We start from the raw sequence: 224,413 nt of genomic DNA on the forward strand, positions 1-224,413 counted from the left end.
AGGCCGATGCGGTCCCGGCCGCCCCGGTTCCGGCCGCGAATGTGCCGGCTCAGGCGGAATCTTCGGTTTCTGGTGAAGAAAAGCCTTCGGAAGGCTCCCAGAAACACTGAAGCCGGTTACAATACGCGGCGCATCGGGAAGATAGTCTGATGTGATCGTTTGCCCAGGTGGCGGAATTGGTAGACGCACTACCTTGAGGTGGTAGCGACTTAGGTCGTAGGGGTTCGAGTCCCCTCTTGGGCACCATTTGTAAGTAAAGCGGGTTCGCCTGGCGCGCAAGGCGCCAGGTAGATTCCCGTCCACTCCCCCATGCCAAAGCGCCTGCAGGCGCAGCGGCAGAGGCAAGAGAGAATCGCTGTGCTGGCCGAATATTTGCCGTCTCTGCTGTTTCTGATCGTTGCCACCGGTATCGGCATTACGCTGATGCTGGTTGGTCGATTCCTCGGTCCCCGCCGCCCCGATCTGGAAAAGCTGTCGCCGTATGAGTGCGGCTTCGAAGCATTCGAAGACGCGCGCATGAAGTTCGACGTGCGCTACTACCTGATCGCGATCCAGTTCATCGTCTTCGACCTGGAAATCATCTTCATCGTGCCGTGGACCCAGGTCTTCATGGAACTGGGCGCCCGTTCGCTCGTCACCATGGGCCTGTTCGTCGGCATGCTGTTCCTCGGTTTCATTTACGTCTGGAAGAAGGGAGCGCTGGAATGGGAGTGATTCAGACTCTCGATGGCCTCATGAACAACCCCACGCCGGAAGGTCGGGTTGATGACATCCTGCGGCCGGGAGGCGACAACCCGCTGCTGGAGAAGGGCTTCGTCACCACCAGCGTCGATGCACTGCTGAACTGGGCGCGCACCGGCTCGATGTGGCCGATGACCTTCGGCCTGGCCTGCTGCGCGGTCGAGATGATGCACGCAGGCGCCGCGCGCCTGGACCTCGACCGCTACGGCGTGGTGTTCCGCCCGTCGCCGCGTCAGTCCGACGTGATGATCGTGGCCGGTACCCTGGTCAACAAGATGGCCCCGGCGCTGCGCAAGGTCTACGACCAGATGCCGGACCCGAAGTGGGTCATCTCCATGGGTAGCTGCGCCAACGGCGGTGGCTATTACCACTACTCCTATTCTGTCGTGCGCGGCTGTGATCGCGTGGTGCCGGTGGACGTCTACGTCCCGGGCTGCCCGCCGACCGCCGAGGCGCTGGTGTACGGGATCCTGCAGCTGCAGAAGAAGATCTGGCGTACACAGACCATCGCCCGCTGACCCCTTCACCTGACAAGAGCGCGCCAAGCCCCCATGGCAGAGCAAGCATCCTTCATCGACCGACTCTCCGCACGTTTCGCAGGTGCGAAGGTCATCGTGGTCGAACCCCGCGGCGAAGTGACGCTGGAAGTGCCTGCCGCCGAGTGGCACGCCACCGCCCTGGCGCTGCGTGACGAGTTTGGTTTCGAACAGGCCGTGGATCTCTGCGGCGTCGATTACCTGGGCTATGGCTCCGACGAATGGGACACCGCTGACGTGTCCTCGCAGGGCTTCAGCCGCGGTGTCGAAGGCAAGGCCCAGGGCCGTTTCGCGTGGGGTGAATTCCCCACCGAGGAAAGCGGTGCCGAGGGCGCCCGCCCGCAGCACATGCCGACCCAGCGTTTTGCCGTGGTCGCCCAGCTGCGTTCGTACCAGCACAACCTGATGATGCACCTGCGCTGCTTCGCCCCTGACGAAGCATTGCCGGTGGTGTCCTCGCTGACCGGCATCTGGCCGGGCCTGAACTGGTTCGAGCGCGAAGCGTTCGACCTGTATGGCGTGATCTTCGAAGGCCACCCGGACCTGCGCCGGATCCTGACCGACTACGGTTTCGTCGGTCATCCGTTCCGCAAGGACTTCCCGCTGATCGGCAATGTCGAAGTCCGCTACGACGAAGAAAAGAAGCGCGTGATCTACGAACCGGTCACCTCGGTGGAGCCGCGCGTCGGCGTGCCGCGCGTGATCCGTGACGACGCCCGTCTGCAGACCGCAGAAGGTGAGCGCGCGCAGGAGGCAGTGAAGTGAGCGAGTTCCACCAGGCCCGCGAAGCGTTCGCGAGCAATCCGGCCGAAGCACGGCAGGAAATCCGCAACTACACCATGAACTTCGGCCCGCAGCATCCGGCCGCGCACGGTGTGCTGCGCCTGATCCTGGAAATGGACGGCGAAACCATCATGCGCGCCGACCCGCACGTGGGTCTGCTGCACCGTGGTACCGAAAAGCTGGCCGAATCCAAGCCGTTCAACCAGTCGATCGGCTACATGGATCGCCTGGATTACGTGTCGATGATGTGCAACGAGCACGCCTACGTGCGCGCGATCGAGACCCTGATGGGTATCGAAGCGCCGGAGCGTGCGCAGTACATCCGCACCATGTACGACGAAATCACCCGCATCCTCAACCACCTGATGTGGCTGGGCTCCAACGCACTCGACCTGGGTGCGATGGCGGTGATGCTGTACGCCTTCCGCGAGCGTGAAGAACTGATGGACTGCTATGAAGCGGTCTCCGGCGCGCGCATGCACGCGGCGTACTACCGTCCGGGCGGTGTCTACCGCGACCTGCCGGACCACATGCCGAAGTACAAGGAATCGCGCTGGCACAAGGGCAAGGCGCTGAAGCAGCTCAATGCTTCGCGCGAAGGCTCGTTGCTGGACTTCCTGGAGAACTTCACCGTCGAGTTCCCCAAGCGCATTGATGAATACGAAACCCTGCTGACCGACAACCGTATCTGGAAGCAGCGTACGGTCGGCATCGGCGTGGTCAGCCCGGAACTGGCCCACCAGTGGGGCATGACCGGCGTGATGCTGCGCGGCTCGGGCGTTGCCTGGGACCTGCGCAAGAAGCGTCCGTACGCAAAGTACGATGCCGTCGATTTCGACATCCCGCTGGGCAAGGAAGGCGACTGCTACGACCGTTACCTGGTCCGCGTTGCCGAAATGCGCGAATCCAACCGCATCATCAAGCAGTGCGTGGCCTGGCTGAAGGCCAACCCTGGCCCGGTGATGGTGAAGAACTTCAAGGTCGCTCCGCCCAAGCGCGAGGACATGAAGGACGACATGGAAGCGCTGATCCACCACTTCAAGCTGTTCAGCGAAGGCTACTGCGTGCCGGCCGGCGAGACCTACTCGGCGGTGGAAGCCCCGAAGGGTGAGTTCGGCTGCTACCTGGTCTCCGATGGCGCCAACAAGCCGTTCCGCGTGCACCTGCGTGCACCGGGCTTTGCCCACCTGTCCTCGATCGATTCGATCGTGCGCGGCCACATGCTGGCCGACGTGGTGGCCATGATCGGTACCTACGATCTGGTGTTCGGCGAGGTTGACCGGTAATGCCGTCCGCCACGCCAACGCCCGCTGCAGGCAGCCGGCGCAAGCCGGCGCCGCAGTTTCTGCAATTTCACGTTATGCATTTCGCTGAGGTCGGCCGATGAAGGCGACAGGTAATTTCGAGGCGGCGCGCGACGTCGACCCGATGGTGGTGCTGAGCGACAAGACCCGCGCTCACATCGATCACTGGCTGTCCAAGTTCCCGCCGGACCGCAAGCGCTCTGCCGTGCTGCAGGGCCTGCATGCGGCCCAGGAGCAGAACGAGGGCTGGCTGACCGACGAGCTGATCGCCGGCGTGGCCAAGTACCTGGACCTGCCGCCGGTGTGGGCCTACGAAGTGGCCAGCTTCTACTCGATGTTCGAGACCGAGAAGGTGGGCCGCAACAACGTGGCCATCTGCACCAACATCAGCTGCTGGCTCAATGGCGCCGAAGACATCGTGCGTCATTGCGAGAAGAAACTGGGCATCAAGCACGGTGAATCGACCCCGGACGGCCGCGTCTACCTCAAGCGCGAGGAAGAGTGCCTGGCCGGCTGTGGTGGCGCGCCGATGATGGTCATCAACGGTCACTACCATGAGCGTCTGACCCTGGAAAAGGTCGACGAGCTGCTGGACGGGCTGGAGTAAGGGCATGGCACATCACCACGAATCCAAGGGTCCGGTCGGCCCCGCGCCGCTGCCGCACCAGGTGGTCTACACCACCCTGCATTACGACACCCCGTGGTCGTACGAAAGCTACCTCAAGACCGGTGGCTACGCCGCCCTGCGCAAGATCCTCGAAGAGAAGATCCCGCCGGAGCAGGTCATCGAGATGGTCAAGGCCTCGGGCCTGCGTGGCCGCGGTGGCGCTGGCTTCCCGACCGGCCTGAAGTGGTCCTTCATGCCCAAGGGCAACATGCAGAAGTACATCCTCTGCAACTCGGACGAATCCGAGCCGGGCACCTGCAAGGACCGTGACATCCTGCGCTACAACCCGCATTCGGTGGTGGAAGGCATGGCGATCGCCTGCTACGCCACCGGTTCGACCGTGGGCTACAACTACCTGCGCGGTGAGTTCCACCACGAGCCGTTCGAGCACTTCGAGCAGGCCCTGGCCGACGCTTATGCGAACGGCTGGCTGGGCAAGAACGTGATGGGCTCGGGCGTGGACATCGACATCTACGGTGCGCTGGGCGCCGGCGCATACATCTGCGGCGAAGAAACCGCGCTGATGGAATCGCTGGAAGGCAAGAAGGGCCAGCCGCGCTACAAGCCGCCGTTCCCGGCCAACTTCGGCCTGTACGGCAAGCCGTCGACGATCAACAACACCGAAACCTACGGTTCGGTGCCGGCGATCATCCGCAACGGTCCGGAGTGGTTCAAGGGCCTGAGCCTGACCGCCAACGGCGGCCCGAAGTGCTTCTCGGTGTCCGGCTGCGTGCAGAACGGCGGCAACTTCGAAGTGCCGCTCGGCACCAAATTCCACGATCTGCTGGAAATGGCCGGTGGCCTGCGTCCGGGCCGTACCCTGAAGGGCGCGATCCCGGGCGGTGTGTCGATGCCGGTGCTGACCGCGGCCGAGCTGAAGGACCTGCCGATGGACTACGACACCATCCGTGCACTGGGCTCCGGCCTGGGTTCGGGTGCGATCGTGGTGCTCGACGACAGCGTCTGCTGCGTCAAGTTCGCCTGCCGCATCAGCCAGTTCTTCCACAAGGAATCCTGTGGCCAGTGCACCCCGTGCCGTGAAGGTACCGGCTGGATGCACCGCGTGCTGGAGCGCATCGTCGCCGGCAAGGCCACGATGGAAGACCTGCACCAGCTGAAGGCAGTGGCCGGCCAGATCGAAGGCCACACCATCTGTGCGTTCGGCGAAGCGGCTGCATGGCCCATCCAGGGCTTCCTGCGCCAGTTCTGGGACGAGTTCGAGTACTACATCGTCAACGGTCATTCGATGGTTGACGGCAAGAAGGTGGAGGCAGCCGCTGCATGAGCGCGCAACCCGTAAATCCGAGCGTCCCACCCGATCACGTCACCATCGAGATCGATGGCAAGTCGCTGGTCGTGCCCAAGGGCTCGATGATCATCCAGGCCGCCGACAAGGCCGGCATCTCCATTCCGCGCTTCTGCTACCACGAGAAGCTGCCGATCGCCGCCAACTGCCGCATGTGCCTGGTGGACGTGGAGAAGTCGCCGAAGCCGGCGCCGGCCTGCGCCACTCCGGTCATGGATGGCATGAAAGTCGCCACCCGCAGCGAGAAGGCACTGAAGTTCCAGCGCTCGGTGATGGAGTTCCTGCTCATCAACCACCCGCTGGACTGCCCGATCTGCGATCAGGGCGGCGAGTGCGAGCTGCAGGACGTGTCGCTGGGCTATGGCCGTTCGGTCAGCCGCTTCAACGAGCGCAAGCGCGTGGTGCCCGACGAAGACATGGGCCCGCTGGTCGCCACCGAGATGACCCGCTGCATCCAGTGCACCCGCTGCGTCCGCTTCACCGCCGACGTTGCCGGTACCTACGAACTGGGTGGCATGTACCGCGGTGAGAATCTGCAGATCGGTACCTTCGACGGCAAGCCGCTGACCACCGAACTGTCCGGCAACGTCGTCGACGTCTGCCCGGTCGGCGCGCTGACCAACAAGGTGTTCCAGTTCCGCGCCCGCCCGTGGGAACTGACCGCGCGCGAGTCGCTGGGTTACCACGACGCGATGGGTTCGAACCTGTTCCTGCACGTGCGTCGCGGCGAAGTGCTGCGCACCGTGCCGCGCGACAACGAAGCGGTGAACGAGTGCTGGCTGTCCGACCGTGACCGCTACTCGCACCAGGGCCTGTACAGCGAAGACCGTGCGGTCAAGCCGCTGCGCAAGGTCAATGGCGAGTGGAAGGAAGTGAGCTGGGCCGAAGGCCTGGCCGCGGCCGCCGAGATCCTCAAGGCGAACCAGGGCGACAACCTGGGCGTGCTGGTGCATCCGTCCACCTCGAACGAGGAAGGCGCGCTGCTGGCCCGCCTGGCCAATAGGCTGGGCTCGAGCAACATCGACCACCGCATCAACAACCGCGATTTCTCCGACGCCGCAACCGCCGAAGTGTTCGGCCTGCCGCTGGCCGAGATCGAAGGCGCCGACCGTATCGTCGTTCTGGGCAGCAACATCCGCCACGAACTGCCGCTGCTGCACGCCCGCCTGCGCAAGGCGCAGACCACCAAGGGCGCGAAGATCCACGTCGTCAACCCGGTGGACTTCGACTTTGCCTTCAGCATCGCCGGCAAGCAGATCGTTGCCCCGTCGAAGTTCGTCGACGCGCTGGCCAACGCCGAGCTGCGTTCGGCCGTGCAGGGCGGCAACAACACCGTGCTGATCGTCGGTGGCATCGCCGAGAACCACCCGCAGGCTGCCGCGATCCGCGCCGCTGCGCGTGAGTTCGCTGCCGCCACCGGTGCCAAGCTGTGCCGCATCCCGCAGGGCGCCAATGCCGTGGGTCTGACCCGCGCCGGCGTGCTGCCGGCCGGCAAGGACGTCGCCGCGATGCTGGCGCAGCCGCGCCAGGCCTACGTGGTCTACGGCCTGGAGCCGGGCCTGGACTTCGCCGATGCCCCGTCCGCGCGCAAGGCGCTGGCCGGCGCCCAGGTGGTGGCCTTCAGCCAGTTCGCCTGCGTGTCCACCCGCGACGTTGCCGACGTGATCCTGCCGATCGGTGCGCTGCCGGAAATCGATGCCACCCTGACCAACCTCGATGGTCGCGAGCAGTCGGCGCGTGCCGGCGGCAAGCTGCCGGGCGAGGCCCGTGAAGGCTGGCGCGTGCTGCGCGCCCTGGGCGGCGACATGGCGCTGGCCGGTTTCGACTTCACCGACCTGGCCGGCCTGCGCGCCAGCCTGGCCCCGGTGTCGGTCACCGTTGCCGCTTCGGCGCAGCCGGTGGTTGCCGGTGAAGGCCTGGAAGTGGCTTCGACCGCCGCGATCTACCGCACCGATGCGGTGGTCCGCCGCGCCCCGGCGCTGCAGTCGCATCCGCTCAACAACGCCCCGCGCATCGTGCTGAACGCTGACGATGCCGCGCGCCTGCAGCTGCAGGAAGGGCAGATGGCCAAGGTCGGCACCGATGCCGGCAAGGCTACCCTGCCGGTGGTGGTCGACGCCCGCGTCGCTGCGGGTTCGGTCTGGATTGAATCGGGCCACGGCGCGACCGCGCCGCTGGGTGCCGCTCGCGTATCGGTGGTGGCTGCATGAACGAATTGCTGTTGAACGCGGTAGACCCGCTGCACCAGTGGCTGCTTGGCCTCGGTGACATCGGCGCGCTGATCTGGATCATCCTGAAGATCCTGGTGATCACCGTACCGGTGATCGTCTCGGTGGCCTTCTACGTGGTCTGGGAACGCAAGCTGATCGGCTGGATGCACGTCCGCCACGGCCCGATGTACGTGGGCATGGGCATCTTCCAGGCCTTCGCCGACGTCTTCAAGCTGCTGTTCAAGGAAGTGGTCCAGCCGAGCAGCGCCAACAAGGCGATCTACCTGCTGGCGCCGCTGATCACCCTGGCCCCGGCTTTCGCGGCCTGGTCGGTGGTGCCCTTCGATTCGCAGATCGTGCTGTCCAACGCCAACGCCGGCCTGCTGTACCTGCTGGCGATGACCTCGCTGGGCATCTACGGCATCATCCTGGCCGGTTGGGCGTCCAACTCGAAGTACGCGTTCCTGGGTGCGATGCGCGCCTCGGCGCAGATGATCAGCTACGAAATCGCCATGGGCTTCGCCCTGGTCGGCGTGATGATCGCCGCTGGCAGCCTGAACCTGAGCAACATCGTGATGGCGCAGGCCGGCAATTCCGGTTTCTTCGACTGGTTCCTGCTGCCGCTGTTCCCGCTGTTCGTCATCTACTGGGTGTCGGGCGTGGCTGAAACCAACCGCGCGCCGTTCGACGTGGTGGAAGGCGAGTCGGAAATCGTCGCCGGCCACATGGTTGAGTACTCCGGCGGTGCCTTCGCCCTGTTCTTCCTGGCCGAATACGCGAACATGATCCTGATCAGCTTCCTGATCTCGATCTTCTTCCTCGGCGGCTGGCTGAGCCCGGTCCAGGGCTGGGTCAACTTCGGCGATGTCTCGCCGCTGGTCGACTGGATCTGGAAGGGCGGTGCACCGTGGCTGTTCGTCAAGGTGTTCTTCTTCGCCAGTGCCTACATCTGGTTCCGTGCCAGCTTCCCGCGCTTCCGCTATGACCAGATCATGCGCCTGGGCTGGAAGGTCTTCATCCCGCTGGCCATTCTGTGGATCGCGGTTACCGCCGTCATGGTGTTCTTCGGCGTGATTCAAAAGGGCGTCTAAGTGATGAACAGGATTACCCATTACTTCAAGAGCCTGCTGCTGCTCGAACTGCTGGCCGGCCTTTGGCTGACGCTGAAGTACAGCTTCAAGCCGAAGTACACGATGATGTACCCGATGGAGAAGTTCCCGCAGTCGCCGCGCTTCCGTGGCCTGCACGCACTTCGCCGTTATCCCAACGGCGAAGAGCGCTGCATTGCCTGCAAGCTGTGCGAAGCGGTGTGCCCGGCCCTGGCCATCACCATCGACTCGGCCAAGCGCGAGGACGGCACCCGCCGCACCACCCGCTACGACATCGACCTGTTCAAGTGCATCTTCTGCGGCTTCTGCGAAGAAAGCTGCCCGGTGGACTCGATCGTCGAAACCCACATCCTCGAGTACCACTTCGAGAACCGTGGCGAAAACATCGTTACCAAGCCGCAGCTGCTGGCCCTTGGCGATCGTCTCGAAAACGAGATCGCCGAGCGTCGTGCCGCCGATGCCGCTTACCGCTGAGGTCGAGAGATGGATTGGGTAAATATCGCTTTCTGGGTGTTCGCCATCGCGGCAACGGTTTCGGCCGGTGCGGTGATCAGCGTGCGCAACCCGGTGCATGCAGTGCTGTGCCTGGTGCTGACCTTCTTCTCCATTGCCTGCGTGTGGCTGCTGGTGGGCGCCGAGTTCCTCGGCGTGGCGCTGGTGCTGGTCTACGTCGGCGCGGTGATGGTGCTGTTCCTGTTCGTGGTGATGATGCTGGACATCGATCCCACCAAGATGCGTGAAGGCTGGGTGCGCTACCTGCCGGTCGGTCTGATCGTGGCGGTGGCGATGCTGGTGCAGATGCTGATCCTGATCGGCGTGAAGGGCAGGGCGGTCAACCCGTTCCCGGCCGACAACGCCGCTGCGGTCGCTGCCGACAGCTCCAACATCACCTGGCTGGCACGCACGCTGTTCACCGAGTACCTGCTGCCGTTCGAGTTCGCCGCCGTCATCCTGACCGTGGCCGTGGTTGCCGCCGTGATGCTGACCCTGCGCCGCCGTACCGGCGTGAAGAGCCAGAACCCGGGCGAGCAGACCATGGTCAAGGCCGGCCAGCGCCTGCGCATGGTCAAGATGGGTGCCGAAGCACCGGTCGTGCACAGCAACAGCAAGCCGGCCACCGGCGAGGAGACCCAGCCGTGATTACCCTTGGCCACATCCTTGCGCTTGGCGCGGTGCTGTTCGCCATCAGCCTGGCCGGCATCTTCCTCAACCGGAAGAACGTCATCGTCCTGCTGATGTCGATCGAACTGATGCTGCTGTCGGTGAACATCAATTTCGTCGGCTTCTCGCGTCAGCTGGGCGATCCGTCCGGCCAGCTGTTCGTGTTCTTCATCCTGACCGTCGCCGCCGCGGAAGCCGCCATCGGCCTGGCGATCCTGGTGACCCTGTTCCGTACCCGCCGCACGATCAATGTCGGCGAAGTCGATTCGCTGAAGGGCTGATCCACAGATGGAAATCACTCTCTCCAAGAGTCTGTTGATCGCAGTGGTGCTTGCACCGCTGTTCGGCAGCATCATCGCCGGCCTGTTCGGTCGCCAGGTCAAGCGCTTCGGCGCGCAGACCATCACCATCCTCGGCGTCGCGGTAGCCTGCGGCCTGTCGATGTACACGTTCTACCAGCTGATGTGGGGCGGCGCGCAGCCGTTCAACCAGAACATCTACACGTTCTTCGAGGTTGGCCAGTACTCGGCCCACGTCGGCTTCATGGTCGACAAGCTGACCGCGATGATGATGGTGGTGGTGACCTTCGTGTCGCTGCTGGTCCACATCTACACGATCGGCTACATGCAGGACGATCCGGGCTACCAGCGGTTCTTCAGCTACATCTCGCTGTTCACCTTCTCGATGCTCACCCTGGTGATGAGCAACAACTTCCTGCAGCTGTTCTTCGGCTGGGAAGCGGTGGGCCTGGTGTCGTACCTGCTGATCGGCTTCTGGTTCAAGCGCCCGACCGCGATCTTCGCCAACATGAAGGCGTTCCTGGTCAACCGCGTTGGCGACTTCGGCTTCCTGCTGGGCATCGCCGGCGTGCTGTGGGTGTTCGGCACCCTGGACTACTCGCAGGTGTTCTCGCAGGCCGGCATGCTGGCTGACCCGCGCGCCCAGCTGCAGATCTGGGACGGCACGATCCTGGGCATGCAGCTGCTGAACGAGCCGGTGATCTGGTCGATCGCCACCGTCATCTGCATCTGCCTGTTCATCGGCGCCATGGGCAAGTCGGCCCAGGTCCCGCTGCATGTGTGGCTGCCGGACTCGATGGAAGGCCCGACCCCGATCTCGGCACTGATCCACGCCGCGACGATGGTGACCGCCGGTATCTTCATGGTCACCCGCATGTCGCCGCTGTTCGAGCTGTCGCAGACCGCGCTGAACTTCGTGCTGTTCATCGGTGCCACCACCGCGTTCTTCACCGGCCTGATCGGCATCGTGCAGAACGACATCAAGCGCGTCGTCGCGTACTCCACGCTGTCGCAGCTGGGCTACATGACCGTCGCCCTGGGCGTGTCGGCCTACTCGGCCGCCGTGTTCCACCTGATGACCCACGCCTTCTTCAAGGCCCTGCTGTTCCTGGGCGCCGGCTCGGTCATCATCGCGATGCACCATGAGCAGGACATGCGCAAGATGGGCGGGTTGCGCAAGTACATGCCGATCACCTTCATCACCATGTGGATCGGTACGCTGGCACTGGTCGGCACGCCGTTCTTCTCCGGCTTCTACTCGAAGGACACCATCATCGAGGCGGCCGAGATCCATGCCCACATGCAGAACAGCTGGGTGGCCACCTATGGCTACTGGGCGGTGCTGGGTGGCGTGCTGGTGACCAGCTTCTACAGCTTCCGCCTGCTGTTCATGACCTTCCATGGCAAGGAACGCTTCCGCGACGCGCATGACGATCATGGCCATGGCCATGACGATCACCACGCCGCCGACGCCCACCATGGCGATGCCCATGACGACCACGGCCATGGCCACGGTCCGCATGAGCCGCATGAAACTCCGTGGGTGGTGACCCTGCCGCTGGTCCTGCTGGCCATCCCGTCGATCGCCATCGGTTTCTTCAGCATCGGTCCGATGCTGCACGGCACCGACTGGGCTGGCCACCATGCCCACGAGGCGATCAAGGGCCAGGCACAGACGTTCTTCACCGGCATCGTCGATTTCTACGATCCGGCCAAGAACACCGTGGCGTTCCTGGGTGAAGAGTTCCATGGCCCGGTCGCGTTCGCGCTGCACGGCATGATGCTGCCGCCGTTCTGGCTGACCCTGGCGGGCTTCCTGCTGGCTGCGCTGTTCTACCTGTGGAAGCCGGACCTGTCGGGCAAGGCACGCAAGACCTTCGCCCCGATCGTTTCGGTGCTGGAAAACAAGTACGGCTTCGACAAGCTGTGGATCGATGGCTTTGCCGGCGGCAGCGTCAAGCTGGGCAAGGTCTCGCGCTGGATCGACAGCAACATCGTCGACGGCGTGGTCAATCTCTCGGCACGTGTTGTGGACGTTGCAGCCGGCGTGCTGCGTCGTACCCAATCCGGTTTCCTCTATCACTACGCCTTCGCGATGATCATCGGCCTGATTGCCCTGCTGGGCGTGCTGATGCATTACCTGCGTTGATGACCTGTACGGAATAAGAAGACGTGTCGAACTGGCCTCTACTCAGTGTCCTCATCTGGCTGCCGATCATCGGTGGCGCCCTGATCCTTGCGATCCGTGATGCACAGACTGCCCGCTGGGCGTCGCTGGGCGTCGCGGTGCTCACCTTCGTTGCAAGCCTCTCGCTGCTGAGCGGCTACAACGCGGGCATCGACGGTCTGCAGTTCGTCGAGACCCATGCCTGGATCCCGGCGTACAAGATCGGCTACAACCTGGGCGTGGACGGCATTGCCGTGGCGCTGATCCTGCTGACCACCCTGGTCAGCGTGCTTGCCCTGATCGGCGCCTGGAGCGCCATCGACAAGCGCGTGAATCAGTACGTGGCGGCCTTCCTGATCCTGGAAGGCGTCACCGTCGGCATCTTCGCCGCGACGGACGCGATGCTGTTCTACGTGTTCTTCGAAGCCATGCTGATCCCGATGTTCCTGATCATCGGTGTCTGGGGCGGCCCGCGCCGCATCTACGCTGCGCTGAAGTTCTTCCTGTACACCTTCCTCGGCTCGGTGCTGATGCTGGTGGCGCTGATCTACCTGTACATGAAGGGCGGCAGCTTCCAGCTGGCCGACCTGTACGCACTGCCGCTGTCGGCCAAGGAACAGACCTGGATCTTCTTCGCCTTCCTGATCGCCTTCGCGGTCAAGGTGCCGATGTTCCCGGTCCACACCTGGCTGCCGGACGCCCACGTGGAAGCGCCGACCGCCGGTTCGGTGATCCTGGCCGCCATCGCGCTGAAGATCGGTGGCTACGGTTTCCTGCGTTTCAACCTGCCGATCGTTCCGGACGCCTCGCAGGAATGGGCGTGGCTGGTGATCGCGCTGTCGCTGATCGCGGTGATCTACGTCGGCCTGGTCGCCCTGGTGCAGGACGACATGAAGAAGCTGATCGCCTATTCGTCGATCGCGCACATGGGCTTCGTCACCCTGGGCACCTTCATCGCCCTGTGGCTGGTGCGTGAAGCCGGCAACGCCGACGCCGCCCGCCTGGGCCTGCAGGGCGCCATGGTGCAGATGATCTCGCATGGCTTCGTGTCCGGCGCGATGTTCTCCTGCGTCGGCGTGCTGTACGACCGCATGCACAGCCGCCGCATCGCCGATTACGGCGGCGTGGTCAACGTGATGCCGTGGTTCGCCACCTTCGCCATGCTGTTCTTCATGGCCAACGCGGGCCTGCCGGGCACCAGCGGTTTCGTCGGCGAGTTCATGGTCATCCTGTCGGCCTTCCAGCGTAATCCGTGGATCGCACTGGGCGCGGCCACCACCCTGATCATCGGCGCCGCCTACACCCTGTGGCTGTACAAGCGCATCTTCTTCGGCGAAGTGGCCAACAGCCACGTGGCCGAACTGAAGGACATCAACGGCCGCGAATGGCTGGTGCTGGGCGTGTTCGCCATCGGCGTGCTGGCCCTGGGCATCTACCCCAAGCCGCTGACCGACCTGATGGAGCCCTCGATCGCGAAGCTGGCGATGCAGATCGCATCCAGCAAGCTGCTGTAATTCCAGGATTTGATGATGACCACCTCGCCGCTGCTGCCATTGACCGCCGCTGACCTGCCACCGCTCGCTCCCGAGCTGGTGCTGATCGGCAGCGCCTTCGCCCTGATGATCCTCGACCTGTTCGTCAGCAACCGGAACAAGATCGTCACCCACCTGTTCTCGCTCGCTGCGCTGGCCGTGGTGCTGTTCACGCTGGCCACCGGCGTGGGCGGGCAGGGGGAGGTCTTCCATGGCATGTTCGTGCGCGATACCGCCGCGGACGTGATGAAGACCGGGATCGTGCTGCTCAGCGGCCTGACCCTGGTCTACGGCTGGCGCTATCTGCGCGACCGCAATCTGTTCCAGGGCGAGATCCCGGTGCTGATCCTGTTCGGCACTGCCGGCATGATGATCCTGGTCTCGGCCGGCAGCCTGCTGATGGTCTACCTGGGCCTGGAACTGCTGGCGCTGTGCTCCTACGCCCTGGTCGCCAGCAACCGTGAAAACGGCCTGGCCTCGGAAGCGGCGATGAAGTACATCGTGCTCGGCTCGCTGGCCTCGGGCCTGCTGCTGTACGGCATGTCGCTGATCTACGGCGCCACCGGCAGCCTGCACCTGGACGTGATCCGTGACGCCATCCCGCACTCGGAAGAGCGCGTGCTGCTGATCACCGGTGCGGTGTTCATGATCGCCGGCGTTGCCTTCAAGCTGGGTGCCGCGCCGTTCCACATGTGGCTGCCCGACGTGTACCAGGGTGCCCCGGCGCCGATCGCGCTGTTCATCAGCTCGGCACCGAAGCTGGCCGCCTTCGGCATGGCCTACCGCCTGCTGGAAATGGGCGTGGGCCCGCTGTCGACCGAACTGCAGCTGCTGATCGCCGGCCTGGCCGCGGTCTCGCTGGTCATCGGCAACCTGATGGCCATCGCGCAGAGCAACCTCAAGCGCATGCTGGCGTTCTCCACCGTCTCGCACATCGGCTTCCTGCTGATGGGCATCGCCGGTGGTGGCGCGCAGGGCTATGCAGCAGCGCTGTTCTACGCACTGGCCTACGCCATCATGTCCACCGCCGCCTTCGGCGCGATCATCGCGCTGTCGCGTGCCGGCTTTGAAGCCGAGAACATCGAGGACTTCAAAGGCCTCAATGCCCGCAACCCGTGGATGGCCGGCCTGGTGCTGTGCATCATGGCGTCGCTGGCCGGCATCCCGCCGTTCCTGGGCTTCTGGACCAAGCTGGCGGTGCTGGGCGCGGCCGTCAACGGCGGCCTGCTGTGGCTGGCCATCCTCGGCGTGCTGTGCGCCGTGGTCGGCTGCTTCTACTACCTGCGCGTCATCAAGGTCATGTACTTCGATGAGCCGGTGGGCGAGGCCATGCCGCGCAGCAACGACCGCGTGCTGGGCCTGGTGCTGGGCGTGAACGCGCTGGCGCTGCTGGCGCTGGGCCTGGCCTGGAACCCGATCATGGTCTGGTGCCAGCAGGCATTTGCGCATCTTGCATAAAAGTTGACACAAAGCTGCGCGATTCGTGTAATATGCGCAGCCTGAGTTGTCACTGCAGCGGTTCAGCCAGAACATCGTTGCGGTAGCCCTCCTCGAAAGAGCAGGGCAGCAGTTCAAACACTTCCGGTGCGGGGTGGAGCAGTCTGGCAGCTCGTCGGGCTCATAACCCGAAGGTCGCAGGTTCAAATCCTGCCCCCGCTACCAACACATCGAATCGGCGCCAACCAGTTCGATGAATGAGGAAAAGCTTGCAGGTTTTGAAGTTATGCCTCATAATTCCGCTTCTGATGCGGGGTGGAGCAGTCTGGCAGCTCGTCGGGCTCATAACCCGAAGGTCGCAGGTTCAAATCCTGCCCCCGCTACCAAGTAAAGAGATCGCCTTCGAAGTCCTGCTTCGAGGGCGTTTTTCTTTGGGTCTGCGTCGTTTTCGCTGGGTTGGGGTCAGATCCCTTTTCCAGAGGAAAAGGGATCTGACCCCTGGCCCGCACCTTGCACCAGCGCGGTGCAGCCGCTATCATCAGCGGCCTAGCAGTACCCCTGAAGGCGGCCTCCCGGCGGGAGTCCGGACCCGGAAGGAGGGCCGCAACCGGCAGGCACTGCAGGTTGCAACCGGAATCCAGTCACCGGAGTCTTTCCGGAAAAGGGGCCCAGCGGGCCCTTTGTCGTTTCCGGGGCGTCATGTTTTCACGCCGGCCAAGGCTGGCACCCAACCAAGAGATCAAGGCAGGCTGTGAGCGACAAGGCAACCGACATCGCGAATCTGCTCGCCCCGACCGTTGTGTCGCTGGGCCTGGAGCTGCTGGGCGTTGAGTATCTGCCGGCCCCCGGCGGTGCGACCCTGCGCCTTTACATCGACGTGCCGCTGGCTGAACAGCCCGAGCGCATCATCAATGTCGACGACTGCGAGCGGGTCAGCCGCGAAGTGTCGGCGCAGCTGGACGTCGAAGACCCGATCAGCGGCAATTACACGCTGGAAGTGTCCTCGCCGGGCGTGGATCGCCCGCTGTTCAACCTGGAGCAGTTCGCTCGCCACCAGGGTGAATCGGCCAAGGTCACGCTGAAGCTGCCGCAGGACAACCGTCGTCGCCTGCAGGGCCGTATCGAGGCGACCGACGAGGCCGCAGGCACCATCACCTTCATCGTCGACAAGACCGAAGTGGTGGTGTCGGCCGACAACATCGACAAGGCACGGATCATGCCCGACTGGGTGGCGCTGGGGCTGGCCCCGAGCAAGCCGACCGGTCCGGCACCGAAGCGTCCGAAGCCGAACACGAATTCTTCTTCCAACGAGCCGGCGGCAAAGAAGCCGCGCGCGGAGTGAGCCAATGAGCAAGGAACTGTTGCTGGTAGTCGACGCGGTCGCCAACGAGAAGGGCGTGCCGCGTGAAGTGATCTTCGATGCCATCGAGGCCGCCCTGGCCTCGGCAGCGAAGAAGCGCTATCCCGACGAGGAAGTGCTGACCCGTGTGGTCATCGACCACAAGGATGGCAGCTACGAAACCTACCGCCGCTGGGAAGTGGTGGCCGATGACGTGGTCATGGAATCGCCGGACCGCCAGATCCGCCTGATGGATGCCGTCGATGAAGCCGAAGGCGTGGACGTCGGCGACTACATCGAAGAGCAGATCGAGAACCCGGACTTCGGCCGCATCGCCGCCCAGGCCGCCAAGCAGGTCATCGTCCAGCGCGTGCGCGAAGCCGAGCGCCAGCAGGTCGTGGATGCGTGGAAGGATCGCGTCGGCGAACTGATCACCGGTGTGGTCAAGCGTGCCGAGCGCGGCAACATCTACGTCGACCTCGGTGGCAACGCCGAAGGCTTCATCCCGAAGGACAAGGGCATTCCGCGCGACGTGCTGCGCGCCGGCGACCGCGTGCGCGGCTACCTGGCAGAAGTCCGTTCGGAACCGCGTGGTCCGCAGCTGTTCATCAGCCGCGCCGCCCCGGAATTCATGATCGAGCTGTTCAAGCTGGAAGTGCCGGAAGTCGGCCAGGGCCTGGTGGAAATCAAGGCCTGTGCCCGCGATCCTGGCGACCGCGCCAAGATTGCCGTGCTCGCCCACGACCAGCGCACCGATCCTATCGGCGCCTGCATCGGCATGCGCGGTTCGCGCGTGCAGGCCGTGTCCAACGAGCTCAATGGCGAGCGCGTGGACATCGTGCTGTGGAACGACAACCCGGCCAACTTCGTCATCAACGCGATGGCACCGGCCGAAGTGCAGTCGATCATCGTCGATGAAGACAAGCACTCGATGGACCTGGCCGTCGCTGAAGACCGCCTGGCCCAGGCGATCGGCAAGGGCGGCCAGAACGTGCGCCTTGCCAGCCGCCTGACCGGCTGGCAGCTCAACGTGATGACCCAGGACCAGGTCACCGCCAAGTCGGAAGCCGAGCAGGCTTCGGCCCGCCAGCTGTTCATGGACAAGCTGGAAGTGGACGAAGAGATCGCCGGCATCCTGGTCAGCGAAGGCTTCGGCACCGTCGAGGAAATCGCTTATGTCCCGGTCGGCGAACTGCTGGCCGTGGAAGGTTTCGACGAAGACATCGTCGAAGAGCTGCGCGCTCGTGCCCGCGATGCGCTGCTCAATGAGGCCCTGGCAGTCGAGGAAGGCCTTGAAGACGGCCAGCCGGCGCAGGACCTGCTGTCCCTGAAGGGCATGGACGAAGCCACCGCGTATGCGCTGGCCGGCCACGGCGTGCGTACCAGCGAGGACCTGTCCGACCTGGCCGCCGACGAGGTCATGGACTTCGGCATCGAAGGACTGGATCAGGCGCGCGCCGCTGCGCTGATCCTGGCCGCCCGTGCCGAAGAGATCGCCCGACTGGAACGCGGCGAATGAGCCGGCAATGAACAGGGCCCTGAGCCGCTCAGGGCGTAGAATCCGCGCCACCTCCAGATGCGGGGGGGCGCCCACAAGATCATAGGATCCGAATGTCGCAGCAAACCACCATCCGCAAGCTTGCCGAACTGGTCAACACGCCGGTCGAAAAACTGCTGGAACAGCTGGCCGGTGCCGGCATGAAGTTCAGCGGTCCCGACCAGGTCGTGACCAGCTCCGAGAAGGTAAAGCTCCTGGGCTTCCTTCGTCGTTCGCACGGCAAGCCCGAGCAGGCCCCGGAAGAGACCGATCAGTCTGCAAAGAAGATCACGCTCAACCGCCGGAAGCAGCAGGAAGTGACGGTCAATTCCGGTCGCAGCAAGACGACCGTGAATGTCGAGGTGCGCCAGAAGCGTACCTACGTCAAGGATGGTGCTCGCGCCATGACGCCGGACGAAGAGCGCGCCGACATCCTGCGCAAGCTGGAAGAGTCGCGTGCCCGCAACCTTGCCGAACAGCAGGCCCTGGCCGAGAAGGATCGTCTGCGCGACGAAGCCATCGTCCGTGCCCGTGAAGAAGAGGTTGCGGCCAAGGAACGCGCAGAGGCCGAGAAGAAGGCCGCCGAGGAAGCTGCGGCTGCCGCCAAGGCTGCCGAGGCGCTGGCTGCCAGCAAGCCCAAGCGCGCTCCGATCGATGAAACCGCGCCGCGCCCGCCGCGTGCTCCGGCCGCCGCTCCGGCTGCGCCGCGCAGTGCACCGCCGCCGCCGCGCAACGACGACCGCAACAACCGCAGCGCACCGCGCAACGAGCGTGGCCCGGGCGACCGTTTCGCCGGCCAGATGCACCTGTCGGCTGCCGATCGCGCGCGTCGTGGCAACAGCAACAACAGCAACACCCGTGGTCGTCCGGGCGGGCGTAACCAAGCCGGTGGCCGTCGCGACATGTCGCGCGGTGGCAACAATGCCGGTCCGCACGCCTTCGAGCGGCCGACCGCGCCGGTGGTGCGTGAAGTGGCGATCGGCGACACGATCACCGTGGCCGACCTGGCGCAGAAGCTCGCGCTGAAGGGTGGCGAGGTGGTCAAGGCGCTGTTCAAGATGGGCGTGATGGCCACCATCACCCAGTCCATCGACCATGACACCGCCGCGCTGGTGACCGAAGAACTCGGCCACAAGGCGATCCGTGCCAACGACAACGACGCCGAAGACGCACTGCTGGCCTCGACCGGTGAAAACCAGGGCGAAGCCACCCAGCGCCCGCCGGTGGTCACCATCATGGGCCACGTCGACCACGGCAAGACCTCGCTGCTGGATTACATCCGCCGCACCAAGGTCGCCACCGGCGAAGCCGGCGGCATCACCCAGCACATCGGTGCCTACCACGTGGATACGCCGAAGGGCGTGATCAGCTTCCTGGATACCCCGGGCCATGCTGCCTTCACCTCGATGCGTGCCCGCGGTGCCAAGCTGACCGATATCGTGGTGCTGGTCGTGGCCGCCGATGACGGCGTCATGCCGCAGACCAAGGAAGCGATCCAGCACGCCCGTTCGGCGGGTGTGCCGCTGATCGTGGCGATCAACAAGATCGACAAGTCCGACGCCGACCCGATGCGGGTCAAGAACGAACTGCTGTCCGAGCAGGTCGTGGCCGAAGATTTCGGTGGTGATACCCAGATGGTGGAGATCTCGGCCAAGACCGGCCTGGGCATCGACGACCTGCTGGACGCCATCTCGATCCAGGCCGAACTGCTGGAACTGAAGGCCGTCGACGAAGGCCGCGCCTCGGGCGTGGTGATCGAATCGTCGCTGGACAAGGGCCGCGGCCCGGTCGCCACCGTGCTGGTGCAGCAGGGCCGCCTGAAGAAGGGCGACTACCTGGTGTGCGGCATCCAGTACGGCCGCGTGCGTGCGCTGTTCGACGAAACCGGCAAGCAGCCGGAGTTCGCCGGCCCGTCCATCCCGGTGCAGGTCCTGGGCCTGTCCGGCGTGCCGGAAGCCGGTGACGACTTCGTGGTCGTCGAGGACGAGCGCCTGGCCAAGGACGTTGCCCAGCAGCGTGAGACCAAGCGCCGTGAATCGCGCCTGGTCGCCACCGCCGGCAGCCGCATGGAAGACATCATGGCGACCCTGGGCAAGGGCGAGGGCCAGCAGGTCCTCAACCTGGTCATCAAGGCCGACGTGCAGGGTTCGGTGCAGGCCCTCAGCCAGGCACTGGTCGCGCTGTCCAACGAAGACATCCGCATCAACGTTATCCACTCCGGCGTGGGCGGCATCACTGAATCGGACGCCAACTCGGCGGCCGCTTCGAAGGCCACCGTCATCGGCTTCAACGTGCGTGCGGATGCTTCGGCCCGTCGCATCATCGAATCCAATGGCGTGGACCTGCGTTACTTCTCGATCATCTATGACGTGATCGATCAGGTGAAGCAGGTGGCTTCCGGTCTGCTGGGCGTGGAGATCCGTGAAGAGATCATCGGTATCGCCGAGGTCCGCGACGTCTTCCGCAGTTCCAAGCTGGGCGCCGTCGCCGGTTCGATGGTCATCGAGGGCGTGGTCAAGCGCAACAAGCCGATCCGCGTACTGCGCGACAGCGTGGTGATCTTCGAAGGCGAGCTGGAATCGCTGCGCCGCTTCAAGGAAAACGTCGAGGAAGTCCGCAACGGTACCGAATGCGGTATCGCGGTGAAGGCCTACAACGACGTCAAGCCGGGTGACCAGATCGAGTGCTTCGAGCGTATCGAAGTGCCGCGCACCCTGTAATGCTGCAAGGGGCCGGTCCTCGCGGACCGGTCCGCCACCCTGGTGGGGCCCGACCTCGGTCGGGCCGCCTTCCCTGGTAGGACCCGACCTTGGTCGGGTCACATTCAAATCAAGAGCCTGACCGCGTGCCCAAGACTTTCCATCGAACCGACCGTGTCTCCGCCCAGCTGCGCCGTGAACTCGGCACCCTGGTGCACAACGCCGTGCGCGAGCACGGGTTGCCCTCGGTGAGCGTGTCCGACGTGGAAATCACCCGCGACATGGCCCATGCCAAGGTGTTCGTCACCGCGCTGATGCCGGAGCGTTCGGCTGAAGCCGTAGCCGGCCTGAAGGAGCTGGGCTACCGCCTGCGCATGGACCTGGCCCGTGCGATGAAGCTGCGCCACGTGCCGGAGCTGCATTTCCACTACGACGACTCGGTCGACCGTGGTGAGCACATCGACAACATCCTGCGCGACCTGCCCGATACGCTGGCCGCGGAGAAGCGTCGCGAGAGCGACGAAGAATAAGCCAGCGCCGGGCCCATGCCCGGCGTCTTTCCATTCCGGCAACGCGATGCCTGTGCCGGCCGCGCTGCGGCAGCCGGGCATGGCTCGGCTCTACAACATCCTGTCATGACCCGAATTCAGTTCCGCCGCCTGGATGGCATCCTGCTGCTCGACAAGTCGACCGGCATAAGCTCCAATGCCGCCCTGCAGGTGGCCCGCCGCCTGTTCCGCGCCGAGAAGGGTGGCCACACCGGCAGCCTCGACCCGCTGGCCACCGGCCTGCTGCCACTGTGCTTCGGCGAGGCGACCAAGATCGCCGGCCTGCTGCTCGGCTCGGCCAAGGCCTACGACGCCGAGATCGTGCTCGGCCAGACCACCGATACCGATGACGCCGAAGGCCAGGTGCTGCTGCAGCGCCCGGTGCCGGTGATCAGTGCCGAAGCGCTGCAGGCCGCACTGGCGCCGCTGAGCGGCAGCATCCGCCAGCGTGCCCCGATCTATTCGGCGTTGAAGCAGGGCGGTGAGCCGCTGTATGTGAAGGCCCGCCGTGGGGATGTCATCGAAGCGCCAGAGCGCGAGGTCCAGGTGCATGCCATCGAGGTGCTGGAGCAGCAGCCGGAACGGCTGCGCCTGCGCGTGACCTGCGGCTCGGGCACCTATATCCGCAGCCTGGCCCGCGATCTGGGCGAGGCGCTGGGTTGTGGCGCCCACATCAGCGCGCTGCGCCGGCTCTGGGTAGAACCGTTCCGCGAACCGGCCATGGTCACCCTGGACCAGCTGCGGGCGATGGTCGAGGCCGGCGACGAGGCGGGCATGGACGCGCTGCTGCTGCCTCTGGCGGCGGGGCTGGCGGAATACCCGCGGGTCGACCTCGATGCCGGACAGGCCCACCGCTTCTGCGTCGGCCAGCGCCAGCGCGACCCGTCCTGGCCGCATGGCCTGGTCGCCGTGTTCGGTCCGGACGATGCTGTCCAGGGGCTCGGGCAGGTCGACGACAGCGGGCTGCTGGCCCCGCAGCGCCGCTTCAACCTCTGAACGGGGCAGGGTGGTTCAGCCCCGGACCTTGTTCCCGGCCCCCCCGACCGTTACAATTTCGCGGCCGTTTTCCGGCAGCCTGCCTCGCGCAGGTTTCATCCTCGTAGTCCACGGCGAGCCTGGCGGTGCGCGAAGCGCGTTCCTGCCGGCCACGCATCACAGAGAAAAAAGAAATGTCGATCGACACCCAGAAGGTCATTGAAGACAACAAGCGCAGCTCGGCTGACACCGGCTCCCCGGAAGTCCAGGTGGCCCTGCTGACCGCCCGCATCGAGCTGCTGACCGGCCACTTCAAGACCCACAAGAAGGACCACCACAGCCGCCGCGGCCTGCTGCAGATGGTCAACCGCCGTCGCAGCCTGCTCGACTACCTGAAGAAGAAGGACGTCGAGCGTTACAAGGCCCTGATTGAAAAGCTTGGCCTGCGTCGCTAAGCAACGAATCCCCCGCGGCGCAGCGATGCGCCGCGGTTTTGTTTTGTAGCACCGCAATCCCCGATTCAGGCCGGAACGATCCGGCCACCCGCTGGCGGCAAGGGTCGCCGACGGTCCAAATTCGCAGACAGCATCCCCAAGGACACCCTCCGTGGCAAAAATCACCAAAACCTTCCAGTACGGCAAGCACACCGTCACGCTCGAGACCGGCGAAGTCGCCCGTCAGGCCAGCGGTGCCGTCATCGTCAAGATGGACGACACCGTACTGCTGGTCACCGCCGTCGCCGCCAAGAGCGCGCGCGAAGGCCAGGACTTCTTCCCGCTGACCGTCGATTATCAGGAAAAGTTCTACGCCGGCGGCCGTATCCCGGGTGGTTTCTTCAAGCGTGAAGGCCGTGCGACCGAGAAGGAAACCCTGATCTCGCGTCTGATCGACCGTCCGATCCGCCCGCTGTTCCCGGAAGACTACAAGAACGAAGTGCAGATCATCGCCACGGTCATGTCGCTGAACCCGGACGTGGACGGCGACATCCCGGCCCTGATCGGCGCCTCGGCTGCCCTGGCCCTGGCCGGCACCCCGTTCATGGGTCCGATCGGCGCTGCCAAGGTCGGTTACAAGAACGGCGAGTACATCCTGAACCCGACCGTCAGCGAACTGGCTGACTCGCAGCTGGAACTGGTCGTTGCCGGTACCTCCAACGCCGTGCTGATGGTTGAATCCGAAGCCGCGCTGCTGTCCGAAGAAGTGATGCTGGGCGCCGTGACCTTCGGTCACCGCGAAATGCAGAAGGTCATCAACGCGATCAACGAGCTGACCGTCGAAGCCGGCACCAAGCCGTCGACCTGGGAAGCCCCGGCCAAGAACGACGCGCTGATTTCCGCCCTGAAGGAAGCCATCGGCCCGCGCCTGGGCGAAGCCTTCCAGGTGCGCGACAAGCTGCAGCGCCGCGACGCCATCTCGGCGATCAAGAAGGACGTGTTCGAAGCCCTGGCTGGCCGCGTGGCTGCCGAGGGCTGGAACCCGGCCGAGCTGTCGAAGGAATTCGGCGAGCTGGAATACCGCACCATGCGTGACTCGGTGCTGGACACCAAGGTCCGCATCGACGGTCGTGCGCTGGACACCGTCCGCCCGATCGCCGTGAAGACCGGCGTGCTGCCGCGTACCCACGGTTCCTCGCTGTTCACCCGCGGCGAAACCCAGGCCATCGTGACCATCACCCTGGGCACCGCCCGTGACGGCCAGGTCATCGACGCCGTTGCCGGTGAGTACAAGGAAAACTTCCTGTTCCACTACAACTTCCCTCCGTTCTCGGTGGGCGAGTGCGGCCGCATGATGGGCCCGAAGCGCCGCGAAATCGGCCACGGTCGCCTGGCCAAGCGCGGCGTGCTGGCTGTCATGCCGTCGCTGGAAGCCTTCCCGTACACCATCCGCGTCGTCTCGGAAATCACCGAGTCGAACGGTTCCTCGTCGATGGCCTCGGTCTGCGGCTCGTCGCTGGCCCTGATGGACGCGGGCGTGCCGGTGAAGGCGCCGGTTGCCGGTATCGCCATGGGCCTGGTCAAGGAAGGCGAGCGCTTCGTCGTCCTGTCCGACATCCTGGGTGACGAAGATCACCTGGGCGACATGGACTTCAAGGTGGCCGGTACCGCTGAGGGCATTTCCGCCCTGCAGATGGACATCAAGATCGAAGGCATCACCGAAGAGATCATGAAGCAGGCCCTGCAGCAGGCCAAGGCTGGCCGTCTGCACATCCTGGGCGAAATGGCCCACGGCCTGACCGCTCCGCGCGAAGAGCTGTCGGACTACGCGCCGCGCCTGCTGACCATCAAGATCCACCCGGACAAGATCCGCGAAGTGATCGGCAAGGGAGGTTCGACCATCCAGGCCATCACCAAGGAAACCGGCACCCAGATCGACATCCAGGACGACGGCACCATCGTCATCGCGTCGGTCAATGCCATCGCTGCCCAGGCCGCCAAGGCCCGCATCGAGCAGATCACCTCGGACGTCGAGCCGGGCCGCATCTACGAAGGCAAGGTCGCCAAGATCATGGACTTCGGTGCGTTCGTCACGATCCTGCCGGGCAAGGACGGCCTGGTCCACGTGTCGCAGATCTCCAGCGATCGCGTCGAGAAGGTCGGCGACGTGCTGAAGGAAGGCGATGTGGTCAAGGTCAAGGTGCTGGAAGTCGACAAGCAGGGCCGTATCCGCCTGTCGATGAAGGCCGTGGAAGAAGGCGACGCCGTCAGCGCCGAGTAATCGACCGAGCTGGTTCCCGGTAGGTGTCAACCTTGGTTGACACACTTCTGGAATCGCCAAAATGAAAAAGCGGGCTTCGGCCCGCTTTTTCTTTGCCTGTCTCCCAGCGCAGCCGCAACGCTATGCTTCGCCCATGGACACCCTGCGCCTGCTCGACCTGGATATCGATCGCTCGGCGCAACGCGTCAGTCGCAACGGCGAGATCCTGCCCGTCAGCGGCCTCAGCTGGACCCTGCTCGACGTACTCCTCCAGCACGGCAACGACGTCGTGGATTTCGACACCCTGGCCGCCCAGGTCTGGGCACCGGCGGTGGTCGGCGAGGATGCGGTCAGCCAGCGGGTGAAGCTGCTGCGGCAGGCCTTGGGCGATGACAGCCGGCGCCCGCGCTACATCCGTTCGGTACGTGGTCGTGGCTACCAGCTGTGTGCGTCGCCGTTGCCGGCCAGCGTGCCGCCTGCGCCATCCTCGCGCGCCCGCAGGCTCGGCTGGGGCGTGGCGGCTGTCGCGGTGCTGGGCGTGGTGGCCACGCTGCTGCTGTGGCCCCGGTCGACGCCACAGGGGGCAGGGCAGTCGCTGCTGCAGCGCGCCGAGTACTACGCGGGGATCGGCCAGGCCAGCAACAACCGCGTGGCCATCACCCTGTACCGGCAGGCGCTGCAGGCAGATCCCGAATCCACGCCGGCACGGCGCGGCCTGTCCCGTGCGCTGGCGGCGCAGGGCTGCCTGTTCAACGGCACGCCCGAGCAGCTGCGCGAGGCGCTGGCATTGGCCGAGCAGGAGCTCCAGCGCACACCCGGCGATGCCGCCGCGCACGCTCTGTGGGGGTATGCGCAGGACTGCATTGGCGACATGCGCCAGGCGATCACCGGCTACAGCCGCGCGATCGAACTCGAGCCGGGCGACGAGCGTAGCCGCGCATCGCTGGCCTACCTGCAGCAGGAACGCGGCCAGCTCGCCACGGCGCTGCAGGCCAACCTGTCCCTGAAGGCGCCCGAGCGCATCCGCTTCCGTGACGTGCAGGTCGCGCGCGAGCTCGAACTGCTCGGCTTCACCCAGGCGGCCGCGGATCGCCACGCGCGCAATTTCCAGCTGTATCCCGACAACGTGTTCTCCAACATCGCCTGGCCGCGCAGCCTGTACCTGGCCGGCGCGCCACAGCGGGCCCGGCAGGCGCTGGATGAAGCGCTCGCGCGTGGCACGCCGCATCCGCAGCTGCTGCGCCTGCAGGGCGAACTGGCGTTGCTGGCCGGCGACGCTGCAGGCGCCGCCGACGCGTTCGAGCGTGGCCGCCAGCTGCGGCCGCAGCAATCGCTGGGCCAGACCCTGGCGGCGTTGCATGGCGCGCAGGCTGCGGACGCCACCTGGATCGACCAGCGCCTGCAGCAGCTCGCTACCAGCGCGGGAGCGGGCGACGGCTGGCCCGATGCGGCGCTGGAGCGGGCGCTGCTGCTGCAGGCCCAGGGCCATGCAGGCGACGCGGTGACGGCACTGCAGCAGGCGGTCGATGACGGCTTCCGCGACGTGGCGTGGCTGCGTGCCACGCCGCTGTTCGTCCGCCTGCGCAGCGCGCCCGGCTGGCCGGCCCTGCTGCAGCGCCTGGACGCCGACATTGCCCGGCAACGTGCGCAGGTGCTGGCCGCCAGCTGGCGACCCGACGACCTGGCCGCGCTCAGCGCAGCGCCGGCAGCAGAAACTCGGTGAGGATGCGCCGCGACTGCGGATGGGCGAAGTTGCGGTTGAACGCCTGGCTGGTGACCACCGCCACCACGCGCTGCTCGGGCAGCACGAACACGTAGTTGCCGCCATTGCCGGACATCGCCCACACCGTGCGCGGTGAACCCTGCACGTCCAGCTTCAGGCCCCACCACTGGTAGCCGTAGTCGCTGCCGTCGGAGGTGCTCGTCTGCGGTCGCACCATCGCCTCGATGTAATCCTTCGGTACCAGTTGGCGGCCCTGCCAGCGGCCGCCATCGAGCACCAGCTGGCCGAAGCGGGCGAGGTCCTGCGTGCGGTAGCGGGTGCCGCCGCCGCCCATGCCGATGCCCTCCGGCGAGCGGTTCCACTGGCTGCGGGTGATGCCCATCGGTCGCTCCAGGACGCGCGCGGCGTAGTCGGCCAGCGGTTGGCCGCTGGCTTTCTCCAGTACCGCGCCCAGAACGAACGGATTGGCGGTGCAGTAGGCGAACGCGCGCCCATGCGGGCTGTCCTCCGGCCGCTGCATCCACGGCGCGAAGCCCTTCACCGGCAGGCCCAGGGTGAAGTCCAGCCACTTCTCGGACACGTACATGCGTTCCTCGTGGCCGGCCGAGAACGGGTTTTCGTCATCGCACTCCCAGAGGCTGCTCATGGTCAGCAGGTCCTGCACGGTGGTGGCACGCAGGCGCGGGTCGACCGCGTGCTGGGCAGTGAACGTCGGGAAGTAGTCATACACCCGGGCCTGCACGCCGGGCAGGGTGCCTTCGCCAATGGCTGCACCGACCAGCAGCGCGGTCACGCCTTTGCTGGCCGATCGCACGTCGTGCAGGGTCTGCGCGTCGGCACCGTTGAAGTAGCCCTCGTAGACGACCTTGCCATCGACCTGCAGCAGCACGCTGCGGATCTGTTTCAGTTCATCGCTGGCGATGGCCTGCTGCAGGGCCTGCAGACGGGGCTGGTCCGGTGGGGTGGCGCGGGCAGCGAAGGGCTGGCTGCAGATGGCGCAGAGCAGGGTGAGGGCAGGCAGGATCGAACGCATCGTCGGACTCCATCAAAGGGAGCCCGATTGAGCCTGCGCTGCGTCTGAAGTGCTGGAAACCGGCCTGAAGAATTCTGAAGGCCCTGTGCCACAAGGCTCGCAGGTGTCAACCCGGGTTGACGCGCTCTTCCTCTTCGTCCTCGCCCAGCCACCACACCTGGCCCGGCTCGGGGTCACTCAGCGCATGCTCTCGCTGTTCGATGGCCTCCAGCACGCGTCCCGGGGCCGCGGCGGTCCACGTCGCCAGCAGCTTCTCCACCGCAGCCCGGCCCTGCGCGGCAATGCCCAGATCGCGCTCGCGCGCCCAGGTACCTTCTTCGACGGCCTCTGCATCGTCGTCATGTTGATGCGGGGTGCCATAGCTGCAGCGGCGGCACAGCCGGCGCACGGTCGCGGTCCAGTCCTCGACCATGCCGATGCCGGGCAGGTCCATGGCCCCCAGGGCAGCGATGTCATCGGCAGAATCGCACTGCACGAACACGGTGAAGGTCGCCATGTCCGATCGCTGCAGGCGCTGCATTGCGTTGAACACCGGTACCTCGTGTTCGCCGTACGTACGTCGGCCGGTCGACGCACCGTCATGCAGCACGATGTCGCCGAAGCGGAAGCCGCTTTCGGGTAGCGGTACGTTGTCGATGCGTGCACGCACCGGATCAATGCGGCTCATGTACACCACCTCGGCATCGGACCACGGCGCCAGGCGCATGCAGGCCACGCCGAAGCTGCCCTCGATCGGGCCTTCGCCCTCGGGCAGGGTGATGCCACAGCGGATCCACTGGCGTCGTGCTTCGGCCCAGTCCGCCATGCCGGTGGCCGCGATCCCGGCATTCCAGGCGGTGGCGACATCGAATTCCCCGCGCAGCTGCTCCGATCGCAGGTTGTCCTGCAGCGAGGCCGCCCAGTCGCGCAGGTACTTGTGCGCCAGCCCGCGCATGTAGTGCAGGTAGGGCACCTCGGGAGCGATGGCGATCAGTTCGCCGAACAGCGCCACCGCCTGCGGCAGGTCGCCTTCGTGGAACGCGTCGTAGGCGCGCGCTTCCAGTATCTGGTGTTCGTCGAGGGATGCGCCGTCCAGCAGGTCGCCGTCGGGAGTGGTGTCGTGATCGGTGCTCATGTCCATGTGCGGTTGAAGATCCGCGGCCACCTTAGCCGATGCAGGGGGCCGGGTGCGCTGCGTCGGTGCGTGTCCTGCTGCAATGCATGATGGCAGTGGCATGACTGCCACGTTGTCGCCCTCTGGCTGATCGTTGCTGTCCACTGGACGACATGCCACGACATCGGTCCCATGGCCTCATCGGTTTGCTAACGTGGCGGCGCCTTCGAACCGGGAGATTCCATGTTCCGCCAGACCGTGGCCGTCCTTGCCGTGCTGATTGCCGGCGCCCTGCCCATTGCCGCGCACGCCGCGCCCGCACAGCCGCCGATCTTCGGTGCCTACTACCCCGGCGGTTCCGCCGAGCGCTATCCGGTGTCGAGCATTCCGGCCGAGCGCCTGACCCACCTGTTCTACGCGTTCTCGACCATCGAGGATGGGCGCTGCACGATCGGTGCGGAAGCACCGAAGAACTTCGCCGCGCTGGCCGAGCTGAAGAAGGCACACCCGCACCTGCGCACGCTTATTTCGATTGGCGGCTGGGGCGCGGGCGGGTTCTCCGATGCGGCGCTGACCGAGACCAGCCGCAAGCGGTTGGTGGATTCGTGCATGGTGCTGTTCTTCGATCGCCACGCCGGCAGCTTTGATGGGGTGGATATCGACTGGGAGTTCCCGGTCAGTGGTGGCCCGAAGGAGCTGGCGCACCGTCCGCAGGACCGCGCCAACCTGACCCGGCTCGCGCAGGCGTTCCGCGTGGCACTCGATGCGCGCGGTCGCAAGATGGGACAGCCGATGCTGCTGACCGCCGCGCTGGCCGCCGGTCGCCTGCAGACCGATGGCCCCTACGATCCGGCGGCGAGCTACGACCTGCCGGCGCTGGCCAAGGTGTTCGATTTCATCAACCTGATGAGCTACGACATGGGCACCGGCTTCTCGGCGGTGTCGACCTTCAACGCACCGCTGCATGAGGTGGCGGCCGATCCACTGGCGCCGGAACTGCGGCGCTGGAACAACGTGGCCGGTGCCGTGCAGTTCTACCGCGAGCACGGCGTACCGGCCGGCAAGCTGGTGCTGGGCGTGCCGTTCTACGGGCGCGGCTTCAAGGTGACCGGTGATGCCCCGGATGGGTTGTACCAGCCCTACAGTGCACCGGCCGATGCCGGCGACTGGCGGGTGATCAAGGCGCGCTATCTCGACCAGCCGGGCTGGACGAAGCATTGGCAGCCGCAGGCGCAGAGCCCGTGGCTGTACAACGCCGAACAGAAGGTCTTCATCAGCTATGAGGACCCGCGCTCGATCGGCCTGCGTGCGCAGTTCGCCCGCGAGCAGGGCCTGGCCGGCGTGTTCATGTGGGAGCTGACCGGCGACGACGAACAGGCCAGCCTGCTCAACGCCATGCTCGGCCCGTGGCAGAAAGCCCGCATCGGCGATTGAGCCACCCGCTGGCGGCGGATGCGGCAACGCCATCGGCCCAACCCCGCACATCGTGGCAATGCCCGCAGCGTTACGCTGCGGGCATGATCCATCTCGAACGCCTGGACCATCTGGTCCTCACCGTGGCCGGCATCGAACGCAGCTGTGATTTCTACCAGCGCGTGCTCGGCATGCAGGTCGTGCGCTTCGGCGCCGGCCGCACCGCGCTGCAGTTCGGCCGGCAGAAGATCAACCTGCATCCGGCCAGTGCCCCGCTGCAGCCGCATGCGCTGCAACCCACGCCGGGCAGCGCCGATCTCTGCCTGATCACGCGTACCGCCATGGCCGATGTGCTGGCCCACCTGCAGGCGCAGTCCGTTGCGGTGGAGGAGGGGCCGGTTGCACGCACCGGCGCGCTGGGTCCGATCGAATCGGTGTACTTCCGCGACCAGGATGGCAACCTGATCGAAGTCAGCCATTACCCCGACGAAGCACAACTGCTCCGGTAGCGCCGGACCATGCGGGGCGACGCGTCAGTTCGCCCAGACGCTGTTCGGATCGCCGTTGCGGGCGCGACGCTGGCTGGCGACTGCCAGGCGGGCGAAGCCGAAGGCCATGGCCAACGCGATGGCATCGATCCAGAACAACGGCCACTGGCCCTGCGAGGCAGCGCGCCACAGCCAGTCACCATTGAGTGCGCCGTGCAGCACCGGCACCAGCGCGGTACTGATCGCCGCCGCCCACAGCAGCTCGCGTGCGGCCTGCGCCGGGCGTCGCAGCGCGGCCCACAGCGCACAGGCCGCCCAGCTGCCAAAGCAGGCCCAGCGGATGCCATGGTCTACCGCCGCCGGCGCCAGCCGTTCCAGCACCAGCGCGGTGAGGAACGCGACCGAGATCGCCACGCACAGGCCGATGCACACGCCGACCGTGGCCCGTGCCATGTTTACTCCGGCGCGCGGCTGCTGCGGCTGGCGACGCTTGCGCCGCGACTCGATCCACAGCAGGTTGCCCGAGTAGAACAGGAACGCACCGCCGAGGCCGAGCAGGAAGTACAGCCAGACCACCACGCCGTTGCCGAACTCGCCGAAGTGCAGCGCATAGGCGGCGCTGAGCGTGGCGTGGTTGGCGTCGCGCTGGCCCGGCAGCTGGGTCGCCAGTACATTGCCGGTGGCAACGTCCAGCGCCACAGCGCCGAGGGGGCCGAGCGTGCCGGTGGATTCACCGGTGATCTCGATGGTGGCGTTGGCGTCGCCGGCGTTGGCCAGCTTCAGGTAGGCCGGCTCGAAGCTGGTCACGCCCTGTGCGCGCGCCACTTCCAGCGCCCGCGCATGCAGCACGCGCAGGCTGCCCGGCGGCGAGGGGATGCCGGTCGCTTCACGCACCGGTGCGGTGTCCATCGCTGTTGGCACGGCCTGCAGGGCCTTGCCGTCGAAGATCAGCGGGTTGAGCAGGGCCATCTGCACGAACACCAGGCAGAGCAGGGCCCCGGTCACCGCGAACATCAGGTGGAAGGGCAGGCTCAGCACGCCGATCACGTTGTGCGCGTCCTGCCACAGCTGTTTCAGGTTGCGCCCCGGACGCAGCGCGAACAGGTCGCCGAGCAGCTTCGGCAGATGGATCACCAGGCCGCTCAGCAGGGCCATGCCGTACAGCAGGCTGACGATGCCCATCACGTAGATGCCGGCCACGGGCAGGCCGAGGCTGTAGTGCAGCTCGTTGACCAGTTCCGCCAGCCCGGTCTGCGGCGGCGTCGGGCTGCCGGCGATCTGACCCGGCCAGGCGTAGCGCCAGCTGCCGTCATCGGCCTGCCAGTACGCGAGTGGCTGCGGGTGGTCGGCGCCGGGGAAGGTCATGCCGACGTGGCGGCGGGCTTCCGGATGCGTGGCCAGTACGTCCTCCAGCAGGTACTGCGCATCATCCAGTCCTGCCGGCAGCGCAGTGGCTGCGCCCGGCGTCTGCCACAGCGGCAGATCGTGGTGGAACAGGGTCAACGCACCGGCGTAGAAGGCCACGAACAGGCCGAAGCCAGCCACCAGGCCGACCCAGGTATGCAGGGTGGTGAACGTGCGCAGGGTCTGCGAGCTGAACTTCATGGGGCAGGTCTCATTGCACCGCGCCGAACAGGCGCAGCAGCCCAAGCACGGCGAAGCCGGCGGCGGCGCTGCCACCCAGCACCAGCCAGGCACGCAGCGCGCTGCGGAAACTGAACGCCCACAGGGCGGCCAGCATCCACAGTGGGATGAAAGCGATCAGGGACGGCACCAGCGCCCGCTGCCAGGGGCCGGGCGGCAGCCATGCCAGCAGGCCGGTCGCGGCGGCGGCCAGGAAGAAACCGGCGACGATGCCAGCGAAGGCGCGCGGCCACATCAGGGCGACTCCGGGCCGGGACGGTGCCAGGCGGCCAGGGCCGGCAACAGCATCGCCGCCAGCATCCAGGTGCACAGCATCGCCACCAGGCCGGCAGCGAAGCCGAGTTCTGCCATCCACAGCCACAGCGCAGCGGCGGCCGCGACCAGGCCGATCTGGCGGCCCAGGCGACCGGCGCGGCGCAGGCGCGGCCAGCGGCAGTGCGGCGAGGCGGCATAGAAGGCCAGCGCCGAGAACATCGCCGCCAGCATGCCCAGGCTGCAGAAGCCGAGCGTGGAAAGGCCGACGGTGATCATTGCGGACGGCTGCCGCGGCAGCGGGCCGGCGAACGCGGGGCACGGGCGGGGCCGGCGGGAGCCGGTCGGAGCGGGTGGCGCATCACGGCCATTCAGCGGACCGTACGGTAGCCCTTGGGCTTTCCGGTGCGCTGGTTTAAGATCATCACACTCCCCGACTGGAACAAGGTGGCCCGCGCCCAGCGCCGGCCGAGCGTGCGACATGAGCACTACCACCGCCCACTGTTGACCTGCCCCCGAAGGCCCTGTGTTCCAGGCGCCCTCGTGGCGCTTTTTTATTGCCCGGGCGCCGCCCCGGGACCGCTTTCCAGCCCGCCCCGCGGGCCCCGCACGAAGCCACTGCGATGATCAACATTACCCTTCCCGACGGCAGCCGCCGCGAGTTTGAAACCCCCGTCAGCGTCATGGACGTCGCCCAGTCGATCGGTGCCGGCCTGGCCAAGGCCACCATCGCCGGTGCCGTGGATGGCGTGCTGGTCGATGCCAGCGACGTCATCGACCACGATGCCAGCCTGCGCATCATCACCGCCAAGGACGAGGAGGGCGTGGAGATCATCCGCCACTCCTGCGCCCACCTGGTCGGCCACGCCGTCAAGCAGCTGTACCCGGACGTGAAGATGGTGATCGGCCCGGTGATCGCCGAAGGCTTCTATTACGACATCTACTCCGAGCGCCCGTTCACCCCGGACGACATGGCCGCGATCGAGAAGCGCATGGGTGAGCTGATCGCCCAGGACTACGACGTCATCAAGAAGATGACGCCGCGCGCGGAAGTGATCGAGATCTTCAAGGCCCGTGGCGAGGACTACAAGCTGCGCCTGATCGAGGACATGTCCGACGATATCCAGGCGATGGGCATGTACTACCACCAGGAATACGTGGACATGTGCCGCGGCCCGCACGTGCCGAACACGCGCTTCCTGAAGGCCTTCAAGCTGACCCGCATCTCCGGCGCCTACTGGCGTGGCGACGCGCAGAACGAACAGCTGCAGCGCATCTACGGCACCGCCTGGGCCGACAAGAAGCAGCTCGAGGCGTACATCAAGCGCATCGAGGAAGCCGAGATGCGCGACCACCGCCGCATCGGCAAGCAGCAGGACCTGTTCCACCTGCAGGAAGAAGCGCCGGGCCTGGTGTTCTGGCACCCCAAGGGCTGGGCGCTGTGGCAGGTGGTCGAGCAGTACATGCGCAAGGTCTACCGCAACAGCGGCTACGGCGAAGTGCGCTGCCCGCAGATCCTGGACGTGAGCCTGTGGAAGAAGTCCGGCCACTGGGACAACTACCAGGACAACATGTTCTTCACCGAATCGGAGAAGCGCACGTACGCGGTCAAGCCGATGAACTGCCCGGGCCACATCCAGGTGTTCAACCAGGGCCTGCACAGCTACCGCGACCTGCCGATCCGCTATGGTGAGTTTGGTTCCTGCCACCGCAACGAGCCGTCCGGCGCGCTGCACGGCATCCTGCGCGTGCGTGGCTTCACCCAGGACGACGGCCACGTGTTCTGCACGGAAAACCAGATCGAGTCGGAAGTGACGGCCTTCCACCAGCAGGCGCTGGCGGTCTACCAGCACTTCGGCTTCGACGAGATCCAGATCAAGATCGCCCTGCGCCCGGAATCGCGGCTGGGTGACGACGCCACCTGGGACAAGGCCGAAGGCGCGCTGCGCTCGGCACTGACCGCCTGTGGCGTGGAATGGCAGGAGCTGCCGGGCGAGGGTGCCTTCTATGGCCCGAAGATCGAGTACCACCTGAAGGACGCCATCGGCCGTACCTGGCAGCTGGGCACCATGCAGGTCGACTTCATGATGCCGGGCCGCCTGGGCGCCGAGTACGTGGACGAGAACAGCCAGAAGAAGCACCCGGTCATGCTGCACCGCGCCATCGTCGGCTCGATGGAGCGCTTCCTGGGCATCCTGATCGAGCACCATGCCGGCCAGTTCCCGGCCTGGCTGGCCCCGACCCAGGTGGTGGTGGCCAACATCACCGATGCCCAGGCCGACTACGTCTCGGGTGTGACCAAAACCCTTGCGGAGCAAGGCTTCCGCGTCAGCTCGGATTTGCGTAACGAGAAGATCGGCTATAAAATCCGCGAGCATACGTTGCAGCGCGTGCCCTACCTGCTGGTCATCGGTGACCGCGAGAAGGAAAATGGGGCTGTGGCGGTGCGTACGCGTTCTGGCGAAGATCTGGGCAGCATGAGCCTGCAGGCCTTCATCGAGCGGCTCCACGCCGAGGGCGCGTAAGCAAAGGTCCGGTCCGGGCGCACAGGCACCCGGACCGGTTCGATACCCTTGGGAGAACGTAATATCAGCACCCCTGACAACAAACAGAACCGCAAGAATCAGGAAATCCGTGTGCCGCGCGTCCGCGTGATCGGCAGTGACGGAGAAATGATCGGCGTGTTGTCGCGCGACGAAGCGCTGTCCATGGCCGAAGATGAAGGCCTGGACCTGGTCGAGATCCAGCCGCAGGCCGATCCGCCGGTCTGCAAGATCATGGACTTCGGCAAGTTCAAGTTCGAAGCGCAGAAGAAGGCCAGCGAGGCCAAGAAGAAGACCAAGCAGGTCGAGATCAAGGAAGTGAAGTTCCGTCCGGTCACGGACGAGGGCGACTACCAGATCAAGCTGCGCAAGATGCGCGGGTTCCTCGAGGATGGTGACAAGATCAAGGTCAACATCCGCTTCCGTGGCCGTGAAATGAGCCACCAGGAACTGGGTCGCGAAATGGCCAACCGGATCGAGGCCGATCTGGGCGAGGACATCGTCATTGAATCCCGTCCGCGCCTGGAAGGGCGTCAGATGGTCATGATGATCGCGCCGAAGAAGAAGACCTGAGGCCTGACGGGCCGCCTTCCGGGGCGCCTGGCTGAATGGTTCAGGGTAAGGGGGCGCCGCTGGCGTCCCTTTGCTTTTGCAGGAGGCCGGTGAATTGCCGGTAAAGGGTTGCAGGGGCTGGTGGCAGGGCGGTTTTGCCTGTATCATGCCCGGCTCGACCCACCCAGGACGGGTCGTACGCCGATCATGGCAGGACGGAAAGAGCGGCCCAGGCCGCCGCCAGATCAGTCAGAAACCAGGGTCATATCCCATCAAGGACATTGCAATGCCCAAGATCAAGACCAACCGGGCAGCGGCCAAGCGTTTCCGCAAGACCGCCTCGGGCAAGTACAAGTGCGGCCACGCCAACCGTAGCCACATCCTCACGAAGAAAGCGACCAAGCGTAAGCGTAATCTGCGTCAGACGGGCCATGTCCGTGCAGAAGACGCAGGCCGTCTGGACCGCATGCTCCCTTACCTCTGAGGAACTGAAAAATGGCACGAGTTAAGCGTGGCGTACAGGCGCGTCGCCGCCACAAGAAGATTCTGGATCTCGCCAAGGGCTATTACAACGCCCGTCGCAAGGTCTTCCGCGTCGCCAAGCAGGCGGTCATCAAGGCACAGCAGTACGCCTACATCGGCCGTAAGCAGAAGAAGCGCAACTTCCGTTCGCTGTGGATCACCCGTATCAATGCGGCTGCCCGCATCAACGGCCTGAGCTACAGCCGCTTCATGAACGGTCTGCTGAAGGCCGGCATCACCCTGGATCGCAAGGTCCTGGCTGACATCGCCGTGCACGACGCAGCCGGTTTTGCTGCGCTGGCCGAAAAGGCCAAGGGCGCGCTGGCGGCATAAGTCCTTCCCGATGCCGTAACCGTTCACTCGGAACGGTGTCAGGTCAAGGCAATGCATGGGGAAGGGCGCAAGTCCTTCCCCATTCTTTTTTGGGTCCCGGCGAGGCCACGACGGCAGCGCGGGGACGGCGGTGGCGACAGGGGTCGGCCCTTCGCGCATCGCGATGGCAGATCGACTGGAGTTCCGGCCCCCATGAGCGACATCCAATCCCTCACCACCCAGGCGCTGGCCGATGTGGCCGCCGCACAGAGCCCCGACGTGCTGGAACAGCTGCGCGTGGCCCTGCTTGGCAAGAGTGGCAGCATCACTTCGCAGCTCAAGCAGCTCGGCGCCCTGCCGGCCGAGGAGCGCAAGGCCGCCGGTGAAGCGATCAACCAGGCCCGTGACGCGCTGACCCGCGCGCTGGGCGAGCGCAAGGCGCTGCTGGAAGACGCGGCACTGGATGCGCGCCTGGCCGCCGAAGCCATCGACATCACCCTGCCGGGCCGCAATGGCGACCGTGCCGGCCTGCACCCGATCACCCGCACCCTGGAGCGCATCACCGGCATCTTCGGCCGGCTGGGCTACGAGCTGTCGGAAGGGCCGGAGATCGAGGACGACTGGCACAACTTCGAGGCGCTGAACTTCCCGCCGCACCACCCGGCGCGCGCCATGCACGACACCTTCTACTTCGGCGACGGCCGCCTGCTGCGTACGCATACCTCCGGTGTGCAGGTGCGCTACATGGGCGACCACGCGCCGCCGCTGCGCATGATCGCCGCCGGCAAGGTGTACCGCAGCGACAGCGACCAGACCCACTCGCCGATGTTCCACCAGGTCGAAGGCCTGCTGGTCGACGAGCATTCGACCTTCGCCGACCTGAAGGGCACGCTGGCCGAGTTCGTGCGCGCGTTCTTCGAGCGCGATTTCGAGATGCGTTTCCGTCCCAGCTACTTCCCGTTCGTTGAACCGGGCGCGGAAGTGGACATCGCCTGGCAGCAGCCCGATGGCAGCACCCGCTGGCTGGAAGTGCTCGGCTGCGGCATGGTGCATCCGAACGTGCTGCGCAACGTCGGCATCGATCCGGAGCGCTACACCGGCTTTGCCTTCGGCATGGGCGTGGAGCGTTTCGCGATGCTGCGCTACGGCGTCAATGACCTGCGCGCGTTCTTCGAGAACGATGTGCGGTTCCTGAAACAGTTCGCGTAAGCCGCAACCATGTAGAGCCGAGCCATGCTCGGCTGCTCCTAAATTCGCAGGCCCAGGCGCATGCGCCGGGCCCACCAGGGTGACACCATGAAATTCTCCGAAAACTGGCTGCGCAGCCACGTCCCGACCTCCGCCTCGCGCGATGAACTGAGCGCGGTGCTGACCGCCATCGGCCTGGAAGTGGAAGAGGTGACCGCGCTTGGCGAAGGCCTCGACCACGTGGTCGTGGCTCGCATCGTCGAAGCCGTGCGCCATCCCGAAGCCGATCGCCTGCAGGTGTGCAAGGTCGATGCCGGGCAGGGCGAGCTGCTGCAGATCGTGTGCGGCGCACCGAACGCGCGCCCGGGCCTGGTCGCGCCGCTGGCGATGGTCGGTGCGCAGATCGGCGAGCTGAAGATCAAGCCGGCCAAGCTGCGTGGCGTCGAATCCAACGGCATGCTGTGCTCGGCCAAGGAGCTGGGCCTGGACAATGATGCATCCGGCCTGCTGGAGCTGCCGGACGATGCACCCGTCGGCCAGTCCCTGGTCGAGTATCTGGGGCTGCCGGACGCCAGCATCGAGATCAAGCTGACCCCGAACCGCGCCGACTGCTTCAGCCTGCGCGGCATCGCCTACGACGTCGCCGCGGCCACCCGCAGCGAAGTGCTGGATTTCGCCGCCGATGCCATTGCGCCGGTCGGCAGCCGTGAACTGTCGATCCAGCTCGATGCCGGCGCCGAAGCGCCGCGTTACCTGGGCCGCGTCATCGAAGGCGTCAACGCCGCCGCCAGGACCCCGCTGTGGATGGCCGAGCGCCTGCGCCGCAGCGGCGTGCGTCCGGTCTCGCTGCTGGTCGACATCACCCAGTACGTGATGCTGGAGCTGGGCCAGCCGATGCATGCCTACGACCTCGGCACCCTGCAGGGCAGCATCGCCGTGCGCCGTTCGCGCGCGGGCGAGAGCCTGAAGCTGCTGGACGGCCGTGACGCCGCGCTGGACGACAGCTTCCTGGTGGTCACCGATGCCGACCGTGCGGTCGGCCTGGCCGGCCTGATGGGCGGCTTCGACACCCGCGTCACCGATGACACCGCCGCGGTGTTCCTGGAGGCCGCGCACTTCGCGCCGGCCGCGATCATGGGCCGTGGCCGCAAGCTGGGCCTGCACACCGATGCCGGTCATCGCTTCGAGCGTGGCGTCGATCCGGCACTGCCGCGCACCGCCATCGAATACGCCACCCGCCTGGTGCTGGACCTGGCCGGCGGTACCCCGGCGCCGGTCACCGAGGCCGTGCGTGAAGCCGATCTCCCGCAGCCGGCAACCATCGTGCTGCGCCGCGCCCGCATCACCCGCGTGCTCGGCATCACCATCGACGACGCCGAAGTCGAGCGCATCCTGCGCGCGCTGGGCATGGACGTGGCTGCCACGGCCGAGGGCTGGCAGGTCGCCGCGCCGAGCCGTCGCTTCGACATTGCCATCGAAGAAGACCTGATCGAAGAACTGGCCCGCATCCACGGTTACGAGCAGATCCCGACCACGCTGCCGGGCGGTGCCTCGCGCGTGGCGATGCCGAGCGAGACCCAGCTGGACGCGCTGAGCGTGCGTCGCCAGCTGGTCGCCCGCGACCAGCAGGAAACCGTCAACTTTGCCTTCGTCGACCACGCGCTGCTGACCCAGTGGCAGTTGCGCGACGGCCTGGTGCCGCTGGCCAACCCGCTGTCGGCGGAACTGGCGGTGATGCGCCCGTCGCTGCTGCCGGGCCTGGTCGCCACCCTCGGCCGCAATGCCGCGCGCCAGCTCGGCCGCGTGCGCCTGTTCGAGATCGGGCGCGTGTTTGTCCAGCAGGCCGGGGACGGCCAACCGGCACCGCTGGAAACCCCGCGCGTGGCCGCTGCGGTCTGTGGCGATGCGCAGGCGGTGCAGTGGGGCCTGCCGACCCGCAAGGTCGACTTCCACGACCTGAAGGGCGACCTGGAATCGCTGGCCGCGGCCAGTGGTGCGCAGCTGGAGTTCCGCCCGTCGGCCCGTCCCTATGGCCACCCGGCGCGTTCGGCCGAGGTGTTCCGCGATGGCGTGGCGATCGGCTGGATCGGCCAGATCCACCCGCGCCTGGCCAGGGCGATGGACATCGAAGCCGACGTCTATGCCTTCGAACTGGACCTGGAACCGCTGGCCGCCCGTCGCCTGCCGCGTGCGGGCGAGCTGTCGCGCTTCCCGGCAGTGCGCCGTGACCTAGCGTTCCTGGTGCCTGAACAGGTGGCCTGGGCCGACCTGGCGGCGACCGTCCGCCAGGCCGCCGGCCCACTGCTGCGCGACCTGAACCTGTTCGACCGCTATGTCGGCCAGGGCGTCGAGCCGGGATTCAAGAGTCTCGCTATGGGCTTGATTTTGCAGGACAAGTCGCGCACTCTGACGGACCGCGACGTGGATGCGGTGGTGGCCGAGGCGGTCACTGCCATCGAGCGTGAACACCACGCCCGGATCCGCGGCTGAGCGGGCAGCACTCGGGGGTAGCAGGCAATGGCATTGACCAAGGCGGAGATGGCGGAAAAGCTGTTCGACGAAGTCGGTCTGAACAAGCGGGAAGCCAAGGAATTCGTCGACGCGTTTTTCGATGTGCTGCGTGAAGCATTGGAACAGGGACGTCAGGTGAAGCTGTCGGGCTTCGGTAATTTCGATCTGCGGCGCAAGAACCAGCGCCCGGGTCGCAACCCCAAGACCGGCGAGGAAATTCCGATTTCCGCCCGTACGGTGGTCACCTTCCGTCCGGGCCAGAAGCTCAAGGAGAGGGTGGAAGCTTATGCTGGATCCGGGCAGTAACCGCGAACTACCGCCGATCCCGGCCAAGCGCTACTTCACCATTGGTGAAGTCAGCGAGCTGTGCGACGTCAAGCCGCACGTCCTGCGCTACTGGGAAACCGAGTTTCCCAGCCTTGAGCCGGCCAAGCGCCGAGGCAACCGCCGCTACTACCAGCGCCACGACGTGCTGATGGTGCGGCAGATCCGCAGCCTGCTGTACGAACAGGGCTACACCATCGGTGGTGCACGCCTGCGCCTGGATGGCCCCGATGCCCGCGAGGAATCGGCGTTGAGCAACCAGATCATCAAGCAGGTGCGCATGGAGCTGGAAGAAGTGCTGCAGTTGCTGCGCCGCTGATCCCATTTCCATCGTAATCCGCTATACTTCACGGCCCGCCGCACTGGCGGGCACATCGCAGCATCAGTCGGGGCGTAGCGCAGCCTGGTAGCGCATCTGCCTGGGGGGCAGAGGGTCGTCGGTTCGAATCCGGCCGTCCCGACCACTGTGATGAATCAAGAAGCCTGCGCAGCGATGCGTGGGCTTTTTTGTGAGCGCGGTGTATGCTGCGCGCCACTCGTACTACCGCGGCTGCTGAACCCGGTACTCACGAGAACACATCATGGAATCTGCAAGAAACCGTGCCTGGCGTCGCAGCCAGGCTCGCAACCGCGGTGGCGACCGCGCTACGACCGCCTACAGCTACAAGCCCGAGAAGAACTGGAAGCTGCTGTATACGCGCGATGCCAAGCTCGCGCGTGCACGCCAGCTGGGCTTCACCTATCCGGTCCTCAGCGCCCGCCAACTGCAGGAACAGGAATGATCAACCTGCTGTTCGTCTGCAGCCGCAACCAGCTGCGCAGCCCGACCGCCGAAGCCATGTGGCGACGGCGGCCCGGCTTCGCAGCGCTGTCGGCCGGCACCAGCCCACATGCACGACGCCCCATCGGCCCGGCGGATATCCGCTGGGCCGATGTCATCTTCGTGATGGAGGCCAAGCACCAGCATCGCCTGCAGGCCACGTACGCACGCCTGCTGGAGCACAAGCGCCTGCATTGCCTGGACATCCCCGACGACTATCGCTGCATGGATCCGGTGTTGATGGACCTGCTGGACGCCAAGGTGGCCGTGTATCTCGATCAGCTGCCGGCAAAGCGGTAGATCAACTCCGGATCGCCTTTGTCCAGTCCATGCACGATGCCGTGGTCGATGAAACCGGGCGTGGCGAGCAAGCGTTGCATGCTGGTGCTGGTGCTGGTGCTGGTGCTGGTGCTGGATGCATGGGGCGAAGTGAAGCGCTTGCCATGGCCCTGCAGCGCGATGGCGTGCGCGTGAGCAATCGCTGCAGCCAGCGCGCGGCCGGCAGTCAATACACCCGGAACTCGGCCCTGCAGCCATCGCTGACCCAGATACCGCGACGGTCCCAGCCCCAGTTGTGGTCTTCGATGCAGGTCGTCACCGACTTCTGCTTGACCATGCGTACCTCATGACGCACGCGGATGCGGCATTCCTTGTCCTTCTTTTCGTAGGACTCACAGACCAGGCGTTCACCCTCATCGTCGCGATCACGGCCCCTGCCGCGTCCCGGCCAGCGGCCATGTTCGTCGGCGACAAACTCGGCACGGCAGCCGTCGGTCACCCACAGCATGCGACGGCTCTGGCCCCAGTTCTGGTTTTCCACGCAGCGGGTGACCGATAGTTGCCTGGCCAGGCGCATCGGGCCCTCGATCGGGCATTGCTCGGTCTTGTTGAACTGCGACTCGCAGCGAAGCGCGGGAATGTGCGCTGCGTCGTAATCCTGGGCGGCCACGGTGATGGCTGCAAGCAGCATGGCCAGGGAGATGCCGCCAATGGGCAGCAGCAGGCGATGGGTCATGGGGGCCTCGTTGAGGGAGCGGGGCGGCAAGAATGACCCAGCCCGGGTTCATTGGAACGCTTCGTTCCCGACGTGGCTCAGTGGGGATTTAGTAGTGCGCGCGGGTCCATGCAGAGGCTTACATCCCGTATCATCGCTGCACATCCGATCGCATCGGGTTACACCTTCTTACATGTCTTCCACGCCTGTGGGCGCGGCCTGTGGCGGCCGTCACTGGCGCGCGGCCGACCTGTGGAGGACGATGCGCGGACCACGACGACCACAGGGGGTTGCGTTGATCAGCAGTATCGTCATTCATCGCTCGGCAGGCGCAGGCGCCGCCGAGGTGCAGGTCCTGGACACCACGTTCAAGGGCAAGCATGTGTTCGTTGCCTGGGGGCTGCGCGGGCCGGAACTGACCCGCAGCGCGGACCCGGCTGCCACTGTGGCTGCGCGCAAGGCGCTGCAGTCCGTGGCAGGGCACAGCGAGGGGCCGCGCAGCCCGGAAGTGTTCATTGCCAACCAGTCTGCGGTGGCGATCACCGTCTATCGCCTGCTCACCGAAGCGCGCTCGGGAGATGGCGTCTTCTTCCTGTGCGATTCGCAGGCCGTGGTCGACTGGTTGATCACCGCGCTGGAAGTCCGCGACGCGGGCTGATTCCGCGTCGCGCATTGCGGCGTCTCAGCCGAGTGCTGCATCCACCGCAGCCAGCGCATGCAGGGTGGTGGTGTCGAACAGCGGTACTGCGCTGTCTTCCGGCCGTACCAGCAGCATGATCTCGGTACAGCCCAGGATGATCGCTTCAGCGCCGCGCTCGACCAGGCGCGCGATCACGCCGGCGTAGAGCTGCCGCGAGCGCTCGCTGACCACGCCGGCAATCAGCTCCTGGTAGATGATGTCGTGCACGTTGCGGCGGTCATCGGCATCAGGCACCACTACCTCCAGGCCGAAGCGTTCCTGCAGGCGGCCTCGATAGAAGTCCTGCTCCATGGTGAAGGCCGTACCGAGCAGGCCCACTTTGCGCGCACCTGCCTGCAGGATCGCGGTCGCGGTCGGATCGGCGATGTGCAGCAGCGGCAGCGTGCAGGCCGCCTCGATGCGATCGGCCAGCTTGTGCATGGTGTTGGTGCAGACCAGCAGCAGGTCGGCGCCGCCCGCCTGCAGGCGCCGCGCGCCATCGACCATGTGATCACCCAGGGCGTCCCAGTCGCCGTCGTGCTGCAGCTGCTTGATGCCGGCGAAATCCACCGACCACAGCAGCAGCTGTGCGGAGTGCGCGCCTCCGAGCCGCCGCCGGACCTCCTCATTGATGAGGCGGTAGTACTGGGCCGAACTTTCCCAACTCATGCCGCCGATCAGGCCGAGGGTCTTCATGCGCTGCTCCAGGGAAGAGGCGGCCATTGCAGCACAATGAGGAAGGGCATTGCACAACGCATGGGCGTTGGGCAGGCCACGCGGGTGGGGTCTGATCGACCCCGGTGCTGCTGCGGCGCGATAATGTTGCTACCAATGGGAGGGCAGGGCGATGGGCGAGTGTTGCGGCTGTGGCAAGACCCTGGACGTGGCGGCGATGCAGGCGCGGCACCGGCGCGTGCTGTGGATCGTGCTGCTGGTCAATCTGGCCACCTTTGCGTTGATGGTCGCTGCCGCCGGGTACAGCCATTCGTCCTCGTTGCTGTCCGGCGCCCTGGACAACCTGGGTGACGCGGCGACCTATGCGTTGAGCCTGGCGGTGGTCGGCGCAGGCCTCGTGGCCAAAGCGCGGGTTGCCCTGTTCAAGGGATTGCTGATCCTGGCGGCGGCCCTCGTGGTGGCTGCGCAGATCGGATGGCGGTTGCTGCACCCGGAGGTGCCCCTGTTTGCCAGCATGGGCCTGGCGGCGCTGCTCAACCTGGCCGCCAACGCGGCGTGCCTGTGGTTGCTGACCCCTTATCGCAACGACGACATCAACCTGGCGTCCGCCTGGGAATGCTCGCGCAATGACCTGTATGAGGGCGCATCGGTGTTGCTGGCCGCGGGCCTGGTAGCGCTGTTCGGTGCGGGCTGGCCGGATCTGCTGGTAGCGGTCGCACTGCTGGTGCTGTTCCTGCGCTCGGCGTTGCGGGTCCTGCGCTCGGCCTGGGGGGAACTGCGCAGCGCGCGCCTGCTGGCGTCGTGAGTGCGCGTCTGTAACCGTCGCATCCGCGCCAGGCTGTATGTGACGCAGGCCATGGCCACGCTCTAAGCTTGCTGGGTTTTCCTGCGTGGATGTTGAAATGGCCCTGCATACCTGGTGGTGGTTCCTGGCCACGGTCTTTGTCCTGTGCGGCACGCCGGGGCCGAACATGCTGCATATCCTCGGCCGCAGCGTCGGACTCGGCTTCCGCGGCAGTGTGCCGGCGATGGCCGGTTGCCTGCTGGCGATGCTGCTGGTGCTGGCGGCCTCCGCAGCGGGCCTGAGTGCGCTGCTGCATTCCTCGCCGATGCTGTTCGAGGTGCTGCGCTATCTGGGCGTGGCCTATCTGGCCTGGCTGGGCCTGAGGGCATGGCGCGACAGCTGCCGTCCCGCGCCTCCGGTGACGGTGGATGCCGTAGTGCCGATGACGCCGACGCTTGGTGCCTGGACCGTGTTCCGTGGTGGCCTTCTGGTGGGTCTGAGCAATCCCAAGCTGCTGCTGTTCGCGGCGGCGTTCCTGCCGCAGTTCGTCGATCCGTCGCGCAGCCAGGCGGTGCAGTACAGCGTGCTGGTCGCCACCTTCGCGGCCTGCGAACTGTTCTGGTACGTGATGTACGCGGCCGGCGGTCACGGCCTGCGGCGTTGGCTCGCAAAGCCATTCGCGCGGCGCTGGTTCGAGCGCCTGGTGGGAAGTGTGTTCCTGGCGTTCGCGGTGGCGCTGCTGCGTTTCCGCCCGCGCTGATTCACGCCGTGCACGCGGCCTGTTCACGACTGCGGCATCGGCCGCAGCCTAAGTTGATCCTCCAGTTTGGAATCCCTGCGGGGAAAGGATCGACATGATCAAGTGGGCCATCATTTTCGCCGTCATCGGCATCATCGCGGGCGTGCTCGGCTTCGGTGGCATTGCCGGTGCCGCGGTCGGCATCGCCAAGTTCCTGTTCTGGGCCGGCATCATCATTGCCGTGGTGTTGTTCCTGCTCGGCATGAGCGTGGCCAAGAAGGTCAGCTAGCGCCGTGGTCGCGCAGCAGTGTGCTCAGTGCGCGCTGCTGCGCGAGAACAGGTTGATCACCAGCACGCCGGCGCAGATCAACCCGATGCCGATCAGGGCCGGTGCATCCAGGCGCTGCTTGAACACCACCAGCCCGATCAGCGAGATCAGCACGATGCCGACACCGGACCAGATCGCATAGGCGATGCCGGTCGGCACCGACTTCATGGTCATCGACAGCAGGTAGAAGCACAGCCCGTAGCCGACCAGTGCGCCCAGCGTCGGCGCCAGCCGGCTCATGCCATCGGAAGCCTTCAGCAGCGAGGTGGCGATCACCTCCAGCACGATGGCGGCAGCGAGATAGGCGTAGGGGTTCATCATCGGCTCCGGTTCACTGCGGGTCGCACAGCTTCAGCGCCTGCTCGGCCATCGCCACTGCGTTGATGCGCTCGTTTTCGTCCAGCGGGCGCCCGTAGGCGGTGGCCCAGTAGCCATCGGCGGCGCAGCGCGCGGCGTACAGCCGTGGGTCGCCGGCTTCTTCAGGGAATTCGGCCAGCATCGCGCGCTTCCAGTCGCGCCAGTGCGCAAGCAGGCCCGGTTCCATCAGGTTGCCCAGTGTCAGGCCGATGTCGTTCTCCTGTTCCTGCTGCAGCAGATGCTCGAAGTTGGCCTGCACATAGGCACGGCTGAAACAGCCATGGCCCTTCGGGTTTTCCTGCAGAAGGGCACGCACGCGCGCTTCAAATTCGCCAATCAGTGCCCCGATGGCTTCGTCGACCAGGGCCTGCTTGTTGCTGAAATGGTGGAACAGCGCGCCCTTGCTGACCCCGGCTGCCTGCGCGACGTCCTGGACGGTCAGGGCCGCCAGGCCTTGTTGGCCGATCACCGCGATGGTGGCCTGAAGCAGCGACTGGCGCACGCTGTCGGGCGCCTTGCGGCGCGAACGGGAAGGGGATGCGGACATGGCAGGAAGAAACCGACTGGACGGTACGATTGTAGCGCAGGCTTTGCTTTGCGCTGCGCTGCCGGCAAGAGTCCGGCAGCCTGGACTCAATCGCCGATACGTGCGAAGCGCGGTTGCGGTCCGTGTTCGCCAGGAACCTGTTCAATGAACATGGGATACGGACGGACCCAGAGGCCGCCTTCGCCATAGAGGGCGCGATACAGCACCATGGGCTGCAGGGTTTCACTGCTGCGCACGATGTCGATCACTTCGTACTCGCCGCCCTTGAAGTGGCGGTAGCGGCCCGGGGGGAGGGAGGGCAGCGGGCTCAATTCAGCCATGGCGGGCACTGCTCACTTGCGGGCCGGGCTGGCCGGCTTCGCGCAATAACTGTCGATGGCCTCGGCGGTATTGGCCAGGCCCTGGTCCTGCGCCAGTTCCCACGGGCGTTCGCATCGCTGGCTGTGCTCGCACCACTGGTAGCCGGCCGAACCGATGCAGCCGTGGGCATCTCGATCACCGCCGACAACCGGCGTGGCAGGCGAAGCAGCTGCGGCATCGGCGCGGGCGGCTGCCTGATCCTGGCTCGCGCAGGCGGCCAGGAGCAGCAGGGCTGGAATCAGAAAAAGCGCTTTCATCGGGCGGGCTCCGTGCCTAAAGCAACAGTGTCCGCCGTGCTCAATCCGGCATCAAGCACTCAATGCACGGCAGCGCGGATCAGCTCCTCGATCAGCACGACGTAGCTGGCCACGAAATAGAACTTCAGCAGCGTGCCGCGCTGCTGTGAGAAGAAGGTGCGCATGTGGAAGGGGCCCCTGTTGATGACGATAGTGTGAAGCTCCGCTGACTCCGTGACAAGGATCACGAAAATGAACTCGTTAAACCGGCTCAGGGTTGTGAGGGCGCGGGAATCCGACCCAATGGCGCGGCATTTTCGTACATGTCTGATAGGCCGCAGCGCAGGCGCTCGCTAGCCTGATGGTGTACCGGCTGCAGGAGGGGGCCGCTGCCGGTGCATCTTTCCGTCCTGCAGGAGTTTTCCATGGTCATCACTGTCCAATGCAATGCACGGCACTGGTCCGTGCTGGATCCACGCGCCGGTGAGGCCAGCAGCTACGCGCGGGGTGCCGATGCGTTCGATGCCGCCGCAGCACTTGCCCTGGAGCATCACCGTCGCACCGGCCAGCGCAGCACGGTGCGGGTCGAGGCGCTGGGCAGCGCGGTGGATGCGTTGCACGTCGGCGGCTGAAGCCTCTCGGCGGCGCAGTCAGCCGCGGTTGAGTTGTTTGAATGGGGAAAAACCGTGGTGGTGTGCCCCCCTGTGCGCCGCGCCACGAATCCCGGATGCTTGCGCCATCGTATTCATCTGGAGATATCGATGGGCAAGGCACTCACCTGGCGCACTGCGGCCTGCACCCTGCTGCCAATGCTGGCCGCCGCCGCCGGCGGCGCTCAGGCACAGAGCTACGGTTACGGCTATGACGATGACCGCTATGGCGGCCGTGAAGGCAGCGGCATCGTACGCTGCGAGTCGATCAAGAATCGTAGCAACGAGTGCCGCCTGGAGGGGCGGGCGCGGATGATCCGCCAGCTGTCCGGTTCGCCCTGCGTGGAAGGTGAGACCTGGGGCCAGTCACGCTACGGCGTCTGGGTAACCCAGGGCTGCCGCGCCGAATTCGTCGGTGAGTACCGTCGTGGTGGCGGCTGGGGCAATGGTGGAGGCTGGGGTAACGGCAATGGCAACGGTTGGGGCGGCGGTGAGGTGATCACCTGCCATTCCAATGGCCACCGCCAGGAGTACTGCGACGCCCGCATCCGCCGCGGCGTGCGCCTGGTTCGCCAGGATTCGCGCAGTGCCTGCATCGAGGGCCAGACCTGGGGCTGGGATCGCCGGGGTATCTGGGTCAGCGACGGCTGCCGGGCCCAGTTCCAGGTGAATTGAGCGTGGCCCTCTAAAATCAGAAAAATCTGATACAGCTCACATTTTGAACTGTCGTATCTTCTGCGATCAGGGCACCTCTGTGTGTCCCTGATCTGTTGCGATGATGCCTGCCGTGATCGGCAGGAATGTTCCGCTACCGTCGATACGCTGCCTCAAGGAGTGAGCCGCATGTTGATCCGCCTGCAATGCGAACAGCGCCAATGGCGCGTGCTGCATCCGGAACGGCCGGAGCCGATCGATTTCCGCGACGGTGCCCGGGCCTTCGACTTCGCTGAAACCCTGGCGCGCCTGCACTTTGTCGATACCGGGCAGCGCGCTGCCGTGCGCGTGGAAGCCAGCGGCGCCTTCGTGGAAGCGGTCAGCTACGGCTGAGCGCGGGGGCGCAGGTGGCGGCAACCGGGGGCTTTGTCCATGCCATCCACGCATGGCGTGGATCTACCGGGTGTGGCATCCACGCGTAGCGTGGATGCACCCGTTCGGGGAATGGATGCGTGTCTCCGGTAGATCCACGCCATGCGTGGATCCGCCGTCTGCTGAGCTGCTTCAGCCCGCCGCGCTCAGCGGTGGGGTACCCGCGGCCAGCTGAGGCCAACGCTTGAGTATCGCTGCACGGATGCCCGCAGCGTCGATGCCGGCTTCGGCCAGCAGGTCCTCGCGGCTGGCGTGGTGCTGGTAGCTGTCGGGCAGACCCAGGTGCAGGATCGGGCGCAGCACGCCTTCGGCATTGAGCAGCTCACCGACGCCGGAGCCGGCGCCACCGGCCACCACGTTGTCTTCGATCGTCACCAGCCCCTCGTGCTGGGCGGCGACAGCCAGCACCAGCTCGCGGTCCAGCGGCTTGATGAAACGCATGTTGACCACGCTCAGGCCCAGTTCGCGGCCAACCTGTTCGGCGGCGGCCACGGTGCTGCCGAAGGCGAGCAGGGCGATGCGGCTGCCCTGCAGGCGCAGCTCGCCCTTGCCGATCGGCAGGGTGGACAGGTCGGTGCCGGCGGCGACGCCGGTGCCAGTGCCGCGTGGATAGCGCACGGCGGCCGGGCCCGGGTGCTGCAGGCCGGTGCTGAGCATCTGCCGGCACTCCGCTTCATTGGATGGCGCCATCACCACCATGTTCGGCACGCAGCGCAGGAAGCTCAGGTCGAGGTTGCCGGCGTGGGTCGCACCGTCCGGGCCGACCACGCCGGCGCGGTCGATCGCGAACAGTACATCCAGGTCCTGGATGGCCACGTCGTGCACCAATTGGTCGTACGCGCGCTGCAGGAAGGTCGAATAGATCGCCACCACCGGCTTGCCCCCCTGGGTCGCCATGCCGGCGGCCAGCGTGACCGCGTGCTGTTCGGCAATCGCCACGTCGAAGTAGCGCTGCGGGTATTCCTTGCTGAAACGCACCAGGCCGGAGCCTTCGCGCATCGCCGGGGTGATGCCGTAGAGGCGTGGCTCGGCGGCGGCTGCATCGCACAGCCAGTCGCTGAACACGTCGGTGTAAGTGGGCTTCCTGGCGCCGGCCTTGGCCACCAGGCCCTTGTCCGGATCGAACGGACCCACCGCGTGATAGCCGATCTGATCGCCTTCGGCCGGCTCGTAGCCCTTGCCCTTTGTCGTCATCACGTGCAGCAGCTTCGGGCCCTTGGAGGCGCGCAGCGTCTTCAGCGTGGACAGCAGGGCGGGCATGTCGTGGCCGTCGATCGGGCCGGTGTAGTGGAAGCCCATTTCCTCGAACATCGTGGACGGCACGAACATGCCCTTCCAGTGTTCTTCCCAGCGCTTCACGAAGCGCGCCGGGTTGTTCTTCTTGTCGCCGAGGATCTTCTTGCCGCCTTCGCGCAGTGCATTGAGCGTGCGGCTGCCGGTGGCGCGGCCGAGCATCTTGGTCAGGCCGCCGACCGCCTCGGAGATCGACATGTTGTTGTCGTTGAGGATCACCAGCAGGTTCGGCTCCGGCTCCATGCCGCCGGCGTGCATCAGCGCTTCGAAGGCCATGCCGGCGGTCATTGCACCGTCACCGATCACCGCAACGACCTGGCGGTTGTCGCCTTCGGACTGGCGAGCGATGGCCATGCCAAGCGCGGCGGAGATCGAGGTCGACGAATGGCCGACGCCGAAGGTGTCGTACTCGCTCTCTTCACGTTTCGGGAACGGCGCCACGCCGTCCTTCTGCTTGACGGTGTGGATCTCGTCGCGGCGCCCAGTCAGGATCTTGTGCGGGTAGGTCTGGTGACCGACGTCCCAGACCAGCTGGTCCTGCGGGGTCTGGTACAGGTAGTGCAGGGCCACGGTGAGTTCGATCACGCCCAGGCCGGCGGCGAAGTGGCCGCCGCTCTTGCCCACCGATTCGATGAGGTAGGCGCGCAGTTCGTCGGCGACCGCCCTCAATTCGGATTCGTCGAACGTGCGCAGGTCATCCGGTGTCTGGATGCGCGCGAGGCGGGGATAGCGGGCAGAGTCGATCATCATGTTCGCACTTGTTCTGAATGCCCATTTTCGCCCTCAAACGGGGGTGGGGCAAGCAAACGCCGCCGCCCGTGACAGGACGGTGAGGGTTGCATTTTCGGCGATTCAAGTGCTCAGTTTTGAACGCTTCGGCAATTGCGCCTTCAGGAAGGCCATCTGGTCGGCCAGGATGTTGCGGTTGGACAGGATCAGATGCTCGATCCAGCTGGGCCGGTAGGGCACCGCCAGCAGGGGCATTCCGGCCTGCTGCGGGGTGCGGTCGCTCTTGCGCGAGTTGCAGTGGAAGCAGGCGGTGACCACGTTTTCCCAGCAGTCCAGGCCGCCTTTGGACAGCGGCATGACGTGGTCGCGGGTGAGTGTGGGGCGGTTGAACTGCTGGCCGCAGTACATGCACAGGTGGGCGTCGCGGGCGAACAGGGCCGGGTTGGTCAGGTTCGGCGTCGGGTCGATCGCGCGGGAGCGGGCGTGGCCGCGCGCGGCGATGATCGGGTGCAGGTCCATCCCGCTCTGCAGGCCGCTGAAGCGGTTGGTGCCGCCATGGATGTGCAGGCAGGGATCGCCGAGTGTCCAGGCGACGGCTTCGCGGGCGTAGAGGCACGCCGCGTCCTGCCAGGTGATCCAGTCCAGTACGCGTCCGTGGGCATCAAGCGAGAGCAGCCGGACGGAACCGGGTCGATGCAGCGTCGTGGCGTTGGGCGATGCTTCGGCGCCCGGAGCAGAAAACGGAGCTCCGGCTTCGATCAGACCCAAGCGTGTAGTGTCTGTCTCCATCGGGAGAACAGCTTATACCTGAATTGTTGCGTTTTGGGTATCGCCACCTGGGCGATACCCAAAACGCAACAATTCAGGTCCGCGCATTCTTCCTATTCCCCGCGCCTTCGGCGCGCCCCCTTTAACAAAAGGGGGCTTTTCTCCAGAGAGAGACTGGGGGCTGCCAGGCCGGGGTCGGATCCTTTTCCCGCAGGGAAAAGGCTCTGACCCCAATCCGGGCAGATCCACGCCATGTGTGGATGCGAGGGTCAGAGCCCTTTTCTGCGGAAAGGGATCCGACCCTGTGGGCTCAGGCGCCGAAGCGCTCGTCGTCCATCGCCATCAGCGGGGCGGCGCCGGCCTGGATGGCGGCGGCGTGGCTGAGGGTGCGCGGCAGCACGCGGGCGAAGTAGAACCGCGCGGTCTCGCGCTTGCCCTGGGCGAAGGCGGCGCCGTGCGCGCTGGCATCGGCGGCGGCCACGCTGCGGGCCCACCAGTAGGCCAGCACCACATAACCCGAATAGAACAGGTAGTCGTAGCTGGCCGCGCCCAGTTCGTCCGGGTTGGCGGCCGCGCGCTGCAGCACGTCCAGGGTCAGCTTGCCCCATTCGGCAGCCTTGGCGCGCAGCGGGCCGATGAACTCGGCCAGCGCTTCGTTGCCCTCGTGTTCCTTGGCGAAGGCTTCGATCTCGGCCAGCATCAGCTTCAGGCCGGCGCCCTGGCTGGACGCGGTCTTGCGGCCGATCAGGTCCAGTGCCTGGATGCCGGTGGTGCCTTCATACAGGGTGGTGATGCGGGCGTCGCGCGCCAGCTGCTCCATGCCGTGCTCGCGGATGTAGCCGTGGCCACCGAAGCACTGCAGGGCGTTGTAGGTGTTCTCGATACCCCATTCGGTCTGGCAGGCCTTCGAGATGGGGGTGAGGAAACTCACCAGGGTGTCGGCGCGCTCGCGCTCGGCGGCGTCCTCGGCGTGGTGGGCGACATCGATCAGGGTGGCGGCGTGCAGGGCCAGCAGGCGGCTGCCCTCGACCAGCGACTTCACCGTCAGCAGCATGCGGCGCACATCCGGGTGGACCAGGATCGGGTCGGCCGGCTTGTCCGGGAACTTGGCGCCGCTGAGGGCGCGCGACTGCAGGCGTTCACGGCTGTACTTCAGCGCGTTCTGGTAGGCGCGCTCGGAGAGGCCGATGCCCTGCAGGCCGACACCCAGGCGTGCGGTGTTCATCATGGTGAACATCGCCTGCAGGCCCTTGTGCGGCTGGCCGACCAGGTAGCCTTGTGCGCCATCGAAGTTCATCACGCAGGTGACCGAGCCCTTGATGCCCATCTTGTGCTCGATCGAACCGCAGCGCAGCGCGTTGCGCTCGCCGACGTTGCCGTCGCGGTCGACCTTGAACTTGGGAGTGACGAACAGCGAGATGCCCTTGGCGCCCGGAGGGGCGTCGGGCAGCTTGGCCAGCACCAGGTGCACGATGTTGCCGGTCAGGTCGTGCTCGCCGGCAGTGATGAAGATCTTGGTGCCGGTGATCGAATAGCTGCCATCGGCGTTCGGCTCGGCCTTGGTCTTCAGCAGGCCCAGGTCGGTGCCACAGTGCGGCTCGGTCAGGCACATGGTGCCGGTCCAGCGGCCCTCGATCAGCGGCTTGAGGAAGGCCTCGTGCTGCCAGGCCTCGCCGTGCTGCTTCAGCGCTTCGATGGCGCCGTGCGAGAGCAGCGGGAAGTTGCCCCACGCCAGGTTGGCGGCGTTGATCATTTCGTTGAGCGGCACGCCCAGGGTGTGCGGCAGGCCCTGGCCACCCAGTTCCGGCGAGGCGGTCAGGCCGGTCCAGCCACCATCGACGAACTGGTCGTAGGCCTGCTTGAAGCCGGGCGGGGTGGTCACTTCACCGGTGGCCTGGTCGAGCACGCAGCCGATCTCATCGCCAACGCTGTTGAGCGGGGCCAGCACGGTGGCGCTGAAACGGCCAGCTTCTTCCAGCACGGCATCGACCACGTCGGCGGTGGCGTCGGTGAAGCCCAGGCGGGCGAACAGGGATTCGACCTTGAGCACGTCGTGCAGGGCGAAACGGAGGTCGGAAAGCGGGGCGGTGTAGCTGCTCATCGGTACGTCTCGATTTGATCAGGGCAGGGGAGAGCGGCACCAGGCGCCGCGACGGAAGGTGGGAATCAGCGCAGCACGCCCGGCAGGCCCGGGGCCTGGTTGAGGGTGCTGCGGCTGCTGATATCGAAGCTGCGCTGCTTCTTTTCCTGCGGCGTGGCCGCGACTGTTCCCTTCAGGCCATAGGCCAGGGTGCGGTTGCCGGCCAGTGCATCGGCCACCACCAGGCGTGCGGCCGAACTGGGTACCAGGTCGACGTTGATGACGTCGGCCGAGGTGCCGCCGATGGAAATGCCCGGCTTGGCCTGCAGGGTGCCGGCGTCGCTGTCGCCAACGGTCAGCGCCAGCGAGACATCGTCGAAGGTCATCGGCATCGAGCTGAAGTTCTGCAGGCGCAGGGCCACGGTCCAGTTGCCGTCGGCGCGCACGGTCAGCTGCTGGAGGCTGGCCGCCGGTTCCGAAACACGCTTGACGATGCCGTTGCCACAGGCGGCAAGGGCGAGGGTGCTCAGGACGATCAAGGCGATACGGAAACGGTGGAGCATGGGCGCAGGTCCTCTGGAGGCGGTGCGTTGGAATAAGCATACTACGGCGTATGGTCGTTTGGATCGCCTGTGGCGACCCGTCGCAGAGGGTAGCGCGTGAAGATGGCGGCCGGGCGTGCGCGGCGCCGGATCGGGCGCGTGCTGCGCGCGGATCGCGTTGCGGTTCAATCGGCGGGGGTATCGCGCAGTGGCGCCATCACCCGCAGCGGACCGAGGTCGTAGCCCATCGCTTCAGCCTTGTCCTTGAGCTGCTCGAATCGGGCGCGATCCATTTCCGGCAGGCGCGAGAGAATCCACAGGTATTTCCGGTCCGGTTCACCAACCAGCGCCCACTGGTAGTCCGGGTCCAGCGCCAGCACCCAGTAGTCCGCCCAGACCAGTGGCACCCAGCTCAGCCAGTCCGGAACGAAGCGCACCTGCAGCTGGCCTGGATGGCCGGCTACCAGGCGTGCCACGCCTTCAGCGACCACGCGTTCGCCGTCGGCGCTGCGGCAGGCGTTGGTGACACTGATGCGACCATCGCGGCGCAGCCCGTAGTTGGCGGTGATCTCGCCGACGCATTGCTTCTGGAACGACACCGGCAGGTGCGCGATCTCGTGCCATTGGCCTGCGTAGCGATCGATGTCCAGACTGTCGACCGCCCGCAATGGCTCGGCGGCGATCACCGGGGCGGCGGCCAGCAGCAGGCAGGCGAGCAGGGTGGGGCGCAGTTGCATCGGCAGGCTCCGGCAGGAATCTGCAGCGTAGGTGCCGCGCCGGGTAGCGGTGTAAATGTTTCGTCAACCGGCCGCAGGCAAAAAAAAAAGACCTGCATTTCTGCAGGTCTCTGAAGATGGTGGCCGAAGACGGAATCGAACCGCCGACACGGGGATTTTCAATCCCCTGCTCTACCAACTGAGCTACTCGGCCAAATTGTGTGGCGACCGCGGTGAATGCGGTTTCCGGAAAAAAAAGACCCGCATTTCTGCAGGCCTTCGAAAGTGGTGGCCGAAGACGGAATCGAACCGCCGACACGGGGATTTTCAATCCCCTGCTCTACCAACTGAGCTACTCGGCCACATGTTTCGTAGCAGCGAGGTCGCTGCCAAGGAGGCGTATATTACGGAGGTCGGCAGTCTTCGGCAAGCGTTTTGCCAAGAATTCTTCACATTGCCGTCTGCGCGCCTGCAAGTACTTGATCCGCCGTCGCGGTGCAGGGCGGGAAGGGCCTGGAATCGATCCGGACGCCCCGGCGCGATCCTGATCATCCCCTGTGGCGGAAATCAGCAGGCCGCGGTGATCGGCAATGCCGCAACGGCAAGGCCTGTGTCGGTGCCGCGTCTGGGCGGGCGATGGAACGCTGTTTTCGTGGCCGTTTCCGGCGATCGTTGCGGCGTAGTGTCGGTATTCCTTTCCTGATGCTGGCAACAGCAGAGCCGGTCACCATGTCCGATTCCCTCGTTACCTCCCGCATCGTGCTGGCCTCGCGCCCGCAGGGCGCGCCCACGGCAGCCAACTTCCGCCTTGAACAGGCGACACTGCCGGCCTTGGCGAAGGGTGAGGTGCTGCTGCGCAACCGCTACCTGTCGCTGGACCCGTACATGCGTGGACGCATGGACGAGGGCCCCTCGTATGCCGCACCGGTGGCCATCGATGCGGTGATGGAAGGCCAGACCGTGGCCGAGGTGCTGCAGTCCAACGCCGAGGGAGTGGCCGCAGGTGAGCTGGTACTGGCGCCAGGCGGATGGCAGACCCATGCGGTACTGCCGGGCAAGGCACTGGGGCGTCGCCTCGATCCGGCCGGGCTGCCACTGAGCACGGCGCTGGGCGTGTATGGCATGCCCGGATTCACTGCGTATTCCAGCCTGCATGAGATCGCCCGCCTGAAGCCGGGCGAGACGCTGGTGGTCGCGGCCGCGACCGGTCCGGTGGGCGCAACGGTTGCGCAGCTGGCGAAACTGCAGGGCGCGCGCGTGGTCGCCATCGCCGGTGGTGAAGCCAAGCGTGCCTACCTGCAGACGCTGGGCGTGGACGTGGCGCTGGATCATCGTGCGGCCGACTTTGCCGAACAGCTGCGCGCGGCGGTGCCCGCGGGCATCGACGTGTATTTCGAGAACGTGGGCGGGCACGTGCTGGATGCGGTGCTGCCGCTGCTCAACGACTTCGCCCGCATTCCGGTGTGCGGCACCATCGCCACCTACAACGAACGCGGCGTTGAACAGCCCGGGCCGGACCGGTTGCCAGCGCTGTTCAGCCAGATCCTGCGCCAGCGCCTGACCGTGCGCGGTTTCATCGTGCACGACTTCAACCATCTGTGGCCGGACTTCGAGCGCGAGATGCCGCAGTGGCTGCGTGAGGGCCGCATCCAGTACCGCGAGGATGTGGTGGAAGGGCTGGAGAATGCGCCGGAGGCGTTCTTCGGGCTGCTGAAGGGGCAGAACTTCGGCAAGCTGGTGGTGAAGCTGGATTGAGTGTTCGCCGGGCATGGCCCGGCGCTACCTCCGGGCGTGCCGACGAAGGTCGGCACCCACTTCAGGCAGTCGAGGCCTTTTCCCGGCGCAGCAGTTCGCGCTTGCGCGCCACGCCCCAGGCGTAGCCGGACAGGTCGCCGTCGCGGCGTACGACGCGGTGGCAAGGGACGGCCACCGCCAGTGGATTGCTGGCGCAGGCGCGAGCCACCGCACGGCTTGATCGCGGGGCGCCGATGCGCGTGGCGATGTCGGCATACGAGGCGGTCTGGCCACGTGGGATCTGCTGCAACGCCTGCCACACGCGCTGCTGGAAGGCGGTGCCGCGGATATCCAGCGGCAACGTGGCGCCCCGTGTCGGGTCCTCGACCAGACCTACCACCTGTGCCACCAGTTGTTCATAACCGCTGTCGGCACCGACCAGCTTGGCCTGGCGGAAGCGGTGCTGCAGCGATTGCAGCAGCGCTTCCGGATCGTCGCCGAGCAGGATCGCGACCACGCCGGTGGCACTGCTGGCCACCAGCACGCTGCCCAGTGAACTTTCGGCAAGCGCGAAGTGGATGACTTCGCCACGACCACCTGCGCGCCATTGCTTGGGAGTCATGCCCAGCAACTTCGGTGCGTTCTCGTAGAAGCGTCCGCTGGAGCCGAAGCCGGCATCGTGGAAGGCGTCGGTGATGCGTTCCTGCTGTTGCAGCCCGGTGCGCAGGCGGTCGGCGCGCAGTGCCGCAGCGTACTGCTTCGGCGTCAGCCCGGTTGCCTCCTTGAACAGGCGATGCAGGCGGGTCGGGCTGCAGCCTGCGATGTCGGCCAGTTCCTGCAGCGAGGGTTCGTCGAGGCTGGCCTGAAGGTGGCGGCAGACCCGTTCGACGCGGGCGTCGGTGGTGGGGGAGGCGGTGCTGTCCATGGGCGGATTCTGGCATGTGCCGCAGCCACGAAAACTCCGTTTCCTGCACTTGCCAGCGAGGCCCGGAAACGGAGTGTTGGCAGTCCAGAGGCAGGGCATCGTTGCGGCTACTTCACAACGGATGCCACGACCATGCGCTTGAACAACAAGATCGCACTCATCACCGGAGCCAGCGCCGGCATCGGCCGCGCCAGCGCGCTGCGCTTTGCTGCCGAAGGGGCAAAGCTGGTGCTGAATGCACGGCGGCCGGAGCCGCTGCAGGCGCTGGCCGAGCAGATTCGCGCCGCCGGTGGCGACGCCGTGGTGCATGCCGCCGACGTCGCCGACCCGGGCACGGCGCAGGCGCTGGTCGATCTGGCCCAGCAGTCATTCGGCGGCCTGGACATCGCCATCAACAATGCCGGCATGCTTGGCCCGGGCGTGCCGGCGGCGGAGTTCCCCGTGGACGCCTGGCGCGAGGTGATGGCGACCAATCTGGATGCCGCCTTCCATGCTGCACGCGCGCAGTTGCCGGCACTGCTGGCGCGCGGCGGCGGCTCGCTGGTGTTCGTCGGCACGTTCGTCGGCCATACCGTGGGCTTCCCGGGCATGGCGGCCTATGCGTCGAGCAAGGCAGGGCTGATCGGCCTGAGCCAGGTGATCGCGGCGGAGTATGGCGCGCGTGGTGTGCGCAGCAATGTACTGCTGCCAGGTGGCACCGATACCGAGATGGGGCGGGAGGCCGCGCCTACCGGGGATGCCCGCGACTTCGTGCGCTCGCTGCACGCACTGAAGCGCATGGCCGAGCCGGAGGAGATCGCCAACGCGGCGCTGTTCCTGGCCAGCGATGAAAGCAGTTTCGTTACCGGTACCGCCATGCGCGTGGAGGGTGGGGTGTCGATCACCCGCACCTGAGTGGGGTTACGAGCGTGGTAAGTAGCGGAGGCCGCTGCTGGCCATGAAGCCCTTCGGATCGAAACGGGCCCAGGCTTCTCCCCAGTCGAACCGGGCGTGGCCACCCGCCAGCTTGCGACCCAGCGCCGCGCCCAGCGTACGCTTCATGAACGCTACTTCGGCATCGATCGCCGCCTGGGTCGGCCAGCCGTTTTCCAGTGCTGCACCGGGCAGATCGACACCCATCGTCACCATGTCGAGCTGTTGCCCATGGAAGCACAGGCTGATCCCAGCGGGTGCACCGGCCAGGCCTAGCCGGTGCAGGCTGAGCCAGTGATAGCCGGTGCCGACATCGCGCTCGCCATGCATCAGCGTGGCGAAGGCGATGCGCGCCTCATCCAGCGAGAGGGTGGGGCCGATCAGCGTCGGCAGGTTGCCGAGACGGATGCTGCCGTCGGTCGCATCGAAGAGCATCGGCAGTGCTTGCGAGGCGTGCAGGACAGAAAGGGGCATGGCGCACCGCAGAAACGGGTGTATCGGATTCTGGAGGCGTGGGGACAGTACCGGCAAGCCGAGGCTGCACGCCCTGTTCGCGCCAGGCTGACCGGCAGATCACTCTGCAGCGTCTAGCGTGATGGCAGGTTGGATCTTCGCCGATGAGGGAGATGTCGATGAGTGAGCGCGACAACAGCCAGGGCGACCCGAAGCAGGGCGTTCAGGAAAGCCGTCAGGACCGGAAGCAGGATGACGTGGCAAAGCGCCGGCCGGCGCAGCGTGATGAACAGGTGCGTGATGCGCATTCGCGTAGTCCGCGGCGGAAGGACGGCGGCGAGGAGCCGGCCTGAGCCGCGGGCGCTGGGAAGAAAAAACCCGCAGATCACGGGGATCTACGGGTTCTTCTGAATAGTGGTGGAGCCAAGGAGGATCGAACTCCTGACCTCGTCATTGCGAACGACGCGCTCTCCCAGCTGAGCTATGGCCCCACGGCAGGGTTTCAGTGTAGCGCTGCCTGCCGGGCTTGCCAAGCGCCGGGCCGGGACGGTGGTCGCGCCGCGTCGGCTACCGCCCCTGACCGGTTCAGGACAGGGCCCGGCGCAGCAGCGCGCCGGCACGACGTGCTGCCACGTCGGTGCTGGCACTGACCGCGTGCAGGTGGATGCAGGCGTGGATCATCCCGGGCAAGCGCTCGAGCGTGCAGTCGACACCTGCCGCCTGCAGCCGCCGTGCGTACTGTTCGGCCTCATCCCGCAGCGGGTCGTGCTCGCAGCTGAGCACGGAGGCCGGCGCCAGCCCATGCAGATCCGTTGCATGGGCCGGCGAGGCCTGTGCCAGCGGCGGGTGCAGATCGCCAAGATAGGCCTGCCAGCAGCGCTGCATCAGTTCGGCACTGAGGTAGAAGCCACTGGCGTACTCGCGGTAGGAATCGCTGCCCATCCCTGCATCGAGTGCCGGGTACAGCAGCAACTGGTGGCGCGGTTGCGGCAGGCCAAGATCGCGCAGCTGCAGGCAGCACGCGGCGGCCAGATTGCCACCGGCGCTGTCGCCGCCGATCGCCAATCGCTGCGGGTCCACCCCGAGGAGCTCGGCGTTGTCCTGCAGCCACGACCAGGCATCGGCAAGGTCGTGCAGCGGCACCGGGAACGGGTGTTCCGGCGCCAGCCGGTAGCCCACGGCGACAATCACGCAGCCGCTGGCATTGGCCAGCGCGCGGCAGGGGCCGTCATAGACCGCCAGCGAACACTGGAACCATCCGCCGCCATGCGCGAACAACAACGCCGGTGCCGGTCCATCGGGCAGCCCTTCCGGTGTGTAAAGGCGCACTTCCAACGCGTGGCCGTCGCGTGCGATCACCGCATGCTCGATCACATGCGCAACCGGCTCCGGCGCGCCCTGCAGCTGAGGCAGCGCGCTCTCGCTGATCGCACGCAGCTCGCGCAGGTCGTCCGGCAGTGGATGGGCCGCAACGGCATCGACGAACTGCTGCAGCGCGGGTTCAAGCTGCATGGCGCGCCTCCTGCAGGAACGGCAGCAGCTGCGCCAGGAACGCCTGCGGCGCTTCTTCCATGATGAAGTGGCCGCAGCCCGGCACGATGCTGCCTCGCACGTTGTCGGCATGCGGTTGCAGGGTCAGCATCGGCGCATCGGCGGTGGCGTGCTCGGCGCCGATGGCCAGCACCGGCATCGCCAGCCGGCGCTGAGCACGTTCCTTGTTCTGGCGGATGGTTTCCGGAATCGCGCGGTACCAGGCGAAGCCGGCCCGCAGTGCACCGGGGCGGCTGTAGGCGGCGATGTAGGTATCGGCAGCCACCGCGTCGCGGCGATATGACCAGCGGTCGAACATGAATTCCAGGTAGGCGCGCTCGCGACCGCTGATGAGTGCCTCGGGCAGGTCGGCCACCTGGTTGAACATGAAATGCCAGAGGAAGATGTTGTCGGCCGGTGCGGCGAAGATGCCCGGTTCCGGCGCCAGGCCGGGAATCACCGCTTCGGTGACCGCCAGTTGGCGCACCGCCTGCGGCTGGTCGCTGGCCAGTGCATAGGCAATCCACATGCCGATGTCATGCCCGACCACCTGGTAGCGCTCGTGGCCCAGTGCCTGCATGGTCTGGTGCAGGACGGCGGCGGCGCTGCCGGTGTCGTAACCGTGGCTGGGGCGATCGGATTCGCCGATGCCCGGCGGGTCCACGGCAATCGCTTCGAAGCCGGCGTCGGCCAGGGCGTGCAGCACATGGCGCCAGGCATACCAGGTCTGCGGCCAGCCGGGAATCAGCAGCACCGGTTCGCCGTGGCCGGCGGAGACGCAATGCACGCGCTGGCCATCGATGCGCAGGTAGTGGTGGTGCAGGGTGTCGTCGCCGGCAGCGCCAGCGGGAAGGGAAGTCGTCATGGGGGAGTGCTCCGTGGGGGCTCAGGCGATGCCGAGCATGTGCTGCATCTGCGCGGTGCTGATCGGTGCACCGGCGAAGTCGTCGAAGATCTTGTCGGTGACCGGAATGATGTGGTCGCGGATGAATGCAGCGCCTTCGCGTGCACCGGCTTCCTGGTCCTTCAGGCAGCACTCCCACTCCAGCGTCGCCCACCCCTGGTAGTCGTACTGGGCCAGCTTGGAGAAGATCGACTTGAAGTCGACCTGGCCATCGCCCAGCGAGCGGAAGCGACCGGCCCGTTCGGTCCAGTCGGCGTAGCCACCATAGATGCCCTGGCGGCCGCTGGGACGGAACTCCGCATCCTTGACATGGAACATGCGGATCAGCGGGTGATAGATGTCCAGGTACTCCAGGTAGTCCAGCTGCTGCAGCACGAAGTGGCTGGGATCGAACAGGATGCGGCAGCGCTGGTGCTGGCCGACGCGTTCGAAGAAGCGCTCGAAGCTGGTGCCGTCATGCAGGTCTTCGCTGGGATGGATCTCGTAACAGAGGTTGATGCCGTTGTCCTCGCAGGTATCGAGGATCGGCCGCCAGCGGCGCGCCAGTTCGTCGAAGGCGGCATCGATCAGGCCCGGCGGGCGCTGCGGGAACGGGAACAGGTAGGGCCAGGCGAAGGAGCCGGAGAAGGTGCCCATGTCCTGCAGGCCCAGCCGGCGGGAGGCACGGGCGGCCAGGTGCAGTTGCTGCTGCGCCCATTCGCTGCGCGCCTTCGGGTTGCCGCGCAGTGCTTCCGGCGCGAAGCCATCGCAGAGTTCATCGTAGGCCGGATGCACGGCCACCAGCTGGCCAAGGATGTGGGTGGTGAGCTCGCTGACCTGCAGGCCGTGCTCGGCCAGGGTGCCGCGGATGTCGTCGCAGTAGTCCTGGCTGTCGGCGGCGGTGGCCAGGTCGAACAGGCGTGCATCCCAGGCCGGGATCTGCAGTGCCTTGAAACCGTGTCCAGCGGCCCACTCGGCAATGCTGGCAAGTGAGTTGAACGGTGCCTGGTCGCCGGCGAACTGCGCCAGGTGCAGGCTGGGGCCCTTGAGGGTCTGCATGTGTTGCTCCAATTGTTTGTCAGTCGACAAAGAATAGGCGCGACTCTCGCGATGGTCAACACCCGCGTTACACTGCGCGCCTCACTGGAGCAGGCAGGCAGATGGCAGGGCGACCGCGCGAATTCGACAGGGACCAGGCGTTGCGCAAGGCGATGCTGCTGTTCTGGCAGCACGGCTACGAAGGCACGTCGATGTCGGCACTGGTCGAAACGCTGGGCATTGCTTCTGCACGCATCTACGCCGCGTTCGGCAGCAAGGAGCAGTTGTTCCGCGAAGCCGTGGCGCTGTACGAAGAGGGCGAGGGTGGTTTCGCGCCGCGCGCGCTGGAGCAGGCCACGCTGCGTGAGGCGATCGGGTCCATGCTGCGCGAGGCGGTGCTGACCTACACCCGTCGTGGGCGTCCGCATGGCTGCCTGGTGGTATCTTCGGCCAGCAGCGTGTCGCCCGATGGCGAAGGCGTGCGGGACTGGTTGGCCAGCCATCGTCGCCAGCGCACGGCGGCGATCATCGCGCGGCTGCAGCAGGCGCAGGCCGAGGGTGAGCTGGCCGACGGCGCGGCGGTGCAGGCGCTGGGCGACCACTTCGCCACGGTGCTGCATGGCATCTCGGTGCAGGCGCGTGACGGCATCAGCCGCGAGCGCCTGCTGGCGATGGTCGATGTCGCGTTGACCCCGCTGCCCTGAGTCAAGCCTTCAGGGCGTGCGGAATGCCCTGTGACTGTGCCGAAACCGCTTGTTTCGCCGGGTTTGGGTGCTTCGCAACGAAATCGTAACAATTTGGGGGATAATGGCCGCTTGCGCAGTTTTCCTCCTTTTTGCCGCCCGGCCCGCGCAGGCCGCACGGACGCCTCCTCAGAGCATTGCATGCCCTCCCATACCGATTCCCGCCGCCTGTCGGGTCTGTCGTCTTCCCTTGTTTCCTTCCGCCGCCACCCGCTGGCACTGGCCTGTGCCGGTCTGGCCCTGGTCGGCAGCTTCGGTGCCGCCGCGCAGGACAGTGCGCCGACCCCGACCGGCCTGGACACGATCACCGTGACCGCCGAACACCGCGAGCAGAACCTGCAGGAAGTGCCGGTCTCGGTCGGTGTGGTGCAGGGCGAGCGCATGCGCGACTTCACCGCCGGCGGCGACGACACCCTGCTGGCGCTGTCCGGCCGCGTGCCGAGCCTGTATGCGGAAACCACCACCGGCCGCATCTTCCCGCGCTTCTACATCCGCGGCCTGGGCAACATCGACTTCTACCTGGGTGCCTCGCAGCCGGTCTCGATCATCCAGGACGACGTGGTGCTGGAGCACGTGGTGCTGAAGTCCAACCCGGTCTATGACGTGGACCAGGTGGAAGTGCTGCGCGGCCCGCAGGGCTCGCTGTTCGGTCGCAACACCACCGCCGGCATCGTCAAGTTCGACACCCTGAAGCCGACCCAGGACTACACCGGCCGCGTCAGCGCCAGCTACGCCACCTACAACAGCGTGTCGATCGACGGCGGCTTCGGCGGCCCGATCAACGACGTCGCCTCGTTCCGCGTGTCGGCCCTGTACCAGCACCGCGACGACTATGTCGACAACACCTACAAGGGCCCGAGCGCCGATGGCACGGTCAGCCCGAAGAAGAACGCCATGGGCGGCTTCGATGACCGCAATGTGCGTGCGCAGCTGCTGCTGACTCCGAGCGACCAGTTCTCGATCCTGGCCTCGGCCCACGCCCGCGATTACGAAGGCACCTCGACCCTGTTCCTGCGCGGTGCGCTGACCAAGGGCTCGAACAAGACCGACGTGCCGCGCGACAAGGTTGCCTACGACGAAGCCGACAACAACCCGCAGGCGTACAAGACCTACGGCGGCTCGGTGAAGGCACGCTACGACTTCGGTGCGATCGACTTCACCTCGATCACTGCCTACGAGACCACCTCCGGTTACAGCCGTGGCGACACCGACGGTGGCGCAGCGGCGAACTTCCCGGTGAACGGCGTGCCGAACGGCTACGGCCAGTCGATGGGCCGCATCCGCGACCTGGACCAGTGGACCCAGGAATTCCGCCTGGCCAGCCATGACGACAGTGCGCTGCAGTGGCAGGCCGGTGCGTTCTACTTCAACGGCAGCGACACCACCGACTTCTACCAGCGCGCGTGGTTCCTGCAGGGCGCGGCACGTAACCCGAACAACTGGGTGCGCCTGCGCAACAAGAACACCTCGTGGGCCGGTTTCGGCCAGATCAGCTACGCCTTCACCGACAAGTTCACCGTCACCGCTGGCCTGCGCCAGACCAAGGACGAGAAGCACACGCGCCTGCTGAAGACCGCTGATACCGCCGCCGGCGTGGTCACCTACAAGGGCCGCACCGACGTCAAGATGTCCGACACCACCCCGAGCTGGGATCTGAGCGCCATGTATCAGATCACCCCGGACGTGAGCGTCTACGCCAAGGTCGCCCGCGGCTTCCGCGGCCCGACCATCCAGGGCCGTTCGGCAGTGTTCAATGCCGACTTCACTACCGCCGATTCCGAGACCATCCTGTCCTGGGAAGCGGGCGTGAAGAGCAGCCTGTGGGACAACCGCCTGCGCCTGAACGCCACCGCGTTCACCTACACCGTCAACGACATCCAGCTCAACGGCAACGATTCGGACGGCAACGGCGTGCTGTTCAACGCCGACAAGGCCAAGGCCTACGGCTTCGAAGCGGACATGGAACTGCGCCCGATCCCGAACCTGACCCTGAGTGCCGGCCTGAGCCTGCTGCACAGCGAGATCAAGGACAAGCGCGTGTACGCGCAGGTCTGCGGCCTCAACGGCCAGGTGGTCTGCACGGTGAATGACCCGACCATCAAGGTCGGCGCCAACACCTTCGCGCAGATCGACGGCAACCCGCTGCCGAACGCGCCGAAGTACAACGTGAACCTGGCCGCCCGTTACGACTTCCCGGTCAGCGACGCTGGCACCATGTTCGTCTCCACCGACTGGAACAAGCAGGGTTACACCAGCTTCGTGCTGTACGACAGCAAGGAGTTCAACTCCAAGGGTGACTTCGAAGGCGGCCTGAAGATCGGCTACTCGGGCAACTACGGTGCCTACGAAGTGGCGCTTTTCGCGCGCAACATCACCAACGAGAAGAACCTCAAGGGCGTGATCGAGAATTACATGGCCGCGGTCTACAACGAACCGCGCACCGTGGGTGTCTCGCTGAACATGAACTGGTAAGGCTCTGGCGCGGTGGTGGGTTCTCCCGTCATCGCACCGCTGGAATGCAAAGGGCGGCCCGGAGTTCCGGGCCGCCCTTTTCGTTGTTTCAGACTGCGGTAAGGTCGCTGTCCTGGCTGCGCTGGCCGAAGGTCAGGGCCCAGGTGGCGCTGTCCACCTGCTGGCGGTCCTGCGCCTGCTGCTTGCGCGCGCGGCTGGCGCCGAACCAGCGGCCTTCGCCGTTGATCAACGGCGCCATGCGCACCACATCCACGTACTCCGTATCGATCTCGCTGGCGCGCTGCAGCCAGGTCAGGGCCAGGAAGGCGTTGGCCGGCACGCCGTTGCCGAAGTGGTAGATGTCGGCCAGGTAGCCGGCGGCCCACAGCTTGTCGTTGTCCTCACCGCGCCACCACAGCGGAATCAGGGCGCGTTCGACCGCTTCGCGCTTGTGCGCGTCGTTCTGGCCATCGAAGGCCAGGCAGGCCAGGTTGCGGCAGGTCGGGCCCCACACGCGTTCACCGGCGTCGGCTTCGCGCAGGCAGCGCAGGTACAGTTCGCGCGCACGCGCTTCGTTGTCAGCGCCACCGGCCGCAACCAGGCGCACGCCAAGGTTGTAGGTGGCGATCAGGTCGCCGCCTTCGACGGCACGCTCCTGCCAGTACAGAGCCTTCTGGGCATCAACGAAGTCCGGCTGGTCGCGGCCGCCCAGCCGGCCCTTGTACAGGTCGCACAGCGCGGCCATCGCACCGGCGTCGCCGTCGTCGGCCATGCGCTGCAACAACGACAGGCCCGCGTCCTGCGAGACATCGCAGAACAGGTTGGACGCAAAGGTGACCGTGGATGTCTTCTGCTGCGCCGCCAGTTTCAGGGCGCGCTGCAGCAAGGGCTGCGCACGTGCCGGATCGGCTGCCTGGCCGAGCAGCCCATGCTCGATGGCGGTAGCCGCCCAGAGCAGGCCGAGCGCCGAATCACCTTCGCGGGCGGCGTAGTCCACCACCTGCGCGAACAGCGTTTCGGCCCCTTCAACATGAGCGAACCAGGTGCAGGCCTCCAGGCTGCTGAAACCACCGTGCAGGACCATGTCACGATCCAGTGCCCACGCATGCTGCAGGTCCTCAAGCGCGGCCTGCATGCATCCGGCATCCCATTGCACCTGGTCTTCGATCTCCTCGATGCGCCCGAGATGAAAGCGGAGTGCGGCGCGCTGGATCAGGACTTCAGCGCGCACGTAGCCCTCCAGGTGCCAGTCCAGGATCTGTGCGTACGCGCGCTCATGCACGGCCACCGCTTCGGCATCGCCGCGGCGCGGCAGCTCGCCCATCCAGTCCTGTTCCTTGCACCAGCGCAATGCGTTGCGCTGTGCCAGCTCCAGGCCTCGGCACCAGCTGCCTTCGATGAAATCCTCCATCGCCTCGTGGCTGCCGCCCCAGCGCGGGTACAGGTAGTAGAGGGTGTCTTCCAGCGTCCCCAGGTCGTCCGGACGCTGTTCCAGCACCAGGCGCATCCAGTACGCGAGGGGGGCATCGAATTCGTCCTCGCTGCGATCGCGCAACAGCGGCGGCAGGCATTCCGGCAGGTGCTGCAGGGGCGCACCGAAGCGCGACAGCAACTGCAATGCCTGCGGCCACGCCTGCGGATAGTGCTCGGCCAGGGCGGCTTCATCGGACTCCGGCGATTGCCCCGCCTGGAGCGCGCGCAGCCAGTTTGGTTCGCGCAGGTAGCTGGTGATGCGCTTGATGCCATCCAGCGCCAGCGCCGGTCGCTGCGACAGCGCGATCGCCTGCAGATAGGCATGCACGGCGTGGTCGCGCGCCTGCTGTGCGGCCAGCCACTGGCTGTCTTCCACCAGCGCGGCCACGTCGGCGCTGCGCAGGGCGCCAGCGGCCGATTCCCAGCAGGCACCCAGGCGCAGGCGTGCGTAATAGCTGTGCGGATCGGCGGCAACCCACCGTTGCGCCTGCTGCAGGCGCTCATCCAGGGGCAGCGCCGTGTCCTGCAGGTTGCGCAGGCGCCAGCGGATGCCGGGCAGTGGCCGAGCGCCGTTCAGCCAGGCCTGTTCGTGTGGTGCCAGCAGTGCATCCAGCGCTGCGTAGTCCTGTTCCTGCAGTGCGCTGCGCGCCTGCGCGCGCCAGGCCAGGTCGCCCATGGAAAGGCCGTCTTTCGCAAGTCCATTTGTCATCTGATGCAATCCAACAATAGCGGGGACGCTATTGGACAGGTCCACGCGCGCGCCGGCAAGCGTGGCAGATGCTCATGTCTGCGGTGCCGGCGCCGGTTTGCCCGGCGCCGGTTGGTCTCAGTGCGCGGGCAACAGTGCCTGCAGCCGCGACTCCAGTTCCTGCTGGCGCCAGCCGGCCAGTGCGGCCGGCCACTGGCGACGTTCCAGATAGCTTTCCAGATGCTTGCGCGAGGCGAGAATGCCATCCGGCAGCCCCAGCTCACGGCTGCGCTCGGCCACCGCATCCTGCAGCTTCTTCAGGGCCTGCTTGTTGCTGTCGTTGGCCGGCAGCGCCAGCGGCGCGTCGGCTTCATCGGCCAGCGGCGTGGACAGCGCCTGCCAGACAGCGCCGGCCAGCTTGCGCGGTGCCTTCGGGAACTGTTCGAACAGCTTGCCCAGCGCAGCCTCGTCGGCCGGTGGCGTGCGCGCGAGGGTGGCGGCCAGTTCGTTGTCCAGGATCCAGCTTCGCGGGCGGTCGCTGTTGCGTGCCTGCACGTCGCGCCAGCGCAGCAGGCGCAGCAGGCGGTGCTGGGCGGCAGCATCAAGGAACTGTGCCGAGCGCATCGCCAGGTGCGGCCAGCGGTCTTCATCGTTGGCGACGCTGGCCAGCAGCCGCTCGCCATCGTCGTGCAGCCACTGCTGGCGGCCGAGCGCCTGCAGCCTGGCATTGATGGCGTCGTGCAGTGCGAACAGATGCTCGACGTCATCGGCGGCGTACTGCAGCTGCGACTCGGACAGCGGGCGGCGCATCCAGTCCGAGCGGGTCTCGCCCTTGGCCAGCGCTACGCCAGTGATCTCCGCCACCAGCTTCTGGTAGCCCATGCCGCCGCCGATGCCGGCCAGCGAGGCACCGATCTGGGTGTCGAACAGCGGTCGCGGCAGGACGCCGCAGGCCCACTTGAAGGCAACCAGGTCTTCGCTGGCGCTGTGCATCACCTTGGTGATGGATTCATCGGCCAGCCACGGCGCCAGCGCCTCGGTCATGCCGGGAATCAGCGGGTCGATCAGCAGGATGTCCTGCCCAACGGCCATCTGCACCAGCGCCAGTTGCGGCCAGAACGTGCGTTCACGGATGAATTCGGTGTCCAGGCCGATGCGGGTCGGGCGCTGCTGGAAGTACGCATCCAGCTCGGCGGGGGTGGTGATCCAGGTTGCCACGGGTCAGGGCCTACTACTCGGGTTTGCTCAGGCAGGGGAGAATAGCCTAACGTCGGTCCGCGTCCGTGCCGAAGGAGGCTCTGCTTGCGTTTTCCGTTGTCGCCCGTGCTGTGCACCGCCCTGGCCGTGGCCCTGGCCGGCTGCACGCCGTCGCCGTCCGCGCCGGCGGACAGGGCCGCCAGCGGAGAGGCGCCCGGGGCCGAGGGGGCCGACACCGGCACCGATGCCAGTCCGCAGGCCGGGCAGGGTAGCGTGACCATCGCCGGTGAAGATGCCGCCGAGGACGTACAGCAGTGGACGCCGCCACGGGTGGACCGCCAGGGCCGCAGCCTGGCCCAGTTGCGTCGCGGCGCCGAGCAGGCGTTCGCCGAAGGGCGGCTCTATGAAGATGCGGACGCTGCCATTCCGCTGTGGCTGGCGGTGCAGGAAGAAGACCCGGATGATCGCCAGGCCCGGCTGGGCCTGCAGCGTGCCCGGCAGCGACTGCAGCAGCTGGCCGATGCCCTGCTGGTGCGGCCGCTGAAGCAGCGCGAGGCACTGGCCGAGGCCAGCCGCCAGGCACTGGTGCTGCTGACCCTGGCGCCGAAGGATGAGAAGGTGCGTGCGCTGCAGGCGCGGGTGGAGCTGGCGCAGCGCGTGGTGGCCTACAACCGTGCCGGCGAGGAGGACCTGCGCTCGGATCGGATCGGCGAGGATGGCGACGGTGCCATCGGCAATTTCCGTGAGGCGCTGGCGCTGGATGAAGACAACAGCCGCGCACGGCAGGGCTTGGCAGCAGCCGAGAGCGGCTTGATCCGCCGTGCCGAAGACGCCGCGCGGGCGCGCGATTTCGCCAGCGCGGGTACCTGGCTGGCCGAAGCCAGCAAAGTGCGCGATTCGTCGCCGACGATTGCCGACGCGTTCGAGCGCATCGAGCAGATCCGCGCCGCCACGCTGCTGCAGCTGCGTGATGACGGCCTGCGCGACCTCGCTACGCCGCAGGGCCTGAAACCGGCGCGCGAGAAACTGGCCGAAGCGCTGCGCATCGCCCTGCCGGGTGACGCCGTGGTGGGGCAGTTGCGCGAGCGCATCGACCTGGCTACCCATTACGGCAGCTTCCGGCCAGGACAGGTGTTCAGCGACGCCATGCGCGATGGCGGGCGCGGGCCGCAGATGGTGGTGGTGCCTCACGGTGGTTTCCAGATGGGCGCGGGCGATGCCGAGCCGGGCTCGAGTGATGCCGAGCGTCCGTCGCACTACGTGCGCTTCGATCGTGGCTTTGCAATGGCGATCACCGAGATCACCGTCAGCGATTTCGAGCGCTACGTGAAAGCATCCAATGCGCGTCCACGCGCGACCCGGCGCGGCCATTCGGTGGTCTACGACGAACGCAGCGGCAATTTCATCCGCCGCAGTGGCGTGGACTGGCGCTCGGACTATGACGGCGGCCGCGCGCTGGGCAACTCGCCGGTGATGCACGTCAGTGTGCGTGATGCCGAGAACTATGCGGCGTGGCTGTCCGAGCAGACCGGCCGCAGCTACCGGCTGCCCAGCGAAGCCGAGTTCGAGTACGCGCTGCGCGCTGGCAGCAGTGGCCGCTATCCGTGGGGCGATGCAGGCGTGCCGCCGCCAGGCAGCGGCAACTTTACCGGCAGCAAGGACGTTTCGCCTTCGGGCCGGCACTGGCACAACGCGTTCATCGGGTATGGCGATGGCTGGTGGGGACCGGCGCCGGTGGCCAGCTTCCAGGCCAATGCATTCGGCCTGCACGACATGGGCGGCAACCTCAGTGAATGGGTGGCCGACTGCTGGCATGCCAGCTACCGCCGCGCACCGTCCGATGGCGTCGCCTGGTTCAACCCGGGCTGCCGGTCGCGCGTGATCCGCGGTGGCAACTGGGCCAATGCCCCCGAGCAGACCCGTGCGGCCTGGCGGCAGTCCCAGGATTCGGATACCACCAACGCCCGCATCGGCTTCCGCCTGGTACGCGGCATCTGAGCGGCACCCGGCTTCACCCGCTGCGGGCAGTGGCGCACTAAGATTGCGCCGTGCCCGCCGGCCGGCGGGGCCAGCAGGAAGTCCCCCGATGCGCAACGATCCCTTCTCCCGCTCGTCGCAAGGTCCGCAGCGGCGTGGCCTGTTCGGCAACATCCGCTGGTGGGTGCTGCTGCTTGCCGCCGGCTATGCGCTGTTCTACTGGTTCTCCAACCGCACGGTCGATCCGTACACCGGCGAGAAGGTGATGATCGACAGCAGCCTGGACGCGCGCCAGGAAACCGCGCTGGGACTGCAGGCCTACCAGCAGATCCTGTCGCAGGAACGGCCGATGGACCCCAATGCACCGATCGCGCGCGATGTGCGCGACATCGCCCAGCGGCTGATCGCCAAGGTGGACGTGGTGGAGACCGCGCTGGCGCAGGAGCATGGTGTGCAGCCGGCACATTTCGCGCGGGATTTCCAGTGGGAAGTGAACGTGATCCCGTCCGAGCAGGCCAATGCGTTCTGCCTGCCGGGCGGCAAGATGGCGGTCTACACCGGGCTGGTGCCGGTAGCGCGCACCCGCGATGCGATGGCGGTGGTGATGGGTCATGAGATCGCCCACGCGCTGCTGCGCCATGGTGCACAGCGCATGGCACAGCAGAAGCTGACCCAGATCGGGCAGGTGGCCGGCGCCGCCAGTGGCATGGATGCGCAGCAGCAACAGATGATGATGTCGGCGATGGGCTATGGGTATCTGCTGCCCTATGCGCGCAGCCACGAGACGCAGGCGGACGAAGTGGGGCTGATGCTGGCCGCAGCGGCCTGCTTCGATCCCCGCGAGGCGGTGCCGCTGTGGCAGCGCATGGGCCAGGCCAGTGGCGGCCAGGCGCCGCCGGAGTTCGCCTCCACCCACCCGAACCCGGGCACCCGCATCCAGAACCTGCAGGCGCTGATGCCGAAGGCGCTCGAGTACCGGCAGAAGTTCTGCGAGCAGGCAAAGTAGGGGGGTGTTCGGCAGGGCTTGCAGCCCTGCACCTGCCGAAGCCAGAGCAACAGCAACAGCAACAGCAACAGCAACAGCAACAGCAACAGCAACAGCAACAGCAACAGCAACAGCAACAGCAACAGCAACAGCAACAGCAACAGCGTGCATTCCGTGGGATGGCGGGGTGGGTCCGGTTGCGGGAGACGCCGTAAACCCGTCCATGGGGGCTTGGCCGCGGCATCCATGCCGCGGACACTCCCGCAACCGGACCCACCCCGCCTTCGACAGATCTCCTCGATCTGTTGGAATTGCTCATGGGGTCAGATCCGTTTTCCCTCGGAAAACGGATCTGACCCCGGAATCTCATTCGATATCTGACAGATGTGTCGACCAAGGTCGACACCCACCAACAGCTGCGGGATTCTGTCAGAGGTGGGGCGGTGTCGGAGTGCGGGGTGTCAGCCGCATGGATGCGGCTGCCAAGCTTACAGGGACGTACTTGCAGCGTCCCCGCACTCCGACACCGCCCCGCCATCCCACGGAATGCTCGCTTTTGACGTTGACGTTGCCTTGGCTTGAAGCCTCTGCAGGTGCAGGGCGCAGCCCTGCCGAACAACCCTCTACTTGACCTGCACGTCGATCACGCCGTCGCCGACACGTGCCTGCAGCGCATCGCCAGACTGCACCTGGTCGACCTTCCTCACCAGGGTGCCATCGTCGCTGCGGGTGAGGATGCTGTAGCCACGGGCCACGGTGGCCAGCGGGCTGACCGCCTCCAGCGAACGCGCCAGCCCGCGCAGGCGCAGTGCATCGCGTTCCAGCAGGCGCTGCATTGCCGCCTGCGGACGCCCGCGAAGGGCGGCCAGGCGACGCTGCATCGCATCGAGCTGGCGCTGTGGATGGTGGCCGCGCAGCACGGCGGCAGCGTGGCGCAGGCGTGCGGCACGACGTTCCTGCTGCTGGTTGAACGCGGCATGCAGGCGCCTGCCAAGGTCCAGTTGGCGGCGGCGCAGCAGCTCCAGCCGTGCCTGCGGGCTCTGCGCGTTCAGGCGCAGCAGTGCGCGGTCGGCACGCTGCATCGCCTGCTGCATCGCGTGCCGTTGCAGCTGCACCATGCGTGCGGCCGTGCGGCGCAGGCGCAGCGCCAGTTCGCGCTGGTCCGGCACCAGAAGTTCGGCGGCCACCGACGGTGTCGGCGCGCGCAGGTCGGCGGCGAAGTCGCTCAGGCTGAAGTCGGTTTCGTGGCCAACGGCCGAGACGACCGGCGTGTGGCTGGCCGCAATCGCGCGGGCCAGCGCTTCATCGTTGAACGCCCACAGGTCTTCCAGCGAACCGCCACCGCGGGTCAGCAGGATCACGTCGTAGCGGCCACTGGCATCGGCGGCCTGCAGCAGGCGGGTGATCTGCGCGGCGGCCGTGCTGCCCTGTACCAGGGTCGGCAGCAGGTCCACTTCCAGCAGCGGGAAGCGGCGGGACAGCACGCTCAGCACATCGCGCACGGCGGCGCCGGTGGGAGAGGTGATCACCGCCAGGCGTTGCACATGTGCGGGCAGCGGCCGCTTGCGCGCCGGGTCGAACAGGCCCTCGGCCTCCAGCCGTGCCTTCAGTTCCTCGAATGCGCGGCGCAGCGCGCCTTCGCCGGCTTCCTCCATGTGGTCCAGCACCATCTGGTACTCGCCACGGGCGTCGTACAGGGTCACCTTGCCGCGCACCAGCACGCGCATGCCCTCGCGCGGCACGAACTTCAGGTACTGCGCCTTCATCCGGAACATCGCCGCCCGCAGCTGGGCGCGCGCGTCCTTCAGCGTGAAGTAGAGATGCCCGGAGGCGGGGCGCGCCACGCTGCCAAGCTCGGCCTCGACCCAGATCGCCGGGAAGCTGCCTTCCAGCAGGTCACGGGCCAGGGTGTTGAGCTGGCTGGGGGTGAGGATGTCGTTGTTGCGTGGCTGCATGGGAACGGCGTGCGGCAGGTGGAACGGATGCTCAGGATCGCACGTCAGCGCGGTGCGTGCTGGCCCAGCGCCCACTGCACGTGTTCGCGCACCAGGGGGGAGGGATGGTCGGCGCGGGTGTGCAGCGCGGCCAGCGTTTCGGCCGTGGTCGGCGCATTGCCCAGTGCTACGGCGATGTTGCGCAGCCAGCGCTCGTGGCCGCTGCGCCGGATCGGGCTGCCTTCGGTGCGGTGCAGGAACTCGGCTTCGTCCCAGGCGAACAGCTGGTCCAGGCGGGCAGTGTCGAGGTTGTTGCGTGCGCGGAAGTCGGCTTCGTCGGTGCGCTTGGCGAACTTGTTCCAGGGGCAGACCAGCTGGCAGTCGTCGCAGCCGTAGATGCGGTTGCCCATCAATGGCCGCATGTCTTCGGGAATGGCGCCATCGTGCTCGATGGTCAGGTAGGAAATGCAGCGCCGTGCGTCCAGTCGCTGCGGCCCGGTGATCGCACGGGTGGGACAGACATCGATGCAGCGCGTGCAGGTGCCGCAGTGTGCCGTGGCCGCCACATCGATCGGCAGCGGGATATCGATGTAGATCTCGCCGATGAAGAACCACGAACCGCCGTGGCGATCGATCAGGCAGGTGTGCTTGCCGATCCAGCCCAGCCCGGCGTTGCGCGCCAGTGCGCGTTCCAGCACGGGGGCCGAATCGACGAACACGCGGTAGCCCAGCGGCGCCACTTCGTCGTTGATCTGCGTGGCCAGCTTCTGCAGCCGGTTGCGCATCAGCTTGTGGTAGTCGCGGCCCAGCGCGTAGCGCGCCACGTAGGCGCGGCCGGGATCGGCCAGGGTGGCCCAGGCTTCGGTGTCGTCCTTGTGGCTGTAGTCCATGCCTACCGAGATCACCCGCACCGTGCCGGGCAGCAGCTCGGCGGGACGCGCGCGCAGGGTGCCGTGGCGCGCCATCCAGTCCATCGTGCCGTACAGGCCCTGGCCCAGCCAGTCGGCCAGGTGCGCCTCATCCTCGCCCAGCTCGATGCCGGCGATACCGCAGCGCTGGAAGCCATGCGCACGCGCCAGTTCGCGGATGCGCTGCACGGCTTGGGCCGGATCGACAGGGGTGAGGGCGGGGGACATGTTCACCAGTATAAAATCCCTGCATGGCCAACCTTGCCGATCTGTTCGATTCCGTCGCTGCGCGTGCGCTTGATGCGCAGGCCTCGGCACTGGCTGCCGATGGCGGCTGGGGCCTGATGGCGCAGGCCGGCCAGGCCGCCTTGCAGTGCCTGCTGCAGCACTGGCCGCAGGCGCGGCGGATCGGCGTGGTGGTCGGAGCCGGCAACAACGGCGGCGACGGCCTGGTGCTGGCCCGCCATGCACGGCAGGCGGGGCGCGTGGTGGCGGTGATCGCCTTGCCGGGCAAGCCACCTTCAACCGTGCTGGCACAGCGTGCAGCATCGGATTTCAAATCCGACGGCGGCATTGTCATGGAATTCGATGGGGCCCTGCCCGAGGCGGATATCTGGGTCGATGCCCTGTTCGGGCTGGGCTTCGACCGCGCGCCCGAAGGCGCGGCGCAGGCGCTGATCGCCGCCGTCAATGCACAGGCAGCACCGGTGCTGGCGCTGGACGTCCCCAGTGGCGTGGATGCCGACCGCGGCGCGGTGCCGGGTGTGGCGGTGAACGCCGCGCTGACCCTGCAGTTCATCGTGGCGCATCGCGGCCTGTATACCGGGGATGCGCTGGATCATTGCGGGCAGAAGGCGTTGGCACCGCTGCAGCTGCCAGCGGCTGCATGGCAGGGCGCATCGCCCGCCGCGGAGCACTGGACACAGGCGCGTTTGCCGGCACTGCTGCCACCACGCCGCGCCAACACTCACAAGGGCGAATCCGGGCATGTGCTGTGCGTCGGCGGCAACCATGGCAGCGGTGGGGCCATCGCGATGGCAGCCGAAGCGGCACTGCGTGCCGGTGCGGGGTTGTTGAGCCTGGGCACCCGGCGCGATCACGTCGGCCCGTTGCTGGCTCGGCTGCCCGAGGCCATGACCCATGCGCTTGAAGATGGCGATGTGCTGCCGGCGCTGCTGGACAAGGCCAGGGTGGTGGCGATCGGCCCCGGCCTGGGCCAGGACGAATGGGCGCGCGCACTGTTTGCGCGGGTGCTGGCCGGCGACAAACCGCTGGTGGTTGATGCCGATGCACTGAATCTGCTGGCGCAGGATCCGCGCGCGCTACCGGACGCCATCCTTACGCCACACCCGGGCGAGGCCGCGCGCCTGCTCGGCTGCAGTACCGCCGACATCCAGGCCGATCGCTACCGCTGTGCGCAGGCGTTGGCCGAACGCTTCCACGCCGTGGTGGTGCTGAAGGGCGCGGGCAGCATCGTGACGGCCCCAGGGCAGGCTCCCCGACTGATCGCTGCAGGCAATCCCGGCATGGCCGTAGGGGGCATGGGCGACCTGCTCACCGGCATCATTGCCAGCCTGCGCGCGCAGGGGCTGGCCGCCTTCGACGCTGCCGCCGCTGGTGCACTGCTGCATGCGCTCGCTGGCGACGCTGCGGCCGCCGACGGCGCACGCGGCCTGCTTCCCACTGATCTGCTGGTGCCGCTGCGGCGACTGGCCAACCCGGAACGCTCTTCATGACTGATTTCTTCCTTGCCGACAGCGACGCAACCGAACTGCTCGGGCAGTGGCTGGCGGCGACCCGACCGCCGCAGGCGCTGATCGAACTGCGCGGCGACCTCGGTGCCGGCAAGTCCACCACGGCCCGTGCACTGTTGCGCGCGCTGGGTGTGCAGGGTGCCATCCGCAGCCCGACCTATACCCTGGTCGAGCGCTATCCGCTGGCCAGTGGCGGCGAGGCCTGGCACCTGGACCTGTATCGCATCGGCCAGGCCGGCGAGCTGGATTTCCTTGGCCTGGATGAGGGCAGCGCGGTGTTGTGGCTGGTCGAATGGCCCGAGCGGGGCGCCGGCGCGTTGCCACCGACCGATCTGGTGGTAGCGCTGGAAATCGAGGGTCAGGGACGCCGCGTGCGTCTCACTGGGGCCAGCGACGTGGGGAATGAATGGCTGAAACGGCTCCCTCAAGGGGGCGACTTGCAGGCCATTTCTGTCGGCTGACGAGAACAAACACCGGCAGGTTACGGATTATTAAGGAAAAAGGTGTTGCATTCCGTTCAGCGCGGTGATTGAATCCTGAGCCATGCGCCCGGGGAACCGTCTCATCGCCATCTGTGCTGCCGTCGGACTGGGTCTGGCGAGCGTCAGTGCGTGGGCCGGTGAGGTCCGCCAGGTTCTGCTGAATACGGGCGCCACCGGCACCCGTGCCGAGATTTCGCTGGTCGGTAGTGGCGGTTACAAGACCCTGTCGCTGGCCGGACCGAACCGCCTGGTGGTCGATTTCCCGGACTCCAGCGCCATACGCAACCTGAAGATGCCGGCTGCGCAGGGCGTGGTTACGGCGGTGCGGACTGGACAGCCGGTGCCGGGGACCTTCCGTGTCGTTTTCGACCTCGCTGAATCGGTGGCGCCGTTCCGCCCGCAGATGCAGCGCGAGGGCAATGAATCCAAGCTGGTGATCGAATGGCCGGGCGATGGCCCGGCCGTGGCCGCCAGCCGTCCTGCAGTGACGCCGGCGGTGCAGCCGCAGGCACCGGTGGCCACGCCCGCGCCGACCCCGGCCGAAAGCGCGCAGTCGCGTACCGATGCCGCGCGTGCGACCGCGCTGCTGACCGCGCAGGTGCGGCAGCAGGCCAGTGCCACTGCTGCCGCACCGGCCACGCCGACCCCGGCGCCGTCCACTGCACCAGCCCAGGTTGCGGCTGCCGGTACCGTGGCCAGCAGCTCGCCTTCTTCCTCGCCGGCCGCGATCCTCGCCGGCCAGCGCACCGCCGCCGTGGTGACCACGCCGCCGGCGACCGTACCGGCACCGGCACCGACGCCGGTGGAACCGCCGCGTCCGGCCATGCCCAGTGATGCCTCGCGCATCCGCATGCAGGCCGGCATGCGTCATCTGGTGGTCGCCATCGATCCCGGCCACGGTGGCCAGGATCCGGGCGCGATCGGCCCGACCGGCAAGCGCGAAAAGGATGTCACCCTCGCGGTGGCCCGTGAGCTTGCCCGCCAGGTCAACGCCACGCCGGGCCTGAAGGCGTACCTGACCCGCGACAGCGACGTGTTCATCCCGCTGCCGATGCGCGCGCAGAAGGCGCGTGCGAACAAGGCCGACATCTTCATTTCGATCCACGCCGATGCGGCCGAAAACCGTTCGGCCACTGGCTCGTCGGTCTATGTGCTGTCGACCAAGGGTGCTTCTTCGCAGCGCGCCCGCTGGCTGGCGGACAAGGAAAACGCGGCCGATCTGGTGGGTGGCGTGCGCCTGCAGCAGACCGAGGGCACGCTCGCCAACGTGTTGCTGGACCTGGCCCAGAGCGGTTACATGAAGGCCTCCGAAGACGCCGCCGGCCACGTGCTGGGCGGCCTGAAGCGGATCGGCAACAACCACAAGCCGAACATCGAACGCGCCAACTTCGCCGTGCTGCGCACCTCGGACATGCCGGCCATGCTGGTGGAAACCGCGTTCATCTCCAACCCGGACGAAGAGCGCCGCCTGATCGATCCGGCCTACCAGCGCAAGATTGCCGGTGCCGTGCTCGACGGTGTGCACACCTTCTTCAGCCGCCAGCCACCGCCGGGGACGCTGTACGCGGCCCGTGCCCAGGCCGAGATCGACGCTGCCGGCACCATGGCCGGCGGCAGCAAATAACCCGCTTCCCGTAGGGCGCGGTAGAGTCGACTGTCAGTCGACTACGCGCGCAGCGCGGGTTTCTCGGTGCCCGGTGAGGAGCAGTCGACTGACAGTCGACTCTACCGCGCAGCGCGGGGGGCGGTGCCCGGAGAAGAGCAGTCGACTGGCAGTCGACTCTACATGCAGCTGCTCCGCTATCATCGACCAATGAAGTCTGCTGCCCATCCTCTCCCATGAGCGCGCCCGGCCCGCGTCCGATCCGGCCGTTGCCGGAAATCCTGATCAACCAGATCGCCGCCGGCGAAGTGGTCGAACGTCCTGCATCGGTGGTCAAGGAACTGGTCGAGAACGCGATCGATGCCGGCGCCAGCCGTGTCGACATCGACCTGGAAGAGGGCGGTGTCCGCCTGATCCGCATCCGCGACAACGGCAGTGGCATCGCACCGGAACAGCTGCCACTGGCGGTATCGCGGCATGCCACCAGCAAGATCGCCGACCTCGACGACCTTGAATCGGTGGCCACGCTCGGTTTCCGTGGCGAAGCACTGCCCTCGATCGCCTCGGTCAGCCGCTTCACCCTGTCCTCGCGTCGCGCACATGACGAACACGGTTCGGCGCTGCAGATCGAAGGCGGCAAGATCGGCGACGTCACGCCACGTGCGCATGCACCGGGTACCACGGTGGAAGTGCGCGAGCTGTTCTACAACGTACCTGCGCGACGCAAGTTCCTGCGCGCCGAGCGTACCGAACTGGGCCATATCGAAGAATGGTTGCGTTCGCTGGCGCTGGCGCGACCGGATGTCGAGCTGCGCGTGTCGCACAACGGCAAGGCCTCGCGCCGCTACAAGCCAGGCGACCTGTATTCCGATGCGCGGCTGGCCGAAACGCTGGGCGAGGACTTCGCCAACCAGGCCGTGCGCGTGGACCACAGTGGCGCGGGCCTGCGCCTGCATGGCTGGATCGCGCAGCCGCATTACTCGCGGGCCAGCGCTGATCAGCAGTACCTGTACGTCAACGGCCGTTCGGTGCGCGATCGAAGTGTCGCCCATGCGGTGAAGATGGCGTACGGCGATGTGCTGTACCACGGCCGGCAGCCGGCCTATGTGCTTTTTCTGGAGCTGGACCCGACCCGCGTCGATGTCAACGTGCACCCGGCCAAGCATGAAGTGCGCTTCCGTGATTCGCGGCTGGTGCACGACTTCGTCTACCGCACACTGAAGGACGCGCTGGCTGATACCCGTGCCGGCATGTCGGTGCAGGAGATCGGTGCGGGTCCGGTGCATCCGGTGGACACCGCTGCTGCATCGATGGCATCGAGCGCGGGCGCGTCGGGTTTCGGGCTGGTGCGTGGGCCTGCGCCGGGTGCCGGATCAGGCGGCGGTGGTGGTGGTTTTTCCGGCTGGCGCCCGCAGCAGCCCCTTGGGCTGCAGGTGGCTGATGCGCCGGCGGCCTACGCCGCGCTGTATGCCACGCCGGCCGGTGCCGAACGCGGGGCGGCGCTGCCGCCGATGCCCACCGAGAACGGACTGCCGGTCACCAGTGCCGATGCCGGTGTGCCGCCGCTGGGCTATGCGATCGCGCAGCTGCATGGCATCTACATTCTGGCGGAGAACGCAGAAGGCCTGATCGTGGTCGACATGCATGCCGCGCACGAGCGCATCGGCTACGAGCGCCTGAAGAACGCGCACGACGGTATCGGCCTGCAGTCGCAGCCGCTGCTGGTGCCGATCACGCTGGCAGTGGGCGAGCGCGAGGCCGACACGGCCGAAAGTGAAGCCGAGACGTTGGCGGCGCTCGGTTTCGAGGTGACCCGTGCCGGCCCCGGATCGCTGCATGTGCGCAGCATTCCAGCGCTGTTGGCGCATGCCGAACCGGAAGGGCTGCTGCGCGACGTGCTGACCGACCTGCGCGAGCATGGCCAGAGCCGCCGCGTGGCCAGCGCACGTGACGAACTGCTGTCGACCATGGCCTGCCACGGTGCGGTGCGTGCCAACCGGCGCCTGACCGTGCCGGAAATGAACGCGCTGCTGCGCGACATGGAAATCACCGAGCGGTCCGGCCAGTGCAACCACGGCCGGCCGACCTGGGCCCGTTTTTCGCTGGCGGAAATCGACCGCTGGTTCCTGCGCGGACGTTGAGGGGAGCATCGATGCGTTATCGGGGAATGGGCGGCCTGCTGGCCGCCTTGCTGTTGGCCGCGTGCAGCCCGGCGACACCGCCGGCGCCGAAGGTCGCTGAAGATCCGGCCTATGCGGCCGCGCAGCAGCAATGGCGGGTGGCCCGTTACCAGGACCTGACCCGGCCCGATGGCTGGACGGCCCTGGTCGGCCTGCACTGGCTGCAGAACAAATCACACTTCGTCGGCAGTGGTGCCACCAATGGCATCCGCCTGACGGTCGGCCCGGACAAGCTGGGCCTGCTGCGTCGCGAGGGCGGCCAGTGGTGGTTCACGCCCGAAGCCGGTGTGGACGTCAGCCATGACGGCCAACCGGTGCGTGGTCGTATCCGCGTCGACACCGACAAGGATCCGCAGCCGACGCTGCTGGCCTTCGACGGTGGCAAAGGCCAGCTCAGCATCATCCGGCGCGGGCCGCGCGATGCGCTGCGGGTCAAACATGCCGATGCGCAGGCGCGCCGTGATTTCGCCGGGCTGGAGTATTGGCCAGGTGGTCCGGACTGGCAGGTGCAGGCACGCTTCATCCCGCATCCGGCGGGCAAGACCCTGCCCATCGTCGACATCACCGGCCTGACCACCGAGATGCCCAATGCGGGCGCGGTCGAATTCGAACGCGATGGCCGCACATGGCGGCTGGAGGCGATCGGAGCCACCGGGCAGCCGCTGTTCCTGATCTTTGCCGACCGCACCAGTGGCCGCGGCAGTTATCCGGCCGGGCGCTACCTGGATACCGATGCACCCTCTGCCGACGGCACGGTACGCATCGATTTCAACCATGCCTACAACCCGCCGTGCGCATTCACCGCCTATGCCACGTGCCCGCTGGCGCCGCCGGAGAACCGGCTGGACCTGCGCATGGAAGCGGGCGAGAAGGCCTACCACCTGTCTGAAGGAGAAGGCTGAGATGCCGTTGAAGCAACTGTTCCGTGCAACGCTGCTGATGGCAGCGCTTGCAATCGCACCGCTGGCACCGGCGCGCAATGCACCGGCCGCCGACGCCGCTGCCACGGCGGCAGCCAAGCCGCCGGTGCCACTGCTGTGGAAGGTGACCGGCCCGGGTGATTCACGCGTGTACCTGCTTGGATCATTCCACCTGTTGAAGCCGCAGGACTACCCGCTGTCGCCCGACGTCGAGCAGGCCTTCGAGGCTTCGAAGCGGGTCGTGTTCGAACTGTCGCCGGAGGACATGCAGTCGCCGCAGCTGGCCAGCCGCATGGTGCAGGCTGCAGTGCGCACCGATGGCAGCGAGCTCAAGCGCGATCTTGACGCGGCCACTTGGCAGAAGCTGCAGGCGTTTGCATCCGGGAACAAGCTTCCGCTGGCGCAGATGCAGGGCATGAAGCCCTGGTTCGTCGGCCTGAGCATTTCGGTCGGGCAGATGCAGAAGATGGGCCTGGACCCGGCGCTGGGCCTGGACCGTCATTTCATGGAGCGCGCGCAGAAGACCGGCCGCAAGACCGCTGGGTTGGAAGACATCGATACCCAGATCGGCATGCTCGACGGCATGACCGTGCAGGAGCAGCGGCAGATGCTGTCCGAGGCGCTGGACCAGGCGGGCAAGGGCGATGAGCAGGCACGCCAGCTGCACGACGCATGGCGGCGCGGCGATGAGCGCGTGTTGTGGACGAAGATGGCCGCGGAAATGCGCCAGCAGTACCCGCAGCTTTACCAGCGCATCAACACCGGGCGCAACGATGCGTGGGTACCGAAGCTGCTGCCGTACCTGCAGGCCGGGCAGGGTGGCACGCTGGTGGTGGTCGGTACGCTGCACCTGCTTGGCAGTGACGGCGTGGTCGAGAAGCTGAAGGCGAAGGGCTACAAGGTCGAACGCGTATGCACGGGGTGCAAGGCGAAACGTTGATGCTCCGCCGGGGGCACAAAACGAAACGGCGCGCCATCGGGCGCGCCGTTTTCGCATCCGACGGTACAGCGGCTCAGCGGCGGGTCTTGCCGCCGGTGCCAGTACCGGTGCCGGGTTCGTTGGGCTTGTTGCCGGTACCGGTGCCGGTACCTGTGCCACCCGGCCGCGGACCACCGAAACCGGTGCCCATGCTGCGCTGGAATTCCTGCCACAGCTCCAGGTTGCGCTCGGTCAGTTGGTTCATCATCGCCCACGGGGTCTGCCCCAGCAGGTTGCCCATCTGCTGGCGGAACTGCTGCTGCTGGTCCAGGAAGACCTGCATGCTGCGCTCCAGGTAATTGCCCATGAAGCCCTGCAGGGAGTCGCCATAGAAGCGGATCAGCTGGCTCAGCAGCTGGGTGGACAGCATCGGTTCGCCGTCCTGTTCCTGGTCGGCGATGATCTGCAGCAGCACCGAACGGGTGAGGTCGTCGCCGCTCTTGGCGTCACGGACTTCGAAGTCTTCACCGTCCAGGATCAGCTGGCGCACGTCCTCGATGGTGATGTAGCTGGAGATCTCGGTGTCGTAGAGACGGCGGTTCGGATACTTCTTGATGATGCGGGTCGCAGCCATTGAAGCGGTCACTCGTCACAGTAGATGCGCAGCATGGCGCAGTGCAGCAGCCGTTGCAACCGCCTCAGCCCCCGCCAGGCTTGGCTTTCACGGGGGATCATGTTGCGCAACAAGGGTTTGCGTGCTGCGCAGCATGACCATTGGCAGGGGCTGCGGATGTGCGCCGCTGCGGCCGCCAGCGCCGCTTACCAACCCATATGGTGGCCGCCATTGATGTCCAGGTTGCTGCCGGTGATCCACGAGGCTTCCTCTGCGACCAGAAAGGACACGCCGTAAGCGATTTCCTCCGGCTTGCCGAGGCGCCCGGTGGGAATGTCGGCGACGATCTTGGCGCGCACTTCTTCCGGCACCGCCATCACCATGTCGGTGGCCACGTAGCCGGGCGAAATGGTGTTGACGGTAATGCCGAAGCCGGCGTTCTCGCGGGCCAGCGAGATGGTGAAGCCATGCATGCCGGCCTTGGCAGCCGCGTAGTTGGCCTGGCCGTACTGGCCCTTCAGGCCGTTGATCGAGCTGATCTGGATGACCCGGCCCCAGCCCCGCCGGCGCATGCCCTCGATGACTGGGCGGGTGACGTTGAACACCGAATTGAGGTTGGTGTTGATCACATCGTGCCACTGGTCCGCGCGCATGCGATGGAAGGTGGTGTCGCGGGTGATGCCGGCATTGTTGACCAGGATCTCGACCGGGCCCAGTTCGGCCTCGACTGCACGTACCAGTGCTTCGGCACTGTCCGGATCGGAGACATCACCCGGGAAGATCGACACGCTGTAACCGCGTTCGGCCATCGCCTGCTGCCAGGTGCGGGCTTTGCCCTCGTCGCGGTAATTGGTGGCGACCCGGTGGCCCTGGTCGGCCAGGCGCTGGCAGATGGCGGTGCCGATGCCGCCGGTTCCGCCGGTGACCAGTGCGACGCGAGATGTCATGGGATGCTGTCCGGAAATCAGGTGGGGGAGGGGGGATTCTGCAACATCGGCGCGGAAAGTGCGCCGGGTGGCAGCAGGATGTCGGCACGTGGCAGCCGCGCCGGGTCGAAGGCCTGCCGGGCGGCCGCCAGCAGCGTGTCCAGATCGTGCGCAGGTTCCAGTGCCCCGGGTGCCTGGCCGAGCAGCTGCCAAAGCTGGCGCAGCACCGGCAGCGGGCGCGAACTGTCCACCGGCAGTGCGGCCAGCGACTTGGAAAGTTTGTGGCCCGGCGTATCCAGCAGCAGCGGCAGGTGCCAGTAGCGCGGTTCTGGCAGGCACAATGCCTGCTGCAGCAGGATCTGTCGTGCGGTGGAGTCGAGCAGGTCGGCGCCGCGCACTACCTCGGTCACGCCCTGTGCGGCGTCATCGACCACGACTGCCAGCTGGTAGGCCCAGCAGCCATCCGCACGGCGCAGCACGAAGTCGCCGACCTCGGCGTGCACATCCTGCTGCTGCGGTCCACGCAGGCCATCGGTGAAGCGCACGATGCTGCCCGGTTGCACGCGGAAGCGGACGGCGGGGTCCGGTCGAGATTGCCGGGCGACGCAACGATGGTGGATGCCGCCGCTGGCAGTCAGGTCGCTGCGGCTGCAGTGGCAGACGAAGGCCTGGTCGCTGGCAAGCAGCACGTCCAGCGCGGCCTGGTAGGCGACGCCGCGCGCGCTCTGCCAGACGATCGGGCCATCGTGGACCAGGCCGAATGCCGCCAGCGCCTGCAGCTGTGCCTCGGCGGCACCGGGCACAGTGCGCGGTGGGTCGACGTCTTCGATGCGCAGCCGCCAAAGGCCACCGTGATGGCGTGCAAGCAGCCAGCTGCCGAAGGCGGCGAGCAGGGATCCGGGGTGAAGCAGGCCGGTCGGCGAGGGCGCGAAGCGGCCGCAGGGAATGGGGGAGATCATGCTGGCTGAATCGTCGGTCAGGTTGGCGCTTGAATTCAAGCTGACCACACCGCAAATTGACCGGTATCGACCCCTTCCGAGCCGGATTTTCCCATGTTTACCCGCATTGCCCTGTTCCTGGCGACCAACTTCGCGGTCCTGATCCTCGCCAGCATCGTGATGTCGTTGCTGGGGGTCAGTTCGAACCAGATGAGTGGCCTGCTGGTCATGGCCGCGATCTTTGGTTTTGGTGGCTCGCTGATCTCGCTGCTGCTGTCCAAGTGGATGGCCAAGCGCTCCACCGGTGCGGTGGTGATCACCGAGCCGCGCAACCAGACCGAGCGCTGGCTGCTGGCCACGGTCGAGCGCCAGGCCAAGGCCGCCGGCATCGGCATGCCGGAAGTCGCTGTGTACGATGGCCCGGAGATCAACGCCTTCGCCACCGGCGCCAACCGCAACAACGCGCTGGTGGCGGTGTCCACCGGCCTGCTGCACAACATGAGCGAGGACGAGGCCGAAGCGGTGCTGGGCCATGAGATCGCCCACGTCGCCAACGGTGACATGATCACCATGGCGCTGCTGCAGGGTGTGCTGAACACCTTCGTGATCGTGCTGGCCCGCGTGGTCGGCGGCATCATCGACAGCGCGCTGTCGGGCAACCGCGAAGGCGGCGGCCGTGGCTTCGCCTACTTCATCATCGTGTTCGTGCTGGAGATGGTATTCGGCCTGTTCGCCACCATGATCGCGATGTGGTTCTCGCGCCACCGCGAGTTCCGCGCCGATGCAGGCGGTGCCTCGCTGGCTGGCCGCCAGAAGATGATCGCCGCGCTGGAGCGCCTGCAGTTGAACCACGGCCAGAGCACGCTGCCGACGCAGATCGCTGCATTCGGTATTGCCGGTTCGACCGCGAAGAAGCTGTTCATGAGCCATCCGCCGCTGGAAGAGCGCATTGCTGCGCTGCGGGCGTCGACGGTGGCGTAAGTCTTCGCTCCTTGTTAGTGCAGGAACGCCTGGCCCCGCGCCGGGCGTTTTTGTTTGTGGAGAGGCATGCATCGGTAGCGCCGGGCCATGCCCGGCGGATCGTTTCCGCGACTGCGGAGGGGTGTCACTTTCTTTGCTCGTGCAAAGAAAGTGACACCCCTCCGCGGTCGCGGAAACGAATCTCCGTGCGCACAAACGAAAACGGCACCCTCGCAGGTGCCGTTTCAGTGAGCCGCGTTACGTGGACGCTCAGAACTTTGCGTCGAACTCGGCAGCGTAACCGGTGTTGACCAGCACCTTCTGCAACGACTCTGCCACCTTCAGGTTGCCGGCCACGATCTGGTGCGTCTCCGGGCCGCGGTTGTCCATGCGGCCCAGGGTGGCGCCCTTGAAGTCGCAGACCTTGCCGCCCGCTTCGCGGACCAGCAGCAGGCCGGCGGCGATGTCCCACGCCTTCACGCCGGCTTCGAAGTAGGCATCGGCACGGCCGCAGGCCACGTAGGCCAGGTCCAGCGCGGCCGAACCAGTGCGGCGGATGTCCTCGCCGTGCACCAGCAGGGCGTCGACCGCCTTCAGCTGGGCACTGGCGCGGCTGCGCTCGCGCGGGGCGAAGCCGGTGTGAATCATGGTGCCTTCCAGATCCTTGCGGTCGGCCACGCGGATGCGGCGGTCGTTCAGCACGGCACCGGCGCCGCGGCTGGCGGTGAACAGTTCATTGCGCAGCGGATCGAAGATGACCGCATCGGTCGGCTCGCCATTCTCGACCAGGGCGATCGACACGCAGTAGTGCGGCACGCCGCGCAGGTAGTTGCTGGTGCCATCCAGCGGGTCGATGACCCACATCTGGCGGCGCTCGCCCTGCACGCCACCTTCTTCACCGAAGATGCCGTAGTCCGGGTAGGCGCGCTTGAGTTCCTTGACGATGACCTTTTCCGCGTCCGCATCCACTTCGCTGGCATAGTCCATCCGGCCCTTCTGCACCACGTTCAGTGCCTCGAGCTTGTTGATGTTGCGCAACAGGACGTTGCCGGCGAGGCGGGCGGCCTTGACCATGACGGTGACGGCGGGTTTCTGCATGGCGTGGGCTCCCGGAAAGGCAGAAGAGATGGACTGGCGGGGGAAAAGAGCGGGTCCGGCGCAGTGGCCGGCCGCACAGTTTACCATTGGTCATCGTCCAGCTCGACCTTTTCCCTGTTCATGTCCCAGTTTCCTGCCGCAACCCGCCTCCGATTCGTCCTGGTCGGTACCCAGCACCCCGGCAACATGGGGGCTGCCGCCCGCGCCCTGAAGACCATGGGCCTGGCCCGCCTGGTGCTGGTCGCCCCCGAAAAGCCGCTCGACGAAGAGGCCTTCCGCCGCTCGGCCGGTGCCGAAGACGTGCTGGGGGACGCCCCGGTGGTGGCTACCCTGGCCGAGGCCGTGGCTGACTGTCGCCTGGTACTGGGCTGCACGGCCCGTGCCCGCCGCGTCCAGCTGGAGGAGTACCTGCCGGCCGATGCTGCCGCCCGTGCGGTGGCCAAGGCGGGCGAAGGTGCCGAGGTGGCACTGGTGTTCGGCCGCGAGCGCACCGGCCTGACCAACGAGGAGCTGCAGCTCTGCCACGCCGCAGTGCACATCCCGTCAGACCCGGAGTTCAGTTCGCTCAACCTGGCCGCCGCCGTGCAGGTGCTGGCCTATGAAACGCGCATGCAACTGCTTGGGGCGCAGCCGGTTGCAGAAACCGAACCCGGCTTCCGCGAACAGGCGGCCAGCCACGAGCAGATGGAGAGCTTCTTCGCCCAGCTGGGTGACACGCTGGACGAGATCGATTTCCACAAGGGCCGCGCCCCCGAGTCGGCGATGCGCAAGCTGCGCCGCCTGTTCCTGCGCAGCGAGCCCACCGAACAGGAAGTGCGCCTGCTGCGCGGCATCCTCGCCGACACCCAGCGCATGGCGCGACTGGCGCAGGCAGGCGGCAAGGACAGCTGACGACGTTCTCATTTTTTCGGGTAGTCTGTCTGGATACCCAGGGGGGATGAAGCCTGTGTCGGGTCTGCGAAAGGCAATGCAGGGGGGACTGCTGAGCCTGGCCATGGTCCTGCTGGCCGGGACGGTGCGTGCAGCACCGGACCCGGTGCTGGTGCTGGGCCGGATCAGCGATGACCCCAAGGCCCACTACGAGCAGCTGCAACCCCTGCTGGACTACGTTGTGGCTCGCATGCATGACGTCGGCATCCAGGAGGGGCGGATACTGATGGCCCGCGACCCGCAGCAGATGGCCAGCTATCTGCGGCGGGGACGGGTCGACTGGGTCACGGAAACCTCCGGTACGGCAGTGGCGTTGGGCCAGCGCAGCGGCGCTCGCCCCCTGCTGCTGACCGAGCGCAACGGTGTGCGGGAGTACCAGACGGTGTTCTTCGTGCGCAGCGACAGTCCCATCCAGCGGGTGCAGGATCTGCGCGGCCATCGTCTGGCCCTGCAGAACACGGCCTCCACCAGCGCCTATCTGGTGCCGGTGATGACCCTGCTGAACCATGGCCTGTCGCCACAGATCCTGGCCGGGGTGTGGGACGTGCCAGGGCGTGACAGCGTGGGGTATGTGTTCGCGCGCAGCGAGTTGAACATCGCGACGTACGTGCACAAGGGGATGGCGGATGTGGGGGCGGTGAGCAGCGTGGACTGGAATGACGAGCGGCGGGTGCCGGCTGCATTCCGGCGCGATTTCCGCGAACTGCTGCGCACCGAACCCTACCCGCGTGCGGTGGAGATGGTCCGCGCCGACCTCGATGCCCGGGTGCGCGATCGCCTGCAGGACGTCCTGCTGCAGGCAGCCAGCGACCCGCAGGCACAGGGCGCGTTGCATCGGTTTTTTGGCACTTCCGGGTTCCACCGTGTCGATGCGCATGCGCAGCAGCGGTTGGATGAATTGAAACAAGGATTGACGCGCGTGCGGATGGAAGTGGAATGAAGTGGCTCGGCTCGGGGATGCAGGCCCGGTTCCTGCTGGCGATGGGCGGAGCGATGGTCGTGGTGGTCGCGATCCTGGCGGTGCTGCTGGGGCGCCAGACGGCGATGCAGAGCGAGGTGCGCACCCTCAGCGGTGGCGTCATCCATGAATTGTTCGATCGCAGCGTGCGCAGCCGCGGCGAGGCGATGGCGCGCGAGTTGTCCGATGCGCTGGCCAACCCACTGTACTACCGCGACCTGGACCAGGTTGGCGTACTCGTGCGCAGCACCGCGCGACAGCCGGTGGTGCGTTATGTACTGGTGTTCGACGAGCGTGGCCGGCTGGTGCACGACGGATCGGTCGAGGTCTCGGGATTCGGCCAGCCGATGGCCGATCCCCTGGCGCCCAAGGCGGCGGCGGCGCAGGCATTGCTGGTGCAGGAATCGCCGAAGGTGCTGGACAACACGATGCCGATCATGGTCGGCAACCAGCGCATCGGCGGCGTCCGCGTCGGCATGGCGCTGGACGAGGTACAGCAACGCGAACAGGCGGCCAATGCCACCCTTGGCGAACGCCTGCAGCTGGTCGGCAGCCGCCACCTCGGATGGTTGCTGCTGATGCTGGGGTTGCTGGTGGTGATTGGCGTGGTGGTGATCATGTACGTGCAGCGCACGCTGGTCGCGCCGATCCGCGATCTGGCCGCAGCCGCGCGCCGCATCGAGGCGGGGGACTATCAGACACCGCTGGCCGAGAACACCCGTGACGACGAAGTGGGTGAGCTGGTGCGCGGCTTCGCCCGCATGCGCGATGCGATCGCCCGCCATGACCGTGAAGTGCGGCACATGGCCTACACCGATGCCTTGACCGGGCTGACCAACCGGCTGGCGTTCCGCGAAGCGCTGGACCATCGGCTGATGGCAGCGCGTGCCGCCAATCACCGGTTGGGACTGTTGTTCGCCGACATCGACGATTTCAAGCGGGTCAACGACACGCTTGGCCATGAGGCCGGTGACGAGGCGTTGCTGCAGTTCGCACAGCGCATCGGTCGCGCGGTCGCGGAAGCGGGCGGTGACGAGGCCCTGCTGGCCCGCTTCGGTGGCGATGAATTCGTGATTCTGGTCGGCGACGGTGACGTGGCCGCCAACGCGCGGCTGCTGGCCGAGGTGCTGGTGCGTGAGCTGGGCAGGCCACTGGTGGTGCAGGGCCGGGAGCTGTTCCTCGGTACCTCGATCGGCGTGACCCTGTTCCCCGATGATGCGGCCGACGCGACGACGCTGCTGAAGAACGGCGACATCGCGATGTACCAGGCGAAGATGGCGGGCAAGAACTGCTACCGCTACTACAGCCGGGCGATGGACCATGCGGTCGAGCGTCGCGTGCACATGGAGCAGGAGCTGCGCGGGGCCTGGGAGCGCGGCGAACTGCGCCTGGCCTACCAGCCGATCTTCCGCATGCGCGACCGTCGCATGGTCGGCGTCGAAGTGCTGCTGCGCTGGCAGCATCCGACGCTGGGCACGATTCCGCCGTCGGTGTTCATCGAAGTGGCCGAGCAGAGCGGGCTGATCGAGATCATCGGCCCGAAGGTGCTGCGTGCGGCCTGCATGGAGGCCTCGCAATGGCCACGTGGCGTGGCGGGCGACGACCTGTTCGTATCGGTCAACGTGTCACCGCGGCAGCTGCGCGGCGGCGAACTGCCGGCGCTGGTCGCGCAATGCCTGCATGAATCCGGGCTGCCAGCGTCGCGCCTGCATCTGGAGCTGACCGAAACCGCCGTGATCGGCGACGAGATGGTTGCCGCGCAGCTGCTGGACAAGCTGCACCGCACCGGCGTGAAGGTCTGGCTGGATGATTTCGGGACCGGCTTCTCCGGGCTCAGTCATCTGCGCCAGGTACCCGTGGACGGCGTGAAGATCGACAAGAGTTTCGTGGCCGACATGCAGCGTGATCCCGACGACCTCGCATTGACCACGGCGATCATCGCCATGGCCCACGCGCTGGGCATCACCGTGGTGGCAGAGGGCATCGAGCAGCAGGCGCAGTTCGAGCTGCTGGCGCAGCGCGGCTGCGATCTGGGACAGGGTTACTGGCTGAGCCACCCGGTCACCGCCACCGAAGTGGTACGGATGATCGAGTCGGGCCTCTGACCTGCTGCCGTTGTCCTGGGGTCAGATCCCTTTTCCGCAGGAAAAGGGATCTGATCCCGCCCCCGGATTTACAGCGGGCGCTTGCTCGGGTCGCCCGGCAGCTCGCGCACCAGTTTCGGAATCAGGTAACCGGACAGGCGCGTGGTCAACCCGGCAATCAGTGCCTTGGCCTGGGTGTCATCCACTTCAAAGTGGGCCACGCCTTCGACCCGGTCCAGCTGGTGCAGGTAGTAGGGCAGCACGCCGGCAGCGAAGCTGCGCTCGCTCAGGTCCTGCAGCGCCTGCACGCTGTCGTTGACTCCGCGCAGCAGCACCGCCTGGTTCAGCAGTTGGGCGCCGGTGCCGCGCAGGCGCGCCATCGCGGCGTCCACGCTGGCGTCGAATTCGTTGGCGTGGTTGGCGTGGACCACGATGGCCAGCGGCCACGGCAGGCCGCCCAGCCAGGCCAGCAGCTCCTCGTCCACGCGTTCGGGCAGCACGATCGGCAGGCGGCTGTGGATGCGCAGGCGGCGGATGTGCGGGATCGCGCGCAGTGCGTCGGTCAGCTCGACCAGCTTGTGCGTGGCCAGAGACAGTGGATCGCCGCCGGACAGGATCACCTCGTCGACGTCCGGGTCGGCGGCGATGGCGGCTACGGCCTCCTGCCAGCCACCCCTGGCGGCGTTCTCCGCGCCATAGTCGAAGTGGCGGCGGAAGCAGTAGCGGCAGTTGATCGCGCAGCTGCCGGTGGCGACAAGCAGGGCGCGGCCACGGTACTTCTGGATGACGCCGGTGGCCTTCTTGGCCGCGCCATCGCCCACCGCATCGAAGCTGAACCCGGGCGCGGGACGCATTTCCTCGTCGATCGGCAGCACCTGCCGCAGCAGCGGATCGGCCGGATCACCCTTGCGCATGCGGGCCACGAACCCCTCCGGCACGCGCAGCGCGAACTGGGCCATGGCCGCGTCCGAGACGCCCAGCGCGGCCGGGTCCAGCTGCAGCCGGGCCAGCAGGGCCTGTGGGTCGCGCAGTGCCTGGCGCCAGAGCTGCTGCCAGCGCGCGGGCGCGCCTGGCGACTGGGGCCGGGGGAAGGCGGAAAGCTGCATGGAGAGGGGGCCTGCGGTTATCATGGGGGCAGAAAAACAGTCGCCCACCGGCATCCGGTGGGCTTTCCATTCTAACGGCTCGCCGCACCCGCGGTGTTTCTGCCACTCAGGAGTTTACGCATGGCCAGCTACGGCATGAACGACGTCAAGAACGGGATGAAGATCCTGGTCAACAACCAACCGGCCGTCATCATCGACACCGAATACGTCAAGCCGGGCAAGGGCCAGGCCTTCACCCGCGTGAAGTACCGCCTGATCAAGGACGGCCGTACCCAGGAAGTGACCATGAAGTCGACCGACTCGCTGGATGCAGCCGACGTCGTCGACACCGACATGAACTTCATGTACAGCGATGGCGAGTACTGGCACTTCATGGATCCGGAATCCTTCGAGCAGGTCCAGGCCACCAAGGCCGGCATGGGCGGCGCCGAGAAGTGGCTGAAGGGCGAAGAGTCCTGCGTGGTCACCCTGTGGAACGGTGAGCCGATCTTCGTGCAGCCGCCGAACTTCGTCGAACTGAAGATCACCGAGACCGATCCGGGCGTCCGTGGCGACACCTCGGGCGGCGGCGGCAAGCCGGCCACCCTGGAAACCGGCGCCGTGGTCCGCGTGCCGCTGTTCGTCAACCAGGACGAAGTGATCCGCGTCGACACCCGTTCGGGCGAGTACTCCGCACGCGTCAAGTAATCCGGCGCAGTCGGATTACCTGTAGAGCCGAGCCATGCTCGGCTTTCCGGGCACAACCCGGAACCTGTTGCTGGCGCCCATGGCGCCGCAGCGGACAGCCGCCGGGCATGGCCCGGCGCTACCGCCTCCCGCCAGGCCCTTCTCCAATAGCCAGTGAGCCCGCATGAGCGATAGCCCGCACCTCCCCGAAGCCTGCGACCTGCTCATCGAAGCCGGTTATGTCGTTCCGATCGAGCCGCATGCGGTGGTGCTGGAAGACCATGCCGTGGCCGTGCGTGGCAGCGAGATCGTCGCCATCCTGCCGCGTGCCGAGGCGCGTGCGCGCTTCCGTGCCGCGCAGGTGGTCAGCCGCCCCGAGGCGGCGCTGATGCCGGGCCTGGTCAACGCGCACACGCACAATCCGATGACCCTGCTGCGCGGCGTCGCCGACGACCTGCCACTGATGACCTGGCTGCAGCAGCACATCTGGCCGGTGGAAGCGGCGGTGATCGGCCCCGAATTCGTCGCCGACGGCACCACCCTGGCCATCGCCGAGATGCTGCGCGGCGGCACCACCTGCGCCAACGAGAACTACTTCTTCGGCGACGTGCAGGCCGCGGTCTACAAGAAGCATGGTTTCCGCGCGCTGGTCGGCGCGGTCATCATCGATTTCCCCACCGCCTGGGCCAAGACCGACGACGAGTACTTCGCCAAGGCCGGTGAACTGCATGACCAGTGGCGCACCGATCCGCTGATCGGCACCGCGTTCGCGCCGCACGCGCCGTACACCGTAAACGACGCCAATTTCGAGCGGGTGCGGATGCTGTCCGACCAGCTCGACATGCAGGTCCACCTGCACACCCACGAGACCGCGCAGGAAATCACCGATTCGATCAAGCTGCACGGCCAGCGCCCGCTGGCGCGGCTGGATCGGCTCGGGCTGGTCAACGACCGCCTGATCGCGGTGCACATGACCCAGCTGACCGACGCGGAAATCCACCTGTGCGCCGAACGCGGCGTCAGCGTGGTGCACTGCCCGGAATCGAACCTGAAGCTGGCCTCCGGTTTCTGCCCGGCCTGCGCCCTGCAGCGCGCCGGCGTGAACCTGGCCATCGGCACCGACGGCTGCGCCAGCAACAACGACCTGGACATGTTCAGCGAGAACCGCACTGCGGCGATCCTGGCCAAGGCCGTGGCCGACGACGCCACCGCGCTGGATGCAGCCACCACGCTGCGTGCCTCCACGCTGGGTGGCGCCCGCGCGCTGGGCTTCGGCGACCGCATCGGTTCGATCGAGGTCGGCAAGCAGGCCGACCTGGTCTGCGTCGACCTGTCCGCGCTGGAAACCCAGCCGCTGCACAACGTGCTGTCGCAGCTGGTGTACGCCACCGGCCGCCAGCAGGTCAGCGATGTCTGGATTGCCGGCAAGCCGAAGCTGGTGCAGCGCGAGCTGGTCGGCATGGACCTGCCGGGCATCATCGCCAACGCGCGCCAGTGGCGCGAGCGTATCCGTCATATCCGCGCCTGAACCCTGGCGCTGCAAGGACTTCCCCATGACTGCCCCCCACGCTTCCTCCAATTTCGATCAGGCCGAGCTGGACAAGTTCGCCGCGCTGGCCAACCGCTGGTGGGACGCTGACGGCCCGCAGAAGCCGCTGCATGCGCTGAACCCGGTGCGGCTGAAGTACGTGGCCGACCGCGTGCCGCTGCGCGGTGCGCGCGTGCTGGACATCGGCTGCGGTGGCGGCCTGCTGAGCGAGGCGCTGGCGCAGTCCGGTGCCGACGTCACCGCCATCGACCTGGCCCCGGAACTGGTCAAGGTCGCGCGCCTGCACGCGCTGGAAAGCGGTGCCAAGGTCGATTATCGCGTCCAGGCCGCCGAGGACCTGGCTGCCGAGCAGCCGGGCAGTTTCGATGTGGTCACCTGCATGGAAATGCTCGAGCACGTGCCGGATCCGGGCGCGATCATCGAAGCCTGCAAGCGCCTGCTGAAGCCGGGCGGTCACCTGTTCCTGTCGACCATCAACCGCACCGCTGCTGCCTTCGCGGTGGCGATTGTCGGCGCCGAGTACGTGGCGCGGCTGCTGCCCAAGGGCACACATCACTACCAGGAATTCATCAAGCCGGCCGAGCTGGCGCGCTGGCTGCGCGAGGCCGACATGCAGCTGGTGGATGTCAGCGGCATGGCCTACGAGCCGTGGCGCAACCACGCCCGCCTGAGCAGCCGCACCGACATCAACTACCTGGCCTACGCGGTCAAGCCGGCATGACCTCCCCCGGTTTCCCGCGTGCGGTGCTGTTCGACCTGGACGGCACGCTGCTGGACAGTGCACCGGACTTCGTTGCCACCTGCGATGCGATGCTGGCCGAGCGTGGCCGTGCACCGATCGATCCGGCGTTGTTGCGCCCGGTGGTGTCGAAGGGCTCGCGTGCGATGGTCTCGGCAGCCTTCCCCGAACTGGACACGGCGGCGCGTGATGCGCTGATTCCGGAGTTTCTGCAGCGCTACGAGCGGTTGATCGGCCAGCACGCGGTATTGTTCGATGGCGTTGCAGACATGCTTGCTGCACTGGATGCCGCCGGCACAGTGTGGGGCATCGTCACCAACAAGCCGGAGTACCTGGCGCGGCTGATCGTGCCGCAGTACGGCTGGCAGCAACGCTGTGCGGTGCTGGTGGGCGGCGACAGCCTGGCCGAGCGCAAGCCGCATCCGCTGCCCCTGCTGCACGCCGCGCAGGCGATTGCCGTTGCCGCCGAAGACTGCGTGTACGTGGGCGACGACGAGCGCGACATCATCGCCGCACGCGCTGCCGCCATGCCGTCGGTGGCGGCGCTGTGGGGCTACCGCCTGCACAGCGACGACCCCCTGGCCTGGCAGGCCGACGTGCTGGTCGAGAACGCCGGACTTCTGCAACTGGCCAGCCTCTGGCCGACCCGGCCGGCAACCCCGGCCCAGCCGTAAGGAATGACGTAGTGAGCAGTACCGCGCTGGACAGTTTCCTCGACAAGTGGCGCAGCCGCTGGCCGGAATGGTCGGTGGCCGCCCCGTTCGTGGCCGAATCGCAACGCGAGCTTGCAGTTGCGTGGTTCGCGCTGCTGCAGGAATTCGACGACATGCTCAACATCAGTGGCGACCCGCTGCCAGCCGATGCCAAGCTGGCATGGTGGGGCGAGGAGCTGCGCAGCTGGGCTGCGTACCGGTCGCGTCATCCGTTGGGGCGCCTGCTGGAGCCGGTGCGTGCGCCGTGGGCGCAGCTGGCCGAGGCTCTGCCGGATCTGGTTGAAGCGCGTACCGTCGCGCTGGACGCCGCCAGTGCCGAGCGTGCGCTGGCCAACTACGCTGAAGCCGTGGCTGCGGTCGAGGCGGCGTTGTTCGCGGACAAGCCGCGCACCGGTGCCGGCCGTGCGGTGCAGCTGCAGACCCTGGCCCAGCGCCTGCAGGATGCCGGCGTGGCCGGTGTACCGCGCAGCCTGCTGGATGAGGATTCCAGCACCGCTGCGCAGCGCTGGGCGCAGTACCTGCTGAAGGGGTGGGGCAGCCGCGTACCCGGTCCGCGCCCGCGCCGCGTGTGGTCCAGCCTGGCGCGCGCACGCGTGGCCGCGCAGGCCGCAGGCAAGCCGATCGAAGCCACCCCGGTGCGCACGCTGTTGCGCGTGTGGTGGGCAGCGCGCGGCTGATTGATTCTGGTGGGTGCGGACCTTGATCCGCATGCTGTCTGTAGAGCCGAGCCCATGCTCGGCTCATCTCTGCGCGACAGCCGAGCGTGGGCTCGGCTCTACAACAGCGGCTCACTACCGCACCGGGCGATGGGCGTTACTTCCGCTCCAGCACCAGCAGCGGGTCGATACGGGTGTCGAACCAGTTCATGCCCCAGTGCAGGTGCGGGCCGGTGGCGCGGCCGGTGGCGCCGACCGCCGCAATCAACTGGCCCTGCTCGACGCGATCCCCGACCTTCACGTCGATGCGCGACAGGTGCAGGAAGTTGGAACTGACGCCGAAACCGTGGTCGAGCAGCAGCGTGCCGCCGGTCAGGTACAGGTCCGGGCCGGCGAAGGTGACGATGCCGGCGGCCGGTGCCTTCACCGGGGTGCCGGTGGGCACCGCGATGTCCATGCCGGAATGACCGGCGCCGGGTTGGCCGTTGTAGACGCGCGCATTGCCGAAGCGACCGCTGATGCGGCCCTGCACTGGCCAGATGAAGGTCTGGGTGAAGTCGGTACGGTCGTCATCGCGGGCGCGTGCGGCGGTCACCTGCGCCTGTTCGCGCTTGATCCGCTCGGCAATTGCCGGCGGCGGATTGACCGTCTTCGGCGGCACGCCGTTGACCCGCTCGGTCGGCCAGTCACGCGGCGTCACCGCGATGGTCACGGTTTCGCTGCCACCGTCGGCGCGCTGCACCTGCACGCGCAACGGACCCTTCTCGTCGCGGCCGATGCCGAACACCACGCTGCCATAGCCGCTCACCCGCAGCTGGCGGCCAGCGTACTGGACGCGGCTGCCAGCGGGAACTTTGCCGATCACCAGCGCGCCCTGCGACGCGCTGGCCGGAAACACCACGCGGCTGTCGATCAGGCTGCCGATGCCATCCTGCGCGTTGGCCGAAGATGTGCAGAGCAGGGGCGCAGCCAGGAGCAGCGCCCCGGTCAGGAGAGCCGCGCGCATCAGCGGTCGTAGGTCATGCGCTGGCCGGCCGGCTCGCCGACCAGTTTGCTGCCGTCCCACACCAGCTGGCCGTTGACCCAGGTGGCGGCGACGCGCGAACGGAAGGTCGTGCCTTCAAACGGCGACCAGCCACACTTGGACAGCACGTCCTCGCGCTTGACCGTGAACGGCACGTCCTCCACCAGCACCAGGTCGGCGAAGTAGCCTTCGCGCAGGAAGCCGCGCTCTTCCACGTCGAACAGCTGTGCCGGCGCGTGTGCGAATTTCTGCACCACCTGCTCGCGGGTCAGCTTGCCTTCGTGCACGCGCTCCAGCGCGGCCACCAGTGCGTACTGCACCAGCGGCAGGCCCGACGGCGCCTGCGCGTACGGCTTCTGCTTCTCTTCCCAGGTGTGCGGCGCGTGGTCGGTGGCCAGCACGTCCAGCACGTCGTCGGCCAGCGCGGCGGTGATCGCCTCGCGGTCGGATACTTCCTTGATCGCCGGGTTGCACTTGATCAGGTTGCCCTTGGTCGCGTAATCCGGGCGCGCGAAGTGCAGGAAGTGCACGCAGGTTTCGGCAGTGATCTGCTTGCGGCTGCCGTCGGCGCGGATCAGCGGGCCCTTCTCGAACAGTGCCAGCTCGTCAGCGGTGGAGATGTGCAGCACGTGCAGGCGGGTACCGTGCTTGCGTGCCAGCGACATCGCCAGCCGGGTGGACTTGATGCAGGCTTCGCGCGAACGGATGTCCGGGTGCATGTCCGGCGTCAGGGCGTCACCGTACTTTTCCTGGAAGGCCTTCAGGTTGGCATCGATCATCGGCGTGTCTTCGCAGTGCGTGATGATCGGGGTCGGGCATTCGCGGAAGATCGCGTCCAGGGTTTCCGGGTTGTCCACCAGCATGTTGCCGGTGGAGGCGCCCATGAACACCTTCACGCCCGGGGCCTTCTTCGGGTCCAGTGCACGGATCGCTTCGAGGTTGTCATTGCTGGCGCCGTGGTAGAAGCCGTAGTTGGCCCAGGCGCGGCCGCGTGCCAGTTCGTACTTGGCTTCCAGGATGGTCGAATCCAGCGTCGGCGGGTTGGTGTTGGGCATGTCCATGAAGCTGGTCAGGCCGCCGGCCACGGCCGCCGCCGATTCGCTGGCGATGTCGCCCTTGTGGGTCAGGCCCGGCTCGCGGAAATGCACCTGGTCGTCGATCATGCCGGGCAGCAGCCAGCGCCCGGCGGCGTCCACCACCTGCTCGCCGTCGCGCGGCGTGAGCCCGCTGCCGATCTGCGCGATGCGGCCGTTCTCGATGCGCAGGTCGCCGTCGAAGGTGCGGCCTTCGTTGACCATCCGGGCGTTGGTGATGAGGGTGGAGGACATGTCAGTGTTTTCCTGTGCAACGGCAAGAGGGGGCGTGGGTGGATTCGGGCACCGGGTCGAAGCCGCCGGGATGGAACGGATGGCAGCGGCCCAGCCGGCGCGCAGCCAGCCAGCTGCCGCGCAGCGGGCCGTGTCGGGAGATGGCGTCCATCGCGTATTCAGAACAGCTCGGCACGAAACGGCAACGCGGCCCCAGCAGGGGGCTGATGAAGCGCTTGTAGAAGCGCAGCAGGGAAATGAGCAGGCGCGAGATCACCCAGTCATCTTATGCCAGTTGGCATGAAGGCCGCATTTGTGCAGGATGGGCCGTTGGTCGCATGTCGCCGATGGCCTGCGACCGGTACCAGCACCCGCGGGTGCTGGCCAGGTTCCGTACCGCGCAAGGCGGTCCGTGTTCGTCGGACTGCCCCTTGGGCACCTTGACTCCAGGACTGAATGGAGCAGGGTGCCGAGGTTGCTGCTGCGGGACGGGTAGGCTATAAAGGCCCGCTTTCCCGGGCCCCGGGGAATCCAAGGAAGAGCGTTTCGTGGCTGCTAAAAAAACTGCAAAGAAGGCCGCAACGGCCGCCAAGAAAACCGCCAAGCCTGTTGTGAAGAAGTTGGCGGCAAAGCCCGTTGCCAAGAAACCGGCGAGCAAGCCGGCGACCAAGGCAGCGTCCTCGCAACCGGCGGCCAGGAAGGCCACCGCAAAGAAAACGCCGGTCAAGGCAACCAAGCCGGTGGCGAAGAAGGCCGCTGCGCCTGCCAAGGCCAAGCCTGCCGCTGCCAGCAAGAAGGCGCCGGTGGTGAAGAAGGCCGCCAGCAAGGCCGCGCCGGTCAAGAAGGCCGCCGCCAAGCCGGTGGCGAAGAAGGCAGCAGCCAAGCCGGCGCCGAAGGCTGCGGTCAAGCCGGTTGCCAAGCCCGTAGCAAAGAAGGTCGCTGCGGCTAAACCGGTCGCCACGCCTGCCGCTGTAAAGAAGGTTGCCAAGAATGTTGCCGCGCCGGCCGCGAAGCCGACCCCGGCCCCAGTAGTGAAGTCCGCACCGAAGCCTGCTGCCAAGCCGGCTCCGGCCAAGCCTGTCCCGGCCAAGACCGTGGCAGTGGCAGCAGCCCAACCGGCCTCAAAGCCGGCCCCGGCCGCCGCTCCTGCCGCTTCGAAGGCCCCGCAATCCAAGAATCCCGTGCCCGTTTCGAAATCGCCTGCCAAAACCGCCGTGAAATCCGATTCCGCCCCGAAGACCGTGTCGCGCCCTGTCGGCAAGGTTGCCGTGGCCGTCGCCGCCCGCTCGGCTGCACCGGCCCCGCGCAGCAAGTACAAGGTGGTCGAATACAAGACCGACGAGGCCACTGGCCGCCCGATCCTGCCGGCTGGCTACAAGCCGTCCTCGGAAGAGGAATACATGAGCTCGCTGCAGCAGGAATACTTCCGCCAGCGCCTGCAGAACTGGCGTGCGGACCTGGTGGAAGAGTCCAAGCAGACCATCGAGAACCTGCGCGAGGAAGTGCGTGACATCGGCGATGAAGCCGAGCGTGCGACCCGCGAGACCGAGAACTCGCTGGAACTGCGTACCCGCGACCGCTACCGCAAGCTGATCGGCAAGATCGACAGCACCCTCAAGCGCCTGGAAGCGGGCGACTACGGCTACTGCGTCGACACCGGCGAAGAAATCGGCCTGGAGCGCCTGGAGGCGCGCCTGACCGCCGAGCGCACCATCGACGCCCAGGAGCGTTGGGAGCACCTGCAGAAGCAGCAGGGCGACTGATTCCGGTTCGTTGTGATGTCATGCGAAAAGCCCGGCTTCGGCCGGGTTTTTTGTTGGGTTCGGGTTGGCTGCGAAGAGCAGCGCCTTCCGGGTATCGGGGTGAGCCTGCGGGTGGGGCCGGGCAGGACACGCTGCAAGTACATCCCTGTAAGCTCGGCCGCGGCATCCATGCCGCGGACGGTCCTGCCCGGACCCACCCGCAGGCTCTCGACGCTTCCCTGCGTGCGCGGCTGATGTAGAGCCGAGCCCACGCTCGGCTCAGGCCGAAGCCGGAGGATAGGGAAGAGCAAGAGCAAGAACAGCCAAGCATGGCTTGGCTCTACCAGAAGCGGTCATGCGTGCGCTCGCGGCTGTTAGGTCCGCCTTGTAGCGAGCCGAGCACCGCAGGGGAATCAGGGGCGAAGAGGCGGCTCTATCCTGTAGAGCCGACTGCTAGTCGGCTGGCTCTCCGCGCCGTCCCCTGATTCGCCGAGGAGCGCAGGGCACCAGTGCGCAGCACCGGCTCGCGGATGGCGGCGCGTTTCTTTGGTGACTTTCTTGATGGCGCACATCCATGTGCGCCACCCTGCGGGCCGGCTGCGCCGTTCCGCGCTGCTCCTGCAGCACGGTGCGCGCGCAAAGAAAGTGACACCCCGCCGCGGTCGCGGAAGAAGCCCGCCGGGCGCGGCCCGGCGCAACCGCTGCGTGGGCGCACGGAAATGCGCAGCCGAGCATGGGCTCGGCTCTACAGGTTCACTGCAGGTCGCGAAGATTCAGTTTCCGCAGCGTCGGGTTCTTCCACGCGGTGATCCCGGCCACGCTCAGCACCGCGAACCCGCCCAGCACCACCGCCGGCACCAGGCCGAGCAGCTTCGCCATCGTGCCGGCATAGAACGCGCCCAGTTCGTTGGACGAACTGATGAAGATGCCGTTGATCGACGATACCCGCCCGCGCATTTCCTCCGGCGTGGCCAGCTGCAGGATGGTCGAGCGGATCACCACCGACACGCCATCGAACGCCCCGTAGAACAGCAGGATCAGCGCCGACAGCCAGAAGTGCTGCGACAGCCCGAAGCCGATCACGCACAGGCCGAACCCGGCCACCGCGAACAGCAGCACGCGGCCGGCATTGCGGTGCAGCGGGTGGCGCGCCAGCCACAGGCCCACGCACACCGAACCCAGCGCCGGCATCGCGCGCAGGATGCCCAGGCCTTCCGGGCCGTGGTGCAGGATTTCGTGCAGGAAGGCCGGCAGCATCGCCACAACGCCGCCCAGCAGCACCGAGAACATGTCCAGCGCCATCGCGCCGACCATGATCCGGTTGCCGACCACGAAGCGCGCGCCTTCAGCGATGCTCTTGAAGATCGGCGCGGCCGGACCGGTGTGCACTGGTTCTTCCACTTTCAGCGTGGCCAGGCAGGCCATCGCCACCAGCGCGAAGGCAGTCGCCACGGCATAGGACAGGCCCTTGCCGCCGAAGCCGACCAGCACGCCGCCCAGCGCCGGGCCGGCGACCATGCCGGCCTGGAACACCACCGCGCCGAGTCCGGCGCCGCGTGCGAACTGGTCGCGGGCCAGCACGCGGGCGAACAGCGCGTTGTAGATGGGCGAGAGGAACGCACGGACCATGCCGGTCAGCGCAATGGCCGCATAGATCGGCCACACGCCTTCAAACGGCAGCCACCCGGTGGCAACGCCGGTCAGCACCAGCGCCGTGGCGATCAGCCCGGAACAGGCGACCATGCCCAGCCGGCGGCGCGGCAGGTGGTCGACCAGATAGCCGGCGAACGGCGCCACGCAGAAGAACGGCAGCACCTCGGCCAAGCCGACCAGGCCCAGCGAGAACGGATTGCGGGTGACTTCGTAGATGTGCCAGCCGACGGTGACTGCCACCACCTGGTAGGACAGCATCGCGAAGATGCGGTAGGCCAGCAGCTTGGCGAAACCGGGCCGGGACAGCAGGCCCAGCGCGGTGTCTTCGGCTGTGGCAGGCTCGCTCACGACGGATCGCGCTGCAGCTGGGCCTGCGCGGTCTCGCGGATGAAGGCCAGCATCGCCGCCACGCCGTTGCTGCGGGTGGGGGAGAGGTGGCGGGCCAGCCCGATGTCCTGGATGTAGCTGGGCTCGGTATCCAGGATTTCCTGTGCCGAGCGCCCGGAGTACACGCGCAGGGCCAGGAAGATCAGTCCGGAGACGATGGCCGAGTCGCTGATGGCGTGGAAGCGCAGCGACTGCGCGTTGCCTTCCGGCACGATCCAGACCATCGACTGGCAGCCCAGCAGGCGGTGCTCTTCGGTCTTCCACTCGTCCGGGAAGGCGGGCAGCTTGCGGCCGAGGTCGATCAGGTACTGGTAGCGCTCGGACCAGTCGCCGAAGAAGCCGAATTCCTCGGCGATGGCGGTCTGGGCCTCGGCGGCGGTGGGTTCAAGCGGGAACGGGGAGTCGGTCACAACAGTCTCTACGGTGGGGGCGTGGCCGGCGGACCGGCCACGGGGCAGGGCAGGTCAGCCGCGCTTGCGCGACCAGCGAACGCCCTGCGGGGTGTCATCCAGCACGATGCCTTCGGCGGCCAGCTGGTCGCGGATGGCGTCGGCACGGGCGAAGTCACGCGCCTTCTTGGCCGCAGCGCGCTCGTCGATCAGGCCCTGGATGCGGGCATCGTCGCCGTCATCGCCGGCGGCGGTACCGAACCACTGCGCCGGATCGGCCTGCAGCAGGCCCAGCGCCAGGCCGGCGCCGAGCAGCTCGCCCTTCAGGCGCGCCTGTTCGGCCTTGTCGGTGGCACGACGCGCCTCGGCGGCGATGCGGGCCACTTCGGCCAGCGCCTGCGGGGTGTTCAGGTCGTCATCCAGGGTCGCCTCGACGCTGGCCGGGATCACCGCGCTGGCTTCGATCGACGCCAGTTCGCGCAGGGTGCCGTACAGGCGGTCCAGGGTGCGCACCGACTGCTCGATCAGGCCATCGGACCAGTCCAGCGGCTGCCGGTAATGGGCCGACAGCAGCGCCAGGCGCAGGGCCTCCGGCGGATGCTGGCGCACCAGGTCATGCACGCGCTCGATGTTGCCCAGCGACTTGCTCATCTTGGCGCCGCCGAAGTTGAGCATGCCGTTGTGCAGCCAATAGCGAGCGAAGATCCTGCCGCCATGGGCGCATTCGCTCTGCGCGATTTCGTTCTCGTGGTGCGGGAACTGCAGGTCGACGCCGCCGGCATGGATGTCGATGGTCTCGCCCAGATGGGCGGCGGCCATCGCCGAGCATTCGATGTGCCAGCCCGGGCGCCCACGGCCCCACGGCGATTCCCAGCCGGGCAGGTCGTCGGTGGAGGGCTTCCACAGCACGAAATCGCCGGGATCGCGCTTGTAGGGGGCGACATCGACACGGGCGCCGGCCAGCATCTCTTCCGGGTCGCGGCGTGACAGCTTGCCGTAGCCGTCGAAACTGGCCACCGCGAACAGCACGTGGCCCTCGGCGGCATAGGCATGGCCGTTGGCGATCAGCTGCTCGATCATGGTGATGATCTGCGGCATGTGTGCGGTCACTTCCGGTTCGATGTCCGGCGGCACCACGCCCAGCGCGGCCATGTCTTCACGGTAGGCGGCGGCGAACTTGTCGGTGATGGTGCTGATCGGCACCCCCTGCTCGCGCGCGGCGGTGTTGATCTTGTCGTCCACGTCGGTGATGTTGCGGGCGTAGCGCAGTGTGCCGAAACGCCGCCGCAGCAGGTCGGCCAGCACCCCGAACACCACCGGGCCGCGGGCGTTGCCGATGTGCACGTAGTTGTAGACCGTGGGGCCACACACATACAGGGTCGGACAGGCCGGATCGAGCGGGGTGAACGGTTCGAGCTGGCGAGTCAGGTTGTTGTGCAGGCGCAGGGTCATGGGGCTGTGGCTGGGGGACAAGCCTGTGATTTTAGAACGTGTCGGCCCCCTTTGGGGACGCCGATTGCCACCGGTGGACGCCGGCTCCACCCAAGGTGGGGTGGGCAGGAGCGGCGTGGACGGGTAATGTTCAGCCCCTTGCGCTCGTCACTGCCTACACTATTGCCGTGTCCTTGCTCCCGTCGCCACTGAAATCCACCGCGTTGCTGACCCTGGCCTGCCTGTCGGCGACGGCCGCCGTGGCCCAGGCGCAGGAGGCCGAGCCGCGCAACCGGGTGGTGATCGTCGAGAACGTGAAGTTCGACTATGCGCAGGTGCTGAACGTCGAGCCGGTGTTCCAGACCCTGCGCGCAACCCGCACCGAGGAGCATTGCGAGCCGATCTCGACCCGTACCCTGGCCCCGGTCAACGTGACCGGTGAAGAGCCGGTCGAGGACAAGGGCCGGATCAGCCGCTTCTGGGACTCAGTGCGCTCGATGTTCAAGCGCAGTGACGAGGAGATCCCCGAGGAGGCCGCGACGGAGACGCCGGCTCCGGCGCCAGCCAACAACGGTCCGATGCTGACCCGCGACTGCCGCATCGTGCCGGTCGGGCGTGAATTCCGCCGGCCGATCGCCTATGACGTGGATTACGTCTACAAGGGCACCAAGTACCGCTCGCGGCTGCCGGAAGACCCCGGCAACCGGCTGAAGATCCGTGTCTCGATCACCCCCTGGGTGGGCCCCGAGCAGGGTGCCGCCGGCAATCCCTGATTCCGTGGCCCCAGCCCCTTGCGCCGGCCCCGGCCGCATGCAAAGATTGTCGGCCATGAAGCTCACCGACTTCCAGCACGACAGCAGCGCAGCCCGACAGGCGTCGGGCATGACCTCGCGTGCGCGTCGACCGGAACCCCACATCCTCGCTGGGTAACCGGAGCTTTCTGCTGTTCGTCCGAAAAAAACCCAGCCCGCCGGCTGGGTTTTTTCGTTTACGCGTTCTGAAAGCTGCAACTGCAATCTTTTCGTTCCACCTTTGCTTCCTGCTTTTCCCTTCCACCGCGCCGGACCCGGCGCTGCCACGCAAGGAAAGATGATGTCCCCCAAGCACTTCCTGAACACCCAGGACTGGAGCCGCAGCGAACTCGACGCGCTGCTGACCCAGGCCGCGCTGTTCAAGCGCAACAAGCTCGGCGACCAGCTCAAGGGCAAGTCGATCGCGCTGGTGTTCTTCAACCCGTCCATGCGCACCCGCACCAGCTTCGAACTGGGCGCGTTCCAGCTCGGCGCCCACGCGGTGGTGCTGCAGCCGGGCAAGGATGCGTGGCCGATCGAGTTCAACCTCGGCACGGTGATGGATGGCGATACCGAAGAGCACATCGCGGAAGTGGCCAAGGTGCTGGGCCGCTACTGCGACATCATCGCCGTGCGCGCGTTCCCCAAGTTCATCGACTGGGCCTACGACCGCCAGGACATCGTCCTCAACAGCTTCGCCAGGTACTCGCCGGTGCCGGTCATCAACATGGAGACCATCACCCATCCGTGCCAGGAACTGGCGCATGTGATGGCCCTGCAGGAGCACTTCGGCACCCAGGACCTGCGTGGCAAGAAGTACGTGCTGACCTGGACCTACCACCCCAAGCCGCTGAACACCGCCGTGGCCAATTCGGCGCTGACCATCGCCACCCGCATGGGCATGGACGTGACCCTGCTGTGCCCGACCGCCGACTACATCCTCGACGACCGCTACATGGGCTGGGCCGAGCAGAATGTGGCCGAGAGCGGCGGTTCGCTGAAGATCAGCCATGACATCGACAGCGCCTACGCCGGCGCCGACGTGGTCTACGCCAAGAGCTGGGGCGCGCTGCCGTTCTTCGGCAACTGGGAGCCGGAAAAGCCGATTCGCGACCAGTTCAAGCACTTCATCGTCGACGAACGCAAGATGGCGCTGACCAACAACGGCGTGTTCAGCCACTGCCTGCCGCTGCGCCGCAACGTGAAGGCCACCGACGGCGTGATGGATTCGCCGCAGTGCATCGCCATCAACGAAGCCGAGAACCGCCTGCACGTGCAGAAGGCGATCATGGCCGCGGTTGCCGGGCGCTGATTTTTTTCCGATTCAATCATTTCCGCCGGGCACGGCCCGGCGCTACCAGGACATACCCTCCCCATGAGCAACAAAGACGTCGTTCTCGCTTTCTCCGGCGGCCTGGATACCAGCTTCTGCGTGCCGTACCTGCAGGAGCGTGGCTACAACGTGCACACCGTGTTCGCCGACACCGGCGGCGTGGATGATGAAGAGCGCGATTTCATCGAGAAGCGTGCCGCCGAGCTGGGCGTCACCAGCCACGTCACCGTCAATGGTGGCCCGGCCATCTGGGAAGGCTTCGTCAAGCCGTTCGTGTGGGCTGGCGAGGGCTACCAGGGCCAGTACCCGCTGCTGGTGTCGGACCGTTACCTGATCGTCGATGCCGCGCTGAAGCGTGCCGCCGAACTGGGCACCAACATCATCGCCCACGGCTGCACCGGCATGGGCAACGACCAGGTCCGTTTCGACCTGGCGGTGAAGGCGCTGGGTGACTACCAGATCATCGCGCCGATCCGCGAGATCCAGAAGGAGCACACCCAGACCCGCGCCTACGAGCAGAAGTACCTGGAAGAGCGCGGTTTCGGCGTGCGCGCCAAGCAGCAGGCCTACACCATCAACGAAAACCTGCTGGGCGTGACCATGTCCGGTGGCGAGATCGACCGCTGGGAAGCCCCGGGCGAGGGTGCGCGTGGCTGGTGCTCGCCGCGCAGCGAGTGGCCGGAACAGGCCCTGACCGTCACCCTGAAGTTCGTCGAAGGCGAAGCCGTTGAACTGAACGGCAAGGCGCTGCCGGGCGACCAGATCCTGGCCCAGCTCAACAAGCTGTTCGCCCCGTATGGCGTTGGTCGTGGCGTGTACACCGGCGACACCGTGATCGGCCTGAAGGGCCGCATCGTGTTCGAGGCCCCGGGCCTGGTTTCGCTGCTGGCCGCGCATCGCGCACTGGAAGATGCGGTGCTGACCAAGCAGCAGAACCGCTTCAAGCCGGACGTGGCGCGCAAGTGGGTGGAGCTGGTGTACGAAGGCTTCTACCACGATCCGCTGAAGACCGACATCGAAGCGTTCCTGAAGTCCTCGCAGGCCAAGGTCAACGGCGAAGTGGTGCTGGAAACCCGTGGTGGCCGCGTCGACGCGGTGGCGGTGAAGTCGCCGCACCTGCTCAACACCAAGGGTGCCACCTACGCGCAGTCGGCCGACTGGGGCGTGGAGGAGGCCGAAGGGTTCATCAAGCTGTTCGGCATGAGCTCGACCTTGTACGCGCAGGTCAACCGCGGTTGACCCACCTGCGCCGCTCGCGCGCCCCCTTGAACACCAAGGGGGCTCTCCAGCAGGCGCATTCCGGTAGCGCCGGGCCATGCCCGGCGGAATTCCACAGGATTGTTGATTCATGCTTGAACAGACGCTCGATCACCTGCAGGCCCTGGTGTCCTTCGACACCCGCAACCCGCCGCGTGCGATCACCACCGGTGGCATCTTCGATTACCTGCGCGCGAACCTGCCCGGCTTCAACGTCGAGGTGATCGACCACGGCGCCGGTGCAGTCAGCCTGTATGCCGTGCGCGGTACGCCGAAGTACCTGTTCAACGTGCACCTGGATACCGTGCCGGATTCGCCGCACTGGAGTGCCGACCCGCATGTGATGCGGCGCCTGGATGACCGCGTGGTCGGCCTGGGCGTGTGTGACATCAAGGGCGCGGCGGCCGCACTGGTGGCCGCGGCCAATGCCAGCGATGGTGATGCCGCGTTCCTGTTCTCCAGCGACGAGGAAGCCAACGATCCGCGCTGCGTCGCCGCGTTCCTGGCCCGTGGCCTGCCGTACGAAGCGGTGCTGGTGGCCGAACCGACCATGAGCGAGGCGGTGCTGGCGCACCGTGGCATCAGCTCGGTGCTGATGCAGTTCGCCGGCCGCGCCGGGCACGCCTCGGGCAAGCAGGATGCCGCTGCCAGCGCGTTGCACCAGGCGATGCGCTGGGGCAACCGCGCGCTGGATCATGTCGAGTCGCTGGCCTCGGCCCGCTTTGGTGGGCTGACCGGCCTGCGCTTCAACATCGGCCGCGTCGAAGGTGGCATCAAGGCCAACATGATCGCGCCCGCCGCCGAAGTGCGCTTCGGTTTCCGGCCGCTGCCGTCGATGAACATCGACGCGTTGCTGGCCACCTTCGCCGGTTTCGCCGAGCCGGAAGCGGCGGTATTCACCGAAACCTTCCGTGGCCCCAGCCTGCCGGCCGGCGACATCGCCGAAGCCGAGAACCGCCGCCTGCTGGCGCGCGACGTGGCCGATGCGCTGGACCTGCCGATCGGCAACGCGGTGGACTTCTGGACCGAAGCCTCGCTGTTCTCGGCTGGTGGCTACACCACGCTGGTGTTCGGCCCGGGTGACATCGCCCAAGCCCACACCGCTGATGAGTTCGTGACGCTGGACCAGCTGCAGCGCTACACCGACGCCGTGCACCGCATCATCGCCGCCGGCGCCTGATTCTTTCCTTTCCGACGAAACCGAAATGTCTCCTGCCCTCCAGCCCCACCGCCAGACCCGCCAGACCATCGTGCGCCTGCTTTCCAGCATGGCCAGCGCGAAGGAGATCAGCCAGTACCTCAAGCGCTTTTCGCAGCTGGATGCCAAGCGCTTCGCCGTGGTCAAGGTCGGCGGCGCAGTGCTGCGCGATGACCTCGACGCACTGACCTCCTCGCTGTCGTTCCTGCAGGAAGTCGGGCTGACCCCGATCGTGCTGCACGGCGCCGGCCCGCAGCTGGATGCCGAGCTGTCGGCGGCCGGCATCGAGAAGCAGACCGTGAACGGCCTGCGCGTGACCTCGCCGGAAGCGCTGGCGATCGTGCGCCGGGTGTTCCAGCAGTCCAACCTGCGCCTGGTCGAGGCGCTGCAGCAGAACGGCGCGCGCGCCACTTCGATCACCGGTGGCGTGTTCGAGGCCGAGTACCTGGACGTGGATACCTACGGCCTGGTCGGCGAAGTGAAGAAGGTCAACCTGGCGCCGATCGAGGCCAGCCTGCGTGCCGGCTCGATCCCGGTCATCACCAGCCTGGGTGAGACCGCCGGCGGCCAGATCCTCAACGTCAACGCCGACTTTGCGGCCAACGAGCTGGTGCAGGAACTGCAGCCGTACAAGATCATCTTCCTGACCGGCACCGGTGGCCTGTTGGATGAGCAGGGCAACGTGATCGATTCGATCAACCTGTCCACCGAGTACGACCACCTGATCGCGCAGCCGTGGATCCACGGCGGCATGAAGGTGAAGATCGAGCAGATCAAGGACCTGCTCGAACGTCTGCCGCTGGAATCGTCGGTGTCGATCACCCGCCCGGCCGACCTGGCCAAGGAACTGTTCACCCACAAGGGCTCGGGCACGCTGGTGCGCAAGGGCGAGAAGGTGCTGCGCGCCACCGTCTGGAACGAACTGGACCTGCCGCGCCTGAAGGGCCTGATTGAATCCAGCTTTGGCCGCACCCTGGTGCCGGACTACTTCGAGAAGACCAGACTGCTGCGCGCCTATGTCAGCGAGAACTACCGCACCGCGGTGATCCTCACCGATGAGGCCGAAGGCGTGTACCTGGACAAGTTCGCCGTGCTCGACGACGCGCAGGGTGAAGGCCTCGGTCGTGCGGTCTGGAACGTGATGCTGGAGGAAACCCCGCAGCTGTTCTGGCGCTCGCGGCATGGCAACCCGATCAACCATTTCTACTACGCCGAATCCGATGGCTGCTACAAGCAGGATCAATGGAAGGTGTTCTGGTTCGGTGCCGATGGCATTGATCGCATCCGCACCTATGTCGACCACTGCGCCAAGCGCACGCCAAGCCTGCAGGGCTGAGCGATGAGCAACCCCGACGCCTGGAATTCGGTACCCACCCTGCGCGGCCAGCACGTGATGCTGCAGCCGCTGCAGATGGAACACGTGCCCGGCCTGCGTGCTGCGCTGGACGGCAGCGGCCTGGACCAGCTCTGGTATACCCAGGTGCCGTCGCCGGAGCGGGCCGAGGCCTATGTGCAGGCCGCGCTGCAGGCGCAGGCCGAGGGCAAGGTGCTTCCGTTCGTGATCTGCGATGCCGCCGGTGAGATCATCGGCAGCACGCGCTTCTACGACATGGATGCGAGCGTGCCGAAACTCAGCCTCGGCTACACCTGGTACACGCCGCGCGTGCAGCGCACCGGGGCCAATACCGAAGCCAAGCTGTTGCTGCTGCAGCACGCCTTCGAAACGATGGGCTGCATCAGCGTGGTGCTGGAAACCAGCTGGTTCAACACCACTTCGCGCGCCGCCATTGCCCGCCTCGGCGCCAAGCAGGATGGCGTGCTGCGCAACCACAAGCGGCATGCCGACGGCACGCCGCGCGACACCGTCATCTTCTCCATCATCGATGCGGAATGGCAGGGCGTGAAGCGCCACCTGCAGTACCGCCTGGACAGTCACGCATGAACGATTCGACTTTCACCCTGGGCATCGTCGGTGCCCGCGGCCATACCGGCGCCGAGCTGATCAAGCTGGTTGCCGCCCATCCGCGCCTGGAACTGGCCTTCGTGTCCTCGCGCGAACGCGCCGGGCAGCGCCTGTCCGATCACCATCCGGAATTCCAGGGTGAACTGCAGTACGAGAACCTGGACGCCGACGCGGTGGCCGCCAAGGGCGTGGATGCGGTGATCCTGGCCCTGCCCAATGGCCTGGCCGCGCCGTTCGTGGCCGCGCTTGAGGCAGCGAAACCGGACACCGTCATCGTCGACCTGTCGGCCGACTACCGCTTCGACAACAGCTGGTACTACGGCCTGCCGGAGCTGACCCGCGGCCGCTACAACGGCCGGAAGCACATCAGCAATCCGGGCTGCTATGCCACTGCGATGCAGCTGGCGGTGCATCCGCTGCTGGACCTGCTGGCCGGTCCGCCGCAGTGCTTCGGTGTCTCCGGCTACTCCGGTGCCGGTACCACGCCGTCGGACAAGAACAACGTCGACCTGCTGGCCGACAACCTGATGCCCTACGCGCTGACCAACCACGTGCACGAGCGCGAAGTGTCGGTGCAGCTGGGCGTGGCCGTCGAGTTCATGCCGCACGTCGCCCCGCATTTCCGTGGCATCACGCTTACCGCCAACCTGTGGCTGAACCAGGTGCAGACCCGCGAGCAGATCGTCGAGCGCTTCCAGCAGGCCTATGCCGGTGAACCGCTGATCGAGGTGGTGGACGAAGCGCCCTGGGTCAGCCGCATTGCCGGCCGCCATGGTGCCCAGGTCGGTGGCTTCACCCTGGCCCCGGGCGGCAAGCGCGTGGTCGTGGTGGCGACGCTGGACAACCTGCTGAAGGGCGCGGCCACCCAGGCCATGCAGAACCTCAACCTTGCGCTGGGCATCGACGAACTGACGTCGATCCCGCACTGAACCCGCCTTCCGGAGCCCCCATGGCAGACCTTCTTTGGCAGAAGCCCGGCGTCGCCGTCGACGCCCAGATCCAGACCTTCCTCGCCGGCGACGACGTGATCCTCGATCGCGAGTTCTTCCTGCATGACATCGCCGCCAGCGCCGCGCATGCGCAGGGCCTGCAGCACATCGGCATCCTCAGTACCGACGAGCTGGCTGGCCTGCTGCGCGAACTGGAGATCCTGGCGCAGGACTTCCGCGAAGGCCGCTTCGTGCTGGATACCCAGTATGAGGATGGTCACTCGGCCATCGAAGCGCGCCTGACTGAACGCCTCGGTGATGCCGGCCGCAAGATCCACACCGGCCGCAGCCGCAACGACCAGATCCTGGTGGCCACCCGCCTGTGGCTGAAGGAAAAGCTGCAGCGCGTTGCCCAGCTCAGCGCCGAAGTGGCAAAGGTCGCGCTGGACCGTGCCCAGGCCGAGAAGGACCTGCCGATTCCCGGTTATACCCACATCCAGCGTGCCGTGGTGTCCTCGGCCGGCATGTGGTGGGCGGGCTGGGCCGAGGCCTTCATCGACAATGCCATCCGTGCCCGCGACACCCATGCGCTGGTCGACGCCAATCCGCTCGGCACGGCTGCCGGCTACGGCGTGAACCTGCCGCTGGACCGCGAGCACACCACCGCCGTGCTCGGTTTCGCACGCATGCAGATCTCGCCGATCTACGCGCAGCTGTCGCGCGGCAAGTTCGAGCTGGCCGCGCTGGAAGCGCTCGGTGGCGCCACGCTGGACCTGCGCCGCATCGCCTGGGACCTGTCGCTGTTCACCAGCGCCGAGTTCGGCTTCGTCGCGCTGCCGGCGCAGTACACCACCGGCAGCTCGATCATGCCCAACAAGCGCAACCCGGATGTGATCGAACTGATGCGCGCCACCCATGCCAGCGTCGCCGCCGCACGCACCGAGATCGAGCAGCTGCTGTCGCTGCCGTCGGGCTACCACCGCGACCTGCAGTCGTCCAAGGGCGCCATCTTCCACGGCTTCGGCCGCGGCCTGGCCGCGCTGGAACTGCTGCCGGCGTTGCTGGCCAACCTGGAATGGCGTGACGACAAGCTGCGCGCAGCGATTGATTCAGGCATGTATGCCACCGACGTCGCCGTGGAAGCGGCCGTGGCCGGCGTGCCTTTCCGCGAGGCCTACAAGGCCGCCGCGGCCGGTGCCGACAGTGCAGGGCAGGGGCGCACGCCGGAAGGCAGCCTGCACGCGCGCGTGTCGCCGGGCTCGGCGTCCGCCTTGCGCCTGGATGAACTGCGTGCGCGCTGGCAGGCGCTGGTCTGATGGCGGCCACCGTCTATCTGGTGCTGGCGATGCGCCGGCCCGATTTCAACGCCGCCGCGGTGCAGCCGCACCGTGACTTCCTCGAGGCGTTGCAGGCACAGGGCAAGCTGCAGCTGACCGGTGGCTTCGCCGATGGCAGCGGTGGCGCCTACGTGCTGTGCAATGTCGAGAGCCTGGCGCAGGCGCAGGCCATCGTCGCCACCGATCCGCTGGTGACGATGCAGGCCTCCGACCTGACCGTGCACGAATGGAACACCCGCTGAGGCCCTGACCGATGACCCTGCATGCCAGCCACGTCGCTTCGCCGTTCCCGGAACAGGCGCTGTCGCCGTGGCGGCGTGCGGTGCTGAAAGTCGGCAGCAGCCTGTTGGCGGCCGACGGCGGTGGCCTGTCGCCACGCCATGCGCTGGGCCTGGCGCAGTTCGTCTCGGCCAACGTATTGGCCGGGCGCGAGCTGGTGATCGTGTCGTCCGGCGCGGTGGCTGCCGGGCGCGCGATCCTGCCGCGCGCCGATGAGCCGGGCGCAGCGATGGCGGCGCGGCAGGCCTTGGCGGCGCTTGGCCAGGCCCAGCTGATCGGGCTCTGGCAGCGCTTCTTCGAGCGCCCGGTGGCGCAGGTGCTGCTGACCCATGACGACCTGCGCAACCGCCGCCGTTACCTCAACGCCCGCGCCACCCTCAACGAACTGCTGCGGCTGGGCGCGTTGCCGGTGGTCAACGAGAACGACACCGTGTCGGTGGACGAACTCAAGCTTGGCGACAACGATAATCTGGCGGCGACGGTGGCGGCGCTGGTCGATGCCGATGCGCTGTTCATCGCCACCGACATCGATGGTCTGTACAGCGCCGACCCACGCACCGTGGCCGATGTACGGCCGCTGCACGACGTTGCGGAGCTGAATGATGAAGTGCTGGCGATGGCGGGGGGCGCAGGATCACGTGCCGGTACCGGTGGCATGCGCACCAAGCTGGAAGCGGCGGCCAAGGCGGGCCGCCTCGGCATCGAGACCTACCTGTTCAACGGCCGCAGTGGCGATGTGGTGCGCGCGTTGGCGCAGGACCGCCTGTTCGGTACCCGCATCCACGCCGCACGCAGTCGCGAGGCCGCACGCAAGCATTGGCTGCGGCACGCACCGCTGGCCGAAGGCGCGATCCTGATCGATGCCGGTGCGGCACAGGCGATGCGCGAGAAGGGGGCTTCGCTGCTGCCCGGCGGCATCACTGGTGCGGACGGCACGTTCCGTCGTGGCGACATGGTGCAGGTGTGCTGGAACGCGCCGCAGGGGCGCGTGTGCATCGCCCGTGGGGTCAGCCAGTATGCGGCTGATGACGTGCGCCGCATCGCTGGCCGCCATTCGCGCGACATCCAGGCCGTGCTCGGCTACAACTACGGCGGCAGCGTCGTCCATCGTGACGACCTGGTACTGCCATGACCGCATTGAAGGACATTCCGATGACCGACATCGAAGCGCAGGCGCGGGCCTGCCGTGACGCGGCCCAGGTGGTTGCGGGGCTCGACAGCGATGCCCGGCGCGCGCTGCTGCTGGCGATGGCCCAGGCGTTGGAAGTGAACGCCGGGCTGATCCTGGCCGGCAACGCGCGCGACCTTGCCGCTGCACGTGGGAAAGGCGTGGGCAGCGCCATGCTTGATCGGCTGGCACTGGATCCGCCGCGCCTGTTCGCGATGGCCGAGGCCGTGCGCGAAGTGGCAGGATTGCCAGATCCGGTCGGCCAGGTCACCCGCGATGACGTGCGCCCGAACGGGATCCGCGTGCAGAAGGTGCGCGTGCCGCTGGGCGTGATCGCGATGATCTACGAGGCGCGCCCGAACGTGACCGCCGAAGCCGCCGCGCTGTGCCTGAAGGCTGGCAATGGCGTGATCCTGCGTGGTGGCTCCGAAGCGATCCATTCCAACACCGCCATCGCCCAGGCGCTGGCGGGGGCGCTCAAGGCCAACGGCGTGCCACCGGCCGCGGTGACCGTGCTGACCGACCTGCGCCGCGAAGCGATGCTGGAACTGCTGCAGCTGCACGAGCTGATCGACCTGGCGATTCCGCGCGGTGGCGAAGGCCTGATCCGTTTCGTCGCCGAACATGCGCGGGTGCCGGTGATCAAGCACTACAAGGGTGTCTGCCACCTGTTCGTGGACGCCAGCGCCGACCTTGGCAAGGCCATCGACCTGCTGGTGGATGGCAAGTGCAGCCGTCCGGCCGCCTGCAATTCACTGGAGACCCTGCTGGTGCATCGTGATGTGGCCGAAGCCTTCCTGCCGCGCGTGGCGCAGGCACTGGGTGAGCGCGGCGTGGAGCTGCGTGCCGACGCGGCTGCGCAGCCGTTGCTGCCGGGTAGCACCGCAGCCACCGATGCGGATTACGCCGCCGAGTTCCTGGATCTGGTGCTGGCCGTGCGGGTGGTGGATGACCTCGATGCGGCCATTGCGCACATCCGCCGCTATACCTCCGACCATACCGAAGTGATTGCGACCGAAGACGCCGGCCACGCCGAACGCTTCGTCAACGCGCTGCGTTCGGCGGTGGTGATGGTGAATGCCTCATCGCGCTTTTCCGATGGCGGCCAGCTCGGCCTGGGCAGCGAGATCGGTATCTCCACCACACGGCTGCATGCCTACGGCCCGATGGGATTGGAGGCGCTCACCGTCGAGCGTTTCGTGGTGCGTGGCGAAGGGCAGACGCGCAAGTAGATCCACGCCATGCGTGGATGCTCTGCGCGGCAGGCCGCGGTGCCGAGCAAGGTTGGCACCCACCAGGCCGTGGTGCCGACCAAGGTCGGCATCCACCAAAGCAAACGCCGACCAAGGTCGGCGACTACCGGGGCGTCACACCACCTCGCGGCGGATGCCCATCGGCCGCGCATGCTCATCCATGTGCAGCGTAGCGGACTTGCAGCCCAGCAGCCGCTCGGCCAGGCCGGTGCTGGCGCCGAGATCGGCGGCTACTTCATTGAGGCTGGCCAATGGCCGTGGCTGGCGCCGCTCGCGGCCACGGAAACGCGCGCGGTTGTACTCGGCCCAGCCGATCAGCAGCACGCTTGCACACAACAGCATCAGCGGCAGCGCGACCAGCACATAGGGGTCGAACTGGTTCTTGCGCTCGTACAGCTGCTGCCAGGCCATCTGCCCGCCGATCAGCCACGAGAGCAGGGTCACCAACGGTGCCCACAGGTAGAAGTAGAACCCCCAGAACGCCAGGGTGACGAAGCCCCAGGCGGTGCGCTGGAAGCGCGGTTGATGATGTGGCTTGCGGATCATCCGCGAGTCGAAGCGGTTGGACGGGTGGTGGGCGTTCATCGGATTCCCCGGTCAGGGCTGGTCCAGGTAGCGCGCTTGCTGCGACGGCGCAGCAGGGTCTTGGGAAGCGCCACCAGGGTGGTGGAAAGGCTGATCAGCCAGTACGCCATCGGGTACCAGATGACCCAGAAGTAGTTGCGTCCAATCTGTGTTTCGTAACGGCGGTCGATGATCAGGCTGCTGGCGAACTGCAGCAGGCAGACCAGGGCCAGGATCACGCCATGCCATTGCGGCAGCAGGCTGGCGATATACAGCTGCGGCGGCATGTCGATGAGCTTGCCAAGCACCCACAACACCACGATGAACAGCATGGTGTAGGCCCAGATCACGCTCAGCACATACTCCAGCAGCACGCCCCACATGCGCCGCTCCTTCCAGTGCAACAGTGAACGCGCATGCCGCAGCATCACTTCCACGCCGCCCTGCGCCCAGCGCAGTCGTTGCCGCCACAGGCCCTTCAGCGTTTCCGGCATCAGGATGAAGCACAGCGCGTTGGGCTCGTAGCGGATGTCCCAGTGCGCGCGCTGCAGGCGCCAGCTGATGTCGATGTCTTCGGTCACCATGTCGTCCGACCACCAGCCGACCTGGTGCAGTGCGGTGCGACGGAAGCCGGCGATGACCCCGGAGATCGTGAAGATGCGCCCGTAAACACGTTGCGCGCGCTTGATCATGCCGATGATCGAGGAGAACTCGGCCACCTGCAGGCGCCCGAGCAGGGTTGAGCGGTTGCGGATGCGTGGGTTGCCGGTGACCGCGCCGACCCGGTTGCCACTGACCAGATGCCAAACCATCCAGTGGAGGGCGTGCTCCTCCAGCATGGCATCGCCATCGATGCACACCAGGTACTCCGAGCGTGCCGCCAGCGCCGCCATGCGCAGCGCATTGGCCTTGCCGAGGTTGCGGTCCAGGTGCAGCACGCGCAGCCGTGGATGTTTCGCCGCCAGCACGTCGAGCCGGGCGCCGGTGTCGTCACTGCTGCCATCGTCGATGGCGATCACCTCGTAGTCGGCCGGATAGCGCTGCGCCAGCGCGGCTCCCAGGGTGTCGTCCAGGTTCTCGGACTCGTTGTGGCAGGGAATCAGCAGGCTTGCGAACGGTGGGTCGACCATCAACGGAGGATCATTGCGCGGGCGCGAATGGCGTTCACGCCGGAAGTAGTAATACAGCCCGCCCGACATCCAGAAGAACGCCATCACCATCGGGTAGTAGAAGGCGAACTGGAACAGGACCTGCAGCAGCGGATGCATGTCCATGTCACTTCTCCGGGTACGGGAAGTTGCCGGCGGACATGGCCGCGCGGGCATCATGGGTGGAGGGCTGGTCGGCGATGAAATCATCCGGATACCAGGCGAAGTGATGCACCCCCTGGGCCTGCAGCCGGCGGATCTGCGCGCGCAGGCGTTCGGCGGGAATCGGCTGGCCGGTGCGCCAATCCACGGTCTGCAGTTCGAACAGGGTGTGCTGCAGCTGGGGATCATGCGCGCGCACCGCGGCCAGCAGCTGGTCCAGCCAGCGCTCGGGGTGCTTGCTGCCTTCCATCCACGGCATCGCCATCAGCGCGGTCTGGTCGTAGGCCTTGTTGAACAGGTCCAGCCGCTGTGCGAACCACGCCTCGCTCTGCGGGCGCAGCACCGGCTCGGCATACAGGTTGCGTACCGTCGCCAGCTTTGGTCGCCAGCGCTGTGCACTGTCGCGGAGGGCCAGGGTGAAGTCGATCAGTGCCTGGGTGCGTGCGCTGCCATCACCGCCGGCCGCCAGCGCCGGCAGTTCCGTGTCGCGCAGGTAACCATCATCATGGAAGAGCAGGCCTTCGAAGTACGAGTTGACGGCCAGATCCTCGTAGATGTCGAGCATGATCTGGCGTGCCTTCGGGTTGGTGAAGTCCAGCCGGTACATGCCGTCGGTATCGCCGTTGTGGATCGCCAATGCCTTCCGCTGCACCGGATCGGGCAGCTCGAACCCGAGCACCGGCAGCCAGGCGTATACCTTCACTCCCGCGCGCGACTTCAGTTGCCAGGCGACCCGGCTGAACAGGTCCGCGCGCATCGGCATGTGCCGGTTGGGGAAGTACAGCGCGTCGGCGGTGTTGTTGCCGTCGGGGTCGGCGAAAGCCTGCAGGTAGACGTGGGTGGGCGATATGCGCTTGACTCGCTCGATCAGCGCATCGAGGTTGCGCGCCTGCTGTGCCGGGTCCGGGTCATACACATCATCCAGGTCGACCTGCAGCGCACGGATGCCATCGAGTGCAACATCGCGGCGCAGCTCGAAGGCCAGCCCCTCCACGGTCGGGTTGTCGCTCACCAGGAAACGCGCCAGCCCGTGCAGGTCGCTGGCCACCGGTGTGCTGCGGCCTTCCAGATCGAAGGATATCGGCATGCCCAGCTGCTCGGCGATGTCGTTGCTCAGCTGGTTGTAGGCGGCATAGGGCCAGACGATGGCGCGCGGGCGTATGCCCAGGTGCTGCTGGATGCGCTGCACGCTACGGCCGAGGTCGGCGCGCAGGCGCTGCTCGTACTGCGCCTCGCTTTCGTAGCTGTGCGTGGTCGGGCTGTAGATGCGGGTGACCACCGCTGGCGTCGAATTGCCCTGCGGATTGGCAAGCACGCCATGATGCAGGTCGTCGGTATGGCTGGCCACTTCGATCAGGCCGCTGTCGTGCATCTGCTTCAGCTGCGCCCAGGTAACGAAGTCATCGTGGCCGAACGGCCGGTAGCCATAGTCGATCGTGCGCCCGGGCGCCATGTCCACGTAATCGGTGATCACCGCCACCAGCGCCGGGTAGCGGTAGGCCTGCAGCAGCGGGAACGCCTTGTCGTAGACGCTGCGCAGGCCGTCGTCGAAGGTCAGCAGCACGGGCCTTGGTGGCAGCGTGGCGCGCCCCTGTGAGGCGTCGATCACCTGCGACAACGACACCGGGTGATAGCCGTGCGCACCCAGCCAGTCCAGGTGCGCGGCGAAGTTCTGCGTGCTCACCGCGTAGGTATCGGCGTCGCCCTTGGCCGCGACCTGGTCGCGGATGTCGTGGTAGCTGAGGATCAGCAGGCCGTTGTCAATGGCATCGAGATGCAGGGCCTGCTGGGCGAACGCCGGCGGCGAGGCGGACAGCAGCAGGAGCACGATCAGTCGCAGGATGCGGGCCATGTCATTCTCCCCAGCGCAGTGCGGCTTCGAAGCCGATATGACGCTCGCGGTGGCCGTCGTAGACCGGCCGCGACCAGCGCACGCCGTACTCGAACACGCGGCCCTGGCCCAGCTGCCATTCGTGCATGTAGGACACCGAAGGGACCAGCGCACTGCCGAAGCCATCCTGCCAGTAGTCACCCAGTGAAACCGTCAGCCGGTGCCGGAAATGGCGCTCGTAGTGCCGCCACAACTGCTGGTCGATGCGCATTCCGATCTCGACCATGCGGTCGCGCTTCGGGTTGAAGTAGGGGGCGTCGTCGCGGCTGCCGCGGCTGGTGTAGGCACTGGCGAGACCATCGATCAGCCAGCGCGGGCGGGTCAGCAGGCGCTGTTCAACGCTGGTGCTGAACAGTTCGCGGTGGTTGCCGTCGTCGTAGCGGAAGCGGCTGGCGCCGAACATCCAGTGGGTCAGCTCGCTGCGCCGGTAGTCCACCTGCGCGCTCACGCTGTCGGCGGTGATGCCGGCCACGCGCGCCTGCATCGAGGCGTCCGGATCGTTGCGTACAGCCACCAGCCCGGCGTGCCAGTAATCGTTGAACTGCCAGCCGACACCAAGACGCAGGCCGGTATCGCCGATGTGATCGTTGGCGCGAAACACCGCTGCTTCTGCATCCAGTCGTCCGAAACGGTAGCGCACGCCGGCACCCAGCCACAGCGGATCAATGCGCTGGTCCTGGAAATCGACCGTGCGGCGGTCGGCGAAGGCAAACAGCCGCCAACGGTCATCCAGCAACGGCGTTTCCACCTCAAGACCGTAATGGCGGTCGTTGTTGCCCAGTGGCGAGGTGCCACCGCCGCCCGAGCTGCGGCCGATATCCGTCCATGCCTTCACGTGCCAGCCGCGATGCGCGCGCCAGGCCTGGTCCATGCGTTCGACTGCCGGTTGGGTGGGATAGCGCGCGACCAGATCGTCGTGCAGCGGCCGTGCCAGGTCGTCGCGTTGCAGGGCAACGTACGCCTCTTCCATGCCGAGCCGTGGCTCGATGTCGCGTGGGTCCAGCGCATGCGCCATCTGCTGCCGCTGCAGCGCCATGCGTGGCCATCCGCGCATCATGTACACGCTGCCCAGCGCACTCTGCAGGCCGCCGTTGCCAGGTGCGATGTCGACCATCGATTCCAGGTCGTGCTGTGCGGTGCGCAGGTCGCCGCTGTAGGCGCGCACCATTGCCAGGTTCAGGTCGGCCTCGTAGCGCGACCAGTTCGCGTACGGTGACTTGCCGTTGCTCCAGCGCCATGGCGGCTCCTTGTCGCGCCAGGCCTGCAGCAGGTCGATGGCCTTTTCCTGTTGCTCGCTTTCCAGGTAGGCATAGGCCAGTTCCGAATGCGAGGCGTCACGCGTCGGATCGGCGGCTACTGCGGCCTGCAGTACCGGGATGGCTTCCTCCGGGTGCAGGGTGCCCATCAACGAATCACCCACGGCGGGCAGCACGTAGTCGGGCAACGTGTGGCCTTCGGCCTGCAGTGCCCGCGCTTCCTCGCGCACCTGCGCGTGGCGCCCCAGGCGGTTGAGCAGGATCAGCCGGTCCAGGCGGATGCGCAGTGGCGCCTGCGCGGGTGGGGTGCCCTCTGCGCCGACGTAGCGCTGCATGCGCGCCAGGGTTGATTCGGCCTCTTCCAGCCGGCTGTCTTCGCTGCTGCTGTAGGCCAGGCTCCAGACCACCAGCTTGGCCAGGTAGTCGCCTTCGATGCGTTGCTTCTGTGCAGCGTCGAACAGCTGCGGGCGCTGCTGGAGCAGCTCCCAGGCGCGCCAGGCATTGCCGATGTCGCCCAGGGTCAGTACGCGCAGCTTGAACAGCAGATCGTCGTTGGGCTGCTGCTGGCTGGCGCGCTCGATCGCACCGAGGGCATCCAGCCAGCGGGCCTGGTCGCGGTAGCGGCCGATCTCGGCCAGGGCCGTCTCGCGGTCGGGCGGCGCAGCGCTGCTGGCCCAGGCCAGGGCAGTGCAGGCGAGGCCGACGCAAAGCGCCAGCCGACGGTGGACAACCATTGGGGACCCCCTTGGCTTCCGAACCAGACAACCTGAAAAATGTGACGCACATCACATGCCAGATTTTGGGATGGCCGTGGCCTGCGTCACTCCCCTCGCGAACTCCCATCCAGCAGGGATGGGCGGAACCAGGACAGCGACCTGCAATGTCTTGTCTGAAACGAGAGTCCCCCGCACACCGAGTGGTGGCCTGGGCGGCGCTGCCGCCCCCATGCCCGATGCCGGCACGCGGCAAGGAAGGGCATTCGTGGGCACTATCCGCCCGGAATTGTCAGCCCGGCGTCAAAATGCGCAAACGGGCTGACGAGCGGTAGGCGGGACCGTCTGGTAGCCCCGGCCGGTTACCAGAGATCTTCCAGTTTGCGCGGCTTGCAGGCCACCCAGGAGGCGCACAGCATCAGGGTGGCGCAGCCGAACAGGAAGCTGAACGGGAGCGTCCAGCCGTTGCTGACCGTATGCAGCCAGCCGACCAGGAACGGCCCCAGGCAGCTGAAGCTGTAGCCCACGCCCTGCATGAAGCCGGACAGCGCCGCCGAGCCGGTGGGGGTGCGCGTGCGCAGGTTGATCAGGGTCAGCGCCAGCGGGAAGGTTGACGGACCGACGCCGAGCAGGCAGGCCCACAGCAGCGGGGCCTTCATCGGTGCCAGCAGCAGGCCGGTGAAGGCGATCACGAACGAGAAGAAGCCGATCAGCACCAGCGGGAACGGGTTCTGCATGCGAACCGCCATCGATGGGATGACCAGTGAAGGCAGCAGGCCCAGCGCCGAGAACACCGCGACCATCACGCCACCGAAGGCGGGCGTGCCACCGGCCTCGACCACGATGCGCGGCAGCCAGGTGAACATCGAATAGGTCATCAGCGAGGTCATGCCGAACATCAGCGTCATGCTCCAGCCCAGCGACGTGCGCCAGACCTTGCCGTGCGGCTGTGCGGTGGGATCGGTGGCGTCGGCCTGCGGCTTCGGTGCGCGCCTGGCCAGCACCAGCCACGGCAGTGCCGCGGCCAGCGCGAGCAGCGCCCACATGCCCAGCGAGACGCGCCAGCCAGCGGCGTTGGCCACTGGCACCGCCAGCAGCGCCGGCAGCATCGTGCCCAGCTGCAGCACGCTGATGTAGAGCGTGCTCATGGTGCCGACCTTGTTGGCGAAGTAGCGCTTGACCAGCGGCGGTACCACCACGTTGCCGATGCCCATGCCGGCCAGCGCCAGCACCGACCCCAGCAGCAGCGTGCCGACGTTGCCGGCGCTGGAGCGCAGCAGCAGGCCGGCCATCGCCATCACCATCGCCAGCAGCGTGGTGCGTTCCAGCCCCAGGCGCCGCGCCAGTGCCGGCGTGGCCACGCCGAACAGCGCGAACGAGGCGGTCGGCAGCATGCCCAGTACGCCGGTCATGGTGGTACCGAAGCCGAACTGCTGGCCGAGCACGTCCAGCAGCGGCGTGATCGAGGTAACCGCGGTGCGCAGGTTGATCGCTGCCAGCAGAATGGCGGCGAAAGCCAGCACGCGCCCGTGCAGCAGCGATGGCGAATCGGAAGTGGAGGAACTCATCGGTGGTCCTTGCAGGTGTCGCACGCCAGGGCAATGGCATGCAGCGCCGGCATCGGTCTACGCCGAAGCGGCAGGTGGGGGAGTGGCGGCTGCAGGTGGGGCCGGCAGCGCGGCCATTGTACGTGCGCGCTCCGGCAAGGTCCCGTCATGCGGGCGGCTTGGCACTGGGTACAAAAAAACCCGGAGGACAGTGATGTCTTCCAGGCTTCTTGGTGACCACCGAAGTGGTCGGGGAGACAGGATTCGAACCTGCGACCTCTACGTCCCGAACGTAGCGCTCTACCAGACTGAGCTACACCCCGAAGGGAGCCGCCTATTCTAGCGATTCACCCCGATGGCGGCAAGGGGTAAATGCTGTTTTCTTCACACTGCCGAAGCAGTGCCACTTCAGGGAACAAAAAAGCCTGGACGACTTCACCAGGCTTCAATGCGACCACGTGAGTGGTCGGGGAGACAGGATTCGAACCTGCGACCTCTACGTCCCGAACGTAGCGCTCTACCAGACTGAGCTACACCCCGAAGGAGCCGCCTAAGATACCGTGTGAAGGCCAGGGCGGCAAGGTTTTTTTACAGCTCAGCGACGATTTTCCTTCTCGATGCGGTTCTGCTCGCGGGCTTCGAACCACATGCCGTTGAGGATGGCCACCGTCGAGGCGAGGCCGGCACCGAGAATCCAGGCGAAATACCACATGGTCGATCTCCTTTGTTCAAGGGATGTGCCGGCCGTGGGCCGGCACACCGTCAATCAGTAAGCGTTCGGGTTGTTGCCCATCTCTTCGGTGGTGGTCTTGCCCTTCAGTACGCGGTACACCCAGGTGGTGTAGGCGAGGATGATCGGCAGGAACACCGCCGTGGCCAGCAGCATGATCCACAGGGTCAGGTGGCTGGACGAGGCGTCCCACACGGTCAGGCTGGAGGTGGGCTGGCTCGAGGACGGCAGCAGGAACGGGAAGATGGCGAAGCCGACGGTCAGGATGATGCCGGCGATGGCCGCACCGGAGGCGATGAAGGCCAGGCCGCCGCGACGGGCACGCAGCAGTACCGCACTGGCCAGCAGGCCGGCCAGGCCGAGCAGCGGGGCCAGGATCGTGGCTGGCATCGCGCTGTAGTTGCGCATCCAGCCACCGGCGGCGCCGAGTTCGGCGGTCTTCAGCAGCGGATTGGTTGCACCATCGGTGACCACCTGCGAGGTGATCTGGTAGCCCGGCAGGCCGAAGGCCACCCAGGCACCGCCCACGGCGAACAGCACGAAGGCGATGATCGCGGCGATGCTGCCGAAACGGGCTGCACGTTCGGCCACCGGGCCGTCGGTCTTCAGGACCAGCATGGCGGCACCGTGGGCGACCAGCATCGACACGCTGAGCAGGCCGGCCAGCAGTGCGAAGGGCATCAGCAGACCGAAGAACGAGCCGGTGTAGAAGATGCGCATGCTGTCATCGAAGTGGAACGGCACGCCCAGCACCACGTTGCCCACCGCCACGCCCATGATCAGCGCCGGGATGAAGCCACCGATGAACAGCGCGCAGTCCCAGGTGTTGCGCCAGCGTTCGCTGGGCATCTTGCTGCGGAACTTGAAACCGACCGGACGCAGGATCAGCGCGAACAGGATCACGAACATCGCCAGGTAGAACCCGGAGAAACTGACCGCATAGAGCGGCGGCCAGGCGGCGAAGATCGCGCCGCCGCCCAGGATCAGCCACACCTGGTTGCCTTCCCACACCGGGCCGATGGTGTTGATCACCAGCCGGCGCTCGGCGTCGTTGCGGGCGACGAAGGGCAGCAGGGTGCCCACGCCCAGGTCGAAACCATCCATCACGGCGAAACCGATCAGCAGGATGCCGAGCAGCAGCCACCAGATCACGCGCAGCGTGGTGTAGTCCAGAAGAATGAAATCCATCTTGGTTCTCCTGCCTCAGGCCTGGCCGGCGGCCGGCGCCGAGGCATTGTGGGAAGCATGCGGCTGGGGCGACTGCAGTGACGGCAGCACCTCGTCCGGACCCTTGCGGATCGCCTTGAGCATCAGCTTGATCTCGACCACGATCAGCGCGGTGTAGATGGCAGTGAAGCCGGCCAGGGTCAGCACGATTTCATGCAGGGCCAGCCCCGATGCTGCATAGAAGGTCGGCAGCACGCCATCGACCGCCCACGGCTGGCGACCATACTCGGCCACGAACCAGCCGCACTCGATCGCGATCCACGGTGCCGGCAGCGTCCACAGGGCCAGCGTGAGGAACCAGCGCTTGTCCTGGAAATTGTTGCGGCAGGAGTAGTAGAAGGCCAGGGCGAAGAAAGCGATGAGGTAGAAGCCGAGGCCGGCCATCACGCGGAAGGTCCAGAACAACGGCATCACGCGCGGCACCGTGTCCATCGCCGCCTGCGAGATTTCCTGCGGGGTGGCGTTGAGGATGTCATCGCGATAGCGCTTGAGCAGCAGGCCGTGGCCCAGGTCCTGCCAGTGACGGTCGAACATCTCGCGCGCTTCAACGTCGTTCTTGTTGGCGCGCAGGCGTTCCAATGCACCGTAGGCCAGCTGGCCGCCACGCACGCGGTGTTCGGCGCGCTCGACCAGTTCCAGGATGCCGGGAATCGGCTGGTTCAACGAGCGGGTGGCGATCAGGCCCATCAGGTAGGGGATCTTCACCGCGTAGTCGTTCTGGTGGGTCTCCTGGTTGGGGATGCCGAAGGCGGTGAAGTCGGCCGGCGCACGCTCGGTCTCCCACATCGCTTCGATCGCGGCCAGCTTCATCTTCTGGTGTTCGCTGGCGGCGTAACCGCTCTCGTCACCCAGCACGACCACCGACAGCGATGACAGCAGGCCGAACGCCGCGGCCACCGCAAACGAACGACGGGCCAGGTCCTTGTGCTTGTTGCGCAGCAGGAACAGCGCGCTGATCGCCATCACGAACACCGCACCGGTCACGTAGCCGGCGCTGACGGTGTGCACGAACTTGGCCTGCGCCACCGGGTTGAACACCACCGCCATGAAGTCGACCACTTCCATGCGCATGGTTTCCGGGTTGAACACCGCACCGGTCGGGTTCTGCATCCAGCCATTGGCCACCAGGATCCAGATTGCCGACAGGTTGGTGCCCAGCGCCATCAGCCAGGTCACCATCAGGTGCTTGACCTTGGTGAGGCGGTTCCAGCCGAAGAAGAACAGGCCGACGAAGGTGGCTTCCAGGAAGAACGCCATCAGACCTTCGATCGCCAGCGGCGCACCGAAGATGTCACCCACGTAGTGGCTGTAGTAGGACCAGTTCATGCCGAACTGGAATTCCATGACGATGCCGGTGGCAACGCCCATGGCGAAGTTGATGCCGAACAGGACGCCCCAGAACAGGGTCATCCTGCGCCAGATCTCCTTGCCGGTCATCACGTACACGCTCTCCATGATGGCCACCATGAAGGACAGGCCGAGGGTGAGCGGTACGAATAGGAAGTGGTACATCGCGGTCAGCGCGAATTGCAGCCGCGACAGTTCTACGACTGTCTGATCAATCATGGCCTGGCTACCTCGTTGGATAGTGCCGTTGCAGGTGGCGGGAAGGGTGGTCTACGACGTGAATGATGTGACCGACTACTTCAAACAGCCTTGATCCAGATCAATGTATGAACAGGTGCCCCGGTTGATCGTATGCCAACCTGATGAAGACTGCGACCGCCGGCCGCAGGGGCGGGCTGTTGCCTGCGCCTACAATGCCGTGTCTCCCCCGTTGCCCGTGAAGACCTCTTGAGCGCTGCCGAAACGACCCCTGACGGCCTGTCCCCGGAAGCTGAAACCGCCCGCCAGCGGCGTGTGCGCACGGCCTGGCTGGCCGACCTGTCACGCTCCGCCCGGGGTCGCCAGCGCCTGGCCGCGCTGTGCATCAGCCTGTCCGGCGCACTGTTGATCGGCCAGGCTGCCGCCATTGCCTGGCTGGTGCAGCAGGTGCTGGTCGAGCGCGCGCCATTGGCATCGGGCCTGCCGGTGCTGGGGGGGCTGGCGCTGGTCCTGGTGCTGCGCACGCTGCTCGGCAGCGCCACCCAGGCTGCTGCCGGTGATGTGGCCGATGCCGCGCGCCTGGCCCTGCGTGAGCGGGTGTTCGCGCGACTGCTCGGGCATGGGCCGCTGTGGCTGCGGCAACGCCGCACCGGTGAGCTGGGCGAACTGATGCTTCATCACGGCGATGCGATCGAGAACTATTACAGTGGCTTCCTGCCGGTGCGCACCGAAGTGGTGGTGGTGCCACTGCTGATCCTGGCCGCGGTGGCCTGGGTTGATTGGGTGGTGGCGCTGATCCTGCTGTTCACCGCGCCACTGGTGCCGTTCTTCATGATGCTGGTGGGCTGGGGCGCCGAAGCTGCCGGTCGTGCCCAGCTGGGCGAACTGGCGCGGATGAGCGGCCACTTCGCTGATCGCATCAAGGGCCTGGGCCTGCTGCGCCTGTATGGCCGTGGCGAGGCCGAGCTGGAAGGTATCGAGGCCGCCGCCGAAGGGGTGCGCGTGCGTACCCTGAAGGTGCTGCGCATCGCCTTCCTGTCGTCCACGGTGCTGGAATTCTTCGCCTCGGTCAGCGTGGCGATGGTCGCGTTGTACCTGGGCCTGAGCTACCTGGGCATGATGTCGCTGCACTCGACGGTGCCGACGCTGGGCGCGGGCCTGTTCTGCCTGCTGCTGGCGCCGGAATTCTACGCGCCGCTGCGGCGCCTGGCCGCGCACTACCACGATCGTGCCAATGCACTGGCCGCTGCTGCCGAGGTGGAACGCCTGCTGCAGTCACTGCCCGAGGAGCATGGCCTGATCGAGAACGAGATCGCACCGCTGGCGGTGGAGCCGGCCGAAGCTGCATTGCCGCCGTTGCAGGCACAGGGACTGGTGCTTCGCCCGTTGGGCGCGCCGCACGATGTGCTGCACGATCTGGATGTGCTGCTGGAGCCGGGCCAGCGGCTGGCCCTGGTCGGTCCCAGCGGGTCCGGCAAGAGCACGCTGCTGGAAGCGCTGGCCGGTTGGCTGGCGCCGCGCGCCGGCAAACTGCAGCTGCGTCCTGGCGTGCAGGTGGCCTATGCCAGCCAGCGTCCGTACCTGTTCCACGGCAGCATTGCCGACAACCTGCGCCTGGCCGATCCGGGTGCCAGCGATGCGCGACTGCGTGCGGTGGCCGAGGCCGCGCAGGTGCTTCAGTTCGCACAGCGCCTGCCACAGGGGCTGGAGACGGTGATCGGCGAACGTGGCTTCGGCCTGTCCGGCGGCGAAGCCCGTCGCATCGGCCTGGCCCGGTTGTTGCTGCGCGACCCGCAGGTGCTGTTGCTGGACGAACCCACCGCGTTTCTCGACGCCGATACCGAGGCCGCACTGCTGCGCAGCCTGGCGGCCTATGCACGAGGCCGCAGTGTGGTGGTCGCCACCCACAGCCCGGCGGTGATCGCCTGGGCCGATCGCTGCCTGCTGTTGCCGGAAGGTCGCCTGGTGGAACCAGCACAGGCGGTGCGCGCATGAGCCGTTCACCTGATTCGTTGCGTGCGGTGTTCCTGCGCCATCGGCCGCGCCTGCTGCTGACGATCCTGCTGTTGTGGACCACCATGCTGGCCGGCACCGCACTGCTGGGCCTGTCCGGTGGTTTCCTCACCGCCGCTGCATTGGCCGGTGCGGCCGGCCTCGGCAAGGGCTTCAACTTCTTCTCGCCGTCCGCGGGTATCCGCGGGCTGACCATGGCGCGCATCGTGTCGCGCTACTTCGAAAAGCTGGTGGGCCACGACGCCACCCTGCGCATCGCCCGCGACTTGCGCGTGTGGTTCTTCCGCCGCGCGCTGCCGCTGGCACCGGCACGGCTGGGGGCGACGCGCACCGGCGATCTGCTGGCGCGCCTGCTCGGTGACATCGGTGAAGTGGACGGCCTGCTGGTGCGTGCGATCGGGCCGCTGGTGGCGCTGGGTGCGCTGACGCTGGTGGCGGTGGCCTCGGCGGCGCTGATCCTGCCGTCGGCAGCAGTGTTGCTGGCAGTGCTGGCGCTGCTGATCGCTTTCGGCGTGCCGTGGCTGGGTGTGCGCGGTCGTGACGATGAAGAGGCGGACCGTGCCGCGCATCGCGCCGCACTGCGCACCGCCGCCTTTGAAGGGTTGGAGGGCGCGGGCGATCTGGCCGCGCTGCATGCCGATGCGGCGTGGCAGCTGAAGGTGCGCGTGGCGGCCAAGCAGCTGGCTTCGCGCGACCGGCGTCGTCGCTGGCGCCTGATCTCGGCATCGACCCTGCATGGCCTGGTCGCTGGGCTGGGCCTGGTGGCGATGCTGGCGCTGGCGCTGCACGCGGCCGAACAGCAGCGCATCGCGCCGGAAATGGCGGCGGGCCTGGTGTTCCTTACCGTGGCACTGATCGAACTGTGGGCGGGCATGGGCCTGGCCTGGCAGTCGCTGCAGGCCGGGCGCATCGCCGCCGATCGCCTGCAGGCCATCGTCGAGCAACCGCCGACGGTGGAGGATCCGCAGGCGCCGCAGGCAGTGCCGGAGGCCGCGCGCGTGCATTGGGATGACGTGCATTTCCAGTGGCCGGGTGCGGCGCGACCGGTGTTGTCCGGCCTGCAGTTGACCCTCGCGCCGGGCGAACGAATCGCCATCCGCGGCGACAGCGGCAGTGGCAAGACCACGCTGTCCAGCCTGCTGCTGCGCTTGTGGGATCCGCAGCAGGGGCGAATCACCTATGGTGGCCGCGACCTGCGCGATTTCAGCCAGGCCGACTGGCATCGACAGCTGGCCTGGCTGCCGCAGAACGCGCCGGTGTTTGCCGGCAGCGTGGCCGAGAACCTGCGCCTGGGTGATCCCGATGCCAGCGACGCTGCGTTGTGGGCGGTGCTGCGCCGCGTTCGCCTGGGCGACTGGGCCGAGAACAACGGTGGTCTGCAGACCTGGGTGGGCGAGAACGGCGCGACGATGTCGGCCGGCCAGGCGCGGCGCCTGGCGCTGGCGCGCGCGCTGCTGCGCGATGCGCCGATCCTGCTGCTGGACGAACCCACCGAAGGCCTGGACGTGGATACCGCACGTGCGCTGCTGCAGGATCTTTCCGGGCTGCTGGACGGGCGCAGCCTGCTGATGATCACCCACGACGACCTGCCCGAAGGCGTGGTTGATGCGCAGTACCGGCTGCGTGACGGGGCCCTGGTCCGCGAACTTTGACCGATGCACAACCATGCTTGGCGTGGATCTACTGTAGAGCAGAGCCCATGCTCGGCTTCGTGCAGAGGCAGCCGAGCATGGGCTCGGCCCTACAGGTTGGCTATCGCGAGAACTCGCGCAGCATCACCGCGATCGAGGCCACGTTTGCCAGTACGCACAGCCAGAACGCCCACTGGAACGTGGCCTTGCGGTGCTTGTGCCGGAACACGGCCTGGCCCAGCAGCGCGCCGGGCCAGCCGCCGGCGAACGCCAGCAGCTGCAGGGTACGTTCGGGAATCCGCCACTGCTTTCGCTGCGCCGCGCGCTTGTCGTGGCCGTACAGCGCGAACGACAGCGCGCTTGCCAGCAGGCACCAGCCGCCCAGCCACAGCGGCAGCACGCCGCTGACCATCAGCGCGATCAACGCGCCGAACGCGGCCAGCGCCAGGTTGCGCCGCCAGCCCACTTACAGCGCGTCGAGGAAGCCGCGCACGGCCGGGCCGAAGCGATCGAAGTCGACCAGGAAGGCGTCGTGGCCCTGCGGTGACTCCAATCCGATGAAATGCGCTTCAGCGCCTCCGGCACGCAGGCCGTCAGCGACCTGTTGCTGCTGCTGCACCGGGAACAGGATGTCGGTGTTGGCGCCGATGGCCAACGCCTTCTCCACCCGGATCTTCGCCAGCCCCGCCAGCACATCGCCATCGGCGTACTCGGCCAGGTCGAACCAGTCCATCGATCGGCTCAGGTACAGATAGCAGTTCGGGTCGAAGAAACGCACGAAGCGCCGCGCGTGCCCTTCCAGATAGCTTTCCACCTGGAATTCCAGGCCGAACGGATCATCATCGGTCTGGTCCGAATCCAGCCGCACGCGGCCGAAACGGCCGTCCCATTCCAGTGCCGAGCGATAGGTGATCACGCCCAGCTTGCGCGCCATGCGCATGCCGGACTCGGGATACGCGTCGTCGTCGTAGTGGCCGCCGTTCCAGCGCGGATCAAGGCGGATCGCTTCGCGCTGCAGCGAGCGGATCGCGATCGAGAACGGCAACGCCTGCGCGCTGCCGGAAATGTTGACGTGGCTGCGCGCGATGCCCGGATGCAGCATCAGCACCGCCAGGGCGGTCATGCCGCCCATCGAATTGCCGATCACGCAGGCCAGCCGCTCGATGCCAAGCGCATGCACGACCTCGATGGCGGCGCGTGCGCCGTCTTCGATCGACAGCTCGGGGAAGTCGAGGCGATACGGTTCGCCCGTGGCCGGATTGAGCGAGGCGGGGCCGGTGGAGCCTTTGCAGCTGCCCAGCGAGTTCACGCACACCACGAACCAGCGGTTGGTATCGACCGGCTTGCCGGGACCAACCATGCCTTCCCACCAGCCCGGTGCCGGATTGGCGTCGTTGGCCGCTGCGTGCGCATCCGGCGAAAGACCGGTCACGATCAGGATCGCGTTGCCGGCGTCGGCAGCCAGCGTTCCCCAGGTTTCATAGGCCACGCGCGCACCGTGCAGGGCGCCACCGCGCTTGAACGGGAACGGCGAGGGCAGGGCATGGAAACGGGTGCCGGGCGGGATGAATTCAGTCATGCGGGCATTCTAGCGGGGCCGGATGTGCAGCTGGCGACATGCTGGTTTCCATCGGTGGCCGTATCCACGCATGGCGTGGATCTACTGTAGCGCCGGGCCCATGCTCGGCTGCCGAGCATGGGCTCGGCTCTGCAAGTCAGGGAAACCGCAGCTCAACCACGCCGTCATGCGGCAGGCTCACCTTCACCGGCACGCTCTGCAGGTCGCCCTCGCTCCGGTTGGCGCTACCGGTACGCGAGATGCGTGCCAGCACTTCCACTTCGCGATGTGCCGACAGCGGTGCGGTTGGCATCGGACTGTCATCGTCGCCCAGCCCGACCGTGGCCGGGAAGCCGGCCAGCGGCAGCTTGCGCGCGGCCACCGGCATCGGCGGGCCGCCGACGGCACGGGCCAGCACGAACACCTGGGTGCTGGCTGGCCACTCGTTCGCCTTCATTGCAGGCAGCTGCACGCGCACCTGCAGCAGCGCCTGCTGCGCCGCAGCGGCAGCATCAGGTGCCTGGCCGGCAGCTTCGCGGGCGATGGCGATCTGTGCCTGCAGTGCCTGCGCGGCGCCCGGTTCCAGTCGCGGCAGCAGGCTGCTCCAGACGTCGGCGGCTTCGGCATTCCGGTCCCGCTGGCGCAGGGCGATGCCGAGCAACCAGCTTGCGCGCTCGGCATCGGGTGCCAGCGTGCGCGCCTGCTGCAACCAGGCCATTGCGGTGTCATCGAATTGTTTGCCGGCGTCGGCCTGCGCACGTGCCTGCGCGGCTTCCACCAGTACGCCCGGATCATCCGGTGCCAATGCTGCGGCCCGCGCGAACGCGCCCGCCGCAGCTGAGGCATTGCCCAGTTCGGCCTGCGAACGACCCAGCAGGGTCCAGCCATCGGCCCGCTGTGGGTCACGCTCCAACGCATCCTGCAGGGCCTGCACGCCATCGCGCAGGGTTGCCACCGACGGCGGTGGCTGCACCTGCGCAGCGCGTGGATCACCGACCAGCAGGTAAAGACAGGCGCCGGCCACGCCCAGCGCAATCACGCCCACCGCAAAACCGCGGCGACCGTGGTGGCGCAGCGGCCACAGCACCAGCGCTGCCACCAGCGCAGCGACCAGGCCGGCCAGCATCGGCAGCCAGTGGCTCACCATCCATCTCCTTCATCGGCCTTGCCGGCCGGCGCGGCGCCGACCGTGCGTCCACGACGGCGGACGATGCCCAGCACCACCAGCGCACCCGCACCCAGTACCAGAAGCGGCCCCCCCCACAACAGCCAGGTGCCCGGTTGCAACGGTGGCTGGTAAAGCACGAATTCCCCGTAACGCGTGACCAGGAACTGCTTGATCTGTGCATCGTCGTGGCCCTGCTGCATCAGCTGCAGCACCTCGCGGCGCAGGTCCTGGGCGATCTGCGCATTGGAATCGGCCAGCGACTGGTTCTGGCACTGCACGCAGCGCAGCTGCGCGGCCAGGTCGTGGAAGCGTCGTTCCTCGGCGCCATCGCGGAACTGCAGCGGCTGCGGATCGTGCAGCGGCTGCTGGGCCGGCACGGCCAGTGGCAGCATCAGGAGCAGCAGCGCCAGCAGCCAGCGCATGGGCTCAAGGCGCCGTGTGCAGGGTGTTGCCGGCATTGCCCTGGGCCTTCTCGATCTTCTCCAGCGCCGGGATCAGCTTCTCGTCGACCACGCGCTGGGTCATCGCGCCGCTGTATTTCCAGCGCACGATGCCACTACCGTCTACCAGGAAGGTTTCCGGTGCAGCGGTCACGCCCCAGTCGATCGCGGTGCGGCCTTCGACATCGCTGAGCACCACCATGAACGGGTTGCCCAGCTGTTCCAGCCAGTGCAGCGCGTCAGTGGGGTCATCCTTCCAGTTGTAGCCGATCACGCGCACGCGCTTGCTCTCGGCGAAGCGGGTCAGCACCGGGTGTTCCTCGCGGCAGGCCGCGCACCAGCTGCCCCATACGTTCAGCAGGTAGGGCGCACCGCGCAGGTCGTCGCTGTGCACGATCATTTCCGGGTCGTGCAGCACCGGCAGCGCGAACGCCGGCGCCGGCTTGTCGATCAGCGCCGAGGGCAGCACGTCGCGCTGCGGATCGCCCGATTTCATCACCCCGTAGATCATCAGCCCAAGCAGGCCGAAGAAGAACAGCACGCCGATCACGATGGCTACCGGCGGCAGCGGGCGGGAGGGGCGCGGGGCGGGGGACTCGGACATGGAAACTCCTACGGACGACGGAAACGGCGGTCGGCGGCGGTGATGAATCCGCCCAGGGCCATCAGCAGCGCGCCCAGCCAGATCCAGCGCACGAACGGCTTGATGTGCACCCGAACCGCCCATGCATTGTTGCCCAGCGGCTCGCCCAATGCCACGTAGACATCGCCATCGAAGCGTGCATCGATGCCAGCCTCGGTCATCACCTGGCCGCCACTGGCGTACTGGCGCTTCTCCGGATGCAGCAGGGCCTGCTCGCGGCCGTTGCGGAACACCCGCAGATGGCCGCGATCAGCGATGAAATTAGGGCCTTCGCGATGGTCCACGCCTTCGAAGCGGACTTCGTAGCGACCGACCACCAGCTGCTGGCCCGGCGCCAGCGCCACTTCGCGCTGCACGTTCAAGGCTTCCACCAGCAGTGCGCCGGCCAGGAACACGGCGATGCCGGCGTGGGCGACGATCATGCCGAGCATCTCGGCGGTGAAGCGGCCATTGCCGCGCAGGCGCTGCCAGACGAAGCGTGCGGTGCCGAGCGCGACCCAGGCCGCAGCGGCCACGCCGATACCGGCCTTCCAGCCGTTCTGCGGTGCCTGCCACCAAGCCAGAGCGCCCAGCAGCACGGCCAGCCCCAGCCATGGCGCCAGCAGCGCGAATGTACGCGAAGGTTGGTCGCGCTGCCACTTCACCAGCGGGCCGAACGGCAGCAGCAGGATCATCGGTGCCATCAGCAGCAGGAACAGGCTGCCGAAGTAGGGCGGGCCGACCGAGATCTTGCCCAGAGACAGCGCGTCGGCCAGCAGCGGGTACAGCGTGCCGAGCAGCACCATCGCGCAGGCCGTGGCCAGCAGCAGGTTGTTGGCCAGCAGCAGGGTCTCGCGCGAGGTGGCGGTGAAGCCACGGCGTGGGTCATCGGCGTCCACGCTCAGCTGGCTGGCGCGCAGCGCGTACAGCAGCAGGCTGCCGCCGACCAGCACCGACAGGAACACCAGGATGAACAGGCCGCGCGACGGATCGGCGGTGAACGAATGCACGCTGGTCAGCACGCCGGAGCGCACCAGGAAGGTGCCCAGCAGCGACAGCGCGAAGGCGGCGATCGCCAGCAACAACGTCCAGCTGCCGAAGGTGCCGCGCTTTTCGGTGACGGCCTGCGAATGGATCAGCGCCGCACCGACCAGCCATGGCATGAAGCTGGCGTTCTCCACCGGGTCCCAGAACCACCAGCCACCCCAGCCCAGCTCGTAGTAGGCCCACCAGCTGCCCAACGCAATACCGAGGGTCAGGAAGCCCCAGGCAACGTTGGTCCACGGCCGCGTCCAGCGCAGCCAGCGCGCGTCGACGCGGCCTTCCAGCAGCGCGGCCACCGCGAACGCGAACGGCACCGCAAAGCCCACGTAACCGATGTACAGCATCGGCGGATGGATGATCAGGCCCGGGTCCTGCAGCAGCGGGTTGAGGTCGCGGCCTTCCAGCGGCGCCGGGTTCAGGCGCAGGAACGGGTTGGAGGTGAAGATCAGGAAGGCGAGGAATCCGACGCTGACGATGCCCATCACCGCCAGTACGCGCGCCTGCACCGGTCCCGGCAGGTGCCGGGAGAACAGCGCCACCGCGCCGGTCCACAATGCCAGCACCAGCGCCCACATCAGCAGCGAGCCCTCATGCGCGCCCCATACCGCCGAATAGCGGTAGATCATCGGCAGCAGCGAATTGGAATTCTCGGCCACGTAGCGCACCGAGAAGTCCTGCTGCACGAACGCGGCGGTGAGCGCCGCGAACGCACCGGCGAGCAGCAGCAGCTGCGCGAAGGCGGCCGGTCGTGCCACCGCCATCCACGCCGTGTTGTTGCGATGCGCGCCCACCAGCGGCAGGCCAGCCTGCAGCAGCGAGGCCAGCAACGCACACAACAGCAGGATCTGACCCAGTTCGGGCAGCACTCAGCGCACCTCGGGTGCCGTCACCGGCACGTCGTGCTTGCGATGGGCATCGCCCATCTTGTCCGCCACTTCCTTCGGCACGTACTTTTCATCGTGCTTGGCCAGCACTTCGTCGGCGACGAAGACACCGTCCTGCAGGCGGCCACTGGCGACCACGGCGGTGCCTTCGGCAAACATGTCCGGCAGGATCCGCGAGGTGGTCACCGCCAGCTGTGCATCGCCGTCGGTCACTTCAAAGCGTGCCTCCAACGAGCCGACCGGCCGATTGAAGGAACCCTTCACCACCATGCCGCCCAAGCGGAAGCGCGACTGCGCATCGACATCGCCACGCAGTACTTCGGCGGGCGTGTACAGGTAGGCGATGTTGCGCTCCAGCGCCATCGCCACCAGTGCGGTGGCCAGGCCGGAGGCGAGCAGGGCCAGCAGCACCCAGGCCAGGCGGCGACGCTGCACCGGCGTCATCGTTCCAGCTCCGTCGGCAGCGAGGCCGCTGCGTCCTGCTTGCCGGCGCGGGTCTGCTGCCGTTGCTGCCGGGCCAGTGCCAGGCGGCGCGCCACGCGCAGGCGCAGCCACGAACCGAGGGCATCGGCGCCGAGCACCAGCACGAACACGGCGTAGGCACCGATCAAATAGGGCAGGTGGGTCATGGCTGGGCCTCCCGCGCCGGGCGCTCTGCATCGACGCGGCTACCGACCCAGGCCTTGCCGGCCTCGCGGTCGAGGTTGTCGGCGCGTGCCTTGGCCAGCACCGAACCGGCGAACCAGAACTTGGTGCCGATCACCATCCACCACAGCGGCGCGATCATCGCGCTGCTGATCGCCGATTCACCGAATACGTTGATCGACTGGCGCTGATGCAGGCCACCCCACCAGTCCACCGAATAGCGGATCACCGGCAGCAGGCTGACGCCGACGATGGCCAGCAGGCCGGCTGCACGCGCGGCGCTGCGGCGGTCCTCGATGGCGTGGTACAGGCCGATCACGCCCAGGTACAGGAACAGCAGCACCAGTTCACTGGTCATGCGCGGGTCCCAGTCCCACCAGGTGCCCCAGGTACCCTTGCCCCAGATGCTGCCGGTCAGCAGGGTGATCAGGGTGAAGCCGGCGCCCATCGGCGCACAGGCCATGGCCAGGATCTCGCAGACCTTGATCCGCCAGATCAGCGCGATGGCCGCATACAGCGCCATCAGCGCGAACACGAACAGGCTCATCCAGGCACTGGGCACGTGGATGTAGAGGATGCGGAAGCTGTCCAGCTGCTTGGCTTCCGGCGGCACCACCAGCAGCGCCTGCCACATGCCGGCCAGCAGCACCGGCACCGCGGCGAGGTAGAACACCCGCGACCAGCGGGCAGCGAAACGGTCGAACGTGGGCGGTGAACCGAGTTGGTGGAACCAGCGGACAATCGGATTCATGCGTGGCGGCTATCCAGCAGGGGTGGATTGGCTCTCAGCTCGGTCAACTCAGAGAAATGCGTATTGCAGCAGCAGTGGCCAATGGTGCCAGCACCAGTGCGACCAGCAGGCCGGCGCCCAGCATCAGCAGCGCACCGACCGGATCCTGTCCGCGTCCGGCTGCCGCCAGGCTGCCTGCGCCGAACACCAGCACCGGCACGTACAGCGGCAACGACAGCAACGCCACGAGAATACCAGAGCGCCGGATGCCTACGGTCAGTGCTGCGACCACGCCACCGATCAGGCTCAGCAACGGTGTTCCCAGCAGCAACGATGCCAGCAACATCGGCAGCTGGTCATGCGGCAGATGCAGCATTTCCGCCAGCAACGGGCTGACGATGATCAGCGGCAGGGCGGTGGTCGCCCAGTGCAGCAGCACGCGCACCAGCACCAGCCAGGCCAGCGGCACCGGCGCCAGCAGCCATTGCTCCAGCGAACCATCCTCGGCATCGGAACGGAACAGCGAATCCAGCGACAGCTGCCCGGCCAGCAGCACCGCCAGCCACAGCACCGCGCCAGCGGTGGCGCTCAGCAGTTTCGGTTCGCGGCCCTGGGCCAGCGCGAACAGCACCACCACCAGCACCGCGAACAGCAGCGGCTGCAGCGCATCGCCGCGACGGCGCCAGAGCAGGCGCAGGTCGCGCTTGAGCAGCGCACCCGCAGTCTGCCACAGGCCCGGTTCGGTGCCCGGCGCGATCATGCGGCACCGCCGAGGTCGAGCTGGCGGGTACGCACCGGCGGTGCGGCATAGGCGCCGTGGGTGGTGACCAGTGCCGCGCCACCGGCGCGCAGGTGCGCCGAGATCATCCGGTTGACCAGGGTGATGCCCTCCAGGTCGAGGTTGGCATAAGGTTCGTCGAGCAGCCACAGCGGCGCCGGCGACAGCCAGATGCGCGCCAGCGCCAGGCGCCGCTTCTGCCCGGCGGACAGGTGACGCACGAGGGTGTCTTCGTAGCCGGCAAGGCCGACGATGGCCAGCGCGTTGCCCGGCATCTGCCGCGCACGACGGCCGTGCAGGCCACACAGGAAATGCAGGTTCTCCAGCGTATCCAGGTCCGGCTTCAAGGCCGGCAGGTGGCTGAGGTAGGCCACGTAGCGTGCACGCTCGGCATTGCTGGCCGGCTTGCCGTCGATCCGCACCTGACCGGCGCCGGGCCGGGCCAGGCCGGCCAGCACGCGCAGCAGGGTGGTCTTGCCGGCACCATTGCCGCCCTGCACCAGCAGGGCTTCGCCGGCGTCCACATGGAAGTCCAGCGGGCCGAACACCGGCTCGTCATTGCGGGAGAAGCTCAGGCCGCTGGCGGCCAGCAATGCAGGGGTGTTCAAGGGGCAGGGGTCTTCATGCCGGAGTGCGGCGGCAATTGTAGCGGTGAATGCTGTCCCGGTAGCGCCGGGCCATGCCCGGCGGCCGCAAGGCATATGCAAAGAGCCGCCGGGCATGACCCGGCGCTACCGGCTGAACCCACAGTCGCAGCGTGGATTTCGTACACTTCTGGGCCTCGTTCCCCCAGACTTCAGGCCGATGCAACCCAACACCAAGCTGCCCAAGGTCGGTACCACGATCTTCACCGTGATGTCCCAGCTCGCTGCCGAACACGGCGCGGTCAACCTGGGCCAGGGTTTCCCGGACTTTTCCGCGCCGCAGCGCCTGATCGATGAGACCGCCAAGGCGATGGCCGCCGGGTTCAACCAGTACCCGCCGATGACCGGCGTGGCGCCGCTGCGCCAGGCCATCGCGCAGAAGGCACTGGACTGCTACGGCGCGCAGGTCGATGCGGACAGCGAGATCACCGTCACCAGTGGCGGTACCGAGGCCATCTTCAACGCCATCCACGCCGTGGTGCGTGCCGGCGAAGAAGTGATCGTGCTCGACCCGGCCTATGACTGCTATGAACCGGCGATCGACCTGGCCGGTGCCAGGGCCGTGCATGTGTCGCTGGATCCGCAGACCTTCGCCGTTGACTGGGACCGCGTGCGTGCGGCGATCACCCCGCGCACCCGCATGCTGATCGTCAACACCCCGCACAACCCGTCCGGTGCGATGCTGTCGGCGCAGGACATGCAGGCGCTGGCCGAACTGCTGCGCGGCACGCAGATCTACCTGATTTCCGATGAAGTGTATGAGCACATCATCTATGACGGCCGTCGCCATGAATCGGCGCTGCGCTACCCGGAACTGCGCGAACGCGCGTTCGTCATTTCCAGCTTCGGCAAGACCTACCACTGCACCGGCTGGAAGATCGGCTATGCAATCGCGCCGCCGGCGCTGACCGCCGAGTTCCGCAAGGTGCACCAGTACAACACCTTCACCAGCTTCGGCCCGGCGCAGTACGGTTTCGCCGCGATGATCCGCGACGAGCCGGAACACCATCTGGAGCTGGGCGCGTTCTACCAGGCCAAGCGCGACCGTTTCCGCGAGCAGCTGGCCAGCACCCGCCTGAAGGCGCTGCCGGTGCCGGGCGGCTATTTCCAGCTGGTCGACTACTCGGCCATCAGTGACCTGCCGGACCACGAATTCGTGAAGTGGCTGACCATCGAGAAGGGCGTCACTGCCATCCCACTGTCGCCGTTCTACGAGAATCCGCCGGCCGGCCAGCGCCTGGTGCGCCTGTGCTTCGCCAAGAACGAAGCGACCATGGACGCGGCGATCGAACGCCTGCGCCTGCTGTGAGCGGATCAGTGACCATGCAGGACCTGCGCATTTCCCTCGTCCAGGGCGACACCCGCTGGCATGACCCGGCGGGCAACCGCGCCTACTACGGCGCGCTGCTGGCACCGCTGGCCGGCACCACCGATCTGGTGATCCTGCCGGAGACATTCACCAGTGGCTTCTCCAACGACGCCATCGCCCAGGCCGAAGGCATGGACGGCCCGACCGTGGCCTGGGTGCGCGAGCAGGCACGGGCATTGAATGCGGCGGTGATCGGCAGCGTGCAGTTGCGCGATGGTGAAGGCGTCTACAACCGCCTGCTGTTTGCCACGCCTGATGGCGGGCTGCGGTACTACGACAAGCGCCACCTGTTCCGCTACGGTGGCGAGCACGAACGTTATGTTGCTGGCCGTGAGCGCCTGAGCGTGGAATGGAAAGGCTGGCGGATCAATCCACAGGTCTGCTACGACCTGCGTTTCCCGGTGTTCTGCCGCAACCGCTACAACGTCGAGCGTCCCGGGCAATTGGACTTCGACCTGCAGATCTTCGTCGCCAACTGGCCGTCGGCACGCGCCTACGCGTGGAAGACCCTGTTGCGTGCACGGGCGATCGAGAACCTGTGCTTCGTGGCGGCGGTGAACCGCGTCGGTGTCGACGGCAACCAGCTGCATTACGCCGGCGACAGCGCGGTGCTGGATTTCCTTGGCCAGCCGCAGGTGGAAATCCGTGAGCGGGAACAGGTGGTCACCACCACCATTTCGGCCGAGGCGCTGGCCGCACATCGCGCGCGCTTCCCGGCCATGCTTGACGCCGATGCTTTCCACTTCGACGAGCAGGCCTGAACGACGGCCTGAACGCTGCCGCACCAGCGCGCGCGCCTGCATCCAACCTGCACGCGCGCGCTGCTAGATTCGCCACCAGTCCGACCGAACTGGAAGTCCTGCCATGAACAAGTCCTTCGCACTGCTGCTGGCCCTGTCCGCCGCATCGTTGGCGCCGGCCGCACAGGCTGCCGGCAACCTCGATTGCGAGCTGCGTTACAACCTGTCCGGTTGGTCGCTGATCTACAAGACCGCATCCGGCAATGGCACGGTCACCTGCAGCAATGGCGCCAGCATGCCGGTGCGCATCGAGATGAAGGGCGGCGGCCTGACGGTCGGCAAGTCGAAGATCACCAATGGCCGCGGCAGCTTCACCGGCGCCGTGAGCGTCAACGAGCTGCTGGGCACTTACGCGTCGGTCGGCGCGCATGCCGGTGCCGTGAAGTCCAGCAATGCGCAGGTGATGACCAAGGGCGATATTTCGCTGGCCCTGTCCGGCACCGGCAAGGGCTGGGATCTGGGCGTGGACGGCGCCGCCTTCACCATCAGCCGGCGCTGAGCCGTGCCGGCCGCTGCAGCCACAGGGCCAGCAGGCCGCACAGGATGAGGGTCGGTGCCAGCAGTTGCAGTGCACCGACCACGGCCATCGCTGCGCCGATCAGCAGGTAGTAGAGCAGGCCGAACAGGGCGCCTGCGCTGCCCAGGCAGTGCGGGTATCCGCGCAGGGCCTGGCCCAGCACATTGGGAATGGCCAGGCCGAAACCGGCCACCACCGGTACCATCGCCGCGACCAGTGCCGGTTGATTGCGCAGCAATGCAGCCAACAGCCCGCCGGCCAGCACCAGTCCCGCGGCGAGCCGGATGCGCGTGGCCGAGGCAATGCCTGCGCGCAGCAGGCGAGCATTGCCCCATGCACCCAGCGCCGAGCCCAGTGCCAGCACCGCGCCGCTGGCACCGAACCAGGCCAGCGGCCAGTGCAGGCGTTCGAACACGAACGGGCCCAACGCGTACCAGCTGTACATGGCCACGTTGAACGCCATCACCAGCAGCGCCTGTGACCAGATCCAGCGATCACGCAGCAGCTGCCGCAACAGTGGCAGCAGGGGTGTGTGCACGACTTCGGCAGGGCGGCTCTCCTGCAGGCCGGATGCGCATCCGAGCATCAGCAGGATGACGATCAGCAGCAGGCCGGCCTGCACGCCGGCATAGCCATGGCGGTCCACCAGCAGCACGCCCAGTGCCAGCCCGATCGCCGGGCTCAAGGCCAACGCCATGCCGATCCATGAGAACGCCTGCTCCAACGCGGGACCCTTCAGGCGGTCGCGCAGTACGGTCTGGGTTACCACCGAGGCCGCCGCCGCACCCAGCGCGGCCAGTGCCTGGGCCAGCAGGACGTGGCCGAACGTGCTGGCCAGCAGGCCGCCGCAGGCCGCCAGTGCGAACACAGCCAGACCGCAGAGCAGGGCGGGACGACGGCCGATATGGTCGGCCAGCCGCCCCCATAGCAGGACACCGGCGGCGAAACCGAACAGGTACAGGCTCATGGCCTGGCTGGCGGCGGCGGGGGGCAGTGCGAAGCGCCCGGCGAGGTCGGCCAGGGCAGGGCTGTACAGGGTCTGCGCAAGCTGGGGGAACATCAGCAGCGCGATGGTGAGCAACAACAGGCGACGCGACATGCGGGCGCTCCAGGAACAGGGCCGCGCATTGTGGTGATGCCTGCAATGGCGCACTCTATCTATCCTGTCATTGAATATATGAAATCAGACATGGCCTGGTTGCAGCCGGACGCGTACTTCGACGCCGATGCCTGGAGCGCTCCGGTGCTGGGGATCGCGGCCTCACTGGCGGATCACGACTCGGGTTGGCACCAGCATGCACGCGCGCAATTGCTGTACACCCGGCAGGGCTGTACGCGGCTGACCTTCGGTGATCGCATCAGCCTGCTGCCGCCCGCCCGCGCGGCGTGGATTCCGGGCGGGCTGCGCCATCGCGCGCAGATGCGCCAGGCGGTCGACTACCGTTCGTTGTACTTCGACGCCACCCTGTCGGCCCAGCTGCCCCGGCAGCCGGCGATCATTGGCGTGGGTCCCCTGCTGCAGGCATTGCTGGAGCCGATCGCGCAGGCGCCGTTCGACCATGACTGGCGGGCACCGCGCGCGCACCACCAACTGGCGTTGTGCATGCTGGAGATCGCCGCCGCCCCGGTGGCGCCGATGGACCTGCCGCTGCCACGCGACCCGCGGATTGCGCGCTGCCTGCCGCTGGCCGAGCAGTTGCCGCCCGAACTGGGTGAACTGGCCGCGCGCGCGGGCCTGAGCGTGCGCACGGTCGGCCGGTTGATGCAGCGTGATACCGGCATGGGCTACCAGGCCTGGCGCCAACAATGGCGCCTGATGCGGGCCATGGAGTTGCTGTTGTTGGGCCATCGCGTCGCGCATGTGGCGCAGGACACCGGCTTTTCCGCCGAGAGCCCGTTCATCGCCTTTTTCCGCAGCATGACCGGCACCACGCCCGCCGCCTTCCAGCGCCATGAAAAAGGGGACGGAGGGGATTAAGTCGCTTTCGCCCCCTTTGAGGCAAAAACGACTTAATCCCCTCCGTCCCCTTTTCCAACGAAAAACCCCGGCCTGAGCCGGGGTTTTTCATTTCATGCGTACCAGCGATCAGCCGCCGCGCGGGCCGCTGCGGCGCGGGCCGCCCGGACCGCGGTTGCCGCCGGGGCCACCCGGGCCACGGTTGCCACCCGGACCGCCGGGGCCGCGATTGCCGCCCGGGCCACGGTTGTTGCCAGCGCCCGGACCGCGACCGCCCGGACGGGCGCCGTGTGCCGGCTTGGGGCTGCCATACGGGTTGAAGCCCGGGGTGGCGTGGTCGGACGGGAAGCTCGGGGCGTTGCCCGGATGGCCGTACGGGTGCTTGTTGCCCTGGCCCTGCGAGCGGTTGCCGCTACCGGCCGGACGGCCCTGGCCGCCTGCGCCGCCACGGCCTTCACCGCCAAAACCGCCACGGCCCTGGCCGCCACCGGCGCCAGCGCCCGGACCCTTCGGCTTGCCGTACGGACGGCCCTGGCCACCCGCGCCCGGACCACGGGCACCCGGGCCACGTGCGCCCGGACCCGCATTGCGATGGCCGCTCGGGCCGGTGCTCACGCCGTCCGGCACGTACCAGGTGCGGAACGCGGCCGGGTTGCCTTCCGGCAGCGAGCGGTCGTTCTTCGGTGCGCGCTGCTTGAACGGTTTCTGCGACTGCTTGGCCGCCGCTTCACCGCTGACGGTCAGGCCGCCCTTGAAGCCGCCGCCCTTGCCGCCGCGACCACGGCCGCGGTCTTCGCGGACGTTGTCGAAACGACGCAGCTCGCGGCCTTCATCGGCCGTGTTGTGGCCATTGACGTAGGCATTGCCACGGCCACCTTCGCGCACGCGCACGGTGGTCTTGGCGGCGCGGCGCTGGCCGATCACCGGCTGCAGGGTCAGCGCCGACGGCGCGCCTTCTTCCAGCTTCAGCTGCGCACGCAGGGCTTCCACCTGGGTGGTGCCCAGTTCCACCGAATGGCCACGGGCCAGTTCGCGCGGCAGGCTCACCTTGCCGTAGCGGGTGCGCTTCAGGCGGCTGACCTGGCAGCCCTGCGATTCCCACAGGCGGCGCACTTCGCGGTTGCGGCCTTCCTTCACCACGACGCGGAACCAGTCGTGTGAATCGGTACCGCCGATGCGTTCGATCTCGTCGAACTTGGCCGGGCCGTCTTCCAGCGCCACGCCGCGGGCGAGGCGGTCGACGATGGCGTCGGAGACCTTCTCCTCGCCTTCCGGGGCACGCACGCGCACCACGTACTCGCGCTCGACCTCGAACGACGGGTGCATCATGGCGTTGGCCAGTTCACCGTCGGTGGTGGCCAGCAGCAGGCCGGTGGTGTTGATGTCCAGGCGGCCGATCGCGATCCAGCGCGCGCCCTTCAGCGGCGGCAGCGACTCGAACACGGTCGGGCGGCCTTCGGGGTCTTCGCGGGTGGTCACTTCGCCTTCCGGCTTGTTGTAGACCAGCACGCGCGACGGTTCGGCCAGGGCGGTGGCGACGAAGCCGCGGCCATCCAGCTCGATCTTGTCGCCGCTCTTGACCGACATGCCGGTCTGCGCGACTTCACCGTTGACCTTGACCAGGCCTTCGGCGATGCGCTGTTCCAGCGCGCGGCGCGAACCCAGGCCAGCCTGGGCCAGCACCTTGTGCAGGCGCTCTTCCAGCTTGAACTGTTCGGAGGTGGCTTCACGCTTGAGCGAGAGCTTGTTACGGGGGGTGTCACTCATCAGTTTTGCTCCGGCCGACGGTTTCGAGGTCGGCCTCTGGTTCGGAATCGGCTTGGTCAACAGCCACGGTCGTCGTCGCGACGGCGTTGTCTTCGCGTTCGTTCAGGGTCACCGCGCGCTCGCCCGGCGCGGAATCGGGGTGCCCATCATCGAGGGGCGAAGGTGCTTGCTCATCGGAAGCCGACGCAGACGCTGCATCGGCGGAATCGGGGGTGTCGCTGCCGGCCAGGCCGGTGTCATCGTTCGCGGCAGCGCCATCGGCGCCAGCCGAAATGTCCGGACCGTCGGCACTGGCGGCGGCCGGTGCGTCGCGGTCCAGGGCCAGCTGCGGTTCCAGCTCGCCCAGGTCTTTCAGTTCCGACAGCGGCGGCAGCTCGTCCAGGCGCTTCAGGCCGAAGTAGTCCAGGAAGCCCTTGGTGGTGCCGAACAGGGCAGGCTTGCCGGGCACGTCGCGGTGGCCGACCACGCGGATCCACTCGCGCTCTTCCAGCGCCTGGATGATGTTGCTGCTGACCGCCACGCCGCGCACCTGCTCGATCTCACCACGGGTGATCGGCTGCCGGTAGGCAATCAGCGCCAGGGTTTCCAGGGTGGCACGGGTGTAGCGGGTCTTGCGTTCGGTCCACAGCCGGCTGATCCAGCCATGCACTTCGCCGGTCACCTGGTAGCGGAAGCCGGAGGCGACCTCGACCAGTTCCACGCCACGGCCTTCGCAGGCTTCGCGCAGGCGCTCAAGCGCACGTTCGATGCTGCCCGGCGGTGCCGGCTCCTCTTCCGGGAACAGGTCTTTCAGCTGGGCCAGGGTGAGCGGCTGGCTGGAGGCCAGCAGGGCGCCCTCGACAATGCGGTTGATCAGCGTTTGGTCCATCGGCAGTCAGCGCTCACTCGTTCTCGTTGGCGGCGTCGTTGTCGTCGAACTCGCTGCTGAACTGCAGCGGGGCATTGGTGTTGCCGGCGGCCAGGGACTTCACGTAGATCGGCGCCAGCGGTTCTTCCTGGACGATGTCCAGTAGCTGTTCCTTGGCCAGTTCCAGCACCGCCAGGAACGTGACCAGCACGCCCAGCTTGCCTTCTTCAGCAGTGAACAGCCCTTCAAAACGATAGAACTTGCCGTCTTCCAGACGACCCAGTACGTCGCCCATGCGCTGGCGCACACTCAGCGCCTCGCGCTTGATGGCGTGGCCGCTGAACAGCTCGGCGCGCTTGAGCACGTCGTGCAGGGCCAGCAGCATTTCCTTCAGGTCGACCGGTGGCGGCAGCTTCACCGCAGCGCGGTCGGGCATGAAGGCATGGGCCACGCTGGTGTCGCGGTCCTGGCGGGGCAGGGCGTCGATGTCCTCGGCAGCCTGCTTGAAGCGTTCGTACTCCTGCAGCCGGCGCACCAGCTCGGCGCGCGGATCGGCCTCATCGCCGTCTTCGCTGACCGGGCGCGGCAGCAGCATGCGTGACTTCACTTCGGCCAGGATCGCGGCCATCACCAGGTACTCGGCGGCCAGCTCGAAGCGCAGCTCGCGCATCACGGTGATGTATTCCACGTACTGCCGGGTGATCTCGGCCACGGGAATGTCCAGTACGTCCAGGTTCTGGCGGCGGATCAGGTACAGCAGCAGGTCCAGCGGGCCTTCGAAGGCATCCAGGATGACTTCCAGCGCATCCGGGGGAATGTACAGGTCCTGCGGAATCTGCAGGACCGGTTGCCCATGCACCACGGCCAGCGGCATTTCCTGCTGCTGGGGGGCGGGCGGCCGGGTTGGCGGGTTCGCGTCGAGCGCGAGTTCGGAAGTCATCTAATGGACATCAGGATTGCAACGGACCAGTCGCGGCACCGGGTTCGCCGGGCCAGGGCCACGGAGCCCCAGGGCACCAGACACGCCGGGATCGGCGCGATTCCACACATATCAAACAGCAGGACGCGCCGCAGGAAACGGCAGCGACGGAACTACGGGGAGGTCGTCTACGTGGCCCGGCCAGGTGGGCCGGTTTGAAGCAGCGGGACGGTCGTCGGGGGCTGCGTTGGCCGCAAAAACCGACGGGCTGCTGCATCCAGCCACGTGCAATGGAGCCTAGGGTAAGCCTTTGTCGCGCCAGTGTCCAGCCGGGCCGGGGCGGGGGCCGCATTGGCTAGAATCTGCGCACCCGACAACGCAAGCGAGGAAATGCCGTGTGGTATGTGATTGAAGGCTATGACGGCCAGGATGTGCTGGCGCAGCGGCTGCAGGCGCGGCCGGAACACCTGGCGCGCCTGCACGCGCTGCGCGACGAAGGCCGCCTGCTGCTGGCCGGGCCGTGCCCGGCAGTGGACAGCGAGGACCCGGGCCCGGCCGGTTTCAGTGGTTCGGTGGTGATCGCGCAGTTCGAGTCGGTCGTGCAGGCCCAGGCCTGGGCCGATGCCGACCCTTACGTCGCCGCGGGCGTCTACACCCATGTACAGGTGCGTCCGTTCCGCAAGGTCCTGCCGTGAACGCGGAGCGGATCGAGCGGATGCGTGACGCACTGCAACAGGCGCTGGCCCCCAGCGTGCTGGAAATCGAAGACGACAGCCATCGGCATGCCGGCCACGCGGGTGCGAGGGATGGCCGCGGTCACTTCAACCTGCATATCGTCAGCGAACGCTTCGCGGGACTGGGTCCGCTGGCCCGGCATCGCGCTGTCTATGCCGCGCTGGGGGCGATGATGGAGACCGCATCCACGCGCTGTCCATTCGCGCATTGACCCCGTCAGAACAGGGCTGAGCCCTTGTCCCACGCTGTCCTGGCGGGTCCCTCTGCGGGCCTGCCACAGACAGATTTCCATGTCCATTTCAGGACATTCGCCTAACGGACTGTTTACAAGCCCAGATGGAAACGCTTACATTCCGCGCCAATGCTGGTAGGTCCAAGCCGTGGAGGGCGGCTTCGTGAACAAGGCAGCTATCACAATCAAAGACGTCGCACGCGAAGCCCGGGTCTCCGTGGCCACGGTTTCCCGCGCGCTCAACGGGCATGAAAATGTCGCCGAACCGGTCCGCCAGCTTGTGCTGGAGGTGGCCGCACGGCTGCGTTACACCCCGCACGCCGCCGCCCGCAGCCTGAGCAGCCGCCGCACCAATACGGTGGGCGTGGTGCTGCCTGACCTGTACGGCGAATTCTTCTCCGAGCTGATGCGCGGCATCGACAACGTCGCCCGCAACCGCCGCCAGCACCTGCTGGTGTCCAGCTACCACGGTGACCAGGAACAGCAGGGCGCGGCCCTGCGTGCCATGCGCGGCCGCGTCGACGGCCTGCTGGTGCTTTCGCCCTATGCCGAGAGCCCCGGCTTCCTGACCGACAACCTGCCGCAGTCGTTGCCGACGGTGCTGATCAACACCTATCTGCCCGGGCAGGACCACCCGGTGCTGAGCATCGATGACCATGCCGGTGCGATGGCGATGACCCGCCATCTGCTCGATGCCGGTCACTGCCGCATCGCTTTCATTTCTGGCCCGGACCTCAACTTCGACGCGCGCGAGCGCCTGCGCGGCTTCCGTGACGCGCTGGCGGCTTTCGGCAGTGACGCCGAAGGCATCGAGCTGCCCGGTGATTTCGACGAAGCTTCCGGCCATCGCGCCGGTCAGGAGTTGCTGGCAGCCGGAGCGCTGCCCGATGCCGTGTTTGCCGCCAACGACATGATGGCCCTGGGGTGCCTGTATGCCTTCACGCAGGCAGGGGTCCATGTGCCGTCCGATGTCGCCCTGGCGGGTTTCGATGACATTCCACTGGCGCGTTTCGTCCACCCGTCGCTGACCACCATGCAGGTCAGCATCGCCGAGCTCGGCGATCGGGCCATGACGCGCCTGATGCAGTTGATGGACGGCACCTCCACGGATGGGACAGGGGACAAGCAGACCCTGGTTCCCCGCTTGATAGTTCGCGATTCCACCACTCCGCCATCGGGCCGTTGAAGCCAGAGGCGTTCCTTCTTTTTTGATTGATCGCAGGGACCGCGCGAGCGGTCACCGCCACCCGGAGATTGAGTTGATGATGCATACCACCTTCCGCACGCCGGCGCGCCGGCTGCTGAGCACCGCACTGGTCAGCTGCCTGATGCTGGCCGCTGCTCCGAACGTCATGGCGCAGTCGGCCAACGCCAGCCTGCGCGGCCAGGTTGCCGGCGCCCAGGCTGGCTCTGAAGTCACCGCCACCAACGTGGCCACTGGTACCGTCCGTCGCGGCACCGTCCGTGCCGATGGCAGCTACTCGCTGATGGGCCTGGACCCGGGCACCTACGACGTGGTCGCCAACGGCCAGTCGCAGAAGGTCACCGTCACCGTGGCTTCGACCGCCACCCTGAACTTTGCCGGTGCCGCCAGCAGCACGCCGGGTTCGACCGCGGCGACCAACCTGGACACTGTCAACGTCGTCGCGCCGACCCTGCTGCAGGAAGTGCGCACGTCCGAAGTCGGCAAGACCGTCAGCCTGCAGCAGATCCAGACCACCCCGCAGGTCTCGCGCAACTTCCTGGAGTTCGCTGACGCGGTGCCGGGCATGATCTTCACCCGCGACGCCAAGGGCAACACCTCGCTGCGCGGCGGTGCCACCAACTCCGACGGCACCAACGTCTACATCGACGGTGTGGGCCAGAAGAGCTACGTCAAGGGCGGCGGCGTGGCCGGCCAGTCCGGCAGTGCCGGTAACCCGTTCCCGCAGCTGGCCATCGGCGAGTACAAGGTCATCACCGGCAACTACAAGGCCGAGTACGGCCAGGTGTCCAGTGCAGCGGTCACGGCCGCGACCAAGTCGGGTACCAACGAGTTCAAGGGTGAAACCTTCTACCGTTATACCAACGACAGCATGCGCGCGATGACCCCGGCCGAGCGTCAGCCGGGCAAGGGCAAGGAGGATTCTGCCGAGAAGGAATACGGCTTCGCCCTGGGCGGCCCGATCGTCAAGGACAAGGCCCACTTCTTCGTGACCTATGAAGCCAAGCGCTTCGATCTGCCGGTGACCATCGCACCGCATGGTGCGGTGACCAACAAGGCCAACCGCGTCCCGGCTGATGCCCAGGCCGGCCTGGGCCCGGCCAGCCAGCCGTTCCAGCAGGACCTGATCTTCGCCAAGGTCGACTTCGAGCCGACCGACAACGATCGCCTGGAACTGACCTTCCAGGACCGCGATGAAACCCAGCAGCAGTTCTCGGACCAGACCGCGCCGATGCACGGCAAGGAAACCAAGAACACCGACCGTCGTTACGCGCTGCGCTGGAACCACAGCGGTGAGCGTTACTACAACGAGCTGATGGTGACCCACGAGGATTCGTTCAACAATCCCAAGCCGCTGAGCATGGGCAACGGTTTCAACTACACCGCGCCGGACGGCAAGAGCGAGGAGCGCGCCATCGTCTCGATCGGTGGTTCCTCGGCGATGTCGTCGCAGGTAAAGGGCCAGAAGGGCTGGTCGATCGAAGACAACCTGACCCTGGACGGTATCGAGTGGGCTGGCGACCACACCATCAAGATGGGCGCCAAGTACAAGCAGATCGACCTGTACGCCTCCGATGCGGCGCAGATCAATCCGCAGTTCTATTACACCATCGACAACCCGGCCTTCCCTGACAGCATCCCGTACAAGGCGCAGTTCGTGAAGCCGGTCACCGGCGTGTCCGGCGTGTCGGGTGAAGTGCGTTCGAAGGTCAAGCAGATCGGCCTGTTCATCCAGGACGATTGGCAGGTCAACGACCACCTGCAGCTGAACCTCGGCCTGCGTTGGGACTACGAGAAGAACCCGTCCTATCTGGACTTCGTGACCCCGCCGGAAGTGGTCAATGCGCTGTTCGCGCAGGATCCGCGTGCCGCCGCTGGCCAGAGCTACGCCGACACGCTGGCGCTGAGCGGCCTGAACATCAACGATTACATCAGCAACGGCCACAACCGCAAGGCATTCAAGAATGCCTGGCAGCCGCGCCTGGGTTTCTCGTATGACATCAATGCCGACGAGCAGCACGTGATCCACGGTGGTGCCGGCCGTTCCTACGACCGTGACCTGTTCGACTACCTGCAGCTGGAAACCACCAAGCTGGCCCTGCCGCAGCCGACCATCTACTTCCGCAACCCAGCCACCGGCCAGTGCTTCCAGGGCAACGCCGCCTGCTATGACTGGAATCCGAACCTGCTCAACGGTATCGGCAACCTGCAGAGTCTGGTCGGTTCGACCAGCAACGCCGGCCTGGAAGTCGACCTGCTGAACAACAATCTCAAGGTGCCCTACGCTGACCAGTTCAGCCTGGGCATGAGCAACCAGATCGGTGACTGGCTGACCGACGCCACCATCGCGCGCACGCTGACCTACGATGGCTTTGCCTTCACCCTGGGTAACCGCTACCCGACCGGCAACTTCTTCGATGACCCGCGCCTGTGCGGTGGCACCGAGGCCGGCCTGAGCCAGGCGTGGAGCTGCAACGTGCCGGGCTTCGGCAGCCTGATCATCGGCCAGCAGGGCATCAAGACCCGTGCGACCCAGATCCTGTTGTCGGCGCAGAAGCCGTTCACCCAGGAAAGCGGCTGGGGCACCTCCATCGCCTATACCTGGACCACCGCCCGCCACAACCGTGACATCAACGAGCACTACGCGTTCGACCGTGGCGTGATCGGTGACTACCCGACCATCCGCTCCAACGGCGCGCCGCGTCACCGCCTGGTGGTGACCGGTTCGTATGCGGGCTTCTGGGGCATCACCTTCGGTGGCAAGATCACCCTGGCCACCCCGACCGCGATCAACGACTGGTACGGCGTGCCGCAGGCCAATGGCTTCGACCTGCCGACCCCGATGGCGGCGGTTCCGGGTGGCAACGGCAAGTTCCTGCTGGGTGGCAAGATCTTCGGTTATCGCTCGGTCGACCTGCAGGCGACGAAGACGTTCAAGATGCCGGGCGATACCGAGCTGTATGCGCGTATCGACATCATCAACGTGTTCAACTTCGACAATTTCTCGAACTACAACTACTACAAGAATGGCAAGTTGACCGCGAGCTACAACGAGACCGGCGACATCGTCGGTACGCCGCGCCAGGTCAAGGCCGAAGTGGGCTTCCGCTTCTAAGCCCGGATGTAGATGCACGACCCAGATGCCGCCGGTTCGCCGGCGGCATCGATCGCGTGAAAACGGCAATGGCCGGCTCCGTGCCGGTCCATTGCCCACGCCGCTGCCGGCCAGGGGGCAGCGGCGTGGGCAATGATCGCGGTGTCAGGCCACGATGTTCGTGGTTTTTTAAGAACGCACCTTGTAAACGATTTCAGATCATTGGACGTTATGCTTTCCCATCGATCAGACCACCGGAGGAACCGCGCCATGCAGGCACGCCATCTGTTGTCCGCCGCAGCGTTGAGCCTGGCCGTGGCCGCCTGCCAGCCGGCCCAGCAGGAGCCTGCCAAGCCGCGCCCACCGGTGATCCTGATCGAGGCCGACGCACCACCGCGGCCGATGAAACCTGAGCTGCCGCCGCTGTTCGATGACATCGAGCGCCGCACCTTCCAGTTCTTCTGGGACACCACCAACGAGATCAACGGGCTGACCCCGGACCGCTATCCGTCGCGGCCGTTCGCCAGCATCGCCTCGGTTGGGTTCGCACTGACTGCCTATCCGATCGGCATCGAGAACGGCTGGGTCAGCCGCAACCAGGCGATCGACCGCACCCTGACCACGCTGAAGTTCTTCCGCGACGTGCCGATGGGCCCGCAGCGTACCGGCAAGGCCGGCTACAAGGGTTTCTACTACCACTTCCTGGACATGCAGGAAGGTCGTCGCTACGACAGCTGGGTCGAACTGTCCTCGGTGGATACGGCGCTGCTGATGATGGGCGTGCTGTTCGCGCAGTCGTACTACGACGGAGACGATCCGCGCGAGAAGGAGATCCGCCAGATCGCCGACACCCTGTACAAGAAGGTCGACTGGCCCTGGCTGCAGCAGCGTGCGCCGCTGATCTCGATGGGCTGGTTCCCCGAGAGTGGCTTCATCGACCATGACTGGATGGGCTACAACGAGGCGATGATGGTCTACATCCTCGCCCTGGGGTCGCCGACGCACCCGGTCAGCCCGGACGCGTGGACGGTCTGGACGCGTACCTATGACAACGACTGGGGTGTCTACCAGGGCCAGGAATACCTGTCCTTCGGCCCGCTGTTCGGCCACCAGTACAGCCACGTCTGGATCGACTTCCGCGACATCCAGGACGCGTACATGCGCGAGCGCGGCAGCACCTACTTCCTCAACAGCCGCTCGGCCGCGCTGGCCCAGCGCGAATACGCCATCGCCAACCCGATGCAGTGGAAGGATTACGGCGAGAACGTGTGGGGCCTGACCGCCAGCGATGGCCCGCAGAACACCACGCAGGAGTATCGTGGCGAGCAGCGCCAGTTCCGCCATTACTCTTCGCGCGGCGCCGGCCTGCGCGAGAACTTCGATGACGGCACCATCGCGCCGACTGCCGCGATCGCGTCGGTGGTGTTCGCGCCGGAACAGGTGATCCCGGCCACGCTGGAGATGCACAAGCGATACGGCGACTACATCTATTCCAGCTACGGCTTCCTGGATTCGTTCAACCCCAGCTTCAACTACGACATCCCGATCAAGACCGGCCGCGTGGTGCCTGATCGCGGCTGGGTCGCCAGCGACTACATCGCCATCGACCAGGGCCCGATCCTGACCATGATCGCCAACTACCGCAACGACTTCGTCTGGGAAGTGATGAAGAAGAACCCGTACATCCGCAAGGGGTTGGAGCGGGCCGGATTCAGTGGTGGCTGGCTGGCGCCGGAGGGGTCGTTCCAGCCGCTGGAACTGCAGAAAGACGAAAAGGCCGCGGCGGCACGCGCGGTGGGTATCGCCGAATCACGCGCGGCTGCCGCGCAGGAACAGAAGAACAATGCCAACCGCACCACAGGCCAGGGCAAGTAACCCGATGCCGAACTGGATCGACCGCCTGCGCCGCTGGACGCTGCCCGCCCTGGCCGCATTGGCCGTGGCCGGCTGCGCCCGTACCGAACCGGGCACCACTACCGTGCGCTTCTGGGCGATGGGCCGCGAAGCCGAGGTGGTCAGCGAGCTGATCCATGAGTTCGAAGCCGAAAACCCCGGCATCAAGGTGGACGTGCAGAACATCCCGTGGACCGCCGCGCACGAGAAGCTGCTGACCGCGTTCGCCGCCGATGGCCTGCCGGATGTCTGCCAGCTCGGCAACACCTGGGTGCCGGAGTTTGCCGAGCTCGATGCGCTGACCCCGTTGCAGCCGTTCGTCGATCATTCGGCCGTGGTCGATGAGAAGGATTATTTCCAGGGCATCTGGGATACCAACGTGATCCACGGCGAGCTGGTCGGTGTGCCGTGGTATGTCGACACCCGCCTGATCTACTACCGCAAGGACCTGCTGGCCAAGGCCGGCTACGACCACCCACCGCGCACGTGGCAGGAATGGGACGAGCAGATGGCGGCGATCAAGCGCATGCAGGGCCCGAACCGCTATGCGGTGCTGATGCCGATCAACGAATTCGAGCAGCAGCTGTCGCTGGCGCTGCAGCAGCCCGACCCGCTGCTGCGCGACGACGACACCCGCGGCAACTTCGCCAGCCCGGGCTTCCGCCGCACGCTGGCCTTCTACGCCAACATGTTCGAGCAGGGCTGGGCGCCGAAGATGTCCGAGACGCAGATCTCCAACGTCTGGGACGAGTTCTTCCGTGGCTTCAACGTGTTCTACATTTCCGGCCCCTGGAACATCCGCGAGTTCAAGAAGCTGCAGCCCAAGGAACTGGAAGGGCAGTGGGGCACGGCCGCGCTGCCGGGACCGGACGGCCCAGGGGCCGGCATCGCCGGAGGCACCAGCCTGGTGATCTTCCGCAAGTCGCAGCAGAAGGAAGCGTCGTGGAAGCTGATCGAGTTCCTGTCGCGCCCGCAGATCCAGGCACGTTTCCATTCGATCATCGGCGACCTGCCGCCACGTCGCAGCACCTGGAGCGCGCCGTCGCTGGCCAACGATCCACTGGCCGCAGCGTTCCGTGACCAGCTGGAGCGGGTCAAGCCGACGCCGAAGGTGCTCGAATGGGAGCGCATCGTGCAGGAAATGCGCATCGTCACCGAGAAGGTGGTGCGTGGTGGTCTGCCGCAGGACAAGGCCGTCGAAGAACTCGACCAGCGCGTGGACAAGGTGCTGGCCAAGCGCCGCTGGATGCATGAACAACAACGCCTGCAGCAGCGCGTATCGTCGCCGCGATCCAGCAGTGCCGTCGCCGCCGGGAGCGCGCAATGAAACGTACTTCGCTTGCCGGCTGGATCTTCGCCGGCCCCTCGCTGATCGTGCTGGGCGTGTTCTTCGGCCTGCCGGTGGCCTCGGCGCTGGCGCTGAGCGTGACCGACTTCGACCTGTATGCACTGGCCGACAGCAGCAACCTGCGCTTTGTCGGGCTGGGCAACTACATCGACCTGCTGCAGACGCCGATGTTCTGGAAGTCGCTGTGGAATACCACCTACTTCGTGTTGATCGGCGTACCGTTGTCGATCGGCGTGTCGCTGGGCGCAGCGATGCTGCTCAATGCGCCGGCCGCACGCTTCAAGGCACTGTTCCGCACCGCACTGTTCGCGCCGGTGGTGACCACGCTGGTGGCGGTGGCGGTGATCTGGCGCTACCTGTTCCATACCAGCTACGGTCTGGTGAACTACGGGCTGGGCCATCTGGGCATCAGCCCGATCGACTGGCTGGGTGATCCCAACTGGGCGATGCCGACCATCATGCTGTTCGCGGTATGGAAGAACTTCGGCTACAACATGGTGATCTTCCTGGCCGGCCTGCAGGCGATCCCGCATGACCTGTACGAGGCCGCGCGCATCGATGGCGCCTCGCGCTGGAAGCAGTTCCTGCACATCACCCTGCCGATGCTCGGCCCGGTGCTGCTGGTGGTCGGGGTGATTACCGTGTCCGGCTACTTCCAGCTGTTCGCCGAACCGTACGTGATGACCCGCGGCGACCCACTGCAGAGCACCGTCAGCGTGCTGTATTTCATGTTCGAGGAAGGCTTCAAGTGGTGGAACCTGGGACGCGCCTCGGCTGTGGCGTTCCTGCTGTTCCTGATCATCCTGGCGGTGACCACCGTGATGCTGCGTTTCGGCCGCAAGAGGCAGTTGGTATGAGTCGTGAAATCGGCCAGTCGCGCTGGTACCCGTGGATGATCAATGGGGCGTTGCTGGTGCTGGCCCTGGTCAGCCTGGCGCCGCTGCTGTGGATGGTGTCGGTCTCGTTCATGCCGCAGGGCGAGGCCAGCCATTTCCCGCCGCCGCTGCTGCCTTCCAGCGTCACCACGCACAACTACCATGAGCTGTTCGCGCGCACCGGCATGGGCGGCAACTTCGCCAACAGCCTGCTGGTGTCGCTCGGCATCACGGTCGGTTCGCTGCTGCTCAATACCATGGCCGGCTATGCCTTCGCCAAGCTCAACTTCGTCGGCCGCGAGCGCCTGTTCCAGGTGCTGATGGCGGCGCTGGTGATTCCGGCGCAGGTGGCCATGCTGCCGCTGTTCCTGCTGATGAAGCAGCTGGGGCTGGTCAACAGCTTCGGTGGCGTGATCGTGCCGGCGCTGGCCAGCGTGTTCGGCATCTTCCTGGTGCGCCAGTACGCGCGTTCGATTCCGGACGAACTGCTGGAGGCGGCGCGCATCGACGGGGCAGGGGAGCTGCGTATCTTCTTCCAGATCGTGCTGCCGATGCTCAAGCCGGTGCTGGTGACCCTGGCGATCTTCACCTTCATGGGCGCATGGAACGATTTCATGTGGCCGCTGATCGTGTTGACCGACCAGGAGCACTACACTTTGCCGGTGGCGCTGGCCACCCTCTCGCGCGAGCACATCATGGACGTGGAAATGATGATGGCTGGCGCGGTGGTCACCGTGGTCCCGGTGCTGGCGCTGTTCCTGGTGCTGCAGCGGTACTACATCCAAGGTCTGTTGCTGGGGAGCGTCAAGGGATGAAGCGAGCGATCGCCGTTGGACTGGGCCTGTTGTGGACCTCCCTGGCGATCGCCGCACCCCCGGCGCTGCCGGCACCGAAGGTGCTGGACGACTTCGACGACATCGCGGCCTGGAAGTTGGTGCTGTCCGACCAGGTCAGCGGTTCGCTGCGTCCGGTCAGCGGCGCCGGCGGTGGCCGCGCGCTGTGCCTGGACTACGATTTCCACGATGTCTCCGGCTACGTCGGCATCCGTCGTGCGCTGAACATCGAGTACCCGGTCAATTACCGCTTCGGCTTCCAGCTGCGCGGTGATTCGCCGGGCAACGACCTGCAGTTCAAGCTGATCGACGCCAGCGGCGACAACGTCTGGTGGGTCAACCGTCCCGGCTACAGCTTCCCCAGGGCATGGACGCCGGTCGAGTACCGGCGTCGGCAGATTGACAAGGCGTGGGGGCCGTCGCCCGGGAAGGACATGGCGAGCAGCGCCGCCGTCGAATTCACCATCTACAGCAAGGTCGGCGGCCGCGGCACGGTGTGCTTCGACAAGCTGACCCTGCAGGGCCTGCCGCCGCAGGATGATTCGGCGCTGGTGCCGTCGGTGATCGCCGATACCGCCACCGCGCTGCAGGACCGCATGATCGATGGCAAGAGCGATACGTTCTGGATCAGCGGTGGCGTCAAGCAGCAGACCATCAGCCTGGACCTGCACAAGAGCCGCGAGATCGGCGGTGCGGTGATCGACTGGCTGCCGAATCTGGAAGCGCGCCGCTACACCGTGCGTACCTCGGAAGATGGCCGCGACTGGCGCACTGTGCGCGAGGTGACCAGCGGCGCCGGTGGCCGTGACTGGCTGGCGCTGCCGGATACCGATGCACGCTACGTGCGCTTCGATCTGCAGGATGGCCCGAACTGGCGTTACGGCATCCGTGACATCGCACTGAAGCCGCTGGCGTTCGCCGCCACGCCCAATGCCTTCCTGTCCTCGGTGGCCGCCGATCTGCCGCGTGGCTCGCTGCCGCGTGCCTATGTGGGCGAACAGCCGTACTGGACCCTGCTCGGCCTTGATGGCGGCCAGGAACAGGCGCTGATCAGCGAAGATGGCGCGCTGGAGCCGGCCAAGGGCAGCTTCAGCATCGAGCCGTTCATCCGCCTCGATGGCAAGCTGCTGGACTGGTCAAAGGTCGCGATCACCCAGTCGCTGCAGGATCACTACCTGCCGATCGCCAATGTCGACTGGGTGCATGAAAAGGCCGGCCTGGCGGTGACCGGTTTCGTGCAGGGCACACCGGAGCGTGCGCAGCTGATCGGCCGCTACCGGCTGAGCAATCCGGACAAGGTCGCACACGAATACACCCTGGCACTGGCGATCCGGCCGTGGCAGGTCAATCCGCCCACGCAGTTCCTCAATACCGTCGGTGGCTTCAGCCGCATCGATGCACTGGATGTCGGCGAGCAGCTGGTGCGGGTCAACGGCGAGCCGCGCATCTACCCGCTGCAGGTTCCGGATGCGCGCTTTGCCAGCACGTTCGATGGCAAGCTCGATGCGATGCATCTGGCGGACGGCAAGTACCCGGCAGCCACCGCAGTGAAGGACAGCACCGGCATGGCGTCGGGCGCGTTGATCTACACGATCAAGCTCGAGCCCGGCCAGAGCCGCGAGGTGGCGGTGGTACTGCCGCAGACCGGTGGCTGGGCGCCGAAGGCGCTGGACGTGGCCAAGGCGCAGGCGCAGGTGGCCGAGCAGTGGCGGCAGAAGCTGGGCGTGGTCTCGCTGCAGGTGCCCGCTGCGGGCCAGCCGCTGGTCGACACCCTGCGCACGGCAGTCGCGCACATGCTGATCTCGCGCGTCGGGCCGCGCCTGCAGCCGGGCACGCGTTCCTATGCCCGCAGCTGGATCCGCGATGGCGCGATGATTTCCGAGGGCCTGCTGCGCATGGGGCGCAGCGATGCGGTGCGTGACTACATCAACTGGTATGCGCCGTACCAGTTCGAGAACGGCAAGGTGCCGTGCTGCGTCGACGCGCGCGGCAGCGACCCGGTGCCGGAGAACGACAGCCACGGTGAGCTGATCTACAGCATCGCCGAGTACGGGCGCTATACCGGCGACAGCACCTTCACCGAGCTGATGTGGCCGCACGTGCAGGGCGCTTACACCTACATGGAGCAGCTGCGCGCCAGCGAGCGCACCGAAGAGAACCGCGCGCGCAACCCGGCCTTCTACGGGATGATGCCGGCCTCGATCAGCCACGAAGGCTATTCGGCCAAGCCGATGCATTCGTACTGGGACAACTTCTGGGCGCTGCGCGGCTACAAGGACGCGGCGCTGCTTGCGACCCAGCTGGGCAAGGTCGAAGCGATGCAGATCGCTGAATCGCGTGACCAGTTCCGTGATGACCTGCAGGCATCGCTGCTGTCGGCGATGCAGCAGCACACCATCGACTATCTGCCGGGCTCGGCCGAACTGGGCGATTTCGATGCGACCTCGACCACCATCGCGCTGGCGCCGGGCGGCGAGCAGGGCCGACTGCCGCAGCAGGCGCTGGAGGCGACCTTCGAGCGCTACTGGAAGGAGTTCGTGGCCCGTCGCGATGGCAAGCGGGAGTGGAAGGACTACACCCCGTACGAGTGGCGCAACGTGGCCGCTTTCGTGCGCCTGGGCTGGCGTGACCGCGCCTGGCAGGCCACCGAATTCTTCTTCAAGGACCGTGCGCCGCAGGCCTGGAACCAGTGGGCCGAAGTGGTCTCGCGCACCCCGCGCAAGCCGTTCTTCGTCGGCGACCTGCCGCACGCGTGGGTAGCCTCGGATTTCGTGCGTTCGGCGCTGGACATGTTCGCTTACAACCGCGACATGGACGATGCGCTGGTGCTGGCCGCTGGCGTGCCGACCGCGTGGCTGCAGGGCGAGGGCATCGCCGTTCAGGGCCTGCGCACCCCGCAGGGCCAGCTCAACTACCGCCTGCAGCGCAGCGACAAGCAGCTGGTGCTGGAGGTGCAGCCGGGCCTTCTGCCACCGGTCGGTGGCGTGGTGTTGCCGTGGCCGTACGCCGGCGATCCGGGCGAGGCGACCATCAACGGTGAAGCGGCCGAATGGGTCAACAAGGAACTGCACGTGCACCAGCTGCCGGCGCGGGTCGAGATCGATGTACCGGGCGCGGTGCGCCGCGCCGAGCGCAAGGGGCAGTAACGATGAAGCAGCAAGGGGCAGGGGTGCGCACGACCGTGCGTGCCCTGGGGCTGGCAATTGCATTGGCATTGCCGGGTGCGCTGATGGCGGCCGAGCCGGCCACCGCGACAGCGGCTGACGTTGCCTCCGCGCCAGGCATGAGCATGGTCACCTTCAACCTGCATCATGACCGCGAAGACTGGCCGAGCCGGCGCCGCACGATCCTGGCCGAGCTCAAGCGCCTGCAGCCGGATGCGGTTGCCCTGCAGGAGGTGATCCAGCGCCGCAACGTGCGCAACCAGGCGCAGTGGCTGGCAAGCCAGCTCGGCTACAAGTACGTGTTCGTGTCCACCGATCCGGTGGGCGCGCCCAAGCGCTATGGCAATGCACTGCTGACCCGGCGACCGATCCTTGCCCACGGCGATCATCTGCTGCAGCCGTTGGACGACTACCGCACGGTTGCTCACCTGCGCATCGACGTCGACGGCACGCCAGTGAACGTCTACGCCACGCATCTCAACGAGCGCAGTGACGAGAGCGGGCAACGCATCCGCCGCAGCCAGGTCGAGGACCTGCTGCGCTTCATCGCTGCGACGTCGGCTGGTGCTCCGGTGGTGATCGCCGGCGACTTCAATGCACTGGTGGATGCCGGCGACCTGAGCGAGCTGCGCAGCCACTACGGCGACAGCTACGGCAGCGTGCACGTGAACACCGACCTTGCCGGGGTCAGTACGCTCAATCGCCACTACTACCAGGCGCCCTCCCGGATCGACCACATCTTCTTCTAGCAGGACGAGATGGTTGCGCGCGAGGCGAAGATCCTGTTCGACCAGCCCGACGACAGCGGTCGCTGGGCCTCGGACCATTACGGCGTGTGGACCCGCCTGCAGTTCGCGCCGAAACCCTGAGCAAACCTGCTTCGGTAGGTGCCAACCTTGATTGGCACGGACGTATCCGCGTGCGTTGAATCAACGCCGCCGACCAAGGTCGGCAACCACCACGGCACGGCACAAACAGAAACGGCGGGGATCATCGATCCCCGCCGTTTCGTTTCAGGCGATCAAAGATTGATCAGTTCGCCGGCGGCGTGCGCTTGGCGGCCTCTTCATCTTCTTCGTCGGCCTTGGCTTCGGCCGCCTGGGCGGCAGCGTCGGTGTGGCCGTCGGCGACCGGGTCGATCGACGGCGTCACCACCGCTTCGGCGACCGGGGCGGCGGCTTCGACCGGCGCGGCTTCCACCGCCACCGGCGCGACCGGCTGTTCGGCGACCACGACGGGCTCGGCGACCGGCTTGGCTTCAACCACCGGAGCAGCCTCAACGATCTCCGGCTTGGCTTCTACCACCGGAGCGGTTTCGGTAACGGCCGGCTTGGCTTCAGCCACCGGTACAACCTCGACTGCCGCCGGCTTGGCCTCGATCACCGGAGCGACTTCCGCAGCCGGGGCTGCTTCAACCGCGACCGGCTTTGCTTCGACCGCCGGAGCAGCAGCGGCCACCGGCTGCGCCGGGGTTGCTGCGTCGATGGCATCGAGCATGCTGGTCTGCACCGGCGAGGACACCGGCTCTGCCTTGGCTGCGGTTTCGATCGGCGCCGGCACTTCGGCGGTGATCGGTGCGGCAGCCTCGACCACGGCGCTGCTCACCACCGCGACCGGCGCGGCGACAACAGCGGCGGCAGCGCGGGCCGGCTTCTCGGCTTCGACAGCGACCGGTTCGGCTTCGTCATCGAAATCGAACTCCGGCTGCGAACGGGTCGGCTGTGCGGCGGCGGCCGGCGCAGTGCCGGCAGGGTTGTCGATGTTCGGCTCAGCGCCATCGGCGTCATCACCGTCATCACCATCGTCCTGGTCATCACTCAGGGAATCGTTGCCGGCGGCGTTCTCGGCGCCACCGCGACGACGACGACGGCCACCACGACGGCCACGGCGACGGCGGGTCGCGCCTTCGCCTGCCTGCTCGCCATTGGGGTCGGTTGCAGCCTCTTCACCGGCAACCGCAATCACCTCGGCCTCGCTGGCAGCGTTGGCAGCGGTCTCGACCGGTGCTGCGGCGTCCACCGGAGCGGCGGCCAGCGGCACAACCGGCGCAACCGGGGCAGTGGCTTCCTGCGCGGTCACCACATTGGCGGCGACGGCGGTGGCGGCCACGGCTGCTGCCGCGGTCACGGCTTCGGCCGGTGCATCGGCGGCGTTGCGCTGCGGCTTCTCGGCCGGCTTGTCACCGTCCTGCTGCTGCGGACGCGGCTGCTTGGGCTGCTTCAGCTTCGGCTGCTGCTGGTTCTGGCCCTGCTGCTCGTTGCGCGACTTGTTCTGCTGCTGCGGCTGCTGCTGGCCATCCTTCTGCTTGCCCTGCTGCGGCTGCTGCTGGGCATTGCCGTTGTTGCCGTTGCGGCCGTCCTTGTTGCGCTGCTCAGCACGGTCCTTGCGGTTGCCGCCATCCTTCTGCTGCTGCGCGTTGCCGTTTCCACCGTTGCCACGGTTTTCGTCGCGACGGTCCTTGCGGTCCTTGTTGCGATCCTTGTTGCGGTCCTTGCGGCCGCCGTCCTGCTGCTGGCGGGCGGCGGGAGCCGCGGCTGCCGGTGCCGGGGCCGGTTCGCCACCGAACACGCGCTTGAGCCAACCGATCACGCCACCGCTCGGTGCCGCTGCCACCGGCGCTGCGGCGACCGGGGCAGGCGCCGCCTTGGCCGGTTCTGCTTCCTCGCGCACCGGGGCCGGGGAGGTGTGCTTGACCTGGGTCACGGCCGGCGGCGGGATATTCAGCTGGCCCTTGGTCAGGGCGTGCACCGGCAGCTTGCGCGGGGTGCCGCGCTGGTAGCTGGGCTTGCTGCTTTCTTCACCCAGCTCGTTCTCGCGCAGGCGGGTGACGGTGTAGTGCGGGGTGTGCAGCTGCTCGTCGGCGACGATCACGATCGGCGCTTCGTGGCGCTGTTCGATCTCGCGCAGGGCGCTGCGCTTCTCGTTCAGCAGGTAATTGGCGATCTCCACCGGGGCCTGCACCAGCACCTGCCCGGTGTTCTCCTTCATTGCATGCTCTTCGGCAACGCGGATGATCGACAGCGACAGCGACTCGACGCTGCGCATGCGGCCGTGGCCGTCACAACGCGGGCAGACGATCTGGCTGGACTCGCCCAGGCTCGGGCGCAGGCGCTGGCGGCTCATTTCCAGCAGGCCGAAGCGCGAGATGCGGCCGACCTGGACCCGCGCGCGGTCGTACTTCAGCGCGTTGGCCAGGCGGTTCTCGACCTCACGCTGGTGCTTGTTGGAGGCCATGTCGATGAAGTCGATCACCACCAGGCCGCCCAGGTCACGCAGGCGCAGCTGGCGGGCCACTTCCTCGGCCGCTTCCAGGTTGGTCTGGAAGGCGGTGTCCTCGATGTCGCTGCCCTTGGTGGCGCGCGAGGAGTTCACGTCGACGGCGGTCAGCGCTTCGGTCTGGTCGACCACGATCGAGCCGCCCGACGGCAGGCGCACGTTGCGCTCGTAGGCGCCTTCGATCTGCGATTCGATCTGGAAGCGGTTGAACAGCGGGATGTCGTCCTTGTAGTGCTTGAGCTTGCGCAGGGTCTGCGGCATCACCTGCTGCATGAACTCGCGGGCGTGCTCGTACATCTCCTCGGTGTCCACCAGGATCTCGCCGATGTCGGCACGCAGGTAGTCACGCAGGGCGCGCACGATCAGGCGCGATTCCTGGTAGATCAGGAACGGGGCCGGCTTGCTCAGCGCGGCCTCGGCGATGGCGCGCCAGACGTTGAGCAGGTAGTCCAGATCCCACTGCAGCTCTTCCGCATCGCGGCCGACGCCGGCGGTACGGATGATCACGCCCATGTCATCAGGGATATTGAGCTTGTCCAGGGCGTCCTTCAGGGCGGCACGGTCTTCGCCTTCGATGCGACGGGACACGCCGCCAGCGCTGGGCGAGTTCGGCATCAGCACCATGTAGCGGCCGGCCAGCGAGATGAACGTGGTCAGGGCAGCGCCCTTGTTGCCACGCTCTTCCTTGTCGACTTGGACGACGATCTCCTGGCCTTCCTTCAGCAGCTCGCGGATGCCGGCCTTGTTGTGGTCGACGCCGGCCTGGAAGTAGTCGCGGGAGATTTCCTTCAGCGGCAGGAAGCCATGGCGGCCACCACCGTATTCGACGAAGGCCGCTTCCAGCGAGGGCTCGATACGGAAGATCCGGCCCTTGTAGATGTTGGACTTCTTCTGTTCCTTCGACGGCTGTTCGATGTCGATGTCATACAACGACTGGCCATCCACGATGGCAACACGCAGCTCTTCAGCCTGCGTGGCGTTGATCAGCATTCGCTTCATTGTTGCGTTCCTCGCAAGCGGCTACCGCGCGGAACGCCATGGGGTTTCGCCTCTGGACACGGTTCGCCGCCCATTCGCGCAAGCGCGGGGAGGGCGGCTTGGGTTTCCAGCGCTACGACACCACGGCAGGCCGCGGGAGCGCTTCACTCTTATGGGTTTTGGGGTGTTACAGGCCGCAGGCAGCTGTCAGCCAGGCTGGAGCGCCACGCGGGACATGTTCAGCACGGTTGCGTGTCAGGCATCCGGCGATGGCCGGGAAGGCCGGTGAGCCGCTAACATGGCCGCCCCGCGGGCGGTGGTCGCGCACTGTGCCGGATTCGTCGGAAGCTGGGCTTCTGGCCCTGAGTAACTTCCAACGAAATCAATCCCTTATCTCGCCCCCCGAGTGTAACAGAATAAACAGCCTGATGACCGCCCAAGACCCGACCAAACCCGCTGGCGACAAGCCTTCCGTGCGCATGATCACCGTTCCCGCCGACCGCGCCGGCCAGCGCCTGGACAACTTCCTGCTTGGCCAGCTGAAGGGCGCCCCGCGCAGCCTGGTCTACAAGCTGGTGCGCAGCGGCCAGGTACGGGTGAATGGCGGCCGTGCCAAGGCCGAACGCAAGCTGGAGGCGGGTGACGAGGTGCGTGTGCCGCCGGTCCGTCTCAGTGAAGAGGGAGACAAGGCCGGTCCTCCGGAGGCGTTCATGCGCCGCCTGGAGCAGGCCATCGTCTTCGAGGACGCTCGCCTGCTGGCCCTGAACAAGCCCACCGGGGTGGCCAGCCACGGTGGCAGCGGCATCAGCTTCGGCGCCATCGAGACCCTGCGCGCGCTGCGCCCGGGGCAGACCCTGGAACTGGTCCACCGGCTGGACCGCGACACCTCGGGCCTGCTGATCGTGGCCAAGAAGCGCTCGGCGCTGAGCGAACTGCAGGCCCTGCTGCGTGAAGACCACGGTGCCGGCATCCGCAAGCGCTACCTGACCCTGCTGGCCGGGCGCATGCCCGACGGCGTGATGACGGTCGATGCGCCGCTGCATGTCGGCCTGCGCCAGGGTGGCGAGCGCCATGTGCAGGTCAACGCGATCGGCAAGGAATCGATCAGCCACTTCCGGGTGCTGGAGCGCCGCGGCGGCCATTCCTACTGCGAAGTGCGCATCGAGACCGGCCGGACCCACCAGATCCGCGTGCATGCCCAGCACCTGGGGCATCCCGTGGCCGGTGACGACAAATACGGCGATCCTGCGGTCAACAAGCGGCTTCGTGATCAGATCGGGCTGAAACGACTGTTCCTGCACGCGGCGTCGCTGGAGTTCGCACTGGACGACGGCAAGAGCCCGTATGTGCTGAACGCGCCGCTGGCGGATGAGCTGGTCGAGGCGCTGGACCGGCTGAAGTAACCCCTTCGGGGCTGACCGGGCAACCGGCGCAGCCCCTCGCGGCTGGCGTTCAACGTGGGATTCCGGTTTTGGTCGGTCCGGATGGGTTGGCGGGGGACGCCGCAAACCCACCTCGCTCGGCCCAACCCCGGAATCTCGCTCCGCCAGCCGCGAGGGGGCTCAGCCCGTTGGCCGGGAACCCCTCACCACTTGAACAGCACCAGGCTGATCGCCAGCGTGCCCATGCCGGCCACCAGCCCGTACACGGTTTCGTGGCCCTTGGCGTAGCGCTTGGCCGCAGGCAGCAGTTCGTCCAGCGCCAGGAACACCATCACGCCGGCGATCAGTCCGAACACCCAGCCAAACGTGGCGTGCGACAGCGATCCTGACAGCAGCCAGTAGCCCAGCGCCGCGCCCACCGGCTCGGCCAGGCCGGACAGCAGGCTGGCACTGAACGCATAGAACTTGTTCTGGGTGGCGAAGTACACCGGCACCGCGATTGCGATGCCCTCGGGAATATTGTGGATGGCGATGGCGAAGGCCAGCGGCATGCCCACCGACGGGCTTTCCAGCGTAGCGAAGAAGGTCGCCAACCCTTCCGGGAAATTGTGCGCGGTGATCGCGATCGAGGTCAGCAGCGCGACGCGCTTCAGGTACTCGCGGCTGTTCTCGCGGAATGCGGGATCCTGCTTGTCCAGGCTGTCATGCGGGTTGGGAATGAAGTGGTCGATCAGCACGATGACGATCACGCCCAGCAGAAAGGCCAGGGTGCCGTAGGTGAAGCCGGTGCGCTCGCCATAGGCCAGTGCGAACGAGGCAATGGACTTGTTGAGGATTTCCGACAGCGAGACGTAGACCATCGCGCCGCCAGCGAAGGCCAGGCCGAAGGCCAGCAGGCGCGGGTTGGGGCGGCGCGAGAACAGCACCAACAGGCTGCCGATCGCGGTGGCAAGGCCGGCCGCGAGGGTGACCGCCAGCGCGATCCAGATGTTTTCGGGGGGAATCTGCAGCATCTACCGACGCGGTCCTGGTCAACAGACAACCGCCCCGGTCAGGGCCGGGGCGGCGAGGGCGAGGCGGGCGTCGGCGGGCCTCGTCGGGGTACCGGCGATCAGCCGCCGCGACGCAGGCGTTCTTCGATGGCGAAGCACTGGTCCGGCTTCGGCTGCGGCGGGTTGAAGCTGACCGGCACCTGGATGGTGGCCGGCACCGGCTGGCCGTTGCGGGTGGCGGCATTGAACTGCCAGCCCTGAACGGCGGTCTTGGCCAGTTCATCCAGCTGCGGGTTGCCGGCGCCGGTGAGCAGCGCAACCTCGCTCGGCTTGCCGTCGGTGCCGATGGTCACCTTGAAGGTGCTGGTGCCGCCCACGCCCATGCAGGCCAGTTCAAGCGGGTACTGCGGCGGCGGCGTCTTCACCGCTGCGACTTCGGTCGGCGCGGGCGGTGGTGGTGCCGGCGGCTCGGACGCGCCACAGCCGGCCAGGCCGGTCGCAGCGATCAGGGACAGGCTCAGCAAACGTACGTTCATGGCAGTTGCTCCGTCAGGGCCGAAGTCTTTGCAGCGCAGATGAAGTCGTTCTCGCTCAGGCCGCCCACGTCGTGGGTGGAAAAGCGCACGACCGCTCGGTCGTAATGCACGCCCAGGTCCGGATGGTGGTCCTCGTGGTGGGCAATCCAGGCCAGCGCGTTCACGAAGGCCATGGTGGCGTAGTAATCCTTGAAGCGGAAGGTGCGCGTCAGGGCCTGCCCGCCCTCGCTCAGCTCCCAGCCGGGAATCTGCGGCAGCAGTTCGGCCAGGCGGGCCTCGCCCAGCTTGTGGTCGCTGCCCTTGCGCGGCACGCAACGGGCCTGGGCCAGCGGAATCAGGTCGGCCATCGGAATCTCCACCTCGTGTTGACTGAACAATGCGCCGGACGGTGTATAAACCGTATGAGCGGCTGACGCTTACTTGGCTAGAATAGCCTGATGATCCAGATCTCCGACACTGCCCAGACCCATTTCCGCAAGCTGATCGAACGCGAGGGCGTGCCCGGCATGGGCGTGCGCCTCAGCGCGGTCGATCCCGGTACTCCGCGCGCTGACGCCCGGCTGGAGTTCGCCGAGCCGGCCGACCTGCTTGGCGACGAGTGGGCGGTGGACTGCGATGGCTTCACTCTCTACGTCGACGCGAGCAGTGTCGGCTGGCTCGACGGTGCCGAGATCGATATCGTCGCCGGCAGCGCCGGTACCCAGCAGCTGACCATCAAGGCGCCGCGCATCAAGGGTGAAGCACCCGGCGATGCCGCCTCGCTGGTCGAGCGCGTGCACTGGGTTGTGGAGAATGAAATCAACCCGCAGCTGGCCTCGCATGGCGGCAAGGTGGCCGTGCAGGAAGTCTCGGCCGAAGGCGTGGTGCTGCTTCGCTTCGGTGGTGGCTGCCAGGGCTGCGGCATGGCCGACGTGACCCTCAAGCAGGGCATTGAAAAGACCCTGATGGGCCGCGTGCCGGGCGTGACCGCCGTCCGCGACGCGACCGACCACGACAGTGGCCACGCGCCGTATATCCCTCGCGGCAACGCCGCCTGATCGCTGACGCGTGCCTCTGACCCGGGCCGAGCAATTCATCGACCTGCTGCTGGCCCGCCAGCAGCCCAGGGCCGTCCTCGAGAAGACCACGCGCCTGCCGTATGGCTGGGCGCTGTGGCTGCGCTCGCTGGGTCCGTTGCCGCGGCCGCTGCACGCCAGCGAGTTGATCGCGGTGCTGTTGCCGCGCCCGCTGCCGGGGCCTCCGGGGCAGCTGCCCCGGTTGTCGCCGTGGCAGGCGGTGCGTCGTCTGTTCTGGCAGGACTGGGATGCCGCGCCGCGCGACCAGCGCTGGATGCGCTGGATCTCGGCATTGGCCAGTGCGCTGCTGCATCTGCTGTTCTTCATGCTGCTGCTATGGGTAGCAGTGATCCGCACCACGGCACCGGAAGAAGAAGGCGCCGAAGGCCAGCGCGTGCAGGTGGAGTTCGTCGGTCGCGCCACCCAGGAAGGCGGCGGCGATCAGCCAGGTGCCGAAGCGGCGGCGGCTGCACCGCCGGGGCAGGTTGCAGCTGGCCAGGACGCAGGGGCCGCAACGGCGCCTGAGCCGCGCCCGGCGTCCGCGTCGGCAGCGGCGTCTGCATTCGCTCCGGCGGTGACGGCTAGCGTGCCACCGCCACCCGCCGAATCCGAGCCGGCGCCCGTCGCGGCACCGCCACCGTCACCGGTGCAGGCCACTGAAGTAGCCGAGGCCAGTACGGATTTCGTGGTGCCACCGGTCAGCGTGCCGCGCACGGAGGTCAGCATCGTGCCGCGCGACACCACGCCGACGGTGCGCGAGCGCAGCGTGCAGCCGGTGCAGGCGCCACCCACCCCGGCTCCGGTACGCACGCCTGAAGTCGCGGTGCGTGCGCCGTCGTTGCGTGACATCCAGGTACAGGAGCGCGAAGTCAGTACGGTCGATGCACCGGCGGTATCGCAACCGCTGCGCACGGCCGATGTGCAGGTCCGTGTGCCGCAGCGCGACGTGCAGGTGCGCGAGCGCGAAGTGCAGGCCGTGGTCGATCCGCAGGTGCGGATGGCTGCTGTGGCCGGGCGCGAGCCGACCGTGCGTGCGCCTGCCGGCCGTGACGTGCAGGTACGCGAGCGAGAAGTTGCGTCGGCACCCGCGGCGGCGCCCTCAACGTCCAGCGGCAGCGCGCCAGCGGCAACGGCGGCGCCTGCGGCCGGCACTGCAAGCCAGGCCAGCAGCAGCACGCCACGGTCGTCCGCCTCCAGCACGACACCGGCCCAGGCCGGCGCGCGTCCGGCTCCCAACCCGGGCAACTGGGCCACGCCTGCCAAGGGCGACGACTGGGGCGCGTCGAGCCGCAACCACGACGGCGCCAGCAGGGGTGCAAGCCAGGCCAGTGTGGCCGGCAAGGGCAATGGCCTGTTCAATGCCGATGGCAGCGTGCGCGTGCCGGGGCAGCAGGGTGACGGTCACGCCGAGCGTGGCGCCCCCGGCGGCGCCAATGATGGCTGGAGCAAGGAGCGCATCGCGCAGTCCGGCACCTGGTTGAAGCGGCCACCGTACGATTACACGCCGACCTCGTTCGACAAGTACTGGGTGCCGCAGGAATCACTGCTGGCCGAATGGGTGCGCAAGGGCATCAAGTCGATGGAGATTCCGTTGCCGGGCACCGGTACGAAGATCTCCTGTGTAATCTCGATCCTGCAGGCGGGTGGAGGCTGTGGCCTTACCAATCCGAACATGCAGGACCAGCCGGCCGTGGCACGGCCGCCGCCGGACATTCCCTTCAAGAAAGAGCTGCAGGAAGACAACGGCAGCCGCTAGCGGCTGCCGTTGTCCACGCATGTTCCCTATCCCCGCGCCGTTGGCGCGCCCCCTTGAACAACAAGGGGGCTTTTCGCTGGACCCACCGCGGGATGTGGCGGTCGTGCTGGCGTGCTTTGGTGGGTGCCAACCTTGGTTGGCGCAGAAGCGCCGACCAAGGTCGGCCTCTACCAGGGCGTTGCGCTTACGCGCTCTGCGACAGGAACACCCAGAACGGCACATCGCGGCCGACCCAGTCACGGCTGGCCTCATCCATCACATCCAGCAGGGTGTCGAAGTCCTTCTGGGTGGCGGCACGCAGTGCATCCACGTCGGCCAGGAACAGCGCGTAGCCGTTGGCCGGCAGCCATTGCAGGTCGCGCAGGTTGTCCGACAGCGCATCCCAGTTGCCGCCGAAGCCCGCCGGGAAATCCAGCTGCGCCGCCAGCCGTGCCAGCAGGGTGCGCTTGTCGGCCACGCCTTCCAGATCGATGCGGATCACCTTCAGGCCGGCGTCGCGCATCGCGGCGGCCAATGCGCTGATGTCGTCGCTGTCGATGGCGTAGACGCCAGCGTTGTTGATGTCATGCAGGCCGAGGCCGAAATCGTCATGGCTCATCACTGCGCTCCCTGGGCCGGTACGGTGAAGCTGCGGAATGATTCGTAGTGGTCGTCGGTGTAGTACCACGCCTCCGCCGGATCACCGCCGGTGACGATGCGGCGCGTGCCACGGGTGCGTGCGCCGGGGGTGTCCACGGTGTATTCGCGGTAGTAACCGCGCGGGCGCTGCGGCAGCTGTTGTTCGCGGTTGCCGAAGGTACTGCCGTCCTGGCGGTGCGGGAACGGCCCGCCGCGCTGGATCAGGGCGATGGTCTGCCGGGCTTCGGCGGGCAGGAAGGCGGGCAGGCCACTGTCATTGCCTGCGCCGGCAGCGGCCGGCGCACGCGCGGCGGGTGTGCCCTGCAGTTCCGGTGCGAACTGTGGCGCCGGAGGGCGCTGCATGAAATGGTTGACGACCAGGCCGAGCAGCAGCAGGGCGATGGCGGTGATCAGCAGCCGGGGGTTGCGCATGGGCAGGGGCGGGCAGGGGTGGTGGCAGGCACTGTAGCGCTCCTGCGCTGCACGGTGCATGAGGAGCGCGGTGCGTCACCGGTGCGTAACAATTGCCGTCGTGCTCACTGGCAGGACGCAATTTCCTTTACATCCCCCTTGGTAATCTGGCGGTCTGTCCCCATCATTCACCGCGCAACGCCCGACACCGTCGGGTGCCCTCGCAATCAGGAGATGCATCATGGCCTACACCCTGCCCAAGCTGTCCTACGCCTACGACGCGCTGGAACCGCATATCGATGCGGCGACGATGGAAATCCATCACACCAAGCATCACCAGACCTACATCAACAACGTCAACGCGGCGCTGGAAGGCACCGAGTACGCTGACCTGCCGGTCGAAGAACTGGTGAAGAAGCTCAAGTCGCTGCCGGAGAACCTGCAGGGCCCGGTGCGCAACAATGGTGGCGGCCATGCCAACCACTCGCTGTTCTGGACCGTGATGGCGCCGAACGCGGGCGGCAACCCGGTGGGTGACGTGGCCAAGGCCATCGACAAGGACCTGGGCGGTTTCGACAAGTTCAAGGACGCCTTCACCAAGGCCGCGCTGACCCGTTTCGGCAGTGGCTGGGCATGGCTGAGCGTGACCCCGGACAAGAAGGTCGTGGTCGAGAGCACCGGCAACCAGGACAGCCCGCTGATGGAGGGCAACACGCCGATCCTGGGCCTGGACGTGTGGGAACACGCGTACTACCTGAAGTACCAGAACCGCCGTCCGGAATACATCGGCGCGTTCTTCAACGTCATCGACTGGAACGAAGTCGAGCGCCGTTACCAGGAAGCGATCGCCTGATTGCCGTAATGGGATGAAGCGAAGAGGCCGGGGGAAACCCCGGCCTTTTTTGTTTCCCGGATTCTGGACGTCGGGTAGGACCTGGTGGGTGCCGACCTTGGTCGGCACGGAGGCACCTGCGCGCGCGGCAGGGATGTGCCGACCAAGGTCGGCACCCACCGTCGGCACCCACCGGGGCCGGAGGCGGGGTTACTCGGTCGTGGCCGTATCACCCTGCAGGCGCAGGGTGGCCATCACGCCCAGGCGCAGGCCGGGCAGATCGCCGTCGGCGGGCAGCAGGATCGGCTGCTGGCGGATGCCGCCGAAGTGCTTGACCTGGAACAGCACGTCCAGGCCGTGACCACTGGCGCCGCCGCCGCTGGCCGCCGGGGGCTCGGGGCGACCGCCAGGATTGCGCCGGGCCGGCTGGAAGCCGGGGGTGCTGCGTACCAGTTCCACCGTGGTCGCGGAGAAATCACCGGCGATCAGGCTGGGCATGCCCTCGGCGGTGGCGCCGATCCAGGTCATCAGGTCGCTGGTCTGGTGCTGGCGCGCGGTGGTCTCGTCCGGGTCCGGGCGCAGCCGCGCCACATAGATGTTGACCAGCGCCTCGCCCAGCTTCAGCCGCATCATGCCGGCCGCACTGAAGGTGCCGGGTGGGTGCAGCAGGGTCACGCCATCCTCGCTGACCGGCAGCCGGGTCAGCATGGCGTTGCCATGCCGCAGCGGCTGGCTGGGCGGGTCGGCGGTAACGAAGTCGCAGCTGTAGCGCAGCCGGCTGGCCAGCCAGCAGGCCGGATTGCGGCCCTGCTGCTGCAGCACCTGCTGCACCGAGATCACGTCAGGCCGCAGCTCGGTGAGCAGCTTTGCCACCTGTTCGCGACGCAGCTTCCACTGCGCGTCATCGCGACTGGGCAGTTCCAGTGCGGCCACGGTCAGCTGGCGCGGCTCGGCGTCACCGTTTGCGCTGGCCGGCACCTGCGTCCGAGCCTGGGCCGGCAACGCCAGCACCATTGCGAGGCAGCTGAGCAGGAGACGGGCGTGGGCGAGGGGGCGCATAACGATAAGTTTACGCTTTTGTCGTGGAGGTGCCGTGACTTCCGGCAGGGCCCAAGCTGCCTGCCATGGATTGGCACCGTTGTCATGCAGCCCTGCAGCGTGCTTCGCAAGCCCCGGTTCCGGTAACCTTGCGCCTTTCGCTTTGCAGGATTGCCTTACAGGATGAGCCACGACGCAGTTGCCCCCATCGCCGGCCAGGGAAAGATGCCGCGCCAGATCCCGTACATCATCGGCAATGAGGCCTGCGAGCGGTTCAGTTTCTACGGGATGCGCAACATCCTGGTGCAGTTCCTGATCACCTCGCTGCTGCTGCAGGAAATCACTGCGGAAGGGCGTGCCGGTGAAGCCAAGGACATCATGCACAGCTTCATGATCGGCGTGTATTTCTTCCCGCTGCTCGGTGGCTGGCTGGCCGACAGGTTCTTTGGCAAGTACCACACCATCCTGTGGTTCAGCCTGGTCTACTGCGCCGGCCACCTGTGCCTGGCGCTGTTCGAGAACAGCCGCGAGGGCTTCTTCCTCGGCCTGGGCCTGATCGCGCTGGGCGCCGGTGGCATCAAGCCGCTGGTGGCCTCGTTCATGGGTGACCAGTTCGACCAGAGCAACAAGCACCTGGCCAAGATCGTGTTCGACGCGTTCTACTGGATCATCAACTTCGGCTCGCTGTTCGCCTCGCTGCTGATTCCGCTGGTGCTGAAGAACTGGGGCCCGCAGTGGGCGTTCGGTATCCCGGGCATCCTGATGTTCGTTGCCACCTTCGTGTTCTGGCTCGGCCGCAAGCGCTACGTGCTGGTGCCGCTGCCGCCGAAGGATCCGCATTCGTTCGCCAACGTGGTGCGCACCGCGCTGACCGCGCGCGTGGCGGGCCAGGGGCGTCCGGGCCTGGTGATCGCGGTGCTCGGCCTGGTGCTGGCAGTGGCTTCGTTCGGCCTGGTGGGCTCGCTGGGCATCGTGATCTGCCTGTGCCTGGCGCTGGTATCGATCCTGGCCGGTATCGGTGGTGGCACCTGGCTGCAGCTGGATCGCGCCCGTGGCCTGCATCCGGCCGAAGCGGTTGAAGGCGTGCGCTCGGTGCTGCGCGTTCTGGTGATCTTCGCCCTGACCACGCCGTTCTTCTCGCTGTTCGACCAGAAGGCCTCGACCTGGGTCCTGCAGGGCCAGCAGATGCAGATGCCCAGCTGGTTCACCGCCTCGCAGATGCAGGCGCTGAACCCGCTGCTGGTGATGATCCTGATCCCGTTCAACAACCTCGTCCTGTACCCGGCCCTGCGCCGCTTCGGCTTCGAGCCAACCGCGCTGCGCCGGATGACCGCCGGTATCGCCTTCAGTGGCCTGGCCTGGATCGTGGTCGGCGGTATCCAGGTGGTGATGGACGGGGGCAACGCCATGTCGATCTTCTGGCAGGTGCTGCCGTACGCGCTGCTGACCTTCGGTGAGGTGCTGGTCTCGGCCACCGGCCTGGAATTCGCCTACAGCCAGGCGCCGCAGGCGATGAAGGGCGTGGTGATGAGCTTCTGGAACCTGACCACCACCATCGGCAACCTGTGGGTGCTGCTGTCCAATGCCGCCGTGCGCAATGACACGGTGACCCACAAGATCGCCAGTACCGGCCTGAGCGAGGCGGCATTCCTGATGTTCTTCTTCGCCGGTTTCGCCTTCGTCGCGGCGTTGGCCTTCGGTTGGTACGCGAAACGCTATCGTATGGTCGACAACTACCGTAGCGCCTGAGCCTGACATGACCCCCGTCAATCTGCTGTTGATCGCCATCACCGCCATCCTGTCGTGGATGGCGTTCAACAACCGCAAGCTGGCCGACCGCCTGATCCTGTGGCCGCCGGCCATCGACCGTCACCGCCAGTACGACCGGCTGGTGACCTATGGCTTCATCCACGCGGACTGGTCGCACCTGATCTTCAACATGATCACCCTGTTCTTCTTCGGGGGATTCATCGAGAGTGTGATGGTGCAGCTCACCGGCAGCTACCTCACCTACCCGGCGTTCTACATCGGAGCGCTGCTGGTCTCGATCCTGCCCAGCTACCTGAAGAACCAGAAGAACCCGAACTACCTCAGCCTCGGCGCGTCCGGAGCGGTGTCGGCGGTGCTGTTCGCCTTCATCCTGATCAAGCCGTGGTCGATCATCCTGGTGTTCTTCATCCCGGCACCGGCGATTGTCTATGCCGCGTTCTACGTGGGCTACAGCATCTGGATGGACAAGCGCGGTGGTGATCGCATCAACCACAGCGCGCACCTGGCCGGTGCAGCGTTCGGCGTGATCTTCATGCTGGCCATGCAGCCGAGCATCTTCACCCACTTCCTGCGCGAACTCTCCAACCCGACCTTCCGCCTCGGCGGCGGTTGAGGGGCCGGGGTCGGATCCGCTGGATCCGACCCCGGGGCAGGGCCTCCGCTCCTGGTCAGGCGCGGGTCTGCTGGCCGTAGGTGTCCAGCAGACGGGCGAACACTTCTTCGCCGATGCGCTGGAAATCCTGGTCTTCGGTCTGCCCTTCCACCGCCAGTTGCAGCAGGCCCTCCAGCAGGGCGTGGTCGGTATCGGAATGGGAATCGCTGGGGTGCATCGGGGCCTCCGCGGTGATGCGCATGGTCAACGGTCGCAAGGGCCGTGCCAGCCTGGCCGTACCCCTCCACAGGCGATAGCGGCCGTCCTCCCTCCAGCTTGAGGGTCGAAATCTGACGTGAATGGATTGGACTTGCCCCTGTTCAGGCTTCACGCGATCATGGCGCCCGGCTGCGCACCATCCACGCAGTCGCCGCAGGAGACAGTTCCATGGCTTCGGTCACGCCCCCCGGTCTGGCCTACGAGGTCGAACACGACCTGGCCAACCATCGCTTCACCGCCCGTGTGCGCGGACAGCTGGCGGTGCTCGATTACCAGATCAAACGCAAGCGCATGGTCATCACACATACCGAAGTGCCCGAGCCGATTGCCGGCCGTGGCATCGCAGGCGAGCTGACCCGTGTGGCGCTGCGCTTTGCGCGCGAGCAGAAGTACAAGGTGGTGCCGGCATGTTCGTATGCCGAAGCCTTCCTGCAGCGGCACGAGGAGTACCACGACCTGCTCGTTGGCTGAATGCCAGCGGGCCACGCTTCAGCCATGGCAGGCGATGATGTACAAACATGAACAGGGGATCCCGATGAAGATTGGAAACAACCGGCCATTGCGCGGCAGCGTGCTGGCCGGCGTGGTGGGCGTGCTGTTGCTGGCCGGTTGCCAGCGCGAGAGCGAGCCGGCACCGGCGACCGATGCGGCCCCCGCCGCCGAGGCCAGCGCTGCAGGTGAGACGCCGGCCACGGAGGCGCCGCTTGACCTGCGCGACGTGATCGAGAACAACGAACGCGAGGTGGTGGGCATCAGCTACCCGGCCGGCATCGACCGTTACCCGGGCCTGGCGCGCGCGCTGCAGGACTATGCCACCAGCGCGCGCAGCGACCTGCAGCAAGCGCTGGACGGACTCGGCAACGACAAGCCGACCATGCCCTACGAGCTGTCACTGAGTTTCGAGAAGCTGCTGGAAACCCCGCAGCTGGTGGTGGTCAGTGCCGATGGCAGCCGCTACACCGGTGGCGCCCACGGCGAGCCGCTGGTGGCCCGCTTCGTATGGCTGCCGCAGCACCAGCAGATGCTCAGCGCGGAGAAGCTGGTGGCCGATGCCAAGGGATGGAAGGCAATCAGCGATTTCGTCGCCGACCAGCTGCGCGAACGCGTGGCCACCCGCCTCAGCGGCGAGGACATGGACCCCGCCCAGCTGCAGGAATCACTGCGCAACGCATCGCGCATGATCGCCGACGGTACCGGCCCGCAGGCCGACAATTTCAGCCAGTTCCAACCGCTGACCGACGACAAGGGGCAGATCACCGCGCTGCGCTTTGTGTTCCCGCCGTACCAGGTGGGCCCATACTCGGACGGCACCCAGACCGCCGATGTACCGGCGGCGGTGCTGTTGCCGCACGTGGCCAAGGACTACGTGGAGCTGTTCGCACGCGGTTGACCGCAGTCGAGGAGGTGGCGTGGATACAGGGTTGCAGGAGCGGGTCGCCGGCCTGCTGCAGGAAGCCGGGGTCCGCATCGGCGGTACCCAGCCACAGGACATCCAGGTGCATGACCCGCGCTTCTTTGCGCGGGTCATGGGCCACGGCTCGCTGGGTCTCGGCGAGAGCTACATGGAGGGTTGGTGGGATGCCAACGTCCTCGATGAATTCCTCGTCCACCTGATGCAGGCGCACCTGGACGAACGGGTACATGGCTGGCGCGAGGTGGCCGATGCCCTGAAGGCGCGCCTGTTCAATCTGCAGGCCGGGCAGGGCAGCTACGAAGTTGGCCGCCGCCATTACGACCTCGGCAACGACCTGTACCAGGCCATGCTCGGGCAGCGCCTGGTGTACAGCTGCGGCTACTGGCGCACTGCCGATGATCTGGACGCCGCGCAGGAGGCCAAGCTCGACCTGGTCTGCCGCAAGCTGGGACTGCGTCCGGGGCAGCGCGTGCTGGACATCGGCTGTGGCTGGGGCGAGGCGCTGAAGTTTGCCGCCGAGCGCTATGGCGTCAGCGGTGTCGGCGTGACCATTTCGCAGGAGCAGGCCGAATTCGCCCGCCAGCTGTGTGCCGGCCTGCCGATCGAGATCCGCCTGCAGGACTACCGCGAGCTGGACGAACCGTTCGATGCGATTTTTTCGATCGGCATGTTCGAGCATGTCGGCGACAAGAACTACGCCAGCTTCTTCGAGGTGGCCCGGCGCTGCCTGTCGCCGCGTGGCCTGCTGCTGTTGCACACCATCGGCACCAACATCTCCCGGCATCGCACCGATCCGTGGATCGCGCGCTACATCTTCCCCAACTCGATGCTGCCTTCGGCGGTGCAGATCACCCGGGCGTTCGAAGGTCGGTTCGTGCTGGAAGACTGGCACAACTTCGGCACCGACTACGACCTGACCCTGCAGGCCTGGCGACGCAACGTGGAAGCCGCGTGGCCGCGGCTGGATGCCCGTTACGACGAGCATTTCCGCCGCATGTGGCGCTTCTACCTGGCCGGATCGATGGCCACCTTCCGCTGCCGGCATGCGCAGCTGTGGCAGCTGGTGCTGTCGCCGGAAGGCGTGCCGGGCGGGTACGTGGCGCCGCGCTGAAGAGCGGGGTCAGATCCCTTTTCGCAGAAGAGGGCTCTGACCCAGCCACAACAAAAAACCGCCCGGTCTCCCGGGCGGTTTCCGTTTCAGGCCGGTACGCGGGCGATCAGTTGCCAGCGCCGGTCAGGCCACGCTTTTCCAGCAGCGGTTCGATCTGCGGCTCGTGGCCGGCGAAATCGCGGAACAGCTGCATCGCATCCACGCTGCCGCCCTTGGACAGCAGGGTGGCGCGGAAGTGGTCGCCGTTCTTGCGGCTCAGGCCACCGTTGTCCTTGAACCACTTCTGGGTGTTGGCGTCGAGCACTTCCGACCAGATGTAGGCGTAGTAGCCGGCCGAGTAGCCGCCCATGATGTGGCTGAAGTACGGGGTCTTGTAGCGCGGCGGAACCGGCGCGTAGTAGATGCCGTCCTTCTCCAGCGCGGCGCGCTCGAAGGCCATCACGTCCTTGGCGGCCGGCACCTGGTCGGCGCCGATCTGGTGCCAGCGCTGGTCCAGCATGGCCGCACCCAGGTACTCGGTGGTGGCGAAGCCCTGGTTGAACTTGGCGGCAGCCAGCACCTTGTCCAGCAGTGCCTGCGGCATCGCCGAACCGTTCTGGTAGTGCTTGGCGTAGTTCTTCAGGATGACCGGGTTGTCGGCCCACATCTCGTTGACCTGCGAGGGGAACTCGACAAAGTCACGCGGCACCGAGGTGCCCGAGAAGTACGGGTACTTCACGTTGGAGAACATGCCGTGCAGGGCGTGGCCGAATTCGTGGAAGGTGGTGTTCACCTCATCCCAGGTCAGCAGGGTCGGCTGGCCCGCCGGCGGCTTCGGGATGTTCAGGTGGTTGGCGACCACCGGCTTGAAGCCGGTCAGCTTGGACTGCGAGACGTAGGAGTTCATCCACGCGCCACCGCGCTTGGAGGCACGCGCATACGGGTCGAAGATGAAGATCGCCAGCTGGCTGCCGTCGGCGTCGAACACGTCGTAGACAGTGACGTCATCGTGGTAGACCGGCAGGTCGGTGCGCTGCTTGAAGGTCAGGCCGAATTCCTGACCAGCGGCGTAGAACACGCCGTTCTCAAGCACGTTCTTCATTTCGAAGTACGGCTTCAGCTGCGACTCGTCGAAGTTGTACTTGGCCTGGCGTACCTTCTCGCTGTAGAAGGCCCAGTCCCACGGTTCCAGCTGGAAGGTCGGCTTGCGCGCAGCCTTCTGTTCCTTGTCGATCATCGCCTGCAGGTCGGCGGCTTCGCGCTTGGCGTTGGCCACGGCGGCCGGAGCCAGCTTGCCCAGCATCGCGTTGACCGCTTCGGGCGTCTTGGCGGTCTGGTTGGTCAGGTTGTAGGCGGCGAAGTTCGGGAAGCCCATCAGCTTGGCCTTGTCGGCACGCAGCTGCATGATGCGCGAGACCAGCGCGGTGTTGTCGAACTCACCGCCGCGGCTGCCACGGCTGACCGACGCTTCGTAGATCTTCTGGCGCAGGGCGCGGTTGGCCAGGTTGGTCAGCGGCGGCTGCCCGGTGGTGTTGAGCAGAGTGATCACGTACTTGCCGTCCTGGCCGCGGGCCTTGGCGGCTTCGGCGGCGGCGGCGATCTGCTCCTTGGACAGGCCGTCCAGTTCCTTGACGTCATCGACGGTGATCGCCGAAGCGTTCACTTCCGACTGCACGTTCTGGCTGAACTTGGTGCCCAGGTTGGCCAGCTCGGCATTCATCTCCTTCAGCTTGGCCTTGTCGGCCTCGGACAGCTTGGCGCCTGCGCGCACGTAGTTGTCGTAGTACTTCTCGACCAGGCGCACGCCTTCGGCGTCCAGGCCCAGCTGGCTGCGGGTGTCGTACAGCGCCTGGATGCGGGCGAACAGCTTGCCGTTCAGCGCGATCGCATCGCTGTGCGCGGCGAACTTCGCCGAGTAGTCGGCCTGCAGCTTCTTGCGGGTGTCGTTGGTATCGGCGCCCACCAGGCTGAAGAACACGGTGGTCGCGCGGTCGAGGATGTCACCGCTCTTTTCCAGGGCGATGATGGTGTTGTCGAAGGTCGGCTTGGCCTTGTTGTTGGCGATGGCCTCCACTTCCTTCAGCTGCTGCGCCATGCCGGCGTCGAAGGCCGGGGCGAAGTCGCTGTCCTTGATCTTGTCGAACTGCGGGAAGTGCAGCGGCAGCGGGCTTTCGGCAAAGAACGGGTTGGCCTGCTGGGCGGCGGTGCTGGCGGCCGGGGTGGCGGCGCCGGCCGAGAAGGCGGGCAGGGCAAGGCCGAGGGACATGGCCACGGCAAGGGCAAGGCGAGTGGTCAAGGTAGGAACTCCGGTAAGGCAGGCAAGGGCCCGAGGTTAACCCGACCGGCGGCGCCTGCACTTGTGTCAAAAGGCATGTTGCCGGCTCGGGTCGCGGGTACCATGCATTCACCGCCCACGGCCGGCCATCATGACCAGCGCCTACGATTTCAGCTTCCGTGACCTCGACGGCCAGCCGCAGGCGCTGGCCCGTTATCAGGGCCACCCGTTGTTGCTGGTGAACGTCGCCAGCCGCTGTGGCTTCACCCCGCAGTACACCGGCCTGGAACAGTTGTGGCAGGACTACCGCGAGCGCGGCCTGGTGGTGATCGGCTTCCCGTGCAACCAGTTCGGTGCGCAGGAGCCGGGGGACGCGGCGCAGATCCGCCAGTTCTGTTCGCTGGACTATCCGGTCAGCTTTCCGCTGTCGGAGAAGATCAAGGTCAACGGCGAGGGCGCTGATCCGTTGTGGGCCTGGATGACGCACGAAAAACGTGGCCTGCTCGGCAGTGCCCGCATCAAGTGGAATTTCAGCAAGTTCCTGGTCGATCGCCAGGGGCAGGTGGTGTCCCGGCATGCGCCCAACACCAGGCCGGAGCAGTTGCGCAGCGCGATCGAAGCGCTGTTGTAGAGCCGAGCCCACGCTCGGCTGCTCGTCCGGCCGACATTGAGGGCGCGCGGTGCGCGCGAGCCGAGCGTGGGCTCGGTTCTACAGGCGCAACGGTTTACTTCTCGACGAACGCGCGCTCGAACACGTAGTGGCCCGGTTGGCCGATGCGCGGCGAAACCTGGAAACCCCGGGCATCGAGCACGGTGCGAAGGTCGGCCAGCATCTGCGGGCTGCCGCAGATCATCGCGCGGTCGTTCTCCGGGCTCAGTTCCGGCAGGCCGAGGGTGCGCTGCATCTCGCCGCTCTCCATCAGCTGGGTCAGGCGGCCCTGGTTGGCGAACGGCTCGCGGGTAACGGCCGGGTAGTACAGCAGCTTGTCGCCGATCATCTCGCCGAGGAACTCGTGCTCGCGCAGTTCCCTCTCGAAGTAATCGCGGTAGGCCAGGTCCTTTTCGTAGCGCACGCCGTGGCACAGGATCACCTTCTCGAAGCGCTCGTAGGTTTCCGGGTCCTTGATGACCGACAGCCACGGCGCCAGGCCGGTGCCGGTGCCCAGCAGGTACAGGTTCCTGCCGGGATGCAGGTCGCTGATCAGCAGGGTGCCGGTGGGCTTCTTGCCGACCAGTACCTTGTCGCCCGGCTTGATGTGCTGCAGGCGCGAGGTCAGCGGGCCGTCCTGCACCTTGATGCTGAAGAACTCCAGCTGTTCTTCCCAGTTGGCACTGGCAATGGAATAGGCGCGCAACAGCGGTCGCGCCTCGGTTTCCAGGCCGATCATCACGAACTGGCCGTTCTCGAAGCGGAAGCCGCTGTCGCGGGTGAGGGTGAAGCTGAAGTAGGCGTCGGTCCAGTGGCGGACCTCAAGCACCGTTTCGGCGCCGAAAGCGGAGGACATGGGCGTATCTATCGAAAGTCGTCGGGGATGATTCTATCTCAAATGAGACAGGTTCTCATTAGGCGGAACGAGAGGCGTTCTCAGCGGTAGCCCGCTGCCTGCAGCTCGAACAGCTCGGCGTACCGCCCTCCCTGGGCCATCAGTTGTTCATGGGTGCCGCTGGCCTCGATCCGGCCATCGGCCAGCACCAGGATGCGGTCGGCCATGCGTACCGAGGAAAAGCGGTGGGAAATCAGTACTGCGGTGCGATTATCCGCCAGTTCCCTGAACCGCTGGAACACCTCGAACTCACTGCGGGCATCCAGCGCTGCCGTTGGCTCATCCAGGATCATCACCTGCGCATTGCGCATCCATGCGCGGGCAATGGCGATCTTCTGCCACTGGCCACCGGACAGGTCCACGCCCTGCTTGAAGCGGCGGCCGATCTGCTGGTCGTAGCCGCCGGGCAGGTCGTCGATGACTTCCTCGGCCATGCCGCGTCGCGCCGCGTCAGCGATGCGTGCCTGGTCGTCCATCGCCTCGACCTGGCCGACGCCGATGTTCTCGCCGGCGCTGAGGTTGTAGCGCACGAAGTCCTGGAAGATCACCCCGAGGTTGGCACGCAGGTCATCCAGGTCGTAATCGCGCAGGTCGCGGCCATCGAGCAGGATGCGGCCTTCGTCCGGTTCGTACAGCCGCGCCAGCAGCTTCACCAGGGTGGTCTTGCCGGCGCCGTTCTCGCCGACCAGGGCCAGCACTTCGCCGGCGTGCAGCTGGAAATCCAGATGGCGCACCGCCCACTGTTCGGCATCGGGGTAGCGGAAGCCGACGTTCTCGAATACGAAGCCCTGGCGGATCGGTTGCGGCACGCGCACGGCCCCATCGCGCGAGTGGATTTCCGGCTGGATCTGGAAGAACGAGAACAGGTCATCCAGGTACAGCGCCTGGCTGGCCACCTGCGAGAAGCCGATCAGCAGGCCTTCCAGCAGCTGGCGCAGGCGCAGGAAGCTGCCGGCGAGGAAGGTCAGGTCGCCGATCGAGAAGTCGCCGCGCACCGTGCGCCAGGCGATGTAGGCGTAGGCGGTGTAGTACCCCAGTGTGCCCAGCGCAGCCAGCAGCGTGCCCCAGAACGCGCGGCGCCGGGCCAGGGCTCGGTTGGCCTGGAACAGCGCCACCGACAGCCGCCGGTAGCGTTCCACCAGGAAGCGGTGCAGGTTGTAGATCTTCACTTCCTTGGCCGTTTCCACGCTGGCACCGAGCTGGCGCAGGTAGTCGAGCTGGCGGCGCTCGGGCGTCCACTGGAAGTTGAGGCTGTAGCCGGCCGCATTGAAGTGCGATTCGCCGATGAAGGCCGGCACCAGCGCCAGCGCCAGCAGCAGGATCAGCCACGGCGCATACACCAGCAGGCCGACGGCGAGGCTGGCCACGGTGATCGCATCCTGCACCTGGCCGAACAACTGGCTCATCAGGTTCATCCGGCCCATGGTCTGGCGCCGCGCACGGTCCAGCTTGTCCTGCAGGTCCGGGTCCTCGAAGTCCTCCAGGTCCAGCGTGGCGGCATGTTCCATCAAACGGATGCTGGTGACGTTGGCGAACAACTCCGAGAGCAGGGCATCGGCATAGCTGACCAACCGGCCGAGCAGGTCCGAGGCGATGGCCAGGCCGAACTCCACCGCCAGCAGGCCCAGTAGCGGGTTGAGCAGGCCGCTGGACAGTGCCTCGGCCAGCGGCGGGAAGCCGGCATCGTGCTGGCTCAGGTGCAGCGCGCTGTCGATGATCAGCTTGCCGACGTAGAGCATCGCCACAGGCAGCAGGGCGCGGATCAGGCGCAGCCCGAGGCTGGCCAGTGTGAGCGCGGGGCTGGTCTTCCAGACCATGCGCAGGAACGGGGGCAGGTTGCGCATCGCCCTGAAGCGCTGGCGCAGGCTGGGTTTCTTTTCGGAGGCAGCAGGCATCCGTTTATTGTGCGCGCCCCGGCCGTGCAGAGGGGGTCAGTGCAGGCGTGCGGCCCGGGGTCAGATCCCTTTGTCCTGCAAAGGGATCTGACCCTGCTGCATCCACGCATGGCGTGGATCTACCGTGTCGACCAGGGTCGACACCTACCAGCAGCAGTAGAAGTCCGTGGAGGGCGGGGTGGGTCCGGTTGCGGGAGTGTCAGCCGCATGGATGCGGCTGCCAAGCCCCCAAGGACGGGTTTACGGCGTCTCCCGTAACCGGATCCACCTCGCCATCCCTCAGGAAACCAGCTTCTGACGTTGCTGTTGTTTCGGCTGTTGCCTCTGCGGGTGCCGGGCGGCAGCCCGGCCAGCCCCCCTTTACGGCAGCGGCGGCAGCAACCCCGCACCCAGCCGGTTCCAGGCGTTGATCACCGCAATGCCCATGCTCAGGTCACTGATGCCCTTCTCATCGAAGTGCGGGGCCAGTGCATCGAACACTTCCTGCGACGGTGCACCGTCGGTCAGCCGGGTCAGCGCCTCCGCCCAGCCCAGCGCCGCGCGTTCGCGCGCATCGAAGAAGCGGCTTTCATGCCAGGCCGGCAGCGTGTCCAGCTTGCGCGGCTCGATGCCGCCCTTGCGCAGCGCAGTGCCGTGCATGTCCATGCAGTAGCCACAGCCGTTGAGCTGCGATACGCGCAGGAACAGCAGTTCCATCAGGGTCGGATCAATCGAGCTTTCATGCACCGCCTTGCTGGTGGCCAGCAGGCCCTTGAAGGCCTCGGCGGCCAGGCGGGTGTACGGAACGCGGGGAGAGGCGTGGTCGGACATTTTCGGCTCCACGGCGGCCACAGTGGCCGCCTTTCACTACCAGGACGCCGTACCGTCGCCGCGCGTGACAACATCCGGCAGCTTTTCCGGATTCAGCACGCTGTACACATTGGCAATACGGCCATCGACCACCTCGATGGTGGTGACTGAGTGCAGGCGGTCGCCGATGAAACGCAGGATCGCCGGCTCGCCGTTGACGTAGCCCAGCTGCGCTGGATGCACCGCGCCACGACGTGCGATCGCCCAGAACAGGCGGCCGATGCGCTCGGCGCCCAGCAGTGGACGCACTGCCGCGGTGACCACGCCGCCGCCGTCGGACACCAGCAACGCGTTGGTGTGCAGCAGGGCCTGGATCGCCTCGCTGTCGCCACGTTGCGAAGCATCCATGAAGCGCGCCAGCAACTGCCGGTGCTGGCTGGCGTCGGCGTTGAAGCGGGGCCGCCCGGACTGCAGGCGCTGTTTCGCTCGGTGCACCAGCTGCCGGCAGTTGGCCTCGCTGTGGCCGATCAGGTCGGCGATCTCGCGATAGTCGTGGTCGAAGGCTTCCTTCAGCAGGAAAGCGGCGCGCTCTTCAGGGCCCAGCTGCTCAAGCAGGGTCAGGAAGGCGACCGAGACATCGTCGGCCAGCGCGTGCAGCTGGGCCGGGTCGGGCGCAGGATCGGGCTCCAGCGTGACTGCCAGCGGCTCCGCGAGCCAGGGGCCGACGTAGTGCGCGCGCTCACGCTTGGCGGCACGAAGGCGGTCCAGGCCGAGTCGTGTGGTGGTGGTGACCAGCCAGGCCTCGGCATCGCGGACCCCGGTCGGATCGGCGCCGGACCAGCGCAGCCAGGCATCCTGGACCACGTCTTCGGCGTCGGCGCGGCTGCCGAGCAGGCGGTAGGCCAGCGCCATCAGGCGCGGGCGGTGGGTCTGGAAAGCGGTTTCGGCGTTCATGTAGGCAAGGACGCCGCAGCGGCGCGTGGCGTGACAGGGGGCCAGGGTCAGATCTTGCCGGCCAGCGGCCGGCACTACCACCCTGCGGCCGGGGGAGGGGGTAAAATGGGTGGATTACCCCCGCCAGCCTCGAGCAAGCGAGCAAGCCGTGACATCGATCAAGCAGGAAGACCTCATCCAGTCCATCGCCGACGCGCTGCAGTACATCTCGTACTACCACCCGGTCGACTACATCAAGAACCTCGCCGCCGCCTATGAGCGCGAGGAGTCGCCGGCCGCGAAGGAAGCGATGGCCCAGATCCTGATCAATTCGCGCATGTGCGCCGAAGGCCACCGTCCGATCTGCCAGGACACCGGCATCGTCACCGTGTTCCTGGAAATCGGCATGGACGTGCGCTGGGACGACGCCACCATGGGCGTGGAAGACATGGCCAATGAAGGCGTGCGCCGCGCCTACATGCACCCGGACAACAAGCTGCGCGCCTCGGTGCTGGCTGATCCGGCCGGCAAGCGCATCAACACCAGGGACAACACCCCGGGCGTGGTGAACGTGAAGGTGGTGCCGGGCAACACGGTCGATGTGATCGTGGCCGCCAAGGGCGGTGGTTCGGAAGCCAAGACCAAGTTCGCCATGCTCAACCCGTCCGACTCGATCGTCGACTGGGTGCTGAAGACCGTGCCGACCATGGGCGCTGGCTGGTGCCCGCCGGGCATGCTTGGCATCGGCATCGGTGGCACCGCCGAGAAGGCGATGCTGCTGGCCAAGGAAGCGCTGATGGAGCCGATCGACATCACCGAGCTGCAGGCCCGTGGTGCCTCCAACCGCATCGAAGAGCTGCGCCTGGAGCTGTACGAGAAGGTCAACGCCCTGGGCATTGGCGCCCAGGGCCTGGGCGGCCTGACCACCGTGCTCGACATCAAGATCAACGATTACCCGACCCACGCGGCCAACCTGCCGGTGGCGATGATTCCGAACTGCGCTGCGACCCGCCATGCGCATTTCACGCTGGATGGCAGCGGCCCGGTGATGCTGGACCCGCCGTCGCTGGAAGACTGGCCGAAGCTGACCTACGACGCGTCCAAGGGCACCCGCGTGGACCTGGACACGATCACCCCGGAAGACGTGGCCAGCTGGAAGCCCGGCCAGACCCTGCTGCTCAACGGCAAGCTGCTGACCGGCCGCGACGCCGCGCACAAGCGCATGGTCGACATGCTCAACAAGGGCGAGGAACTGCCGGTCGACCTGAAGGGGCGCTTCATCTACTACGTCGGCCCGGTCGATCCGGTGCGCGATGAAGTGGTGGGCCCGGCAGGTCCGACCACGGCGACCCGCATGGACAAGTTCACCCGCCAGGTGCTGGAGCAGACCGGCCTGCTGGGCATGGTCGGCAAGGCCGAGCGCGGCCCGGCGGCCATCGAGGCGATCCGTGACAACAAGTCGGCCTACCTGATGGCCGTCGGTGGTTCGGCCTACCTGGTGTCCAAGGCGATCAAGGCGGCCAAGGTCGTCGGCTTCGCCGACCTGGGCATGGAAGCGATCTACGAGTTCACCGTGCAGGACATGCCGGTGACCGTGGCGGTTGATTCCACCGGCGAGTCGGTGCACAAGACCGGCCCGCGCGAATGGCAGGCCCGCATCGGCAAGATTCCGGTAGTGGTGGAGTAAGCCTTCCGCCGCGGACCAGGAAACGGCGCCCGTGTGGCGCCGTTGTTGTGTGGGCAGAAGGATTAACGCTCCTGTAGCGGTTACTCTGCTACGGTCGGCGCACGCTCGCACAGGACGTGTCCATGGCCCTGCATCGATTCATCGTGGTAGGCGTGCTGCTGGCCCTGGCCGGCTGCAGCACCCCTGCGTCGTACGAAGGCGCGGATTTCCCCGCATCGGCGCAATGCCGTGTGCAGTGCCAGGCCGGCTATCGCAGCTGCATGGCGCAGAATGACTCCCTCGGCAGCCGCCAGGGCAATTGCGAGCAGCAGGTGGTGCCGGCGCCGGACAAGCGTTGCAAGGACGTGGACAACCCGGACCTGCGCCGTGCCTGCGAACTGAAGGCGCATGACTGCACGATGCGCGCACCGATGATGTCCTGTGGCGAACGCCGGGATTCCTGCATGAGCAGCTGCGGCTGAGCAACGATCGCGCGCGTGGGCGCATAATCGGCTGATCCACCTGCACAGGATCTTCCGCATGAGCACCACGCTGTATGGTTCGACCAGTACCGCCGCCCTGGTTGTGCACTGGCTGCTGATCGAGCTGGGCATCGAGCATGAACTGGTGCTGCTGGATTTCGATACGCGCGAGCACAAGTCGGCGCAGTACCTGGCGCTCAATCCGGCCGGTGTGGTGCCGACACTGCTGATCGATGGCCTGGTGCTGACTGAAGCGGCGGCCATCGCGCTGTATCTGGCCGATCGCCATCCGGACGCCGGCCTGCTGCCCGCGGTGGGTACACCGCAGCGCGCCGATGCCTATCGTTGGATGTTCTGGTGCGCCAATACGCTTCAGCCGGCCTACCGTGCCTGGTTCTATCCGAACGAGGTGGCGGGCGAGGCGAACGTCGAGGCCAGCCGCGAGATGGCACGTCAGCGCCTTGAAGCGGCCTGGCAGCATGTCGCCACGCACCTGCAGTCACATGGTCCCTACCTGCTGGGCGCCACGCCCTGCGTGGTCGATTACATGCTGGTGATGCTGATGCGCTGGTCGCGCAACATGCCCAAACCCAGCGACACCTGGCCGGTACTGAAGGCGCACGCCGCGTCGATGAAGGCGCGCCCGGCGTTCGCCGAGGTGTATCGCCGCGAAGGCATCACCGACTGGCTGTAGCCGTTCTGTAGAGCCGAGCCATGCTCGGCTGCATTCACGGGTTGCACGCGAAGCGCAGCCGAGCATGGCTCGGCTCTACCAGAGCGGTGCGGGTTACAGGATCTCCAGCACCGTTTCCGGTGGACGGCACAGGCGCGTGCCCTTGTCGGTGCGCACCACGGGGCGGTTGATCAGCCGCGGGTGTTCGGCCATCGCCGCCAGCAGCCTGGCCTCGTCCGCATCTTCCAGGCCCAGTTCGGTGAACTGCGCTTCCTTGCTGCGCACCAGCGCCTGCGCGTCCAGCCCGGATTCGGCCAGCACCTGGCGCAGCGCGGCGACGTCCGGCGGGCTGTCCAGGTAGTCGACCACCACCGGCTCGAAGCCCGCATCACGTATCAGCTTCAGTGCGCCGCGCGAGTTGCTGCAGGCCGGGTTGTGCCAGATCGTCACGTGCATCAGAACCACTCCAGCAGGGATACGCCCACGCCCACGTAGGTGGCCTTGTGGTTGTAGTCGATCAGGCTTTCGCCGTAGCCGTCGAACACCTGTACATGGCCGCGCAGCAGGTTGCTGATCGGGAAGCCGTAATCCAGCTGCAGGGCACCGTGCGAGCGGCTGCCGGTGCGCAGCGAGTGGCGCGCCATCAGCGAGACCTCATGGCCGTTGCGGTTCCAGGTCAGGGTCGCATCACCGCGGCCCATGTAATCCTCGATGTCCGGGTTGTTGTCGTCGCTGCGGGTCTCGGGAATGCGGTACCAGGGGCGCAGCACCAGCGCCCAGTTCTCACGGTCCAGGCCGATGTTGAGCATCACCCGGTTCCAGCTGCGCGACAGCGGGTCGGCGCGGCCATTGGACTGGTGGTTCAGCGCGATGCCGGTCATGCGCCCGCGCCAGCCACCGATCGAGTAGCCATTGCGGAACACCATCATCACTTCCGGCTCGTAGTTGGTTTCGCGGAACGGGCGCGAATCCTCGCCATTGTAGGCCTGCCAGCGCGAGCTCTGGGTGTAGCCGGCCCAGATGTCGCCGTTGTCGCCGAACAGGTTCTCGGCGATCTTGGTCTTGAAGCTGATCTGGAATTTCAGTTCGGCACTGTCCAGCACCTGCGGCGTGGTGACCGTGTTGGCCGGGTTCGGCGAGTGCGGCGTGGTGTTGCGGTCGCTGGTCCAGAACGCCGGCAACAGGTACACCGGCTTGTAGGCGCGCAGCTGGAACGGGCCGAGCTTGGAGTCTTCGGCCAGCTCCCAGCGGCTGTCCAGCAGCGAGCCACGGCCGGCATTGGCCAGTGCGCTGTCAGGGGCCGCTGGGCGGAACAGGTCACTGACCCGCTCGCGCAGTTTCTCTTCGCCCTGGCTGACGCGTGCAGTCTGGCGTTCTTCGCGACGGGCCTGCGCGGCTGCCTCGGCCGCAGCGTCGGCCTCGGCGGTGGCCTGCGGGGTACGCCCGAACTGGCGGTCATAACAGGCCAGGCGGGCAGCGTCGGTGGTAATTGCCGCGCACGCGGCCGGCGAGGCGTCGGCACTGGGCGCGAACTCCTGCGCGGCCAGTGGCGCACTGGCCAATGCCAGCGCCAGCGGCGCGAAGCGGGGAAGCAGCGGAGACAGGGTCATTGCAGCAGGCCCTTCGGTGAATACGGGAATCGCACAGTGTGGAGGCTGCACCGGATCACGGCCAGCCCCCACGGTTTATGCACGGCCACCGCGTGCGCGTGGCGTGAAGGAGAGGTTGGTCACAAGAACCAGGCGAACGCAAACAGCCCCAGCATCGCGATCACCACCGCCAGCTTCAGCGCCAGGCCGAGCAGGATGCCAAGCCATGTGGCCAGGCCTACCTTGGTCGAGCGCCCCAGTTCGCGGGTGTGCCAGTACTCGCCCAGCAGGGCGCCGATCAACGGGCCGGCGAACAGGCCGATCGGCATGAAGAACAGGCCGACGATGCTGCCGACGAAGGTTCCCCACAGTGCCTTGCGGCTGGCACCGACCCGCTGCGCCCCCACCACGGTGGCCAGCACGTCCACCAGCAACGAGAGCAGGGTCAGTACCCCCAGCGCAACCAGGGTCGGCCAACCAACGTGGGCGAAGCCGTCCGCCCACGCTGCCAGCAGCAGTCCGATGAACACCAGCGGGATGCCGGGCAGGGCCGGCAGGATGATTCCGGCGATGCCGACAAGGACGAAAATGACCGCTAGCAGATATAAGATGAATGAGAGTCCCATGCTGTCCCGTATGGTGGCCGTTTTGGGGTTGACAGTGAAAGATTTTGCCAGTTGCTTTTTCGTTTTGGGCGGGTTAAGTTGCAGTCGCTGAGCTTGGCAAGGTCACCGTGGATCGTGGCCTGATGAAGCAAGATCTTCCCGATCCGCTGCATCGATGCACCTCGCTTCCCCCTTGCTTGTCAGCCGCCCACCAGGCGTTTCCTACAACAAGAGAGAGTCACCAGGGAGTTAGTGAGATGTCTGATCGCGAGACCGGTACCGTCAAGTGGTTCAACGATGCAAAGGGCTTCGGCTTCATCAGCCGTGAAAACGGCGAAGACGTGTTCGTGCACTTCCGTGCCATCCAGACCCAGGGCTTCAAGAGCCTGAAGGAAGGCCAGAAGGTCACCTTCACCGTCGTGCAGGGCCAGAAGGGCCTGCAGGCCGACGCCGTGCAGCCGACCTGATCGCGCTGCAAGCCGTCACATGAAAAAGGCCCGCGCAAGCGGGCCTTTTTCTTTGCCGTCGGCCCGGTGCAGGTCAGCGCAGGATGACCTTGCCGTTGACCACGCGCACATAGGTGTTTTCGCGGATGCCGCCGAGGTCGCGCTGGTTGACCACGATGGTGCGGCCATCATCCATGCGCACGCTGATGTCGTAGGTATCGCTGGTGACGTTCTTCTGGATCTGGTTGCCCGCCAGCGCACCGCCGACCGCGCCTGCGGCCGCGGCAATGTTCTTGTTGCCACGGCTGCCGCCGGTGTGATCGGAGATCTCATGGCCGGCCACGGCACCGACGATGCCGCCGAGGATGGCGCCGGTCGCGCTGGGCGCGGTGCGGCCCGACGGCACGGTGTTGATGCGGGTGACGATGCCGCAGTCGGCGCAACGGCCCTGATTGTAACCGCCGTTGTTGCCGTAGCCGCCATTGTTGTAGCCGTTGTTGTAACCACCGCCACCGTAGCCGGGCGAGGTGGCACAGCCAGCCAGGGCGAGGGTAGCGATGGCGCTGGCGGCAATGAGCTGGATCTTCATGGGGCGTCTCCTGGCCGTGAAGGCGGGTGCGTTGGGTGGGTACTGCGTCATGCAGCAGGGTGGACGAATCCTCTCCTTTCGAACGTGAACAAGGTGCCAACCAGGCGTGGCTTGCCCGGCTACAGGATGAATGCGCGTCAGCGGAAGTCCTGGTGGCAGGCCCGGCAGTCGGCCTGCACGGTTTCCACCACCTTGGCCAAGGCGGTGCAGTCACTGGGCGGCGCCGCCAGCGCGGCGTTGAGGTTGCCGCGCAGCTGGCTGGCGTGCTGCTGGAACCGGCTATTGTCCTTCAGCCCGGGAAAGGCCAGGTCGAGGTCGTTGGACAGAAGGCGCAGGGCCTGCAGCCGCGGCACGCTGTCGGCCAGGCTGCAGCGGTTCTGCTGCTGGGCCTGCTGCAGCAGCTGCGATTGCCGCTGCATCACCTGCATCAGGCTGTCCGGGAACGGGTCGCGGCGGGCCTGCAGGGCGCGGCCGACCATGACCGTGGCAACCAGGCCGATCAGCAGGCCCAGGCACAGCACGAACAGGTAGCGATGGGCAGTGGACGGGCGGCGGGGCGGGCTGGCGTTCATGGCGGGCTCTCCGGGCGTGCAACGGTGGGTTCGATGCCGGCGCGCTGTAGGCGCTGACGCCTGCACGTTAAAATAGCCGGATGAACGAACAGGTCAAACAACGCTTCGCCGGCATCGAACGGCTGTATGGCGTAGGTGCGCTTGAGCGCCTGCAGGGCAGCCGCGTGGCGGTGGTGGGCATGGGCGGGGTCGGCTCGTGGGTGGTGGAAGCGCTGGCGCGTTCGGCGGTCGGCCACCTGACCCTGATCGACGCCGATGACATCTGCGTGTCCAACACCAACCGGCAGCTGCCGGCGATGGAGGGCAACTACGGCCGCAACAAGGCCGAGGCAATGGCAGAGCGCTGCCGCGCGATCAACCCGGACATCGAGGTCGATGCCGTCCAGGCGTTCCTGACCGTGTCCAACATGGCCGAGTTGCTGGACCGTGGATTCGATCTGGTGATCGATGCCTGCGACAGCTTCCGGGTCAAGGTCGAGACGATCGCCTGGTGCCGTCGCCGCAAGCTGCCGCTGCTGACCGTGGGGGCTGCCGGTGGTCGCACCGATCCGACCCTGGTGCGGATCCGCGATGTCTCTCGCACCGAGCATGACGCCATGCTGGCGCTGATCCGCAAGAAGCTGCGCAGCGAGTTCAATTTCCCGAAGAACGCCAAGCGCTATTTTGGCGTGCCGGCGGTGTACTCGCTGGAAAACGTGAAGTATCCGCAGGCCGATGGCAGCGTCTGCGGCATCCGTCCGAACCTGGGTGCGGATGCAGCACTGAAGCTGGACTGCGGCGCAGGCCTCGGTGCGGCAACGCACATCACCGGAGCGTTCGCGTTCGCTGCGGTGGGCAAGGCGCTGGAAATGCTGCTGGAGCCGAAGAAGGTGAAGGCCGGGGTGGCTGAGGCCAGCGAGGCCTGATGGATCGTGCCGGCCGAGGTCGGCACCTACCGGATGGCGTGCCGGCCAGCGGCCGGCACGACCGTCAGATGGCTGGCAGGCCGAACAATCGGCGCGCGTTCTCAGTCGTGGCATGTGCCACGGCTTCAACATCCATTCCGCGCAGTGCGGCCACGTGGCGGGCGATGACCGCCAACCGCGCCGGTTCGTTGCGCTGGCCGCGGATGCCGGCATCGGGCTGATCCGGTGCATCGGTTTCCAGCAGCAGTTGTTCCAGCGGCATCCCGCGCACCAGGCGCTGCAGCCGTTGCGCGCGTTCGTAGGTCAGTGGACCGCCAAGACCAAGCAGGAAGCCTTGCCGATGCAGTTGCGCGGCCTGTTCCGGGCTGCCGGAAAAGCTGTGCACCACGCCACGCAGGCCGCCGATGCGACGGATCGCGGCGATCACTGCGTCCACCGCGCGTCGCGCATGCAGGATCACCGGCAGCTCGAACTCGCGGGCCAGTTCCAGTTGGCCGATGAAGTACGCCTGCTGTGCCTCTGCGTCCAATCCCTCGACGAAGAAATCGAGCCCGCATTCGCCGATCGCACACGGTCGTTCGCGCTCGATCCACTCGCGCAGCAGCGGCAGATGCTCGGGCCGGTGCTCGGTCAGGAACATCGGATGCAGGCCGTAAGCCGGGTACAGCCCCGGTGCCTGCCGGCAGACCTCGCGCAGCTTCGGCCAGCTGGCGGCGGTGACGGCCGGTACCACCTGCTCGCGCACGCCTGCGGCGCCTGCGCGCTCGATCACCGCCGTGCGGTCAGCATCGAATTCACTGGCATCCAGATGGCAGTGGCTGTCGACCAGCGGGGTCAACGCTGTTCCAGCGGCGGCGGGGCCGGGACTGTATTGCGGCTCTTCCAGTTGGCCAGCAGCAGGGTACCGAAGCCCAGTACCAGTTCGTCGACGAACGGGATCGGGTCGGGGATGAACAGGGTCAGTACGAACAGGCCGGCGGTGAGCTTGAACAGGGTGGGGTAGCGCAGCCGGCGGGCCCACTGCAGTACCGGCAGCAGCATCGGGTTGGCCATGGCGTGGATCCTCCTGGGGAATATGCAAACGCTACCACGGGCCCAGCATTTCCCGATGCTGAATGGGTTACAGGAATGAGCAGGAAATGTGGAGATTCCGTTCAGGCAGTGCATGCTGCAATCTGGCCCGAGAACGTTGCGGATGGTCCGCAAGGAGCAGGTCATGAAAAGCACAACTACAACTGTCCTGGTCGCAGCGGGCGCGCTGCTGGTCGGTGGCATCGCCACCGCCGCCTTCATGAAGAGCGGCGACAAATCGCCAGATTCCATCAGCGCCGGAACCCCCAACGGTGAATCACGCCTGGTTGACGGCAACGCCGTTGACGATGGCGCACGTGGTGACAAGCTCGACCCGTCTGCGCCGCGCGGGCTGGAATATGCCGACGTGCTGAAGGTCGACCCGATCACCGAGAAGCAGAAGGCCTACGCCACCGTGATCGGCACCGATGCCGTGCGCGAGACCTCCACCACCCAGACCCCGCACGAGGTCTGCCAGGACGTGACCGTGCAGGAGCGCCTGCCGGAGCGTGACGGCAATGTCGGCGGCACCGTGGTCGGCGCGGTGGTCGGCGGCCTGCTCGGCAACCAGGTTGGCGGTGGCAACGGCAAGAAGGCCGCGACCGCCGCCGGTGCCGTGGCCGGTGGCTTCATCGGCAACCAGATCGACAAGCGCCACGTGGGTGGCCGCGTGGTCAACCGTACCGAGCGCCAGTGCCACACCGAGACCGCCACCTCCGAGTCGAGCCGTGTTACCGGCTACAACGTGACCTACCGCAACGAGGACGGCACCACCGGCACCATGCGAATGGCCAGCAAGCCGGGCAACCGCATCGCCATGGGCACCAATGACGTGGTGAAGGGGTACAACGTGACCTACCGCTACGACGGCGCCGAGAAGACGGTGCGCATGGACAACAAGCCGGCCAGCGATCGCCTGCCGGTGGTCGATGGCCAGCTGGTCACGCAGACCGCCGCTGCCGGCGCCACTGCGGCCACGCGCCAGTAATCCAGAACACCCCCTGCTGTACCCGACGGGCCGGCTCATGCCGGCCCGTTCTTTTGTGAGCGCGGGCATTCATCCGTGTGGACGCGGAATCCACCATCATGGTGGCCCCTTCGACATGGAGTCGGCATGAGCATCTTCGACCTGCGCATCGAAACAGAGCGCCTGATCCTGCGCCCGCTGCTGCGCGAGGACTACGAACCTTACCTGGCGTTCTGCGCCGACGAGGAAACGATGCGCACCCTGGGTGGCGTGCAACCGGCGTCGGTGGCATGGCGCGGTTTCTGCAGCCTGGCCGGCGCCTGGCAGCTGTTCGGCTTCTCGATGTTCAGCGTGATCGAGAAATCCAGCGGAGACTGGATCGGGCGGCTGGGCCCCTGGCAACCGCAGGACTGGCCGGGTACCGAGGTGGGTTGGGGCATCCGTCATGCCAGCTGGGGCCGGGGCTATGCGCCGGAAGCTGCCGTGGCGGCGATCGACTGGGCCTTCGACACGCTGGGTTGGGTCGAGGTGGTCCATACCATCGCCGAGAACAACGACAACTCGCGGGCGGTCGCGCGCAAGCTCGGCAGCACGCTGTTGCGGATGGGCGAACTGCCGCCGCCGTACAACGACAAGCCGATGCAGATCTGGGGCCAGTCGCGCGAACAGTGGCGGCAGCGCCGTTCACCGTTGTAGAGCCGAGCCCATGCTCGGCTGCTGTCCGCCAAATGCAGCCGAGCATGGGCTCGGCTCTACAGATTGTCGGCATGCTGCACCCGCGCTTGGCATTCCCTGGCGCACTTGCCAGACTGCACGCAGCCGGCCGCCGGCCGGATTCGATGGAGCAGGCAATGGTGGAAGCGCGCGTCCCACTGACGGTGCATGGCATGTCGGTCTCGGGCAATTGCCACAAGGTCCGGCTGCTGCTTGAGCAGCTCGGCAGCCGTTACCGCTGGGTGGAGGTGGACAGTGCCCATGGCCAGACCCACACGCCCGAATTCCTGGCGCTCAACCCGAATGCCAAGGTGCCGCTGATCGTGCGCGACGACGGCCGCGTGCTGACCGAATCCAACGCGATCCTGTTCTGGCTGGCAGAAGGCACGCCGTACCTGCCCAACGATGGCTGGGAGCGCGCGCAGGCATTGAGCTGGATGTTCTTCGAGCAGTACACGCATGAGCCCTGTGTGGCAGTGGCGCGCTTCATCCGCGGCTGGACCGCGCCCGATTCGCCGCGCCGAGCCGAACTGCCGCGCCTGCACGAGCGTGCCGCCACTGCACTGGCAGTGATGGAGCAGCACCTGCGCCAGGCACAGTGGTTCACTGGCGGCGAGTACGGCATCGCCGATATCGCGCTGTTCGCCTATACCGATGTGGCGGGCGAGGGCGGCATCAGCCTGGAGCCGTTCCCGGAAGTTCGCGCCTGGCTGCAGCGCGTGCGCGAGCAGCCACGCTTCCTGCCGATGCCGGCAGTGACGGCCGAGGTGCGCGCGCGCTTCGAAGCCGCGTGATCCGAACAGGGTAACGCCGGGGCAGGCCCGGCCGAACGCAACAACGACACGGAGGGTGTTCGATGTTCGCTGTGGTTCCCGATCCGATCCCCGCACGCATGCGCGTGCTCAACCGCGCCGATGTGTGCGATGTCAATTTCCTCGAGGCGGTGCGCGGTTGGCGCGGTACGCCACGCCCGCGACCCGCAGCGGATGCCCCGATCCTGCCGGACAGTACGCTCAGTGCCGCCGCGTTCGGTGAACTGTTCGAGTCGCAACTGGTCAGCCGCCAGCTGGACCTGATGGCACGCGTACTGCGCGTGCAGAACAAGGTCTTCTACACCATCGGTTCCTCCGGCCATGAAGGCAACGCGCTGCTGGCGCGGGCCTGCCGTCATACCGATCCGGCCTTCCTGCACTACCGTTCCGGCGCCTTCATGGCCGAGCGTTCGCGGCAGGTGCCGGGCATCGACCCGCTGCGCGATTCCGCGCTCTCGTTCGCCGCCAGTGCCGAGGATCCGGCCAGCGGTGGCCGCCACAAGGTGTGGGGCAGCAAGCCGTTGTGGGTGCTGCCTCAGACCTCGACCATCGCCTCGCACCTGCCCAAGGCGCTGGGCACCGCGCTGGCCATCGAGAGTGGCAAGCGCTTGGGGCAGGCGCTGCCGGTTCCGCCCGACAGCATCGTGCTGTGCTCGTTCGGCGATGCTTCGGCCAACCACGCCACCGCGCAGACCGCCTTCAATACCGCGATGTGGTCGGCCTACCAGAAGCTGCCGGCGCCGATCCTGTTCGTCTGCGAGGACAACGGCCTGGGCATCTCGGTGAAGACCCCTGACGGCTGGATCGCCGAGCGCTTCAGCCATCAGCCGGGGCTGGACTATTTCTTTGCCGATGGCCTGGATCTGGCCATCGGCCACACGCAGGTACAGGCGGCGGTGGAGCACTGCCGGCGCACCCGGCGGCCGACCTTCCTGCATCTGCGCACCACGCGCCTGATGGGCCATGCCGGTACCGACTTTGAAGTGGAATGGCGCGCGCTGCCGGAGCTGTGTGCAGCCGAAGCCCAGGACCCGCTGCTGCGTTCGGCGCAGATCGCACTTGAATCAGGCTGGATGGATGCGGCCGCCATCGAAGTGGCCTACGAGACGATGCGCGCGCGCTGCATGGCCGCCGCCGCCGATGCCGAAGGCAGTGCGAAGCTGCAGTCGCTGCGGGAGGTGATGGCGCCGCTGGCACCGTACACGCCCGCAGCGGTGCAGGCCGAAGCGCAACGCGAGGTCGCTGCCGAAGCGCGCGAGGCACTCTATGGTGATGCCGAGGCATTGCCCGAACGACAGGCGCCGCGGCATCTCGCGATCCAGATCAACCATGGCCTGCAGGAACTGCTGGCCAAGTATCCGCAGAGCCTGTTGTTCGGCGAGGACGTGGCGCAGAAGGGCGGTGTCTACACCGTCACCAAGGATCTGCTGCGCCGCTTCGGGCCGCGCCGGGTGTTCAACACCCTGCTGGACGAGACCATGATCCTGGGCATGGCACAGGGCCTGGCCAACATGGGCATGCTGCCGATTCCGGAAATCCAGTACCTGGCCTACCTGCACAACGCCATCGACCAGCTGCGTGGCGAGGCCTGTTCGCTGCAGTTCTTCTCCAACGACCAGTACCGCAACCCGATGCTGGTGCGGGTGGCCGGGCTGGGCTACCAGAAGGGTTTCGGTGGCCATTTCCACAACGACAACTCGATCACCGCGCTGCGCGACATCCCCGGGCTGGTGGTCGGCTGCCCATCGCGCGGCGACGATGCCGTGATGATGCTGCGCACGCTGGCGGCGCTGGCGGCGCTGGCGCGGGTGGATGGGCGCGTGGCCGTGTTCCTGGAGCCGATCGCGCTGTACATGAGCAAGGACCTGCACGCACCCGGCGACGGCCAGTGGCTGTTCGACTACCCGGCCCAGGGCCAGGCGCTGGTGCCGGGCGAGGGTCGTGTGTACGCGCCGGAGGCTGGCGACCTGGTGGTCTACACCTACGGCAATGGCGTGCCGATGGCGTTGCGTGCGGCGCGGGCCATCGAGCAGCAGCTGGGCTGGGAGGTGCGGGTGGTGGACCTGCGCTGGCTGGTGCCACTGGATGCCGGCTTCATTGCCGCCCAGGCCGCCAGTGCGCGGCGGGTGCTGGTACTGGACGAAGGACGCCACAGCGGCGGAGTAGGCGAGGGGGTGGTCACCGCACTGGTCGAGGCCGGTTTCGGCCACCTGCCGCTGCGCCGGGTCTGCGGTGCCGATACCTATACCCCGCTGGCGGGGGCAGCAATGTTCGGGCTTCCAAGCGACAATGCAGTGATTGGCGCCGCCCTTGAACTGGCGCAGGAACCCTGATGCATGTGTGGATTGGCGGGAATGTTGTTGCCGGCGCCGGTGGCGTCGGCCGAGGTGCTGCAGGCGCAGGTCCTGGCCATGGGCGAGGCACTGCACCACCGCGGGCCGGATGATGGCGGCAGCTGGGTCGACGCCACGGCCGGCATCGCGCTGGCGCATCGCCGCCTGAGCATCCTCGACCTGTCGCCGCTGGGGCATCAGCCGATGGCCTCGGCCGATGGCCGTTACGTGATGGCCTACAACGGCGAGGTCTACAACTTCGCTGCCCTGCGTGCCGAACTGGAGCCGCTGGGGCACACCTTCCGTGGCCATTCGGATACCGAGGTGCTGCTGGCAGCGATCCTGCAGTGGGGTATCGAGGACACCCTGCAGCGCTGCAACGGCATGTTCGCCATCGCCCTGTGGGACCGCCAGCAGCAGTGCCTGTGGCTGGCCCGCGACCGCGTCGGCAAGAAGCCGCTGTACTACGGCTGGGCGGGTGACAGGCTGGTGTTCGGCTCTGAACTGAAGGCGCTGTGGCAGCACCCGGCGTTCGACAACGACATCGACCGGGATGCACTGACGCTGCTGCTGCGGCTGGACTACATTCCTGCACCGCACAGCATCCACCAGCGCTGCTACAAGCTGATGCCCGGGCGCGTGCTTCGGCTGGACGCCGAAGCCGTAGCGGCGGGTGCGGCCGCGCACCGCCCGGAGCAGGCACAGCGCCCCTACTGGGATGCGCGTGCGCGCATGCAGGCCGCGCTGGCGGCCCCGTTCCAGGGTCGCATCGAGGAGGCCGAGGAACAGCTGGACACGCTGCTGCGCGATGCGGTCGCGCTGCGAATGGTGGCCGACGTGCCGGTGGGCGTGTTCCTGTCCGGTGGTACCGATTCGTCACTGGTGGCCGCGCTGATGCAGGCGCAGAGCGGGCAGCCGGTGCACAGCTTCAGCATCGGCTTCACCGATTCGGGCCACGACGAGGCACCGCTGGCCAGGGAACTGGCCACGCATCTGGGTTGCGACCACACCGAGCTCTACGTCAGCGGCGCGGATGCACTGGCAGTCGTGCCACAACTGCCGGCAATGTTCGACGAACCTTTCGCCGACGCTTCGCAGGTGCCGACCGCGCTGGTCGCGCGCCTGGCGCGTCAGGGCGTGACTGTGGCGTTGTCGGGTGACGGCGGTGATGAGCTGTTCTTCGGCTACACCCGCTACGTGCGCGCACTGCGCAACTGGCAGATGCTGGGCCGCGTGCCGGGCCCGCTCCGGCGCTGGATGGGCGCGCGCGCGCAGCAGCAGGGCGAGGCCTCGCGGACCGGCGGACTGGCCGCGCTGCTGGCCGAGTCCGGCGCGCGTGGCATCGGCGACGTGTACCGCAACCGCATCTCGCGCTGGCGCGATCCGGCGGCGGCAGTGCCGGGCGCGCAGGCTGCCGGCAGCTTCTACGACCTGGCCGATCCGTTGCACGGCGCCGGCACACCGGCCGACGCGATGATGCTGGCCGATTACGTGACCTACCTGCCGGATGACCTGCTGTGCAAGGTCGACCGCACCTCGATGGCAGTCAGCCTGGAGGCACGCGCGCCGCTGCTGGACTGGCGCGTGGCCGAGTTCGCCTGGTCGCTGCCGCTGGGCTTCAAGCGCAGCGAAACCACCAGCAAGGTGCTGCTCAAGCGGGTTCTTGGCCGCTACGTGCCGCAGTCGATGGTGCACCGGCCCAAGCGCGGATTCGGTGCGCCGGTCAGCGACTGGCTGAAGGGCGACCTGCGGCCGTGGGCCGAAGACCTGCTGCAGCCGGCACGCCTGGAGCGCGAGGGAGTGCTGTCGGCGTCGGCGGTGCAGCCGCTGTGGCAGCAGTTCCTGGGGGGGCAGCGCAAGTGGCATACCCACCTGTGGAACGTGCTGATGTTCCAAGCCTGGCAGGCGCATTGGCGGCAGGTGCGGGCCGGCGTGACCGGCGGCTGATCTTCACCGGACGACACGGGCCCGGCGTCTAGGCTGGGCCTCCCGCACCGTGAGGAGTATGTCCCGATGTCCGTCCCTACCATCGCCGTGTTCGTCGGCAGCCTGCGCAAGGATTCCTGCAACCGCAAGCTGGCCCATGCGCTGGAGAAGATCGCTGGCGACCGCGCGCGCTTCCAGTACGTGCAGATCGGCGATCTGCCGCTGTACGACCAGGATTTCGATGGCCAGTACCCGCCGCAGGGCGCCCGGCTGAAGGATCAGGTGCGTGCCGCCGACGCGGTGCTGTTCGTGACCCCCGAATACAACCGGTCGGTGCCGGGCGTGCTGAAAAACGCCATCGACATCGGCTCGCGCCCGTACGGTGACAGTGCGTTTGCCGGCAAGCCGGCGGCGGTGATCGGCGCCTCCATCGGCCAGATCGGTACCGCCGTGGCCCAGCAGCACCTGCGCATCAGCCTGGCTTTCCTGGACATGCATGTGCTCGGCCAGCCCGAAGCGTTCATCCACTTCAAGGACGGCCTGATCGATGCCGACGGCACGATCCACAACGAGGGCACGCAGAAGTTCCTGCAGAGCTACGTGGACCGGTTCCTGGCACTGATCGCGGTGCACGTGAAGGGCGATTGAGGCCGATGGGTCAGAGCGCTCTGCGTTGCAGAGGGATCCGACCCCAACCACGCCCGGGGTCGGATCCCGGCGCGCAGCGACGGGCTCTGACCCCACGCCCCGCTGAGCGGGCCAGAGCGCGTACGCTGCACGGAATCCGACCTTGGTGGCCTGATCTGCGATAATGCTCAACTCGGGCGTCGCAACGGCGCCCGTCGCAGGCACTGCGACGCCCCCGCGCCAGAGTGGCCAGGCACTGGCGGATATCCCCCGTTTCTCCACGGCTTATCCACAGGCTTGTCCATGGCTGCCGGGGTCGGCGCATGACTACACTCGTCCGGCCCACTTTTGCAGGAAACACCGCAGCATGTCCGCTCGTTCCGGCTTCCGTTCCAACCGCAGAGAGCGCGGTGATGGCTTCGATCGCGATCGCGACGAATCGCGTATCGACCAGCTGCGCGTGCCGCCGCATTCGGTGGAAGCCGAGCAGGCGGTGCTGGGGGGCCTGATGCTGGCGCCGGAGGCCTATGATCGGGTCAACGATCAGCTGACCGAGGGTGATTTCTACCGCCGCGACCACCAGATGATCTACCGCGCGATCCGCGAACTGTCCGAGCGCGAGCGGCCGTTCGACGCGGTGACCCTGGGCGAGTGGTTCGAATCGCAGGGCAAGCTGGAGCTGGTGGGCGATGGCGCCTACCTGATCGAGCTGGCGAGCACTACGCCATCGGCGGCCAACATCGTGGCCTATGCCGAGATCGTGCGTGACAAGGCGGTGCTGCGGCAGCTGATCCAGGTCGGCACCGACATCGTCAACGATGGCTTCCAGCCCGAAGGCCGTGACAGCAGCGAGCTTCTGGCATCGGCGGAAAAGAGCGTGTTCGCCATCGCCGAGCAGGGTGCACGCGGACGTACCGACTTCGTGGCCATGCCTGGCGCGCTGAAGGATGCCTTCGAGGAGCTGCGCAACCGCTTCGAGAACGGCGGCAACATCACCGGCCTGCCGACCGGCTACAACGACTTCGATGCGATGACCGCCGGCCTGCAGCCGACCGACCTGATCATCCTCGCCGCGCGCCCGGCCATGGGCAAGACCACGTTCGCACTGAACATCGCCGAGTACGCGGCGATCAAGTCGAAGAAGGGCGTGGCGGTGTTCTCGATGGAAATGTCGGCCTCGCAGCTGGCGATGCGCCTGATCTCCTCCAACGGCCGCATCAACGCGCAGCGCCTGCGTACCGGCCAGCTGGAAGACGAGGACTGGAGCCGCGTCACCAGCGCGATCAAGATGCTGAAGGAAACCAAGATCTTCATCGACGATACGCCAGGCGTGTCGCCGGAAGTGCTGCGTTCCAAGTGCCGCCGCCTCAAGCGCGAGCACGACCTGGGCCTGGTGGTGATCGACTACCTGCAGCTGATGAGCGTGCCGGGCAACAGCGAGAACCGCGCGACGGAAATCTCGGAAATCTCGCGTTCGCTGAAGGGCCTGGCCAAGGAACTGCACGTGCCGGTGATCGCGCTGTCGCAGCTCAACCGCTCGCTGGAAACGCGTACCGACAAGCGCCCGGTGATGGCCGACCTTCGCGAATCGGGCGCAATCGAGCAGGATGCGGACATGATCGTCTTCATCTACCGCGATGATTACTACAACAAGGAAAATTCGCCGGACAAGGGCCTGGCCGAGATTATCATCGGCAAGCACCGTGGTGGCCCGACCGGTTCGTGCAAGCTGAAGTTCTTCGGCGAATACACCCGCTTCGACAACCTGGCCCACGACTCGGTCGGTTCGTTCGAGTAACGACCGTGCCGGCCGCCGGCCGGCACCACCTCCTGGTCGGCAAACCATTCGAAACGCCAATCTTCCGTATGTGGCGTGTAAATGACATGTAACGCGACGCTTCTACGATTCCGCCGCTGCTGCCCTTCGACGCCGCCCTTCGGCGTCCAGCGTGCCCAAGGAATCCGCCCCCATGTCGTCCCACGCTCCGCTCCGCCGCAATCTGCTGGCCTTGCTGGTCTGTGCTTCGCTCCCCTCGTTGGCCGCTGCTGAAACCGCCCCCGGCACTGATGCCCAGTCGGCCACCACGCTCGATTCGATCTCGGTGATCGGTCGCGGCGAAGCCCGGCAGGTGCAGCGCGTGACCGCCGAGGACATGAAGGTGCTGCCGCCCGGCGCCAACCCGCTGAAGCTCCTGGCGACCAAGCCGGGCGTGCATTTCGAATCGGCCGATGCCACCGGCGCCTACGAATGGTCCACCACCATCAGCCTGCGTGGCTTCAACCAGAACCGCCTGGGCTACACGCTCGATGGCATTCCGCTGGGCAACATGGCCTACGGCAACAGCAATGGCCTGCACATCAGCCGCGCGGTGATCAGCGAGAACCTGGGCGGTGCCGAAGTCTCCACCGGCATCGGTGCGCTGGGCACGCCGTCGACCAGCAACCTCGGCGGCGTGTTCCAGTTCTATTCGATCGATCCGTCCACCGAGTATGGCGTGGTGCTGGCACAGAGCTTCGGCAGCGACAGTGCGCGCCGCAGCTATGCGCGCCTGGAGACCGGTGAACATCAGGGCTTCGCTGCCTACCTGTCCGGCGTGTATTCAGAAGGCGACAAGTGGAAGGGCAAGGGTTCGCAGGAGCTGAAGCAGTTCAACGGCAAGGCCACCTACAACTTCGGTGCGGACAGCAGGATAACCGCGTTGTTCAATGCCTCGCGCCGCGTCGAGGCCGACTACCAGGACCTGTCGCTGGAGATGATCGATCGCCTCGGCTGGAACTGGGACAACTACGCACCGGACTGGGATCGCGCGGTGGCCGCCGCACGCGGCAGGTTCAGCGGCGGCGTCAACAGCCCATGGGATGCGTACTACTCCGGTCACGGACTGCGCAATGACGACCTGTCCAGCATTGCCGGCGATTTCGGCCTGAACGAGTCGATGCGCCTGAAGGTCAACGTCTACAACCACAGCAACCGTGGCCAGGGCCACTGGTTCAGCCCGTCCAATCCATCCAACCCGGGCACCAGTCGCGAGATCCCGATCTCGATCCGCACCACCGAGTACGCGATCGACCGCACCGGCGTGACCTCGGCGTTCACCTGGAACGTCGGTGGCCACGAACTGGAAGCGGGCCTGTGGTACGAAGACAACGGCCACAGCGTGCAGCGCAACTTCTATTACATCGACGGCCCGATCACCGACGATTTCTTCCTGCGCAACCCGGACCAGCGCGTGTGGCACCAGCGCTACACCACCATCACCCGCCAGTTCTACGTGCAGGACCGCTTCCGCCTGTTCGATGACCGCCTGACCATCGACATCGGTGCGAAGTCGCCGAACACCCGCACCCGCGTGCGCACGCCGCTGGGCAGCTATGCCAACAACAGCAGCCTGACCTCGAAGAAGGGCTTCCTGCCGCAGGCCGGCTTCAACTTCAAGCTCAACGAAGGCAACGAGATCTTCGGCTCGTTCGCCAAGAACATCGCCGCCTATGCGCTGGGCGTGGGCAGCCCGTTCAACGTACCGCAGGCCGCATTCGATGCCAGCGCGAAGAACCTGAAGCCGGAACAGTCGCGCACCCTCGAGCTGGGCTGGCGCGGCTACGGCCAGGGCTATGAAGCCTCGGTGGCGGTGTACGACGTGAAGTTCGACAACCGTCTGCTGGCCATCGCGCAGTGCGTGGGCATCCTCGGTTGCCCGGCGCTGTTCTCGAACGTCGGTTCGGTGACCAGCCGCGGCGCCGAGGCGACCCTGCAGCTGAAGCCGATGCAGGACCTGACCTGGTCCAACGCGCTGTCGTGGAATGACAGCACCTACGACAACGACTACGTGAACAACGGCGTGGTGCCGACCCGGGGCAAGAAGACCGTCGACACCCCGGAATGGATGTTCGCCAGCACCCTGGCCTGGACGCCGGGCCCGTGGGACCTGCGCCTGGCCGCCAACCATGTCGGCAAGCGTTACATGACCTATACCAACGACGTGTCGGTGCCCAGCTACTGGCTGGTCAACGCTTCGGCGGCCTATGACTTCGGCAAGCTCGGCCCGGCACAGAACCTGACCGTGGCGCTGAACCTGACCAACCTGACCGACAAGCGTTATCTGTCCTCGATCAACACCAACGGCACCTACGCCGCCGACCCGACCCGCAGCCTGGCGACCATGCAGGTCGGCGCGCCGCGGCAGGTGATGGCGACCGCTACCGTGCACTTCTGATGCGCGGGCCAGTCGATCCGGAAAGCCGTCGTCGCCTGCTGCGCATGGCGTGGCAGGGTACGGGAGCGGCGATCGCGCTGGCAGCGATGCCGGGGCTGGCTACGGCCGGCCCACGCCCGCGGTTGGGACGTGATCCGTTCACCTTGGGCGTCGCCGCCGGCGATCCGGATCCGCAGGGAGCGGTGCTGTGGACGCGGCTGGCGCCGGACCCGCTCAACGGCGGCGGCATGCCGTCGCGGGCGGTGCCGGTGCGCTGGTTCGTGGCCGAAGACCCGGGCATGCGCCGGCTGGTGCAGCGTGGTGTCGCCGCGGCGGTGCCCGAGCTGGCGCACTCGGTACATGTGGAGGTCAACGGCCTGCGCCCGGGCCGTGACTACTACTACCGTTTCGCCTGCGATGGCGATGAGGAAAGCGCGGTCGGTCATTTCCGCACCGCGCCGCTGCTGGACACGCAGCTGCAGCAGCTGCGGCTGGCACTGTGCACCTGCCAGGCCTGGAACAGCGGCTACTACCCGGTGCTGCGTGACATCGCGCAGAGTGACGTCGACCTGGTGCTGCATGCCGGTGACTACCTGTACGAGTACAGCCCGCTGCAGAATGCGCGCGGACGCACGCTGGATGCCGGGCGCTTCAGCGGCGAGACCGTCAGCCTGGAGCGCTATCGCGACCAGTATGCGCTGTACAAGCTCGATCCCGATCTGCAGGCCGCGCACGCCGCACACGCGTTCGCGGTGATCTGGGACGACCACGAAGTGCAGAACGATTACTCCGGCATCCATCCGGAGAAGCCTGGCGTCTCGACGGAGGACTTCATCGTTCGCCGCGCGGCGGCCTACCGCGCGTTCTACGAGCACCTGCCGATGCGCGGCACGCCTGCGGGCAACGGTGGCCTGCGCGTGCATCGGCGCCTGCGTTACGGCGATCTGGCACAGCTGACCCTGCTCGACTGCCGCCAGTTCCGTCCGGCCAACCCCTGTGGGGTGGGCGAGTCGCCGCGCTGCGAGGCGGCCCTGGACCCGCGCATGAGCATGCTGGGCGTGGGCCAGGAAGCCTGGTTTGCGCAGTCGATGGCGGCCGCACGCGGCACGCGCTGGAACGTGGTGGTGCAGCAGCTGCTGATGGCGCAGCTGCGGCTGGACGGCGGCAAGCCGCGCGAACGTTTCTGGAACGATGCCTGGGACGGTTATCCGGCGGCACGCAACCGCCTGCTGCAGGCGATGCAGGCGGGTGGGCAGGGTAATGCCATCGTGCTGGGCGGGGACTGGCATTCCACCTTCGTCAACGACCTGAAGCTGGACTTCGATGCCGCCAGTGCGCCGGTCGTGGCCACCGAATTCATCGCTCCGGCGATCAGCAGCGGCGGCGACGACACACCGTATGGACCGTATTACGGGCCATCGATTCCGCAGAACCCGCACATCCGTTACTTCGACGGCGACCGCCGCGGCTGGTGGAAGCTGCAGCTGAACCGGCAGACCGTGGACGCCGAGCTGCGCTTCGCCGACAGCGTGCTGCGCGCGGATGCGCCGGTGCGTACTGCGGCGCGCTTCCAGGTCACCCACGGCCGTCCGGGCGCAGTGCAGCTCCTGTAGAGCCGAGCCCACGCTCGGCTGCTTCTGGAAAGCCGAGCGTAGGCTCGGCTCTACAACGGCGCTGGATCGCTTTCATCGCCCCCAGCCCGGTTTCGTCGCAAACCATTTGCGGCCGCCGGGGCAGGGCGCCAAGGTGGTCCCAGGCGGCAGGGTGCCGCCCCAAGGAGACCGTGATGAAGACCCTGTTCGCGCTCGGTGTGTGGTGCCTGCTGTTCGTGCTGTGCTGGCCGCTGGCGATCCTCGCCCTGATCGCCTGGCCGTTCGTCTGGCTGCTGAGCCTGCCGTTCCGCCTGGTCGGCATCACTTTCTCGGCCCTGTTCTCCTTCCTGCGCGCGCTGTTCATGCTGCCGGCGCGGTTGCTGGGTGGCCGGGCGGTGGCCGCATGAGGATGGTGCTGCTGGTCGGTCTGGCCTGTTGTCAGGCCCGGTGCTGGCCGCACCGCCCGCGCCACCGTCGGCGTGGCTGGAGCGGCAGCAGGCAGCCGGTGCTGATGAAGCGAATGCTGCGGGGGCGAAACCCTCGACGGTACCGAAGGCCAAGGAGCGCTGCCGGGTCACGAAGGAGTGGAAGGTCGGCGAGACGGTGGTGCAGCACAGGGTCTGCGACGATCCACCGAAGAAGCCGGCTGGAAAGGTGTAGCGCCGAGCCGATGCTCGGCTGTGCCTTCACGGACCGCCAAGTGCGCAGCCGAGCGTAGGCTCGGCTCTACATGAAGAAGGGCAACAAAAAGCCCCGCCGAGGCGGGGTTTTCTGTTTGCAGGAGTGTGCCGACCAACGGTCGGCACGCACCCGGATGCAGGTCAGTTCGCCTTGTGGATGGCGCGCTTGCTGACCGCCATCGCCGCGTCGTGGATCACTTCCGACAGCGACGGGTGGGCATGGCAGATGCGGGCCAGGTCATCGGCCGAGCCGCTGAACTCCATGGTCAGCACACCTTCGTGCACCAGCTCGGAGACGTTGGCGCCGACCAAGTGCATGCCGAGGATGCGATCGGTTTCGGCGTGGGCCAGGATCTTCACGAAGCCGGCCGGTTCGATCATCGCCACGGCACGGCCGTTGGCGGCGAACGGGAAGCTGCCAGCCTTGTACGGAATGCCTTCGGCCTTCAGCTGGGCTTCGGTCTTGCCGACCCAGGCCAGTTCCGGCTCGGTGTAGATGACCCACGGGATGGTGTCAAAGTTGACGTGGCCCGGCAGGCCGGCGATCAGCTCAGCCACCGCGATGCCTTCCTCGAAGCCCTTGTGCGCCAGCATCGGGCCGCGCACGCAGTCGCCGACCGCCCACACGCCGTTGACGCCGGTGTGGCAGTGCGCGTCGACTTCGATCTGGCCGCGCTCGTTGATCTTGACGCCGGTGCCTTCGGCCAGCAGGCCCTTGGTGGCGGCGCGACGGCCGACGGCCACCAGCAGCTTGTCCACGGTCAGGGTCTTTTCGCCTTCAGCGTCGGTATAGGTGACGATGACTTCCTTCTTCTTGCCCTTGCCGGTGATCTCGGTCTTGGAGACCTTGGCGTTGAGCTTGATGTCCAGGCCCTGCTTCTTGAATTCCTTGGCAGCGGCCTTGGCCACTTCGGTGTCGGCAGCCGCCAGGAACTCCGGCATGGCTTCGAGGATGGTGACTTCAGCACCCAGGCGCTTCCACACGCTGCCCAGTTCCAGGCCGATCACGCCGGCGCCGATCACCGCCAGGCGGTTCGGCACTTCGGTGAAGTCCAGGCCGCCGACGTTGTCGACGATGGTCTCGCCGTCGAACTTGGCAAACGGCAGTTCGATCGAATCCGAACCGGCCGCGATGATGACGTTGGTGCCCTTCAGCTCGACGACGGAACCGTCATGCTGGGTGACCTTGACCACGTTGCCCGGCTGCAGTTCGCCGAAGCCGTAATAGGCGGCGACCTTGTTGGCCTTGAACAGCATGCCGATGCCGCCGGTGAACTGCTTGACGATCTTGTCCTTGCGGCCAACCATCGCCTCGACGTCGATCTTGGCATCCTTGAAGCTGATGCCGTGGTCGCCAAAGATGTGGCCCATGTTCCAGAACTGGCGCGAGGAATCCAGCAGCGCCTTGGACGGGATGCAGCCCACGCGCAGGCAGGTGCCGCCGAGGGCCGGCTTGCCGTCCTTGCCCAGCGCTGCGTCGATGCAGGCGGTCTTCAGGCCCAGCTGGGCCGCGCGGATGGCAGCGTGGTAACCGGCCGGGCCGGCACCGATGACGACGACGTCGAATTGTTCAGCCATTGAATTATTCCTTGATGCATTACCAGAACCCCTCCGCGCAGGCGCGGAGGGGCGGGAGGTTTCTTACAGGCCGAACAGCATGCGGCCCGGGTTTTCCAGCTGGTTCTTGATGTCCACCAGGAACTGCACCGAATCCTTGCCGTCGATGATGCGGTGGTCGTACGACAGCGCCAGGTACATCATCGGCGCGATCACGACCTGGCCGTTCTGGGCGATCGGACGCTCCTTGATGGCGTGCATGCCCAGGATGGCGCTCTGCGGCGGGTTGATGATCGGGGTCGACAGCAGCGAACCGAAGGTGCCGCCGTTGGTCACGGTGAAGGTGCCGCCCTGCAGTTCATCCAGGCCCAGCTTGCCGTCACGCGCCTTCTTGGCGTAGTCGGCGATGGTCTTCTCGATGTCGGCGAACGACATGCGCTCGACGTTGCGCAGGACCGGGGTGACCAGGCCCTTCTCGGTCGACACGGCGATCGAGATGTCCGAGTAGCCGTGGTAGATGATGTCGTCGCCGTCGATCGAGGCGTTGACCAGCGGGAAGCGCTGCAGCGCATTGGCCGCGGCCTTCACGAAGAAGCTCATGAAGCCCAGCTTGATGCCGTGGGCCTTGACGAACTCGTCCTGCAGTTCCTTGCGCGCCGCCGACACCTTGGACAGGTCGACTTCGTTGAAGGTGGTCAGCATGGCAGTGGAGTTCTTCGACTCCATCAGGCGCTCGGCGATGCGCTTGCGGATGCGGGTCATCGGCACGCGTTCTTCCGGACGTGCGCCACCGGCCTTGCCGGCGCCGCCATTGCGAGCGAAGTTGACGATGTCTTCCTTGGTGACCGCGCCGCGACGGCCGGTGCCGTCGACGTCGGCCGGGTTCACGCCTTCGGTGATGGCGGTGAAGCGGGCGCCCGGCGGCAGGGCATCGGCAGCCGACTTGGCAGCCGGGGCCGGAGCGGCGGCAGCCGCCGGAGCAGCAGCGGCCGGGGCAGCGGCTGCTGCCGGAGCGGCTTCAGCAGCCGGAGCCGGGGCAGCAGCCACGGCGCCTTCTTCGATGATCGCCACGACCTGGCTGGAGGTCACGGTCGAGCCTTCGGCGAACTTGATTTCCTTGAGCACGCCGTCGACCGGCGACGGCACTTCCAGGACGACCTTGTCGGTTTCCAGGTCAAGCAGGTTTTCGTCGCGCTTGACGGCGTCGCCCACCTTCTTGTGCCAGGTGGCGATGGTGCCGTCGGCGACGGATTCGGGCAGTACCGGGGCTTTGACTTCGGTGGCCATTGCGGGAGCTTCCTGGTTTGTCTTCTAAATAGGGGAGGATTATTCAGCGAACGTGTCGTTGAACGGGTTGACCAGTGCGTCGGCGACCAGCTGCTGCTGTTCGCGGACGTGGTCAGCCATGTGACCGGCAGCCGGCGAAGCCGAACGTGCGCGACCGGCGTAGTGCAGGTTCTGGCCATCGGCCAGGCAGAACTGCAGGTGGTGGCGGATCTGGTACCACGCACCCTGGTTCTGCGGTTCTTCCTGCGTCCACACCACGTCGGTGGCCTTGCCGTACTTCTTCAGTTCGGCAGCCAGCAGCGCACGCGGGAACGGATACAGCTGCTCCACGCGGATGATCGCCACGTCGTCCTGGCCACGCTTGGTCTGGTCTTCCAGCAGGTCGTAGTAGACCTTGCCCGAGCACAGCACCACGCGCTTGACCTTCTTGGCGTCCGCGTTGGCGTCGCCGATCAGGTGCTGGAACTCGCCGTTGGCCAGTTCGTCCAGGGTCGACACGGCCAGCTTGTGGCGCAGCAGCGACTTCGGCGACATCACCACCAGCGGCTTGCGGGTGGTCATGTGCAGCTGGCGACGCAGCATGTGGAAGGCCTGCGCCGGGGTCGACGGCACGACCACCAGCATGTTCTCCAGCGCGCACAGCTGCAGGAAGCGCTCCAGGCGCGCCGAGCTGTGTTCCGGGCCTTGCCCTTCATAGCCATGCGGCAGCAGCAGGGTCAGGCCGGAAATGCGGCCCCACTTGGCTTCACCGGCGGCGATGAACTGGTCGATCACCACCTGGGCGCCGTTGGCGAAGTCGCCGAACTGGCCTTCCCAGATGCACAGCGTGTTCGGATCGGTGGTGGAGAAACCGTACTCGTAGGCCATCACCGCTTCTTCGCTCAGCAGCGAATCGATGACGGTGGCCTTCTCCGGCGAATCCACCAGCTGCCGCAGCGGCATGTAGTAGTTGTCGGTCTTCTGGTCGTGCAGGATCGCGTGGCGGTGGGTGAACGTACCGCGGCCCACGTCCTGGCCGACCAGGCGCAGTGCGTTGCCCTCGTCGAGCAGGGTGGCGTAGGCCAGGTTCTCGGCAAAGCCCCAGTCGCCCGGGATCTCGCCGGCAGCCATCTTGCGGCGGTCGTCGTAGACCTTGGCCACGCGCGAGTGCAGCTGCACGTCTTCGGGAATGGTGTTGATCAGCTTGGCCAGCTCGACCAGCTTGTTCTTCTCGACCTTGGTCGAGATCGGATCGGACAGCTTGCCTTCCAGCAGCTTCGGCCAATCGACGAACAGCGGGCTCGTCGGCGGGGTCTTCTCGACCTTGGCCAGCTCGGTGGTCACTTCACCGGCATCCAGCTTCTCGCGGTAGGCATCGACCATCGCCTTGCCGGCGCCGGCGGCGATCACGCCTGCCTTTTCCAGCTGCTCGGCGTACATCTCGCGGGTGGTGGCGTGCTTGCGGATCACCTGGTACATCAGCGGCTGGGTGATCGCCGGCTCGTCGGCCTCGTTGTGGCCCCAACGGCGGTAGCACATCAGATCGATGACCACGTCCTTGGCGAACTTCTGGCGGAACTCGAAGGCCAGCTGCGCGGCGAACACGACGGCTTCCGGATCATCACCGTTCACGTGCAGCACCGGGGCGGCGATCATCTTCGCCACGTCGGTGGCATAGCGCGTGGAGCGCGTATCCAGCGGGTTGGAAGTGGTGAAACCGACCTGGTTGTTGACCACGATGTGCACGGTGCCGCCGACGGCGAAGCCGCGGGCCTGCGACATCTGGAACAGCTCCATGACCACGCCCTGGCCGGAGAAGGCCGCGTCGCCGTGGATCAGGATCGGCATGACCTGCTTGCGGGCAGTGTCCTTGCGGCGCTCCTGGCGCGAACGCACGGAACCGGCCACGACCGGGTCGGCGATTTCCAGGTGCGACGGGTTGAACGCCAGCGCCAGGTGCACCGGGCCACCGTCGGTAGCCACATCGGCCGAGAAGCCCATGTGGTACTTCACGTCGCCGGCCGAGGCGTGCTCGTCGTGCTCGAACTTGCCTTCGAACTCGTCGAACAGCTTGCGCGGGTTCTTGCCCAGGGTGTTGACCAGCACATTCAGGCGGCCGCGATGGGCCATGCCGATCACCACGTCCTTGACGCCATCCTTGCCGGCGCTGCGGATGATGGTGTCCATCATCGGGATCAGCGAGTCGCCGCCTTCCAGCGAGAAGCGCTTCTGGCCGACGTACTTGGTGTGCAGGTAGCGCTCCAGGCCTTCGGCCGCAGTCAGGCGCTCCAGGGTGCGGCGCTGGGTGTCAGCGTCCAGCTGGTAGTTGCCACCGGCCGCTTCCAGCTTCTTGTAGATCCACTGGCGCTGCTCGACCTCGGAGATGTGCATGAACTCCGCACCGATCGAGCCGGTGTAGGTCGCCTTCAGGCGTGCCAGCAGGTCGCGCAGCTTCATGCGCGGCTGGCCGCCGACGCCGCCGGTGCTGAACTCGGTGTTGAGGTCGCCATCGGACAGGCTGTGGAACGGCAGGCCCAGGTCCGGGGTGTTGACCGGCGCGGCCAGGCCCAGCGGGTCCAGGCGGGCGTCCAGGTGGCCGCGCGAGCGGTAGGCGGTGATCAGACGACCGACATTGCGTTCACGCTCGTCGCCCGCACCGTTGCCGGTGCCGGCCTTCAGCGCTTCCTTGGCCGCGTCCGCAATGTGGGAGATGACGGCCGAGTGCGGAATGTCGCCTGCTTCGCGGCCCTTGAAGCCGTCGAAGTAGGTCTTCCATTTGGGATCGACACTGTCCGGGGAGACCAGGTACTGCTCGTACAGGTCCTCGACATAGGAGGCGTTGCCGCCGGCGAGCTGCGAAGATTGCGCAAACTGCTTCAGTTGATTGTCCACGATGGAGGGTGTTGATTCGCTTTGTGGGGTATGGCTTCAGAAGGACCCGGCAGGAAGATGAATAGCCCTGCGCGGGCGCGTTCAAACAGCCAAATTGTACCCCCATCCGGACAGGAAGGGGCACCAAAACGGGCATCCCGGGTCCCCCGGTGCCGCTTCCAGACAGGTTGAGTGGGCGGTACCCGCTCAGATGCCGAGCGCACGCAGTTCGCTGCAATCGCGCGAACGGTCCCAGACGCGCTGCAATTGCTGCTCGAACGGCTGCGAACGTGCAGGCAGCGCAATGCCGGCCTCGCCGTCGAGGCGATGACCGATCAGACGAAAGTAGAAGTCGCCTGCATCGTTGAGCAGGCAGGCCGAGGCCAGCGCACGGTCGACCCGGTCGGTGACCTCGCGGAACTGGATCACACTGGGCAGGCGCTGGGCCAAGGCCAGCAGCGGTGCATCGGCGGAGGCGATCGCCGCTGCATCGTGCACGATCACCCGCAGCAGCTTGTCGTGGCGGGCGGTGACGAAGCGGCGCAGGGCGGCCTGTACCGGCGGCGCGTCCAGCAGGCCGGGGTCCAGCTGGCGGCTGTGCAGCCACAGCTGGCGACGGGCGCGGTGGATGATGGCCGTGGTGATCGCCCCCGCCTCGGCGCGGTCGTCGATGGCGCTGGCCGCGCCCAGTCGGCGACGCATCTGCTGGTGGCCGATGCCGGCCTCGTCGAACACCCCGCCCTCCGGCAGGAAGCCCTGGCGGGCGTAGAAATCACGCGCCGGCAGCTGCGCGTGCAGGTGCAGCTCGTCCAGGCCGAGCCGGCGCCCGGCCTCGACCAGCGCCTCCAGCAGGGCTTCACCGACGCCGCGGCTGCGATGGCTGGCCAGCACCGCCATGCGGCCGATGCGACCATCCGGGGCCAGCCGGCCGGTGCCGATCGGTTCGCCGTCGGTGTCCAGCGCCAGCACGTGGGCGCTGACCGGGTCCAACGCATCGCGTTCCAACTCGGCGGCGATGCCCTGTTCCTGCACGAAGACGCGCTGGCGTACCTCGTGGATGGCGAAGTGGGCGTCGGCGTGGCTGACCTGCTGGACCCGGATCATGGCAAGGCTCAGGCGCGGCCGTCGTCGCTGTCGTCTTCGTCGTGGTCTTCGAAGTTGACGATGACCTCGATGCCGTCGTCGTGCACGGTCACGGTGTGGACATCGTCGGATACCGCATCGGCGTCGATCGCGTCGACACGGTCACGGCCTTCGACCACTTCGCCGAGCACCACGGCGTCTTCGCCGTCCTCCTCGTCTTCAGCGTCATACATCTCGCTCGAATCGATCAGCTGGAACACGCCACCGACCAGCAGCTGCTGGACCACCGCGCGGCCCTTGTCGGACAGGCCGCGATAGGCGGCGGCGTCGAGCTGCTCGGCGCCGGCCAGGCGCTGGGCGTCCTTCACCGGCAGCGCGAAATCCTGGCCGCTGACATACAGGCTGGCGCCACGCTTGGCCCGGCGCCAGGCCAGGCGCGCCCACGGGTGGCGCTGCAGCAGCAGGCCGGACGCCAGTGCTTCGACGACTTCCTCCTGTGCCGGTGCGGCCCGATGCGCCATCACCTCACCGGCAGCGCGGTAGGTGGTGATGAAGCGGCCGAACCAGTCGCCCAGCTTGTCCGGGTCGTTCATGCGGATGGCGTTGAGTGCAGTGATCACGCGCGCCATCGCCACCGTGTCGATTTCGTTCGGGTCGGCCGGCACCTTCAGGTCGGCATCCTGGTAGCGGATGTTCTCGTCGGCATCGGCGATCAGGGTGTCCAGGTAGTCGCTGATCAGCTCGGCCGAGGCCGGTGCGCGCATGCCGAACGAGAAGGTCAGGCACGGATCTTCGGCGACACCGTGGTGCGGCACGTTCGGCGGCAGGTACAGCATGTCGCCCGGCGCCAGCACCCAGTCGTGGGTCGGCTTGAACACCTTCAGCAGCTTCAGTTCCACGTCCGGGCGGAAGCCCAGCGGCGGCTGCTTGCCCTTGATCGATTCGCTGGCATCGATCTGCCAGCGGCGGTGGCCATGGGCCTGCAGCAGGAACACGTCGTACTGGTCGACATGGGCGCCGACCGAGCCACCGGTGGCGGCGAAGCTGATCATCACGTCATCCATGCGCCAGCGCGGCAGGAAGCTGAAGTGTTCGATCAGGGCGCGCACGTCCTTGTCCCACTTGTCCACGTCCTGCACCAGCAGGGTCCAGTCGTGGTCGGGCAGGGCGGGGAAGATGTCTTCCTGGAACGGGCCGCTGCGCACGCGCCAGCTGTCCTGGGCCTTGTCGTGTTCGATCAGGCGCGCCAGCACGCCCTCCTCGCAGGCCAGTCCGGCCAGGTCTTCCGGCTGCACCGGGGTCTGGAAGTCCGGGAAGGCGTTGCGGATCAGCAGCGGGCGTTTCTGCCAGAAATCGCGCAGGAACACGGCCGGGGACATGCCCAGCGGTTGGCCGCGGCGGGCGGTAACTTCGATGAGCGGAGCGGAGGACTTGCGGGCGGCCATGGGGGAATCCTTGCAGCGGAAAGCGGGAGGGGCGGCGCGGCGGGCCGCCAAGGCCTCCATTGTCCGACGTTCGCTGGGATTGCGCACGTGTGGTGGTTTGTCGCGGGGTTCCGGCCAACGGCGGAGCCCCTCGTGGCGGGGTGGGTTCACAAGCAAAAGCCGCGCTTGGCCGGGCGGGTGGGCTGCGCGGGGGACGCTGCAAGTACGTCCATGTAAGCTCGATCGCCGCATCCATGCGGCTCACGCCCCCGCGCAGCCCACCCGCCCGGCCCCTGACAGTTTCCTGCGCGGCCCGCCACGGAATGGAAGAAGAAAATCAAAGGCAACGGCGGGTCGCGCGCTGCGCTTGCTCACGCCCTTGTAGAGCCGAGCCCACGCTCGGCTTGCTGTTGCCCCTGCAAAAAGCAGCCGAGCATGGGCTCGGCTCTACAGAACCCCCACAAACAAACAGGGACGCGGCGAAGCCGCGTCCCTCTTCTAAATTCCGTCCCGACAACCCAACGCTCTTCGATCCGTCACCGGAATCTGTCAGAGGTGGGGCGGGTTGGGTTCGCGGGGGTGTCAGCCGCATGGATGCGGCTGCCAAGCCTCCACGGACGGATCCACGGCGTCCCCCGCGAACCCAACCCGCCCCGCCAAGCGAGGCAATAACCCAGAGCCGCCTTTGACGTTGCCGTTGCAGTTGCCTGCCGCAGGCAGCGCCCGCGGCCGCCGCCGCAAAGGAAACCCTTTAGATCTTCTTCGCCAGCGACTCGGCCAGGCCGGTGTAGCTGCCCGGGGTCATCTCCAGCAGTCGTTGCTTCGCCTCCGCCGGCAGCTCCAGCCCCTGCACGAACGCACGCATCGACTCGGCCGTGATGCCCTGGCCACGGGTCAGCGCCTTCAGCTGCTCGTACGGGTTCGGCAGGCCGTGGCGGCGCATCACCGTCTGCACGGCTTCGGCCAGCACTTCCCAGGCCGCATCCAGATCGGCGTCCAGGCGCTGCGGGTTCACTTCCAGCTTGCCCAGGCCCTTGGCCAGCGAATCCAGCGCTACCTGGCTGTGGCCGAACGCGGTGCCCAGTGCGCGCAGCACGGTGGAATCGGTCAGGTCACGCTGCCAGCGGCTGATCGGCAGCTTCGCGCTGAAGTGCTCGAACAGCGCATTGGCGATGCCGAAGTTGCCTTCGGCATTCTCGAAATCGATCGGATTGACCTTGTGCGGCATCGTCGACGAGCCGACTTCGCCTTCCTTCAGGCGCTGCTTGAAGTAGCCCAGTGAGATGTAGCCCCAGATGTCGCGGGCCAGGTCGATCAGGATGATGTTGGCGCGGCGCGCGGCATCGCCGATCTCGGCGACGTTGTCGTGCGGCTCGATCTGCGTGGTGTACGGATTGAACACCAGGCCCAGGCCGGTCACGAAGCGCTCGGCGAAGGCCGGCCAGTCCACGTCCGGGTAGCTGGCGATGTGGGCGTTGTAGTTGCCGACCGCGCCGTTGATCTTGCCGGTCAGCTCGACTGCGGCGATCTGCCTGCGCTGGCGCTCCAGACGGGCGACCACGTTGGCCAGCTCCTTGCCCAGGGTGGTCGGCGAGGCGGTCTGGCCGTGGGTGCGCGACAGCATCGGCTGGCCGGCCTGGGCGTGGGCCAGGGTGCGCAGGGTGGTGGCAATGCCGTCCAGGGTCGGCAGCAGCACCTCGCGGCGGGCCTGTTCCAGCATCAGGCCGTAGCTGAGGTTGTTGATGTCTTCGCTGGTGCAGGCGAAGTGCACGAATTCCAGCGCCGGTGCCAGCTCGGCGTCGTCCTTCAGCTGTTCCTTGATGAAGTACTCCACCGCCTTGACGTCATGGTTGGTGGTGCGCTCGATCTCCTTCACGCGCGCGGCCTGGGCCGGGCTGAAGTTGGCGGCCAGGGCGCGCAGGCGGGCGATGGCGGCGTCGGAGAACGGCGCCAGCTCGACGATGCCCGGTTCGGTGGCCAGGGCCAGCAGCCATTCCACCTCGACCACGATGCGGGCCTTGATCAGGCCGTATTCGGAGAAGATCGGGCGCAGGGCGTCGACCTTGCCGGCGTAACGGCCATCGAGCGGGGACAGGGCGAGCAGGGCGGAATCGGACATGTCGGCAGGGCGGGGACGAGCGGCGGGGCCGATATTCTACGACGTGCCGGGCGGGCGTGCCCTGTAGAGCCGAGCCCACGCTCGGCTGCCCCGTGGGCACCGGATTGCCCGAAACAGCCGAGCATGGGCTCGGCTCTACGCACAAGGGCCCTGCGGATGAAACGATCTGGCCCGCACTCGTCATCCCACCCTGCAGGCAACGGAGTATCGTTGTCGCAGCCGCCAGCCCGGGAAGCGACACCCTGCCAGCCGCCGCTTCCCTTTCCCCAACTGAAGTAGTGCGGAGTCGATGCAATGAGCAAAGCTGCAAGCAAGGGTGGAACCACCGGGTTCCGGATCGAACACGACAGCATGGGCGAGCTGCAGGTGCCTGCCGATGCCCTGTGGGGCGCGCAGACCCAGCGTGCCGTGCAGAATTTCCCGGTCTCGGGCCAGCGCATGCCGCGCGGTTTCATCCGCGCGCTGGGCCTGGTCAAGGGCGCCGCTGCCGGCGTCAATGCCGAGCTGGGCCACCTGCCCAGGACCGTGGCCAAGGCCATCCAGACCGCCGCCGCCGAAGTGGCTGCCGGTGACTGGGACGCGCATTTCCCGATCGACGTCTACCAGACCGGCTCGGGCACGTCGTCGAACATGAATGCCAACGAGGTCATCGCCACCCTGGCCAACCGTGCCGGCAAGGCAGGCAAGACCGTGGTGCACCCCAACGACCACGTCAACCAGGGGCAGAGCTCCAACGACGTGATCCCGACCGCGCTGCGCGTGTCGGCGGTGCTGGCCACGCACGAACAGCTGCTGCCGGCGCTGGTGCACCTGCGCAAGACCCTGGACAAGAAGGGCCGCAGCCTGCGCAAGGTGGTCAAGACCGGTCGCACCCACCTGATGGATGCGATGCCGCTGACCTTCGAGCAGGAATTCGGCGCGTGGTCGGCACAGCTGGCCTCGGCGCAGGAGCGCATCGAGGACAGCCTCAAGCGCGTGCGCCGCCTGCCGCTGGGTGGCACCGCCATCGGCACCGGCATCAACGCCGACCCGCGTTTCGGCGCGCAGGTGGCCAAGGCGCTCAAGCAGCAGACCTCGGTCAAGTTCGACAGTGCCGAGAACAAGTTCGAAGGGCTGGCGGCGCAGGATGACGCGGTGGAGCTGTCCGGCCAGCTCAATGCACTGGCCGTGGCCCTGATCAAGATCGCGAATGATCTTCGCTGGATGAATGCCGGTCCGCTGGCCGGGCTGGGCGAGATCGAACTGCCGGCACTGCAGCCGGGCAGCTCGATCATGCCGGGCAAGGTCAACCCGGTGATTCCGGAAGCGACCGTGATGGCCTGTGCGCAGGTGATCGGCCACCACACCGCGATCACCGTGGCCGGTCAGACCGGTAACTTCCAGCTCAACGTCACCCTGCCGCTGATCGCGGTGAACCTGCTCGATGGCATCGGCCTGCTGGCCAATGTGTCCACCCTGCTGGCCGACAGAGCCATCGCCGGCCTGAAGGTGCGCGAGGACCGCGTGGCTGAGGCGCTGGCGCGCAACCCGATCCTGGTCACCGCGCTGAACCCGATCATCGGCTACGAGAAGGCCGCGGCGATTGCCAAGCGCGCCTACAAGGAACAGCGCCCGGTGCTGGATGTGGCGCTGGAAGACAGCGGCCTGGACGAGGCCGAACTGCGTCGCCTGCTGGACCCGACTGCGCTGACCGCTGGCGGCATCCAGGCCGGTGGTGGTGGCGCTGGCGGTTGATCTGCCGGTTGTAGAGCCGAGCCCATGCTCGGCTACTGCCTGGAACCTGAGCCGAGCATGGGCTCGGCTCTACAAAAGGAAACGCCGCCCTTGGGCGGCGTTCCTGCTTCAGCGACGGTCGGCGACGATGTTGCCGAAAGTGTCGGTGTAATCCTTGAACTCGGGGATGCGCTGGATCAGGTCGGCCGGGATCACCTCCATGCCCTCCGGCGGCTGGATCTTCACCGGCTGCATGTTCGGGTCGGCCGGTGCAGCCACCAGCGTGTTCTGGCGCAGCACCTGCAGCTTGCCGAACATCGTCTGCAGCATCTGCTTCTGTCCGTCGTCCAGCGGAATCTGGATCTCGTCCACCTTCATCGTTCCATCGCCGAGGATGATGATGTTCGGTGCGGGCGGGCGGCGCACGGTCACCATGCCTTCGCTGACGGAAATCTTGGGCTTGCCGCGCTCGGCGCGGTGGTTGCGGTAATCCTTGTCGCAGCCGACCAGGCCCAGGCAGAGCAGGGCGGCCAGCAGCAGGAACAACTTCTTCATGGCGTTCGGTTCGGGGGCATCCGGGGCCCCCATTGTAAGCCTGCCGACGCAGCCGGACCGGCAACGGAAAGCCGCTGCCGGTCGGGTGCGTCGATTTGTCTCAGTTGGAGAACGTGACCGAGTTGTTCTTGCCGCAGTCGTCCACGTCGCTCTGGTCCATGGTCGCGTAGGGCTTGAACGCCGGCAGCTCGCGCGCCAGTGCCTGCTGGCTGGCCAGCATCGCCGGCAGGCGATCACAGATGCGCTTGGCCTGGACCTCGATCTTGGCGGCTTCGGCGTTGATGCGCTTCTCCACGCCTTCACTGTCGCCGCTGAAGATGCCCTTCAGCGCTTCGCCGGCCGCATTGGCACCGAGCTTGGCACCGGCCAGGCCGACGTCCATGCCCGCCATCGCAACGGCAACCACGTGGCCGCGGTACTCCTGCAGGTGGCGGCGCTGGGTGTCGTTGGCCGCGACCTCCTTGCCGGCGATCAGCAGGCGGCCGTCGGGCGTGATCTCCGCACGCGGCTGCTGGTCGGCCGAGATCTTGATGTTGCCCTGGGCGATGTCCTTGCGGGCATCGTCCATGGCTCCCTTGACGGTCTGGCCGACGCCGCTGGTGGCTTCGGCGACGCTCTTGCCGACGGTCTTGTCGGGGGCGGAGGACGTGCCGCCGCAGGCGATCAGCGGCAGGCACAGCAGGGTGGCGGGCAGCAGGCGCAACAGATTCATGATGTTCCCCTGGACGTGTCTGGAAGAGGATTACTTGCTGCGCGGCAGGGTGACCCGGCCGCTGACGTTGCGGTGTTCGACATCGCCGCTGCCGCTGTGATCGACGGTCAGGCTGCCGCGTACGCCGTCCACCTGGATGTCGCCCGAGCCGTGGCTGCGCACATGCACGTTGCCGCCGATGTCGGCCAGGTCGACGCCACCGGAGCCGACCACGCCGACTTCGACGCTGCCCTGCACGCGCTTGAACTCGATGTCGCCCGAGCCGACCGTGTCCAGGCGCGCGTTGCCACGCACATCGGTGATCTTCAGGTCACCCGAACCGACCGTGCCGGTTACGGCGTCGCCGCCGATGTTGTGGGCATTGACGTCGCCCGAACCCAGCGACAGCAGGTTCAGCGAACTGCCGCCGTCGATGTTCAGGTCGCCCGAGCCCACCGCGGCGTGGATGCTGCCGCGCGTACCGCGGGCGACCGCATCACCGGAACCGACATCCACGCTCAGCGACTGTGCGTTCTCCACGCTGGCATCGCCGGAGCCGACCTTGAGCTGCAGCGGCAGGTTGTCCGGCACGCTGCCGTGGATGTCCAGCCAGGCGTAGCTGTTGCCCAGGCTGATGCCACTGTGGCGGCCGTCGCGGCGCAGGCTGACGACCAGCTTGTCGCCTTCCCTGCGCTGGTCCAGCACCAGCTGGTCCAGCCATTCCTGGCTGGAGGCGCAGGCGCGGCCATCCAGCTGGCCACCGCCCTTGCTGGCGACGACCTTCAGGTCGTGCTGGTTCACCTCGATCACCACCGCCCTGGCACCGGCCGTATCCAGCTTCAACGTGCGCGCAGCAGTGAACTTGCAGTTCGGGGCATCGGCAGCGAGTGCCGACAGCGGCAACAGCAACAACGCGGAACAGGCGAGCAGGGAACGCATGGGTGGTGCCTCCGGGTGGATGGAATCAGATCTCGCCGGCGCGCTTGCGCAGGCGGATGGCGAGGAAGATGAACACTGCACCGACGGCCGCACCGATCCACAGTTCCGGCATCGCCAGCGACTTCAGCTGCGAGGCGGGAGACATCAGGCTGACCACCGAGTCCAGGTCGCGGCGCGACCCTTCACCGGCGCCGAGGCGATACAGCAGGTCCATGCCGGGCACGCCGCCCAGCAGCAGGCGGCCGACGATGTTCTGCCAGAACCAGCCGGTGGTCAGGCCGAACAGCGGCATGATCTTGGTGGTGCTGACGATGACGCCGGCAAACAGCGGCAGCATCACCGCCCACAGGAACGGCTTGCTCTTGGCCCAGGCCGAGCACAGCAGCAGCCAGCCTGCAGTAGGCAGGGCCCACAGGGCGTAAACCGGAATCCAGCTCAGGTGGCCAGCGGCCAGGGTCAACGGGCTGGCGGGCCCCCAGATCAGCGCCATCGGGCTGCCGCCGTGCATCAGCGCGACGATGCTGATGATCAGCATGAAGCCGAACATGGTGATGATGCCGGCGACCACCGCGATCAGCGGCGCCACGATCAGTGCGCTGATCAGCTTGGACAGCACGGTCTGGGTGTCCGACAGCGGCAACGACTTCCAGAACAGGATGCTGCGGTCGCGGCGGTCGTCGTACAGGGCGCCCAGGCAATAGAAGAACACCACGAAGGCCAGCACCAGGAACGGCCAGGCCGAGCTGAGCACCAGGGTCAGGTCGAGGCCGTTGCCAAGGTCGGCAAGGTCCTTGCTGTCGATGTTGCGGGTCAGCAGGGCCAGGTCCAGGCCATTGACGTTCACGCTTTCGCCATCGACATGCAGTGCGCCGTTGCGCGCCGCGCGGTTCAGAGCGAACAGGCCGAAGGCGATGCCGACAGTACTCATCACCAGCGAGATCAGGCCGGCGATCAGCGGGGCATACAGGAAACCGCCGCGGTTCTCCCAGTACTCGCGCTTGAGCAGCCAGCGCAGGGTGCCGAGGGGGCTGACGGGGTGGTTGATGGCATTCATGCGTAGGTCCCCTTCATGACGGCGACGAACAGGTCGGCCAGGCCCGGGCTGCGGGTCTCGCCAAGAGTGGAAAGCTGGGCGCGCGGTACGCCGTCGAACAGCATCACGGTCTTGCCGAACGCCAGGCTGCGTTCGTCGATCGGCTTCAGGGCGCGTGCGGTCTCCAGCTGGTCGGCGTTGACCAGCAGTTCGGTGTAGCGCTGGCCGACTTCGTCCATTTCCGCGTCGAGCACGATGCGGCCGTCGCGGATGAACATGACGTCGCTGAGGATGTGCTCGATCTCTTCCACCTGGTGGGTGGTGACGATGATGGTCTTCTGCTCGTCGAAGTAGTCCTCCAGCAGGCGCTGGTAGAACTCCTTGCGGTACAGGATGTCCAGGCCCAGGGTAGGCTCGTCCAGCACCAGGATGCGGGCATCGATGGCCATCACCAGCGCCAGGTGCAGCTGCACGATCATGCCCTTGGACAGTTCGCGCACGCGCTGCTTCGGTTGCAGCTTGGTGTTGGCCAGGAAGCGCTCGCAGCGGGCGCGGTCGAAACGCGGGTGCACGCCGGCGACGAAGTCGATCGCCTCGCGCACCTTCAGCCAGCGCGGCAGCACGGCAACGTCGGCGATGAAGCAGATGTCATTCATCAGTTCGTCGCGGTGCAGCCGTGG

Annotated in this window: 207 protein-coding genes, 9 tRNA genes and 3 pseudogenes (2 of these 219 only partly in view); 123 read left to right on the forward strand and 96 right to left on the reverse strand. The window is 66.7% G+C overall.

The annotated features are described in order from the left end of the window. From secG to AASM09_RS07080, 26 genes are all read left to right on the forward strand, one after another. On the forward strand, positions 1 to 110 hold the 3' end of the coding sequence (gene secG / locus AASM09_RS06955; protein ID WP_049429531.1) for a preprotein translocase subunit SecG. The gene continues 328 nt to the left of window position 1, outside the view; 110 of the gene's 438 nt are visible here — the last part of the coding sequence; the start codon falls outside the window, past its left edge; its stop codon occupies positions 108 to 110. Between the two features lie 51 nt (positions 111 to 161). Beyond that, a tRNA-Leu gene (locus AASM09_RS06960) sits at positions 162 to 246 on the forward strand. A 111-nt stretch (positions 247 to 357) separates the two neighbouring features. Further along, positions 358 to 714, forward strand: a complete 357-nt coding sequence (locus AASM09_RS06965) for an NADH-quinone oxidoreductase subunit A (protein WP_005414075.1) — start codon at positions 358 to 360, stop codon at positions 712 to 714. After that, complete coding sequence (locus tag AASM09_RS06970; protein WP_049429532.1) at positions 705 to 1,259, forward strand: NuoB/complex I 20 kDa subunit family protein; 555 nt, start codon at positions 705 to 707, stop codon at positions 1,257 to 1,259. Before AASM09_RS06965 ends, AASM09_RS06970 begins: the two co-directional genes overlap by 10 nt. A gap of 33 nt (positions 1,260 to 1,292) precedes the next feature. After that, positions 1,293 to 2,042 (forward strand): NADH-quinone oxidoreductase subunit C, encoded by a 750-nt coding sequence (locus AASM09_RS06975; RefSeq protein ID WP_049429533.1) that lies wholly within the window; start codon positions 1,293 to 1,295, stop codon positions 2,040 to 2,042. Then, positions 2,039 to 3,346: an NADH-quinone oxidoreductase subunit D gene (locus tag AASM09_RS06980; RefSeq protein ID WP_049429534.1), complete on the forward strand. Its 1,308-nt coding sequence runs from the start codon at positions 2,039 to 2,041 to the stop codon at positions 3,344 to 3,346. The genes AASM09_RS06975 and AASM09_RS06980 overlap by 4 nt, the downstream gene beginning before the upstream one ends. Positions 3,347 to 3,443: 97 nt before the next feature. Next, on the forward strand, positions 3,444 to 3,971 hold the full coding sequence (gene nuoE, locus AASM09_RS06985) for an NADH-quinone oxidoreductase subunit NuoE (RefSeq protein ID WP_006381132.1): 528 nt from the start codon (positions 3,444 to 3,446) through the stop codon (positions 3,969 to 3,971). A gap of 4 nt (positions 3,972 to 3,975) precedes the next feature. Further along, positions 3,976 to 5,316: an NADH-quinone oxidoreductase subunit NuoF gene (nuoF, locus tag AASM09_RS06990; protein ID WP_005410459.1), complete on the forward strand. Its 1,341-nt coding sequence runs from the start codon at positions 3,976 to 3,978 to the stop codon at positions 5,314 to 5,316. Then, positions 5,313 to 7,547 carry an NADH-quinone oxidoreductase subunit NuoG gene (nuoG, locus tag AASM09_RS06995; protein WP_343368895.1) on the forward strand — a complete coding sequence of 745 codons (2,235 nt, stop codon included), beginning with the start codon at positions 5,313 to 5,315 and terminating at the stop codon, positions 7,545 to 7,547. The genes nuoF and nuoG overlap by 4 nt, the downstream gene beginning before the upstream one ends. After that, positions 7,544 to 8,638: an NADH-quinone oxidoreductase subunit NuoH gene (gene nuoH / locus AASM09_RS07000; protein WP_049429536.1), complete on the forward strand. Its 1,095-nt coding sequence runs from the start codon at positions 7,544 to 7,546 to the stop codon at positions 8,636 to 8,638. The genes nuoG and nuoH overlap by 4 nt, the downstream gene beginning before the upstream one ends. A 3-nt stretch (positions 8,639 to 8,641) precedes the next feature. Then, complete coding sequence (gene nuoI / locus AASM09_RS07005; RefSeq protein WP_005410456.1) at positions 8,642 to 9,130, forward strand: NADH-quinone oxidoreductase subunit NuoI; 489 nt, start codon at positions 8,642 to 8,644, stop codon at positions 9,128 to 9,130. A 9-nt stretch (positions 9,131 to 9,139) separates the two neighbouring features. Further along, positions 9,140 to 9,796: an NADH-quinone oxidoreductase subunit J gene (locus tag AASM09_RS07010; RefSeq protein WP_049429537.1), complete on the forward strand. Its 657-nt coding sequence runs from the start codon at positions 9,140 to 9,142 to the stop codon at positions 9,794 to 9,796. Next, on the forward strand, positions 9,793 to 10,098 hold the full coding sequence (gene nuoK / locus AASM09_RS07015) for an NADH-quinone oxidoreductase subunit NuoK (RefSeq protein WP_005417921.1): 306 nt from the start codon (positions 9,793 to 9,795) through the stop codon (positions 10,096 to 10,098). Before AASM09_RS07010 ends, nuoK begins: the two co-directional genes overlap by 4 nt. Before the next feature lie 7 nt (positions 10,099 to 10,105). Then, a complete protein-coding gene (gene nuoL, locus AASM09_RS07020; protein WP_049429538.1) occupies positions 10,106 to 12,265 on the forward strand; it encodes an NADH-quinone oxidoreductase subunit L in 2,160 nt (719 codons plus the stop codon). Positions 12,266 to 12,288: 23 nt separating this feature from the next. Continuing rightward, positions 12,289 to 13,797, forward strand: a complete 1,509-nt coding sequence (locus AASM09_RS07025; RefSeq protein ID WP_005410452.1) for an NADH-quinone oxidoreductase subunit M — start codon at positions 12,289 to 12,291, stop codon at positions 13,795 to 13,797. 15 nt (positions 13,798 to 13,812) lie between these two features. Next, positions 13,813 to 15,273 carry an NADH-quinone oxidoreductase subunit NuoN gene (nuoN, locus tag AASM09_RS07030; RefSeq protein ID WP_049429539.1) on the forward strand — a complete coding sequence of 487 codons (1,461 nt, stop codon included), beginning with the start codon at positions 13,813 to 13,815 and terminating at the stop codon, positions 15,271 to 15,273. Between the two features lie 127 nt (positions 15,274 to 15,400). Then, positions 15,401 to 15,477: transfer RNA gene (locus AASM09_RS07035), tRNA-Met, on the forward strand. Between the two features lie 84 nt (positions 15,478 to 15,561). Then, a tRNA-Met gene (locus tag AASM09_RS07040) sits at positions 15,562 to 15,638 on the forward strand. Between the two features lie 365 nt (positions 15,639 to 16,003). Then, positions 16,004 to 16,594 (forward strand): ribosome maturation factor RimP, encoded by a 591-nt coding sequence (rimP, locus tag AASM09_RS07045; RefSeq protein ID WP_005410450.1) that lies wholly within the window; start codon positions 16,004 to 16,006, stop codon positions 16,592 to 16,594. A 4-nt stretch (positions 16,595 to 16,598) separates the two neighbouring features. Further along, positions 16,599 to 18,110 (forward strand): transcription termination factor NusA, encoded by a 1,512-nt coding sequence (gene nusA, locus AASM09_RS07050; protein WP_006458580.1) that lies wholly within the window; start codon positions 16,599 to 16,601, stop codon positions 18,108 to 18,110. Positions 18,111 to 18,202: 92 nt separating this feature from the next. Next, entirely contained in the window at positions 18,203 to 20,848 is a 2,646-nt protein-coding gene (infB, locus tag AASM09_RS07055; RefSeq protein ID WP_049427045.1) for a translation initiation factor IF-2, read from the forward strand. A gap of 125 nt (positions 20,849 to 20,973) precedes the next feature. Further along, positions 20,974 to 21,357 (forward strand): 30S ribosome-binding factor RbfA, encoded by a 384-nt coding sequence (gene rbfA, locus AASM09_RS07060; protein WP_005410447.1) that lies wholly within the window; start codon positions 20,974 to 20,976, stop codon positions 21,355 to 21,357. A gap of 105 nt (positions 21,358 to 21,462) precedes the next feature. Continuing rightward, the gene (gene truB / locus AASM09_RS07065) at positions 21,463 to 22,371 is read left to right on the forward strand and encodes a tRNA pseudouridine(55) synthase TruB (protein ID WP_049427043.1); all 909 of its coding nucleotides are present in this window, start codon (positions 21,463 to 21,465) and stop codon (positions 22,369 to 22,371) included. 173 nt (positions 22,372 to 22,544) lie between these two features. Then, entirely contained in the window at positions 22,545 to 22,805 is a 261-nt protein-coding gene (rpsO, locus tag AASM09_RS07070; RefSeq protein ID WP_005410445.1) for a 30S ribosomal protein S15, read from the forward strand. A 151-nt stretch (positions 22,806 to 22,956) separates the two neighbouring features. Then, complete coding sequence (gene pnp / locus AASM09_RS07075) at positions 22,957 to 25,065, forward strand: polyribonucleotide nucleotidyltransferase (RefSeq protein ID WP_049427272.1); 2,109 nt, start codon at positions 22,957 to 22,959, stop codon at positions 25,063 to 25,065. A gap of 133 nt (positions 25,066 to 25,198) precedes the next feature. Further along, positions 25,199 to 26,767 (forward strand): winged helix-turn-helix domain-containing protein, encoded by a 1,569-nt coding sequence (locus tag AASM09_RS07080; protein WP_049427273.1) that lies wholly within the window; start codon positions 25,199 to 25,201, stop codon positions 26,765 to 26,767. On the opposite strand, the gene AASM09_RS07085 is transcribed toward AASM09_RS07080, so the two are convergent. Next, positions 26,736 to 27,800, reverse strand: coding sequence for a serine hydrolase domain-containing protein (locus AASM09_RS07085; RefSeq protein WP_080354967.1), 1,065 nt, complete (start codon positions 27,798 to 27,800; stop codon positions 26,736 to 26,738). The genes AASM09_RS07080 and AASM09_RS07085 overlap by 32 nt on opposite strands. Positions 27,801 to 27,906: 106 nt before the next feature. After that, complete coding sequence (locus AASM09_RS07090; protein WP_238378678.1) at positions 27,907 to 28,914, reverse strand: tetratricopeptide repeat protein; 1,008 nt, start codon at positions 28,912 to 28,914, stop codon at positions 27,907 to 27,909. Between the two features lie 222 nt (positions 28,915 to 29,136). Here AASM09_RS07090 and AASM09_RS07095 point away from each other — a divergent pair, with 222 nt between their 5' ends. After that, on the forward strand, positions 29,137 to 30,327 hold the full coding sequence (locus AASM09_RS07095) for a glycoside hydrolase family 18 protein (protein WP_049427278.1): 1,191 nt from the start codon (positions 29,137 to 29,139) through the stop codon (positions 30,325 to 30,327). A gap of 83 nt (positions 30,328 to 30,410) precedes the next feature. Next, positions 30,411 to 30,815: a VOC family protein gene (locus tag AASM09_RS07100; RefSeq protein ID WP_049427280.1), complete on the forward strand. Its 405-nt coding sequence runs from the start codon at positions 30,411 to 30,413 to the stop codon at positions 30,813 to 30,815. 24 nt (positions 30,816 to 30,839) lie between these two features. On the opposite strand, the gene AASM09_RS07105 is transcribed toward AASM09_RS07100, so the two are convergent. The 3 genes from AASM09_RS07105 to AASM09_RS07115 are packed head-to-tail and all read right to left on the reverse strand — an operon-like array spanning position 30,840 to position 32,969. After that, complete coding sequence (locus AASM09_RS07105) at positions 30,840 to 32,399, reverse strand: PepSY-associated TM helix domain-containing protein (protein WP_049427282.1); 1,560 nt, start codon at positions 32,397 to 32,399, stop codon at positions 30,840 to 30,842. A 10-nt stretch (positions 32,400 to 32,409) separates the two neighbouring features. Further along, entirely contained in the window at positions 32,410 to 32,673 is a 264-nt protein-coding gene (locus AASM09_RS07110) for a hypothetical protein (RefSeq protein WP_049427283.1), read from the reverse strand. Further along, positions 32,673 to 32,969, reverse strand: a complete 297-nt coding sequence (locus AASM09_RS07115; protein WP_049434122.1) for a hypothetical protein — start codon at positions 32,967 to 32,969, stop codon at positions 32,673 to 32,675. Before AASM09_RS07115 ends, AASM09_RS07110 begins: the two co-directional genes overlap by 1 nt. Positions 32,970 to 33,313: 344 nt before the next feature. Here AASM09_RS07115 and thrS point away from each other — a divergent pair, with 344 nt between their 5' ends. The 11 genes from thrS (at position 33,314) to AASM09_RS07170 (ending at position 41,762) form a co-directional block, all read left to right on the forward strand. Beyond that, positions 33,314 to 35,215 (forward strand): threonine--tRNA ligase, encoded by a 1,902-nt coding sequence (gene thrS / locus AASM09_RS07120; RefSeq protein WP_049430379.1) that lies wholly within the window; start codon positions 33,314 to 33,316, stop codon positions 35,213 to 35,215. A 48-nt stretch (positions 35,216 to 35,263) separates the two neighbouring features. Continuing rightward, complete coding sequence (infC, locus tag AASM09_RS07125; RefSeq protein ID WP_019660568.1) at positions 35,264 to 35,806, forward strand: translation initiation factor IF-3; 543 nt, start codon at positions 35,264 to 35,266, stop codon at positions 35,804 to 35,806. Between the two features lie 265 nt (positions 35,807 to 36,071). Beyond that, on the forward strand, positions 36,072 to 36,269 hold the full coding sequence (rpmI, locus tag AASM09_RS07130; RefSeq protein ID WP_005410436.1) for a 50S ribosomal protein L35: 198 nt from the start codon (positions 36,072 to 36,074) through the stop codon (positions 36,267 to 36,269). Positions 36,270 to 36,280: 11 nt separating this feature from the next. Next, entirely contained in the window at positions 36,281 to 36,640 is a 360-nt protein-coding gene (gene rplT, locus AASM09_RS07135; protein WP_005410435.1) for a 50S ribosomal protein L20, read from the forward strand. 192 nt (positions 36,641 to 36,832) lie between these two features. Beyond that, on the forward strand, positions 36,833 to 37,828 hold the full coding sequence (gene pheS / locus AASM09_RS07140) for a phenylalanine--tRNA ligase subunit alpha (RefSeq protein ID WP_049430376.1): 996 nt from the start codon (positions 36,833 to 36,835) through the stop codon (positions 37,826 to 37,828). Positions 37,829 to 37,915: 87 nt separating this feature from the next. Next, the gene (gene pheT / locus AASM09_RS07145) at positions 37,916 to 40,297 is read left to right on the forward strand and encodes a phenylalanine--tRNA ligase subunit beta (protein ID WP_049430388.1); all 2,382 of its coding nucleotides are present in this window, start codon (positions 37,916 to 37,918) and stop codon (positions 40,295 to 40,297) included. 27 nt (positions 40,298 to 40,324) lie between these two features. Next, positions 40,325 to 40,624: an integration host factor subunit alpha gene (locus AASM09_RS07150; RefSeq protein ID WP_005410432.1), complete on the forward strand. Its 300-nt coding sequence runs from the start codon at positions 40,325 to 40,327 to the stop codon at positions 40,622 to 40,624. Continuing rightward, positions 40,605 to 40,961: a MerR family transcriptional regulator gene (locus AASM09_RS07155; RefSeq protein WP_005410431.1), complete on the forward strand. Its 357-nt coding sequence runs from the start codon at positions 40,605 to 40,607 to the stop codon at positions 40,959 to 40,961. The genes AASM09_RS07150 and AASM09_RS07155 overlap by 20 nt, the downstream gene beginning before the upstream one ends. Before the next feature lie 68 nt (positions 40,962 to 41,029). Further along, a tRNA-Pro gene (locus tag AASM09_RS07160) sits at positions 41,030 to 41,106 on the forward strand. A 117-nt stretch (positions 41,107 to 41,223) separates the two neighbouring features. Then, complete coding sequence (locus AASM09_RS07165) at positions 41,224 to 41,424, forward strand: hypothetical protein (protein WP_014037933.1); 201 nt, start codon at positions 41,224 to 41,226, stop codon at positions 41,422 to 41,424. Continuing rightward, on the forward strand, positions 41,421 to 41,762 hold the full coding sequence (locus AASM09_RS07170; protein WP_049430374.1) for a low molecular weight protein tyrosine phosphatase family protein: 342 nt from the start codon (positions 41,421 to 41,423) through the stop codon (positions 41,760 to 41,762). Before AASM09_RS07165 ends, AASM09_RS07170 begins: the two co-directional genes overlap by 4 nt. On the opposite strand, the gene AASM09_RS07175 is transcribed toward AASM09_RS07170, so the two are convergent. Beyond that, positions 41,741 to 41,971 (reverse strand): hypothetical protein, encoded by a 231-nt coding sequence (locus AASM09_RS07175; protein WP_430523912.1) that lies wholly within the window; start codon positions 41,969 to 41,971, stop codon positions 41,741 to 41,743. The genes AASM09_RS07170 and AASM09_RS07175 overlap by 22 nt on opposite strands. Next, the gene (locus AASM09_RS07180; RefSeq protein ID WP_049430373.1) at positions 41,968 to 42,477 is read right to left on the reverse strand and encodes a DUF3011 domain-containing protein; all 510 of its coding nucleotides are present in this window, start codon (positions 42,475 to 42,477) and stop codon (positions 41,968 to 41,970) included. The genes AASM09_RS07175 and AASM09_RS07180 overlap by 4 nt, the downstream gene beginning before the upstream one ends. A gap of 241 nt (positions 42,478 to 42,718) precedes the next feature. Between AASM09_RS07180 and AASM09_RS07185 the strand changes: the two genes are divergently transcribed. Next, positions 42,719 to 43,114, forward strand: coding sequence for a hypothetical protein (locus tag AASM09_RS07185; RefSeq protein ID WP_049430370.1), 396 nt, complete (start codon positions 42,719 to 42,721; stop codon positions 43,112 to 43,114). Between the two features lie 24 nt (positions 43,115 to 43,138). On the opposite strand, the gene AASM09_RS07190 is transcribed toward AASM09_RS07185, so the two are convergent. Further along, positions 43,139 to 43,831 carry an aspartate/glutamate racemase family protein gene (locus AASM09_RS07190; RefSeq protein ID WP_043035593.1) on the reverse strand — a complete coding sequence of 231 codons (693 nt, stop codon included), beginning with the start codon at positions 43,829 to 43,831 and terminating at the stop codon, positions 43,139 to 43,141. 151 nt (positions 43,832 to 43,982) lie between these two features. Here AASM09_RS07190 and AASM09_RS07195 point away from each other — a divergent pair, with 151 nt between their 5' ends. The 3 genes from AASM09_RS07195 to AASM09_RS07205 all read left to right on the forward strand — a co-directional run bounded on the left by AASM09_RS07195 (position 43,983) and on the right by AASM09_RS07205 (position 45,622). Further along, entirely contained in the window at positions 43,983 to 44,615 is a 633-nt protein-coding gene (locus AASM09_RS07195) for a cation transporter (protein WP_049430369.1), read from the forward strand. Between the two features lie 97 nt (positions 44,616 to 44,712). Further along, positions 44,713 to 45,354, forward strand: a complete 642-nt coding sequence (locus AASM09_RS07200; protein ID WP_049430367.1) for a LysE family translocator — start codon at positions 44,713 to 44,715, stop codon at positions 45,352 to 45,354. 94 nt (positions 45,355 to 45,448) lie between these two features. Beyond that, on the forward strand, positions 45,449 to 45,622 hold the full coding sequence (locus AASM09_RS07205; RefSeq protein ID WP_049430366.1) for a DUF1328 domain-containing protein: 174 nt from the start codon (positions 45,449 to 45,451) through the stop codon (positions 45,620 to 45,622). Positions 45,623 to 45,646: 24 nt separating this feature from the next. On the opposite strand, the gene AASM09_RS07210 is transcribed toward AASM09_RS07205, so the two are convergent. The 4 genes from AASM09_RS07210 to AASM09_RS07225 form a co-directional block, all read right to left on the reverse strand. Continuing rightward, a complete protein-coding gene (locus AASM09_RS07210; protein WP_049430384.1) occupies positions 45,647 to 45,979 on the reverse strand; it encodes an SMR family transporter in 333 nt (110 codons plus the stop codon). A gap of 13 nt (positions 45,980 to 45,992) precedes the next feature. Beyond that, positions 45,993 to 46,565 (reverse strand): TetR/AcrR family transcriptional regulator, encoded by a 573-nt coding sequence (locus tag AASM09_RS07215; RefSeq protein WP_049430365.1) that lies wholly within the window; start codon positions 46,563 to 46,565, stop codon positions 45,993 to 45,995. A gap of 86 nt (positions 46,566 to 46,651) precedes the next feature. Continuing rightward, complete coding sequence (locus AASM09_RS07220; RefSeq protein ID WP_049430363.1) at positions 46,652 to 46,885, reverse strand: DUF1653 domain-containing protein; 234 nt, start codon at positions 46,883 to 46,885, stop codon at positions 46,652 to 46,654. Between the two features lie 12 nt (positions 46,886 to 46,897). Then, a complete protein-coding gene (locus AASM09_RS07225; protein WP_049430361.1) occupies positions 46,898 to 47,182 on the reverse strand; it encodes a hypothetical protein in 285 nt (94 codons plus the stop codon). Positions 47,183 to 47,586: 404 nt separating this feature from the next. Between AASM09_RS07225 and AASM09_RS07230 the strand changes: the two genes are divergently transcribed. From AASM09_RS07230 to AASM09_RS07240, 3 genes are all read left to right on the forward strand, one after another. After that, entirely contained in the window at positions 47,587 to 47,793 is a 207-nt protein-coding gene (locus AASM09_RS07230; RefSeq protein ID WP_049430358.1) for a hypothetical protein, read from the forward strand. 129 nt (positions 47,794 to 47,922) lie between these two features. Next, positions 47,923 to 48,486: a DUF3011 domain-containing protein gene (locus tag AASM09_RS07235; RefSeq protein ID WP_049430356.1), complete on the forward strand. Its 564-nt coding sequence runs from the start codon at positions 47,923 to 47,925 to the stop codon at positions 48,484 to 48,486. 168 nt (positions 48,487 to 48,654) lie between these two features. Further along, a complete protein-coding gene (locus tag AASM09_RS07240; protein ID WP_049430354.1) occupies positions 48,655 to 48,858 on the forward strand; it encodes a hypothetical protein in 204 nt (67 codons plus the stop codon). 171 nt (positions 48,859 to 49,029) lie between these two features. Here the strand turns inward: AASM09_RS07240 and dxs are convergent, their stop codons facing one another. The 7 genes from dxs to AASM09_RS07275 all read right to left on the reverse strand — a co-directional run bounded on the left by dxs (position 49,030) and on the right by AASM09_RS07275 (position 55,387). Beyond that, positions 49,030 to 50,937 (reverse strand): 1-deoxy-D-xylulose-5-phosphate synthase, encoded by a 1,908-nt coding sequence (dxs, locus tag AASM09_RS07245; RefSeq protein WP_049430382.1) that lies wholly within the window; start codon positions 50,935 to 50,937, stop codon positions 49,030 to 49,032. Between the two features lie 105 nt (positions 50,938 to 51,042). Continuing rightward, a complete protein-coding gene (locus tag AASM09_RS07250; RefSeq protein ID WP_019336875.1) occupies positions 51,043 to 51,708 on the reverse strand; it encodes an HNH endonuclease in 666 nt (221 codons plus the stop codon). 289 nt (positions 51,709 to 51,997) lie between these two features. Continuing rightward, complete coding sequence (locus AASM09_RS07255; protein ID WP_049430353.1) at positions 51,998 to 53,788, reverse strand: acyl-CoA dehydrogenase C-terminal domain-containing protein; 1,791 nt, start codon at positions 53,786 to 53,788, stop codon at positions 51,998 to 52,000. A 65-nt stretch (positions 53,789 to 53,853) separates the two neighbouring features. Further along, the gene (locus AASM09_RS07260) at positions 53,854 to 54,330 is read right to left on the reverse strand and encodes an LEA type 2 family protein (RefSeq protein ID WP_049430351.1); all 477 of its coding nucleotides are present in this window, start codon (positions 54,328 to 54,330) and stop codon (positions 53,854 to 53,856) included. A 164-nt stretch (positions 54,331 to 54,494) separates the two neighbouring features. Continuing rightward, positions 54,495 to 55,046 carry a lipocalin family protein gene (locus AASM09_RS07265; protein WP_049430349.1) on the reverse strand — a complete coding sequence of 184 codons (552 nt, stop codon included), beginning with the start codon at positions 55,044 to 55,046 and terminating at the stop codon, positions 54,495 to 54,497. Positions 55,047 to 55,163: 117 nt separating this feature from the next. Beyond that, positions 55,164 to 55,239 (reverse strand) — tRNA-Phe (locus tag AASM09_RS07270). Positions 55,240 to 55,311: 72 nt separating this feature from the next. Further along, positions 55,312 to 55,387: transfer RNA gene (locus AASM09_RS07275), tRNA-Phe, on the reverse strand. Between the two features lie 367 nt (positions 55,388 to 55,754). Between AASM09_RS07275 and AASM09_RS07280 the strand changes: the two genes are divergently transcribed. Next, on the forward strand, positions 55,755 to 56,780 hold the full coding sequence (locus AASM09_RS07280; RefSeq protein WP_049429318.1) for an NADP-dependent oxidoreductase: 1,026 nt from the start codon (positions 55,755 to 55,757) through the stop codon (positions 56,778 to 56,780). Positions 56,781 to 56,841: 61 nt separating this feature from the next. Here the strand turns inward: AASM09_RS07280 and AASM09_RS07285 are convergent, their stop codons facing one another. Then, positions 56,842 to 57,684: a bifunctional transcriptional activator/DNA repair enzyme AdaA gene (locus AASM09_RS07285; RefSeq protein ID WP_049429319.1), complete on the reverse strand. Its 843-nt coding sequence runs from the start codon at positions 57,682 to 57,684 to the stop codon at positions 56,842 to 56,844. Positions 57,685 to 57,816: 132 nt separating this feature from the next. Between AASM09_RS07285 and AASM09_RS07290 the strand changes: the two genes are divergently transcribed. Further along, a complete protein-coding gene (locus AASM09_RS07290) occupies positions 57,817 to 58,578 on the forward strand; it encodes an SDR family oxidoreductase (RefSeq protein ID WP_049429320.1) in 762 nt (253 codons plus the stop codon). A gap of 6 nt (positions 58,579 to 58,584) precedes the next feature. On the opposite strand, the gene AASM09_RS07295 is transcribed toward AASM09_RS07290, so the two are convergent. Continuing rightward, entirely contained in the window at positions 58,585 to 59,070 is a 486-nt protein-coding gene (locus tag AASM09_RS07295; protein ID WP_049429321.1) for a hypothetical protein, read from the reverse strand. Between the two features lie 158 nt (positions 59,071 to 59,228). Here AASM09_RS07295 and AASM09_RS07300 point away from each other — a divergent pair, with 158 nt between their 5' ends. Continuing rightward, entirely contained in the window at positions 59,229 to 59,402 is a 174-nt protein-coding gene (locus AASM09_RS07300; RefSeq protein WP_180848969.1) for a hypothetical protein, read from the forward strand. 62 nt (positions 59,403 to 59,464) lie between these two features. Here the strand turns inward: AASM09_RS07300 and AASM09_RS07305 are convergent. From AASM09_RS07305 to AASM09_RS07320, 4 genes are all read right to left on the reverse strand, one after another. After that, a tRNA-Ala gene (locus AASM09_RS07305) sits at positions 59,465 to 59,540 on the reverse strand. A 94-nt stretch (positions 59,541 to 59,634) separates the two neighbouring features. After that, positions 59,635 to 60,561, reverse strand: a complete 927-nt coding sequence (locus tag AASM09_RS07310; RefSeq protein WP_049429323.1) for an alpha/beta hydrolase — start codon at positions 60,559 to 60,561, stop codon at positions 59,635 to 59,637. Then, positions 60,551 to 61,444, reverse strand: coding sequence for an alpha/beta fold hydrolase (locus AASM09_RS07315; RefSeq protein WP_049429324.1), 894 nt, complete (start codon positions 61,442 to 61,444; stop codon positions 60,551 to 60,553). Before AASM09_RS07315 ends, AASM09_RS07310 begins: the two co-directional genes overlap by 11 nt. Positions 61,445 to 61,465: 21 nt before the next feature. Next, complete coding sequence (locus AASM09_RS07320; RefSeq protein ID WP_049429325.1) at positions 61,466 to 62,521, reverse strand: sugar phosphate isomerase/epimerase family protein; 1,056 nt, start codon at positions 62,519 to 62,521, stop codon at positions 61,466 to 61,468. 101 nt (positions 62,522 to 62,622) lie between these two features. Here AASM09_RS07320 and AASM09_RS07325 point away from each other — a divergent pair, with 101 nt between their 5' ends. Together AASM09_RS07325 and AASM09_RS07330 are read left to right on the forward strand one after the other, a co-directional pair. After that, complete coding sequence (locus AASM09_RS07325) at positions 62,623 to 63,204, forward strand: TetR/AcrR family transcriptional regulator (protein ID WP_049429326.1); 582 nt, start codon at positions 62,623 to 62,625, stop codon at positions 63,202 to 63,204. Positions 63,205 to 63,384: 180 nt separating this feature from the next. Beyond that, positions 63,385 to 65,715: a TonB-dependent receptor gene (locus AASM09_RS07330; protein WP_049429327.1), complete on the forward strand. Its 2,331-nt coding sequence runs from the start codon at positions 63,385 to 63,387 to the stop codon at positions 65,713 to 65,715. 88 nt (positions 65,716 to 65,803) lie between these two features. Here the strand turns inward: AASM09_RS07330 and AASM09_RS07335 are convergent, their stop codons facing one another. Both AASM09_RS07335 and rnd read right to left on the reverse strand, forming a co-directional pair. After that, positions 65,804 to 67,843 carry a DUF4034 domain-containing protein gene (locus tag AASM09_RS07335; RefSeq protein ID WP_238378680.1) on the reverse strand — a complete coding sequence of 680 codons (2,040 nt, stop codon included), beginning with the start codon at positions 67,841 to 67,843 and terminating at the stop codon, positions 65,804 to 65,806. Positions 67,844 to 67,993: 150 nt separating this feature from the next. Further along, positions 67,994 to 69,073, reverse strand: coding sequence for a ribonuclease D (gene rnd, locus AASM09_RS07340; protein WP_049429329.1), 1,080 nt, complete (start codon positions 69,071 to 69,073; stop codon positions 67,994 to 67,996). A gap of 84 nt (positions 69,074 to 69,157) precedes the next feature. On the opposite strand from rnd, the gene AASM09_RS07345 reads away from it, so the two are divergent. Together AASM09_RS07345 and AASM09_RS07350 are read left to right on the forward strand one after the other, a co-directional pair. Then, on the forward strand, positions 69,158 to 71,050 hold the full coding sequence (locus AASM09_RS07345; RefSeq protein ID WP_049429330.1) for a formylglycine-generating enzyme family protein: 1,893 nt from the start codon (positions 69,158 to 69,160) through the stop codon (positions 71,048 to 71,050). 88 nt (positions 71,051 to 71,138) lie between these two features. Next, positions 71,139 to 72,035: a M48 family metallopeptidase gene (locus AASM09_RS07350; RefSeq protein ID WP_100443791.1), complete on the forward strand. Its 897-nt coding sequence runs from the start codon at positions 71,139 to 71,141 to the stop codon at positions 72,033 to 72,035. Between the two features lie 602 nt (positions 72,036 to 72,637). On the opposite strand, the gene xseA is transcribed toward AASM09_RS07350, so the two are convergent. Both xseA and queG read right to left on the reverse strand, forming a co-directional pair. Beyond that, positions 72,638 to 73,969, reverse strand: a complete 1,332-nt coding sequence (xseA, locus tag AASM09_RS07355; RefSeq protein ID WP_049428578.1) for an exodeoxyribonuclease VII large subunit — start codon at positions 73,967 to 73,969, stop codon at positions 72,638 to 72,640. A gap of 44 nt (positions 73,970 to 74,013) precedes the next feature. Further along, positions 74,014 to 75,084 carry a tRNA epoxyqueuosine(34) reductase QueG gene (queG, locus tag AASM09_RS07360; RefSeq protein ID WP_049428580.1) on the reverse strand — a complete coding sequence of 357 codons (1,071 nt, stop codon included), beginning with the start codon at positions 75,082 to 75,084 and terminating at the stop codon, positions 74,014 to 74,016. A 23-nt stretch (positions 75,085 to 75,107) separates the two neighbouring features. Here queG and AASM09_RS07365 point away from each other — a divergent pair, with 23 nt between their 5' ends. The 6 genes from AASM09_RS07365 (at position 75,108) to AASM09_RS07390 (ending at position 82,735) form a co-directional block, all read left to right on the forward strand. After that, positions 75,108 to 76,592 (forward strand): NAD(P)H-hydrate dehydratase, encoded by a 1,485-nt coding sequence (locus AASM09_RS07365; RefSeq protein WP_049428581.1) that lies wholly within the window; start codon positions 75,108 to 75,110, stop codon positions 76,590 to 76,592. Next, on the forward strand, positions 76,589 to 77,071 hold the full coding sequence (tsaE, locus tag AASM09_RS07370; RefSeq protein WP_099497572.1) for a tRNA (adenosine(37)-N6)-threonylcarbamoyltransferase complex ATPase subunit type 1 TsaE: 483 nt from the start codon (positions 76,589 to 76,591) through the stop codon (positions 77,069 to 77,071). The genes AASM09_RS07365 and tsaE overlap by 4 nt, the downstream gene beginning before the upstream one ends. Before the next feature lie 82 nt (positions 77,072 to 77,153). Next, positions 77,154 to 78,716 (forward strand): N-acetylmuramoyl-L-alanine amidase, encoded by a 1,563-nt coding sequence (locus AASM09_RS07375; RefSeq protein ID WP_049428585.1) that lies wholly within the window; start codon positions 77,154 to 77,156, stop codon positions 78,714 to 78,716. A gap of 215 nt (positions 78,717 to 78,931) precedes the next feature. Beyond that, a complete protein-coding gene (gene mutL, locus AASM09_RS07380; RefSeq protein WP_049428586.1) occupies positions 78,932 to 80,836 on the forward strand; it encodes a DNA mismatch repair endonuclease MutL in 1,905 nt (634 codons plus the stop codon). An 11-nt stretch (positions 80,837 to 80,847) separates the two neighbouring features. After that, positions 80,848 to 81,777, forward strand: a complete 930-nt coding sequence (locus AASM09_RS07385; protein WP_049428588.1) for a DUF1684 domain-containing protein — start codon at positions 80,848 to 80,850, stop codon at positions 81,775 to 81,777. Between the two features lies 1 nt (position 81,778). Next, positions 81,779 to 82,735, forward strand: a complete 957-nt coding sequence (locus tag AASM09_RS07390) for a TraB/GumN family protein (RefSeq protein WP_049428591.1) — start codon at positions 81,779 to 81,781, stop codon at positions 82,733 to 82,735. A gap of 73 nt (positions 82,736 to 82,808) precedes the next feature. Here AASM09_RS07390 and phaR read toward each other — a convergent pair whose 3' ends face one another. The 3 genes from phaR to gluQRS all read right to left on the reverse strand — a co-directional run bounded on the left by phaR (position 82,809) and on the right by gluQRS (position 85,212). Further along, complete coding sequence (phaR, locus tag AASM09_RS07395) at positions 82,809 to 83,348, reverse strand: polyhydroxyalkanoate synthesis repressor PhaR (protein WP_049428593.1); 540 nt, start codon at positions 83,346 to 83,348, stop codon at positions 82,809 to 82,811. Between the two features lie 185 nt (positions 83,349 to 83,533). Then, positions 83,534 to 84,274: an acetoacetyl-CoA reductase gene (phbB, locus tag AASM09_RS07400; protein WP_049428595.1), complete on the reverse strand. Its 741-nt coding sequence runs from the start codon at positions 84,272 to 84,274 to the stop codon at positions 83,534 to 83,536. 17 nt (positions 84,275 to 84,291) lie between these two features. Continuing rightward, positions 84,292 to 85,212, reverse strand: a complete 921-nt coding sequence (gene gluQRS, locus AASM09_RS07405; protein WP_049428597.1) for a tRNA glutamyl-Q(34) synthetase GluQRS — start codon at positions 85,210 to 85,212, stop codon at positions 84,292 to 84,294. A 93-nt stretch (positions 85,213 to 85,305) separates the two neighbouring features. Between gluQRS and htpX the strand changes: the two genes are divergently transcribed. Then, positions 85,306 to 86,172 carry a protease HtpX gene (htpX, locus tag AASM09_RS07410; RefSeq protein ID WP_049428599.1) on the forward strand — a complete coding sequence of 289 codons (867 nt, stop codon included), beginning with the start codon at positions 85,306 to 85,308 and terminating at the stop codon, positions 86,170 to 86,172. Between the two features lie 249 nt (positions 86,173 to 86,421). On the opposite strand, the gene AASM09_RS07415 is transcribed toward htpX, so the two are convergent. Beyond that, positions 86,422 to 87,249, reverse strand: coding sequence for an inositol monophosphatase family protein (locus tag AASM09_RS07415; RefSeq protein ID WP_005417749.1), 828 nt, complete (start codon positions 87,247 to 87,249; stop codon positions 86,422 to 86,424). Between the two features lie 120 nt (positions 87,250 to 87,369). Between AASM09_RS07415 and AASM09_RS07420 the strand changes: the two genes are divergently transcribed. From AASM09_RS07420 to AASM09_RS07430, 3 genes are read left to right on the forward strand one after another with little or no spacing between them, the layout of a single operon-like run. Next, positions 87,370 to 88,140, forward strand: a complete 771-nt coding sequence (locus AASM09_RS07420) for an RNA methyltransferase (protein WP_049426846.1) — start codon at positions 87,370 to 87,372, stop codon at positions 88,138 to 88,140. Positions 88,141 to 88,186: 46 nt separating this feature from the next. Beyond that, entirely contained in the window at positions 88,187 to 89,119 is a 933-nt protein-coding gene (locus AASM09_RS07425; protein WP_049426845.1) for a phosphate/phosphite/phosphonate ABC transporter substrate-binding protein, read from the forward strand. Next, positions 89,116 to 91,242 (forward strand): putative bifunctional diguanylate cyclase/phosphodiesterase, encoded by a 2,127-nt coding sequence (locus tag AASM09_RS07430; RefSeq protein WP_049426843.1) that lies wholly within the window; start codon positions 89,116 to 89,118, stop codon positions 91,240 to 91,242. The genes AASM09_RS07425 and AASM09_RS07430 overlap by 4 nt, the downstream gene beginning before the upstream one ends. 68 nt (positions 91,243 to 91,310) lie before the next feature. Here the strand turns inward: AASM09_RS07430 and epmB are convergent, their stop codons facing one another. Continuing rightward, the gene (epmB, locus tag AASM09_RS07435) at positions 91,311 to 92,351 is read right to left on the reverse strand and encodes an EF-P beta-lysylation protein EpmB (protein WP_100443792.1); all 1,041 of its coding nucleotides are present in this window, start codon (positions 92,349 to 92,351) and stop codon (positions 91,311 to 91,313) included. A gap of 96 nt (positions 92,352 to 92,447) precedes the next feature. Between epmB and efp the strand changes: the two genes are divergently transcribed. The 5 genes from efp (at position 92,448) to AASM09_RS07460 (ending at position 96,671) form a co-directional block, all read left to right on the forward strand. After that, entirely contained in the window at positions 92,448 to 93,014 is a 567-nt protein-coding gene (efp, locus tag AASM09_RS07440) for an elongation factor P (RefSeq protein WP_005410381.1), read from the forward strand. 163 nt (positions 93,015 to 93,177) lie between these two features. Then, on the forward strand, positions 93,178 to 94,521 hold the full coding sequence (locus AASM09_RS07445) for a TRZ/ATZ family hydrolase (RefSeq protein ID WP_006457248.1): 1,344 nt from the start codon (positions 93,178 to 93,180) through the stop codon (positions 94,519 to 94,521). A 25-nt stretch (positions 94,522 to 94,546) separates the two neighbouring features. Further along, positions 94,547 to 95,263: a bifunctional 2-polyprenyl-6-hydroxyphenol methylase/3-demethylubiquinol 3-O-methyltransferase UbiG gene (ubiG, locus tag AASM09_RS07450; RefSeq protein ID WP_049429626.1), complete on the forward strand. Its 717-nt coding sequence runs from the start codon at positions 94,547 to 94,549 to the stop codon at positions 95,261 to 95,263. Continuing rightward, positions 95,260 to 95,955 (forward strand): phosphoglycolate phosphatase, encoded by a 696-nt coding sequence (locus AASM09_RS07455; protein ID WP_049429625.1) that lies wholly within the window; start codon positions 95,260 to 95,262, stop codon positions 95,953 to 95,955. The genes ubiG and AASM09_RS07455 overlap by 4 nt, the downstream gene beginning before the upstream one ends. Positions 95,956 to 95,966: 11 nt before the next feature. After that, entirely contained in the window at positions 95,967 to 96,671 is a 705-nt protein-coding gene (locus tag AASM09_RS07460) for a phytoene synthase (protein ID WP_049429624.1), read from the forward strand. A 136-nt stretch (positions 96,672 to 96,807) separates the two neighbouring features. Here AASM09_RS07460 and AASM09_RS07465 read toward each other — a convergent pair whose 3' ends face one another. Genes AASM09_RS07465 through yidD form a run of 3 tightly spaced genes read right to left on the reverse strand, consistent with a single transcriptional unit; the run spans position 96,808 to position 99,258 of the window. Next, a complete protein-coding gene (locus AASM09_RS07465) occupies positions 96,808 to 97,656 on the reverse strand; it encodes a M23 family metallopeptidase (RefSeq protein ID WP_049429623.1) in 849 nt (282 codons plus the stop codon). Then, a complete protein-coding gene (locus AASM09_RS07470) occupies positions 97,656 to 99,002 on the reverse strand; it encodes a dihydroorotase (RefSeq protein WP_049429622.1) in 1,347 nt (448 codons plus the stop codon). Before AASM09_RS07470 ends, AASM09_RS07465 begins: the two co-directional genes overlap by 1 nt. A gap of 1 nt (position 99,003) precedes the next feature. After that, entirely contained in the window at positions 99,004 to 99,258 is a 255-nt protein-coding gene (yidD, locus tag AASM09_RS07475) for a membrane protein insertion efficiency factor YidD (RefSeq protein ID WP_049429621.1), read from the reverse strand. Positions 99,259 to 99,529: 271 nt separating this feature from the next. Here yidD and dksA point away from each other — a divergent pair, with 271 nt between their 5' ends. Then, entirely contained in the window at positions 99,530 to 100,744 is a 1,215-nt protein-coding gene (dksA, locus tag AASM09_RS07480) for an RNA polymerase-binding protein DksA (protein WP_049429620.1), read from the forward strand. Positions 100,745 to 101,476: 732 nt separating this feature from the next. Here the strand turns inward: dksA and AASM09_RS07485 are convergent. From AASM09_RS07485 to cysS, 3 genes are read right to left on the reverse strand one after another with little or no spacing between them, the layout of a single operon-like run. Next, complete coding sequence (locus AASM09_RS07485; RefSeq protein WP_049429619.1) at positions 101,477 to 102,724, reverse strand: MFS transporter; 1,248 nt, start codon at positions 102,722 to 102,724, stop codon at positions 101,477 to 101,479. After that, positions 102,721 to 103,173 (reverse strand): SufE family protein, encoded by a 453-nt coding sequence (locus AASM09_RS07490; protein WP_005410372.1) that lies wholly within the window; start codon positions 103,171 to 103,173, stop codon positions 102,721 to 102,723. Before AASM09_RS07490 ends, AASM09_RS07485 begins: the two co-directional genes overlap by 4 nt. Before the next feature lie 54 nt (positions 103,174 to 103,227). Next, positions 103,228 to 104,604, reverse strand: coding sequence for a cysteine--tRNA ligase (gene cysS, locus AASM09_RS07495; protein ID WP_049429618.1), 1,377 nt, complete (start codon positions 104,602 to 104,604; stop codon positions 103,228 to 103,230). Between the two features lie 188 nt (positions 104,605 to 104,792). Here cysS and AASM09_RS07500 point away from each other — a divergent pair, with 188 nt between their 5' ends. The 11 genes from AASM09_RS07500 to AASM09_RS07550 all read left to right on the forward strand — a co-directional run bounded on the left by AASM09_RS07500 (position 104,793) and on the right by AASM09_RS07550 (position 116,070). Then, a complete protein-coding gene (locus tag AASM09_RS07500) occupies positions 104,793 to 105,356 on the forward strand; it encodes a hypothetical protein (protein ID WP_049429628.1) in 564 nt (187 codons plus the stop codon). Positions 105,357 to 105,675: 319 nt separating this feature from the next. Beyond that, entirely contained in the window at positions 105,676 to 106,686 is a 1,011-nt protein-coding gene (locus AASM09_RS07505) for an N-acetylornithine carbamoyltransferase (protein WP_010486637.1), read from the forward strand. Positions 106,687 to 106,749: 63 nt separating this feature from the next. Then, entirely contained in the window at positions 106,750 to 107,946 is a 1,197-nt protein-coding gene (locus AASM09_RS07510; RefSeq protein ID WP_014037860.1) for an argininosuccinate synthase, read from the forward strand. 109 nt (positions 107,947 to 108,055) lie between these two features. Next, entirely contained in the window at positions 108,056 to 109,144 is a 1,089-nt protein-coding gene (locus AASM09_RS07515; RefSeq protein WP_049429617.1) for an acetylornithine deacetylase, read from the forward strand. 25 nt (positions 109,145 to 109,169) lie between these two features. Further along, complete coding sequence (locus tag AASM09_RS07520) at positions 109,170 to 110,498, forward strand: acetylglutamate kinase (RefSeq protein ID WP_049429616.1); 1,329 nt, start codon at positions 109,170 to 109,172, stop codon at positions 110,496 to 110,498. Positions 110,499 to 110,501: 3 nt separating this feature from the next. After that, on the forward strand, positions 110,502 to 111,104 hold the full coding sequence (locus AASM09_RS07525) for a GNAT family N-acetyltransferase (protein WP_049429615.1): 603 nt from the start codon (positions 110,502 to 110,504) through the stop codon (positions 111,102 to 111,104). Then, positions 111,101 to 112,054, forward strand: coding sequence for an N-acetyl-gamma-glutamyl-phosphate reductase (gene argC / locus AASM09_RS07530; RefSeq protein WP_049429614.1), 954 nt, complete (start codon positions 111,101 to 111,103; stop codon positions 112,052 to 112,054). The genes AASM09_RS07525 and argC overlap by 4 nt, the downstream gene beginning before the upstream one ends. Positions 112,055 to 112,074: 20 nt before the next feature. Then, the gene (argH, locus tag AASM09_RS07535; protein WP_049429613.1) at positions 112,075 to 113,370 is read left to right on the forward strand and encodes an argininosuccinate lyase; all 1,296 of its coding nucleotides are present in this window, start codon (positions 112,075 to 112,077) and stop codon (positions 113,368 to 113,370) included. Beyond that, positions 113,370 to 113,633: a YciI family protein gene (locus AASM09_RS07540; RefSeq protein ID WP_049429612.1), complete on the forward strand. Its 264-nt coding sequence runs from the start codon at positions 113,370 to 113,372 to the stop codon at positions 113,631 to 113,633. Before argH ends, AASM09_RS07540 begins: the two co-directional genes overlap by 1 nt. 11 nt (positions 113,634 to 113,644) lie before the next feature. Then, entirely contained in the window at positions 113,645 to 114,802 is a 1,158-nt protein-coding gene (gene proB, locus AASM09_RS07545) for a glutamate 5-kinase (RefSeq protein WP_049429611.1), read from the forward strand. Beyond that, the gene (locus AASM09_RS07550) at positions 114,799 to 116,070 is read left to right on the forward strand and encodes a glutamate-5-semialdehyde dehydrogenase (RefSeq protein WP_049429610.1); all 1,272 of its coding nucleotides are present in this window, start codon (positions 114,799 to 114,801) and stop codon (positions 116,068 to 116,070) included. Before proB ends, AASM09_RS07550 begins: the two co-directional genes overlap by 4 nt. Positions 116,071 to 116,205: 135 nt before the next feature. Here AASM09_RS07550 and pgaD read toward each other — a convergent pair whose 3' ends face one another. The 10 genes from pgaD to AASM09_RS07600 all read right to left on the reverse strand — a co-directional run bounded on the left by pgaD (position 116,206) and on the right by AASM09_RS07600 (position 126,895). Next, entirely contained in the window at positions 116,206 to 116,676 is a 471-nt protein-coding gene (gene pgaD, locus AASM09_RS07555; protein WP_049429609.1) for a poly-beta-1,6-N-acetyl-D-glucosamine biosynthesis protein PgaD, read from the reverse strand. Then, entirely contained in the window at positions 116,673 to 117,929 is a 1,257-nt protein-coding gene (gene pgaC / locus AASM09_RS07560; RefSeq protein ID WP_049429608.1) for a poly-beta-1,6-N-acetyl-D-glucosamine synthase, read from the reverse strand. The genes pgaD and pgaC overlap by 4 nt, the downstream gene beginning before the upstream one ends. 1 nt (position 117,930) lies before the next feature. Next, positions 117,931 to 119,817, reverse strand: a complete 1,887-nt coding sequence (gene pgaB, locus AASM09_RS07565; protein ID WP_049429607.1) for a poly-beta-1,6-N-acetyl-D-glucosamine N-deacetylase PgaB — start codon at positions 119,815 to 119,817, stop codon at positions 117,931 to 117,933. A gap of 1 nt (position 119,818) precedes the next feature. Then, the gene (gene pgaA, locus AASM09_RS07570; protein WP_049429606.1) at positions 119,819 to 121,846 is read right to left on the reverse strand and encodes a poly-beta-1,6 N-acetyl-D-glucosamine export porin PgaA; all 2,028 of its coding nucleotides are present in this window, start codon (positions 121,844 to 121,846) and stop codon (positions 119,819 to 119,821) included. A gap of 341 nt (positions 121,847 to 122,187) precedes the next feature. Further along, complete coding sequence (locus AASM09_RS07575; RefSeq protein ID WP_049429605.1) at positions 122,188 to 123,393, reverse strand: CynX/NimT family MFS transporter; 1,206 nt, start codon at positions 123,391 to 123,393, stop codon at positions 122,188 to 122,190. 225 nt (positions 123,394 to 123,618) lie between these two features. Further along, positions 123,619 to 123,695: transfer RNA gene (locus tag AASM09_RS07580), tRNA-Pro, on the reverse strand. Positions 123,696 to 123,835: 140 nt separating this feature from the next. Then, a tRNA-Pro gene (locus AASM09_RS07585) sits at positions 123,836 to 123,912 on the reverse strand. Between the two features lie 55 nt (positions 123,913 to 123,967). Next, positions 123,968 to 124,084 carry a cytochrome bd-I oxidase subunit CydX gene (gene cydX, locus AASM09_RS07590; RefSeq protein WP_005410354.1) on the reverse strand — a complete coding sequence of 39 codons (117 nt, stop codon included), beginning with the start codon at positions 124,082 to 124,084 and terminating at the stop codon, positions 123,968 to 123,970. A gap of 54 nt (positions 124,085 to 124,138) precedes the next feature. Beyond that, positions 124,139 to 125,290 carry a cytochrome d ubiquinol oxidase subunit II gene (cydB, locus tag AASM09_RS07595; protein WP_049431329.1) on the reverse strand — a complete coding sequence of 384 codons (1,152 nt, stop codon included), beginning with the start codon at positions 125,288 to 125,290 and terminating at the stop codon, positions 124,139 to 124,141. Between the two features lie 15 nt (positions 125,291 to 125,305). Beyond that, complete coding sequence (locus AASM09_RS07600; protein ID WP_049431332.1) at positions 125,306 to 126,895, reverse strand: cytochrome ubiquinol oxidase subunit I; 1,590 nt, start codon at positions 126,893 to 126,895, stop codon at positions 125,306 to 125,308. A 228-nt stretch (positions 126,896 to 127,123) separates the two neighbouring features. Here AASM09_RS07600 and cydD point away from each other — a divergent pair, with 228 nt between their 5' ends. Next, the gene (cydD, locus tag AASM09_RS07605; RefSeq protein ID WP_049431334.1) at positions 127,124 to 128,869 is read left to right on the forward strand and encodes a thiol reductant ABC exporter subunit CydD; all 1,746 of its coding nucleotides are present in this window, start codon (positions 127,124 to 127,126) and stop codon (positions 128,867 to 128,869) included. Then, positions 128,866 to 130,539 carry a thiol reductant ABC exporter subunit CydC gene (gene cydC / locus AASM09_RS07610; protein ID WP_049431336.1) on the forward strand — a complete coding sequence of 558 codons (1,674 nt, stop codon included), beginning with the start codon at positions 128,866 to 128,868 and terminating at the stop codon, positions 130,537 to 130,539. The genes cydD and cydC overlap by 4 nt, the downstream gene beginning before the upstream one ends. A gap of 100 nt (positions 130,540 to 130,639) precedes the next feature. On the opposite strand, the gene AASM09_RS07615 is transcribed toward cydC, so the two are convergent. From AASM09_RS07615 to ccmA, 11 genes are all read right to left on the reverse strand, one after another. Further along, positions 130,640 to 130,984, reverse strand: coding sequence for a DUF1294 domain-containing protein (locus AASM09_RS07615; RefSeq protein WP_049431339.1), 345 nt, complete (start codon positions 130,982 to 130,984; stop codon positions 130,640 to 130,642). Then, positions 130,985 to 132,097 (reverse strand): homoserine O-acetyltransferase MetX, encoded by a 1,113-nt coding sequence (gene metX, locus AASM09_RS07620; protein WP_049431342.1) that lies wholly within the window; start codon positions 132,095 to 132,097, stop codon positions 130,985 to 130,987. Between the two features lie 136 nt (positions 132,098 to 132,233). Next, positions 132,234 to 133,223: a tetratricopeptide repeat protein gene (locus tag AASM09_RS07625; RefSeq protein WP_100443793.1), complete on the reverse strand. Its 990-nt coding sequence runs from the start codon at positions 133,221 to 133,223 to the stop codon at positions 132,234 to 132,236. Beyond that, a complete protein-coding gene (locus AASM09_RS07630) occupies positions 133,217 to 133,666 on the reverse strand; it encodes a cytochrome c-type biogenesis protein (RefSeq protein ID WP_049430561.1) in 450 nt (149 codons plus the stop codon). Before AASM09_RS07630 ends, AASM09_RS07625 begins: the two co-directional genes overlap by 7 nt. Positions 133,667 to 133,670: 4 nt before the next feature. Next, positions 133,671 to 134,288 (reverse strand): DsbE family thiol:disulfide interchange protein, encoded by a 618-nt coding sequence (locus AASM09_RS07635; RefSeq protein WP_049430564.1) that lies wholly within the window; start codon positions 134,286 to 134,288, stop codon positions 133,671 to 133,673. 8 nt (positions 134,289 to 134,296) lie between these two features. Next, positions 134,297 to 136,216 (reverse strand): heme lyase CcmF/NrfE family subunit, encoded by a 1,920-nt coding sequence (locus tag AASM09_RS07640; protein WP_100443794.1) that lies wholly within the window; start codon positions 136,214 to 136,216, stop codon positions 134,297 to 134,299. Then, complete coding sequence (ccmE, locus tag AASM09_RS07645; protein WP_049430568.1) at positions 136,217 to 136,678, reverse strand: cytochrome c maturation protein CcmE; 462 nt, start codon at positions 136,676 to 136,678, stop codon at positions 136,217 to 136,219. Next, positions 136,675 to 136,863, reverse strand: a complete 189-nt coding sequence (locus AASM09_RS07650; RefSeq protein ID WP_049430569.1) for a heme exporter protein CcmD — start codon at positions 136,861 to 136,863, stop codon at positions 136,675 to 136,677. Before AASM09_RS07650 ends, ccmE begins: the two co-directional genes overlap by 4 nt. Continuing rightward, positions 136,860 to 137,630 (reverse strand): heme ABC transporter permease CcmC, encoded by a 771-nt coding sequence (gene ccmC / locus AASM09_RS07655; RefSeq protein ID WP_049430571.1) that lies wholly within the window; start codon positions 137,628 to 137,630, stop codon positions 136,860 to 136,862. The genes AASM09_RS07650 and ccmC overlap by 4 nt, the downstream gene beginning before the upstream one ends. A gap of 43 nt (positions 137,631 to 137,673) precedes the next feature. Then, entirely contained in the window at positions 137,674 to 138,369 is a 696-nt protein-coding gene (gene ccmB, locus AASM09_RS07660; protein ID WP_049430573.1) for a heme exporter protein CcmB, read from the reverse strand. Further along, positions 138,366 to 139,109 (reverse strand): heme ABC exporter ATP-binding protein CcmA, encoded by a 744-nt coding sequence (gene ccmA, locus AASM09_RS07665; RefSeq protein ID WP_428992504.1) that lies wholly within the window; start codon positions 139,107 to 139,109, stop codon positions 138,366 to 138,368. Before ccmA ends, ccmB begins: the two co-directional genes overlap by 4 nt. Positions 139,110 to 139,191: 82 nt before the next feature. Between ccmA and AASM09_RS07670 the strand changes: the two genes are divergently transcribed. The 3 genes from AASM09_RS07670 to AASM09_RS07680 all read left to right on the forward strand — a co-directional run bounded on the left by AASM09_RS07670 (position 139,192) and on the right by AASM09_RS07680 (position 141,699). Then, positions 139,192 to 140,340 (forward strand): pyridoxal phosphate-dependent aminotransferase, encoded by a 1,149-nt coding sequence (locus tag AASM09_RS07670; protein WP_049430576.1) that lies wholly within the window; start codon positions 139,192 to 139,194, stop codon positions 140,338 to 140,340. 14 nt (positions 140,341 to 140,354) lie between these two features. Then, positions 140,355 to 141,161, forward strand: coding sequence for an amidohydrolase (locus AASM09_RS07675; protein WP_049430577.1), 807 nt, complete (start codon positions 140,355 to 140,357; stop codon positions 141,159 to 141,161). 103 nt (positions 141,162 to 141,264) lie between these two features. Next, a complete protein-coding gene (locus tag AASM09_RS07680; protein WP_049430579.1) occupies positions 141,265 to 141,699 on the forward strand; it encodes a hypothetical protein in 435 nt (144 codons plus the stop codon). Here AASM09_RS07680 and AASM09_RS07685 read toward each other — a convergent pair. Continuing rightward, positions 141,686 to 142,816, reverse strand: a complete 1,131-nt coding sequence (locus tag AASM09_RS07685; RefSeq protein WP_049430581.1) for an MFS transporter — start codon at positions 142,814 to 142,816, stop codon at positions 141,686 to 141,688. The genes AASM09_RS07680 and AASM09_RS07685 overlap by 14 nt on opposite strands. A 90-nt stretch (positions 142,817 to 142,906) precedes the next feature. Here AASM09_RS07685 and AASM09_RS07690 point away from each other — a divergent pair, with 90 nt between their 5' ends. Further along, positions 142,907 to 143,695, forward strand: coding sequence for an AraC family transcriptional regulator (locus AASM09_RS07690; RefSeq protein ID WP_049430582.1), 789 nt, complete (start codon positions 142,907 to 142,909; stop codon positions 143,693 to 143,695). A gap of 108 nt (positions 143,696 to 143,803) precedes the next feature. Here AASM09_RS07690 and AASM09_RS07695 read toward each other — a convergent pair whose 3' ends face one another. Genes AASM09_RS07695 through AASM09_RS07705 form a run of 3 tightly spaced genes read right to left on the reverse strand, consistent with a single transcriptional unit; the run spans position 143,804 to position 147,228 of the window. Beyond that, positions 143,804 to 145,441 carry a pseudouridine synthase gene (locus tag AASM09_RS07695; RefSeq protein WP_049430583.1) on the reverse strand — a complete coding sequence of 546 codons (1,638 nt, stop codon included), beginning with the start codon at positions 145,439 to 145,441 and terminating at the stop codon, positions 143,804 to 143,806. After that, complete coding sequence (gene scpB, locus AASM09_RS07700) at positions 145,434 to 146,309, reverse strand: SMC-Scp complex subunit ScpB (RefSeq protein ID WP_049430584.1); 876 nt, start codon at positions 146,307 to 146,309, stop codon at positions 145,434 to 145,436. Before scpB ends, AASM09_RS07695 begins: the two co-directional genes overlap by 8 nt. Before the next feature lie 13 nt (positions 146,310 to 146,322). Then, entirely contained in the window at positions 146,323 to 147,228 is a 906-nt protein-coding gene (locus AASM09_RS07705; protein WP_049430585.1) for a segregation and condensation protein A, read from the reverse strand. Positions 147,229 to 147,602: 374 nt separating this feature from the next. Between AASM09_RS07705 and AASM09_RS07710 the strand changes: the two genes are divergently transcribed. From AASM09_RS07710 to AASM09_RS07755, 10 genes and pseudogenes are all read left to right on the forward strand, one after another. Beyond that, entirely contained in the window at positions 147,603 to 147,902 is a 300-nt protein-coding gene (locus AASM09_RS07710) for a YciI family protein (RefSeq protein WP_049430587.1), read from the forward strand. 20 nt (positions 147,903 to 147,922) lie between these two features. Continuing rightward, positions 147,923 to 148,173: pseudogene (locus AASM09_RS07715) on the forward strand (BolA family protein). Between the two features lie 149 nt (positions 148,174 to 148,322). Continuing rightward, on the forward strand, positions 148,323 to 149,360 hold the full coding sequence (locus AASM09_RS07720) for a LacI family DNA-binding transcriptional regulator (RefSeq protein WP_049430591.1): 1,038 nt from the start codon (positions 148,323 to 148,325) through the stop codon (positions 149,358 to 149,360). A 76-nt stretch (positions 149,361 to 149,436) separates the two neighbouring features. Continuing rightward, on the forward strand, positions 149,437 to 152,493 hold the full coding sequence (locus tag AASM09_RS07725; RefSeq protein ID WP_049430593.1) for a TonB-dependent receptor: 3,057 nt from the start codon (positions 149,437 to 149,439) through the stop codon (positions 152,491 to 152,493). Between the two features lie 249 nt (positions 152,494 to 152,742). Then, positions 152,743 to 154,347, forward strand: coding sequence for a glucoamylase family protein (locus AASM09_RS07730; RefSeq protein ID WP_049430595.1), 1,605 nt, complete (start codon positions 152,743 to 152,745; stop codon positions 154,345 to 154,347). A 4-nt stretch (positions 154,348 to 154,351) separates the two neighbouring features. Further along, positions 154,352 to 155,692 carry a sugar ABC transporter substrate-binding protein gene (locus tag AASM09_RS07735; protein WP_049430597.1) on the forward strand — a complete coding sequence of 447 codons (1,341 nt, stop codon included), beginning with the start codon at positions 154,352 to 154,354 and terminating at the stop codon, positions 155,690 to 155,692. Further along, positions 155,689 to 156,570, forward strand: coding sequence for a carbohydrate ABC transporter permease (locus AASM09_RS07740; protein ID WP_005410323.1), 882 nt, complete (start codon positions 155,689 to 155,691; stop codon positions 156,568 to 156,570). The genes AASM09_RS07735 and AASM09_RS07740 overlap by 4 nt, the downstream gene beginning before the upstream one ends. Continuing rightward, a complete protein-coding gene (locus tag AASM09_RS07745) occupies positions 156,567 to 157,403 on the forward strand; it encodes a carbohydrate ABC transporter permease (RefSeq protein ID WP_049430599.1) in 837 nt (278 codons plus the stop codon). Before AASM09_RS07740 ends, AASM09_RS07745 begins: the two co-directional genes overlap by 4 nt. Next, positions 157,400 to 160,567 (forward strand): discoidin domain-containing protein, encoded by a 3,168-nt coding sequence (locus tag AASM09_RS07750; protein WP_049430601.1) that lies wholly within the window; start codon positions 157,400 to 157,402, stop codon positions 160,565 to 160,567. The genes AASM09_RS07745 and AASM09_RS07750 overlap by 4 nt, the downstream gene beginning before the upstream one ends. 2 nt (positions 160,568 to 160,569) lie before the next feature. Further along, a pseudogene (locus tag AASM09_RS07755) lies at positions 160,570 to 161,454 on the forward strand (endonuclease/exonuclease/phosphatase family protein). A gap of 163 nt (positions 161,455 to 161,617) precedes the next feature. Here AASM09_RS07755 and AASM09_RS07760 read toward each other — a convergent pair. Further along, a complete protein-coding gene (locus AASM09_RS07760) occupies positions 161,618 to 164,860 on the reverse strand; it encodes an Rne/Rng family ribonuclease (protein WP_100443796.1) in 3,243 nt (1,080 codons plus the stop codon). Between the two features lie 407 nt (positions 164,861 to 165,267). On the opposite strand from AASM09_RS07760, the gene AASM09_RS07765 reads away from it, so the two are divergent. Further along, entirely contained in the window at positions 165,268 to 166,242 is a 975-nt protein-coding gene (locus AASM09_RS07765; RefSeq protein WP_049429104.1) for an RluA family pseudouridine synthase, read from the forward strand. Between the two features lie 182 nt (positions 166,243 to 166,424). On the opposite strand, the gene zupT is transcribed toward AASM09_RS07765, so the two are convergent. From zupT to AASM09_RS07780, 3 genes are all read right to left on the reverse strand, one after another. Continuing rightward, positions 166,425 to 167,234 carry a zinc transporter ZupT gene (zupT, locus tag AASM09_RS07770; RefSeq protein WP_014037815.1) on the reverse strand — a complete coding sequence of 270 codons (810 nt, stop codon included), beginning with the start codon at positions 167,232 to 167,234 and terminating at the stop codon, positions 166,425 to 166,427. A gap of 98 nt (positions 167,235 to 167,332) precedes the next feature. After that, positions 167,333 to 167,749 carry an energy transducer TonB gene (locus AASM09_RS07775; RefSeq protein ID WP_049429105.1) on the reverse strand — a complete coding sequence of 139 codons (417 nt, stop codon included), beginning with the start codon at positions 167,747 to 167,749 and terminating at the stop codon, positions 167,333 to 167,335. Then, entirely contained in the window at positions 167,746 to 168,096 is a 351-nt protein-coding gene (locus AASM09_RS07780) for a 4a-hydroxytetrahydrobiopterin dehydratase (protein ID WP_049429106.1), read from the reverse strand. Before AASM09_RS07780 ends, AASM09_RS07775 begins: the two co-directional genes overlap by 4 nt. Before the next feature lie 90 nt (positions 168,097 to 168,186). On the opposite strand from AASM09_RS07780, the gene AASM09_RS07785 reads away from it, so the two are divergent. Next, positions 168,187 to 168,786, forward strand: coding sequence for an NfuA family Fe-S biogenesis protein (locus AASM09_RS07785; protein ID WP_049429107.1), 600 nt, complete (start codon positions 168,187 to 168,189; stop codon positions 168,784 to 168,786). Between the two features lie 10 nt (positions 168,787 to 168,796). Continuing rightward, positions 168,797 to 170,560: a hypothetical protein gene (locus tag AASM09_RS07790; RefSeq protein WP_049429108.1), complete on the forward strand. Its 1,764-nt coding sequence runs from the start codon at positions 168,797 to 168,799 to the stop codon at positions 170,558 to 170,560. Between the two features lie 184 nt (positions 170,561 to 170,744). On the opposite strand, the gene AASM09_RS07795 is transcribed toward AASM09_RS07790, so the two are convergent. Both AASM09_RS07795 and AASM09_RS07800 read right to left on the reverse strand, forming a co-directional pair. After that, the gene (locus AASM09_RS07795) at positions 170,745 to 171,158 is read right to left on the reverse strand and encodes a barstar family protein (RefSeq protein ID WP_049429109.1); all 414 of its coding nucleotides are present in this window, start codon (positions 171,156 to 171,158) and stop codon (positions 170,745 to 170,747) included. Beyond that, positions 171,158 to 171,610, reverse strand: a complete 453-nt coding sequence (locus tag AASM09_RS07800; RefSeq protein WP_049429119.1) for a ribonuclease domain-containing protein — start codon at positions 171,608 to 171,610, stop codon at positions 171,158 to 171,160. The genes AASM09_RS07795 and AASM09_RS07800 overlap by 1 nt, the downstream gene beginning before the upstream one ends. A gap of 220 nt (positions 171,611 to 171,830) precedes the next feature. On the opposite strand from AASM09_RS07800, the gene AASM09_RS07805 reads away from it, so the two are divergent. Continuing rightward, positions 171,831 to 172,442 carry a superoxide dismutase gene (locus tag AASM09_RS07805; protein WP_005410310.1) on the forward strand — a complete coding sequence of 204 codons (612 nt, stop codon included), beginning with the start codon at positions 171,831 to 171,833 and terminating at the stop codon, positions 172,440 to 172,442. A 189-nt stretch (positions 172,443 to 172,631) separates the two neighbouring features. Here AASM09_RS07805 and AASM09_RS07810 read toward each other — a convergent pair whose 3' ends face one another. After that, a complete protein-coding gene (locus AASM09_RS07810; protein WP_049429110.1) occupies positions 172,632 to 173,480 on the reverse strand; it encodes an endonuclease/exonuclease/phosphatase family protein in 849 nt (282 codons plus the stop codon). A gap of 162 nt (positions 173,481 to 173,642) precedes the next feature. On the opposite strand from AASM09_RS07810, the gene AASM09_RS07815 reads away from it, so the two are divergent. Then, positions 173,643 to 175,208 carry an oligopeptide:H+ symporter gene (locus AASM09_RS07815; RefSeq protein WP_049429111.1) on the forward strand — a complete coding sequence of 522 codons (1,566 nt, stop codon included), beginning with the start codon at positions 173,643 to 173,645 and terminating at the stop codon, positions 175,206 to 175,208. A 7-nt stretch (positions 175,209 to 175,215) separates the two neighbouring features. After that, on the forward strand, positions 175,216 to 175,842 hold the full coding sequence (locus AASM09_RS07820) for a rhomboid family intramembrane serine protease (protein ID WP_010486760.1): 627 nt from the start codon (positions 175,216 to 175,218) through the stop codon (positions 175,840 to 175,842). 55 nt (positions 175,843 to 175,897) lie between these two features. Here AASM09_RS07820 and AASM09_RS07825 read toward each other — a convergent pair whose 3' ends face one another. Continuing rightward, positions 175,898 to 176,059 carry a hypothetical protein gene (locus tag AASM09_RS07825; protein WP_180849142.1) on the reverse strand — a complete coding sequence of 54 codons (162 nt, stop codon included), beginning with the start codon at positions 176,057 to 176,059 and terminating at the stop codon, positions 175,898 to 175,900. Positions 176,060 to 176,268: 209 nt separating this feature from the next. On the opposite strand from AASM09_RS07825, the gene AASM09_RS07830 reads away from it, so the two are divergent. The 3 genes from AASM09_RS07830 to cfa are packed head-to-tail and all read left to right on the forward strand — an operon-like array spanning position 176,269 to position 178,625. Then, positions 176,269 to 176,571 (forward strand): GNAT family N-acetyltransferase, encoded by a 303-nt coding sequence (locus AASM09_RS07830; RefSeq protein ID WP_005417588.1) that lies wholly within the window; start codon positions 176,269 to 176,271, stop codon positions 176,569 to 176,571. Between the two features lie 37 nt (positions 176,572 to 176,608). Then, positions 176,609 to 177,490, forward strand: coding sequence for a DUF3298 and DUF4163 domain-containing protein (locus tag AASM09_RS07835; RefSeq protein ID WP_049429120.1), 882 nt, complete (start codon positions 176,609 to 176,611; stop codon positions 177,488 to 177,490). 19 nt (positions 177,491 to 177,509) lie between these two features. Beyond that, positions 177,510 to 178,625 carry a cyclopropane fatty acyl phospholipid synthase gene (gene cfa, locus AASM09_RS07840; protein ID WP_049429113.1) on the forward strand — a complete coding sequence of 372 codons (1,116 nt, stop codon included), beginning with the start codon at positions 177,510 to 177,512 and terminating at the stop codon, positions 178,623 to 178,625. Positions 178,626 to 178,731: 106 nt separating this feature from the next. Here the strand turns inward: cfa and AASM09_RS07845 are convergent, their stop codons facing one another. After that, a complete protein-coding gene (locus AASM09_RS07845; RefSeq protein WP_049429114.1) occupies positions 178,732 to 180,900 on the reverse strand; it encodes a M3 family metallopeptidase in 2,169 nt (722 codons plus the stop codon). Positions 180,901 to 181,030: 130 nt separating this feature from the next. Here AASM09_RS07845 and AASM09_RS07850 point away from each other — a divergent pair, with 130 nt between their 5' ends. After that, positions 181,031 to 181,510, forward strand: coding sequence for a glutathione peroxidase (locus tag AASM09_RS07850; protein WP_049429115.1), 480 nt, complete (start codon positions 181,031 to 181,033; stop codon positions 181,508 to 181,510). A 94-nt stretch (positions 181,511 to 181,604) separates the two neighbouring features. On the opposite strand, the gene AASM09_RS07855 is transcribed toward AASM09_RS07850, so the two are convergent. The 4 genes from AASM09_RS07855 to AASM09_RS07870 form a co-directional block, all read right to left on the reverse strand. Then, positions 181,605 to 182,384 (reverse strand): ferredoxin--NADP reductase, encoded by a 780-nt coding sequence (locus AASM09_RS07855; RefSeq protein ID WP_049429116.1) that lies wholly within the window; start codon positions 182,382 to 182,384, stop codon positions 181,605 to 181,607. 80 nt (positions 182,385 to 182,464) lie between these two features. Further along, complete coding sequence (locus AASM09_RS07860) at positions 182,465 to 184,318, reverse strand: ABC transporter ATP-binding protein (RefSeq protein ID WP_049429117.1); 1,854 nt, start codon at positions 184,316 to 184,318, stop codon at positions 182,465 to 182,467. 360 nt (positions 184,319 to 184,678) lie between these two features. Continuing rightward, entirely contained in the window at positions 184,679 to 185,128 is a 450-nt protein-coding gene (locus tag AASM09_RS07865; RefSeq protein ID WP_049429431.1) for a carboxymuconolactone decarboxylase family protein, read from the reverse strand. Between the two features lie 36 nt (positions 185,129 to 185,164). Beyond that, complete coding sequence (locus tag AASM09_RS07870) at positions 185,165 to 186,061, reverse strand: RNA polymerase sigma-70 factor (RefSeq protein ID WP_049429430.1); 897 nt, start codon at positions 186,059 to 186,061, stop codon at positions 185,165 to 185,167. A gap of 148 nt (positions 186,062 to 186,209) precedes the next feature. Between AASM09_RS07870 and AASM09_RS07875 the strand changes: the two genes are divergently transcribed. The 3 genes from AASM09_RS07875 (at position 186,210) to AASM09_RS07885 (ending at position 188,882) form a co-directional block, all read left to right on the forward strand. Further along, positions 186,210 to 187,727 (forward strand): fumarate hydratase, encoded by a 1,518-nt coding sequence (locus AASM09_RS07875; protein ID WP_049429429.1) that lies wholly within the window; start codon positions 186,210 to 186,212, stop codon positions 187,725 to 187,727. Between the two features lie 122 nt (positions 187,728 to 187,849). Beyond that, positions 187,850 to 188,188: a hypothetical protein gene (locus AASM09_RS07880; RefSeq protein WP_049429428.1), complete on the forward strand. Its 339-nt coding sequence runs from the start codon at positions 187,850 to 187,852 to the stop codon at positions 188,186 to 188,188. 58 nt (positions 188,189 to 188,246) lie between these two features. Next, positions 188,247 to 188,882, forward strand: a complete 636-nt coding sequence (locus tag AASM09_RS07885) for a glutathione S-transferase family protein (RefSeq protein WP_049429427.1) — start codon at positions 188,247 to 188,249, stop codon at positions 188,880 to 188,882. Between the two features lie 93 nt (positions 188,883 to 188,975). On the opposite strand, the gene arsC is transcribed toward AASM09_RS07885, so the two are convergent. The 3 genes from arsC to AASM09_RS07900 form a co-directional block, all read right to left on the reverse strand. Beyond that, a complete protein-coding gene (gene arsC / locus AASM09_RS07890; RefSeq protein ID WP_049429426.1) occupies positions 188,976 to 189,317 on the reverse strand; it encodes an arsenate reductase (glutaredoxin) in 342 nt (113 codons plus the stop codon). Beyond that, entirely contained in the window at positions 189,317 to 190,471 is a 1,155-nt protein-coding gene (locus AASM09_RS07895) for a phospholipase A (protein WP_049429425.1), read from the reverse strand. The genes arsC and AASM09_RS07895 overlap by 1 nt, the downstream gene beginning before the upstream one ends. A gap of 119 nt (positions 190,472 to 190,590) precedes the next feature. After that, on the reverse strand, positions 190,591 to 191,076 hold the full coding sequence (locus AASM09_RS07900; RefSeq protein WP_049429424.1) for a DUF456 domain-containing protein: 486 nt from the start codon (positions 191,074 to 191,076) through the stop codon (positions 190,591 to 190,593). 236 nt (positions 191,077 to 191,312) lie between these two features. Here AASM09_RS07900 and AASM09_RS07905 point away from each other — a divergent pair, with 236 nt between their 5' ends. Continuing rightward, on the forward strand, positions 191,313 to 191,522 hold the full coding sequence (locus tag AASM09_RS07905) for a cold-shock protein (protein WP_005410290.1): 210 nt from the start codon (positions 191,313 to 191,315) through the stop codon (positions 191,520 to 191,522). Between the two features lie 73 nt (positions 191,523 to 191,595). Here AASM09_RS07905 and AASM09_RS07910 read toward each other — a convergent pair whose 3' ends face one another. Together AASM09_RS07910 and AASM09_RS07915 are read right to left on the reverse strand one after the other, a co-directional pair. Then, positions 191,596 to 192,090 (reverse strand): glycine zipper 2TM domain-containing protein, encoded by a 495-nt coding sequence (locus tag AASM09_RS07910; protein ID WP_005410289.1) that lies wholly within the window; start codon positions 192,088 to 192,090, stop codon positions 191,596 to 191,598. A gap of 137 nt (positions 192,091 to 192,227) precedes the next feature. After that, a complete protein-coding gene (locus AASM09_RS07915; RefSeq protein ID WP_049429423.1) occupies positions 192,228 to 192,662 on the reverse strand; it encodes a cytochrome c in 435 nt (144 codons plus the stop codon). An 80-nt stretch (positions 192,663 to 192,742) separates the two neighbouring features. On the opposite strand from AASM09_RS07915, the gene AASM09_RS07920 reads away from it, so the two are divergent. Continuing rightward, entirely contained in the window at positions 192,743 to 193,567 is an 825-nt protein-coding gene (locus AASM09_RS07920; protein ID WP_049429422.1) for a tRNA threonylcarbamoyladenosine dehydratase, read from the forward strand. Positions 193,568 to 193,631: 64 nt separating this feature from the next. Here the strand turns inward: AASM09_RS07920 and AASM09_RS07925 are convergent, their stop codons facing one another. Further along, positions 193,632 to 194,405 carry a TatD family hydrolase gene (locus AASM09_RS07925; protein WP_049429421.1) on the reverse strand — a complete coding sequence of 258 codons (774 nt, stop codon included), beginning with the start codon at positions 194,403 to 194,405 and terminating at the stop codon, positions 193,632 to 193,634. Then, on the reverse strand, positions 194,402 to 194,620 hold the full coding sequence (locus AASM09_RS07930) for a DUF6116 family protein (protein ID WP_005410285.1): 219 nt from the start codon (positions 194,618 to 194,620) through the stop codon (positions 194,402 to 194,404). The genes AASM09_RS07925 and AASM09_RS07930 overlap by 4 nt, the downstream gene beginning before the upstream one ends. A gap of 163 nt (positions 194,621 to 194,783) precedes the next feature. Here AASM09_RS07930 and AASM09_RS07935 point away from each other — a divergent pair, with 163 nt between their 5' ends. From AASM09_RS07935 to AASM09_RS07985, 11 genes and pseudogenes are all read left to right on the forward strand, one after another. After that, entirely contained in the window at positions 194,784 to 195,626 is an 843-nt protein-coding gene (locus AASM09_RS07935; RefSeq protein WP_049429434.1) for a glycine zipper 2TM domain-containing protein, read from the forward strand. A gap of 126 nt (positions 195,627 to 195,752) precedes the next feature. After that, positions 195,753 to 196,301, forward strand: a complete 549-nt coding sequence (locus AASM09_RS07940) for a GNAT family N-acetyltransferase (protein ID WP_049429420.1) — start codon at positions 195,753 to 195,755, stop codon at positions 196,299 to 196,301. Positions 196,302 to 196,456: 155 nt separating this feature from the next. After that, positions 196,457 to 197,113, forward strand: coding sequence for a glutathione S-transferase family protein (locus AASM09_RS07945; RefSeq protein WP_049429433.1), 657 nt, complete (start codon positions 196,457 to 196,459; stop codon positions 197,111 to 197,113). Between the two features lie 62 nt (positions 197,114 to 197,175). Continuing rightward, positions 197,176 to 199,464: a transketolase C-terminal domain-containing protein gene (locus AASM09_RS07950; RefSeq protein WP_343368923.1), complete on the forward strand. Its 2,289-nt coding sequence runs from the start codon at positions 197,176 to 197,178 to the stop codon at positions 199,462 to 199,464. A 3-nt stretch (positions 199,465 to 199,467) separates the two neighbouring features. Next, positions 199,468 to 201,411: an asparagine synthase (glutamine-hydrolyzing) gene (gene asnB, locus AASM09_RS07955; RefSeq protein ID WP_049429418.1), complete on the forward strand. Its 1,944-nt coding sequence runs from the start codon at positions 199,468 to 199,470 to the stop codon at positions 201,409 to 201,411. Positions 201,412 to 201,477: 66 nt separating this feature from the next. Further along, entirely contained in the window at positions 201,478 to 202,038 is a 561-nt protein-coding gene (locus AASM09_RS07960; protein WP_049429417.1) for an NADPH-dependent FMN reductase, read from the forward strand. Between the two features lie 346 nt (positions 202,039 to 202,384). Further along, on the forward strand, positions 202,385 to 203,815 hold the full coding sequence (locus tag AASM09_RS07965; protein WP_005410278.1) for a replicative DNA helicase: 1,431 nt from the start codon (positions 202,385 to 202,387) through the stop codon (positions 203,813 to 203,815). A 172-nt stretch (positions 203,816 to 203,987) separates the two neighbouring features. After that, positions 203,988 to 206,231, forward strand: coding sequence for a TonB-dependent receptor family protein (locus tag AASM09_RS07970; protein WP_049429416.1), 2,244 nt, complete (start codon positions 203,988 to 203,990; stop codon positions 206,229 to 206,231). Next, entirely contained in the window at positions 206,231 to 207,823 is a 1,593-nt protein-coding gene (locus tag AASM09_RS07975) for an alkaline phosphatase D family protein (RefSeq protein WP_049429415.1), read from the forward strand. Before AASM09_RS07970 ends, AASM09_RS07975 begins: the two co-directional genes overlap by 1 nt. A 173-nt stretch (positions 207,824 to 207,996) precedes the next feature. Further along, entirely contained in the window at positions 207,997 to 208,209 is a 213-nt protein-coding gene (locus AASM09_RS07980; RefSeq protein WP_049429414.1) for a hypothetical protein, read from the forward strand. After that, positions 208,206 to 208,462: pseudogene (locus AASM09_RS07985) on the forward strand (hypothetical protein). The gene AASM09_RS07980 and the pseudogene AASM09_RS07985 overlap by 4 nt, the downstream one beginning before the upstream one ends. A 161-nt stretch (positions 208,463 to 208,623) precedes the next feature. Here the strand turns inward: AASM09_RS07985 and lpdA are convergent. The 6 genes from lpdA to purB form a co-directional block, all read right to left on the reverse strand. After that, positions 208,624 to 210,060, reverse strand: coding sequence for a dihydrolipoyl dehydrogenase (gene lpdA / locus AASM09_RS07990; RefSeq protein ID WP_049429413.1), 1,437 nt, complete (start codon positions 210,058 to 210,060; stop codon positions 208,624 to 208,626). Between the two features lie 63 nt (positions 210,061 to 210,123). Further along, positions 210,124 to 211,326 (reverse strand): dihydrolipoyllysine-residue succinyltransferase, encoded by a 1,203-nt coding sequence (gene sucB, locus AASM09_RS07995; protein WP_005410272.1) that lies wholly within the window; start codon positions 211,324 to 211,326, stop codon positions 210,124 to 210,126. Between the two features lie 39 nt (positions 211,327 to 211,365). Continuing rightward, positions 211,366 to 214,197 carry a 2-oxoglutarate dehydrogenase E1 component gene (locus AASM09_RS08000; protein ID WP_049429412.1) on the reverse strand — a complete coding sequence of 944 codons (2,832 nt, stop codon included), beginning with the start codon at positions 214,195 to 214,197 and terminating at the stop codon, positions 211,366 to 211,368. A 186-nt stretch (positions 214,198 to 214,383) separates the two neighbouring features. Further along, positions 214,384 to 215,280: a GNAT family N-acetyltransferase gene (locus tag AASM09_RS08005; protein ID WP_049429411.1), complete on the reverse strand. Its 897-nt coding sequence runs from the start codon at positions 215,278 to 215,280 to the stop codon at positions 214,384 to 214,386. A gap of 8 nt (positions 215,281 to 215,288) precedes the next feature. Next, a complete protein-coding gene (locus AASM09_RS08010; RefSeq protein ID WP_049429410.1) occupies positions 215,289 to 216,704 on the reverse strand; it encodes a cupin domain-containing protein in 1,416 nt (471 codons plus the stop codon). A 730-nt stretch (positions 216,705 to 217,434) separates the two neighbouring features. Further along, positions 217,435 to 218,802, reverse strand: coding sequence for an adenylosuccinate lyase (gene purB, locus AASM09_RS08015; RefSeq protein ID WP_049428323.1), 1,368 nt, complete (start codon positions 218,800 to 218,802; stop codon positions 217,435 to 217,437). 294 nt (positions 218,803 to 219,096) lie between these two features. On the opposite strand from purB, the gene AASM09_RS08020 reads away from it, so the two are divergent. Further along, entirely contained in the window at positions 219,097 to 220,536 is a 1,440-nt protein-coding gene (locus AASM09_RS08020) for a class II fumarate hydratase (RefSeq protein WP_343368927.1), read from the forward strand. A 108-nt stretch (positions 220,537 to 220,644) separates the two neighbouring features. Here AASM09_RS08020 and AASM09_RS08025 read toward each other — a convergent pair whose 3' ends face one another. The 5 genes from AASM09_RS08025 to AASM09_RS08045 all read right to left on the reverse strand — a co-directional run. Next, a complete protein-coding gene (locus AASM09_RS08025; RefSeq protein WP_033833950.1) occupies positions 220,645 to 221,070 on the reverse strand; it encodes a hypothetical protein in 426 nt (141 codons plus the stop codon). Positions 221,071 to 221,170: 100 nt separating this feature from the next. After that, positions 221,171 to 221,782: a hypothetical protein gene (locus AASM09_RS08030; protein ID WP_049428327.1), complete on the reverse strand. Its 612-nt coding sequence runs from the start codon at positions 221,780 to 221,782 to the stop codon at positions 221,171 to 221,173. Positions 221,783 to 221,812: 30 nt separating this feature from the next. Further along, positions 221,813 to 222,700 carry a DUF4097 family beta strand repeat-containing protein gene (locus AASM09_RS08035; RefSeq protein WP_049428329.1) on the reverse strand — a complete coding sequence of 296 codons (888 nt, stop codon included), beginning with the start codon at positions 222,698 to 222,700 and terminating at the stop codon, positions 221,813 to 221,815. A gap of 25 nt (positions 222,701 to 222,725) precedes the next feature. Continuing rightward, on the reverse strand, positions 222,726 to 223,754 hold the full coding sequence (locus tag AASM09_RS08040; RefSeq protein ID WP_049428331.1) for an ABC-2 transporter permease: 1,029 nt from the start codon (positions 223,752 to 223,754) through the stop codon (positions 222,726 to 222,728). Then, positions 223,751 to 224,413, reverse strand: partial view of an ABC transporter ATP-binding protein gene (locus AASM09_RS08045; RefSeq protein WP_049428333.1) — the 3' portion only. Its footprint extends 213 nt past the window's final position; the window shows 663 of its 876 coding nt (coding positions 214–876); its start codon lies off the right edge, out of view; its stop codon occupies positions 223,751 to 223,753. Before AASM09_RS08045 ends, AASM09_RS08040 begins: the two co-directional genes overlap by 4 nt.

It is taken from the genome of Stenotrophomonas maltophilia (assembly GCF_039555535.1).
GTDB lineage: Bacteria > Pseudomonadota > Gammaproteobacteria > Xanthomonadales > Xanthomonadaceae > Stenotrophomonas > Stenotrophomonas maltophilia_Q.

Bases quoted from the DNA above. Each gene is read 5' to 3' on its own strand.
- cysS (WP_049429618.1), bottom strand. From the start codon at position 104,604: ATGACCCTGCGCCTGCACAACAACCTGACTCGCCAGCTCGAACCGTTC.
- AASM09_RS07080 (WP_049427273.1), top strand. From the start codon at position 25,199: ATGGACACCCTGCGCCTGCTCGACCTGGATATCGATCGCTCGGCGCAA.
- AASM09_RS07235 (WP_049430356.1), top strand. From the start codon at position 47,923: ATGGGCAAGGCACTCACCTGGCGCACTGCGGCCTGCACCCTGCTGCCA.
- AASM09_RS07835 (WP_049429120.1), top strand. From the start codon at position 176,609: ATGTACAAACATGAACAGGGGATCCCGATGAAGATTGGAAACAACCGG.
- AASM09_RS07420 (WP_049426846.1), top strand. From the start codon at position 87,370: ATGTCCCAGTTTCCTGCCGCAACCCGCCTCCGATTCGTCCTGGTCGGT.
- dxs (WP_049430382.1), bottom strand. From the start codon at position 50,937: ATGATCGACTCTGCCCGCTATCCCCGCCTCGCGCGCATCCAGACACCG.
- sucB (WP_005410272.1), bottom strand. From the start codon at position 211,326: ATGGCCACCGAAGTCAAAGCCCCGGTACTGCCCGAATCCGTCGCCGAC.
- AASM09_RS07350 (WP_100443791.1), top strand. From the start codon at position 71,139: ATGCGCAACGATCCCTTCTCCCGCTCGTCGCAAGGTCCGCAGCGGCGT.
- nuoH (WP_049429536.1), top strand. From the start codon at position 7,544: ATGAACGAATTGCTGTTGAACGCGGTAGACCCGCTGCACCAGTGGCTG.
- AASM09_RS07365 (WP_049428581.1), top strand. From the start codon at position 75,108: ATGGCCAACCTTGCCGATCTGTTCGATTCCGTCGCTGCGCGTGCGCTT.
- AASM09_RS07390 (WP_049428591.1), top strand. From the start codon at position 81,779: ATGCCGTTGAAGCAACTGTTCCGTGCAACGCTGCTGATGGCAGCGCTT.
- zupT (WP_014037815.1), bottom strand. From the start codon at position 167,234: ATGCTGCAGATTCCCCCCGAAAACATCTGGATCGCGCTGGCGGTCACC.
- AASM09_RS07170 (WP_049430374.1), top strand. From the start codon at position 41,421: ATGATCAACCTGCTGTTCGTCTGCAGCCGCAACCAGCTGCGCAGCCCG.
- AASM09_RS07265 (WP_049430349.1), bottom strand. From the start codon at position 55,046: ATGCAACTGCGCCCCACCCTGCTCGCCTGCCTGCTGCTGGCCGCCGCC.
- phbB (WP_049428595.1), bottom strand. From the start codon at position 84,274: ATGACATCTCGCGTCGCACTGGTCACCGGCGGAACCGGCGGCATCGGC.
- argH (WP_049429613.1), top strand. From the start codon at position 112,075: ATGGCAGACCTTCTTTGGCAGAAGCCCGGCGTCGCCGTCGACGCCCAG.
- AASM09_RS07895 (WP_049429425.1), bottom strand. From the start codon at position 190,471: ATGACCCTGTCTCCGCTGCTTCCCCGCTTCGCGCCGCTGGCGCTGGCA.
- pheS (WP_049430376.1), top strand. From the start codon at position 36,833: ATGAGCGACATCCAATCCCTCACCACCCAGGCGCTGGCCGATGTGGCC.
- AASM09_RS07760 (WP_100443796.1), bottom strand. From the start codon at position 164,860: ATGAAGCGAATGCTGATCAACGCCACGCAGGCTGAAGAGCTGCGTGTT.
- pgaD (WP_049429609.1), bottom strand. From the start codon at position 116,676: ATGAACGCCCACCACCCGTCCAACCGCTTCGACTCGCGGATGATCCGC.
- AASM09_RS07150 (WP_005410432.1), top strand. From the start codon at position 40,325: ATGGCATTGACCAAGGCGGAGATGGCGGAAAAGCTGTTCGACGAAGTC.
- lpdA (WP_049429413.1), bottom strand. From the start codon at position 210,060: ATGGCTGAACAATTCGACGTCGTCGTCATCGGTGCCGGCCCGGCCGGT.
- AASM09_RS07525 (WP_049429615.1), top strand. From the start codon at position 110,502: ATGAGCAACCCCGACGCCTGGAATTCGGTACCCACCCTGCGCGGCCAG.
- AASM09_RS07730 (WP_049430595.1), top strand. From the start codon at position 152,743: ATGCAGGCACGCCATCTGTTGTCCGCCGCAGCGTTGAGCCTGGCCGTG.
- AASM09_RS07855 (WP_049429116.1), bottom strand. From the start codon at position 182,384: ATGTCCTCCGCTTTCGGCGCCGAAACGGTGCTTGAGGTCCGCCACTGG.
- AASM09_RS07335 (WP_238378680.1), bottom strand. From the start codon at position 67,843: ATGGGCGACCTGGCCTGGCGCGCGCAGGCGCGCAGCGCACTGCAGGAA.
- AASM09_RS07110 (WP_049427283.1), bottom strand. From the start codon at position 32,673: ATGTGGCCGCGCGCCTTCGCTGGCATCGTCGCCGGTTTCTTCCTGGCC.
- AASM09_RS07850 (WP_049429115.1), top strand. From the start codon at position 181,031: ATGACCAGCGCCTACGATTTCAGCTTCCGTGACCTCGACGGCCAGCCG.
- AASM09_RS07705 (WP_049430585.1), bottom strand. From the start codon at position 147,228: ATGACTTCCGAACTCGCGCTCGACGCGAACCCGCCAACCCGGCCGCCC.
- rplT (WP_005410435.1), top strand. From the start codon at position 36,281: ATGGCACGAGTTAAGCGTGGCGTACAGGCGCGTCGCCGCCACAAGAAG.
- AASM09_RS07320 (WP_049429325.1), bottom strand. From the start codon at position 62,521: ATGCAGACCCTCAAGGGCCCCAGCCTGCACCTGGCGCAGTTCGCCGGC.
- pgaA (WP_049429606.1), bottom strand. From the start codon at position 121,846: ATGGTTGTCCACCGTCGGCTGGCGCTTTGCGTCGGCCTCGCCTGCACT.
- AASM09_RS07745 (WP_049430599.1), top strand. From the start codon at position 156,567: ATGAGTCGTGAAATCGGCCAGTCGCGCTGGTACCCGTGGATGATCAAT.
- nuoG (WP_343368895.1), top strand. From the start codon at position 5,313: ATGAGCGCGCAACCCGTAAATCCGAGCGTCCCACCCGATCACGTCACC.
- truB (WP_049427043.1), top strand. From the start codon at position 21,463: ATGACCCGAATTCAGTTCCGCCGCCTGGATGGCATCCTGCTGCTCGAC.
- AASM09_RS07105 (WP_049427282.1), bottom strand. From the start codon at position 32,399: ATGAAGTTCAGCTCGCAGACCCTGCGCACGTTCACCACCCTGCATACC.
- AASM09_RS07820 (WP_010486760.1), top strand. From the start codon at position 175,216: ATGACCCCCGTCAATCTGCTGTTGATCGCCATCACCGCCATCCTGTCG.
- asnB (WP_049429418.1), top strand. From the start codon at position 199,468: ATGTGTGGATTGGCGGGAATGTTGTTGCCGGCGCCGGTGGCGTCGGCC.
- AASM09_RS07540 (WP_049429612.1), top strand. From the start codon at position 113,370: ATGGCGGCCACCGTCTATCTGGTGCTGGCGATGCGCCGGCCCGATTTC.
- AASM09_RS07795 (WP_049429109.1), bottom strand. From the start codon at position 171,158: ATGAGCCATGACGATTTCGGCCTCGGCCTGCATGACATCAACAACGCT.
- AASM09_RS07185 (WP_049430370.1), top strand. From the start codon at position 42,719: ATGCGCGGACCACGACGACCACAGGGGGTTGCGTTGATCAGCAGTATC.
- AASM09_RS07960 (WP_049429417.1), top strand. From the start codon at position 201,478: ATGTCCGTCCCTACCATCGCCGTGTTCGTCGGCAGCCTGCGCAAGGAT.
- argC (WP_049429614.1), top strand. From the start codon at position 111,101: ATGAACGATTCGACTTTCACCCTGGGCATCGTCGGTGCCCGCGGCCAT.
- AASM09_RS07310 (WP_049429323.1), bottom strand. From the start codon at position 60,561: ATGCAGCTTGAACCCGCGCTGCAGCAGTTCGTCGATGCCGTTGCGGCC.
- AASM09_RS07815 (WP_049429111.1), top strand. From the start codon at position 173,643: ATGAGCCACGACGCAGTTGCCCCCATCGCCGGCCAGGGAAAGATGCCG.
- AASM09_RS07860 (WP_049429117.1), bottom strand. From the start codon at position 184,318: ATGCCTGCTGCCTCCGAAAAGAAACCCAGCCTGCGCCAGCGCTTCAGG.
- nuoI (WP_005410456.1), top strand. From the start codon at position 8,642: ATGAACAGGATTACCCATTACTTCAAGAGCCTGCTGCTGCTCGAACTG.
- rpmI (WP_005410436.1), top strand. From the start codon at position 36,072: ATGCCCAAGATCAAGACCAACCGGGCAGCGGCCAAGCGTTTCCGCAAG.
- AASM09_RS08030 (WP_049428327.1), bottom strand. From the start codon at position 221,782: ATGAATCTGTTGCGCCTGCTGCCCGCCACCCTGCTGTGCCTGCCGCTG.
- AASM09_RS07965 (WP_005410278.1), top strand. From the start codon at position 202,385: ATGTCCGCTCGTTCCGGCTTCCGTTCCAACCGCAGAGAGCGCGGTGAT.
- AASM09_RS07230 (WP_049430358.1), top strand. From the start codon at position 47,587: ATGGTCATCACTGTCCAATGCAATGCACGGCACTGGTCCGTGCTGGAT.
- AASM09_RS07505 (WP_010486637.1), top strand. From the start codon at position 105,676: ATGTCCCCCAAGCACTTCCTGAACACCCAGGACTGGAGCCGCAGCGAA.
- AASM09_RS07430 (WP_049426843.1), top strand. From the start codon at position 89,116: ATGAAGTGGCTCGGCTCGGGGATGCAGGCCCGGTTCCTGCTGGCGATG.
- ccmB (WP_049430573.1), bottom strand. From the start codon at position 138,369: ATGATCGCGCCGGGCACCGAACCGGGCCTGTGGCAGACTGCGGGTGCG.
- AASM09_RS07935 (WP_049429434.1), top strand. From the start codon at position 194,784: ATGAAAAGCACAACTACAACTGTCCTGGTCGCAGCGGGCGCGCTGCTG.
- AASM09_RS08040 (WP_049428331.1), bottom strand. From the start codon at position 223,754: ATGAATGCCATCAACCACCCCGTCAGCCCCCTCGGCACCCTGCGCTGG.
- AASM09_RS07285 (WP_049429319.1), bottom strand. From the start codon at position 57,684: ATGGACAGCACCGCCTCCCCCACCACCGACGCCCGCGTCGAACGGGTC.
- AASM09_RS07765 (WP_049429104.1), top strand. From the start codon at position 165,268: ATGACCGCCCAAGACCCGACCAAACCCGCTGGCGACAAGCCTTCCGTG.
- AASM09_RS07415 (WP_005417749.1), bottom strand. From the start codon at position 87,249: ATGCAGAAACCCGCCGTCACCGTCATGGTCAAGGCCGCCCGCCTCGCC.
- AASM09_RS07315 (WP_049429324.1), bottom strand. From the start codon at position 61,444: ATGACGACTTCCCTTCCCGCTGGCGCTGCCGGCGACGACACCCTGCAC.
- AASM09_RS07515 (WP_049429617.1), top strand. From the start codon at position 108,056: ATGCTTGAACAGACGCTCGATCACCTGCAGGCCCTGGTGTCCTTCGAC.
- AASM09_RS08025 (WP_033833950.1), bottom strand. From the start codon at position 221,070: ATGAAGAAGTTGTTCCTGCTGCTGGCCGCCCTGCTCTGCCTGGGCCTG.
- AASM09_RS07915 (WP_049429423.1), bottom strand. From the start codon at position 192,662: ATGAACGCCAGCCCGCCCCGCCGCCCGTCCACTGCCCATCGCTACCTG.
- ubiG (WP_049429626.1), top strand. From the start codon at position 94,547: ATGACTGCCCCCCACGCTTCCTCCAATTTCGATCAGGCCGAGCTGGAC.
- AASM09_RS07635 (WP_049430564.1), bottom strand. From the start codon at position 134,288: ATGTCCGAGTCCCCCGCCCCGCGCCCCTCCCGCCCGCTGCCGCCGGTA.
- AASM09_RS07550 (WP_049429610.1), top strand. From the start codon at position 114,799: ATGACCGCATTGAAGGACATTCCGATGACCGACATCGAAGCGCAGGCG.
- AASM09_RS07800 (WP_049429119.1), bottom strand. From the start codon at position 171,610: ATGCGCAACCCCCGGCTGCTGATCACCGCCATCGCCCTGCTGCTGCTC.
- thrS (WP_049430379.1), top strand. From the start codon at position 33,314: ATGATCAACATTACCCTTCCCGACGGCAGCCGCCGCGAGTTTGAAACC.
- nuoN (WP_049429539.1), top strand. From the start codon at position 13,813: ATGACCACCTCGCCGCTGCTGCCATTGACCGCCGCTGACCTGCCACCG.
- AASM09_RS07190 (WP_043035593.1), bottom strand. From the start codon at position 43,831: ATGAAGACCCTCGGCCTGATCGGCGGCATGAGTTGGGAAAGTTCGGCC.
- AASM09_RS07785 (WP_049429107.1), top strand. From the start codon at position 168,187: ATGATCCAGATCTCCGACACTGCCCAGACCCATTTCCGCAAGCTGATC.
- AASM09_RS07520 (WP_049429616.1), top strand. From the start codon at position 109,170: ATGTCTCCTGCCCTCCAGCCCCACCGCCAGACCCGCCAGACCATCGTG.
- phaR (WP_049428593.1), bottom strand. From the start codon at position 83,348: ATGGCTGCGACCCGCATCATCAAGAAGTATCCGAACCGCCGTCTCTAC.
- AASM09_RS07680 (WP_049430579.1), top strand. From the start codon at position 141,265: ATGAACAAGTCCTTCGCACTGCTGCTGGCCCTGTCCGCCGCATCGTTG.
- AASM09_RS07650 (WP_049430569.1), bottom strand. From the start codon at position 136,863: ATGACCCACCTGCCCTATTTGATCGGTGCCTACGCCGTGTTCGTGCTG.
- AASM09_RS07280 (WP_049429318.1), top strand. From the start codon at position 55,755: ATGTCCGATTCCCTCGTTACCTCCCGCATCGTGCTGGCCTCGCGCCCG.
- arsC (WP_049429426.1), bottom strand. From the start codon at position 189,317: ATGCACGTGACGATCTGGCACAACCCGGCCTGCAGCAACTCGCGCGGC.
- AASM09_RS07940 (WP_049429420.1), top strand. From the start codon at position 195,753: ATGAGCATCTTCGACCTGCGCATCGAAACAGAGCGCCTGATCCTGCGC.
- mutL (WP_049428586.1), top strand. From the start codon at position 78,932: ATGAGCGCGCCCGGCCCGCGTCCGATCCGGCCGTTGCCGGAAATCCTG.
- nuoF (WP_005410459.1), top strand. From the start codon at position 3,976: ATGGCACATCACCACGAATCCAAGGGTCCGGTCGGCCCCGCGCCGCTG.
- nuoL (WP_049429538.1), top strand. From the start codon at position 10,106: ATGGAAATCACTCTCTCCAAGAGTCTGTTGATCGCAGTGGTGCTTGCA.
- AASM09_RS07945 (WP_049429433.1), top strand. From the start codon at position 196,457: ATGGTGGAAGCGCGCGTCCCACTGACGGTGCATGGCATGTCGGTCTCG.
- queG (WP_049428580.1), bottom strand. From the start codon at position 75,084: ATGTCCCCCGCCCTCACCCCTGTCGATCCGGCCCAAGCCGTGCAGCGC.
- AASM09_RS07830 (WP_005417588.1), top strand. From the start codon at position 176,269: ATGGCTTCGGTCACGCCCCCCGGTCTGGCCTACGAGGTCGAACACGAC.
- AASM09_RS07900 (WP_049429424.1), bottom strand. From the start codon at position 191,076: ATGGGACTCTCATTCATCTTATATCTGCTAGCGGTCATTTTCGTCCTT.
- AASM09_RS08020 (WP_343368927.1), top strand. From the start codon at position 219,097: ATGAGCAAAGCTGCAAGCAAGGGTGGAACCACCGGGTTCCGGATCGAA.
- AASM09_RS07690 (WP_049430582.1), top strand. From the start codon at position 142,907: ATGGCCTGGTTGCAGCCGGACGCGTACTTCGACGCCGATGCCTGGAGC.
- AASM09_RS08010 (WP_049429410.1), bottom strand. From the start codon at position 216,704: ATGGCCGCCCGCAAGTCCTCCGCTCCGCTCATCGAAGTTACCGCCCGC.
- AASM09_RS07950 (WP_343368923.1), top strand. From the start codon at position 197,176: ATGTTCGCTGTGGTTCCCGATCCGATCCCCGCACGCATGCGCGTGCTC.
- xseA (WP_049428578.1), bottom strand. From the start codon at position 73,969: ATGCAGCCACGCAACAACGACATCCTCACCCCCAGCCAGCTCAACACC.
- AASM09_RS07930 (WP_005410285.1), bottom strand. From the start codon at position 194,620: ATGGCCAACCCGATGCTGCTGCCGGTACTGCAGTGGGCCCGCCGGCTG.
- AASM09_RS07630 (WP_049430561.1), bottom strand. From the start codon at position 133,666: ATGCGCTGGCTGCTGGCGCTGCTGCTCCTGATGCTGCCACTGGCCGTG.
- AASM09_RS07250 (WP_019336875.1), bottom strand. From the start codon at position 51,708: ATGGAGACAGACACTACACGCTTGGGTCTGATCGAAGCCGGAGCTCCG.
- AASM09_RS07750 (WP_049430601.1), top strand. From the start codon at position 157,400: ATGAAGCGAGCGATCGCCGTTGGACTGGGCCTGTTGTGGACCTCCCTG.
- AASM09_RS07780 (WP_049429106.1), bottom strand. From the start codon at position 168,096: ATGGCCGACCTGATTCCGCTGGCCCAGGCCCGTTGCGTGCCGCGCAAG.
- AASM09_RS07725 (WP_049430593.1), top strand. From the start codon at position 149,437: ATGATGCATACCACCTTCCGCACGCCGGCGCGCCGGCTGCTGAGCACC.
- ccmA (WP_428992504.1), bottom strand. From the start codon at position 139,109: ATGCCCGGCGGCTCTTTGCATATGCCTTGCGGCCGCCGGGCATGGCCC.
- rpsO (WP_005410445.1), top strand. From the start codon at position 22,545: ATGTCGATCGACACCCAGAAGGTCATTGAAGACAACAAGCGCAGCTCG.
- AASM09_RS07675 (WP_049430577.1), top strand. From the start codon at position 140,355: ATGCAGGACCTGCGCATTTCCCTCGTCCAGGGCGACACCCGCTGGCAT.
- pgaC (WP_049429608.1), bottom strand. From the start codon at position 117,929: ATGGACATGCATCCGCTGCTGCAGGTCCTGTTCCAGTTCGCCTTCTAC.
- AASM09_RS07865 (WP_049429431.1), bottom strand. From the start codon at position 185,128: ATGTCCGACCACGCCTCTCCCCGCGTTCCGTACACCCGCCTGGCCGCC.
- ccmE (WP_049430568.1), bottom strand. From the start codon at position 136,678: ATGACGCCGGTGCAGCGTCGCCGCCTGGCCTGGGTGCTGCTGGCCCTG.
- AASM09_RS07085 (WP_080354967.1), bottom strand. From the start codon at position 27,800: ATGCGTTCGATCCTGCCTGCCCTCACCCTGCTCTGCGCCATCTGCAGC.
- AASM09_RS07300 (WP_180848969.1), top strand. From the start codon at position 59,229: ATGAGTGAGCGCGACAACAGCCAGGGCGACCCGAAGCAGGGCGTTCAG.
- AASM09_RS07100 (WP_049427280.1), top strand. From the start codon at position 30,411: ATGATCCATCTCGAACGCCTGGACCATCTGGTCCTCACCGTGGCCGGC.
- AASM09_RS07205 (WP_049430366.1), top strand. From the start codon at position 45,449: ATGATCAAGTGGGCCATCATTTTCGCCGTCATCGGCATCATCGCGGGC.
- AASM09_RS07375 (WP_049428585.1), top strand. From the start codon at position 77,154: ATGCGCCCGGGGAACCGTCTCATCGCCATCTGTGCTGCCGTCGGACTG.
- scpB (WP_049430584.1), bottom strand. From the start codon at position 146,309: ATGGACCAAACGCTGATCAACCGCATTGTCGAGGGCGCCCTGCTGGCC.
- AASM09_RS07885 (WP_049429427.1), top strand. From the start codon at position 188,247: ATGAGCACCACGCTGTATGGTTCGACCAGTACCGCCGCCCTGGTTGTG.
- tsaE (WP_099497572.1), top strand. From the start codon at position 76,589: ATGACTGATTTCTTCCTTGCCGACAGCGACGCAACCGAACTGCTCGGG.
- AASM09_RS07670 (WP_049430576.1), top strand. From the start codon at position 139,192: ATGCAACCCAACACCAAGCTGCCCAAGGTCGGTACCACGATCTTCACC.
- AASM09_RS07295 (WP_049429321.1), bottom strand. From the start codon at position 59,070: ATGCCCCTTTCTGTCCTGCACGCCTCGCAAGCACTGCCGATGCTCTTC.
- metX (WP_049431342.1), bottom strand. From the start codon at position 132,097: ATGACTGAATTCATCCCGCCCGGCACCCGTTTCCATGCCCTGCCCTCG.
- AASM09_RS07330 (WP_049429327.1), top strand. From the start codon at position 63,385: ATGCCCTCCCATACCGATTCCCGCCGCCTGTCGGGTCTGTCGTCTTCC.
- htpX (WP_049428599.1), top strand. From the start codon at position 85,306: ATGTTTACCCGCATTGCCCTGTTCCTGGCGACCAACTTCGCGGTCCTG.
- AASM09_RS07090 (WP_238378678.1), bottom strand. From the start codon at position 28,914: ATGAGCACCGATCACGACACCACTCCCGACGGCGACCTGCTGGACGGC.
- AASM09_RS07215 (WP_049430365.1), bottom strand. From the start codon at position 46,565: ATGTCCGCATCCCCTTCCCGTTCGCGCCGCAAGGCGCCCGACAGCGTG.
- AASM09_RS07970 (WP_049429416.1), top strand. From the start codon at position 203,988: ATGTCGTCCCACGCTCCGCTCCGCCGCAATCTGCTGGCCTTGCTGGTC.
- purB (WP_049428323.1), bottom strand. From the start codon at position 218,802: ATGTCCGATTCCGCCCTGCTCGCCCTGTCCCCGCTCGATGGCCGTTAC.
- AASM09_RS07210 (WP_049430384.1), bottom strand. From the start codon at position 45,979: ATGAACCCCTACGCCTATCTCGCTGCCGCCATCGTGCTGGAGGTGATC.
- nuoE (WP_006381132.1), top strand. From the start codon at position 3,444: ATGAAGGCGACAGGTAATTTCGAGGCGGCGCGCGACGTCGACCCGATG.
- AASM09_RS07225 (WP_049430361.1), bottom strand. From the start codon at position 47,182: ATGAAAGCGCTTTTTCTGATTCCAGCCCTGCTGCTCCTGGCCGCCTGC.
- AASM09_RS07600 (WP_049431332.1), bottom strand. From the start codon at position 126,895: ATGATTGATCAGACAGTCGTAGAACTGTCGCGGCTGCAATTCGCGCTG.
- AASM09_RS07195 (WP_049430369.1), top strand. From the start codon at position 43,983: ATGGGCGAGTGTTGCGGCTGTGGCAAGACCCTGGACGTGGCGGCGATG.
- AASM09_RS07510 (WP_014037860.1), top strand. From the start codon at position 106,750: ATGAGCAACAAAGACGTCGTTCTCGCTTTCTCCGGCGGCCTGGATACC.
- pheT (WP_049430388.1), top strand. From the start codon at position 37,916: ATGAAATTCTCCGAAAACTGGCTGCGCAGCCACGTCCCGACCTCCGCC.
- AASM09_RS07870 (WP_049429430.1), bottom strand. From the start codon at position 186,061: ATGAACGCCGAAACCGCTTTCCAGACCCACCGCCCGCGCCTGATGGCG.
- AASM09_RS07695 (WP_049430583.1), bottom strand. From the start codon at position 145,441: ATGAGTGACACCCCCCGTAACAAGCTCTCGCTCAAGCGTGAAGCCACC.
- AASM09_RS07980 (WP_049429414.1), top strand. From the start codon at position 207,997: ATGAAGACCCTGTTCGCGCTCGGTGTGTGGTGCCTGCTGTTCGTGCTG.
- AASM09_RS07465 (WP_049429623.1), bottom strand. From the start codon at position 97,656: ATGCGCGCGGCTCTCCTGACCGGGGCGCTGCTCCTGGCTGCGCCCCTG.
- AASM09_RS07905 (WP_005410290.1), top strand. From the start codon at position 191,313: ATGTCTGATCGCGAGACCGGTACCGTCAAGTGGTTCAACGATGCAAAG.
- AASM09_RS07445 (WP_006457248.1), top strand. From the start codon at position 93,178: ATGAGCGATAGCCCGCACCTCCCCGAAGCCTGCGACCTGCTCATCGAA.
- efp (WP_005410381.1), top strand. From the start codon at position 92,448: ATGGCCAGCTACGGCATGAACGACGTCAAGAACGGGATGAAGATCCTG.
- AASM09_RS07385 (WP_049428588.1), top strand. From the start codon at position 80,848: ATGCGTTATCGGGGAATGGGCGGCCTGCTGGCCGCCTTGCTGTTGGCC.
- AASM09_RS07115 (WP_049434122.1), bottom strand. From the start codon at position 32,969: ATGATCACCGTCGGCCTTTCCACGCTCGGCTTCTGCAGCCTGGGCATG.
- cydB (WP_049431329.1), bottom strand. From the start codon at position 125,290: ATGGATTTCATTCTTCTGGACTACACCACGCTGCGCGTGATCTGGTGG.
- AASM09_RS07240 (WP_049430354.1), top strand. From the start codon at position 48,655: ATGTTGATCCGCCTGCAATGCGAACAGCGCCAATGGCGCGTGCTGCAT.
- AASM09_RS07910 (WP_005410289.1), bottom strand. From the start codon at position 192,090: ATGAAGATCCAGCTCATTGCCGCCAGCGCCATCGCTACCCTCGCCCTG.
- AASM09_RS07455 (WP_049429625.1), top strand. From the start codon at position 95,260: ATGACCTCCCCCGGTTTCCCGCGTGCGGTGCTGTTCGACCTGGACGGC.
- AASM09_RS08005 (WP_049429411.1), bottom strand. From the start codon at position 215,280: ATGATCCGGGTCCAGCAGGTCAGCCACGCCGACGCCCACTTCGCCATC.
- AASM09_RS07200 (WP_049430367.1), top strand. From the start codon at position 44,713: ATGGCCCTGCATACCTGGTGGTGGTTCCTGGCCACGGTCTTTGTCCTG.
- AASM09_RS07165 (WP_014037933.1), top strand. From the start codon at position 41,224: ATGGAATCTGCAAGAAACCGTGCCTGGCGTCGCAGCCAGGCTCGCAAC.
- AASM09_RS07470 (WP_049429622.1), bottom strand. From the start codon at position 99,002: ATGTCCTCCACCCTCATCACCAACGCCCGGATGGTCAACGAAGGCCGC.
- epmB (WP_100443792.1), bottom strand. From the start codon at position 92,351: ATGATAACCGCAGGCCCCCTCTCCATGCAGCTTTCCGCCTTCCCCCGG.
- ccmC (WP_049430571.1), bottom strand. From the start codon at position 137,630: ATGAATCCGATTGTCCGCTGGTTCCACCAACTCGGTTCACCGCCCACG.
- AASM09_RS07775 (WP_049429105.1), bottom strand. From the start codon at position 167,749: ATGAACGTACGTTTGCTGAGCCTGTCCCTGATCGCTGCGACCGGCCTG.
- cydC (WP_049431336.1), top strand. From the start codon at position 128,866: ATGAGCCGTTCACCTGATTCGTTGCGTGCGGTGTTCCTGCGCCATCGG.
- gluQRS (WP_049428597.1), bottom strand. From the start codon at position 85,212: ATGATCTCCCCCATTCCCTGCGGCCGCTTCGCGCCCTCGCCGACCGGC.
- AASM09_RS07260 (WP_049430351.1), bottom strand. From the start codon at position 54,330: ATGCTCCACCGTTTCCGTATCGCCTTGATCGTCCTGAGCACCCTCGCC.
- AASM09_RS07735 (WP_049430597.1), top strand. From the start codon at position 154,352: ATGCCGAACTGGATCGACCGCCTGCGCCGCTGGACGCTGCCCGCCCTG.
- AASM09_RS08035 (WP_049428329.1), bottom strand. From the start codon at position 222,700: ATGCGTTCCCTGCTCGCCTGTTCCGCGTTGTTGCTGTTGCCGCTGTCG.
- AASM09_RS07575 (WP_049429605.1), bottom strand. From the start codon at position 123,393: ATGAGTTCCTCCACTTCCGATTCGCCATCGCTGCTGCACGGGCGCGTG.
- AASM09_RS07010 (WP_049429537.1), top strand. From the start codon at position 9,140: ATGGATTGGGTAAATATCGCTTTCTGGGTGTTCGCCATCGCGGCAACG.
- pgaB (WP_049429607.1), bottom strand. From the start codon at position 119,817: ATGGCCCGCATCCTGCGACTGATCGTGCTCCTGCTGCTGTCCGCCTCG.
- infB (WP_049427045.1), top strand. From the start codon at position 18,203: ATGTCGCAGCAAACCACCATCCGCAAGCTTGCCGAACTGGTCAACACG.
- AASM09_RS06970 (WP_049429532.1), top strand. From the start codon at position 705: ATGGGAGTGATTCAGACTCTCGATGGCCTCATGAACAACCCCACGCCG.
- AASM09_RS07920 (WP_049429422.1), top strand. From the start codon at position 192,743: ATGAACGAACAGGTCAAACAACGCTTCGCCGGCATCGAACGGCTGTAT.
- AASM09_RS07685 (WP_049430581.1), bottom strand. From the start codon at position 142,816: ATGTCGCGTCGCCTGTTGTTGCTCACCATCGCGCTGCTGATGTTCCCC.
- AASM09_RS07325 (WP_049429326.1), top strand. From the start codon at position 62,623: ATGGCAGGGCGACCGCGCGAATTCGACAGGGACCAGGCGTTGCGCAAG.
- AASM09_RS07825 (WP_180849142.1), bottom strand. From the start codon at position 176,059: ATGCACCCCAGCGATTCCCATTCCGATACCGACCACGCCCTGCTGGAG.
- nusA (WP_006458580.1), top strand. From the start codon at position 16,599: ATGAGCAAGGAACTGTTGCTGGTAGTCGACGCGGTCGCCAACGAGAAG.
- AASM09_RS07220 (WP_049430363.1), bottom strand. From the start codon at position 46,885: ATGGCTGAATTGAGCCCGCTGCCCTCCCTCCCCCCGGGCCGCTACCGC.
- AASM09_RS07155 (WP_005410431.1), top strand. From the start codon at position 40,605: ATGCTGGATCCGGGCAGTAACCGCGAACTACCGCCGATCCCGGCCAAG.
- AASM09_RS07625 (WP_100443793.1), bottom strand. From the start codon at position 133,223: ATGGTGAGCCACTGGCTGCCGATGCTGGCCGGCCTGGTCGCTGCGCTG.
- proB (WP_049429611.1), top strand. From the start codon at position 113,645: ATGACCCTGCATGCCAGCCACGTCGCTTCGCCGTTCCCGGAACAGGCG.
- AASM09_RS07290 (WP_049429320.1), top strand. From the start codon at position 57,817: ATGCGCTTGAACAACAAGATCGCACTCATCACCGGAGCCAGCGCCGGC.
- AASM09_RS06975 (WP_049429533.1), top strand. From the start codon at position 1,293: ATGGCAGAGCAAGCATCCTTCATCGACCGACTCTCCGCACGTTTCGCA.
- AASM09_RS07880 (WP_049429428.1), top strand. From the start codon at position 187,850: ATGGCCCTGCATCGATTCATCGTGGTAGGCGTGCTGCTGGCCCTGGCC.
- AASM09_RS07805 (WP_005410310.1), top strand. From the start codon at position 171,831: ATGGCCTACACCCTGCCCAAGCTGTCCTACGCCTACGACGCGCTGGAA.
- AASM09_RS07425 (WP_049426845.1), top strand. From the start codon at position 88,187: ATGAAGCCTGTGTCGGGTCTGCGAAAGGCAATGCAGGGGGGACTGCTG.
- AASM09_RS07975 (WP_049429415.1), top strand. From the start codon at position 206,231: ATGCGCGGGCCAGTCGATCCGGAAAGCCGTCGTCGCCTGCTGCGCATG.
- AASM09_RS07255 (WP_049430353.1), bottom strand. From the start codon at position 53,788: ATGAGCAGCTACACCGCCCCGCTTTCCGACCTCCGTTTCGCCCTGCAC.
- AASM09_RS07810 (WP_049429110.1), bottom strand. From the start codon at position 173,480: ATGCGCCCCCTCGCCCACGCCCGTCTCCTGCTCAGCTGCCTCGCAATG.
- cydX (WP_005410354.1), bottom strand. From the start codon at position 124,084: ATGTGGTATTTCGCCTGGATTCTCGGTGCCGGCCTCGCCTCGACGGTG.
- AASM09_RS07740 (WP_005410323.1), top strand. From the start codon at position 155,689: ATGAAACGTACTTCGCTTGCCGGCTGGATCTTCGCCGGCCCCTCGCTG.
- AASM09_RS07180 (WP_049430373.1), bottom strand. From the start codon at position 42,477: ATGACCCATCGCCTGCTGCTGCCCATTGGCGGCATCTCCCTGGCCATG.
- AASM09_RS07095 (WP_049427278.1), top strand. From the start codon at position 29,137: ATGTTCCGCCAGACCGTGGCCGTCCTTGCCGTGCTGATTGCCGGCGCC.